Genomic DNA, 230,686 nt, shown 5'->3' with positions numbered 1-230,686 from the left:
GCTGAAAACTATCGAAATGCTCCTGAAAAACCTTCCTCGCCACATGCAAATTATCCCGGTGGAAAGTCCCCAAATAATCCTCATGCACCTGCCGAATTTTATTTTGAGTCACCACCGTATGGGCAAACACCAAATCCACTTGGCGAGGGTTATCCGTGCGAAATACCGCTAAGGGTCTACTCGCAACGGTAGTCATAATTCGCTTTTGGGCTTCTGTCAGAGTCACAACGGTCATAGCATCGCTCCTTGAAAATCCGTGTTTACCAGCCAGTGTCTGTCAGCATTTCACCGATTGGCCGGTCCCGTGTTCGCTGCTGGGGCGCTACACGCTGCGGTGGAATAAACTTTTCGCGTCTCACCCAGTTACGCCACACCGCCAACCAATCACGCCGTACCCCCTGCTTGCCCGACTGAGATTTCCAGTAATCACCAAAGCTGGCCGCAATGTCGTAGATCTGGTGCATCACCTCTGGCCGCGTCTTGGCCGCCTCATCGTAAAATTCTTGGGTTAACCGCCAATCATCGGGAAGGCGGGTACCACGCTTCGATGGCGGGGCGGGTTCCTGACGGACAGCAAGGGCACCACCCTGACCGCTCTCTCTCTGGTTATTTTCTAGAGTGGTTACTTTCTTAGTATCTTTACTTTCTTGTGTCGGCAAATCCGGATACGGTAAACCCGTATCTGGTAAATCCGTATCCGGTAAATCCGTATCCGGTAAATCCGTATCCGGTAAATCCGTATCCGGTAAATCCGTATCCGGTAAATCCGTATCCGGTAAATCCGTATCCGGTAAATCCGTATCCGGGTTTTCAGGAAGTGGATCAGCATTTCGTGGCATGTCCGAGATTTCATAGTCTGTACCGACTATTTTTCCCCGCTCACCACGCCGAGTAATTCGCTGGCAATAACCAGCATCGATTAACTCACCCAGCAGCTTGTAGATCTTGTCCCTGCCCTCCTGAGCCTCTTTAGCCAGTGCCAAAGGGGAAACCTCCCAGTGATCCGGCTTCGACAACAAATGCAGTAGCAAGCCACCAGCCGCGAAAGAAATACGGCGATCACACACAACGGAATTTGAGACCACCAAGTAATTTGAAGACGGTCGAGCACTTCTACGAATCATGCAGCAGCCCCCCTAGGAATAAATGAAAGGGTCATATTGTTTTACCTATCCTTGAAAAAACACCGGACAGCCCCGACCGCCTCACCACTACCCAGGTGACGGGTTTCCCGTTATGCTGAGTTCGCCAAAACTAACAGCAACGGAGATTTGCTATGAAAAGTGATTCAAATGAACGCATTGCCGCTGACATCCTAATTGCCTGCCTCCAGCGCAACGGAGAAAGCACCTCAAAATCATTTGAAGGTGATATTGAAACTTCAGCTAAGGCCTTTCAGGTAATTTTTGAATCCGTTTACAATGCGAATTCACGGGCTAGATCGAAACGCCAGGCGGAAGCTAATCAGCGTTCACAGAGCTAATCGCGCTCTTAATGGAGTCAACCCAATCATCAACACACCCCCCATTCTGATAGGCGAGCCCCAGGGCCTGATCGAATATTTCTTTCTTCGTTAGATAAATATTCGGGTCAGGCTTTTCTAGGTGAAGCCCTGCTGAGTTACCAGTCACCAGCGCTTTACCTTGTTCAGAATCTACGGTCTTCTCGACTTTCTTATCCACCTTTCCCTCTCCCTGTATAAATCCCCATATACCGCAATGAATTAATCCCGATATTCAAAAACCGCAGAATGGCAGGACAATAAAATGGGGAATTGAAAATGATCGTTATTCTGGTTTCTGAAACGAACCCGCACGGACTTAACTTGCCTGCCGAACTTCTGGCATGGCTTGCTCCTCAACTAGATCATCCAACGGCCCAAAGACATCAGGCCGAAGACACGCCCGGGAAACCTTCCTCTGAGTAGCTAGCTCTATCTTTGAACAAAGCTTTGGCGGTATCGCCTTTAATCCATTACGCATCTGGGAGACAAAGACCGGGGTTACCCCTATCGCCCTTGCAAGGTTGGCCTGTGATCCGACCAGTTTGATAGCGATATCTAGGGCAGAGTCTGTCGTTTCCTGCATCATTGCTGCTGCTCCTTGTCGTCAGAAATTAGAGTATTAACTTTCAGCTACTGAAAATCAATAGCCGATAATTAATTAACTTATAGCTAATATATCGCTATGAAACATCCTGACTTTGCAAAGCGATTTAAACGGGCGGTTACTCATGCCGGCGTAGAAGACACGCAGGAGGCATTGGCTCGCCTGTTTCAAGTGAGCACGGTAACAATATGGAGCTATCGCAACGGCGAAAAGCTGCCTCGCATGAGTACTGCAAAACGAATTGCGGAAACACTTGGAGTTTCTGTTGATTGGCTACTCACTGGCACAGGTAAAGGTCCTGGTGAGGGGAGTAATGAGGAGGGAAGCAATGTTATTCAAGGGCCTAGGATTCAAGGGAGAATCCCCCTGATAAGCTGGGTACAGGCGGGAGCTTTTTGTGAAGCCTTGGATTTACTTGAGCCTAGTGAAGCTGAAGCTTGGCTTCCTTGTCCTGCAACACACTCGGACCGAGCCTACGCACTACGCGTCAATGGCGATAGCATGACAAGCCCCTACCCTGGTCAACGATCTTACCCTGAAGGAACCATTATTTTTGTAGACCCCGACAAACCGCTTACTAATGGCTGTCGAGTTATAGCCAAGCTTAATGATGAAGTAACCTTCAAAACTTATGCTGAGGATATGGGCCGCACTTTCTTACGCCCAATCAATCCTAGCTATCCATCAATGGATATCACGGATATGGATGTCAGCTTTTGCGGCGTTATTCTGGGGTCATATACACCAGACTGAAAACTTACTCTCGTAAGCTATACCTAGACTTGCTCAAAAAAGATTAGCAACCCAATCAGAAAATGTTCCTGCCTTTCCAGCATCTTCAGTTTTAACCGGGTTTGCCAACCATTTAGTATTCAGAGCGATGAGTTCTTGAAAGGCGGTCGGGCTATCGTGGCGCTGAACCTTTTTTATGAAAGACTCGGTCTGCTCAACTAGGTTTTTTACAATTGTAAACTGAGCCGATTTATAGATATCGTTATCGTATATACTTTTATGAATTGCTACTGCCACATTTTCATAATGATTAAGGACGTAAAGAATGTGTGACCGCTCTTCAGGCGAAGAGCATTCTGGATTGTAATAAGTTTCAATACTTTTTTGGTTGTCCTTATCAACCTCTCTAATAAATGCCATTCCCTCCTGTAGCGACTCATCACGCTTTGATTCCATAATGGCATCCATTGCAGCACGTTTTCTTGCTATGCGAAGTGCAGACCTTGAATGCAAAATAGCACAAAATAAAGCTACAGCAGCAGTAGTTAATATTGCGACAACTTCAGGAGTAAACCAAACTTGACTAGAGTTAGAGGCAGTAGATACCCCAGGTGAGGAAGTGGAACCAGCTGGGTCAGCGAATACCGACCCAGACGCTATAAATACTAGGAATAAACTTAAAAACCTTCCCAGCCATCCTGTAATCTGTATTTCATTTTGGCCTCCCCTGTGACCACCATTGATTACCTTCTTACTAATTGTAGTACAACTAGATATAAATGTTTTTGACATTAAAAACATTTTCAGGGTCAAAGTATTAATGATGTTTACCATAGTTGTCAAAGGTATCTTTTTCCCAAAAGTGTTAATTTTTGTATTTGTCAATACGCAAAAGAGGTAAAGCTGTCACACGATCTAACAGGCGCAGATAATAACGCTTTATACGAATTCCAAGAAGCATAAAAGATTAAAAATCTACACATTAAATTTGTACATTTGTCATAAATAAACGATTAATTAAATTGATTTGATAATTGAGTTAATTAGGCGCAACTAATCAAATAAATTACTTTTAATGCGCCTCCTTATATATTTGATCGAAATAAATCTATTAAAATTTACTCCACCAAACACCCCCCTCTACCCACCAACGCTTGAACTGCACAATATTAACTTTCAGCTATTGACTAAAATATTAACTTTCGGCTACCGTCCTCATATCCACTATGGACAGAGCAAAAAACATGGACACCGCCACAAGCCACCTAAAACCCCTGGCGCCACGCCAAGCGGAAGCGCTAACACATCGCGCCCGAGGGCTCTCAAACCGGGAAACCGCCCAGGCTATGCAGTGCTCCGTCACCAACGTCTGCAACCTGCTCGCCGAGTGCTTCTACAAACTGCACGCCCGCAACAGCACCGACGCCGTGGCCAAGGCGGTAAAACACGGATTAATCCAATTCGTCCTGATCGCCACGATTGTCAGCGGAATTGGCGCAGAGCAAGAACAGCTACGCACCCGATTCCAACGCAGCCTCACCTCACAAACCATCCGAAACAACCGGGAGGGAATCGCATGACCGCCACCGTGTTTGTACACCCCACGGCGATGAGTAAAAACAATATCGACCGCCTCAAGCGCCGCATCGATATTGCCAACGCCGTCCACAAAATTGGCACCCGCCTAGTGCAGCCAAAACCCACCACCGCAAAGCCAGTAAATAACAACTGGCCACCGTTTGGAGGTGATGCCGCATGAACCAGAACAACCCAGCCCACAGCGTGGAAATCCTACTCACCGTCGCTAATGGAAATTCTGGAGCCAGCAAAGTTGCCGCACTGGTTTTGCTTTCCGCCTGGAATAGCTACGACTTTTCAGTCCCCGTAGCAGACCTTGCGTTACTGGATGGCGACAACTTCCAACACGCAATCAACGTGATCGATCTGCGCTACCACGGCAAATCACCTGAAAACGTCATTGCGGATGGTGAGAAAAAATTCCACACCCTCTACCGCGACTGGAACCACCTGGAAACCCAGAGGAAGGAAGCCGCGTGAACCAAGCCCTGCCGCTACCGCAAATGCCCTGCCCTCACTGTGGCAAGCCAGCAGGGCCTGTATTTAATGGGCAATTGCAATTACGCGGCTGGAATTGCCAACCCTGCCGATACTGGGAACCCGCCATCGGTAGAGAAAGGAAGTTCAAAAAAACGGGGCCCGGCCATGAGTGAATTCACCCGAATCTTAGAGCTATACGAAGAACTGCTGGCCAAGGTGAAGCTGCAAGAAGCTGAAATGAAAAGTATGCGCGAACAAGTCGCCGCACTTTCCGAAGCCATCCAAGGCCAAGCCCCACAACAAGAAAATCAGGAGGCAGCGTGAACAATCAAAAAACTTTCACCGTCACTCAAGCCGCCCGAATGCTGGGAATGGGTAGAAACAACCTGCTCAAATTAATGCGCAAAAACGGCTTTTTATACAGCCACGACCCCATGCGCAACTCCCCCACAAAGTGGGCCCTAGAGCAGAAATTGCTTCATCAAAAAACAGGTGAGTTTTTCAAAGGGCCGGTAAAAGTCCAGCACATCACCGCACTAGTTACGCCGAAAGGTATGGCCTGGATTCGCGATATCGTCGAAACACAGACCACACCTAAAGCCAGTTAAAACCAATAAATATACGCAAAGGATTGAAAAATGGAACTACAGCAACTCGTCACTGAAAGTCTTGGTAAGTACATCGACAGCGGAAAACTGGAAAAGTCTATCGACTTAAAAGTTGAAGCAACCATTGTTGGAATTCTGGATTCAGTACTTAGAGAGTACAGCGATTTCGGAAAGTCTTTAAAAAGTGCTATTGAAGATAAAATCTCTATCTGCACAAACCAAATAACCCTGCCCGAGTACAACAAATATATTACCGACATGATCGGTGAGCTGTACATCAAAGCTCTAGATGAGCAAGCAGCCGCACATTTAAAACCACTAATTGATGAGGCCCTAAAACCTGTTCCATCCGTAATGACATCTGAAGAGTTCTTGGAACTAATCAAAGAGGAATGGCAAGAACAACACCTTCGCAATGAGCATGAAGAAATAAAACTGGAATGGAAGCGATCCGAAGATTTTATAGATGTGAAAATCCTCCACGGTGAATATTCATTCAATAATATCGAGATTTCACTTTATAAGGACCGCGATGAAGAGCATCACTATATCTCGATTATCCGAGAGGATGGTAAAAACTTTAGAAGAGGAGTACAGGCGCACACAGCTAATTATGGGCTTCCCGGTGAACTTTTCAAACTATATGCCCGCAGAACTTTGATTACCAATATTGATGAAATCTACGGCGATTCTATTTACCTCGATTACGATTAATAACTTTCAACCGCGCCCCAGGCGCATCAGTCAGCTGTAACCGTTAGGGCTGCCGGTACGGAGCCCAATTTTAATTAATTGGAGAACTCCATGAAAAGATTCGCACTATTCACTGGCACCTACAACTTAATGATGGGTGGCATCAAAGATTTCAAACGCTCCTACGCCACCGAAGAAGAAGCCTACCAAGAGGTAGAGCGCATTGCCCAGCAGGAGCTGTTCACACACTGGGCCCAGATCTTCGACAAGAAAACCGACACCGCAAAAATTTATCGTATCGACGATAAAAAAATCACCGAGGACAAACCCCAAGACTGCCCTCACCCAGAACCAAACGCCGCCTGACCCACAGTCAATAACTTTCCAAGCCCGCCCAGTGCGGGCTAAGTGGGTAGAAAACAATAGTAAGAGTATCGAGTAATGAATACGGCTGAATTCAACAATCAATACCCACCCGGAACCCCAGTAATTTTTGTTGATGACTTTGGAAATGAAATAAGCACGCACACTCGCTCAATTGCTTGGGACGTATGCGGCACGCCAGTTGTAAAAATTGAAGGGAAAGCCGGCGGCGTTGATATTGAAAGAATTAAGGCTAGCAGCTGAGACTGGCTGAATAAATATGAACAAGAGCAAACCCCGCAAGCCCATGAGCCAACGCGCCCAGCATGCCCGTCGGGTAAACCGCTGGCTACCCGGTTTAATCCTCACCGCGCGCAGCAGTACCGGCCTGGATACCGATGGCGATCCTATTTTAAAGATCACCCACCGCCGCCAACGCGGCGCCGTAGGCGATATCGCCCGCGCTGATTACCAGCATGAAATATTGAACTGGCAACACCACTGGATGGTAACGGTATTTGTTGAGTGCAAAACCCCTGAAGGGGATTTCTATAAAGACTCGACCGAGTTCGAAGCCTACGGCGTCCGCCTTAATGACCTAGCCGAATTAGTGCGCCCGGAATTAGACACCATTAAAAACAAAGCCAACCCCAACCACTACAAAGACCACGGCTGGCAGGCAGAGATTCTACCGAATCGTAAACAGGAAAAAGGGAGAGCTGCATAATGAAAGAACGTCCAATTTCATTCAATGGGGATATGGTGCGGGCAATACGTGATAACCGTAAAACCCAGACGCGCAGACTAATAAAACCGCAGCCTTTCAGCGGCGCCACGAACGGGGAAATTATCGACCAAATAGGTGGCCTACTTCCCGGTCGCAGCCTTTCCAGCATGATTACCGATGCCTGGCAATGTGGGTTTGTTGATGTCGCTTGCAGGTATGGGGAGATAGGTGATCGCCTACGGGTGCAGGAGGAGCCGAGCATCGTCCGTGAGATTACTGATATTCGTATTGAGCGTATTCAGGACATCAGCGAAGAGGATGCGAAAGCCGAAGGGTGCTACTCAAATGAAGAATATGCAGATTTAGCAGGAAAGGAAAATATTTGGCCGTGTAGAGTGTGTGAGGGTTATCAAGCTCATTCAGCTATGGGAATCCATTTTGGATGGGAAGAAGTGGATTGCGTGATATGTGATACGCCCATTAAGAGATTTCGTGAGTTATGGCGATCAGTCTACGGCGAAGACAATTGGAATCAAAACCCCTGGGTATGGGTTATTGAGTTTCGTCGAGTAGAACAGCAGGCGGAGGCCGCCGCGTGAAACTCTGGCAATCCCTCACAGGTATCGCCGCCCTAATCTTCTGCGGCACCAGCCTAGCGTTTACTGTGCAGCTGTGGATATCCATGCCCGCAGGTCTCGGCGGGCAGGTGGTGGCCGGTGCTACTGCGGTGGCGCTGGAGCTGTGCAAGTTCAGCTTCGCCCCTCTCGGCCTGTGGTTGCGCAGCCAGGGCCAGGCCAGTGGCTATGCCCTGCTCTGCCTCTGGCCCCTGCTGGTAGTGATCAGCATTGTTGCAACGGTCGGATTCCTCGCCACTCACAGCGACGAACAGCAACAGCGCAGCACCCGTAACAGCCAGGAATACCAAGCGTTGCAACAGCAGTTAAACAGTTTGCAACAGCAGATCAACACCCTAAACGGCCTGATCAACACCGACGCCAACAACGGCTACCGCCAGCGCGCCATTAATACCGCCGCACAGTTATCCACAATGGAGGCTGAGCGCACGCAGCTCATAGAAAAGCTATCCACAATCGAACAGACACCCAGCACGCACAGCGCCTTCAGCAGCTTGGCGAGCATCCTCAACAAAGACCCGGCAAAGGTTCAGCATATCGGCTTCCTCGCCCTGGCAATCATCACAGACATCGTAGGGCTGGTCGCATTGCTAGCGTTTAACGCCGCCGCAACAGTTGCGAAACGCACCACTGCACCGTTGCAACAGCCTGAAACGGTGGAAACACAACCGTTACACACCACCCACTTGAGCGAAGAACAACAGCAACTCGCCCAGCGAATCCGCTCCGGAGAGTTCGGCCACAAGCCCGTAATGCGCAACATCATCAACGAAATGCGCCTTAGGCACGGAACCGTTAAACCCGTTTTCGACGCCCTGCAACAGGCGGGCGCACTCAATAAAAATGGCCGGGGATACTTCCTCGCGAGTCAGGGAGGGCTGCCCAATGGGTAAGCTGGTTAAAGGGGTCACCTGGGCCAAAGAGCAATTCGAAAAAGGCTCCCGCCCTGGTAAAGAGAAAATCTTGGAGTGGATAGAGGCCGAGCATATCCCCGGCCAGATCATCGCCGGGGAGCCCTATGTGGATGCCGACCGATTCGCCATACGCGACCACACCGGCAAAACCCCAGCACGAAACACCTCCGCCAACGATGGCCAGCCCAGAAGCGGGCTAGACCTGTTGGCAGGCTGAGAACAGATTAAGCAGTAGGCGAGCAAGGAAATGGCCAGACCTAAAAAGCCCCGTATGGTGGGTGACACAGCATTGCCCGACAATCTCTACCCGGACCCGCGCCACAGAGAAAACTATTGGCGCTATCGCCGCCCAGATGGCTCCAACAAGATCTTCAAAGCATCTCTTGAAGATGCTCTGCGCATGGCCGAGCAAGCCAATGCTCACCGGGGTGATAGCGTAAAACGCAAACCCATGAAGGTGCTAGATAGGGCCAGCTTTGCACATCATGCTGCGCGCTATATGGAGTGGCGCGTAGAGAATGACCCCCGATTACCCGGCAAGGCCAGCTGGCGCAATCGCTGTAATGCACTAAAACGATTTGGCGAAGACTTCGAAGCTATCTCTATACATAAAGCTAAATTAGCCGATCTGCGTAAATGGTGGGAATCCCTCACTTATCACCAGCAGCATGCACGCCGCGCCGAATTTAATAAATTCTTTAATTACCTCATGGCTGAAGGCTTGTGCAAACTGGAGAGTAACCCATTCACCACAGCCGACGACCGACCGCGCTTACTGGAAAAAGGCAAACCCATTAAAAAGCGTCAACGCCTAACCCTGGAAGCTTACTGGACCATCTATGAAAAGGCCGGGGAATTAGGCTTTGAAGCGCTACAGGTTGCCATGGGTATCAGCATGCTAACCACTATGCGCCGCACTGATATTTGCGAGCTTAACTTTGAGAAACACCTGCAAGGTGACCATCTACGCAAGACGATTAATAAATCCGAAGCGCAAAGGGATAGCCTCGCCGCCAGCCATTTAAGTTTTAATTTAAAAACCCACCAACAACTTTGCAAACTTATAAACCGCGCAAGAGAACTCAGCTTAAGAAATTACCGCTGCCCCTACATACTGAGCCATACACCCAAGCAACGGCGAACGGGAAAAATTAAAGAGCATGTTTGCCAGGTAATCCCCGACCGGTTGAGCGATATGTTTACCGAAGTCCGTAATGCTACCGGACTCTATATCGGCCTACCTAAAAACCAAACTCCACCCAGCTTCCATGAAGTGCGCAGTCTTGCCTCAGACCGGTTTAAGAGAATGGGGTATGACGTGAAGTCAGTACAGCAATTGATGGCGCACACAGATGAGCGGGTTACGCAATCGTATCAAGCGGGACACGGAATTGACTATGAGGAGATTAGTATCTATTTGGATGAGCATGCAATCGGCAGGGAATTTTAAGAGGCAAATTTCAAAAGAAATAAAATAGACATAAAAGCCCATTTATCCAACACGGCAATTAAGCACCCATTTCAAATAGTAGGCACCCACTCAACAAGAGAAGGCTTATGCACTCAATAAAATTCATTAACATGAAGATAGCGATAGCCATACATAGAAACGCAATAATAAATCTTTCCGCCTCATACTCATCTAGGAAAAATCCGAAAATCACAACAGAGAAGAACATAAACAAACAGGAATAACCTGTATAAAAATAGCTCGCTTCCTCTGGTACTCCTTGATTTATTTAGTATCCATAAACACTTCTCTATTGTAGAGTTCAATAATTAATTCTTGTTTTAAATATTTCGAAACCATTACCTATCACATTTTCAATATTAGATTTTGTACTTTCAAAATCTGACTGAGTAACTTTCACATCATATGTTCCGTATGTTTCCGCATATAAAACACCCATATTATTCACCTTGCCACTCTCCACCTTTATGTAAATATGAGGAGAAGGAATCAAAGACTTATCGATAATCCAGAAACCTAGCTGATACTCACCTGGTGGTAGTGCTACTAATTTGAATGTATCAGGCTTTGTATAAAGTAGGGATACGTCAGAACCATAATAAATTCCCTTTTTATCCTTTTTTGTTAAGTCCAGACTAAATGGTTTCCCAAGATACCCTTCATTAGGATATTCCCAGTTTGATTCAAAATTTACCGCAATAAGGCCATATCCACTAGGCACTTCTGTACTGCTTACTATATTTTTTACGGGTGAAGCTCCACATCCCATTAATAAAAAAGCAACTACTAGTAAAAAGATAAATTTCATAATCCATCCCTTATTGAGCATAACATTGTGTTTACAAGAAGCCCCCTCTATATCCCTTGCCAGCTATCCCTGACAAAAGTGAGAGGTTCATTACATGACCCACAATACAATTAGTATCAAGAACTCACTGTGAATACATTGCAAGTGCTTACATCCTAGAAGTTTCGCCACTCTGAATAACTTTAGGAACCCATCTAAGATCTTAGAGTAAAATTTTTGGGCTCCGCTCAATACAAGGAAACCAGGCCGGCATCATCATTTATCATGTCAAAACAAGACTTACCAGGGTGGGAGAGCGGCTGGGCAGAAGCTTGAAAGAGGGGAAATTCCAGACGAAAAAAAAGGGCCGCAAGGCCCTTTTTTCATCCCGCATAAGTTTTTGTGCGGGTTTTTGTGCAGTTTTTGTGCACCTTGCAGAGTTCGATTTCTCTTCTTCTGCAACCCCTTGAAATACAAGGGAAATTTGGTGGAGCTAAGCGGGATCGAACCGCTGACCTCAACACTGCCAGTGTTGCGCTCTCCCAGCTGAGCTATAGCCCCAAATTTTGTTACCTGACGTTTCCGTCGAAAGCGGGGCGCATTTTAGCAAGGTTTAGGCGCCTGTCAACAGAAAAAATAACTTTTTAATCAATTAGTTAGCTGCTGACACCACAGGCCCCGGAGGCTGCCGCTTCCGGGGGGTCACCAACGCGGATAAGCCTTACTTGAGTCCAGCGTACTCTTTTTCCCAGCGCTTCAGCACCTTCTTCCCTGCACCGCCCAATACGTCGATCGCCTGGCGCAGGCGGGCGCGGCTGAGATCGGGGCCCAGGAGCACCATGGCTTCCATCACGGAGAAGGACGCAGTGGTGCCGCTGATGGCGACAAACAGTGGAGCGTTAAAGTCTTTTAGCTTGATTTCCATGGCCGTGGACAGGGCTTTCACTGCCTGGAAGATACTGTCCTTGTCCCAAGCGCGCAGGGCTTCCAAGCGCCATAGGGCAAATTGAAGCAGCTTCTTCTGGTCATCCAGAGGCAGCTTGTTACCGCTGAAGCTGTCTTCGGTCAGGGGCAGTTTGCCAGAGGCGAGGAAGCTAACCAGCGGAGCAAAGTCACCGAAGGTTTCCATGCGCTCTTTCGCCTGGGGCAGAACCTTAAGCAGGTTGTCGCGGTTAAACATCCACTCGGTCAGGCGATCGGCGAGTTGCTCGTTTTCCAGTTCGCGAATCCACAGACCATTCAACCAGGACAGTTTCTCTACATCAAATACCGGGCCACCCAGGGAAACACGCTTAATATCGAAGTGCTCCAGCATCTCTTCGAGAGAAAACTTCTCGCGCTCATCCGGCATGGACCAACCCATACGACCGAGATAGTTAAGCAGTGCTTCGGGCATAAAGCCGGCGCGCTGGTAATACAGAATAGAGGTGGGGTTCTTGCGCTTGGAAAGCTTGGTCTTGTCCGGGTTGCGCAACAGCGGCAGGTGGCAGAGCACCGGCATTTCCCAACCGAAGTATTCGTACAGCAGTTTGTGCTTGGGTGCGGAGTTGATCCACTCCTCACCGCGAAGAACATGGGTGATCTCCATCAGGTGATCATCCACCACGTTCGCCAAGTGGTAAGTGGGCATACCATCGGACTTGAGCAGAATTTGTGCGTCTACCTGGGCCCAATCAATTTCAATAGTACCGCGCAGCAGATCTTCCACCACACAAGTACCGCTCTCAGGCACATTCATACGCACTACATAAGGTGCTCCGGCAGCGCGACGCTTTTCAACTTCCTCTTCCGGCAGAGCCAGGTCACTGGGCTTCAGTGAAGTACGGCCCGCTTCGCGCAACCCTTCACGGAGTTGCTCCAGTTCTTCCGCCGTACGGTAGCAGTGGAAGGCGTGCCCTTTTTGTACCAGCTCATCGCAGTAAGTTTTGTAGATATCGCCGCGCTCACTCTGGCGATAGGGGCCGTGAGGGCCGCCGACATCCGGTCCTTCCTGCCAATCCAGCCCGAGCCAACGCAGGCTGTCGAGAATGGCTTTCTCCGATTCCGGGGTACTGCGCTGCTGGTCGGTGTCTTCAATACGCAATACAAACTGGCCGCCTTGAGCGCGGGCAAAGCACTGGTTGAAGAGGGCAATATAGGCTGTACCAACGTGGGGATCACCGGTTGGAGACGGTGCGATTCGGGTTCTTACGGTCATGATAAACCTGATTGATAAATGGAGGACTCGTTAAACCGCAGGATTATAGCGCTGGCCAGCCTCTTGGCACAGGCGGGGTTTTCTCCTCAATAAGAATATTTACGCGCCATAACTTCATTATTGTTCGCTAATGACGTGACATACATCACGAAAAAAGTATTATTGCCGCCATAAAGAAGGAATGGCTTGACTAACGTATTACCCCAAATTTTTCAGGGGTTTCCGCGAGCAGCTTCTCCCTAAGAACGATAAATTAATCGCTCAGGATGGCATACCATGCAAAAAAATGTAGTTCGCACACTGTTTTCTGCTATTGCAGCAGGTACTCTTTTCAGCATTTCTGCCGCTTCAATGGCTGATAGTGCTACTGCTAGTGCAAGCAGTGATATCACTCTCTCTTTCACACCCACCATTGAGATCACTCGTGTAGACAACCTCACGATTACTGACCCCACTTTGGGTACCGATGCCGTAGGCACCGAAGATTTCTGTGTGGGCGGCCTCGGGTTCTCCACCTACAGCATCACTTTCGACAGTAATGACGGTGAGAATGATACGGAATTTACCCTGACCGACGGCACCAACAATGTGCCCTACAGTGTTGGTTTTGATAACAGCATCTCCGGTAGCTTCGAGACGGTTACAATAGGCGATGCACTGACAGGCAAAACCCGGAATATTGCTTCCTGTGGCTCCAGCGATAACGCGCGCTTCCAAATCACTGTGGCCAACAGCGATTGGGAAACTGCAACTGTGCTAAATGGCACCACCTATACCGATACCCTGCTGATCACTGTCGCCTCCGAGTAACAGTAAAGAGTGGCTGGCCCTGCCAGCCATAGCTCAATATGGCAGGACGTCATCTGGGGCGCCTTGCGCTGGCTTTGTGTCTGGTGCAAGCCTCTTGCCCCGATGCCCTTGCAGCGACCGCAGCGACTTTCCTACTGGAAACCTCTGCTCCTGAAGGGTTTGATGATCTCACCGAACCCCAGCAACTCGTGGTGGATCTCTACTACGGCGGCCGGGAAATTGGTGCTGCGCAAGTCACAATAGATCCGCGCTTTGTTCGCTTTGACTCCCCGTCTGAGGTACTCGAACTGTTGCCCGAGGTTCGCGACACCGAGCGAATTCTCTCCATCCTCGAACGACCGCAAATAAGAAACAGTCACCATGTATGCCGCTCAAACCGGCAGATTGGCTGTGGCTACTTAATGCCATCGGAGTTTGCCGTTATTTACGATGAGCAGCTCTACCGGCTGGATCTTTTTTTCTCTCAAGAGCTGTTGCCGCAACAAGCGGCAATCAATGATCCTTATTTGCCGGAAGCGAGTTCTGACTTCTCTATCGTACAAAACCTGAGCGGTTCCTGGAGTGGGGTTGAAAGTGATTGGGGCCCGGACAGCTATAGCGCTGCATTAAATGGCAACACCATAGTGAGCTTTGGTGAGAGCGCTCTGCATTCACAATGGTCTGCGGCCTCAGAGCAGGACAGCCGGATCCATAGCCTGTATTGGAGTCGGGATTTTCGGGGGCAAGCCTATTCGGCCGGCCTTTTACAACCCCAAGGGGGCTTTGGCTATTTCCGGCCCCAGGAAGCGATCTATGGCGTAGAGCTACGCACTTCCCAGCGCACCCGAACCGATATCAGTTATCAACAGGGAGCGCCGGTTGAAATTAATATGCCGGTGCGCGGTAGAGTCGAGGTATATCGGGATGAACGACTTATCCACACCGAACTACTGGAGGCCGGCAACCGCCTGTTAAATACCTCTACCCTACCCCACGGCGCCTACGACATTGAGGTGCGCACCTACGATGAAGCAGGGCGGGTATTGAGCCGGCATATCGAATTCTTTGCCAAGGATTCGCTACTGCCGGCCCCCGATGAGTGGTTTTGGAGCTTGCAGGCAGGTTTGCCCACCCGCAGTTTTTGGGGCGACACTCTGCCGGACTACTACGAAGAAGGAATTATTACTGCCTCTGTCGCACGCCGTTTAACGACCGGATTGGGTCTTTTTGTTTCTGGCGCCGCAACCGAGGAGCAGCAATTGTTGGAAATCGGCGGTCGCTGGATTGGCGAAGGCGTTGAAGTCTCCCCAAGCTTGGTGACATCCGGTGATGGGCGCAGCGGATACCGATTACAGGCATTACTTAAACTGCCCTACGGGACTTTTAGTGCAGTAAAAACTGAGCTGGATGCCAATACAACGCCGTTCAATAACGATAAATATACATTGCTGCCGGGCAGCTATTCCCAAACAAGTCTGAGTCTGCGCACAGCAGTATTGGGCGGACAGCTATCCCTAAGATTCAGCGAGCGGGACCAAAACCAACTCCCCGGCAGCATCGACAACGGCGATTCACTGAGCAGTGCCCAGAAGTTAAAAACCCTGGAGTTCCGCCACCCCATTTTTAAGAGCACCCGCTGGCTCGGCAACGCCACTCTGTCCCACAGTGATGCAGACGGCGATCAATACACCAGTCTGGAATTCCAGTTCCGAATGCGCTCCAAACACTGGCAACACACCGCTAATCTTCATAGCGACAACAGTGAACAAAGCACTAGCAGCGAGCGATTTGCACTGCAAAGCCGCTGGTACGACCGGGATTTATGGGCGGCTGAATTTGAGCAGCAGCTTTCTGTGGAAGCATCCCCAGAAGCCAATTACCTGGAGGCCCGTACGCATTTAGCAGGACATCACGGATATTTGAATACTGCAGTTGGGCTTTACGATGATGATGAAGGCCGTGCGATCAACTACCTCGGAGGATTCAGCACCAACCTGATTGCCACAAAAAATTCCCTCAATTGGGGCGGTGAGCAAAATCTCCAGAGCGCGGTTATCGTAAATATCGAAGGCAGTGAAGATAAAGATTTTGAAGTTTTGGTTAATGGCAGCCGCCGTGGATACGCCAAAGGCGGCACAACGTCAGTGATTAATTTACCGGCTTATCGCAGTTACGACCTTTCCCTCCGGCCCCTGGAAGAGGGCTTTTTCGATTACCGGGAAACCTCCGAAACGATTACCCTGTATCCGGGCAATGTGGGCGCCAGCAGTTACCAGATACTGCCACAAATCCTGGTACTGGGCCGATTAACCAGTCTTGGCCAGGGGCTGGCAAATACAGAAATAATCATTGGCGAACACTCAGCGCAAACTGACCAATATGGTGTTTTCCAAATGGAATTCCACGGTGAACATAGCACCATCCTAAATACAGAAGTTCGCTGGGGAAATTGTAAAGCCTCAATCGAAGCCGCTTCATCGGGCGATAGCTGGCTCAACCTGGGAACCATAGAAGAGTCAGAGGCCAACTGCCAGACTGGGCAAATAGCAGAGGTAAGCCGTGTCCGTAATTAAGAAGCTGCACAAACTTGGCCTGGCCTCTGCGCTGTTGATTCCGCTATTTAATATACCAGTACAAGCCCAGGTAAATTGCTCCAGCAATAACGATTTGCGAGTTTGTGGCCTGGAAGATTCACACACTATTGATTACGAATCAGAACCTAAAGAAATTCAGTTCACTACCCGAAGCCTGCTGGGAAGCTGGACCCTGCGCTACGATGTAGAAGTGAGCCCGCTCAGTGGATCTACTTTCGCACTATTTGCGGACAGTGGTGAACAGCTGGATATTGATATTTCATTTCGAGCCAATAACGGCACCACGGAAACACTCAGCCCAGGAACTCAGTCCGCTACTTTTGCCGGCACCAGCGACGATGCAGATACTTATTTAGTGATCGAGCTGGACAGCAGCCAAATACCCTCTTCCAGCCGCTACTCCGCCAGCTTTGAGATGACACTGAATAATTATTTTATTATTTGGACTGCCGGCACCGAAACAGTTCAGTTTGACATTGTGCTGGACGTAGAGCCAAACATCGCCATTCGCAATCTGGGTGATATTGACCTCAGCAACAGTGGCACCCTGTTTGGACAGGCCATTGAGGGCAGTGAGGACTTTTGTGTTGGCGGTATAGGATTTAGCGGTTACACAGTAAACCTGTCCAGCGCCAATGGCAGCACCGGGGGATCAGGCAGCAGTGCCTATGAATTGGGGGGAAACAGTGAACAAATCCCCTACAGCGTTGCCTTCTCAGACAATCTGGCTGCAACTTCAGGCATTTCCCCGGATAGCCTTGGCGATATCTCCGGCAGTTTTAGCCGAACTTCGGATGAAAACTGCCTTTCTGATAATGCGCGAATTTATATTTCCATTGCGCCCACAGACTGGGAAAACGCGGGCGAACCTCTCTACACCGATGTACTCACAGTAACGGTGAGCAGCCAGTGAGCTAAATACAAAATAATCCTTTAATCCGCCCAGCCTGCTATAGGCAAGCAACCAATTCTAATTAGCCACTAAGAGGAAAACGAACCCGCTCACTCTGCTGCCCTCGCAGTAAAACTTCCAGCTCGCCGCCAACGGGTTTACCCGTTACTTCGATACTGGTGCCAGCGTATAACCGACCGGTGGCCTCAATTTTTTCACACTTCTCTTCAGTCACACAATGACGTACTTCCACGACTTCTACATTAATATTGCCACTATTCGTGAGTCGGTAATGATCCCCTTCAGCCACTAAATCAATTTTATAAGCTCCGCCTTTTGGCTGCACAAATACCAACGCCTGATAAGCTACAAGGATTTTTAGTGCCGTTCTGTCACTCTTGATATCACCTACAACAGGTTTAAAAGTCACCCGGTAGACTTTTTCCTCTTCAAGATCTCTATCTAAGGCCATTAAGCGAAAGCGCTTTCTCTCTCCGGGAGCCAGGACAGCTCTTGCGGGGCTGACAAGGAGTTTAAATTCATCAGGATTTATCACCCTGACTCGGCTCTCATTATCATGGCCGGGGTTATCCACACGGAATATTTCAGTTTGGATATATAGCGTCTCATTATCTGGATTGCTGACGAGAACATCATCCCGGGCGCTGGGAGTATCTTCCAGGTAAAGGACAATTTTATCCACAGACATAGCTGCCATTACTGGCTGGACGACAAAGAGTAGCAGTGAAAGCAGTACTTTTTTCATAAAGAGCGGGTAGTTTTAGAACTTCTTATAGTAAGCGCAATATCGGGCTGTTTTATCCACAAGTCAAATCGGAACCTAATGAGCCTCCCTTAAATCAACATCACCAGCCCCGCTAGTAAATAAGAGGCAATACTGATTTGCCCTACACCGCCTGAAAAGTAAAACACTGCCAACGTAATAGATCATCCTGACGCGACATACCGCTAGCTAACTCAGTGGCGCGCTATCCATATGGGCAGTATGCAATCGATTCAGCATCATCACAATGTAAAAACCCCAGCCCTCCATTGATAGCCCTCTGGTCCCATATTTCCTCCCCGTGAACCTTGCAACAGCGGTGGCACCGTCTATTTTTCCTGTATGACCCGGCTCCAGCCAGGGTCCGGTTCATCTCTGGGCAAAGGCCAAATTACGCCCAATTCCAGACGACAATAACACCCGCTTTTCGGACCAGATTCACATGTTAATTGCTCATCGCGGCGACAAGACCCGCCAACCAGAGAATACGATTGCCGCTTTCGAGGCGGCCCATAATCTGGGGGCCTGCGCTATTCAGTGCGATATCCGCTTCAGCGCCGACGGCACCCCCTGGTGCTTCCACGAGGATAGCCTGCACATCCCCGGCAATGACCAGTCCCAGGTCTTCCACTCCCTTAGGGACTCACAGTTACACCACCAGTCGATCAATCGCTTTATCGAGCTGGTAGACTGGGCCAGCTGCCATCGCCACCTGGATTGGTTTATCGGTATCTCACCTGCCAATATCGCCGCCACTGGATTTGTCACCGCCGTTAAAAAGTTAATGGAGCTGATGCGCAGTGAGAATGAGTCATTCGCTCTACTCACCGCAGACTGCCGCAGCCTCAGAGCCGCCCGCAATATGGGCTGGCATCGGGTTGCCCTTGAGATCAATAGTGTCTCCCGGTGCCTATCTGCCGACATTGTTACTTTGGCGCCAGAATATCTACTAATTCGCGACAGCCAGGTTGAATGTGACGAATTGCCCCCAGGCCCCTGGCAATGGGTTGTCTATGAAATCAACTCGACAGAAGAGGCAGTACTCTGGCGCAAGCGCGGTGCTCACCATATTCTCACCGGCAACTTACCGCTGCTGATGCGCTCCCGGGAAGCGAGTGATGTCTACGGATTTTGATGTCCTGGTAGTCGGCGCAGGTATACAGGGAGCGGGAGCCGCTGAGGTTCTGGCCACAAATCACTATTCCGTGGTGATACTCGAACAGCTGGGTATCGCCGCCGCCACTTCCTCTCGCTCCTCCAAACTCATTCACGGCGGCTTGCGTTACCTGGAGAGCGGCCAGTTCCGTTTGGTCTACGAGTGCCTGCGGGAGAGAAAGTGGCTACTGGATAACAAGCCTGAACTCGTGAGAATGGTCCCTTTTTATATCCCTATCTACCAGCACAGCAGGAGACCGGCCTGGCTGGTCCGCTTGGGGTTGAGCCTCTACAGCCTGTTGTCGGGAATAAACAACAGCGATTCCCGCTTTCGAAAAGTCCCTAAATCCCAATGGGACAGCTTGCCGGGCCTGAATCGGGAAGGCCTGAAGGCTGTATTTCGCTACTACGATGCACAAACCGACGATGCCGCTTTAACCCGTGACGTTGTAGCTTCGGCAGTCGCTCAAGGGGCTCAAATAATTTGCCCTGGCAGTTTGGTAGGCGCAGAAGTCACCCGCGACCATGTCCGGATTGATTATGTAGCTAACGGCAAGCTCAACACCCTGCGCACCCGTGCATTGGTCAATTGCAGTGGCCCCTGGGTAGCCAATACCAATGCTCGCTGTACGCCCCCAGTAGATATTCCACCTATCGACTTGGTTGCAGGCACCCATATCTTGTTGCCTCTATCACTAGGCGACAAAATCTACTACGTCGAAGCTGATGACGGACGCGCAATTTTTGTAATGCCCTGGCAAGACAAAACCCTGGTAGGGACCACAGAGAGGCCCTATTTCGGCGATCCTCGCGACGTAACACCGACTCTCGAGGAAGAGAGCTATCTCTTACAGGCCGTACAGAAATATTTTGCGCAAGCCCGAGGGTTGAATGGAGAGGACATTTGCGAGAGCTACGCGGGGCTGCGAGTACTTCCTGAAATGGAGAAGAGCCCCTTCGCGCGATCCCGGGAATCCATTATTTGCTGCGATGACGATAAGAAGCCACGGATGTTGGCCGTAGCAGGCGGCAAATTGACCAGCTACCGCGCTACTGCCCGCAAGATACTGAAAAAACTGGAGCCCACCCTCCAGGCTGGTCGATCGATTGCCACAAAAAATACCCCGACCAAAACAGAAGATAGTTCCTCCGAAAGAGAGCGAAATATTTAAATACATTTTGAATGTGCAGTTTAATTTTCCAATCTCAAGTCACTTTAATATCAACCCAAAATAGTCATCTGACAAATAAATTATCTCTTCACCTTTTTACCGTAAATATGCCCAACCAAATAGAAAGCGAACGGTATAATCAAATAGCTAATAATCGGTACTATAATCGCCACAGCAGCAATTACTTGTAACAATTTATGATCTGGCAAAATTAGGGCTAAGCTGTCGGGAATAAAATAAACCAAAGGAATCAAGGATGAAAATGTAATTAATGTAGCAAAATGCTTATTGTGATGAACCATAGATATACTCCCGCCCTCCCGTAAAAATGAGAGGGGCTTTGAATTACTTTTGGTTTGCTGCAGTAAGGTAGCTGTTATATACCCATCGATATGTCGTATGTTGAGCTAATATGCCCCCAAGCTCCGTGCCGTGATCACTTCGCCAATCATCCATCATCTCAGCCAACACGGATGACCAGGTAGCAACTTTAACGCCCGCCTGCGTCATACGATGCATAGCAGCTTGTGTCACTGTACTATTCCAAGTACCAGAAGCATCCACTACGGCATATACATCATACCCTTCGGCTACAGCAGAGATAGCGGGAAACATCAAGCAGACATCCGTAACAATGCCAGCCATAATTATTTTTTTACGCCCGGTTGACTCAATAGCTCGCTTAAACTCCGGACTTTTCCACGCGTTTATCTCACCTTCACGCTCAATTATTTCACTGCCCAAGATGTTTGTTATCTCTGGCATAATAGGACCATTAGGGCCTTCAGGCATACTCGCGGTAACAACAGTGGGTAAACCTACTGCTTTCGCAAGATTTGCCAATCCCTTTATGTTCTCCGTCATCAGATGCGGATCCAGATCCCGACAACTCACCAATAGTCCCGTTTGATGATCAATTAATGCCAACACAGAATTGTCTTTAGTTAAGGTCTCTGAAAACTTATTCACGGTGCTACCTACCTATTTAATGCTTTAACTTTCTAATAACAATTGCACTTGTATTAACATCTGCAATTAACTTACCGCTATAACTCCTAATTAAATCTCCATCCTTCACGTTTTCTTTTTGCCCAGCTTCAGAAAAGACTCCCCAGCCTTTAGTTAGGTAAACCAGAATTTCGCCATTAAATGAAATTTGCTCAGCTGCATTTAAATTGGCGATCTCGATAATCGTACTGTTATCAAAGGTCACTGTTTGATCATCGCGGCCCCCATAAACCCGGGTGACCTTATTTTGGCTGGGCATGTAATACTTGTAGCCTGCGGCTTGACCAGAGACAGTTGGTAAGACCCATAACTGGATCATTCGATTTTTTTTGCTATCCGGGTTCACCTCGTTGTATGTAAACCCCTGGCCTCCAGCTCGCTGGACTTGCACCCCTCCTTTATCTAAACCTTTGCCATGCTCTAAAGAGCCCTCATGTTGTATTCGTCCATCCACCATGACCGAGATCACATCTATCTCACGGTGAGGATGCATGCCTGTTTCGCCTTTCGGATTGAAGCGGGCATCGGCCAGATAAACAAAATTATCGAGCCCTTCAGAGGTATGTGGATGTTTGTGCGGACCGAACACCTGGCTATCCGTGACCAACCTGTGCTCGGTAAGTCCAGCAAAACCGCCAAGTGGTAGTGAGTCACGTTTGAGGATTTTCATGATGTGCCTCCAAAATATGTAAGCGATGGAGGTATCTTAGGCACAACTTATTGTTTGATATATACCAAAATCAGAATATGACTATCCCACTTTCAACAACAATAGATTTCTATGAGCCAAGACCTCAAAGATATGAAGGTGCTTTTAGCCGTAGTGGAAACAGCTAGCTTTATCCAAGCCGCAAATCGCCTGGCTATACCAAAAGCCAACATAAGTAAGAAAGTCGACCACCTGGAGGGTCAGCTATCAGTCAGGCTCTCAAACCTTAAAGGAGGTAGGTAGGAAGTATTTAAATCACTGTCTGCGTATTGAAGAAAAGATGATACAGGCCGAAGGAAAAGTGCCTGAAATACTGCAGGTTCATCACCAACCATGCTCACTTTAAAACATGAAATTCCTACAAAAATTAAAGGTTAGGAAAATCATTAAAAGTTATTTAATTAGCGCCCTGGTAAGATCCTCCCAATAATTTCTCAGTATGAAATAGGTGCTCGAGAAAATATAAATCTAAATTTTTCGAATGACTTCTAAATTATTAATCGGGGCACTATTGCAAAATTAGAGCAAGGAAAGAAAGAAAGAAAGAAAAATTATTTATGCACCACACCCATAAAATAGAATCAGGATTACTTAAATCTGCGCGTTTATGAGGGCTCTATCTGAGATATTTAAACAAAGAAGCTGCTATTTAATAACGCCATACAAGGTCCATGCTCTCAATAAACTGCTGACAAGATAATACTTTGACCTTACCCCAGTTACTCACCACTTATGCAAGCCCAGTAGCGCTAAGTATTCACCAAAAGAGGCCTCGGTTCTGGAGCTTGACGACCAGCCCAGCAAGCATACGTTGTCCAGCGGGACAGCTGTCAGCCTCATGCAATCGGCACAACTGTCGGGCACAATAAATGCTCAAGAGGTCAAAATACCCTCATCCACATACATTTCCACATGGGGTCTACGTTTTACATCCCATATAATGGCGGGCTATTCTGTTTTTATTAGTCTGTTACACCGTAGTTTATGTCCGATTTTAGCCCCCATCGCTTTTGTACCGCTCCGCTGCTTGATTGGAGCGACCGCCATTGCCGCTATATGTGGCGTCTATTGAGCAAGCATGCACGCCTGTATTCGGAAATGGTGACCACCGGGGCAATACTGCATGGTGACCAACAGCGACATTTGCAATTTGATGCAGCTGAACAACCTGTCGCCCTGCAGTTGGGGGGCAGTGACCCTCAAGAACTGGCTGAATGCGCCCGTATCGCTGAGGAATGGGGCTATAGCGAAATCAACCTTAACTGTGGCTGCCCCAGTGACCGAGTCCAGTCCGGGCGCTTTGGCGCCTGCCTTATGGCGGAACCGGATGTGGTAGCCGCAGGGCTCACTGCCATGCGTGAAGCAGTATCTATTCCGGTTACCGTCAAGCACCGTATCGGCATCGACGATATGGAAGACTACCCAGGCCTGACCCGCTTCGTGGAGGCCCAGGCCAATGCCGGTGTGGATACCTTTATCGTCCACGCGCGCAAAGCGTGGCTAAAGGGGCTAAGCCCCAAGGAAAACCGTGAAATTCCTCCGCTCAATTACGACATGGTTTACCAGTTGAAGAAGGATTACCCCCAACTACAAATTGTTATTAATGGGGGGATCAATTCAATTGAGGAATGCCAGCAACATTTAAGCCACGTGGATGGTGTTATGCTGGGGCGCGCGGCTTACCAAACCCCGACAATCCTGGCCCAGGTGGACAGCCAATTATTTGGCGGTGAGACCGGCCCGGATGCCATCCAGGTGGTAGAGCAGATGCTGCCCTATATCGAGCAGGAAATGCAGCGTGGACAGCGCTTGAATCATATCACCCGGCATATGCTCGGGTTATTCCAGGGGCTTCCTGGTGCTCGGCGCTTCCGCCGCCATTTGAGCGAAAATGCCCACAAGCCGGGGGCGGGTCCCGAGGTGCTTGAACAGGCACTGGCCCAGGTCACCCAAGCCGCTTAGACCGCTTTCAATATGTAGACCAGTGAATAATTAAGGGAGGAACCATGAACAAGTTGGAGCAACTCAAACAGCGCAGCCAGGTTGTAGCAGATACGGGAGACATTGAAGCGATTCGCCGATATTGTCCTCAAGATGCAACAACCAATCCCTCCCTACTGTTTAAGGCCGCCCAGCTCCCTCAGTACGACAACCATATCGCCGAGGCACTCCAGTGGGCCGAGAGCCACCAGGGAGGCTCAAGCCCAGAAAACATTGCGCGCCTGGCCGCCATCAAACTGGCTGTCAGCATCGGCACGGAAATCTTGCAGTTGGTGCCCGGAGTGGTATCCACCGAGGTCGATGCTCGCCTCTCCTTTGATACCCGCGCTACTATTGATTACGCACGCCACTTGATCGCCCTCTATGAACGCGCAGGTATTGCCAAAGAGCGGGTATTGATCAAGATCGCGTCGACATGGGAAGGCATTGCTGCCGCATCAGTACTGGAGCGCGAGGGAATCCACTGCAACCTGACCTTGTTGTTCAGTCAATCCCAGGCGATTGCCTGTGCCGAAGCCGGGGTAACTCTGATCTCCCCCTTCGTCGGTCGAATCCTCGATTGGCATATCGCCAACAGCGACCGCGAGTCATTCCCTGCGGAAGAGGACCCGGGCGTAATCTCGGTGCGCAATGTCTATGAGTACTACAAGTCCCGAGACTACAAAACCATTGTGATGGGCGCCAGCTTCCGCAATACCGGGGAGATCGAGGCCCTGGCTGGTTGCGATCGACTGACAATCAGCCCTCAGCTATTACAGGCCCTGGAGGACAGTGAGGCACCTCTCGCTGCTGGCCTGCCACCGGTATCCGCAACCAAATCCCGGCCGACACAGGATCTGGCTGAAGCCGAATTCCGCTTTCAATTGAATAGCGATGCCATGGCCACTGAAAAGCTTGCCGATGGCATCCGGAACTTCGTGAAGGATCAGGAACGTTTAGAGCTATTGTTACAGAACCGAGTAAAGGGACAGCAGGAAATTCATGCTGCAACAAATCCGTAAACTGTTTGAGCAGATAGGAAATAGCGTTGATGTTGAAGCACGTGACGAAAAAGACGTGCGGATGATCAGCGCTGCGCTGTTAGTCGAGGTCGCCACTGTCGATCAAAAGCTCGATGAGTGTGAGCGTGAAACGCTCACACAGCTCTTATGCCAGCACTACTCTCTCGACCAGACTAGTGCCACAGAAATAGTCAGTGAAGCTATTGGCCAACGGGACAGAGCCACATCCCTGTTCGAGTTCACCCAGGCGGTGAATGAACAGTTCAGCGAGAGAGATAAATACCTGCTGATTTTGCAGATGTGGCAGGTAGCTTTTTCAGATGATGTTATCGAGGCTTTCGAGGAGCACCTGATTCGCAGGGTGGCAGAGCTAATTTATCTGCCACACGGACTCTTCACCAAGGCACGCGCCGAGGCGAGGGATATGAAGCGTTGCTAAGAAAGGGAGATTTCCAGGACTGGGGATTAGGAGAGAATAAGCGCTAGTGATAATGCGCCGAAGATTTGGCAACCGGGGAACATTCTCGCTCGAGGGTATGTACCAAGTCGCGAAAAGTCTCGGCGTTTTGCTCGTTCATGCTCATCAATACCCGGTGAGCTTCCAGCACCTTTTCCCGCGCAGCACACTCGTCGGGGCTATTACATACCAAAGGCGTGGTGGGTACGCTCATATCCTGGACCGTATCGCTGATTTCAACCAACGAATCAAAGCCCATAGCGTCCAATAGATGGCGGATACCTTTACCCGCAGAGAATACCAGTGGCTTATCACAGCCCCGCTCCAAAGCGCGAATAGCAATCTTCGCCATCAGGCCGAGGGTCGTACTATCAACACCTTCTGCACCACCGAGATCAAATGCCACTCCGGCAAAGTCACCCCGTGCAAACATGTTGTCGATAAAGCTATCAAATGAGGTACAAAGGTTGAGACGAACATCACCTACTAACTTGATGACGTAGATGCCCTGGTGGGCCCCAACCATAATTTGCCCGGACTGCATAACAACCCCTGGCTCACCCGAATACACCTTTTGATAGAAGTGCAGGCGGATGGCAAAAGTTCACTGGTAGAGAACACAATAGCATTTGACGTTTTTGGCGCCTAGTGCAATTTTGTGCATAAAGTGGGCGGAGCTTACTCCTGACTATGCAGACTGACAAGTGCGATAAAGCACAAAATTCGACTTCATAGTCGAAGACTATCGATAGAAGTTTTAGGCATTACTGGCGGCCTAAAGTGAGAATCGTAATATCGTCCGGAAGGGCACCAAAAGTATCCATTTTTAGAGACTGACAGAGCCTATCGAGTTCTCCCCCACTCTCTGAAATAGCCTGCAAAAGCTGGGCCTCTTTATCGAGCAGATCGCCCTGTAATAATTCAAGTACACCGTCTGAACAAGCGACCAGGCGCCAAGCGGGCGGCAGCTCAGCACGCATCACTTGCCAATCACCCCGTTCAAAAATACCCAGGGGACGCCCTTTTCCCGGCAACCAGTCTGCACCCGCCTCACTAACCAGAGCCGGCATAGGTATTTGCCCGGCGACGGCATAGTGCAATTGCTGAGCACTACTATCCACAACCCCGACAAACATACTGGCATGCTTGCCCAATTTTGTGGATAACAACTCGCCATTGACCAGATTAAGGACATCCAACAAGTCATCACTGAGGGAGTCCAGCTGGGCAAATAAGGGGCGCTCCCGCAAGCGATGCATAATGCTGTGCTTAATCAGGGCAGTAACCAGCGCAGAAGAGACACCATGGCCTGACACATCGACCAGGTAAAAGGCTACAAAGCGCTCACCGAACAAGCCGTAATCAACAAAATCACCGCTCAGGTACAGGGAGGGAACCAGCCGGTAGGATGCTTCCACACCGCTGGGGTAATGATAGGGGGTACGGGGAAGTAAATGCTGTTGCAGTAAACGGCCAGCTTCCTGGTCCCTGCGCAGCAGCTCGACATGATCCCGCAGTTCACTGTTGCGACGCTCCAAGGTCACTTTATATTCGCGATTCTGCTTCGCCAGGTTTTCTTCACCGCTGATACGGCAGATCATACGATCAATAGCCGCTGCTTCTTCCAGGGGTTTAACCAAGTAGTCTTTGGCTCCAAGGCGCATCGCTTGGAGTACATCATCGGCAGCACTGTCTGAGGCAATAATTACTGCGGCCACTTCTGGGGCTATGCGCTTTATCCGCCGCAACACTTCCAGCCCACTCATATCCGGCAAATAGCGATCAATCAATACGATATGGAAAGCACCGGGGCTGAACTGGCCGATGCCATCTTCCCCGTTGTTGGCAACACTTACCTGGAAGCCAAAACGCGAAAGCGCCCCTCGCAAAAAATTGCGGGAGCGCTCATCGTCGGTAAGCACCAGGCTACTGGGGCCGGCCATATAAAGGCTCTAAAAAGTTATCTGCCCTAGGTGACAAATCAGTAGTCGGAAGCCTCTTCCACTTCACCCTGATCAATTGCCTCTGCGGCCTCTTCTTCGGTTTGAACATCCATTTCACCATCGACAATCAAATAGTCGCGGCGCTGCAGGTAAGCATCCCGCAAGAGTACATAGCGATCACCATGCAACAGGGACTCCGCTTGCAGCAGGCTGGCACGGCTCTGAATGATATCTGTACCCTTCAATGCATATTTGGTCGCGTCGTCATTTACATAGGTCAAGGGGTTGGTGTAGTAATCCACGACCCTGGCAGGGGTATCCCGTACAGTGGATGGACCCAGTAGCGGCAAAACCAGGTAGGGGCCAGAAGGCACACCCCAAACAGCCAAAGTCTGGCCAAAGTCCTCGCCATCACCCTGCTCGAGACCCATGTGCTGGGCAACATCCAGAATACCGACAATACCTACCGTGGAATTCACCAGGAAACGACCCGCGTCATTGCCCGCTTGGCCCCATTTACCCTGCAGAACATCATTAAAAGTATTGGTAACTTCGCGCAGATTGTCGAAAAAGTTGCTGACACCGTGCTGCACGAAAATCGGGGTAATTTGGCGATAGCTGACAGCGGCGGGCTTCAACACATAGCGATCTGCACCATCGTTGAAGGAGAATATGGCCCGATTAAAACCTTCCCAGGGGTCGCGAAGTGATAAATCTTCGCCCTCGGCACCACCAAATTCATCGGCAGGATCAAAGCCGTACTCATCCTCGAGAGACAGGCCCCCGTCATCGGCACTGGCATCCTCTGCTCCGCTGGTATCTACCGCAGCCGGGTTTTGAGCTGCACCACCAAACGGATCTTGTTGCGCTAGCGCCCCTACTGGAGTAACAGCTATCAGAGTTGCCATTAACCAGGGCGATAAAGTTTTGCTTCCAAGCACAACCCTGCTCCTCTTATATCAAACTAGTGAGACCAAGGATTCTAACGCCCTAGTAATTCGTAAGCTACCCTCGGCAGCATAGCAGCTGGGATTTGCCAAAGATAAAGGAGTTTCAGGCAATCACAGGCTAAGCCTTTAAACCGGCAATAACCCCTTTATTCAGTAGTTTTTCTAATAAATCGGCACCAAAATCAAATAAGGAGTCACGACTAATATTGGGTAATTCCTGAGCCATCTGTTCCAATATTTGTAAGCCGGTGTAATCGCCCGCAGAGACCAACTGCAACAATCTGGCGGTGACGGCATTGATCTCCATAAAATTCACTTTGTCGGAACGATCCCGGTATACGAAAAGGAACGTCGGTACCTCCGGCGGCTCTTGGGGCTGAAAATCCGGCCCCAACCGATGCACTGGGTAGCGGTAGCTGAGGCTCCAGACAAGAGGGGAAACTACAGGAACTTGCTGTAAAACATCCCCCTCTATCGCCAGCCCTTCCGGTAATTCCACATCACTGACATCTAAAGCCAACTCTACCCACTCGTAGTGGGCAAGCTCCAACAGGAACGGAGGATCTTGTGGTTGTTCTCCCCGTTCGTTCTGTAAATATGAGAGAAACTCTTCACTGATCTGCAAAAAATACGGGCTAACGGATGTGTGTTTGTGGACAAAATCACGCACCATTTGATGCCAGTTTTCGTCGCTATAAAGACTGCGCAATACCGGGAATCCACTGGCAACAAAGGATTCAATATTGTTGTAAATCAAATCTCGATAAATAGCGACACGCCGGTCCTCAATTTCTGCCGGCGGCGCAACTTGATCCGGTGCGCGCAAATGGGCAGCAAAGTCCCGCTGCACACTTTTGAATGTCTCGGGCTTATCGACGACTGAGGACATATTTCTCTTCCACCTGGTGACTGGCCTGAATGGTTTTAATATGCCCTACTTCTTCGAGTAATTTGGGAATCGGCGGAATATTAAAATCCCGCTCAAGTAGCGTCGGCATCACACCGTGAATTTCGTAGGCGCGATCGAGAAGTTTCCACACGGGATCAATAACCGGTGCACCATGGGTGTCCACTTTTAAATCCTCTGCCTCATCATAGTGCCCAGCAATATGCACGTATCGGATTCTTTCGGTGGGCAGTGCGGATAGAAAATCCTGCGCATCGTAACGGTGGTTAATCGAGTTTACATAAATATTGTTCACGTCCAGGAGCAAATCACAGTCAGCCTCTTCCAAGACTGCATTTAAAAAAGCCAGTTCAGTCATCTCCTGGCCCGGCGCCGCATAGTAGGAGACATTCTCCATTGCAATCCGTTCTTCCAGTGCGTCCTGGACCATACGGATTCGCTCGGCAACATACATCACCGCTTCTTGCGTAAAGGGAATGGGCAATAAATCGTACAGATGGCCGTGATCTGAGCAATAACTCAAGTGCTCACTGTAACCGCGAATATTGTGTTGCTTGATAAATTTTTTAATGGCTGCAACCAATTCCATATCCAATGGTTCTGGTGCACCAATCGAGAGAGATAAACCGTGAAGTAAAAAAGGAAAACGCTCTGTATATTCCTTAAACCAGCGCCCATAGCGACCGCCAACACCAATCCAATTCTCAGGTGCTACCTCCAGAAAATCTACGGCATCTGTATCAAGGTTTTCACCCATCATTGAGCGGCGCAATCCAAACCCAGCGCCTTCTATGGAAAACTCGCGCAACACTTTCAGGTCTCACTTTTTTCAGCGATCAATAAAAAACAGGGTGGATCGCTAAAGCGTATCCACCCTCTTTGAGTACAGCGAAAAATTACCCGCCACACTTACCTTCGCCGCACTTACCTTCTTTTTTCTTGCCTTCGCCGCACTTACCTTCGCCGCACTTGCCTTCTTTTTTCTTACCTTCGCCACACTTGCCTTCGCCGCACTTACCCTCTTTCTTTTTATCATCACCGTCGTGATCAGCCAGCGCCACGTTGTAGCCTGAGCTCAGGTCTGCTGCGGCAAAGGGGTTAGCATTGCTGTTGGCAGCAGATACATTCATAGCGGCAGTGGCGATAAACGCTGCGCCAACTGCGGCGGCTACAGGGGAAAGGTGCTTCTTGTTCATAGTGAATCTCCTAACTAGGTGTCCTTAGCAATAAAAAGTACAAGAGACTTTTTTCCACTCCGCAGAAGTATAATGCTGCGAAACAAAAATCAGTCATTGAATAGAACCCGCCACAAAATAACCGGTATCAAGGGGTCATTCTGGGCTCCAGGCCTGCTTTCAGTACTTCTGTCGGGCTCTCCATCAAATTCTTACACTTGATCAAAATTTTTTTTGTGATCTCTTTTCCATAGAGAAAATCAACCAAGCAAACCTTTCCCATCAATTTCTGCCCATGACTTGCTTAAGCGCTTGGATGACACCGGCATCAGGGTTTTTAGAGTCTGCGCGAATAAGGAAACACGAAATTCCTCCAACATCCAGCGAAACTCACGCAATTCTGCCTCTGCAGAGAGTTCTCTGGGTGAATATTTCTCCACTTGCGCCAAGTAAGGCTCCGCCGCCTTCTGGTATTCAACTTGCAGTTTTCGGTCACGGTTAGGGTCGAGAGCGGCCTTTTCCAAGCGCATTGCGATCGCCTTCAGATAGCGGCCGTACTGGCGCAGCCATGACAGCGGAGTATCAAACAAGCAGCCTCGGTAGAAGAGCCCAGCCAGTTGCTGCTGGATATCCCCCACCGCCATTGCGACCGCCAGGTTTTTCTGCTGTTTGATTTGTTTGCGCAGTGGCACCAGCTGAGCCAGGGCCTTGACCAACAGATCACCAATCTCCTGGGCCACCCCCACCAAGTCACCGTCATTTTCCAAAGCGGCCAGGAATTCAGCTTCGGTGCGCGGCAACTCCTCTTTGGGCCAGAAAACTTCGCGCACGGCTGCCATCAGGATGTCGTCAGCTACCTCCTCACGGCGCCCCAGATCCGCTGCAGAAAGCCCCAGCTCCTTGCCTCGCAACAGCTCTTTGCGCAGATACTTCACCTTCTCCGGCAAGTGCAACAGAGCCAAACGGCAAATACCGGCGCGAGTAAGCCTGCGAGCCTCACTGGGGTTATCCAGTAGCTTCAGGGAAACACTGTCTTTTCCTTCAACCAGCGCGGGGTAAGCCCGCACCTTGAGCCCGCCCTGGTTGAGGGTGTGGGTCTCTGGAAGATTACCGAAGTCCCAGCGGGAAATACCCTCCCGCTCAAAACTGTCGCCAGCTGTTGCCAGCCCCTGCTGTACCCGATCCCGGTAGCGCGCCTGCAATAGGGCCAAATCCCGATCTTGATCCAGCAATTTACCGGCTTCATCCATCACCTGGATATTGAAACGGTAATAATCTTCCAGGGCCTGTTCCGCAGACTCCCATACCTCATCTGGCAGCTGCTGCGCTGTCTGGCGCTTCAGCTCCAGAGCCAACGACTGCCACAATGGGGTATTGTCTGCACGCAGTCGGGGCAAAGCCTTATCTATCGCAGCCGGCACTGGCACAAAATATTTACGCCACTGCTTGGGCAGGGCTTTTACCAGAGCGATGCACTTGTCCCGCAAGATGCCCGGCACCAACCAGGAGAGGCGAGCTGCCGGTACCTGGTGCAGTGCTGCAACCGGCACCTGTATACTGACGCCATCATCTACACTGCCAGGCTCAAAGTGATAGCTGAGCGGATATACAATACCGCCCGCCTGCAACTCATTAGGGAATTGGGCCTCTCCCACATGATCGGCACTCTGCTGCATCAATAAGTCGCGGGGAATAAACAGCAGCTGTGTATCGCTGGATTCCGCTTTCTTGCGCCAGTGCTCAAATCCAGCGAGGTTGACGATATCCGCCGAGATACGCTCATCGAAGAAACGGTACACCACTTCATCATCCACCAGAATATCCCGGCGACGGGATTTGGCTTCCAGCTCTTCCAGGGACTTCAACAGGTCGAGATAGTGCTTATAAAATCGGCCCTTACCGCGATAGCGTTGCTCCACCAGCGCCTGGCGAATAAACACTTCCCGAGAAGTTTGCGGGTCCAGTTTGCCGTAGGGAATTCGGCGTTTTTCCACTAGCACCAAACCGTAAAGGGAGACCTTCTCAAAGGCCATCACCTGCCCGGAGCGAGCGTCAAAATGGGGTTCAAAATAATTGCGCTTAACCAGATGCTGCGCAGCGGCCAATATCCACTCGGGTTCGACCTTGGCTACGGTATGGGCGAACAGGCGGCTGGTCTCCAGTAACTGGGCAGACACCACCCAGCGGGGAGGTTTTTTAAATTGACCAGAGCCAGGGAAAATATGGAAACGACGATTGCGACAGCCGTTAAACTCCTTGTTTTCATCCCGCGCGCCAATATTGCCCAGCAATCCCACCACGATGGCTCGGTGTATCGCTTCGTATTCCGCCGGCTCTTTGTTTTCTTTAACGTCGAGATCGCGACAAGCCACGCGCAACTGATGGTGGATATCTCTCCACTCACGCATACGCAGCCAGGAAAGGAAGTTTTTCTGGCACCACTTGCGCAACTGATTTTGACTCAGTTCCTGACGCTGGACTTCAAAGGCATCCCACAGCTGAACGAAGGATAAAAAATCCGATTGTTCATGCTGCCACTGGCGATGTTTTTCATCCGCAGCCTGGCGCTTTTCTGCCGGGCGCTCGCGCGGGTCCTGCACGGCCAGAGCGGCGACAATAATCAAGAGCTCCCGCGCACTGCCATTCTCTGCCCCCGCCAACAACATGCGGCTCAGGCGCGGGTCTAAAGGCAACCTTGATAGGGATCGCCCCAATTTAGTGACCCGGCCCTGCTCATCTACCGCCTGTAATTCCTGCAGCAATTTATAGCCGTCATTAATCAGTCGTGGGTCCGGCGGATCGACAAATGGAAACTCGCGGATATCACCGATACGCAACTGCAACATTTGCAGAATGACTGCGGCCAGATTTGTGCGCAAAATTTCCGCATCGGTAAATTCCGGGCGCTGCTCAAAATCCCGCTCTTCATACAAGCGCACACAAACACCAGCGCTGACACGGCCGCAGCGACCGGCACGCTGGTTGGCGCTGGCCTGGGAAACCGGCTCTATAGGCAGCCGCTGAATTTTACTGCGGTAGCTGTAGCGGCTCACTCGTGCAGTACCCGGGTCGATCACATAACGGATACCGGGCACGGTAATAGAGGTCTCTGCCACATTGGTAGCGAGTACAATGCGACGGCCTTTATGGCCGTGGAAAACTTTGGCTTGCTCCGCAAGGCTCAAGCGGGCATACAAGGGCAGCACTTCCAATTGCGCTATCTGTGCATCGCGCAAAGCCTTGGCGCACTCGCGGATTTCCCGCTCGCCGCTCATAAATACCAGGATATCCCCACCGCGCCGACTGCTGGACTTTTCCTCGTGCAGCAACTCCTCCACAGCAGTGACCACCTGCTCGTTGAGATCTGCATCCGTATCCGCTGCGGGGCGATAGTGAACTTCCACCGGGTAGGTACGACCGGAAACCTCGATAATCGGCGCATCGCCAAAGTGCCGGGAAAATTTTTCTAGGTCGATGGTGGCCGAGGTAATTATCAGTTTCAGGTCAGGGCGCTTGGGCAGTATGGTTTTCAAATAGCCCAACAGAAAATCAATATTAAGGCTGCGCTCATGGGCCTCATCGATGATCAACGTATCGTATTTATTTAACAGGGGATCGCGCTGAATTTCAGCCAGCAGGATACCGTCTGTCATCAGTTTGACGTGGGTATGCTCGGTGCTGTGGTCGGTAAAGCGCACCTGGTAACCGACGGACTCTCCCAGGGGCTGCCCCAGTTCCTCAGCAATTCGATTGGCTACAGTGCGCGCGGCAATCCTGCGCGGCTGAGTGTGGCCGATCTGGCCGAAAATTCCCCGGCCCAGTGACAGGCAAATTTTTGGTAACTGAGTGGTTTTACCAGAACCGGTTTCACCGGCAATCACTACAACCTGATTTCTCTCGATCTGCTCGGCGATTTCCTCCCGCCGCGCTACCACTGGCAAAGACTCCGGCCACTGCACTTCCGGCAACTTGCGCCGGCGCTCCTCCACCAGGGTCTCAGACGCTTGGAGCTGTTGCTCCAATTGGGCCAACATGCGATCTACCGGCTTGCCCTCTTTCTGGCGCCGGCGCACATTTTTGACAGTCCTGCGCAACCCATAGCGGTCACGCCCCATGGTCGCGGAGATTCGGGCCTGCAGCGCCCCCAGTACTTTTTCTGCTTCGGTGTGACTCATAATTCGTACAGCAATGGCAAACGCGGGATTATACCCCTTGAGCACCGCAGGGCTATCAAACCTTATTGTGGCGCTCATCTATACTGGTGCGAATAGCACTTCTTCTGAGGGGCACGGCCTATACTGCTGGTGCAATTCCTCAGGGTCATACCTTGCGAGCAGTACTATGCAAGAGATCAAGCCCAAGCCCCCCGCCAGCGCAGGCCAGCTGTTTGGCCACCCCAAAGGACTCTTCCTGTTGTTTGGTACTGAGATGTGGGAACGTCTCAGCTACTACGGCATGCGTGGTATTTTTGTCTTCTACCTGACCTCTACAGCGACTGCCGCAGTCTTCGGCTGGGAACAACTGACCGATACCGAATTGCAATCCAAAGCCCTCAGCTACCTGGGCTGGTATGCAATGCTGGTGTACCTGACCCCCATTATTGGCGGTTGGATGGCAGATAATCGCTGGGGCCAGCGCCGCTGTATTATGTTCGGCGGCACCTTGATGATGCTGGGGCAGTTCGCCCTGGGATTCCCCCACGGTTGGCTGCCAAATGGCAGCCAAATTTATATGCTATGGATCGGGTTAGCCTTACTGATTATCGGCAACGGTTTCTTCAAGCCAAATATCTCTACCATGGTCGGGGACCTTTACGAGGAAGGTGACCACCGCCGGGATACCGCCTTTACCATTTTTTATATGGGCATCAACCTGGGCTCTATCCTCGGTTACCTACTGGTGGGCTGGATTGGGGAAAAGGTGGATTACCAGCTGGCCTTTATCGTCGCTGGCCTTGGCATGTTAGCAGGCCTAATCCTGCAGTTGACCCAAGCCAAACGCTACCTGGGAGAAATCGGTGTAGAACCTTCTGCGCACCTGGAACTGAAAGACAAGAAAGATGAGGACGTCGATAAGCGCCGCCCGTTGACTCAAGAGGAGCGCGACCGCATCAAAGTTATTTTGGTGCTGGGTGTGTTTATCGTGATTTTTTGGGCTGGCTTTGAGCAAGCTGCCGGCTCAATGAACTTATTCGCCAAATATCGAACCGACCTGAATGTGATGGGGTGGGAGATTCCCGCCAGTTGGCTGCAGATGGTTAACCCTCTGTTTATTATTATCCTCGCGCCGATTATGGCCAGTATCTGGGTAGGCATGGGAGACCGGGAACCCAGCTCACCGGCCAAATTCAGTTTGGGACTGGTTTTTCTCGGCGTGGGTTTCTTATCCATGTGCGGTGCCGCCCTGCAAATTGGCGATTCAGAGACCATTAAGGCGAGTATTTGGTGGTTGGTATTTGCCTATATTTTCCACACCATTGGCGAACTTTGCCTATCGCCAATTGGGCTCTCTGTCGTAACTAAATTATCTCCGCTGCGCTATTTATCCCTGATGATGGGGCTTTGGTTTGCCTTTATTGGTATTGCCAACAAAGGAGCCGCAGAGATCGGTAAACTCGTTGGTGTATCCGGTCCACTCGCAACCTTTGGCGGAGTAGCCCTGGCCGCAATTATTGCCGGAATTATCCTGTACTTTATTCGCGAGAAACTGGTGGACTGGATGCACGGTGCGGAAGAGATTCATGTAAAGGTGGGCGAAACCACCAAGGAGGAACTGAGCATCACCGCCGATCACGACGGTGTACCGCCGAAGCATTTTAGCGGTAATGACAAATAAGGGAGCCAACCCATAAAAGGCGTATTTTGCGAGCACGGACCTCGCTCTTTAACGTTATCAGATTCCGGGCCGCTAACAGGCGTACGTTTAGCGGTCAAAGATCTCTTTCAATTGAAAGGGGAGAAAAATACGGCAGGCAGCCCCGAGTGGTTTAATACCCACCCTCCTGCCAATAAAACCGCACTTAGCTTGCAGCAATTACTGGAGGCCGGCTCAACCTTTACTGGGTTTACTCACCTTGATGAACTCGCCTACAGCATGCAGGGGAGTAATTTACACTACGGTTCTGCCGACAACCCTAAACTGCCCGGCTATTTTTGTGGGGGTTCCTCTATGGGATCGGCCGCCGCCGTGGCCTCAGGAATAGCCGATATTGGCTTAGGCACCGACACCGGCGGATCGGTGAGGGTACCTGCAAGCTATTGTGGTTTATTCGGCATTCGAACCAGTCACTCACTTATTTCAACCGACGGTGTTATCGGTTTAGCACCCTGCTTTGATACTGTCGGTTGGTTTAGTCAAATTCCTTCACTACTTGTAGACGTCGGCAAAATCCTAATTCCTTCACAGCACTTATCCACAAATAAAGTAACACACCTGGTTATTTGCCCCGAGATCAGTCAACTGGCAGATACGCCCATTCAAGCAGCAATCCAGGAATTTATTCCTACATTAAATAATCAATTTCCTATCTGCGAGATTAAACACCTGTCTGACATTGAATTACTGGGCGAACTGGCGGATGTATTCAGAATTTTGCAGGGCCGCGCCATCGCCAATACTCACGGAGACTGGTTGCGAAAATACCGGCCGGTATTTTCAGATGACATCGCCACAAGAATTACTATGGCCCTATCAATTACCGACGATGAGATATCCTGGGCCAACGAAAAACGACAACAGTGGTGCAAGTTGATGGAAACATTACTACCGGACAACAGTAGCGTTTTACTAGTACCAACCACCCCCACAACCGCAATTAAGAAAGGGACCGATAGTGAACCCAGCAAAGTACAAACAAATCGCCAGCGACTATTGGGTTTAACCGCTATTGCAGGGCTTTGGGGCACCCCCCAGTGTCATCTGCCGTTGTTTTCTATCGTAGAAAATGAGATTAATACTGGGGGAAAAGAGATAGAGAAACCCAGTGGCTTCTCATTGATAATGACTCCACGAAGCGATTTTTCGCTTCTCTCTCTAGTTGAGCAACTAACGAAACCCCACGAATAGCAGGTAGCACCTAAGGTGCTACCTGAAAAAGCGATCAGCTTTTTAACGCCCTTTAACCAAATAAGCGATGGCTCGATCCAATCCCTCCAGGGTCATCGGATACATATGCCCGTCCACCAGTCTCTGGGTCATACCGATACTGGGAGTATATTGCCAGTACTCCTCTCCTACAGGGTTCAACCAGATCAGGTTACTGTAGGTATCGGTAACACGCTCCATCCAGGCCGCACCGGGCTCCTCATTCATATGTTCGACACTGCCGAAACGACTGGTAATTTCGTAGGGCGCCATAGACGCATCGCCGACAAAAATTACTTTGTAGTCCTTGCCATAGGTGCGCAGTATTTCCAGCAGCGAGGTATTTTCGCTATAGCGCCGCTGGTTGTCTTTCCACACATGCTCGTAAACAAAATTGTGGAAATAAAAATATTCGAGATGCTTGAACTCAGAACGACAGGCGGAGAACAGTTCTTCACAGACGCGCACATAGGGGTCCATAGAGCCCCCTACATCGAAAAAGATCAGCACCTTAATTGCATTATGTCGCTCCGGCACCATTTGAATATCCAGTAACCCTGCGTTGCGTGCAGTAGAGGAAATGGTGTTATCCAGATCCAGTTCCTCTGCGGCACCGGTGCGGGCAAATTTGCGCAGCTTGCGCAGAGCCACCTGGATATTGCGGGTGCCCAGACTGATACTGTCATCCAGATTTTTAAACTGGCGCTTCTCCCACACTTTTGACGCCGAGCGATTGCGCCCCTTACCACCCACACGGATACCGCCGGGATGATAACCACTATTGCCAAACGGGCTGGTGCCGCCAGTACCAATCCAGCGATTACCACCGCTGTGACGCTTCTTCTGCTCCTCTAGACGCTTTTTAAATTCCTCCAGTAGTTTTTCCAAGCCACCGAGGCTTTGCACCTGGGCCTTTTCCTCTTCGGTCAGCTGCTTCATAAATTCTGCACGCAGCCAGTCCTCGGGAATCATTTGCTCGACAATGTCGTCGAGGGTCTCAAGGTCCTTAAAATAGGCGTCGAAAGCGCGATCAAATTTATCGAAGTGCTTCTCATCCTTGACGAGGCAAACGCGGGCAAGGAAGTAAAATTCCTCAAGGTCGGCAAATACCAGGCGCTGCTGTAATGCCTCAAGCAGGGCCAGCAGTTCGGTGATGGTTACCGGTAATTTATAGCGGCGTAAATTCTGGAAAAAGCCAATCAGCATAATAATTCGCAGTCAGCACAGAGAAAAAATAACACCCGGTTAAACCGGGCCGAAATCACCGAGGACAATTTCAGCCCTCGGTGACATTAACCAACACAGTTTAGCGATTATCGCGACGGGCCATAAACGCCAGGCGCTCCAGCATATGGACATCCTGCTCGTTTTTCAGCAGGGCACCGTAGAGCGGCGGAATGGCATTGCTGCTATCGCTGTTTTTCAGGATCTCCTCGGGAATATCATCAGCCATCAACAGCTTGAGCCAATCGATCAGTTCGGAGGTCGAAGGCTTTTTCTTCAGGCCTGGAACCTCGCGCAGCTGGAAGAAAATATCCATTGCCTCGGCCACCAGCTGCCCTTTGATCCCTGGGTAGTGCACATCGACAATTTTGCACATGGTGTCACGATCGGGGAAGCTGATGTAATGGAAAAAGCAACGGCGTAAAAAGGCGTCCGGCAATTCTTTCTCATTATTGGAAGTGATAATTACGATGGGGCGCTGCTTGGCCTTGATGGTTTCGCCAGTCTCATAGACAAAGAACTCCATACGATCCAGCTCAACCAGCAGGTCGTTGGGGAATTCGATATCCGCTTTATCGATTTCATCGATCAGCAGCACCACGCGCTCTTCTGCCGCAAAGGCCTCCCAAAGCTTACCGCGCTTAATGTAGTTGCCAATATCGTGAACCTTATCCACCCCCAGTTGGGAGTCCCGCAGGCGGGATACCGCGTCGTACTCGTACAGGCCCTGCTGGGCTTTGGTGGTGGATTTAATATGCCACTGAATCAGCTTTAGTCCGAGGCTCTCTGCTACCTGCTCGGCGAGCAGTGTTTTGCCGGTGCCGGGCTCACCCTTGATCAATAGTGGGCGCTGCAGGGTAACGGCCGCATTCACCGCCATCTGCAAGTCGTCGGTCGCTACATAGCTTTCGGTACCGGTAAACTTCATAACTGCTCCAATCCTGTCGTCGAGGCTAACTATCTCTTTTAGCGAATGATAATTGAACAACAGGTTGGGGGCGAGGCGGTAACGCTCAATTTGGATGACCAGCTTGCGCTGGAGGAATTTGCCAGTCCCGCAGGGCGAGCCTTGAAAGTACGCGTGGGCTTACCGAAGCAGCCTAGGCCATCTGGGTACTGCGGCGGTGTACAACCTGGCGACCTTTGCCGGTGATATACCAGCGGATGCCCAGGTGACTGTGAATTTTCCCGACCATCTCCAGCACCAGCAAGCTATTCAAGGCGCGGGCTATAGAATTGGTTTCCATACCGCTGTCCTGCACCATGCCGGAAAGAGACCGAAATACACACTCCCCGGTATTTAACAAATGCAGCACCTGTAGGGCATTGTCATCCAATTTACGGATCTGATTGAAATCGATGGTCGGCCCCTGCTCGGGATCGCCCTCAATTTCATGCTCCAATAGGGGCATCATTTCCAACTGCATGGTGCGCAGTTCCTGCTCCATATTCTCTACTCGGGCGCGGGCAATACTGGCGTCGCGCAACTGGCGCCGCGCGGCGTTAAACACGAACATACGGGACGCAATTGCAGCGAGCAGGCAGTAACCGGTAAAAATCAATAAACGCGAGGGGTCACCCTGGATTTCTATCAACAAGTCACTCTGGGTGAATTTAAGGAATATCGGCACCATCAAGGCGCCACACAGCCCCATAATCAGGCAACGTGCGAGCCCCGCTGGATCTTCTTCGGTAAACAGCATTTGATAGTAATTGACCAACCCACCCAAAATGCCCGAAACCAGCATTACTGCAGTCAATATAAGCAGGTGATCGAGCATCAGTATTCCTCAGCCATTCGGCTCTCACTGCCAATCCGGGCAAGTGGGTATTGAACTGAATATTTCACTCTATTCACGACTGCCCTTGCCCTCTTCCCCTATTAGGTGCGAGGTATTTCCCACATGCTGGATACAGCCGCCTCTTGTTGTTACTGGATACCTGGCAGAAAAGTGACACGGCTTTTACATTGTTTTGCATTGCGCCACAGCGGGAACCAGCTTAATAGATATAGCAGCTGTCATTGACTGGGGTTGCCGGTCTAAAGGGTTTTAGCGCCTTTGATACGAGCAACCGAGTGAAGGCCTGGATATAGGCGTCGAGGAGGGACGATGGCTGCGCAAGTGAATTAAAGTGCAACAAAAAATACTGGGGGAATGGCTACCCTGCCCTCAGGCATGACAGCCATATCTTGGGTTATTGTTCGTTAAAGTAGGGATCTTCATCAAAGCGACGACGCCTGTCCCGGCGAAACCTCATCAGCAAGCTGACAATCCCCCAAACAACCATGATCGCCAGGGCTCCACCCGAAGCGAATATCAAATTGGTAGTGACCTCTGGCGCCGCTCCATTTTCTTCAAACAGCGTTTGATAAACAAATAGCGGCAACACCGGCACAGCAACTGACTCCGCTACAGAGGTCTTTGCCGGCGCCAGCAACACCGCCGCAGCCACTAACAGTAGAGTCTGGCGTACCCAACTCCAGCGCCAATTGCGCATAAACCACCAGCCCGCCAACAGCATAACCAGTGTTGAAGCGGCGTATACCATCCAGGCAAATTGGAAATCTTCTGTCATTCTCTCACTCTACTTTCTGGCACACCGATCCAATATGCCAGGGTCCTTTACATCGTCACTCGCTCGGAACCGGCATATTTACGCCGCTTCGCAGACAAAGACTGCCAGCGATAATTAATTCGAAGAATCGAATCAAGGAGCCTCTGAGTAACTCCATGATGCCTCTGGCATGCAGAGTGGTTCACAATCAAGGCGCGGCTTCGCAGGAATGTCTAGACCTTTCAAGAAGTCGCAACGCGGAGTGTGAATCGCTCTGCATGCCCCGAAGGGCGGGCCTTGAAGGCCGCATCTGCTGCGTTGCAGCTCTTGCAAAGGGCTACGGCCATTCGCGGCGAGCTGCGCCTAACATCTGCAGCCTTCAAGACCCGCAGAGGCATTACGGAGTTATTCAGAGGCTCCTTAATTATGCGCAATATCCAAAGGCGTTCACAGGTCGCAGTTCCCGTTTGCGATCAACCCTGTTCAACCCAAGAGACAATATGATCCTCCATATCGTCTGGATGAACCGACTCTTCACTGACAACGCGCCCACGCACCGATATCCCCGCCCGATGAACGGATTCCGGGTCTCCCGATACCAATGGGTGCCAGTCCGCAAGAGGGCGCCCTTCCGCAAGGCTGCGGTATGCGCAGGTGAGCGGCAACCAATCGAATTCGGCAATATCCTCTATACGCAACTGAATGCATCCGGGAACATGGGCTTTGCGCTGGCTGTACTTGCTGCACTGGCAGGAATGGGTATCCAACAGGCGGCAGGCCACATTAGTGAGGTAGACCTCACCCGTATCCTCATCCTCCAAACTATGCAGACAGCAGCGACCACAACCGTCACAAAGCTGCTCCCACTCGGATCGACTCATTTGCTCCAGCGTTTTCCGCCGCCAAAAAGGCTCCTGTGCCATTTAGCTCGACTCAGCGTTGCAACTTGCTGTTCTTCAGCGCGATTTCACTCATTTCGGAATCGGCTATTGGCGGCATCTGTAAGTAATAGCCGCGAGTGCGCACCTCTTTGAGCAACTTGTCCGCCTCCGCACGGGCCAGTTTTTTGTCCGGCGTCACCAACATCGTAGTGACGTGCTGCGGCTTGCCGAAAAGCTCCAGTAGATTTTTGGGAACCCTCGCAGTGCCCTCGCGCTTATCCACGTACAGATACATCTCGTCTTTATTTGGACTGCGATAAATATCGCATAAAACTTTCACTTCAATTCCTCTTTACGCAATTGTTTCAGAGCTTCGAGCAAAGGGTGGCCAATCACATCGGCCCGCCACCCTCTGAGCCGACCCTCTAACTCGGGTCGACGGGCCTGGACCAAGGCTTCCAGCTCTTTTTTGCGAATTAATATTTCGGCAGGCAACCCGGCCCGCTCGGCAATAGACACCATCTCAAGCCGCAGTTGCTTGAGGATTTCTCCCTGCTGCCGGTTGAGGGGCTGCTGCATTCGCGCAGGTGGATCGCTTCTCCCGCAGGCTTGGGCAACGATTTTTAACAGGGCGTCGCCGTGCTCACGCAGAGCTCGCCCTTCCATACCCAGTTGGCTCAAGGCACCTCTATGCCGCGGCAACTGTTGGGCCAAGCCGAGACAGATATTCTCTTTCAACAAGTGATTGCGCGGCATATTCAGCGCCCTGGCCTGCTTTTCGCGCCAGGCACACACATCCTGTAGCACTGCCAGTTGTTTACTGCGCAGGCGCCAGGCACCTTTCACTTTTTGGTAGTAAATCTCAGGTGGGCTCGGGTTTCGAGCCGTGACCACCAATGATGCACAGTCTTCCTGCAACCACTCCAGGCGCCCCTTCGCATTGAGGTCCTTTACCAGTACGCCGTAGAGTACCGGCAACCAAGCAACATCGAGGGCGGCATAGGTTTTCTGTGCATCGCTGAGAGGTCTCTGCAGCCAGTCCGAGCGGGTTTCACTCTTGGGCAACTCTATATGCAGTAGCTGGTTAACTGTCGCCGCATAACCCAAGCCTGCTCCCATACCACAGATTGCAGCGGCAATTTGGGTATCAAAAATGGGCTCGGGAATCACGCCTAGCAAGCGCTCCAGGGTTTCCAGGTCCTCACTACAACTGTGCATGATTTTAGTGACAGCGGTATCGAGCAAGAGGTCGCGAAGCGGCTGTAACTCCTCAATCGCCAAATTGTCGATCAGGTAGCAGTGTTTTCCATCACCTACCTGGACCAGCGCCGGCTGGGGATAAAAAGTACGGCTGCGCATGAACTCGGTATCCAGGGCTACCGCACTCTGCTTGCGCCATTCTGCACACAACTCTACCAGCTGCTCGTAACTGTCGACCCAGCGTGGAGTGGTATCTATTTCTGTCATCGATATCACTCAACTGCCGGAAAAAAATGCGGTTCGACTATTAAAGGCGTGGGCGAGAGTGCCGCCATCGATATATTCCAGCTCTCCGCCGATGGGCACACCGTGGGCAATCCGGCTCACCGTCACCCCCTGGGCACGAGCTCTCTCCGCGATGTACTGCGCGGTAGCTTCACCTTCTACCGTAGGGTTAGTGGCGACAATAAGTTCGCGCAACTGCTCAGTAGCGAGCCTCTGCTCCAGCAAGTCGATCCCCAGGTCCCCCGGGCCAATACCATCGATGGGCGAGAGATGCCCATGCAGGACAAAGTAGCGACCGTGGTAATTACCGGCCTGCTCAATAGCCAGAACATCAGCGGGCGTCTCAACCACGCACAGTGAGTCCTGCTCGCGCCGGCTATTGCTACACAATGAGCAAACGGGCTCCTCTGTCAGGGTGCGACACTGCCCACAGCGCCCCACTTGTTCCACCGCTCGTGCCAAACTCTGGGCCAGCAGGGAGGCAGCTTCTCGGTCTTTTTCCAACAGGTACATCGCCATGCGCTGCGCGGACTTGGGGCCCACACTGGGCAGACAGCGGAGCGCGCGGATCAGCTCTTCAATCAGGGGACTAAACATACAAACTCAAAACCAGTGGATGGCCACTTCTTAAAAGGGGAACTTAAAGCCTTCAGGCAAATTGATACCTGAAGTCAGGTCTCCCATCCCCTGCTTTTGCAGTTCCTGTGTTTTTTCCTCTACACGGCGCACAGCGTCGTTGACCGCAGCGGCCAGCAGGTCTTCCAGCATTTCCTTCTCCTCAGTCATCAGGGAGGGATCAATTTCCACAGATACCACATCGTGGCGACCATTCATCATCACCTTGACCATACCCGCCCCAGACTCACCGCAAATGCGCAGTTCAGTCAGGTCCTGCTGCATCTTCTGCATTTTTTCCTGCATGTCAGCCTGCATCTTCTGGGCCTGCTGCATCAAATCGCCCAAACCTTTCATAGGTAACCTCTATCTTGTGCATGTGGCCCCGGAATAAACCGGGCCCTAATTGTCATTAATCTTCTACTACTAGTGATTCTACGGAGCCCGGCACCAGTTCCGCACTCAATTCTGTCTGTAATTCTTGAACCAGTGGGTCAGCGACCAGTGCATCCTGGGCAGCTTCAAGCCGCGCTTGGCGGGTAGCTGCGACTAATCGGGCGGGGGTACTCCCATGTACCTGCCCTACTTGTATCTGCGCTACCACAGGCTGTTGGAAGAAGTCAGCCAGAGAGTCCCCCAGACGCCGCTGGTGAACTTCGTCGTAGAGGCTGCTGTAGGATTCATCCAGGGTGAACGAGAGTATATTGTCCTGCCTGCCCACCATCTCCAAGTGCTGGGCAATGGAGTGCAAAATACCGGTAATACCCAGCTGTCCATACATTACCGGCCAACTGCCAGGCGTTAATGCTTCCAAACGCCCTTTTGGCACTTCCTGACTGCGGCTTTCTACCGGAGCCTCCCGCGAGGTATTCACCGTATTTTGTGGTACTGGTTGCTGTGGTGCCGGCGCCGACTCCACTTCCGCAACTCGCTGGCGCAGCTCGGCCAGGACATCTTTACGCTGGGGACGCTCTTCTGCCACTCCCCGAACAGGGGGCGGGCTTATAATTTGCTCCGGCTGAGCCTCCGTCGCTGACTCACTGACCATTTCAGTTGGGGCTGCAGGCTCTGCCTCCCTTTGCTCTGCCTGATTCTGCGACGGCTGCAGGCCCTGCACTACCTGCGGGGGAGCCACATCAACCTTTGTAACAGCCTGCGGCTGTGCCGCTTCAGGCTTTTTTGCCGGGCTGACCTCCGGTACTTCTGGCGCTACAGGAGCCTGTGGCTGTAGCGCTTCTGGAGCCGGTGCTGGTGAAACGGGTTCGGAAGCCGATGGCAGTGGCGAACGGGGAATATCCGCAACACCCTGGGGGCGGAAAGCCAACATCCGCAGCAGAGCCATTTCAAAGCCACTGCGCTGATCCGGGGCCAAGGGCAGGTCACGCCGGGCCAGCAGGGCCATCTGGTAATACAGCTGCACATTTTCCGGGGCGATACGCCCAGCTAAATTTCTCAGTCGCTCACCATCACCCAGGGAATTATCGATAGATTGGGGCAACACCTGAGCCACTGCGATACGGTGCAGGTTATCGGCAAGTTCTGCCAGCGCTGCACTGTAATCAGGGGCCTGCTGAGACAACTCAGCAACTGTGGCAAATAAAGCCTGTGCGTCCTCTTCAGACAAGGCTTGCAGCAGCTTCCACACCAAACCGGTATCGATACTGCCCAGCATACCGCGCACTTCTGCCTCAGTAATTTGCCCCCCACCAAATGCGATGGCCTGGTCAGTAAGACTCATCCCATCTCGCATACTGCCATCTGCGGCGCGACCGAGATGCCACAGGGCCCCTTCTTCAAACGGAACCTGTTCCTGCTCCAACACAAACTTCAAGTGCCCCACAACCCGCTCGGGGCTCATATTCTTCAGTTTGAACTGGAGACAGCGGGACAGCACGGTAACCGGCAACTTCTGCGGATCAGTCGTTGCCAGTAGAAACTTCACATGGGGAGGCGGTTCTTCGAGGGTTTTTAACAGCGCGTTAAACGAGCTGTTCGACAACATATGGACTTCGTCGATCAGGTAAACCTTGAAGCGACCCCGGGTCGGTGCGTACTGCACGTTCTCAAGCAGTTCACGAGTATCTTCGACCTTGGTACGCGAGGCTGCATCCACTTCGATCAGGTCGACAAAACGGCCATCAGCAATCTCATTGCAAGTGTGGCATTGGCCACAGGGTTCAGAACTGACCCCCTCTTCACAATTCAGGCACTTGGCCAGGATTCGTGCGATCGTGGTTTTACCCACACCACGGGTACCGGCAAAGAGGTAGGCGTGGTGCAAGCGACCATTATCCAGGGCGTTGATCAACGCCTGGAGAACATGCTCCTGTCCCACCATCTCGCGAAACAGCTTCGGCCGCCACTTCCGTGCCAGTACTTGATAACTCATTCAATCTCCGGTGCTCGACACACCTCTGCAAGGTCTTATTGTCTGCGCCTGTGGCGCGGCCGCCATTATACCGGCATCCATCGCCAGGCATAGAGAATCGGAGAGTGTGACCATTCAAGTTCGATCGTACCTCTCGTAGCGAAACCAATGCTTGTGATATAACTGTGCGCCAGCTCGCACTAAGAACAATCAGTCCATAACTACAGCGAGCAGGGTACGGGGATCACGATCAGTAATGAATAAGGCCAGGAAGACGCTTCTTGAAAGGCTGTTTACCGAGCACGGACAGGCCCTGGTGCGCTTTGTCTCTCGCATTGTAAAAAGCCCTGACGATGCCGAGGATATCGCCCAACACGCCTATCTACGCCTGCAAAAACTCAGCGATGAGAAGGAACTTGAGAATCCACGGGCCTACCTCTACCAGATTGCCAATAACCTTGCCGTGGACCAGCTGCGCCGAGGCAAGCTTCATGTAGAGTATGTGAGCCAGCAGATCCCCATGGAGGGTGAGCCCTACACCGACGACCACGCGGACCACCAGTCACCAGAAAGATTACTGGCAGCCCGCCAGCAGTTGCAGTCGATATACGAAACCATGGACAAGCTGCCCATTAAGTGTCGCCAGGCCTTTCTATTGCATAGGACCCGGGGCCTCTCCTATAGCGAGATAGCTAAGGAGATGAATATCTCCGTGAGTAGTGTGGAAAAGTATATTTTGCAGGCTTTGAAAGCGTGTCGTAAGAAGGTAACTCCTGAAAGGTGACCTTCAGTCAGTTGCGCCACTTGTGACATATATCCTTAAAATAACGATAAAAGAAGATGAACCACCGGTATTCACACCTTAGCAACAACTCCACAAAATTATTTGAGGGGGGAAGCTGTTCAGTCGTCTCAGCTTCGAAGGGCCGAATTGAGTAAACCTAAATACTCTACATACAACAGAATATTTTACTGTAATACAGTAAAAACACGTTGGAATTATTTTTTACTCAGAGGTCCGTGCAGTAAAGGTCGCACAAATTGAGAGACTTTGAGTAACATGCCGCCTTTAGTATCAAAGTACTAAGTTAATTTTCGCAAATCCAAGGTGCTAGAGCAGCCATGATGACTAACCCTAAGCAAACAATAAGTGAAGAAAGCCTTGACCAGGCTTGCGCTTGGGTTGCTCGTTTGCGCTCTGACTCGATTACATCTAGCGACCGCCACCAGTTCAAGCAATGGATTTCCCAAGATGAGAACCAGCTAGCTTTTGCCGAAATCACTGAACTCTGGGGAGACCTGGGTGCCTTATCTCACCTACCGGTAGATACACTATTCCCAGAAAGCATCCCCTCATCGCAAAATAATGCTGCCGTATGCTCCGCACCCACTGAAAATGCACAGGGGCAACAAAGCTCAAAGCAATGGACATTGCCGCAGTGGCTTATGGGCGGCGGTCTAGCAACCTGCGGAGCAATAGTTGCCCTGTGGGTTGGATATCAGGGTATGGGCGGCGAACTCAAGGCTCAAATATATGCGACTGAACGCGGACAAATACAGACAATAAACCTGTCCGATGGCTCAGAAGTAAAGCTGAACTCCAATAGTGAACTGCGGGTGATCTATAACCGCAATGAGCGCCGCACTGAGTTAGTTCGAGGTGAAGCCTTCTTCGAAGTGGCAAGGCAAACTTCTCGCCCCTTTACTGTTACTGCCGGCAGCGCCAATATCCGCGTATTGGGAACCGAATTTAACGTTGAACTCAACCCTCAGAGCACAAGAGTATCTGTAACTGAGGGCACAGTCTCAGTCAGTGAGACCGATAGCGCTCCCGGCTTAGGACCCGAATCAGTACAATTGGTCAAGAACGAGAAAGTCAGCGTTTCTGAAAGAGGGCTCAGTCCAATTGGCCAAACATCACCGGAAGAAGCTACCGACTGGACGAAAGGACTGCTAGTCTTTGAAAAAACCCCACTTAAGGATGCTTTAACCGAGTTAAACCGCTATTTAGCTGTTCCAGTTGCCGCCTCCCCCCAAGTAGAGGACAAATTGGTTTCAGGAACCTTTGAGATCTCCGACCCAGATAGCACCTTGAAAGCAATCGCTACTGCGCTCGATTTACATGAAGACCACAGCGACTCCAACCTGACTATCTTGTCTCCCGCACATAACTAGGTTATAACCGTCGATACGGCGGTTATATATTACACAAGCAAAATAAGCCCGCCCAAAAACGAAGAGAAACTATCAATTTGCTGCATTTTGACATGCTGCATGTATTTGAATGGGCACCTCATTGACACTTAGGTACTGGATAACAATATCCCTTGTGTTAGCGCTTTGCTCCCCTAGCGCTACCTACGCCCTATGCCCTGAATCGGGAATCGAAATCCCCAAAGGGAGCCTCTCTCAAGCCCTGATATCACTGGGCCAACAGTGCAAAATATCATTACTTGTGAAAGCCTCATCGGCGACTAGATTTCAAGTTAGCAAGCAAACTTTACACAGCCCTGAAGGCCAGTTTGAACCAGCGCTAGAAGAACTACTTTCAGGGATCCCCCTATCCTTTAAAAAAGTTGGCCCATCATCTGTAGCAATTATTAAATCCCCTGAACAGGCTACCCCCGTCCCAATGGAAATGGGTGTCGCGCAAACTGAAGAGGTGACCGTCACCGGTCAAAGCCTGACAGGAAGTCATTTACGCCACTTCCAATCAGAAGGGTACCTTCCGGTTGACCGACTTTCGCGGGAACAGTTGGAAATGACTGGCGCCCAAACTGTCGCCGACTTGCTTAAGTTTCTACCTGCTATTTCTGGCAACTCCACAAGCACTTCAGTAAGCCTGGAGAGCGATGGCACCGCGACGGTCTCGCTACGTGGCCTACCTGCTAACAGCACCCTTGTTCTCCTCAACGGCAGGCGCATCATTAGCGACGGATTCAATGGGGAGGCAACAGACCTAAACACCATCCCTTTAGCTCTTGTTGAAAGGGTAGAAATTCTCAAAGACGGCGCCTCAGCTGTTTATGGGTCCGATGCGATTGCAGGGGTTGTGAACATCATCCTGCAAACCGACTTTGAGGGACTCTCAATAAAAAGCTATTACGGACAGGCTTCGCAAGGCGACCGGCAGAGCGAATCCCACCACTTAACTTGGGGGTGGAGGGGAGATCACTCCCATGTAATGGTTAATCTGGCCCAGAAGCGCCAAGGAAAAGTAATGAGCCGAGACAGAGGGCTCTCCAACTCAGCAGACAGCCGCGCAATTGGTGGCACCGATCAGCGGTCATCTGCTATCCCGGGGGGGTTTATCGCCCTGGAAAGAAATGAGGTATTGACCAATCTCTCACCCGGGATATATCAGCAATGGTCACCTGACGATAAATTTGACTACAGTGACTACACCTCAGCAATAACTCCCACGCAAAGCGACTCAATATACATAGCGGGTAGTCTAGATATCGGTGATAACGCGCAAGCTTTTTCTGAGATCATGGGAGTTCGATCCAGTGGGGAGTCAACGTCTGCCCCGACCCCGGTATTTACACGCTTTGACAATGGTGACCTAACAATATCAGCCGACAATATTTACAACACTTTTAATCAAGAGGTTTACGACGTTCGCAGGCGCGTTATTGAGCTTGGCCCACGGACACAGAACAACCGAACAAACACCTGGAGATTTAATACTGGGGTAAAAGGCTTCTGGGACGAATGGCAGTGGGAGCTGGGTGCTTCGATCCATAAGACCCGCAAGAAAGAGACATTAAACAATGTAATAGATCCCTTCGCACTATCTCTAGGCCTCAAAGGGCCAGACCTTTGTAATGCCACAACATCCTGTGTGGCGGTCAACCTTCTTGGCCCCAGCGGTAGTATCGACGCAGAACAATTGGATTTTATTCGGGGGAAAAGCGTTACGATCAGCAATTCACGAATGACCTCCCTCACATTCATAACCGACGGCATCATCAAGAAAATATCGGCGGGAAATGTTCTGGCTGCAGCAGGTGTTGAATTAAGGCGGGAAAATGTAAACCTTCACTCAAATGATAATTTCGGAATGTCATTTATTGGAGGGCATGCACCCGGGTCAACTGAGGGAACCCGACTCGTCAAAGAAGCCTTCGCGGAACTATCTATCCCACTAATCTCTGAAAAATTATGGCTGGATGGAGCTATCAGAAGCTCCCATTACGATGATTTTGGGAGTACCAGCAACCCAAAACTAGCCTTGCGATGGAAACCCACCTCATCCTTACTTGTGCGAAGCAGCTATACTAGGGGATTCAGGGCACCGACCTTGACAGATATGAATCAGCAGGGCTACCAAACCCAAGAATTCCTGTTCGATCCCTGCTCAAGCTCAAATGCAGATAATCTGCCCGGCTGCCGATTTCAATCTGATAGCTCCCGGATACAATATTTAACCGAATTTAGCGGAAATTCAGATCTTTCACCCGAAACGTCCCGCACAATCTCTCTCGGAGTAACATGGGAGCCACTCCAAATCCCCGACTTTAAAGCTAAATTTGACCTCTATGATATAGATGAAAACCAAGTAATCGGCACCAACCCCCAATTCTTATTGGATCAAAATGCCTACTACAACCTTTATACCGATTTAGTCATACGCGACCAGAGTGGTGACATTACCAAAATTTATGCTTCCCGCATAAATCAAGGAAGCCGAGAGATCCGCGGATATGATGCAGCTTTTCGTTATAACCTTCCGTTGAACAGTGATAAGAAGCTACAACTGGCTTTGAACATCAGCAAAATGCTTCACTACCTGAATCAGAGCTCCCCCAATTCAGTCAAAGAAGACCTATCCGGCACTTTCACAGATACTTCCGTCGGCGGCCTAGGATCACTACCAAAATGGAAAGCCAATGCTGGGGCCTATTTAAATATGGGGGCTTGGGATGCCGGCTATACCATGCATTACGTCGATAATCTAAAAGAAACCTTCACCAATCTAGATGGCACAACCGAAAACCGCAGTATCAGCAGCTGGTCATCCCACGACATCCAGATTGCCTATGCCTCGAATTCTCGGTTGAGATTTTCTTTCGGTATCAATAATTTATTTGACCGCTCTCCACCTTTTGCATCAACAGCTGAGAGTAATAATCACGATTACCTAACCTATGACCTCACAGGTCGATTTTTTTACGGAAGTTTTTCTCTTAGTCTCTAGGCTTAACCATTCTACTCCAACCTCTCTTGCAGCTCCTCGCACCCCCAAAGCGCTCAAAAATAAAGCAGGTAGGCCGATAAGCAAACATCAGCCAACCTATCAAACCTGACAATACGCAGTATCAGAAAAAAACACGATTCTTTTGAGGGGTTCCGTCCGCCACTCGTTAATAGGAGTGTTGGGAGGGAAGTAGCCACTTGGGGGTAGCTATTTCCAGCAATCGTCATTAATGACCAAAGACTAAAAATCCAACGATCAAGAGAGGATTGACAATGAAAAAGAACCTCATGTCCGCAGCCATAAAAGGGGCCCTGGGCCTCACCGCTGCCGCAATTATGGTTCCTGCAATGCCAGCTTTCGCTCAGCAAGATGCGGAAATGGTTGAAGAAGTAATCGTAACTGGCTCCCGTATCCAGCGCGCCGACCTGGAAGGCGCTCTGCCGATTCAAGTAATGGACGCTGACGCCATTGCCGCCACCGGTGCAACCTCTGCACCTGAGCTAATGTCCAAGCTGACTTCTATGCAAGGTATGATCGTTGCAGCGGACTCCGTTGGTGGCACCGGTGGTGGTATACAAACCGCTAACCTGCGCGCCCTTGGCTCCAGTTACACCCTAGTTCTTCTTAACGGCCGGCGTATGGCTTCCTCTACCTCTGGTAGTGAGGTTGACCTGAGCCACATTCCTCTGGCAGCTATTGAGCAAGTTGAAATATTAACTGACGGCGCAAGTGCCCTGTATGGCTCCGATGCTATCGCCGGTGTTGTTAACTTTATTCTTAAGCGAGAAGTTGACAGCACAACAGTGAATGTACGCTACGATAAGCCCGAAGCTAGCGGCGGTGGCGACATTGCCTCATTTGACATAACCAGTGGCTTTGGCAGCCTGGATGAAGATGGCTTTACAATCATGGGAAGCTTTAGCCATCATGAACAAAGCGAACTTGCTGCGAAAGACCGCGACTGGGCCCGCACTGGCATTATTCAAGTAACCAATCCCGTTAGTGGTAATACGGGTATGTTCTTTAACGGTTCCACCAACTCCATTCCAGGTAACGCCTACGTCTATTACACAGACGCTTGGAAGGCCGCCAATGGTGGGGAAGATGCTCCCAACTCCGAAACTTTTAACCCTTATCTAGAAGCGAACGGCAATTGTGCGCCGGATAATGCGCCCTCTGGAAGTGTATGTGCTTTCGACTATACCAGCACCTTATTTATCCTCCCAGAAAAAGAAACTGATTCTATTTTCCTATCCGGAAAATACCGTATCAGTGACAACCTGGAAGGCTTCAGTGAACTGGTTTACTCCGAGCGCACTATAACATCTAAGACCGCACCTTACCCAACAGGTCAAGTGCCCCTGCCCATCGATTCTCAGCTGGTTCAGGATTACGTACTGCCCTACGCAAGTGTTGATGCATCCGACATCGACCAAGTTACGGGTACTTGGCGTGCTCTGGCAGCAGGTAACCGTGTTACCGAGTGGAAATCCGATGCTTTCCATTTCGTTACTGGGGTGAACGGCTCCGTTGGCGACATCAACTTTGAAGCTGCGGCCTTCCATTCTTCTACCGATCAAGAAGAGAATTACCCGGACGGACACTTACTAGCTGAAGAGTTTGCAGAGCTCGCTAGCTCTGGCCAATTGAACATTTTCGAGCCGGCAGATAGCCTGTCAGAAGACACAGCCTCATTGGTTGCACCCACCATCTACGATGGCAATTACGGCACTACGGAAACCAGCACTACTGGTTTCGACCTGTCCATGGATATGCCGCTATTCAGTATGGAAGGTGGTGAAGCCCAATTGGCAGCAGGTATCGACTTCCGCCGTACCACCTATGAGGAAGGTATCTCTGACGCTAACCGCGATGGCCTAATCTTATTCCGTCAGGCTGGTGACACTTATGATCTTGAGCGAGACGTCTACGGTGCCTACGCTGAAGTTCTTTTCCCTGTGCTAGACACTTTGGATTTCACCGCTTCTATGCGTTACGACTCCGTAGGTGGTACCGACGCGGTAGTTAACGGTAGTGACCTCGGCAGTGGAAGCAGTTCTGAGTCTGATGTAACTTACAAGCTGAGTACTCGCTGGGCAGCTACGGATAATCTATCCTTCCGTGCCTCTTATGGCACTGGCTTCAAAGCTCCATCCATGCTTGAGCTAGCTAAGCCTCTGGTGAACTTCGGAGTAACCTCTGGCACCTTCGACTGTGTATTCCCTACTGGTGATGAGTTGCGCAATCTCTGTGTTGCAAACTCAGGCTTCCAGGCTCAGGTACTGCAAGTTGGCAATACTGAACTAAGCCCAGAGACCTCCACTCAATACTCCCTGGGCTTTGTTCTCGATACCGACAGCGGCTTCACTGCCACAGTCGACTATTGGAACATTTCCATGGAAGACCAGGTGGATTATCTGCCTGAACAAGAAATATTTGGAAACTGGGAAAAGTACCGCGACCTGTTTGTAGGGGTACACAACAGCACTACAGGGCGTGACGAACTCGGCATCATTCAAGCCTTTGTCAATATCGGTGAGACAGAAGTAAGTGGTATCGACTACCGTTTCGAGCAATCGCTTGAACTGTCATTCGGTGATATGCTGCTCTCCCTGGGCGGAACCTATATGATTGAGAATGAAAACTCACTCTTCGGTTCCAGCATGGGAGAGTTCGGCGCTAATGACGAAGTAACCTTCCGCAACCAGATACGTGCAGGTATTTCTCTGTCTCACGGTAACTTCACCCACAACCTGGGCATGAACTACCGCAGCGGTTACCTGGACCAGGTTAACAGTATTGGCCTGATCGACGACGACGGTTCCTATATCACTGAAACCGTTTATGACGCAGATGGTGTGGGCACTGAACAGATCGTGTACGAAGACGTTCAGCTGACTATTCCGTCTTACATCACCTTCGACGTTCAGAGCCAGGTTGCCCTGATGGAAGATCAGTTGACCCTGAAACTCGGTATCAACAACCTGACTGACGAAGAGCCGCCGCGCACCCTGCGTACCAGTGGCGCTGGTCACCAGCTGGGCTTCGATCCGCGTTACTCTGATGGCTACGGTCGCACTGTCTACCTGAATGCAGGTTATACCTTCTAAGAACATAAGTTCTTAGTAAAGCCCGCGGCGTTAGCGTCGCGGGCTTTTTTTCAGCAGTGGGTAGATGGAACACAACAATAGGCAAAAAAGCACTTCTTAAAAGGTTAAGACTTCACGCAATATGGTATCTCTGCCAATTTGTGAACCGGTGGCAAGAAGAGGGCTAATTGAAACAGCTGCCCCCGTCTAACCCAATTCTCTCGAATACCTCTTTTTCTAGTGGCCTTCAGAATGAATGCTGCTGCTCCGACCTTTTTCAGTTCACCCTTCCTCCGCGGCAATCACGCCTTCAATCCAGTCAGTGAACATTTTTAAGAATCGAACCCGTATTGCAGCAAAAGTCTCTCAAGGCACACCTCAAAACTATCTTTACAGATGTGGAGAACAAGTTGATTTGCTGACTAACACTCAACTCTTTCCACACAAGTATCGCCCAGATCCTAGCTATCAGCTCACAACGGTTGATTGGCCCCCCCTAAAACTCATCAGTCCTCAAGCACCGACATTTCGTAAGTACTATCTTGAGCCAATCTACCGAGCATTGAGAAGCCGGAAGAGATCGTAAATCAGTAAAGCAAAGCTTATTGGAGAACGGTGGGTTACCAACAGGAGGTTCACTATCTAGAACTTGCTCATCCCCTCACAAAAGACCTTCAATGGCAAAGGGGTGTGATCGTAATTTGCTCAATTTTTCAGATAAAAAATCTCATACTACGCTAAAGCTATAAATAGGCTTCAACTTGCCTGAAGCACCAGCTTTAAGGAATAAAATCCAAGTACTGCCTAAAAAACAACCCAAATGCTCTAAACATATTGAGCGGAATTGTTCATAAGTCGACCAAAAACTCATCGGAAAAGTTCCATATTTACCCTCAATGCATTAAAGTCAGCTTCGACAGTTTTTAACCCATATCATAAAAAGCATTATAAGCACCTTAAGTATAAGAAGGTTCCACTATGATTAAGACCAAATTGAGCATAGCCATCGCTGCTCTGGGCACCCTCGCCAGCACTGGCGTTTTTGCCCAAGAGTCTGCTGAGATTGGCGCAGAAGTAGAAGAAGTAATTGTTACCGGATCACGCATCGCTCGTGACCCGCTATCCACTACAGGTCCAATTACTCTGGTTGATTCCGAAGCGATCCAACGCTCCGGTGTAGGCACCATTGATGAGCTGCTGAACCAACTTCCTTCTATGGGTACCACTGGTATCAATGCAAATGACAACAACGGCGGTGATGGTCTTTCATTTGTAGACCTTCGCAACCTGGGTTCTGCACGTACCCTGGTTCTCGTTAACGGTCGTCGTTTCGTATCTTCCAGCTCTGGCGTGTCCTCCGCAGTGGATATGAACAATATTCCTGTAGATATGATCGACCGTATTGAAGTACTGACTGATGGTGCTTCCGCTGTTTACGGCTCAGACGCTGTAGCAGGTGTTATCAACGTAGTTCTAAAAGATTCTTTCGAAGGCGTGCGTGTTAATGCCCGTGCCGGCGCAACCGAAGCTGGGGGCGGGGAGAATGGTGAAATTTCCATCACTTTTGGCAAGGAGTTCGAACGCGGTCAATTTATTGGTAACTTAACCCATAGCAAGCGCGATGAAATTACCTACGAAGACCGTGACTGGGCAGGACTCACGAGCCCCACGGCCGCCACAGGGGCATTATTCACCGACTACGGTGATGAAGCTTACACTCTTAACGAAGGCGCTTCCGAACTCGGTGGTTACACGCCTTACGATATTGGTCAACACATGTGGCTATCCGGCGCTATGGAGCGCACGAGCCTTACAGGAAGCGGTACTTTCTCCATTACAGATTCTATCGAACTTTACGGGGAAGGCTCCTATACCGTTAAAACTACCAATCAGCAAATGGCCGCCCAGCCCTTGTACACTGGTATTGGATTAGCCTTAACTGTAGACGACCTTCCCACCGAAATTCAGTCGCAATTGGAACAGGTGTGGCAAGAATCCAACGAGGATTATGAGGAGCTTTTGGCCGCTTATGAAGCCGCTCACGCAGAGTGGGCTGCCAATCCTGATGGCAGTGAAGAACCTTTAGAGCCTTGGGCTGCAGGCGTATCCACCATTCTTGTTCGACCGGTAGATACTGGAAACCGCGACTCGGAGCAAAAAACTGAAACCTTCCGTATCCTCGGTGGCGCACGCGGTGACCTGGAAAATGGTTGGGGCTGGGACACCTTCTTAAGCTACGGAAGAAATGAAGGTGAAAACACCTTAGCGAACTCCATCAGCAAGACAAAAATACAGGAGATTCTAGACGGCACCAGTGGCATTGCTGAGGAAGACATTCAATTCTTCGGCGGTCTGAGTGATGAAGTAGCCGATTACATTGGCTATACAGATCGCGAAGATAACGAATATGAAATGATCAATTTCGGTGCCAGCCTGACCGGTGACATCGAAGCCATTCAGTTCCAAGGCGGTGCGTTAGGTTTTGCCTCAGGCGTTGAATACCGTAAAGAATCAGGTGAATTTAACCCTAGTGAAGAAACACAAAGCGGTTCAACATTTGCCAACCAACAGGATGCTACATCCGGTGACTTCTCAGTAACTGAAGTTTTTGCAGAATTTAACCTGCCAATTCTGTCTGGAATTAAATACGCAGAAGAGCTGTCGGTCGATGCTGCGGTGCGTTATTCTGACTACGACACATTTGGTGGTCAAGCAACCTACAAAATTGGCGCAGTTTACGCCCCAACAGAAAACTTACGCTTCCGTACTAGTCTATCGACCGCTTTCCGCGCGCCCGGAATCTATGAATTGTACAGCGGTAACGCACAAAGTTACCCCTCACTTCAAGATCCATGCGATACCAGCGACAATAACGAGAAGGGTCGCGGCCAATATTGTGACTCTCAAAATGTTTCGGAAACCTATACCCAGGTTGGCAGCCAGCTTCCAGTAAACATCGGGGGTAATGCCGATTTGCAGCCGGAAGAGTCCACTAGCTTTACCGCAGGTATTGTTTGGACACCCTCCTTTACTGAAGACCTTTCCATCACCTTGGATTACTTCAATATAAATGTTGAGGACGCTATTCAGTCTGCTGACCTGCAGCAGATTCTGGACGATTGCTACCGCGATGGCGTTGAAGCAGCCTGTAATCTTATAACTCGCCAAAATGACAGAGACATCATCAGCGTTAATGGCGCTAAAATGAATATTGGTGAGATCAATACTAGCGGCATTGATATCGACGTAGTGCAGAACTTCTACTACGACGCTGGCAAACTAGCATTGAGAGGGCAGGCTACTCGTCTGCTTGAGTACGAGGAACAGAATTCACAAACTGGTAGTACTACCGATTACTTTGACAGAATCGAAAATTCCTCTGGAGCCTATACCAAGTGGCGAGGCCTAGCCAGCGCAACTTGGTACGCGGACAACTGGGACTTTGGTGCTGATATTCAATATATTGGCGATGGCCACAGCCCCGATTTAGACATGCCATCCCATACTTACTTGAACCTGAAGGCAGGTTGGGATGTCAATGAAGCTATGCGCTTAACGGCCGGCATCGACAATGTTACAGATCGAGATCCATCTTATACTGCGATCAATGGTGCTAACAGCTTCGATACTAATAGTGTATATGACTACCAGGGCCGCTATGCCTGGGCTGGGGTTACTTACCAGTTCTAAGTCCTGACTTTCAAGTTAAGTCAAAAAAGGCGCCTTTCGGCGCCTTTTTTTATTGCTGATAAACTAACCCTGTACAAACTAATAGCCGCTGAACCTAATCCTCAGTATTCAGCAAAAGGGCCAGTTTACTCATATATCTATTTTTTACATCCAAATTACTAACTAGTGAAAACGCTTCCGTAAAACTTTTCTTAGAGGCCGCTAAATCACCAAGCTGATACCGGATTAATCCCAATAGAAAATGAAATCGATGATCACTCTGATCAGCCCGCAAGGCCATTCGAAGTCGTTTTTCAGCGAGTTTAAATTTATTGTTTTCATAGGCTTCCCGCGCCTGATAATAAAGGTAATAAGGGTTCCTATTGCGGTGATAACGGACACGGCCCGCAAAGTCATCAGCCAACCTCTCCCTACCTGTTTTTCGATAAAGCCTCTCTAGATTACTCGCCGCAACAAGGTTACCTCTCTGCAGCTGCAATGCATGCAGATAGCTCTGTTCAGCTTCAGGAATAAGGTCGAAATAGCTATAGAAAGCCCCTAAATTTGACCAAAGGTCCCCTCTTTCCGGCTGTAACTGTAACGCCTTGCGCAGATACAGAAATGCTCGCTCCTTGTCTCCCGTACGCATCAACTCCACCCCCCGGTTACTGTAGTAAAGGGCAAACGCAGTGCTGTCTTCAAGCTTTTGCTGCTTATAAATTGGATCGTAGACTGCCAGATTAAAGTCAATCACTCGTCGTCTGTTTCTATGCTCAGAAACCATATTGACATGACGGTAGACGGTAAAAACCTCAAGGTCATCCTGCCCCCAAACCGGAGGTACATCCACTTCATTAAAATAGGCCTCCACACCCAGCTCCCTAGCCATAGCAACCATCATTAAGGTAAACGCTAGGCAGTTACCCCGCTGTAGCTGGTAAGTTTTACTCGCTGGTAAAGTACTGTTGGGGTCATATTCGACATGGAAGTCACCTCGTCCATAGCCGTCCACTAAAGACTGAAGCCGTTTAGACGGAGACTCTGCAGGAGCGATAGTATCCAAATAGGCCAATACATCAGCGTCAAGACCCAGGAGATCCTCATTGGGCAGCTCAACCAGTAAAACTGGACGATTGAGGATAGCCCGCCCACTTAGGACGTTACTCACATCGACAGCCCCGGAATATTTAGGAGGAAATTGGGCACAACCAGAAGCAAACAGGACCAGAATAAAAGCTAGTGAGGCCTTCATCGTTATTTTCCCCTCAATATTTTTAGCCTTATGGGATTTAACACCAATTTAACGTAAATAGAAGTACCCTGTTGCCATTTATATAAATCCCTTCACTACAGTTCGCCTGTTAAATAGACAGCTGGTAAACTCTGCCCGTTGTACTGGAAACTCTGGACGCCCAGTCTTGCTCCCCCCTTGCATGACTAGCCTTGCCTGAGGTTCCCCAATAACTATTACAGACAGAGGAACCTCTATGTCTTCTAATGTCGCGGACGTCACCACGGCGGCCACACCTAGCTCAGGCGAGTTGCTTGGGCACCCCAAGGGTCTCTACATCTGTTTTGCGACAGAACTGTGGGAACGCTTCTCTTTCTATGGGATGAAGTACTTACTGCTACTTTATCTCACAAAGTATCACCTCTTTACTGACAGTGCTGGCTATGATGTCCTCGGGGCTTACGCTGGTCTCGTTTATGCCCTCCCCCTGATTGGTGGGCTTTTGGCTGACCGCTACCTGGGCATGAGAAAAGCTGTGCTGTTCGGCGGTATTTTGCTCTGCCTTGGACACTTGTTGATGGCTGTCGAAGGTCACCAGGCGATTTCCTACGCCGCCGGTACCGTCCTCAGTGAGGCAATCACATTAAACGATGGCACTGTCATCGCTGCTGGCACCACCCTGACAGAAAAAGTGGTTATTCAGGATGTTGTTGCGCTCAAAGTCTTCTTTATGGCTCTGGCCCTGATCACTGTTGGCGTAGGCTTCCTGAAACCTAATATCTCTACAATCGTAGGTCAGCTATATCCAAAAAATGACTCCCGTCGCGATGCCGGGTTTACCATTTTCTACATGGGTATTAATGTCGGCTCTTTCATCGCCACTCTACTGTGTGGCTGGCTTGGTGAAACCTATGGTTGGGGCTATGGCTTTGGCCTCGCTGGTATCGGCATGGTATTCGGCCTGATCACCTTCGTCTGGGGACAAAAGTACCTGGATGGCCTGGCAGAGCCAAGCCGCCCCGAAGTGCTCAAAGAGAAAGCCCTCGGCCCTATCAACAAAGAGTGGGCAGTGTACCTTGGCGCCATCCTGTCTTTGGGTGCGGTCTGGTACCTCGTACAAAGTGAGCCCGCCGTTCACCTTGCGCAAAACAGCCTTCTTATCGTGGCAATTGTCGGCCTGATCCTGTTCTCCATGCTGTACAAAGACAATAAAGGCAAAGACTTTATTGCTATCGGTATGGCTGCGCTCACCGCTGCCCTCGGCCTAATTTGGGCATTTAGCGGCAATGACATCTGGCTCGGCGGAATGCTGCTGGCACTGGTTGGCTTTATTGGCTATGGCTTTGTTCGTCACTATAGCGAAGAGTTCTCCCGCACTGTGGTATTGATGGTTCTGATTACCTCCACCATCGTATTCTGGGCGCTGTTCGAACAGTCTGCCGGCTCCATGACTCTCTATGCAGACCGCGTACTGGATCGCTCTATCGGCGATGGCGAAGTTCGCGCTTCCATGTTCGGCTCCTTGAACGCTGGCTTTATCATGCTCCTGGCGATTCCGTTCGCCGCCCTGTGGGTATGGCTCGGCAAGCGCGGCTGGGAACCCAGCACCCCGGTAAAATTCGGCCTCGGTATTATCCAGGCTGGCCTCGGCTTTGGCGCCCTGGTTCTCGGTGCGGAGTTCCCCACAGAGGCGGGCAAGGTTGCAATGATCTGGCTGGTATTGGCCTATCTGCTGCACACCTCCGGTGAGCTGTGCTTGTCCCCTGTTGGCCTGTCTGCTGTAACCAAGTTGTCCATTGGTAAAGTGGTCAGCGTCAGCATGGGTACCTGGTTCCTGGCAACCGCCCTATCTGAAACCGTTGCAACGCGAATCGGTAAGATGGCTGCCGTTCCCCAGGGTGAAGCCACAGACCTGGCCTCAACCCTGACCACTTATACCAGTTTGTATGAGTATCTGATGTGGTGGGGCCTCGGTGTGGGTGCTCTGATGATTATCATCTCCCCGTTCCTGAAAAAAGGAATGTGCGGTATCCGCTAATCGCGGCAATGACGCAAAACCCAAAAGGCCACTGCATTGCAGTGGCCTTTTTTATTGGTCTACTGTTGAGCCCCTATAGGCGCGATTAAATCAACCTTTGCAGCAGCCCCATATTCAACCAGATAAAACGCAGGCCGATCACACACAGTAAAAGCGCAAAACAATGCTTCAGCATTTTCGCTGAAAGCCGGTGGGCGAGGTTTGCGCCGAAACGGGCAAATAGGGTACTGGTGATAACAATACCGACAAAGGCCGGCCAGTAAATATAGCCACTGCTCCACTCAGGCAGCAGTTCGTTATTCCACCCCTGGTAGACAAAACTGAGGGCGCCGGCGATGGCGATGGGTAGCCCGCACGCAGCAGACGTAGCGACAGCCCGCTGCATTTGTACGCGACAGTGGGACAGAAATGGCACCGTCAATGAACCGCCACCAATACCAAAAATCGCAGATGCCCAACCTATCACTCCACTCGCAGAGACCAGCGCGGGCGCACCGGGCAGGTTTCCAGCCCCTTCAGCTACCTGGGCGTGACGAATACCGCTCAGCCACATGCGCACCGCGATCACAATCGCAAAAATGCCGATCAACAACTGCAACCAGGCTCCAGGCAGTAATTCAGCCGTTGCGCCTCCGATCCAAGAGCCAACCAAAATACCGGGGACCATAATCCCAAAGATCTTCCAGTCCACCGCCCTTTTCTTGTTGTGGGCGCGCACTGAACTGATTGAAGTGACAATGATTGTTGCTAGGGAGGTACCCACAGCCATGTGGGTGAGGATTTCAGGGGATATCCCCATAGCGGTGAAAACAAAAACCAAGGCAGGGACAATGATCAGGCCACCACCTACGCCAAATAGTCCGGCAATAGTTCCAGCAGCGGCACCGACCAACAAATAAACCAGTAGTATTTCCATAGCCCACCCCGTTTAAATACGACAAACAATTTTGTCGCATTTAAACAGATATAAGCTGGGGATAGTTAGCGACCTTAGCTTCGGCTTTCCACTGTAAGCCAGTCAAACCCTTCCTGCTGACAGGCAAAAATACAGCTCTCCACTGTTTCGGCAACCTCTGCCAGGGCCTCCTTTGCCAGAGCAAGGCTATTATTTTTTTCACTGATATGGGCTACTACCAAGTGCTGTAGCTGTTCATAGCCAACGCGCTGTAGAAAGCCAGCAGCCTGCTGATTACTCAGATGGCCATAGGCACCTCCAACGCGTCTCTTCAACGAAGGTGGATAGGGTCCTTGAGCGAGCATCAGAGGGTCGTGATTTGCCTCTAGAACCAAGGCATCACAATCACCAAAGTGCGTTTCAACATGAGGGGTGATAGTCCCCAAGTCCGTCAACAAGCCCAGACTGCTACCGCGATAGCGAAACACAAACTGCGCCGCCTCACGGGCATCGTGGGGAACCGCGACCGGGGTTACTTGAATATCAGCGACAACAAAAGGCTGGTGCCCCTCAATTAAGTGCAACTCCGGTAACTTGCCAATATCACGCGCCTTAAAAGTACCAGGCGTCAGGTAAACGGGCAGGCCATACCTGCGCGCAAGCGGGCCCACACCGGAAAGGTGATCACTGTGTTCGTGGGTAACCACAATCGCAGAAATATCAGCGGGAGACATACCGAGCCGCGCCATACGACGCTCGGTTTCCTTGATGGTAAAACCGCAGTCAACCAAAAGAAAATGGTCGCCACTGGCGACCACTGTTCCATTGCCTTTACTGCCGCTTCCCAAAGAGGCGAAGCGCAGGCCCATTAAATAAGGTTCTGCTGGATAGATTGAAGCAGCTGGGAAGCTTCATTCTTTGAAAGCGGCTGTCCGCGAGTATCGCGCACACGCACTTCAATCTCATCGTCATTGCCACGAATAACAATCAGGTAGCCGGGATAAGCCTCGCTCGCAGCAGCCTCGACTCCCAGGCCTTTGATTTCCTTGAAGAGAGCAGGTTCAGCTCCCTCAGTCATATCAATTCCAGCCAAGATCTGCTGTAGGCTTACCTGATCAGCGCTCTCTGCCAGCTCATCCTCATCGCTCTTGCTACCCCAGGAGAACCAGCCTCCGTCACTATCTTCCTCATCAGAAGCAAGTGCACGATCTTCATCGTAGGTGACGTAAAGAAGTCCAATATCGGAATCTTCACGGTGCAGGCGATAAGCACCGGAATTCACAGCATGAGCGACAGTAGCCCAAGCCCGGTCCATTTCGAGCCCCATTGCAATATAGGGCTCGTGACCAGCAGGCTCCCTCAACTGGACCTTAAGTGAGCTGCTACCAATTGCCTGGGCAACCAAAGACGCTGTAGCAGCAGCTGTTTCTGACGCCAGTGCCGTGGACATTTCATCAATCATCCACCCTTCACGCTCAGGGCTCGAAGAGCGATCAGGCCAATTAACGCTACCGCCAACCGGGGCTGCAGAAGGCACAGACAAGTGGCGTACATGAATCTCTGTCGTATCGGGTTGCACGCCGGTTTCTACCTGCAAGCGATACTTATCTTTAGTGTCAGGGCTCTCTTTAAAGGCCATCCAGGCAGTTTCCATCACACCCGCATTGGCATCTGACATTTCTATATTCAAGCCTGAGCTGCGAAGGAATTGGTGCAACTGGGGCCACACCTCTTCAGGAGGCTGGGATACCAGCACCCAGCGATTTCCGCCGAGCTTTTGAATCTTTACTTTCTCCAGACCCGCATTCACTGAAAGCGCTTGAGGACGCGGAACTTCAAAATCCCCCTGGGCCAGCTGCTCTCCTGCAATCTGCGGGATCTCATAGAGTTCCTCCTGGTGCTTGGTATTAACACCTTCAGGTATCCGCAGAGGCGTCAGGCTATCGGCATGCTGGTAATCATTACTGCGATCGCGGAAATAGCCATCGTTGCCGAACACACCGCACCCTGCCAGCGTAATACTGGAGATAAAGAGCCCGGCTCCAACGGTCAATTTTTTCATTAAAGCTATCCTGGTTAATTCTCAGTTCGCGGGTTTAGAGTACACCGGCACTGCGCAGAGCTTCGCGCACTGTTCCGTGGTGCTCAGGGGATAAACTTGTCAGAGGCAGGCGTATTCCACCGTCGACACGACCCATCTCCCGGAGAGCCCATTTCACCGGTATCGGGTTGGACTCCAAAAACAGCACTTTGTGCAATATTTGTATTCTCTGGTCAATTGTCTGTGCAGTCACCGCATCACCGGCCAGCGCAGCTTCACACATTTGGGCCACTGCTGCGGGGGCCACGTTAGCGGTTACACTAATATTTCCATGACCACCCAGTAACATTAGTTCAACCGCGGTACTATCGTCGCCAGAGTAAACGGCAAACCCTTCGGGCAGAGTATCTATTAAAACCTTAGCCCGCTCCAGATCACCGGTGGCTTCCTTGATGCCTACGATATTGCCGACCAACGCCAGGCGCTGTACCGTCTCCGGTAACATGTCAACTGCTGTGCGGCCGGGAACATTGTAGAGAATTTGGGGAATGGAGACAGCCTTGGCCACCGCACGATAGTGCTGGTAGAGGCCTTCTTGGGTGGGCTTATTGTAATAAGGTGTAACCAGCAGGCAGGCATCTGCACCACATCGGGCGGCATTCTCTGTAAGGTCAATCGCTTCAGAAGTAGAGTTTGCGCCAGTTCCAGCAATCACTGGCACTCGACCTGCCACTTGGTCCACAACACGTCGAATAACCTCAATATGCTCATTGAAGTCCAAGGTTGCAGATTCACCGGTAGTCCCCACCGCAACCAGTGCTCGGGTCCCCTGCTCGATATGCCACTCAACGAGGTTGTGCAGGCTGTCCCAATCCGGGCTTCCGTCTGCGTACATTGGGGTGGCCAGGGCCACCATACTACCGGTTAACATCCTCACTCCTTATTTTTTGCACTCCACCCGGAATACCACCGCCAGAGTCAGTTCAGTATGTTACTTAGGCCAGGGTATCTGCGCCAGTGCGACTAGCTCGCCACTCTTTTGCGTTTCTTTTTGCGTACCCCGTGATACACGTTTTCTGCCCCTTCAGGACGGGTCTTAAAACGGCGATGCACCCACATGTATTGTTCTGGGGCCTCGCGAATACGCGCTTCGATAAACTGGTTCACCAAAATGGCATCTTCCAGCTCATCTCCCGAAGGGATCTGATCAATAGGATCGTAAATCTTCAAACGGTAACCTGAGCCATCATCCAGTCGTGTCACCACATAGGGCACCACTTTGGCCTTGCCTACCCTGGCGAACCGTGAGGTTCCCGTAACAGTCGCCGCCGGAACATCGAAGAAAGGAGCAAAGATCCCCTGCTTAATCCCATAATCCTGATCCGGAGCATACCAGACCGCACGCCCGTGCTGCAGGGCTCGCAATACCCCGCGCACATCTTTACGCTGATAAACACTGCCATTCTCAGTATGGCGCTCTCGCCCCTTGCGCTGCATGTAGTCATAAACCGGATTTTTGTGCGGCCGATACATGCCATCGAGAGTAATACTCATCCCCATCATGGCGGCGCCGATTTCCAGGGTAGTGAAATGCATGGCCATCAGGAGAACGCCCTGGCCTTGGGCCTGGATGGCCTGAAGGGCTTCCAGCCCTTCAAAGGTAAAGCGTTTCCGTAACCACGCTGCAGAGCGAAACCAGGCCATGCCAGTTTCCATCAAAGCGATACCACTGGACTCAAAATTACGCCTAAGAAGTTCATCTCGCTCATCTTCCCCCAGCTCGGGGAAGCACAGCGCGAGATTGCGTTCAGCAATCGTGCGCCGGCTGGTAGCTACTCTTAGCATTAGGCGGCCAAACGCACGGCCCATGGCCAACTGCCAGCGATAGGGCAGTTGCGCGATCAAAAACCATAGTGCAAAAAGCAGCCAGATCAGCCAGTAGCGAGGATGCAGCAGCGCCGCGCGAAATCGGGGTTTTTCCATCAGATCTATATCAGGGTGTGGCGCCGAGGCGCAACCTAAGTCGGTTGAAAACGACGTAGTATACCCTATGCGAACAGAGCGGGGAGCGCGTAACAGCCACAGGAGGTCAGTGCCTTAATAGGGTGTCCAACTCATCCACTGCGACACACCAATCCGAATCATCCAAGATGGCATTCTCCAGGAACTCTCGTTGCCCATCACTCCAAAAGGAGGCGGAGGAAAGCTTCTCGTGACGGTGCAAATAGTGAGTGACCAGAAATTCATGGATCTGTGCATCTTCAGACGCCAGCCCCAACTGGGAAAACAAGTCCTTCAGTGTGTGATGTCCAGTAGTTTCCATAACGATTACCGCTATCTATTCTGGCAGCCATATTTTCATGGCGACTACCCCAATTATAGTTGGGCAGCCCCTGATTCATTCCGCATTATTCCTGCGGGGCTTTCAGAGGCATCACAGGCTTTCATCAATAGAATTCAGACTCTGCTCTTTTAGGGCGCCGGGTTGGGATTCCCCTGATGTACAGCTTCGATAGCCGCTAATTGCTCACCATCCAGGGTAATTTCAACGCTGGAAATATTGGAACGCAATTGCTCGATAGTTGTGGCGCCAATGATATTTGAAGTAACAAATGGCTGCTGATTCACGAATGCCAGTGCCATCTGCGCAGGGTCCAGACCAAACTCCCGGGCCAAATCCACATAGGCCTGGGTCGCAGCCAGGGTTCGCTCTCCAGCGTAGCGCTGAAAGCGATCATAGCGAGTAAGTCGCGCCCCCTCAGGCTTCCTTCCCCCCAGGTACTTACCCGAAAGAACCCCAAATGCGAGGGGGGAGTACGCCAATAGGCCACACCTCTCGCGAATAGCAATTTCAGCGCAGCCAACTTCAAAAGCCCTGTTTAAAAGACTGTAGGGGTTTTGAATCGATACAATCCTTGGCTTTCCATAGGCAATCGACTGCTGCAGGTACTCAAACATACCCCAGGGAGTCTCATTGGAAACACCGATATGACGAACCTTACCTTGCTCAACCAACTCCTCGAGCGCGCCCAATGTTTCAGCTATAGGCACACCATCGTCGCTGCCGTGGACATAGTCCAGGCGCCCGAAGAAATTAGTTTGCCTTTCAGGCCAGTGGACCTGGTAGAGGTCGATATAGTCAGTGCGCAACCGTTTTAAGGAATCATCACAAGCCTGCAAAATCTGCTCTCGGTTCAGACGGGGACCCGAGCGAATATGGCCAACACCTGAATTGGCGGCACTGCGGCCCGCCACTTTAGTTGCGACAACAACCTGGTGCCTGCCTCCTCGCGCAGCCAACCAGTTGCCGATATATTCCTCAGTTCGGCCCTGGGTTTCTGGCCGTGGCGGTACGGGATACATTTCCGCGCAATCAATGAAGTTAACCCCTTGAGATATTGCATAGTCGAGTTGCTCAGCGGATTCAGCTTCATTATTTTGTTCACCATAAGTCATGGTGCCCAGGCAAATCTGGCTGACCTTAAGGTTGGTGGTGCCGAGTTGGCGATACTCCATTGAAAAGCCCCCATAAACCGAAAAACCGGATTATGCAGCTTTGCTAGGAAGAGTTGTAGGAGTGCGTTACGGAAGGGGAAACGGGACTCCCAAATGGAGTCCCGCATAAAATCAGCCGAATTTGGTATCTACCATGGGTGAGGTGTCTGCATCGTAATCAATGCCATCAACACCAAATCCAAACAGCTTGAGGAAATCCGCCTGATAGCCCTTGAAGTCAGTCAAGTCAAACAAGTTCTCAGCAGTTACCTCAGGCCACAATTTTTCAATCTTAGCCTGGGTCTCAGGGCGTAGCTCTTTCTCATCCATACGCAAACGGCTCGCATCGTCAAGACGTGGAGTATCGGTATAAAGCCCCTCAGTGTAGAGGCGGTATAGCTGTTCGATACAGCCCTCATGAGTCCCCTCTTCTTTCATGATTTTGTACGCAAGAGAGATATAGAGTGGCATCACCGGAATAGCAGAGCTGGATTGGGTCACCAGCGCCTTCAAAACGGCAACGTTAGCCGCAGCCTTACCGTTATCGGTGATCGCTTTTGCCGCGCGATCGAGGTCTTCTTTAGCTTTACCGATAGTCGCATGACCATAAATCGGCCAGGTCAACTTTTCACCGATATAGGTATAAGCCACAGTTTTGCAGTTATCAGCCAATACCCCGGCATCACCGAGGGCCTGCATCCACAGTTCCCAGTCTTCACCACCCATAACCTTGACGGTATTTGCGATCTCTTCGTCGCTCGCCGGCTCCAGAGTAATATCGGAGATCTCCAGCTTGTCAGTGTTCAGATTCTTGGCAGTGTAAGATTTGTTAATGGGCTTGAGTACAGAGCTATACAGCTCACCGCTTTTCGGATCTGTGCGACGCGGGGATGCCAAGCTGTAAACCACGAGATCAACCTGACCGAGGTCTTCTTTGATCATCTCTACAGTCTGGGCTTTCACCTCATCTGAAAAGGCATCGCCATTGATACTCTTTGCGTAAAGCCCCGCTTTGTGGGCCTCCTGCTCAAAAGCTGCGGAATTGTAATAACCCGCAGAAGCCGTGCGCTTTTCAGTAGGCGGCTTCTCGAAGAACACACCAAGGGTGCTTGCGCCGCAACCAAAAGCAGCTGTAATTCGTGATGCCAGGCCGTAGCCTGTGGAGGCACCTATCACCAGCACCTTTTTGGGCCCATTTTCGACCGCTGGCTGGGACTGAATATACTCAATCTGCTCGCGTACGTTAGCAGCGCAGCCCTGCGGGTGGGCATTGGTACAAATAAAACCGCGTACTTTCGGCTGGATAATCATCCTTACAGTCTCTCCCTTCGTCTTTTGGGAATCGTTGTTACCTGATTACAGATACGCTGGTGGCGCTCCGGAGAACTATCAACCCAAGGTCGTGGGTGCGACGCCTGGGTCAGGTTCGTGGGCCATTCTAATCTCTGTCGCCGAGGAGTCCCATAGCGGTATTTCCCACAATCGATAGATGACGTCCAAAATATCTACTATCCCGGCCAAAGCGCCATATCCTGTTCAAAACCCAAACAGGAAATCGATATTTCCTGACTTTCCTGCACATAAAAGGGGCTACAGTGATTAATGTCGCGCCAAGCCGGTGCCACAAAAGGGCTAATTGACATATTTCCGCAGGAAAATTCATCAACTGCGCTTTTTCTGGCTTGGCACGCTGTATGCAGTCTCACCAGTGAAGGAAGCTTTTCGCTGTCATACAGCAAGCCAGGGATGGCTCGAGCGTTGTTAAACCTGTAGTAAGTTAGGAAGGTCAGAGTGAAATACTATTCGCGACACTGTGTGAAACCCGGAGACCTCAATCCCGCCCAGCGCCTGTTTGGCGGACAGCTACTGTCCTGGATTGATGAGGAAGCAGCAATCTTTGCCGGCTGTCAGATGGGTACTCCAATGCTGGTCACCAAACTGATGTCGGAAATTGACTTCGTCAGCTCCGCTTGCTGCGGTGATGTGGTGGAGTTTGGATTCGAGGTGGTTGGTATCGGCCAAACCTCGCTCACAGTCCACTGCGAGGTTCGCAACAAACAGTCACAACAGCTGATTGTGCAAGTGGACCAAATTGTTTTTGTCGCGCTGGACGCAAATGGCAAGCCCACCCCTCATGCAAAGGCCGGCATGTCCCTGGAACAGGCCCGAATTGTTACTCAACAAGAGCGGGAGGTTCGCGAACGCAGAATTGCCAGCTGACTCTACCCCGGAGCAATAACGCTCTAGAGCAGTGAACCGGTGGCGGTATACTGACGCTTTGCACTAACCGCCATCGACTATGTTTGAACTGCGATTTCACACCCCCAAACCCTGGGCTCAAGTGGTGCTCGCCGACTTTGATCGATTCCTGCAGGACCATGCTGCCGCAGAGAAAAAGGCCTCCGGCATGGCGGTATCCATGTTCTCCCACTATCCCGACAAGCCCGTTTTAGTGGAAGCCATGATCAACCTGGCATTGGAAGAAATGAACCACTTCCGCCAGGTTATCAAGATTATGCATGATCGAGGGATCTACCAGGCACCGGATGCGAAAGATCCGTATATCAACACCCTGCGCCAACTGATTCGCCAGGGGCCCGATGAATACTTGATGGACCGCCTGCTCACCGCAGCGATCATCGAAGCGCGGGGGTGCGAGCGCTTTGGACTGGTGACTGATGCACTGCCAGCTGGCCCCCTGAAGACCTTCTACCAGGTCATCACCGATAGTGAAGCTCGCCACCACGAACTATTTGTCGAACTTGCCCTGGAGTACTTCCCCCGCGAAAAAGTGGAAGCGAGGCTATCTGAATTACTCGACGAGGAAGCCGCGATTACCGCCGCACTCCCACACCGCGCGGCATTGCATTAGCGGACCGTAATTCAACGCAATTCCTATTCCCCTCTAATGGTGTATCCTGGCGCCAATCTCTAGCCCGACGTAGAGGCGCCAAACATATGCAGATTTTCCTTCGCCAACACTGGTTCCGCCTGTTCTTATTGACCACATTTGCCATTACCTGGGCCTGGTCTGCCTGGAACCCCCTGCACCCCGATGACTGGTTGCTGGAGAACTATCTGGTATTTGCCGCTCTACCGATCATTTTGATCAGTGCACGGAGTTTTCCCTTATCGAATATCTCCTATACATTGATCACCATCTTCATGTGCCTTCATGTGATCGGCTCTCACTACACCTATGCCGAAACGCCTTTTGGCTACACCTTGCAGGAATGGCTGGGCTCCGATCGCAATATGTACGACCGCCTGGTGCATTTCAGCTTTGGCCTTCTCCTGGCCTATCCGGTGCGAGAGGTTCTTGTGCGCCTGGCGCAGCTACGTGGATTCTGGGCCTATTTCTTCCCGGTAGACGTGACTTTTGCGCTCTCATCAATCTACGAAATCATCGAGTGGCAAGCGGCAAAAGCTGTCTCTCCAGAATTGGGCGCAGCTTTCCTCGGCTCTCAGGGAGACATCTGGGATGCGCAGAAAGACATGCTGCTAGCGGGGCTCGGCTCTATCACCACCATGCTGGTGGTACTCGCCCTGAACCTGTGGTTGAACTCCAACGCCTGGAGTGAGATTCGCAACAGCCTTAAGGCCCCCCCGGGTGACAGCGCTCTGGGAGAAACCCGATTGCGCCACTGGTGGAGTAATCGACGCGGCTAGAGTCCACCCCTATTTCGACACTGCATGATTTAGCGGCAAACGGGTTGTCTGCTTCATCGTCTCCATAACAAAACTGGAGCTGACATCAAACAGGTCGGCCTTGATCAGTTCCTTATAGAGACGATCGTAGCCAGGCATATCGGTGACTACCGCTTTGATCAGATAGTCCAAATCTCCACTCATACGATGGACCTCAAGAATTTCAGCCACCTCCTGTACCAGTTCGCTAAAACGGGCGGCCCACTGATCGTTGTGCTGGTTGGTACGAATTGAAATATAGACCGTCAGCGGCAAGTTCAGTTTTTGCTGATCGAGGAGGGTAACCCTGTCGCAAATCACCCCCTCATTCTCAAGGCGGTGAATGCGGCGCCAGCACGCCGACTTGGACATCCCAACCCGCTCGGCAATATCCCCCACTGACAGGGTCGCATCAGCCTGCAACAGCTCGAGTATTGCCCTATCCAGTTTGCTTAACCCTTCAGTCATCACTCAGTCCCCGCCTCGCCCAATCACACAAAATGACGCCTTATGGCACATTTTTACGATTTAAATCCTATTATCGGCACATTCATTCATAAATTACACAATAAAAGATACAAGTAGAGACATTGTTTCAAGCATTCGGGACTAAAGTGAGCCCCACAAAACAGGGGAAAGGAAATTATGACAGACCTGATAAAGCACATCCGCGACTCGGTAATCGGCGAATTGCAAGCAATCGTAACGCCGTTTGGAAAACGTCCTCTGGTGTACGCCGATTACACAGCTTCCGGTCGTGCGCTGACATTTATCGAAGAGACTATCCGCCAGCAGGTACTGCCCTTCTATGCCAATACCCACAGCGAGAGTTCTTATACAGGTGCCCATACCACCGCGCTACGGGAGCAGGCCCGTGAAGAAATTCGTCAGGCAGTCAACGCCAGCGATAACCATAAAGTGATTTTTTGTGGTTCTGGTGCAACAGCCGCGATCAACAAATTGATCGATATTCTCAACTTGCGCCTGCCCGCAGACCTGGATAGGCAACACCAGCTCTTAAGTAGAATTCCCGAACATGATCGCCCGGTTATTTTTATCGGCCCATACGAGCACCATTCCAATGAACTCCCCTGGCGAGAGAGCATTGCCGATTTAATCGCTATTCCACTGGATCAAAGTGGCAAACTTGACCTTGAAGTACTGGAATCAGAACTGCGCGCCCATGCCCATAGACTACACAAAATCGGCAGTTTTTCTGCGGCCTCTAACGTAACCGGAATCAAAACAGATGTAGAGGCAGTGACTGCACTCCTTAAAAAACACGGAGCTTTATCATTTTGGGACTACGCCGCCGCAGCACCCTATGTGCAAATTAATATGCAAGGGCCAGCAACGCCGGATAGCCACTACCAAAAGGATGCCGTGTTTATCTCCCCGCACAAATTCATCGGAGGACCCGGCACTCCAGGTATTCTGGTTGTACACGAAGACCTGCTGAAAAACTCGGTACCTGCTACACCGGGAGGCGGTACCGTCCTTTATGTCACACCGGAAGATCACCGCTATCTGGAAGACGCCGAGCGCAGTGAAGAGGGCGGCACTCCAGCCATTATCGAGTCGATCAGGGCCGGTATGGTTTTCAGACTTCAACAGACGGTGGGCGCAAAAGAGATTGGTCGACGCGAAACCCAATTTTTACAGCGGGCACTGCAACGCTGGTCGGAGGAAGAGGCCATTGAGATACTCGGCAATACTGACTCCGCGCGACTATCCATCATCTCCCTGCGAATTAAATGGAGCAATAAGGACCTTCACTACGGTTTTGCGGTGGCATTGCTCAATGACCTATTTGGTATTCAGGTTCGCGGAGGCTGCTCCTGTGCCGGTCCCTATGGGCACGCTTTATTGGGCATCGATATGGCCCACAGTAAATCCCTGGAAGAACAAATCCTGCAAGGTCACAAGGTACTGAGACCCGGTTGGATAAGACTCAGTTTTAACTATTTTATCAGCGAGGAGGTCTTCGAATACTTATTGGAGGCAGTGGCCCTGGTCGCCAACTACGGCTGGAGATTGTTGCCGTTTTACCGTTTTGACCCACTCACCGGCGTATGGCGATATCAGGATAAGAAAATGAGGACATCACTTGATATTTCTCAGCTGACATTTACTGAGAAAGACACGCAACAAGAGCAGGAAAACCGTTGCAACTTAGATCTTAAGAGCTATTTAATGATGGGAGAAAAAGAGCTTCGCAAAGTTGGTCGCGAAGCCCATTTCTACGATTTAAGGCTACCCGATGAGGCAGAACCCCTACGCTGGTTTGCCAGCCCCCGGGAAGCGGCACTGGCACTCTAAGAGGGAAGCGAAGGGGCTTCTAGCGTAACAGCAACAGAGGCTGGCGGGCTTTCAACAACATTTTTACGGTGATGCTTCCCATCAGAAGGTCGTGCAGGCGGTTGTGACTGAAAGCTCCCATCACGGTTAGGTCAATCTGGTGCTCGGTTTGGTAGGCCACCAAAGCTTCAACGGTATTGCCGGTGAGATTACTGGCAGTGCAAGTGAGTCCTGCAGAATCCAGTTTGGCCGAGGCTTCAGCCAGCAAATTCTCCGCAGTTTCAGCGGGCCCTACATAGACAAGGTGACAGGAGAGTTCGCGAAATAATGGGCTCTCTGCAACCATCGCCAATGCCTTGCACGAGGCCTCACTGCCATCGTAGGCAAGCATCACCCTGCTGGGCTCTGTGAAGTCCCGATTGACCACCAGAATCGGCTTGTGCAGTGAGCGCACTACTGTCTCCAGGTGAGCGCCAAGTCCACGCTCAGAATCCCCGTGCTCTTCACCGCGAATTCCCAACACCAGCGCGCGAATGGAGTCTTCCATTTCCACCACTGATTCTGTCAGGCTGTCGTGACGCTGGCAGGCTTTGATATTTTGCACACCGGCGTCTTCGGCACGGCTGCGGGCGGCCTGTAGCATCAGTTTGCCCTGCTGCACCATTAACTGCGCCCGCTGCTGCTCCAGCGCAGTTAACTCTTCCAGCAACTCCTCCTGACTTCCCAGGCCAATACTGCCGGTAAAATCGGTTACCGCAGGGACACTGCTTCTTTCGATGTTGTGCAACAGCTTTAACGGTGCTTGCAGGCTCCTGGCCAGCCAGGCCGAGTAATCACACACCGCTCCAGTGTAATGAGAGCCATCGATACAAGAGAGTATCAATGGCGCCTTGCCGCCATTACCTGTGTTCTCATTGTTATTTTCGCTGTTGCTTACGGCCATCAATGTCCTCCAAGAACCCGCTCAATTTCCTCGGGCTTATCGTGTACGCCAAAACGGTCGACGATCGTTTCACTGGCCTCATTCAGTCCTACCAGTTCAACTTGTGCTCCCTCGCGGCGGAACTTAAGCACCACCTTATCCAGCGCATTAACCCCGGAAACATCCCAGAAATGCGCGCGGTTGAGGTCGATCACCACCGTATCCACCACCTCTTTGAAATCAAATGAAGCGGTAAACTTATCGGCTGAATTGAAAAATACCTGCCCAATGACCTTGTAAGTGCGGCGACTCTGCTTTTCATCCAGGGAGCTGCTCACATACATAAAGTGACTGACTTTGTTGGCAAAGAAGAGCGATGCCAATAGCACACCGACAAATACACCATAGGCCAGGTTGTGAGTCCACACTACCACAACCACAGTGGCCAGCATTACCAAATTTGTAGAGAGTGGGTAGTGCTTCAAGTTGCGGATGGAGCCCCAGTCAAAGGTGCCGATAGAGACCATAATCATGACTGCCACCAGCGCCGCCATGGGGATCACAGCAACCCAGTCACTGATAAACACTACCAGTGTCAGCAGACCGATACCGGCCACCAGAGTGGAAAGACGGCCGCGGCCACCGGATTTCACATTAATAACAGACTGGCCGATCATGGCACAGCCAGCCATACCACCCAGGGTACCCGCAGCAATATTGGCAATACCCTGACCTTTACACTCACGGTTCTTGTCACTGGTAGTATCCGTCAGGTCGTCGACAATCGTCGCCGTCATCAGGGATTCCAACAAGCCCACTACGGCCAGACCTGCGGAGTAGGGAAGGATAATCTGTAAGGTTTCAAAGTTAAGTGGAACTTCAGGCCAGAGGAAAACAGGCAGAGTATCCGGCAGCTCACCCATATCGCCGACAGTGCGAATATCCAACCCCATAGTCACTGCCACTGCGGTGAGGAGCAGAATACACACCAGCGGTGATGGCACAGCCTTGCCAATCACGGGGATATAAGGGAACAGGTAAATAATCCCCAGACCCGCCGCAGTCATTGCATAGACTTCCCAAGTGCCGCCGATCAATTCCGGCATTTGCGCCAGGAATATCAATATTGCCAGGGCATTGACGAACCCTGTCACCACAGCCCGGGAGACAAAACTCATTAAGCTCCCCAGCTTCAGGTAACCCGCAATAATCTGCAGTACCCCCGTCAATAAGGTTGCCGCAAGCAGATATTGCAGCCCGTGTTCCTTCACCAGGGTCACCATCAGCAGAGCCATGGCCCCGGTGGCAGCGGAGATCATTCCCGGGCGACCGCCGACAAATGCAATCACAACAGCGATACAGAAAGAGGCGTAGAGCCCGACCCTGGGGTCAACGCCCGCTATGATCGAGAAAGCGATGGCTTCGGGTATCAAAGCCAGGGCCACTACCAGGCCGGCAAGAATATCCCGACGTATGTTGCCGAACCAGTCGGCTTTGGTCGATGAGAGCAGCGAAGGAAACATAGGAGACAGCTAATTAAATTGAGATTGATCAAAAAAAGGCCGCGCACTCTACCATAAACGGCAGTAACCCCGCATGGCGCAGCCTCCCTCTCCCCACTTTTCCTCTGACAAATATCAGAACTGTCCACTGCCGTCCGACCGCGGACAAGGCGGACACCGGACACTTTTTGCGGACACCATTAAGAAAACAAAAAAACACAAAAACCTAAAAAAGTCTTTTTATATCAACAGGTTAAATAAAACTTAACCTGTTGGCATGCTTATTGCGATACCCCTCCTAACAAGCAGATTCTTAGCTCTGAATCCAAATTTCTAAAAGCCTGCATCCAAATAGCAATGACAGGCAAAACAGTAAGAGAAACGGAAAGCCGCAATGATTAGAGATACTTCCGGACAAGATACCAAGATAGAAGCCGTGCCGGTTTGGAAGAACAAAAAGGTCGTCAAAGCCTCGGTATTTGCCGGTTTGACAGTGGCATTCCTGACATGGGGTATCAACTCCTGGCACAGCAATAGCTCTGTCGACAGCACCCTCTCCCTGTCTCAAGTCAATATCGCCCAGGTCCAGCGAGGAGACCTAGTGCGAGATCTGGTGGTTCAGGGCCAAGTGGTCGCCGCAAACAGCCCCACGCTTTTCAGCCCTGCCCAGGGCATTGTGAAGTTTGCAGTGAAAGCTGGGGATACCGTTGACGAAGGGCAATTGCTGGCCACCGTCGACAGCCCGGAACTATCCAATCAGCTGGCCCAGGAAAACGCCCAACTCAACCAGCTGACGGTGAACCTGCAGCGCCAGAAAATCCAGGCCAAACGTCAGCATATGGAAAACCAGCAAAAGGCCGACCTGGCCAAAGTCAACCTCACCGCTGCCAAACGAGAATTGAGACGTGCAGAGTTGTCGATGGAAAAGCAAATTATCTCGCGGTTGGATTTTGAAAAAACCAAGGACGATATGGCCCGCGCCCAGCTGGAGTACGAACAAGCCGTACAAAATGCGGGACTGGAAAAAGAATCACTGACCTTTGAAACCCAGAACCTGGAACTCCAGGTCTCACAACAACGCCTTCAGGTAGAAGAAACTGAGCGCCGTGTACGCGAGCTGAACATTATCTCACCGGTCAACGGCACCATCGGTAGCTTAGCTGTGGCACAGCGCAGCGCCGTGGGCGCCAATGCGCCACTTATTACAGTTGTCGATCTCACCAGTTTTGAACTCGAGGCCAAAGTGCCGGAAAACTATGCCGACGACCTGGGTATCAGCATGGCCGTGGTAATCAAGCTCGGTGGAAAAGAATTACCAGGAGAAATTACTGCAATCTCCCCCGAGGTCATAAACGGCCAGGTGGTCGCACGGGTTCGTTTCACTGATGGGCAACCGAAAAAGCTTCGACAAAATCTCCGCCTCACCGCCCGCATACTTCTGGAAAACCGCAATAACGTACTGTTGGTCAAACGCGGCGGCTTCCTCGATCAAAGCGGTGGCAACCATGCCTTTCGTTTAAACAGCGAAGAACAGGCGGAGCGAGTCTCCATCCAGATAGGCGCCTTTGGCTTAAAACAGGTAGAGATTATCTCAGGCCTACAAGAGGGAGACAGAATCATTATCTCCTCTTCCGAGGAACTCGAAAATGCCCAGCTAATTGCGCTGACAGATTAACCCCGAATTCAAATTGGAGCTCGGTATAGCTCCCTAGTAAATCAATCAATAATTTAAAGTTAAAGAAAAAGGGAATATTGTAATGTTGAAAATGAACAATATCCGTAAAAGTTTCCGTACCGATACTATCGAAACTCATGCCCTGCGCGATTTCAGCCTTGAAGTTAAAGAGGGTGAGTTTGTTTCTGTAACTGGTCCCAGTGGCTCTGGTAAAACCACCTTTCTCAACATCGCCGGCCTACTGGAAACGCCCACCAGTGGAGAGTACCTGCTCGACGGTGAGAATGTTAGTAATCTCAATGACCGCCAGCGCTCACATCTGCGCAACGAAAAAATAGGCTTTATTTTCCAAGGGTTTAATCTGATTCCCGACCTAACCTTATTCGACAATATCGACGTTCCCCTGCGCTATCGTGGTTTCAATGCAAAAGAACGTCGCAAGCGTATTGAAAAAGTGCTCGAGCAGGTAGGCCTTTCTGCACGCGCTAAACACCTGCCGGCACAGCTCTCCGGTGGACAGCAGCAACGTATCGCTATCGCCCGCGCTTTAGCTGGCGAACCCCGTTTTCTACTTGCGGACGAGCCCACCGGTAACCTCGACTCCTTAATGGCCCGCCAGGTAATGGAGCTACTGGAGTTTATTAACGAGTGGGGAACCACCATCGTGATGGTTACCCACGATCCAGAACTCGCTCGCCGTGCCCATCGCAACATCCAGATTGTGGATGGGCAGGTTTGTGATTTACGTGCGGTCCCCGAGCAGCCTGCTGCCGTTACTGCTTAAGGAGCCTGCACCATGTTTGGATACTATATTTCCCTGGCCCTACGAAGTTTGCGTGGAACCCCGATTTTAAGCAGCTTAATGGTTGCCGCTATTGCAGTCGGTGTCGGCGCCTCTATGACGGTGCTGACCCTGAACTACACTATGTCCCAGAATGCTTTAAAGCACAAAGACGACGTTCTCTTTGCAGTACAGCTAGACAGTTGGGATGTTAATAAAGCTTACAAAAGTAAGAATGAAATACCCTGGCAGCTGACCTATCGGGACGCCGAAGCGTTATTGCGCTCAGATATTCCCACCCGCCAAATTGCCATGCATCGCTACGGTTTTACCGTTGAAATTGATAACTCTGCTATTAGACCTTTTGAATCACATACCCGGGTAACTACCCGAGACTTTTTCGCTTTGTTCGATGTGCCCTTTATTTATGGCGGCACCTGGGAGGAGTCTGCTGATAGCTCTCCTACTCAAGTAGTTGTGCTTTCCAAGCCAACAAATGACAAGCTTTTCTCTGGTCAAAATAGCGTTGGAAAGACAATAAAACTCAACGACGAACCCTATACGGTAGTGGGTGTTATCGACACTTGGGAGCCCTCACCAAAGGTATATGATGTCAACAACAGCCCGTTTGATACAGTAGAAGAGTTATTCATACCCTTTGGCTTACACCGCAAATTGGAAATTCACAGCTGGGGCAACACCAATGGCTGGGACAATGCCGATCCGCAGGGATATGAAGAGTTTCTACAGAGTGAATATCTCTGGGTTCAATACTGGGTTGAACTTACAACTAGCGAACAACAAGCACAGTACGAAAATTTTCTTCGTGCTTATATTCAGCAAGAGAAAGCTCAAGGACGTTTCGAGCGACCACTAAAGTTTGCCTTGAGTAAGCCATCTGAGTGGCTGGTTCTCAATGAGGTACTCAGCGATGACAACCGCATTCTTGGGTGGGTTTCTTTGGCGTTTCTCTTGGTATGTATTATCAATGCCGTTGCATTATTGTTGGCAAAATTTCTACGCAAAGCACCAGAAGCTGGTGTACGTCGCGCCTTGGGAGCAAGTAGAAGTGCGATTTTCACCCAGCACTTAATTGAAAGCGCAACCATAGGAATTATCGGCGGAGTAGCAGGTATTTTTCTCGCCATACTCGGCCTTAGCGGCATTCGCTACCTGGCCATGGGCCAAATCGACACACTTCCAACTATGGATTGGGTCATGATGGTTGCGGCTATTGGCCTGGCTATTGTCGCAAGCCTATTGGCAGGTTTCTATCCAGCATTGAAGATCAGTCAAACCAACCCTTCTATCTACCTGAAAACCCAGTAAGGCCTGACCATGCTTGAATTAAAACCGATGCTGTCCGCCCTCTGGCGCAACAAAGTTTCTGCACTGCTGATTGCCCTTCAGCTTGGCTTAACCCTGGCAATTATCAGCAACACAGCAATAATAATCCAAGATAGAGTAGAAAAGATAAACCGGCCCACAGGAATCGATGTCGACAACATTATTACTATTGGGTTCATGGCAATACCAAAAGACTACGACACAATTGGGGCGGTACGAGCCGATTTAGGGATTCTCCGTCAACTTCCAAATGTTGTCGATGCTTCGATCACTCAACAAATCCCTCTATCGCAATCAGGATCGTCTTCGGTATATCACAATAAAGCCAATCAGGAAATCGGCGGAGAAGGAGCCAACTACTATCAAGTTGATCCACACTTTATTAACACCCTCAATTTAAAGTTAGTCGCAGGTCGTAACTTTACCGAGGCCGATATGCAGGCCAGCAACTCTCACGAGACTACAAAAAAACCTGTTGTCATTATCACCCAGCAACTTGCCGATAAATTCTACCCCAATCAGGATCCTATAGGGCGGCCAATTTTCTCCGGTGGTAGCTCTGAACCGATGGAAATAGTCGGAGTTGTAGAACGGCATCTGGGAGCATGGGTTGGATGGTCCAAAGCTGGTAATGTGATGTTTTACCCAGAAATAAAAAATAGGCGTTATGCAAAATATATAGTACGTACAGAGCCGGGTAAACGCGATGAGGTAATGAAGGTGTTAGCTGACAAGCTTTCCGAGCGAGACCCTCAGCGAGTAATCTCTGTTGAACCACTCTCTAAGTATGTCAAACGCAGCTATGCTATCGACAATATGATGGTTAAAGTACTCTCTATCGTTGCAGCTATGCTGAGCTTTATTGTAGCCCTTGGCATTGTAGGTCTAACCATTTTTTGGATTAACCAAAGGACCAAGCAAATTGGTGTTAGACGTGCATTAGGGGCCACCCGTACTAATATCAGCCGATATTTCCTTATTGAAAACGGAATGATAGCGAGTCTGGGTATCGCAGTTGGCAGTGCAGCGGCACTGATTGCTAATCAATATATGGTTCGCGATTACTCACAGCCTACTTTAACAATTTTACCCCTGGTTATTTGTGCGCTACTGGTTCTCTTAGTCAGCCTTGTAGCTGCACTTGCCCCAGCACTACGAGCAGCCAATATATCGCCGGCGACAGCCACCCGAAGTATTTAAACAACAACCTTTAGGGGGTGAGCTAATTGCTCACCCCCAAGATAAGGCAAAAGTTTTCCTCATTCATTTTCATGGTTTATCTGCCACATTCGGTCGACATACCCCCCAGTAAAAAAACAATAGGGACATTGATCTTGTTTAAAAAAATATCTTCTTTATTTTTTGTGGGACTAACCTTCATTAGCCCAAACTTACAAGCTGAAAAACATCCGGTTATTGCTGGCCCACTAGTAACTGAAGAACTAGTACAACAAATTACTAGAGCCGACCAACGCTTATTTGATGCATTATTCAATAATTGTGATCTAAGAGAAGCACAAAACCTGGTGACCGATGACTTTGAAATGTACCATGACAAGTGGGGTCAAACAGCAAAGTCTGGAGAAGAGTTTGTCAAGGCCATTACCAATATGTGCCAACAACGTAAGAATGGAAATGATATTCGTGCACATCGTGAACTGGTAATCGAGAGCACTAAAATCTACCCTGTTAACCATTACGGTGCTATTCAGTCAGGCACCCATCGATTTTATGGCATCAATGACGACAAATCTGAGATCTTACGGGAAAGTTCACAGTTTACTCACCTCTGGAAACAGGTAGATGGAAAGTGGCAGCTCGCGAGGGTACTCAGCTTCGACCACAAACCTGCTGAGCAACACATCGTCCACTAACTCTCCCTAATCTATTTGTGGCAGGGAAAACCTGCCACAAGCATTCCCCCTCGCCATCAACACATTGCATAATAGGCGCCTTAATAGCGTGTCTTAGAAACTATGGACAAAGTACTTATTATTGACGACAACAGCAGTATCGTTTCCGCCCTGGAGATCCTGTTGTCTCTGCATGACTTGCAGCCACTTTGTGCGATTACTCCTCAAGCCGGCTTACAGCTACTACGAGAGAACAGCGATGTCAGCCTGGTTATCCAGGATATGAATTTCACCGCTGACACAACTTCTGGAGAAGAAGGCAAAGAACTGTTCTTCGCGATTCGGGAAATAAGTCCGGACTTACCAATTATCCTTCTGACCGCTTGGACCCAACTGGAAATGGCTGTCGAGCTAGTTAGGGCTGGTGCAGCTGATTACCTGGGTAAGCCCTGGGATGACAATAAACTAATATCCACAATTAACAATTTATTGGAACTGGGAGAACTACAAAAGCGCCAGCAGGCATCCCAGCAACAAGCTTTGAATGCTCGCAGCCAATTACGGGAGGACTTTCTACTACAAGACATAATTTACCGCAGCGATAAAATGCAAAAGCTGTTGGAGATGGCCACTCAAGTAGCGAAATCTGAAGTTCCCATCCTGATCACAGGGCCAAATGGGGCCGGCAAAGAGAAGATTGCTGAGATTGTACAGGCGAACTCTTCATCTAAAGAAGGGCCTTTTATTAAAGTTAATGTGGGTGCACTGCCGGAAGATCTGATGGAGGCAGAGCTGTTCGGAGCCGAACCTGGAGCCTATACCGGCGCCGGCAATCGGGCACGGGAGGGCAGGTTTGAGGCCGCCGATGGCGGCACCCTGTTCCTCGATGAAATTGGCGAGCTATCACCCAGCGGTCAGGTGAAACTACTGCGTGTACTACAAACCGGGGAATTCCAACGTTTAGGCAGCAGCCAAACCCGCAAAACCAAAGTTCGGGTAATCAGTGCTACCAATAGAGATCTCCACAAGGCTATCGAGGAAGGCAAGTTTCGCCAGGATTTATTTTATCGACTCAATGTTATAGAACTGCGCCTCCCACCACTGCATGAGCGCCCTGAGGACATCCCTCCCCTCGCGATAAGCTTCCTCGCGGAAAGTGGCAACTCAAAAAAGCTATCTCCTCAAGCGTTAAGCGCCCTTACTCGCTATCATTGGCCCGGCAATGTGCGGGAACTGCAAAATGTTATGCAGCGAGCGGCCGTCCTAAGTCAGGAGGATACTATCGATGAAGCCGTCCTGGCACTTCCTGAGCAAATGCCAACCGATAAAGTGGAAGTGAGTTTTGAGCCCAGCCGTGAGTTGCTACAAGAGACACTATCCAACTGCAATGGCATTATTGCCCAGGCTGCGCGAGAACTCGGTATGAGCCGCCAAGCACTATACCGCCGCCTGGAAAAACACGGTATACCCTATTGATGTCGAAATATTTTTCACTTGAAGGCCGCCTTATTGCCACGGCGGCCCTGCCTATAATTACTGGTATTACTATTTTCTGGCTCGGCACTCGAGCAGGCTTTGCCCCACCACTCGCATGGGCAACGTCAGTTTTGGTTTCATTGCCACTATTAATTGTACTGGTTCGCCTTATAATTGCTCCCCTAACTAGCACCCTAAAGTCACTACAAAATGGTCTTCTAAATTTTCGCGATGGAGACTTCTCCATTTCTATTGTCTCCCCCAAGGACAATGAACTCCGCCAAATAACCCTCCTTTATAATGAGATTGGCGAACACTTGCGCAAAGAGCGCGCTCATATTTACCAGCGAGAACTCCTTTTGGATACTGTTATCCAAACGTCTCCACAAGCCCTTTTACTGGTCGATCAAAACGACCGCATCATTTATTCGAATAGCAGTGCCAAACAGCTACTGAATAGCGGCCGGCCAATACAGGGGCTTCATCTACAAAAAGTCCTACTCAAAAGCCCTCAGGAAATCGCTAGCGCTATTTATAGCTGGAAAAACGGCCTATTTAATTACACCGACATCCATGGGCCACACTCCATGCATATCGGTAACAGTACTTTCGTGCTGAACGCACAAAAACACCGCCTAATTGTACTGCGCGAAATGACGCGCGAACTGACTCGCGCAGAGGTGGAAGTATGGAAAAAGGTTATCCGTTTGATCAGCCATGAGCTAAACAATTCTCTAGCCCCAATTTCATCACTTGCGCATTCTGGAAAAATGCTGGCGACAAAACCTGGCAAAGAACGGGCTTTGGAGAAGGTTTTCGATATTATCGCAGACCGCTGTAAACACCTGACAGAGTTCACACAGGGATATGCCACTTTTGCCAAGCTGCCAGCTCCAAGCTGCGAGACCGTTGACTGGCAAGAACTGATCAACCGAATAATGCCCATTCAAGCTTTCTCTCTAAAAGGTACCCCACCCAAAGAACCGGGTTACTTTGATCCAATTCAAATAGAGCAAGCCCTACTTAACTTAATTAAAAATTCACGAGAAGCCGGCAGTGAAAGCAGTGACATAGAACTTGAAATCAGCACCGATAACTTTGGGCAAAAACTAGTACTCTCCGATCGTGGCTGTGGCATGAGTGAGAAAGTGCTCGAGCAGGCTTTGCTCCCCTTTTTCTCAACTAAAGAGCAAGGTGTCGGCCTGGGCTTAGCGCTCTGCCGAGAAATCATTGATGCACACGATGGGCACATACAACTCTTAAACCGCCCCGGTGGAGGGTTACAAATTTGCCTCTGGCTACCATGGAAAAACAATAAAAATTAAATGTGCAACAAGTTATGCTACAGAAGCCATCCAGATGGGAAAATAATTTCCAATAACATCATCGGGAAAATTTCTCAGTGATCAAATGGATGTCACACTTTAGTTTAAAATTACGCTAAATCCCCATAAATTTATTGCGGCCTAATCATCTTAAAACGTCATCCCTCTGTAGCTAATAATAAAGAATCTGAGCTGCCACAAATTGAAATCTGACTATTTTAGTAAGTTTTATTTATGTCTAATTTCAGAACTTAAAATCATCTCGGAACGCACAAGAAGGGATCATGCTAAAAATAAACAGTTTGCTCTCCGTCGGCGCGCTTGCACTGAGCCTGATGACAGTCAATGCCCACGCCGTTAATTCATCTCAAAAGGATGGTGATCAAGTTGACTTGGTCATTGCCAATGAAGCCAAATTAATTGATATGCTCAAGCGCTCTGGGCGCATCAGCCAAGATGCTTCTATTGCAGAAGCTGAACGCACTTTACGGGTTTATTTAAAAGAGCGGGCCACCCATAGCATTAATGGGGCTCAAGATCTTTCCAGCGATACCGTAACGATGATGCGCGATGCCCGAGGAGGACACCACCCCCGGCTTAAAAGGGGCAAAGGTTCCCTTCACCGCAACCATGGCAGCCGCCACCCTAGAAACATTCAACTTGAGAGCTACGATGGTGAAGCCCAAACTGCACGGGTTCTCGCTATTTTGATGGAGTTCCCCGATTTTCCCCATAACAGCATCGAGCCCGGGGAAAGTGATATGTACTACGCGGATTACGCCGCTGAACATTACGCTGACTTACTTTTCTCCCAAAACGGCTTTGAAGGCCCCAGTGGGGAAAACATGCTATCCATGCAACAGTTTTACTGGCAGCAATCCGGTAACAGCTACTCAGTTGAAGGCTCTGTAGCAGGTTGGTATATGGCCAGCCAACCAGCAGCTTTTTACGGCAATAACACTGATGGTGATGCTCGCTCCCTAATTCGTGAGGCCCTGGAAGCTGCAGCTGCCGACCCCACAGTAGACCTGTCAGATTTTGATATTGAAGACCGTTACGACTTGGATGGTGATGGCGATTTTTGGGAAGCAGATGGTTTGGTAGACCACATCATGATCTTCCACTCCTCGGTTGGTGAAGAAGCAGGTGGCGGGCAACTGGGTGAAGACGCCATTTGGTCTCACCGTTGGAACCTTGGCAGCGTCTATTCACTTGAAGGAACTACTGCGGAGGTAGATTACTGGGGCGGCACTATGGCTGCTTATGATTACACCATTCAGCCGGCGGACGCCGCTGCAGGGGTTGTCAGCCATGAATATGGCCATGATTTGGGCTTGCCCGATGAATACGATACCGATGGTAGCGGTCGCGGTGAACCCGTCTCCTCCTGGTCCATTATGTCCAGTGGTAGCTGGGCCGGTATTATTCCGGGTTCAGAGCCCACCGGCTTCTCTGCCTATGCCAAGGAATACCTGCAACACAACCATGGTGGGAACTGGCTTCATGGTGAAACTATTGCACTAGATGAAATTCCTCGCCGCGGTATCGAGTTGCTACTCGATGAAGCGGTTAATAAGGGGACCAATAACGATGCAGTCCGAATTGACCTACCAGCAAAACAAGAAATAGTTACCGAACCCAGCAGTGGAGAATACGCCTACTTCAGCGGTAGCGGCAACAACCTGCAAAACTCTATGACAATATCTGTTGATCTGAGCAATGCAGAAACAGCAAGCCTCTCTTTCAAAGCTTGGTACGACATTGAGCTGGATTGGGATTACGCCGCGATCATGGTAGATTCCGGTGATGGCTTTGTCTCCATTCCTGGTTCAGTAACTACAGATACCAACCCCAACGGCACCAACCCAGGTAATGGTATTACTGGTAGCTCCGAGGGCTGGATTGACGTTGCATTCGATCTAAGCGCTTACGCCGGGCAAGAAATTAGCCTTTCACTTACCTATATTACTGATGGCGCCGTAGCGAATTCAGGTCTTTTTGCCGATGACATCAGCATCGAAATTGATGACACAACATTCCTTTTCGATGATGCTGAAACTGATGGCAACTTTAGCCTTGCAGGCTTTAGCCGAAACCCAGGCTATCTCGAGCACGATCACTACTACTTACTCGAATGGCGTACGCATCGCGGCGTTGATGCCGGATTGGCACATGTGAATGTAGCCGGCGAGATGCTCACTTTCACAGAAGGCCTCTTGGTTTGGTACGTAGATTCCAGCTACGATAATAACTGGGTTGGCGTACACCCAGGAAATGGCTTCCTCGGAGTTGTTGATGCCGACCAAAATGTATTGAGATGGAGTGATGATTCCGTTGCCAGTACTCGCTATCAGGTTCACGATGCCACATTTAATATCGAAAGAGCCGACGACATGGTTCTGGATTTACTCGAGGACTACGGCATACTCTTAAGTGACACTCACAACCGCCGCTACCCATTGTTTAATGACACCCGGAGTTATAGCAGCGAAGAAATACCAGATGCTGGCCGCGCTATCACACCTTACAGCTTAAAGGTTCGAGTCGTCTCTCGCAGCGGAGATAAATCTGTAGCCAAAATACGCGTAACCAAGTAAAAGAAGTAAAAATAGACGGCGCCGTTATGGCGCCGTCTCCAATTTAATAAATAGAATAAAATTACCGCTTAAAATAAAGCCTTTAATTTGAACAAAACTCTCTTCGCCAGCTAACCTGAATGCCAGAAACTTATTTTCATCATTCAGGCATTCATTTATGGAAAAACCTCTAGACAACTCCCGTCGCCACTTTCTTAAGCTTTCAGGAACATCGCTACTTTTAATTCCTGCCACATTTATCGCAGCACCCTCAACTCAGGCCCAAATCAAAGCGCAAAAAGACAAAGTAAATTACCAGGATACTCCCAAGGATGGGAAAAAGTGCGTGGACTGCCAGCTATTTGAGCCCCCCAATGCCTGCCTGGTTGTGGAGGGCGATATCAGTCCCGAAGGGTGGTGTAGCTTATTTGTTTTGAAGCAGGGCAACCCAGTTTCAAATTAAGCTGGGACCCGTTGTTCACCGCGCAATTTAATCACGTCCGCGCGGGGCGGAAGACCAAACATGCGGCTGTATTCACGACTGAAATGAGAGGGGCTCTCATAGCCAACCCGATAGCTGGCGGAAGCCGCTTCCAGCCCCTCGGTCAACATTAGGCGTCGCGCCTCATGTAAGCGCAGCTTTTTCTGGAACTGCAACGGGGACATGCGCGTGATCTGCTTAAAGCTGTGATATAGGGATGACTCACTCATATTGGCCTGATCGGCCAAGTCACTGATACGCAGCGGTTCTGAGAAGCGGTCTTTCAGCACCTCAATCACCCGGGATACCCGGTTCGCCTGGCTATCTACCATGGCAAACTTGCGCATCCGCGCGCCAATCTCCCCCATCAGGGCGCGATAGATAATCTCACGCCGGGCTAATGGCGCCAGTATCGGGACATCTTTAGGGCTATCCAGCAAGGAGACCAGCCGGTTTAGCGCATCGAGCATACCGTAATCCATTTTGGTCAGGCACAGGCCGCAGCTGACTTCGGGACAGTCGTAGCCAGCCTCCACACCCGGCGCCTTATCACCCAGCTCCATAACCAGGTCTGCCACCTCTTGCGGATCGATCGTTATCTTTACGCCAAGAAACGGAGTATCCAGGGAAGCGTCTTCAACACGTCCCAGGATCGGTAAGTGCACCGAGGTTGCCACATAGCTCAGCGGCATATAGGAAATTTCCCGGTCTCCAAGCTCCAAGGTTTTGCGGCCTTGAATAATAAAATTCAGGGACGGTGTATACACCGATGCCGCACAGGCTCCCGGCTCGTTGCAGCGAATCAGGGAGAGACCACCCAGTACCGTTTCATTTAATCCCTGTTCCGGTGCCTGTCGCATCAGGGAGGCAATCAGCTTCTGCCGTATCGACTCCACATCCATGGCGACAGAGTTAAATTCCGCTCTTTTTTCAATGCTCATATGCTCCCCTTGTGCCCGCTAACAATTCCACGACTCAACACGAAGTGGCACAGAGTATACGGAGTTTTAGGCAATTTCCGTGTAGTTTTGCAGGATTGGGCAATCACTATGCAGTAATAGGTAACTATAACCGATTAATAGCCCTACAGTCGCTGTAATATCTTAATCACTTTTTGCGATAACTAGTTATATATCCAGTTCTTTACACATCCAACAGAATGTGATCCTTCCAACCCAAAAGCACGTCTTAAGTAGAAATAGGCAATCAATTAACAGTTCCCGGATACCGCAACCAACTTGGCCACCGCTAGAGTTACGCCCTTACTGGGAGAAGCACCCAATAGCCCTTCCCCTCCGTAGCAAAGGGAGTACACGCGTAATGGTAAGAAAATTAACGACGGTTTTATTCGGCGTATCCGCACTGGTACTCGCCGGCTGCAACAGTGACGCACCCAGCGGTCAACAACCGCCTCCCCCAGCCGTGGAGGTCGCCCAGGTATCTGCAGGAAATACGACATTGTGGCGCAGCTTTACCGGCCGTGTGGCAGCCCCAGAAACCGTTGAACTGCGCCCGCGGGTTAGCGGTTATATCGACAAGGTTTCATTTGCCGAGGGAACTCTGGTCAAGCAGGGCGATGTCCTGTTCACCATTGACCCCCGCCCTTACCAGGCCCGCGAACGCGCCGCCCGCGCAGACCTGGCTCGGGTTCGCAGCGACCTCTCCTATAGCGAGAAGCAAGCCGGCCGAGCAAAACAGCTACTCAACAGCAAAGCCATCTCCCGCGAGGAATACGATCGGCGTATCGCTTCGCGAGATTCGGCCCGAGCGGCCCTCAGCGCCGCCGAGGCAGCACTGGAAAATGCCCAATTGGACCTTCAATACACTGAAGTTAAAGCACCAATAAGTGGCCGAGTAAGCCGCGCCCTGGTTACTCAAGGCAACCTCGCCAATGCCGACAGCACCCTGCTGACAACGCTGGTCTCTGTCGACCCAATGTACGTGTATTTCGAAAGTGACGAACAGACTTTTGCTAAGGGCCGCGACTTACTTAACAGCGGGCAAAAACCTGCTGTGCGCATAGGTCTCGCCGGTGAGCAGGGCTATCCACACAGTGGAGAGTTGGACTTTATTGATAACCGCCTGAACAGCCATACCGGCACTATTCAGTTCCGCGCTGTGGTTAATAACAGGGACGGCTTTTTCAGACCGGGGCAATTTGCCCGGGTGGAAATGCCAATTGAAGAGGTTTCACAGGCAGTTTTAATCAATAGCAAAGCAGTTCTTACCGATCAGGACCGCCGCTATGTCTACATCGTCAACGACAGTAATGTCACCGAAAAGCGCCCCGTGGTCGCTGGCCAACGCCAAGGTGACCTCGTGGTTATCCGCAGCGGCCTGGAGCCCGGCGAGAAAGTTGTGGTGAATGGCCTGCAAAAGATTTTCTTCCCGGGCATGCCCGTCGCACCGGAAATGGTGGCCATGCAGGAGCAGGTAAAGGCGACCCAAGTCGCTGGCCACTAAACAAAGAGCAAGGGGCTTGCCGAAGTGAGCCCATACATTCAGCTAATCCTATCAATGGAATCCGAGCGGCTGACTAAGTCGCTCTCGGAGTAGCAGTATATGAATTTTTCCCGTTTCTTTGTCGACAGACCGATATTTGCATCCGTGTTGTCGATCATTATTTTCGTCGTCGGCCTGATCAGTATTCCCTCACTGCCGGTCAGCGAATATCCCGAAGTTGTGCCCCCCAGCGTGCAAGTGAGTGCTCGCTATCCTGGCGCCAACCCTAAGACGATCTCAGAAACTGTAGCCACGCCGCTGGAAGAAGCGATTAACGGCGTGGAAAATATGATCTACATGAAGTCAGTGGCTGGTAGTGACGGCACCCTGACTTTGAACGTGACCTTTGAGTTGGGCACCGACCCGGACCAAGCCCAGGTACAGGTGCAAAACCGGGTGTCCCAGGCCCTGCCGCGCCTGCCCGAAGATGTCCGTTTGCAAGGTGTTACTACCCAGAAGCAGTCGCCAAACCTGATGATGGCGGTGCACCTGATTTCACCGGACGACAGCCTCGACGCTACCTATATTCGCAACTACGCCGTACTGCATATTCGCGATGAGCTATCGCGCATTCCCGGCGTGGGCCTCGCCGCCGTATTCGGTTCTGGTGACTACGCCATGCGCTTGTGGGTGGACCCGCAGAAAGCCGCCGCCGTAGGCATTACTGCTGCCGATATTGTCAGTGCCGTGCGCGAGCAGAACGTACAGGTTTCCGCCGGCCAGATCGGCGCCTCCCCCATGCCGAACGGCTCCGACTTCCTGATTTCCATTAACGCCAAAGGCCGCCTGGAAAGTGAAGAGGAGTTTGGCGATGTTGTACTCAAGACCGGCAATAATGGTGAGATCACCCGCCTGCGAGATGTAGCCCGTGTAGAGCTGGCCTCTTCCCAGGACTCCCTGCGCGCCCTGCTCAACGGCCGCCAGGCTGTCGCCATCCCTATTTTCCAATCCCCCGGCTCCAATTCATTGGAAGTTTCTGCGGCGGTACGGGAGAAAATGGCTGAACTGGATGACCAGTTCCCGGAAGGCCTCAAGTGGGAAGTCGCTTACGACCCCACGGTTTTTGTTAGCACCTCCATCAGCTCAGTGATCAAGACCCTACTGGAAGCCGTGCTGCTCGTGGTTCTGGTGGTTATCCTGTTCCTGCAAACCTGGCGCGCCTCATTGATCCCGCTGTTGGCCGTGCCGGTATCTATTGTCGGCACCTTTGCGGTGCTGTTGATGTTAGGTTTCTCAATCAACACCCTAACCCTGTTCGCCATGGTACTGGCCATCGGTATTGTGGTGGATGACGCCATTGTGGTGGTGGAAAACGTCGAGCGGAATATCGAGGAGGGACTGACGCCTTTAGCCGCTGCCCACCAGGCCATGCGCGAGGTGAGCGGTCCGATTGTCGCGATCAGCCTGGTGCTCTGCGCGGTGTTTGTGCCCATGGCATTCCTGGACGGCATCACCGGCCAGTTCTACCGCCAGTTTGCCACCACTATTGCCATCGCCACCATTATCTCCGCGATCAACTCTCTGACTCTATCTCCGGCTCTGGCGGCAACTCTGTTGAAGCCTCACGGCGCCAAACCGGATATGCCCGCGCGTATTATTGAGCGTTTGTTCGGCTGGATATTCCGCCCGTTCAACCGCTTCTTCCAGCGCAATTCCGAGCGCTACCAGCGAATCGTGGGTGGCAGCCTCAAGCGTCGCGGTATCGTATTTGGTGTTTACCTGATATTGCTCGGCGGTACTTTTGCCCTGTTCCAACAGGTGCCCGGCGGCTTTATTCCGGTTCAGGATAAGACTTACCTGGTGGGTAGTATCCGCCTGCCGGAAGGTGCCTCCCTGGACCGCACCGAGGAAGTTGCTCGTCGCGTGAGTGAATTGGCACTGGAGACAGAGGGCGTTGCCAACGCCGCGGCCTTTGTCGGCTTCAATGCCCTGCAAAGTACCAACACCCCCAACGTGGGCACTGTATTTATCCTGTTCGACGATTTCGATGAACGTGAGCGCAGTGCCCAGGAAATCGCTGCGGAGCTAAATGGCAAGATCTCACAGATCAAGGAAGGCTTTGCCATGACCTTTATGCCGCCGCCCATCTTCGGTCTGGGTGCCGGCTCCGGCTACTCCCTCTATGTTCAGGACCGTCGCGGTGCCGGCTACGGTGAGCTGCAAAACGCCACCAATATGTTGGCTGGCGCCCTGAGCCAAGCCAGCGGCCTCAGCTACCCCTTCAGCTCCTACCAGGCCAATGTGCCGCAGATGGACGCGGAAGTGGATCGACTACAGGCCAAGGCTCAAGGTGTGCGCATGGACGACTTGTTCGGCACCCTGCAGCTCTACTTTGGCTCTATGTATATCAACGACTTCAACCTTTTCGGCCGCACCTACCAGGTCGTTGCCCAGGCTGATGCACCCTTCCGCGATGAAGTGCAGGATCTCGATAATCTCTACACCCGCAATATGAATGGGGAAATGGTGCCCATCAGCACCATGGTGACCCTGCGCCAGAGTTACGGACCCGACCCGGTAATCCGCTACAACGGCTATCCGGCAGCCGACCTGATGGGGCAGTCCGATCCCAGCATGCTGTCCTCTTCCGAGGCACTGGCAGCGGTTGAGCAGGTTGCCAGCCAAGCCCTGCCTCCGGGCATGCAAATCCAGTGGACCGACCTCAGCTTCCAGCAGGTCAACCAGGGCAATGCCGCTATGGTGGTTTTCCCTCTCGCAGTACTACTGGTATTCCTGGTGCTGGCCGCCCTCTATGAAAGCTGGGTAATGCCACTGGCGGTGATCCTGATCGTGCCCATGTGTCTGCTGGCTGCACTATTTGGTGTCTGGGCTACTGGCGGCGACAACAATGTATTTGTTCAAGTCGGGCTGGTTGTACTGATGGGGCTCGCCTGTAAGAACGCTATTTTAATCGTGGAATTTGCTCGCGAACTGGAAATGGAAGGCAAAGGCACTGTCGAGGCTGCACTGGAAGCCTGCCGCCTGCGTCTGCGCCCGATCATTATGACTTCAGTCGCCTTTATTGCCGGTGTTGTTCCACTGGTATTGGCCGGCGGCGCTGGCGCTGAGGTGCGCAATGCCATGGGCATTACCGTATTTACCGGCATGATCGGTGTAACCCTGTTTGGCCTGTTCCTCACTCCGGTATTTTATGTTGCCCTGCGCAAGATTGCCGGCGGCAAACTATCAGCTGCCCGCACTACAGATAGCCAGGAGAGTAACTTACCTCTGGAGCAAGTAGCTAACACTTACTAGCGGGGCAGAAATAATCAGTACACCCTGGTAATATAAACTGCATGAAATACGATGCCAGAAAACTTAGTACTGAGGAGCAGCACCTCATACGTAAAATTGCTGTTCAGCGAGTATTTGATGGAGAATCTGCGGCGGAGGTTAGTCGTAGCTTAGGGCTGGGGAGCAGAACTATTTTCCCATGGTTAAGGACTGCTCGGGAGAAAGGTATTGAAGCGCTATCTCCAAAAATTAGACCTGGACGCGGTAGAAAACTGTCAGCTATTGAAGAAGAGGAAGTCAAACGATGGATTATTGGTGGCGATCCAAGGCAATATGGCTTTGATTTCGGATTGTGGACACGTCAGATCGTATCGGATTTGATTTTTGAGAGATTCAAAATTGAACTTAGCGTTTCTAGTGTCGGCACACTTCTACATCGACTGGGCCTGACGCCACAAAAGCCTCTACGAAGAGCTTACGAGAGAGATGAGAAGGCGGTGAATAAATGGGTAAAGGAAGTCTATCCAAAGATTAAATCTTATGCGAAAAAAACTGGTGCAGAAATATTTTGGCTGGACGAGGCTAGTATCAGATCAGACGATCCACTCCAAAGGACATGGGGAGAAAAAGGAAAAACTCCAGTGGTAAAAACGAGTGGTCAAAGACAGTCAATCAATGCGATCTCAGCTTTATCGAATAGAGGTGGCTTCTGGTATCATATTTATAGTGGAAAGTTCACGGCAGAAAAGTGCGTAGAATGCTTCAAAAATTTCCAGAGAAGTCAGAAAAGACCAGTGATTCTCATTGTTGATGGGCACCCAGTACACAAATCGAAAAAGGTATTGGAGTATGTCGATTCACAGGATGGAAAGCTTGAAATGGTGTTCTTACCGCCATATGCACCAAACCTAAATCCAGATGAGTTGGTCTGGAATCATATGAGAAATATAGGGACTTCAAAGAGGCCGCTGAAAAAAGGTGAGACACTACTGAGTCGTGCAAATGCAGATTTGCAGAGCATCAAGAAAAATAGAAAACTTGTGAAATCATTTTTTCAAGAGTCGACTGTATTCTTTGCTGCTGCCTAGGTAGTAACCCCGCTTAGCCCGAGCGCATAAATGCTATGCGCCCGGGCTTTTTTCTATTTGCGCGTTTCCTTTTTCCAGCGGGCTCTCGGAAATAAAATTACATAAACCCGAATCAATAACCCCATGGGTACACAAAAAATAATAACGATCACCCCCAGAAGGGCTCGCATATAGTCACTGCCCTCTTCGTGTTTCTCAGCGCGATCCCACAGATAAGACTGGTAACAGTGATCCGGCCCATCTATTGGCATCAAGGTGTAATTAATCACCCGCTCCAAAAATCTCCAATAGTGGCGAAAACGGGTTTCCGTCACTCTGGAAAAATATCCACAGCGTGCCGATATTGTTGCATCGGGATTACCACCGGCAATAGCATTTCCCAGCTGATCCACTGCGACAATAACATTTCGCATCCAGCTTCTATTGGCACCCCTCATTATTAAACCTGTTTAAATCGGCATCCCAAAATAAAACGATCCAGTCTTAATTTTGACTCCACTCAGAAAAAAACAATGGAGTCAAAACAAACTGAGTGCCCCCACACCACCATCCCGCATTGGCTCAAAAAACGGCACTAGCGGAAAATTACTTGGTCAGTAGAAACTGTAACTCAGCTCAAACGGTGAATAAGGCCCTTCACACCAATCACCGGTATCCAATTGATAGCAGTGCACACCCTCGGCAATACAGTTATCGAGACTTCCCATATAGGGATCACCAGCTAGGCAAAAACGCGGGAATGCAGTAAGTTCATCCGGTGGCACCGGAGTGGTTTTGTAGGTGTAGTAAGTTGCCGTGCCGGTTAAGTCATAACCGAAACCGTCAGCCACGCAGCCCGCCAGGGACTGCGCTACAAGAATAAGAATAAAAACAACGCTAATTTTCATAGGAAATACAACGCCTTCCACCGGAAATGTCAAAACAACGGGCACTGGGTGGGCAAATAGAACCCGGCGCCAGCTCCTCAGAATCCCCCGGGCAGCTTGTTGGAGATGCAGGCGCATCTGGCACATGGGAGGAATGAGAAGAGTGAGAAGAGGGATAACCCCGGTATTCCGCATGGCGGGGAATTGGCGGGCTTACGGGATAAACCACTTGATTGCGCGTATCGGGGGTTCCACAACCCTCAAGGAATACACCCATCGACAAGGCAGAAATAAATATCGCAAACTTTTGCATGGTAGCGCTCCGTATCAGCACCGCGCGGACAGAGTCCACGCACTTTTAGATCCGGCTATTTCGCAACAGCTCCACACTGGGCTCAGCTACTGTCGTTAGTAAACCCGCAATATAGGGAAAAACCAGGCCATGGAGTCCTGCAAGCTATCTACGCAATCCGCCGTCTCGCATTCGCTTTTGGCGGTAAGGGGTTGTGGGTATTTTGTGTGGTTACTGCCGACTTCCACAAAGCTGGCGCTTTGTCCGGCAGCCTCTGCCTCATAAAAGAAAGGGTCTTCACCCTCCACTTCGTCCGCAGGCAAAAACAAGCAGCCCTGCATCGCAAATACCGCCACAAGCGGCAACGCGAATTTCCTTGTAGGTCCCATAATCCGACACCTCACATTTTCAGTGCTGCGATGATAGTAGCCTCTCTGTGAGTCTAGCTGCCGAGGCATTAGCAGCCAGCAACCCAGAATCGATTTGCGCATAAATCATCTTATTGATGTTTTTCGCGGCGAATATTTCATTTCCACTTAAAGGCTAACTTACTTATATGAAATGTAGGGAGCCTCTAAATAACTCCGTAATGCCTCTGCGGGTCTTGAAGGCTGCAGATGTTAGGCGCAGCTCGCCGCGAATGGTCCTAGCCCTTTGCAAGAGCTGCAACGCAGCAGATACGGCCTTCAAGGCCCGCCCTTCGGGGCTTACAGAGCGATTCACACTCCGCGTTGCGACTTCTTGAAAGGTCTAGACATTCCTGCGAAGCCGCGCCTTGATTGTGAACCGCTCTGCATGCCAGAGGCATCACGGAGTTATTCAGAGGCTCCTTAGCCCTGACTATAAAAAAAGCGGCCGATTGGCCGCTTTTTTTTACTGACTTTAACTCGCTGACAATTACAGCAACAGTCTGCGCACATCCGCCAGCACGCTGACCAAATAAGTCATAAAGCGTCCGGCATCTCCGCCATTTACCGCGCGGTGATCGTAGGAGAGCGCCAAGGGCAACATTTGACGAGGCTCAAAGTCCTTGCCGTTCCACACCGGCTTCATCGCCAGCTTGGATACTCCGAGGATACCAACTTCCGGAGAATTGACGATCGGGGTAAACCCGGTGCCACCGATAGCCCCCAAACTGGAAATGGTAAAGCAGGCGCCCTGCATCTCGTTGGGCTTCAGCTTGCCATCGCGGGCCTTCAAGGCCATTTCAGTGGCCTCGGCCGCCAGCTCGTACAAGCCTTTCTTATCCACATCGCGGATAACCGGCACCATTAAGCCTTTTGGAGTATCTACTGCTATACCCACATGCACATAGTCCTTGCGCACAATATGCTCGCCATCGTTGTGCAGGGACACATTAAAGTTGGGCTCTGCACGCAGGGCCGCAGCTACCGCTTTCAGCAGGAAAGGCACCGGAGTGAGCTTCACTCCGCGCTTCTCCGCCTCGACCTTCATGGACTTGCGGAAGGTTTCCAGCTCTGTGATATCCGCATCGTCAAACTGGGTGACGTGAGGCACGTTGAGCCAGTTGCGCGACATGTTGGCTGCGGTGATCTTGTGGATCTTGCTCATCGGCTCCACATTCACCGGGCCAAACTGGCTGAAGTCGATATCCGGCATCTTGGCGATACCGATACCACCGCCGACACCTACCGCACCGCTCTCAGCTTTCTTCACCTGCTCGCGGATGTAATTGTGCAGATCGTCCTTGGAGACCCGGTTGCGCGGGCCGGTGGGCTTCACCTTATTCAAGGTAACACCCAGCTCACGGGCCAATTTGCGCACGGCGGGGCCGGCGTAAACCTGGGCTGCTGCGGTGAGGTCGCGCTCCAGCTGATAATCCTTTTGCGGCACTGCCGGGGGCTCAACAGACACAGATGCCTGCTGTGGCGCGCTCTCGGCAGGCGCTGTCGCTGCAGGGGCTGCAGCTGGAGTAGCGGGCGCGGCGGCGCCTGCAGCAACTACTTTCAACACGCCCAAGGTGTCACCTGTGGAAACCTTGTCGCCTTCTTTAACGGCGATAGAAACCACGGTACCGGCGCTGGGGGAAGGCACATCCATAGAGGCTTTATCGCCTTCCACCACAATCAGGGAGTCCCCCTCTTCAACCACATCACCGGGCTGTACACTGATCTCGATCACATCAACCGCATCGGCACCGCCCAGATCCGGGATCTGGATCGTTTCCTCTTTCGGCTCGCCGCTCGCCGCTGCCGCAGGAGCTTCAGCCACAGGCTCTGCAACTAGTGCAGCTTCTTGCTTGGCGGGGGCCGCAGCGGGCTCCTCTGCCGGCGCTTCCGCCACATCGGTTTCGATTTCCCCAATCACGTCGCCTTCAGAGACCTTATCGCCCTCTTTCACGCTGATGCTGAGGATTTTGCCAGCCACTGGGGCTGGCACATCCATGGAGGCTTTATCGCCCTCCACCACAATCAGTGAATCCTCTTGCGCGACGGTATCGCCGACAGCAACAGAAATTTCAATCACATCCACCTGATCGGCACCACCGAGATCAGGCACTTTAATGACTTGTTTTGCCATAGGAGTTCTGCCTTCTCTTAGCTGATGCGTGGATTAACTTTTTCGGCGTCGATATTGAGCTTCACGATTGCTTCCCCAACCTCTTTCGCATCAATAACGCCCTGCTTGGCCAAGCCGTTCAGTGCGGCGATCACCACGTAGTTGCGATCCACTTCGAAGAAGCGACGCAGCTGCTCGCGGCTGTCACTGCGGCCGAAACCATCGGTACCCAGGGTGGTCAGTTCACCGTCGATAAATTCGCGCAGTGGCTCCACATAGGAACGGATGTAGTCGGTGGAGGCGATAACTGGGGAGGTATTGCCTTCGAACTGCTCAGTGATCCAGGCTTTGCGCGGTTCGGCTTCCGGGTGCAGCATATTCCAGCGCGCCACATCCTGGCCTTCACGGGCCGATTCCACAGCGGAGGTGAGGCTCCAGACATCGGAGGTCACACCGAACTGGTCGGCGAGGATATCCGCCGCTGCCAGTACCTCGCGCAAAATAGTACCGCCACCAATCAGCTGTACATGTTTCTTCGCCGCTTTGCCCTTGGCGCCTTTCTTGACGTTGGACTGCAGCTTATAGATACCGCGGATAATGCCCTCTTCCACGCCCTGGGGCATTTCCGGCTGCAAGTAGTTTTCGTTCTCGATAGTGATGTAGTAGAAGAGGTTCTTCTGCTCTTCGTACATCTCTTTCAAGCCGCGCTGCATAACCACCGCCAGCTCATAACCGTAAGCCGGGTCGTAGCTGCGGCAGTTGGGGATAGTGGAGGACAGTACGTGGCTGTGGCCATCCTGGTGCTGCAGACCCTCACCGTTTAAGGTTGTACGGCCAGCAGTGGCACCGATCAGGAAGCCGCGCGCTTGCATATCGCCAGCGGCCCAGGCCAGGTCGCCGATACGCTGGAAACCGAACATGGAGTAGTAGATATAGAAAGGCACCATCGGCACGCCGTGGTTGCTGTAGGCAGTAGCCAATGCCATCCAGGTGGACATAGCACCGGCTTCGTTGATGCCCTCTTCCAGCACCTGGCCTTTCTTATCTTCCTTGTAATACATGATCTGGCCGTGATCCACCGGGGTGTAGCGCTGCCCCTGAGAGGAATAAATTCCCAGCTGGCGGAACAGGCCTTCCATACCAAAGGTACGGGCTTCATCGGGAACGATCGGCGCGATGTTCTTGCCGATATTCTTGTCTTTCACCAAGGCCGCGATAGCGCGGACAAATGCCATGGTGGTGGAGATTTCGCGCTCACCGGAGCCTTTGGTCAGTGCGCTGAAGGCATCGAGACCGGGGACTTCCAGTTTCGGGCACTCAACCGGGCGACGGGGAACCGGGCCGCCCAGGGCCTTGCGGCGCTCCGCCATATATTTCATTTCCGGGCTGTCCGGAGATGGGCGGTAGTAAGGAACTTCTTCCAGCTCTTTATCGGTGAGCGGAATGGCAAAGCGATCGCGGAAACGCTTGAGGGAATCCAGATCCAGCTTCTTCACAGAGTGGGTATCCATCGCCGCTTCGCCGGCGGAGCCCAGGCCGTAACCTTTAACGGTCTGGGCCAGGATCACGGTGGGCTGGCCTTTGTGGGCCATCGCCGACGCGTAAGCTGCGTAGACTTTATAGGGATCGTGGCCACCGCGATTGAGCTTCATAATCTCATCGTCGGACATATCCTTAACCAGCTCCAGCAACTCCGGGTATTTGCCGAAGAAGTGCTCGCGGGTATAGGCGCCGCCGTTGGCCTTGAAGTTCTGCATCTCGCCATCGACCACTTCGTCCATGACTTTCTGCAGCAGGCCTTTGTCATCTTTCTCCAGCAGCGGATCCCATAGGCGGCCCCAGAGTACTTTGACAACATTCCAACCGGCACCTCGGAATACGCCTTCCAGCTCCTGCACGATCTTGCCGTTGCCGCGTACCGGGCCGTCCAGACGCTGCAGGTTACAGTTAACCACGAACACCAGATTTTCCAGTTGCTCGCGGCCGGCCAGGGAGATTGCGCCCAGGGTTTCCGGCTCGTCACACTCACCGTCACCAAGGAAGGCCCACACCTTGCGATCGCCGCGCGGGGACAGGCCGCGGGCAGACAGGTAGCGCATAATGTGCGCCTGGTAAATTGCCTGGATCGGCCCCAATCCCATGGAAACCGTGGGGAACTGCCAGTACTCCGGCATCAGCCAGGGGTGCGGGTAAGAGGACAGGCCATTGCCGTTCACTTCACGGCGGAAGTTGTCCAGCTGCTCTTCATCAAAACGCCCTTCCAAGTAGGAGCGAGCATAAATACCCGGTGCGCTGTGGCCCTGGAAGAAAATCAGGTCGCCGCGCTCTTCACCTTCATTGCCACGGAAGAAGTAGTTAAAGCCCACATCGTAGAGTGTGGCCGCAGAGGAGAAACTGGAGATATGGCCACCGAGGCCATCGTCATTCTGGTTGGCACGTACCACCATCGCCAGGGCATTCCAGCGAATCAGGGAGCGAATGCGGCGCTCCATAAATAAGTCGCCAGGCATACGCTTTTCCGCATTGGGCGGAATGGAGTTGCGATAGGGAGTGGTGATTGCCGCAGGCAATTGTACGCCTACATCGGTAGCGCGGTCAGACAGCTGCTTCAGGAGGAAGGCTGCGCGTTCTTTGCCGCTATAGCGGATAACCGCTTGCAGCGCGTCCAGCCACTCCTGCGTTTCGAGGTTATCGGTATCTTCGTGCATCAAGTGCTCCTCGGCGAATTAGGCGACGTCGAGTCGGTCTATTTCTCAAAAATCGGTACGCGGGCAAACTACAGCGCGAGCAAAAAAAAGCTTCCTTTTTTTCTTGGTTCCGCCAATTCACCAACTTTGTTGGCGTAAATGCAAAGTTTGTGAATCTTTACTCGAATATGACGGTGAGGAAAGCGGCGCAATTGATTGCCGCAAGTGCCTAGTTTGACTGTGATTATTTGTTCCGGGGCCCGCGCAGACTGGCGGACAAAACCCCATCCCCGGTTGTTAGCGGAGGGAATTGTAGTATTACTACAAAAAATTTTCCAGATAGGACGGTTAGTAACAAATAAAACAAAAGAGCAAAACAATTATTTGCCGTTTGGCCGTTTCACCGGAACATTTAGTGGAATTTTTGAGAAAATGAACTACAAAATCGAGTCTCAAACAAAGACATCAGTCACAGCTGAACCAGCTCCCCACCGGGTTGATATTCAGCGTAGACCAAGTAACGCAGCGGGCCACCAGCCGCCAGGGCATTAAAGGGATAACAAGTCACCAGCAATAAACCCCGCTCGGCAAAGATCGGCAAACGCTCTCTCTCACTGTCCACAATTCGCATTTCCGCAACCCGATAAGTATGCCAGCGTCCGCGTTTATCCTGCAGGTAAATGGAGGTACCCCGCCTGACACGCTCTAATCCCGCAAAGTGAGTATCCCGGTGTGCGGCAATAACCGTGGTGCGAGGCTCGCCAGGATTGCCGGACCCAGCTAAGAGACCAGGGCCGAAAGCCAACGCCTGGCCACTACCGCCGCTGAGAACAACTAATGGCGACTGCCCTTCCAACTTTAACTTGGCCACGGGCCAGGTGTCCGCCCAGGGCCAGGGCTTTTGCAAAGCCCCGCCCTGTAGCTGTTCTTCCCAAGCACTATTAATCAACACTTGGGCCAATTCTGCCTTGGCCAGGAGCCAGCTGGCGGAACCCAGCTGCCACAAGCCCGTTCCCAAGCAAAGCATAAAGAGCAGTGAGCGAGCCACGCTTACACACCTCCCCGTTGCAGAGGATTAGCGCCGCTGGGTTGACGGGGGTCCGGTAAAACCCTGCGCAAGAAGGAGCGCAGGGCTCGGGTCAAGTTGCTGCGCAAGGCCCGACCGCGCTGGAAGATCGCCGCAAACATCAACAATACCGCCGCTGCCAATAACTGCCCGTAGACACCTGTAGCAGTTTGCGGATAGGCCTGGCGCTGTAGCACTTGCCCTTTAGCCACCATATTGGTGACCGAGCTACGAGATAACTTCTCTTCAGCACTGCGTACAGCTTCCTCTTCGACTGCAACAAAACTGGTGTAGGGGCTGGCAAGCTGATGCCTCAGGGCAATCTGCAAAATCTGTTCGCGCAGAGCCAGGCCCGCATCCGACTGCTCTCCAGACTGAAGCTGCCGGTCCCGCAGAGAATCTATCTTGCTGCGCGCCCAGACACTGCCGATACCTGAAGTATCGCTACCACTCTCTACTTTCAGAGCGAGTTTGCGCACAAACTGTTTACCTGCCATTCGGCCCCGCAGCTGGATATCTCCCTGCAAGAGATTACCCTGCACCTTGGCCACCAACTGCATAGGCTCACCGTTATAGAGATCCGGGATACGCTTGGGGTAGGCATCCGCGACGACTCCCTGGGGCCAACTGAGTTGCAGGTCTGTAGCCATAGGATTTTCCAACTTGGCGAACAGAGCCTGCATACGCTCGCGAACTTCGGAAATATCACCGATGGTGACGAAAGTACCCCGTCCAAACTGAGCAGCTTTGCGCATAAAGTGGCTATTGGGAGCCGAACCAATACCCACAGTAAACAACCGGGCGTTATGCAAGGACTGGCTAATTAACTCGAACAGGGCCCGCTCATTGCCCACCGCACCATCTGTAATAAATACGACTTGCTGAACGGTACTGGTGTCGTCCTGCATTTGCTGACCGAGTGCCATTCGCAAGGCCGGCGCCATTTCTGTACCTCCCTCGGCATTCAGGTTTTCGATTTCCTGACGCGCACGGCGGATATTCTCCGCGCTCGCGGCTATCGGGCGCAGGAAAAATGCGCGGGTTGTACTGTTAAATTCAATAACGTTAAAGCGATCATTGCTGTGCAGGCGAGACAGTGCCAGGGTAAGACTCTCCTTTGCCTGACGAATAGAATTGCCAGACATGGAGCCGGAAGTATCGATCACATAAATCACTTCCCTCGGTAAACGCTGCGCAGAGGTACCGTCGCTGGGTGGCAGCAGCATGACCTGCAGATAAGCACCAGCCTGCTCTTCTACCCCCTCTTGCGCTGTGATTTTCTCGCTAAACAATGCCGCCCGCGGCATAGCAGAAGCGCGCGGCTGCCAATTCAATAAGAAATCCCGATCCATTGCAGCTGTTTCATCTCGCAACTGAATCCGATAGCGACCGTCACCTCGGTTATCAATATCAATCTGGTGATAGGGGCTATCGATTTTTGCTAGCGGCAGTCCGCCATGCAGATCCACCTCGATAGAAATATTATGACTACCCAGTGCCTCTAGCTCCTGCGCTGGCTGCATAAACGGAGTTATCGACGCAGCACCCGGCACTTGATTAGTGGGCAGTGCCCAGCCACTACTCTCTGCCACCAACTCCTGCTGATCGCCGTTCAATGCCTGGGAGGGTATTGGCTTGCCAGGGATATAGCGTGGGGTCAATGTCGTGGGCATGCGCAGTGAAAAAACGCCACCGTCATAATTCACTGGCTGCAAAAAGCGGATATTAATTTGCACCATCTCATCGGGGGCAATATTGGCCACTTTATTAGTGAACAGATTTGGGCGCTGCTGCTCTAGAAGAGCTGCACGCTTACCCGCCGCACGAGCAGCCTTATAAATCTTGGAGGCCTCTTTCCGCTCGCGCACCTTACCGACAATGCGGCGCTCGCCCACCTGAATTTCAAGCCCCGCCACCGCAGCTTGCTCAGGCAGTGGTAATGCGTACACCGCTTCCTGCCAGCCGTCGGTAGTATTCTTGAATTGCTGCTGAAGCTCTACTTCCGCTACCAGACCCCGCACGGAAATACTGACCTGACTTTTCAGGTGCACCGCTGGAATATACTTTCCGGACTCATTGCCAGTAAAAAGTAAGTCCCCGCCCTTTACATCGTCCAGAGTAACTGCCTCGGTGAACTCCTGCTGGATCGCATCACTCACAGAGGGAAGCTCCTGGGCATTGACCTCTGCCCCGATTGCCGCAATGACTACCGCCAATACCACCACAATAAATAACAGCCAGCGCCCAGCACCACCGGTCCTCTGGCGGCGACGATAGTATTCCTCTGTCGGCAACATCAGATCGTCTTTATGGAACCGCTGCCCGAATAACATCACCCTGTTCACTCACTTACCTCCACTTTTAAATTGGATGTTGAAGTCATTAAACAGAGGGAAGCGGGCGAAAGGCGGCAGGAATACGAGCACAAAACAGGAGGAATTGTGGCGAATTATGGCAGGCATAAAAAAACCGGCGAAAACGCCGGTTTTTTGCAGTTCGATCCAGGTTAGTCGACCAGACCGTAATCCTTGCGGAGAACTTCAAGCAATTCCGCTTTGGGATTATCAGATATCTCAAGATTCGTACCAATAATCTTCTCAGCAATACCAATATAAGTATTAGAGAGATCCATCAGCATAGATTCTGGCAGCTCGTTATCACGAGCCAGAGCCGAGCGCTCATTCATGCGATCTTTGTTCAACAGGATATCGGCATCGGGGAAGTAGTTGAGCAGCGCCTGGCGAAAACCCTCTTTGGATTTCTCCACAACCTTGCCCGCGCGGTACTGTTCGCCATCCCAGATACGGGAGGAGTCCGGAGTACCTACTTCGTCCATATAGATCAGCTTTTCTTCACCATTGGCATCGGTGACATAGCCGAATTCAAACTTGGTATCGACAAAGACCTGGTCGAGCTTTTCCAACTCTGCGGAAATCAAATCGAAACCTTCTTTCAGCAACTTCTCGTACAGGTCGATATCGCCTGCATTGCGGAAGCCGAAGGCTTCGAAATTGTCTTCGATATTCTTGCGAGTGACATTGACATCGTCCGCTTCCGGTACACCGGGGATACCCTTGAGAATACCTTTACTGGAGGGGGTAATGAGTAATTCAGGCAGCTTCTGGTCTTTCTGCAAGCCATCGGCAATCTCGATACCGCAGAACTCCCGCTCCCCTTTCTCATAGGAGCGCCACATGGAGCCGGTGATGTACTGACGGGCGATCGCTTCGATCATAACCGGGCGCGCTTTCTGTACGATCCACACCAGCGGGTGCGGGATATCCAGAATGTGGCTATCGGCGAGGCCCTGCTCTTTAAACAGCTTGAACCAGTGGTTGGAAATAGCATTTAGTGCTGCGCCCTTGCCTGGTACGCCGCGCATACCGCCTTCGCCAGTCCAGATACAGTCGAACGCGGAGATACGGTCGGAAATCACCATTACCGCAAGTGGGGTGTCAGGAGAAACCGGGTAGCCCTTCTCCTCAATCAGGCGGCGGCTATCTTCATCGCTCAGCCAGTATACGGAACGGACCTTGCCACTGTGGATAGGCTTATCGGTGCGGATCGGCAGGTCATTATTGACCGCTAGAACTTTGTCAGCCAGGCTCATGGGCTCTCACCTATTTGAAGGGACCAAATAAAAGAAAGCGCGGCATTCTAGCAAATGCCGCAGCCTACAGACAAAGAAAGATATCGGGCAATTACTCCGAACTTCTCCTGGCCTCCCATTCCACCTGGTGCTCATGGGTGGGCCAGGCACTCATAATGGCCTTGAGCAAGGTCGCCAAGGGAATTGCAAAGAAGACGCCCCAGAAACCCCAGATACCGCCAAAGAACAGTACCGCCAGGATAATGGCAACCGGGTGCAGGTTAACTGCCTCAGAAAACAGCAGTGGTACCAGTACGTTGCCATCGAGCAGTTGGATAATGCCGTAAGTCATCATCAGGTATAAAAACTCATTACTCCACCCCCACTGGAAAAGCCCAATAGCCGCAACAGGGATAGTGACAACCGCTGCACCGATATAAGGAATCAACACACTGAAACCCACGGCTACTGCCAGCAACAGGGCGTAGTTCACCCCCAGTAACAGAAAAGCGGCATAACTGACAGCAGCCACAATGCCAATTTCTATTACCTTACCGCGCACATAATTGGCCACCTGATCATTCATCTCATGCCAAATCTGGTGGAGCATGGGCCGTTCTTTGGGCAGGAAAGAGGTGCACCAGCGGATCAGCTGTTCCGCATCCTTAAGGAAGAAGAACACCAGGATCGGCACCACTACAACGTAAATCAGCAACCCGGCAAAAATGGGTAGGTTGGTAAGCGAGAAGGCCAGCAGTGTCTGCCCCAGGCCGCCCAGTTCGCTACCGAGGGTATTGAAGATTTCATCGATCTGCCCGGCCGAAATTAAGCGCGGGTAGCGTTCAGGAAGCAACAATAAAAGCTCCTGTCCGCGCTGCACCATGTTGGGCAACTCTGCTCCAAGCCGCACCAGCTGACGCCAGATAATAGGCAGCACCACAAATAACAGGGCCACAATAGTGCCCACCAACACCAAGCAGGACAGGGTAACCGCCAGCCAGTGTGGCACACGCCAGGACTTCAGCTTTTGCACCATTCCCTGCATCAGGAAGGCGATCACCAGTGCGGTGAATACCGGGGCTAGCACAGCGCCCAGAGTCGCCAGGACCACCAGGGCCAGGGTCAATATTAAAACCAGAAGCACCACTTCTTCCTGACTGAAGTAGCGGTTCACCCAGCCTTTTACAATCGATAACATAGACTCTCGGGATTTATCTTTATTCATTTGCCAGCGTACAGCCAATATTGAAAGGTATTATTACGTCGCTCAGCGCGGAGCAGGGACCGGCCACTTAAAGATGCAAAACTGTGGAAGTCTCGCCAGGACCCTTCATCAGTGGCCACTACACAAAGCAGCGTTCCCTCTGGGTATTCCCGCAATGCCCGGCGCATGGCCAGTAACGGTTGTGGGCAGGGCAGATTTCTTGCATCCACAATAGTGGCCGTATCCCAGTTCGGTATCTGGGTATCGGGCTGATTGGTAGAAGAAGTTACTGACATTGCCTTTTTAGTCACAAACCAGAATTGCCGGGGATTATAGCGCGAACCAGACGCCATAACCCGCGCAGGCTTTACGCTTTTTAACTTTCCGCCTGGCGCAAGTGTGAACCTTTTATGGTCCACTAAGTCCAAACCTCGACAGTCCAACGGGGTAGCGTATAGAGTTGGACTATAGATCCTTCATGGACAGACCGAGCAGTAATCAAGATGACTGATTCCAAAAACAGCCTGCTTCACCGAACGCGCCCCTCAGCTATCCTCCATCGACTTCGCGCAGGACTGCGAAGCCTGGGTATGGGGTTGTTACTCGGCGCAGTCCCGTTTGCTGCCATAGCGGACAGTGATGAAATCCGCCTCCCGGAGCTCGGTGACAGAACCAGCGGTGTCGTATCCCACACCCAGGAAAAAGAACTGGGGCAGATGTGGCTGCGTATTTTTCGCAGTCAGGTTCGCACTTCCAGCGACGCCCTGATCCAGCAATTTGTCGAAGGCATGGTCAAGGAATTGGCCGAATACAGCCCGCTGGAAGACAAAGAAATTGATGTTGTCGTAGTAAACAACAAAACCATGAACGCCTTTGCGGTCCCCGGCGGAGTCATGGGGATCCATACCGGCCTGTTTCTATTTGCCGAACGTGAAGACCAGTTTGCATCGGTAGTTGCCCACGAATTGGGCCACCTCAGCCAGCGGCACTACGCCCGCTCCCTGGAAGCACAGCGCAATAGCACAATTCCCACCTTGGCCGGTATGCTCGGTGCCCTGGTTCTGGCTGCCACCGCCGGTGGTGAAGCGGGAATAGCAGCTATGAGCGCGACCCAGGCTGCAGCCCTGGATAACCAACTGCGATTCAGCCGCAAGAATGAGCAAGAGGCAGATAGGGTCGGTATTGATACCCTGGCCAAATCCGGGCGCGATCCAGAAGCCGCCGGTGAAATGTTCGAGCAAATGCTCAAGGCCACCCGTTACTACCAGCGCCCGCCAGAATTTCTCCTGACCCACCCCGTTACAGAAAAGCGTATTGCCGATGCCAAGTTGCGCGCTCAGCGTATGGAAAAAGTGGCTCCCAGCGAGGATCTGGATTATCACCTGATGCGCGCCCGAGTGCGGCTCGCCACAGAACCAACGCCGCAGCAAGCAGTAAAACGCTTTAGCGCGGAGCTGAATGGTATTAATGACAATGAGGATGCCGCCCGTTACGGCCTCGCCCTGGCCCAAGTAGCCGCAGGCAGGCCCGATTCAGCGCTGGACACCTTGCAGCCCCTGTTAGACAAGACCCCCTCAAAAGCAGCCTATGTGCTGGCCCGAGCGGATATCGATCTGATCCGAGAAGACTACAGCAGTGCCACCAAGCGCCTGCAGTGGGCCCTCGATCGCAATCCGGGAGACCACGCCTTAATCATGGGCCTCGCCAATGCCCACTTTAAAGCCGGTAACTACCTGGCTGCAGAACGCCTGCTGGCGAAATATAGCCGTACGCGGAAGAAAGACCCGGCAGTATGGTATCTACTGGCGGAGACTCACGGATTGGCCGGAGATATTGTTGGCGTGCACGAGGCCAGGGCCGAGTATTACATCCTCAACGGCATATTCGACAAGGCTATTCAACACCTGCGCCATGGAATTCGCATGTCAAAAGACGATTACCAGGTCAATGCCATCCTGGAACAGCGCCTCAAAGATGTACTGAAAATGCAGGAAAGAATCGAAGAGCTGTAATTCCCCCCAACAAAAAGAGCGGCCACTGGCCGCTCTTTTTGTTTACTCACCGCTACTCCCTCGAGAGCTAACCTTTGCGGAAATCCAACATCCGCTGCAGCGGAATCATCGCCTTGCGCCCCAGTTCCGGGTCCACAAAGATCTCATTATCCCCGCGCTCCAGTACACCGCAGAGGTTCTCCAGAGAGTTCATCGCCATCCAGGGGCAATTAGCACAGCTGCGGCAAGTAGCTCCAGCGCCGGCGGTAGGCGCTACCATTAGCTCTTTGTCTGGGCACTCCTGCTGCATCTTGTAAAAAATGCCCTGGTCGGTAGCCACAATAAAGCGCTTCTCTGGGCGGGTCTTGGCAGCATTAATAATCTGCGAGGTAGAACCCACCACATCGGCCAGGGCTACCACAGAGGCGGGAGATTCAGGATGCACTAAAACCACAGCATCCGGATAGAGGGCCTTTAAGTCCTCAACCCCCTTGGCCTTAAACTCTTCATGCACAATACAGGAACCATCCCATAACAGTACATCCGCGCCGGTTTCCCGCTGGACATAGCCGCCGAGGTGTTTGTCAGGTGCCCAAAGGATTTTTTCGCCATTGGCATCCAGGTGATCCACTACATCCAGCGCAATACTCGAGGTCACCACCCAGTCCGCCCTGGCTTTTACCGCAGCAGAAGTATTGGCGTAAACCACCACGGTGCGGTCCGGGTGCTGATCGCAAAAGTCAGAGAACTCCTGTGGGGGGCAGCCAAGATCCAGGGAGCAGGTTGCCTCAAGGGTCGGCATCAGTACTTTCTTGTTAGGGGTAAGGATCTTAGCGGTCTCACCCATAAACTTTACCCCGGCCACTACCAGAGTGTCCGCCGAGTGCTGAGCGCCAAAACGGGCCATTTCCAATGAGTCAGAAACGCAGCCGCCGGTTTCCTCCGCGAGGGCCTGAATCAAAGGATCGGTATAGTAGTGTGCGACCAATACTGCATTCTGTTCTTTCAACAAGCGCTTGATGCGCTCGCGCCATTCTTGCAGCTCTTCTTCGCTATATTGAGACATTACCGGCTCCGCCAGGTGCGCTTGCACCAAAGAGCGAGAATCTACCTTGTCTGCGGCAATGGACTTATGAGTCATGACTAACTTCCAGTCGCGGAAAAGCGCGCATTATAGCGCAATGAAACGACACCACCACGCACCCTTTCGACAGCAATTTTAATCTGGCGTTACAGGCAAAATAGACCAAAGGGATTAAACCTCGTCACCTCAGATAGTACACATTTCGGCAGTAGGACCGCTATGGAGATATTGGATACCGTGATAGTCGGGGCTGGGGTATTAGGGCTTGCCTGCGCCTACCAGTTGAGCCGCGCTAGCCACAAAGTGATGGTACTGGAACAACACAGTGCCATTGGAACTGAAACCAGCGCGCGCAGTAGCGAGGTTATTCATGCAGGCCTCTACTATCCAACAGACAGCTTGAAAGCCCGAGCCTGTGTAAACGGTAAATCCATGCTGTACCAATTTTGCCAAGAATACGCAGTGCCCCATAAGCAGCTCGGCAAACTGGTAGTCGCCACCGATAAAGCACAGCTTGCGCAATTGAGAGATCTCAAAAATCAGGGGGATACTAATAACGCTGGCGGACTTCGATTACTAAGCGCCTCTGAAGCCCGATCTATGGAGCCGGAATTACAATGTGCCGGTGCCATTTACTCTCCGACAACCGGCATTATCGATAGCCACAGCCTGATGCTAGCCCTTGAGGGTGCCATGGAAGCCAGGGGAGGAGAAATTATACTTGCGAGCAAAGTTGCGCGAATTGAAATATCCAGCGGAACTTGCCAACTCGTGATGGAGGATGGCTACAAACTGAAAACCTGCAATCTAATTGTGGCCGCAGGCCTCCACACAAGCTCGCTAGTGGGGACGATAAATAGCGAAGTTATAAAACGAGAAATTCCCACCACGTATTTTGCTAAGGGCAGTTACTTTACCCAGTCAAGTAAGGTGCCTTTTTCACACTTAATTTACCCTCTACCTGAAAGTGCCGGTCTGGGTATTCACCTCACTCTGGATTTGGCCGGAGGAGCGCGCTTCGGTCCGGATGTGGAGTGGGTCGAGACCATTAACTACCAAGTGGATCCGAGTAAACTAAATACATTTTATGACAACATCCGTCGCTACTGGCCTGGAATATCAAAGAATACTTTACGGCCTGGCTATGCGGGCATTCGCTCCAAAATTGTACGCAGGGGCCACCCCGCTGGTGATTTCCAGATTTATCACAAAAGCCTATCGGATAAATCTCAGTTAGTGGCATTTTTTGGAATTGAATCCCCCGGGCTGACCTCTTCACTGTACCTCGGAGAAGTAATCGTAAAAATGATTTGCTAATTATTTATCCACTGGAAGAGAAATTCTGTTTAACTCAAACAATCACAACGAAAGCAGAAAGAATACGCTATTGAAGTGATAAAGTAGGAATAGTATTTATCCACCAATCACCTACATCAGGTTCAACATAAACCCCAGGGTATTCTTTCCCTCTAGCTTTTACGGTGCGAATTACTGAATAATCATACCCATATTTCCCGTACCCAGCTGTGTTGCCAGTGCGGTTTGGAAATCATTCACTTGAGTGGTGGTATGAGTATTTAAAGTACCTGATTGAGAGGTGGTGCTGGCGCTACTGGAAACCCCAGTTTGGCTAACATCAACCGTATTCATATTTCCATCTTGGGTAATGGTGATATTGGATGATGTGACATCCGTTTGTAACACCATCAGAAAATTTGATGTGCCAGTTTGCAAAGTAGTCACACTACTCAGATCAACCAATGTATCTTGCTCAACATCAGCGGTATTATCCGTTCCCGATTGGGTGATATCAATCACACTATTACTAATAAATTCGTCCTGTTCAGCATCCACCATATTGGTGGAACCACTCTGAAATACCGTCAATGTTGAAGAGTCTACAAAATTACTTTGACTAATATCTACTTCATTCATACTACCGTTTTGTATAACAGTCGCGGCTGTTGAGGAAACGTCTTCCTCTTGACTTACCCCGGCTTCATTGTTATCGCCAGTTTGGTTAATAGTGATAAAACTCTGGGAAACCAGGTCTTCCTGATCTACAAACATTCCATTGTCATTGCCGTTTTGGGTAACAATGATAGAGCTATTTGAAATCTCATCACCCTGATCTACGTCTGCCTGATTACTTGCACCTGATTGAAAAATGCTCGCGGTAGACGAATCAACAACTGAAGCCTGAACTATATCACCATCATTTGAAGAGCCCAGTTGTATAATAGTCGCGGTGGATGAAGTGATATTGCTAAACTGATCGACATCTAAAACATTATCATCGCCAACTTGATTAACAATAATAGTGCTAGCCGAAATTACAGTCGACTGTTGCGCATCTGCATCGTTCATATCACCATTTTGAACACCACTAATCGTGCTGGTATCAATTAAGTCTTCCTGCTCCAATTCGGTTCTGTTTGTTGAGCCCACCTGAGATGAGATTACACTACTGAAACTAACTTGGTTATCCTGCCTGGATTCAAATTCATTATCAGTTCCCGACTGGGTTGCGACCACAGAACTATTACTCACGATATCCCCTTGTGGGACCACTGCGTCGTTCATATCCCCTGTTTGAGTAATCGACACCAAGCTCTGGGTAACTCCCTCCTCCTGATCAAGGTCCGCATCGTTGGAATTGCCAAATTGGTTGACCGTTAAACTGGATGATTCAACTGTATTCTCCTGAAAGGACTCAGCCTGATTCATATCCCCCTGTTGATTAATTGTGTTATTAGCTGCATTAACATTTATATCCTGAATCGAACTTGCCTCATTGTTATCTCCAATTTGTATGTGTGTAATCACACTATTGGTTGTATTATTCACCTGTTCCGCATCAGAGACATTTCCAGTTCCATCTTGAATAACCACAATCTGATTATCTGTAACCGAAGGATCAGACTGGTCAATTGTGGCTGTATTCATAGAGCCCTGCTGGGAGACACTGCTGACATTACTGTCTGCTAAAGCCCCACAGTGAATCACGGCCAACACTGCCGCAGCCAATGGCTTCATAAACTTCATAGCAAATTCCTTTTCAAACAAATTACCGACCAAACTACTGAGCAGGGGACTTCCTCACAAGGACAACGAGGAATTCATAACTATTTAGCACTATCAATCACAATTAAAAATTATGAATTAACAATAATAAATACAGGCATAATTTTATGGCCTTGAAATTCTACTGCATAATACTTCCCGTATTACCCCCCCCCACTTGGCTAGCAATAGCCACCTGCCCATCATTTGTTTGTGTCGTGACATGAATATTGGAGGAACCTATCTGGGAGACAGTGGCCAATCCAGTACTTAGTCCCAACTGAGAGACTTCTACATAATTCATATCACCACTCTGGAAGGTGGTAATAGAGGAGAAAAGAGCAAAGCCCTGCCCTACCAATGCCTCGTTGAGAGTTCCATCTTGCTCAACACTAATAAAGCTTAATTCAGTTAAGTCTCCCTGAAATAACTCGGCACTATTTTCACTCCCAAGTTGCTTAATTAGCCCAGTGCTATTAAGCGCAAAATCCTCATGGAGCGCCAGTGCAAAGTTCATTGTCCCATTCTGAGTAACAGCGACAGTACCCTGTATTCCCCCCACATCCACCTGGGCTGCAATACCCTCATTATTTGAACCGGACTGGATAACAGTGGCGCTACCAGCTTCAACAAAATCATCCTGGACCACCCAGCCCAAATTACCATCGCCAGACTGGATAATTAGAGCCGTACTCTCTGAGACTTCTGCAATTTGCTCCAGGATTGCTTCGTTCATCAATCCTGATTGCTCAATCGTGCCGGTGTTCAAATCTGTAAGGGCACCTTGTAAAACCGATGCCTGATGGGAATCCCCTGTTTGAGTTATCGAGACGGTATTATTGGTACTGGTCGGATTAGACTGGTCCACTGTTGCCAGATGCCCAACACCATCCTGATCAATATCTGTCGTATTATTGCCGCCCATAGAATGGCCACTAAAAGTGAGCGCAGCTATTGCAGTAACTGAAGTCCAAATTTTCATTTAACTAATCCCTTGTACATAGATCTCACCCCTTCTGTTTAAACTCCAGGCGTAGCAAAACATCCCAGAAAATAATCTAAGTCAATTCAAATTAGAGTTAAAAGCCAAGCCAGACAGGAGAGAGTCAATAGGAAGAGAACATATAAATCCCTAAAAAAATCGCTCATATCTCAAACATAGGACTGAATAGAACACAAAAGAAAAACTGGGACTTTGCAGATACACGACAACTACCGGTATTCATACTAATATCGCAAAGCCCCAATTAAATCTATTGAAAAATAAATCCAATATTGGAAGTACCATTTTGCGTTGCGATTGCAGTTTGTGAATCTAGCATTTGCTCCGTTGTGTGTTGATTCAAGTCACCGATTTGAGTGGTTGTTGCCACACTGAGCATATTCCCCTGCTGGAGCACGCTCGCCATATTATCGGTACCATTTTGAAATATGGTGCCCGTAACTGAGGTAGCAGTAACTTGTACTAACATCGCATCATTCGTAGACCCTAGTTGAGTTAGCGTTGCGGAGGCAAAAGAAGTTCCCCCTGCTTGCTGGGTAACGCCCATATTACCAGTACCAGATTGGCTCACGACACCAACACTGGTGTCTATACCTGTATCCTGAACGCCGCCACCAAAGTTGCCATCCCCTACCTGAGTCACACTTACAGTACTATTGGCAACGCCATCCTGCTGCAGGGCCCCACCAAAGTTGCTGGTACCGGTTTGGGTAATTAGGACCGTACTTGAAGTAACCCCATTTTCCTGGTCTGACTCGATAGCATTCAAATCGCCTGACTGGATAGCAGTAACGGTGGAATTAAAAACCCCCATTAATTGCTCACTATCAAAGCTATTCTGGTTGCCAAACTGATCTGCTGACACCGAGCTAAATTCAACAACACTCTGCTGGGAAATCTGGGCCATATTGTCATCGCCAATTTGATTTAGGATGACATCACTTCCCAAAATATCGAAGACCTGCCCCATTATGATCGCATCATTCATATCGCCGGTTTGAGTCACCGTGATACTGGATGCTTCAGTATCAGTCTGGGTGATGGTCATAAAGTTCATTTCCCCAGCTTGATTTAGCTCCTGAGTAGAACCAAGTGACTCAAGTTGCTCCGCTGTCGTATCGTTATTATTCCCAATCTGGTTAATTTCCAACGAACTAGACTCAGTCATAAACTGCTGGAAAGACTCGGCCATATTGCCATCACCCTCTTGGTAGTGGGTCATGGTATTACTTACGGCATCGCTCGCCTGGGTCGATGACGAAGAGTTCGCATCGCCAATTTGCGTGACATCTATCAGGTTCCCTATAGCCGTAGGGTCAACCTGATTGGCATTCGCTGTATTACCCACTCCCTGCTGATCTATTAACGTCGTATTATTACTGGCCATCGCACTTCCACTCGCTGTGGTCAAAATAACTAACGCAACAGGCTTCAACTTCCTCATAATTCAATCCTTCATTAACTATTCAAGCTTTTCTTGGGACTCAAACTAGAGGGCCTCATCAACAACATCGATACCAATAGGCATGTCGGCGTAAGGCATGCGCAAAATCCAATTTAGCGCCATCCCTACTCCAAACAGCAGTATCCACCAAAGAAGTGTTAAAGCTCGCCAAACCCGAGCGCTGAGGCAATAAAATTGACACAGGCAATTATGCGAACAACAAATCCCAAGAGGAATTGACATGCACTGGCACAAGGTCACTTGCGATAATGAACGACTGAATATTTAGAAACTATTCTCAAATCGCTGATCATGGGCCGACCAACTACTGGGTAAGAGTTAACGATAAGCGGCGATACAGCTATAAGAAGGAAGTGGGGAAAAACTAGGAACAAAGTTTGGGATTAAATTTCTGTGCCACCGGTAGAGCTTTAATAACTCACTCTTAGCGGATCAAGTCATTCAACAACTAAGAAGATGACTCTCACTAGCCACTTATGTCGCTAATCTGGTGCTAGTAGTACCAGCGCTAGATGTGACATATCCCTTAGATGGATCCGGTCAAGATCTAGAAGCGCCTTAGTGATGAAATAAAATAGATCCAGTCGCACGAATAAATTACTTGCGTTGTCAGCACCTACTGAAAAGCAGCGCCAATAGTCGAGTGAAAATATTTAGCAAACAGAAATAGAAAATTAAATAGATTTTAGAGAAATCTAAGAGAAGTAATTATTACGGAAGTTGAGAAGAGATGGTGGGTCGTGCTGGATTCGAACCAGCGACCAATTGGTTAAAAGCCAACTGCTCTACCAACTGAGCTAACGACCCCCAGGATGGTTGGACTAACTTGGTAATGGTCCAACTTGGGTTGTTTTTACCTTCGCGCAGAAGTATAAAAACTGGATGGGTTGCCTTGGGCATCCCTGTCGAAAATGGTGGGTCGTGCTGGATTCGAACCAGCGACCAATTGGTTAAAAGCCAACTGCTCTACCGACTGAGCTAACGACCCTTTTCGATGCCTCGTTGTGAGGAGCTGCGTATCTTACGGATCTATTTCGAAAAGACAATACCTAACTCGAAAAAAAATCTAACAAATTTAAGGAGTTAGGTATTTGTTCAAAAAATTGGCGCCAACGGCCAATTAAGGTGCGTAGACCGTGGGGTCCTCCAGGCCGGCCTCTGTGAAGCCGGCAGCCCTCAGGCGGCAACTGTCGCAGCGACGGCAGGCAGCGCCATCTGGCAAGGCTTGGTAGCAGGACACAGTTAAACTGTAGTCCACCCCTAAGCGGGTCCCTTCAGTAACAATATCCGCCTTGCTCATATCCATCAGCGGCGCTCGTATAGACAGCTTGTTGCCCTCGACACCGGCCCTGGTAGCCAGGTTGGCCATCTTCTCGTAGGCCTCAATATATTCTGGGCGGCAATCCGGATAGCCGGAATAGTCCACGGCGTTCACACCCACGAAAATATCCTGGGCACCCAGCACCTCAGCCCAACCCAGGGCAATAGACAGGAATACCGTGTTTCGCGCCGGCACATAGGTCACCGGAATACCGGAGGTTTCCTCTTCGGGTACTTCGATAGAGTCATCGGTCAACGCCGATCCGCCGATTGAGCGCAGGTCGAGCTTAACCACCTTGTGCTCAACGGCCCCCAAGTCCTTCGCCACCTTCTGCGCAGCCAATAGTTCTGCCTCGTGACGCTGGCCATAATCAAAGCCCAGGGCGTAGCACTCGTAGCCCTCAGCCCGAGCCATGGCCAGTACGGTAGCTGAGTCCAGGCCACCGGATAGCAAGATTACTGCTTTCTTTGCTGTCATTTTTTCCTCTTTTCTTGATGTGGCGCTGCGGCGCTTTATACGCCTGGGATGTCGCCCCACAACAGCTTGTGCATTTGCATCTGCATACGCACCGGTAACCCATCCTCCAGTATCCATTCAGCTAGCTGGCGTGGCTGCAGCTGCTCGTAGCTGGGGGAGAAAAGCACCTCTCCAACCCGCTCAGGTATGCGGTACTGATCCAGGGTGAATCGAGCCCAGTCGTAATCCCCGCGATCACAGATCACAAACTTGATCTGGTCCTGGCGAGTGAGCACTTGCATATTCTCCATTCGGTTGCGGTGCTGCTCTCCGGAGGCCGGCGTTTTCAGGTCGACCACTCTCGATACCCGCTCATCCACTTTATCCACAGGCATTGCGCCACTGGTCTCAAGGGACACCGCATAGCCCGCATCGCAAAGCGCCTTCATCAGGGGGAAACAATTGGGCTGAGCCAGGGGCTCACCACCGGTAACGCACACATGGCGAGCGGGATGGCTTTGCACCTGCTGCAAAATCTGCTCCAGCGTCATGCGCTCGCCGCCGTAAAAGGCGTACTCGGAGTCGCAATAGGTACAGCGTAACGGGCAGCCCGTCAGGCGTACAAACACCGTAGGAAGGCCACTTTCTCGTGCTTCTCCCTGGAGGGAGTAGAAAATTTCACTGATTCTGAGTGATTCTTTGGAAAGATCGGTCATACACACCCAACACAAAAACGCCCGAGTGGCACATGCCACCCGGGCGCGGGATCATAGGCTTTTTCTGCTCAAAAAACCAGCGATGGCAGTCAGTAGCGGCTGAAGGCTACTGGAAGTTCTCCTGCAGATACTTCTTCGCCAAGTTCGATGCTCTGGCGTCACTGGCTGCCACCTGCTCCAGCAGGTTGCGGGCTTTTTGCTGGTCACCCAGCTGGTGATAAACAGTACCCAGCTTGTAGCGGCCATCCCAGACTTTACTGGAATTCGGGTAACCGTCGAGGAGGGCTACGAACCACTCCCGAGCCTCTTCCAGGTTGCCTTGAACCAGTGCAATCTCACCCAGCCAGTAATTCGCATTCGGGGCGTACTGACCATTGGGGAAGTCCTGCAACAGGCTTTTGAACTCTTCACTGGCGCCGCCGTAATCGCCATTGCGGGCCAAGCCAAAGCTGGCCTGGTAGCGGTCGCGCTCGCTCTTGCCGTCTTTCGGGCCCTGGGGTTTAGGCGGCATTGCTGAGCCCCCCTGCCCTTGCATGGACGAAGCACCGCCTTCAGCGGTAGACGGCGGCTGAGCCGCTGGCTCTGTACCACTCAGGCGCGCAATACGCCGGTCCAGATCCATATAATCTTCGGTGCGCTGCTGTTTGAGACGCTTGATCTCATGGCGCAACTCTTCAACTGTGCCACGCAACTCCCGCACTTCCTGCTGCAAAACCTGCATCTGATAGTAGGCTTCGGCCTGGGGGTTGCCCTGGGCTCGGGGTGGTGACATACCGGCGCGGGCGAGCTGTGTCGGAGCACTGCTTTCCACTTCATCGGTATAAGTAATGGTCGACTGGTCCTGGCTTTTAGAAGACAGGTCTACAATCGGGGCCTGGGAAAATACTGGCGATGCCGCAGTCATTACTGCTGCGGCGATCGCTAGTTTTCTAATCGTTAAAGCCATTGGCATCCATTTTTACGATTAGTTAATAACAACGCGACGGTTCATCGCACGGGCAGATTCGTTAGAACCCATTTGAGCTGGACGCTCTTCACCGTAGCTGATTACTTCCAGGTTAGCTGCGTCTACGCCTTGCAGTACCAAAAAGTCGCGAACGGCATTGGCACGACGCTCACCCAGAGCCAGGTTGTACTCGCGAGTACCCAGTTCGTCAGCGTGGCCTTCCAAACGAACAGAACCGGCGGCAGCGCGCATACGGTCAGCGTGACGGATCAGCAATTCACGGGTTTCGGGCTTCAGCAGAGACTGGTCGAAATCGAAGTAAACTACGTTTTCCAGAGGTGCTACAGGCTCTTTCGGGGTATCAAATTCGGTGGTTTCAACCGCTGTATTATTTGCGGTTTCATCAACAATGGTCTCCCCGCCAGTCTTGGTGTCATTGCTACTACAACCAGCCATTACTGCCAATACACAGGCTAACCCGAGGCCTGTTTTTACTGATTTCAACATAAGCTACTCCGCTTTATATATAGTGTTATCGAAAATCCTGAAAGATTTCTAATTGCTCTAATTCACACCCTTCGCTTAAGCGCGTCGGGCATCCCCGCCTTATTCAAAGTACGGCGACCAGGCCGGTTCACGGACATCACCCCTCTGAGAGGGCAGGTTGTACTTCACCCCAGCATCCAGCGACACCGCTGCCAGAATACCTTTATCCCCACGTTTGGTAGCGTACATCAACATGGCCCCATTCGGCGCGATACTAGGGGATTCGTCCAGCGTAGTCTCCGTAAGGACACGCACTCTGCCCGAGTTGATATCCATCGTAGCGATGGTAAATACGCCCCTATTACGATGCACCATTACCAGTGTCTTTCCATCGGGAGAAACACGGGGCCGCGCATTGTAATCGCCATCGAAGGTTAAGCGGTCGACTTGACCAGTGGCAAGAGTCAATTGGTAAATTTGTGGCTTCCCTCCCCTATCGGAGGTGAAAACCAGTGATTTACCATCTGGCATCCAGTTCGGCTCGGTATCAATGGAGAAGTGCCTTGTCATTCTTGTCAGCTTATTACTGACCAGATCCAGCACGTAGATCTCCGGGTTGCCGTCCTTGGAGAGCACCATCGCCAGTTTGGTTCCATCCGGGGACCAGGTCGGCGAACTGTTGATGCCCTTGAAGTTAGTTAATTGCTTGCGCGCACCCGTGCGCAGGTTCTCGCGGAAAATTGCCGGGCGCCCGGTTTCAAAGGAGACGTAGGCGAGCTCCTGGCCATTGGGGGACCACATGGGAGACATCACCGGCGCGCTGAAACGGCGGATCTGCTTGGCGCGAGCACCATCGATATCCGCACGCATCAGCAGATAGCTGGGCTTGCCCCCACGGGTCTCTTCCTGCACGTACACCATTTCCGTGGAGAAGGCACCGCGAATACCGGTGATAGCTTCAAAGATCTCATCGGCGGCGCGGTGGGCGATATCCCGCAGCTGGGTCTGGCCGCCGCGCACTTGCTTGGTAAACATCTTGTGCTGGCCGAAAACATTGACCAGATCAAAAGTGAGCAGGTAACCGGTGGCCTGCGGCTCAATGCGGCCGGTCACTATGTACTCGGTGCCTAGAATACGCCAGTCGCGGAATACCACGTCTTCCGGAGCCTTGGGGAAAGACAGCATGTCTTCCTTGGGCACAGGGGAGAAAAGGCCACTGCGGCGAAGGTCTGAGGAAATAATCCCGGAAACATCTTCCGCCAGTACCCCGCCACCAGACCAGCTGAATGGGGACACAGCGATCGGTGTGGGGTCATCGATACCGCTGGTGATATCCACCACCAGCTGGGCTCGGGCCCCCAGGCTCACCGAGGCGATTGCAATAATGACGACTGTCTTCAGTAAACTCTTGATCATTGGCGCAGATCTTCGACTTTAAAGTTCAAAATAGTTGTGCGGACTTCCCGCTCAAATACTACTGGTTCCTCCCGGGCCAGGTCGGCCACTTCGGGAAATACCTCCACTTTTTTGATAGCGGTCAGTACCGAGCGATCCAGGGCGGCATTACCACTGCCCTCGACGATATTAGCTGCCACCACCCGGCCGGTGGGGACAAAGTTTATTCTCACCTTGGTAAGCATACCGTTTCGGGCACTGGGCGGGCGACTCCATACCGCCTCAATTTGTTGCTGGATCGCCTGGCCAACGGACATCACCGCTTGCTCGGCCTCATTCGCATCCAGCAGTTCCTCTTCATCCTGGAGGGCCTCGTCAAAAGAACTCTGGCGCTCTTGGGCCAGCTTCTCCTTCAGCTCTTTTTCTTTGCGCGCCTTCTCTTGCTGCTCTTTCTCGCGACGGGCCTTCTCTGCCTGTGCCTTGCGATCAGCTTCGAGTTTCGCTTTGCGTTTCTTTTCCGCCTCGAGCTTTTTCTTCTGCTCCAGGGCTGCGCGGCGCTTACGTTCGACCTCAGCCTTGCGTTTTTGCTCCGCAGCGCGATCGGCACGCTGTTTTATTTTATCGACCTTTTTCGGCAGTTTCTTCTTCGGTGTTGCCGCTTCAATCGTCACCAGCTTGGCCTGCACAAACTTTGGCATCGGTTTGCGCTCAGGCATACTGCTGGCTTCCCAGCCGTAGGTCATGGCAGCTATCAACGCCCCGTGCAACACGAGGCTGATGATAATCGCCAATGCATAAAAGCCTTTATTCACCGGCACCCTACCCCTGAGGTGGCTCTGTCACCAGGCCGACGCTGGGCGCTCCCGCCTGCTGCAGTTCGGTCATGGCATTGACGATCAGGCCATAGCGGGCCTCGGTGTCACCCCACACCAAAACCGGAGTTCCTGGCTTTTGACGCAACACCTTAGCGACCGTTTGTTTAATTTCTTCGAGCGGCTTGGCACTCTTCTCGTCAGTCCCCAAATTTAGGTAATAGGTGCCATCGGAGCGCACAGAAATAATCAGCGGCTCTTCATCGGTTTCCTCCATCGGCGCCGAGGGCGCGTTTGGAAGGTCGACTTTGACCCCCTGCATCAACAATGGTGCCGTGACCATAAAGACAATTAGCAGCACCAGCATTACGTCAATGTAGGGCACCACATTGATCTCGGAGACCAGCTTCTTTTTGGTTCCCTTGCGAAACACACTCATAGGGTTCGCCTATTCACTACTCAGCCGGAATGCACTTTGCGGTGCAGGATAGAGGAAAACTCCTCGGCGAAAGTTTCGTAGCTGGACAACAGCGACTCCGCCTTGGCGGAATAGCGGTTAAAAGCCATCACCGCAGGAATTGCTGCAAACAGGCCCATAGCCGTAGCCACCAACGCTTCACTGATACCAGGTGCGACCGTAGCAATAGTGGCCTGATGCATAGTGGCGAGACCACGGAAGGAATTCATAATCCCCCACACGGTGCCAAACAGACCGATATAGGGACTGACAGAGCCTACGGTTGCCAGGAACGGTAGGTTCATTTCCACCTTTTCCTGCTCCCGGGACATAGCCACACGCATGGCCCGCTCAGTGCCTTCCATCACCGCTTCAGGGCCGCTGCTGCCCTGTTGGCGCAGACGGGTAAACTCGGTAAAACCGGCGCGGAAAAGGGACTCAACACCATCCGTCTTGCCTTTTTCCGCTCGTTCGTTACCTTCGCGGAAGAGTTTGTTCAGGTCGGCACCGGACCAAAAGCGGCGCTCGAAATTGTTCAGGGAGCGCTTGGCCTGGGACAGGTAGAGCCCGCGCTGGATAATCATCACCCAGGACACCACAGAGGCCAGTAACAGCAGCAGCATTACTAACTGTACCAACAGGCTGGCGTTCTGGATTAGCCCCCAAAGAGAAAGTTGTTCACCGGCGTTCATCTTCTTAAATAACTGCCTTTAATGCTGAATAAATAGGTTCCGGCAGGGCACAGGGCCTGCGGCTGTCGTCAGCGACACAAGCAACTTTGACCACACCTTCGCAAATTAGCTCATCGCCGCGCCAGATTTTTTGCTCAAAAGTCACTGCGGCCCGCCCCAGTTTGCCAATCGAGGCCGTAGCGCGCAATGCATCATCAAGAAGTGCGGACTTTCGATACTGGATCTCGGCGGAGTGCACCACCAGTAACAGACCCTGTTCTGGCATCGCCGGCTTATCATACCCGAGGGAGCGCAGCAGTTCTGTGCGCGCGCGCTCCATATACTTCAAATAATTGACGTAATAAACGATACCACCTGCGTCGGTATCCTCGATATAAACCCGCAGCGGAACACTGAAAACTTCCTTCACCCCATCCTCTCTACTTATTATCTGGCTTCGGCAAGCCGAAGTGCTCGTAGGCCAGGCCGGTTGCCACTCGCCCTCGCGGTGTGCGGGCGATATAACCCTGCTGAATCAGGTAGGGCTCTAACACATCTTCCAGGGTATCCCGCTCTTCACTGACTGCTGCAGCGAGACTGTCCACCCCCACCGGCCCACCATCGAACTTCTCAATCATGGCCAGTAGCATACGGCGATCCAGCTGGTCGAAACCACGGGAATCCACATTGAGCATATTGAGGGCGGCATCGGCAATACCGGAATCCACGGCACCATCACCTTTAACTTCGGCGTAATCACGCACGCGGCGCAGCAGGCGGTTGGCTATTCGGGGGGTACCCCGAGCTCGACGGGCAACTTCGAGAGCACCACCTTCATCCATCTCCACTCCCATCAGGCCAGCGGAGCGACGGACAATACTGGTGAGATCCTCAACGTTATAGAACTCAAGCCGCTGGACGATGCCGAAGCGATCCCGCAGTGGCGAGGTAAGCAGGCCCGCCCTTGTGGTGGCGCCCACCAATGTGAAGGGTGGCAGGTCCAGCTTAATCGAACGCGCCGCAGGTCCTTCGCCGATCATAATATCCAGCTGGTAGTCTTCCATCGCCGGATACAGTACCTCTTCCACATGGGGGCTGAGGCGGTGGATCTCATCGATAAAAAGCACATCCCCCGGCTCCAGGTTGGTCATCAACGCAGCCAGATCGCCAGCCTTCTCCAGTACCGGGCCCGAGGTGGTCTTAATGGCCACCCCCATTTCGGCGGCGATGATATTTGCCAGGGTAGTTTTACCCAGCCCCGGTGGGCCGAATACCAGGGTGTGATCCAGGGCCTCTTTTCGCAGCTTGGCAGCCTGAATAAAGATCTCCATTTGCTCCCGCACCACTGGCTGACCCACATAATCACCCAGGGTTTTGGGGCGCACGGCGCGGTCGTACTGCTCTTCCTGGCCCGAGGGGCCCACGGGCTCCGGTGCCACCAAACGGTCGGCTTCGATCATTGCAACAACTCCAGGGCCTCAGATTAAGCGGGGGCCATTCCCTTAAGGGCCAGGCGAATCAAAGTCGCACTATCGGCATCCGGCTGCTCCTTGCTGGCGCGGGCCACCATTTTGCTGGCTTCAGTGGGCTTGTAACCCAGAGCCGCCAGGGCGCTCTCCGCTTCACCGGTGTGATCCACCTTGGGCTCGGCAGCAGCGGCCATCAGGGGGATATCGTTGGCGTCGCCAAAATCCGGGGTCAATTTATCCCGCAGCTCCACAATCAGGCGCTCGGCAGTCTTTTTACCGACGCCGGGGACTTTGACCAGCGCCGCTACATTATCCTCCGACACACAGCGGGCCAGGGCAGCGCCGTCCAGCCCGGATAAAATAGCCAGGGCCATCTTGGGACCCACTCCACTCACCTTGATCAGGGTGCGAAACAATTTGCGATCCCCATCGCGAATAAAACCATATAACTGCTGGGCAGTTTCGGATACCGCTAAATGAGTGTGCAGCTGTACCGGCTGCCCCAGTGCGGGCAGTTCAAAAATCGTGGTCATGGGTGCGAGCACTTCATAGCCCACCCCCTGTACATCCACCAACAGCAGAGGTGGCTGCACTGCGGCCAGGGTACCGCTCAATCGTCCAATCATGTGTTATTCCAGGTTTATATTGTCTGCGCCCTTTACGGGGCCAATTCTACCAGCCGATCACACGCTCAGGCGGCCGCGACGAAAACGACTGCGCGCACCGCCAGCGGTAAATACCAGGGTTTGCTCGGTATGCATATGACACAGAGCCACGGCCAGCGCATCGGCGGCATCCTCCTGGGGCGACGCAGGTAGGGACAGCAGGGTTTTCACCATGTGCTGGACCTGCAATTTATCCGCTCCACCGTTGCCGACCACTGCCTGCTTCACTTTGCGAGCTTCATATTCGGCTACTGCCAGACCACTATTTGCCCCTGCCACAATAGCTGCCCCCCGGGCCTGTCCCAATTTCAGGGCGGAGCCGGCGCTCTTGGACATAAAAACATTTTCAATTGCCATCTGAGCAGGCTGGTATTGCTGGGCGATCTGGCTCACTGCATCAAAAATCAGTTTGAGGCGCTCAGGCAGGGCACCTTCGGGAATACGAATCACCCCGCTGGCCACATAGCGAGCCTTGCCCCGCTCCACATCGATAATTCCATAGCCCGTTTTTCGCGAGCCGGGGTCAATACCCAGGATTCGGGTCAAAAGGCAGCTCCCCAAATATCTGTATGTTTATATAGTGGTGGGAGTGTCCCAAGGTGAACAGGAAGCGTCAAGGGAGGGGGAGTAAGAAGGGCTTGAAAAGATAAAAAACCAGAGGCGGGACAGTAGCCGCCTCCAGTTACGGAACCGGCTTTAGCCCAGCTCCTCCATCACCTCTGCCGGAATATCCGCATTGGTGTAAACGTTTTGCACATCATCCAAGTCTTCCAGCATCTCGATCAGAGCGAGTACTTTTTCAGCACCGTCTTTATCCAGTGGAATCGTGGTGGAAGGAATCATGGCAATTTCGGCACTGTCCGGGGTAAAACCAGCTGCAACCAGGGCGTCCTTAACCGTCAGGTAGTCCTGGAATTCAGTGGTAACTTCAACACTTCCGTCATCGTTGGATTCGATATCCTCAGCCCCGGCTTCGAGAGCTGCGTCCATCAACGCATCTTCATCCACTCCGGTCTCGTAGAACATCTGACCTTTGCGGGTAAACAGATAGCTAACGGAACCGTCGGTACCCAGGTTGCCACCGCGCTTGGTGAAGGCGTGGCGCACTTCAGCCACAGTGCGGTTGCGGTTGTCAGTCAGGCACTCCACCAGGACCGCTACACCACCAACGCCGTAGCCCTCGTAAACTACGGCTTCGTAGTTTTCACCATCCGCATTGCCGGCGCCACGGGCGATAGCTTTGTCGATGGTGTCGCGCTTCATATTGGCGCCCAAAGCCTTATCGATAGTGGCGCGCAGCGCCGGGTTATCGTCCGGGTTTGGCCCCGATTTGGCGGCTACCGTCAACTCGCGAATGATCTTGGTAAAGACCTTGCCCCGCTTGGCATCCTGAGCTGCTTTGCGGTGCTTAATATTGGCCCATTTACTATGTCCGGCCATTTTCCGTCTCTCTTCAGTCAGTGCGTAGGATGGGCCAAAGAGCGAAGCGAATCGCCCATCACTACGATTGGATAGGCCCGCTTCGCTCGGCCCATCGGGGAAAAATCAGCTGATTTTCTCTTCTTTTTGTCGCAAGCGAATACTCAGCTCACGCAGTTGTTTCGCATCTACAGCACCCGGGGCATCTGTCATCACACAGGCGGCGCTCTGGGTTTTCGGGAAAGCGATAACATCGCGAATTGAGTCACTGCCGGTCATCAACATCACCAGACGATCCAGGCCAAAGGCCAGGCCACCGTGGGGCGGCGCACCGTATTTGAGTGCATCCAGCAGGAAGCCGAACTTCTCGCGCTGCTCTTCAGCATCGATACCCAGGATGCGGAATACCGCTTCCTGCATCAATTGGTCGTGGATACGAACAGAACCACCGCCCAGCTCGGTGCCATTGAGCACCATATCGTAAGCGCGGGAAAGTGCTTCGAGCGGATTCTTTTCCAGCTCTTCCGGGGTACAGGAGGGCGCAGTGAAGGGGTGGTGCAACGCAGTCAGGCTGCCATCGTCATTTTCTTCAAACATTGGGAAGGCGACAACCCACAAAGGCGCCCACTCGCTGGTGTACAAATCCAGGTCTTCACCCAGCTTGCAGCGCAATGCACCCAGAGCTTCGGAAACAATCTTGGCCTTGTCCGAGCCGAAGAAAAGAACGTCACCGTCTTCCGCTTGCAGGCGATCGAGGATAGCTGCACGGGTTTCAAGCGGCAGGAATTTAACGATTGGCGACTGCAGACCATTTTCCAGGTCAGAGCGATCGTTAACCTTGATATACGCCAGGCCCTTGGCGCCATAAATACCGACAAACTTGCCGTAATCGTCCAGCTGCTTGCGGGTCAGTTTCTTACAACCGCCGGGCACCTTGATCGCGGCAACACGCCCTTTCGGATCATTGGCCGGCCCGGAGAACACTTTGAAGTCCACCTCGGTCATCAGGTCCTTGATCTCCACCATCTCCAGCGGAATACGCAGGTCCGGCTTGTCGGAACCGTAGCGCAGCATCGCCTGGTAGTGGGTCATGCGCGGGAATTCACCCAGATCAACACCCTTAAGCTCTTTAAACAGCTTGCGAACCATGTTCTCGGTGATCGACATGATTTCCTCTTCGTCGAGGAAGGAGGTCTCAATATCGATCTGGGTAAATTCAGGCTGGCGATCAGCACGCAAATCCTCATCGCGGAAACACTTGGCGATTTGGTAGTAGCGATCGAAACCGGAAACCATCAGCAACTGCTTAAACAGCTGTGGTGATTGTGGCAGGGCGAAGAACTTGCCCTCGTGAGTGCGGCTCGGCACCAGGTAATCCCGGGCACCTTCTGGGGTGGCGCGGGTCAGGATTGGGGTCTCGATATCGAGGAAGCCGTGCTCATCCAGGTAATTGCGGATTGCGGTAGTCAGCTTGGATCGGAAATACAGGTTGTTCTGCATTTCGTTGCGGCGCAGATCCAGATAGCGGTATTTCAAGCGGATATCTTCACCCACCTCGGTGTGCTCATCCAGCTGGAAAGGCACTGTCTCAGCAGTATTGAGGATCTCCAGCTCTGTGCCGTAAACCTCAACTTCACCGGTCACCATATTGGGATTCACGGCCTCTGGGGCACGGGCGCGCACACGACCTGTCACTTTAAGCACATATTCGCTGCGCACGCGATCGGCCATCTCGAAGTGTTCGGCCGCATCGGGGTCGAACACCACCTGTACAATTCCCTCGCGGTCGCGCAGGTCGATAAAAATCACTCCGCCGTGATCGCGGCGGCGGTCGACCCAGCCACAGAGGGTTACTACGCGGTCAATGTCCGCAGAACGAAGGACGCCACAGTAATCGCTGCGCATGGATGAAAATTCCCGTTATCGATAGGTGAAAAGATTAGTTAGAGGTTACACCGCACGGACAGCCCCGCACAGCTCGCCTAGGCCGTCTTTGCCGCCGCTGTGCCAGACTTGTCGCTTTTGGCCTTACCACTGTTGGCAGAGTCACCGCCAGCGAGGTTTTTCTTGCTACCAGTTTTAAAATCAGTCTCATACCAACCGGCGCCCTTCAGGCGAAATCCAGCCGCTGAGATTTTCTTGCGCAGCTCGGCCTTCTCGCAAGCTGGGCAGTCTTTGAGCGGGTCATCGCTCATCCGCTGCAAAGCTTCCATTTCATGGCCGCAGGCATTGCACTGGTATTCATATATCGGCATTACACAGTACCTGGTGCTTAAAAAAAGGGGGAGAGAGTATACATGAGGCCTACAGAGGTAAGAAGCTGCATGGGTCTTTTCCCTGGGTAAAGCGTCCCATAAAGGCGACGTGAGGCTAAAAAATGTAAAAAAAGCACTATTTTTCTAGTATTTCTTCGTGCGGCCGAACAAAAACTATATATACTTCCCCCATCACCCGCTGAGACACCCGTAACGGATGCAGCGCAGCGGGAGAAAAAACACACTTTTACCGGATATATACCGAACAACAAAGAAGGAAGTAAGCCATGGCTGTCTCCAAGAAAGCTGCTACTAAAAAGGCCCCGGCAAAGAAAGCTGCGGCCAAAGCTGCACCGGCCAAGAAAGTAAAAGCAATCAAGGAAAAGTACACTAAGACTCAAGTACTTAATCAGATTGCAGAAAGCACTGAGCTGTCCCGCAAGCAGGTTCAATCTGTTCTGGACGAGCTGAACGATATCATCGAAGGCCACATCAAGAAGCGCGCAGTTGGCGAATTCACCCTGCCGGGCCTGATGAAAATCACCACCGTGAAAAAGCCGGCTAAGAAAGCTCGCAAGGGTATCAACCCGTTCACCGGTGAAGAGACTACCTTCAAGGCGAAGCCTGCCAGCATCCAGGTTAAAGTTCGCCCACTGAAGAAGCTGAAGGAAATGGCAGAGAACTAATACACTCTGTAAAGCCTCAGCTTAAAAACCCCGCTTATGCGGGGTTTTTTATTCACTCCCATTCCAAGCCAGTGCCCAGGCACCTGCTAAATAGATACCCCGGTATAGCAAAAGGCAATCCGCATTGAGGCAATACTGCCCCCAGGCAATATTTATTGCCCAGCGAATAGCGTAAAATAGCCAGCTTACCCGTAATAGAATCCATATAATTCCTATGCGCGCATCTCGTTATCTCATCGCAACCCAAAAAGAAACTCCCAACGACGCAGTGGTGATCAGCCATCAGCTGATGCTGCGTGCCGGCATGATCCGCCGTCTGTCTTCAGGTCTCTACACCTGGCTGCCCACCGGGTTGCGGGTGTTACGCAAAGTCGAGCGCATTGTTCGCGAAGAGATGGACCGCGCTGGCTCCCTGGAAGTACTGATGCCGGTCGTACAGCCGGCAGAGCTTTGGGAAGAATCCGGCCGCTGGCAGCAGTACGGCCCCGAACTCCTGCGTATCAAGGATCGCCACAACAATGACTTCTGCCTGGGCCCGACCCACGAGGAAGTCATCACCGACCTGATCCGCGGCGAAATCAATAGCTATAAGCAGTTGCCCGCCAATTTCTACCAGGTGCAGACTAAATTCCGCGATGAAATCCGTCCGCGCTTTGGCGTAATGCGCGCGCGCGAATTCACCATGAAGGATGCTTACTCCTTCCACGTGAACGAGGATTCCCTGCAGGAAACCTACGATATTATGCACGGCGCCTACTGCCAGATTTTTGAGCGCATTGGCCTGGACTACCGTCCGGTACTGGCAGACACCGGTTCAATCGGCGGCTCCAGCTCTCACGAATTCCATGTGCTGGCGCAGAGCGGCGAAGACGATATCGCCTTCTCCACAGAATCCCGCTACGCCGCCAACGTCGAATTGGCAGAAGCGGTTGCCCCAGCTGGCGAGCGCCCTGCTCCGTCGCAGGAAATGCAGGAAGTTCATACGCCGAACCAAAAAACCATCGCCGATGTCAGCGAGTTTTTGAAAAGTGATCCCGCCCACTCAGTAAAAACCCTGATTGTTCTGGGCGAGTGCGAAGAGGGTGAAACCGCTCCATTAATTGCCCTGGTACTGCGTGGCGATCACGAGCTGAACGAATTAAAAGCAGAGAAGCTAGCTGGAATCGCCAGCCCTATTCAGTTCGCCTCGGAAGAGCGCATCGCCGAAGAACTCAGTTGCAACATTGGCTCCCTGGGCCCGGTGGGCATAAAGATCGAGACTGTTGTGGATCGCTCTGCAGCGCACCTGGCAGACTTTATCTGCGGCGCCAATCGCGATGACTACCACTTAACCGGTGTGAACTGGGGTCGCGATGTTGAGTTGGGCCGCATCGAAGACCTACGCAATGTAGTGGCAGGCGACGCCAGCCCCGATGGCCAGGGCACCTTGGAAATCAAACGGGGGATCGAGGTCGGCCACATTTTCCAGTTAGGCGACAAGTACAGCCGCGCTATGAATGCCACAGTACTGGATGAAAACGGTAAAGAGCAGGTTATGTCCATGGGCTGCTATGGCATCGGCGTTTCCCGAATCGTCGCTGCGGCGATCGAGCAGAACCATGACGACTCAGGGATTATCTGGCCCACTGCGATTGCACCTTTCCAGCTGGCGATTGTGCCAATCAATATGCACAAGAGCGATGTGGTAAGGGAGAAGTGCGAGCACCTGTATGAGTCCCTGCGCAGCAAGGGTATTGATGTATTGCTGATGGACGAAGCCAAAGCGCGACTGGGCGCTATGCTCGCCGATGTGGAGCTGATCGGTATTCCCCACCGCATTGTTATCGGCGATCGCGGCCTGGAAAAAGGTGTGGTGGAATATAAAGGTCGTGGAGACGCAGAAAGCCAGGAGTTTGCCGTATCCCAGCTCGAAGAAGTGTTATTGGAAAAATTTAATCAATAATTGTCGAGCCGCCCGGTCTGCCCCCAAGCAGGCCGGGACCTCTTACGGCAAAAATGCTTTTTATCGGCGGCGTCACAAAATCACGCTGCCCATTTTGCCGGGCTTTTCGTAGAATCACCCCATGATAAAAAAAGCCACCGCCCTCTTGTTGCTCTGCCTTACCTGTTGTGCCGTCCAGGCTCAAAGCAGTAGAGCCGAGATCGACCCGGAGTTGCGCCTCGCCCTGCAGGACGCAGTTACCCAGGCCGACAGCTTTGTGGACCGCTTCGATGCGGAAGTGTGGCTAATGTCTAAATCCCAGCCTCTGTCCCGCTATATCAAAGATCCCAAGCGGCGGATGCACGTACTGAAAGCCGTCCACCGGGAGGCAACTCGGGCCGGGCTGAGCCCGGAAATTGTATTGGCGGTTATCCAGATTGAGAGTGCTTTTGACCCCTATGCGATATCCCGCGTTGGCGCTCTGGGTATGATGCAGGTAATGCCATTCTGGAAAAATGAAATCGGTCGACCCGACGATAACCTGATCGATATGGACACCAACCTAAGGTACGGATGTACCATTCTTAAACACTACATCAAAAAAGCCAAAGGCAATCTAGCCAACGCCCTCGCCTATTACAATGGTAGCTACGGCCGCCATACTTATAGCAGCAAGGTCCTGGATGCCTGGGCCGAGCGCTGGAGATAAACGATGACCGCCGGCTACTTATTTTTCTCCGGCGGTGCATGCGCTCTTCTTTTATTGGCAGCAACCAAGGTTGCTATACATCACTACCGGCTTGTTGCCGGGCGCTGCTTACTGGCCCTGCTGATAGCCGTGATCTGCTATTTACTCTGGCCCATCCTGCCACAATTGAGTGGACCTACTGCGCTCTTGCTTAACCTGCCAATTACTCTGATTCCCGCAATTTTTTGGCTGTTTACTCACCTGTTATGCCGCGAGGAAGAGCCTTTTCCCCTGTGGGGTTGGATTCCGATTGGTATTACCCTGGTCATCGGCATAGTCGCCTACCACGCACCCTTACCATTGACGTCAGATCAGCAATCCCCACTCTTTACCCTTTCGCAGCTACTCAAACTCGGTTTAATCAGCCTCGGCTTACTGACACTACAACGGCAGTTTCACCTGGACCTGGTCGCAGAGCGCCGACGCCTGCGCACAACCCTACTTATCGCCGTCGGCGCCTATATGCTGGTGGTAATTGGCGCAGAATCTATCTTTGCTTACCGCCCGCTTCCCAACGGTGTACCGACACTGCACGCACTATTTGCCAGCCTGTTGTCACTGGTTGCCTGCCTATGGTTGCTGGCCCTATCCCCCAGCGCTCTGGGAGAATCCCTGCCGCGCCCGAAGAGCAGTGAGCCAGAGGAGGAAGAACAGCCTTTAGCTCCGCCACCTGAACTGGATGAACAACAGCAGACCCAGCTGCAAAAATTACAGGAACATATGCACAACGGTGGTTATCGCCATACCGGACTCACTATCAGGGAGCTCGCGGAGCAGTTGGATATTCGCGAACATGTGCTGCGTGTGCTGATTAATCGCCATCTGGGTTATCGTAATTTTAACGAATACCTAAATCAGTTTCGTATCGACGAGGCCAGCAACCGGTTGGCAGATCCGGAGCAGGCCCATTTGCCAGTACTCACCATTGCTCTGGACATCGGCTATCGCTCCTTGAGCCCATTTAACGCTGCTTTCAAGCGCCGTCACAGCCAAACGCCCACTGAGTACCGCCGGGAAAAGCTGCCCGCCTGAATCTCCTTTCCTGAAAGAATTCGTCAGCATTTTTTCATATTCCGTAAGCCCGCAAAGTAAAAGGCTCCCAGACTGGGAGCGCGGTGAAAGCGATTTTCCCGCTGCGTGCCCGGCTCACCGAGACCCGATTTAACACCGGTGAGTCTCCCTTCAATAGAAGAATAATGATGGTGAGAATATGGATTTTTTAGTCGACATATCCCAGGACGGAGCCAAACATTTCCAGTTGAGTTTATTTCGCTATGTGCTGGCCGCTTCAGTAATGAGTATTTTGGCCGGCTGGCTATTTCGCACCTGGATGAACCGGCGCCGTATCCAAAAGCGTCGTGCCGAGTGGAAAGATATTCGGCGGGAGGTGAGTTATTCACTATTAACGGTGTGTATCTTTACCCTGGTAGGGGTTATTACCACCATGATGCACGATCTGGGACTGACCAAATTTTACTGGCAGTGGAGCGATTATCCACTCTGGTGGAGTATTGCCAGCCTGCCAGTAGTGATTTTGATCCACGACGCTTATTTTTACTGGACCCACCGAGGTATGCACCATCCCAAGGTGTTTAAACACTTCCACCGCCTACACCATCAGTCCAGAACACCCACCCCCTGGACGGCATACAGTTTTTCCGTAGGTGAAGCGGTCCTGATGGGCGCTTTCTCTCCCCTTATTGCCCTGATACTGCCGCTTAATCCAACTATTTGGTTCACCTTTTTATTTATCAGCATCTTCCGCAACGCCATGCTGCACACTGGCCGCGAGTTCCACCCGCGCAGCTGGGTCGACGGCCCTATGGACAGGCTCACCACCACGACTCACCACGACTTGCACCACCAGCGCTTCCAGGGCAACTACGGCTTTTACTTCACTTGGTGGGATCGCTGGATGGGCACAGAATTTAAGGACTACAAGCAAGTCTTCCGGCAAGCGGTGGATGGGCAATTACACGGGGGAGAAAAAGAGGTGGAAATAGACAACAGCGCAGCAGAAGGCGCAAAAGCTCACGCTTAACCCACTCAAATTACTTAAATAGGTGCCGGGGTTCCCCCGGCTCCTTTCTACTAGCCGCAACAACCGTGTTAATGGCCATGTTGCAAAGGCAACCAGCGGGATTCTCGGTAACAGTAAAGTCCCCAGATCACAAAGACGACTTCGATAGCAAAAAGCACTAAATTGCGCTGGTCAAAACCACTGATAAATAACATTCCGTAGAGGCGCCCAAGAGCGAAGCCGATATAGGCGATAGACATCGCAGCGTAAGCAACCCTGCGGTGCGGGCGCATAGCCAAAGCCACCAGTAGAATCACCGCTATGGCCAACATAAACCCGCCATAAGTGGCCATAAACTCGGGCATGGCTTCGGGGGTATCAAATGAAAAATCCACTTCATTCGCAAGGCTCTGCGGTTTAAACAGGGCCCAGAGGCCAATAGAAGCAAAAACCAATAGATTGAGTGTCAAATAGACTCTTCCCAAATATTTCAATCGATTCTCCCCTCTAATTTCTGTTACTCACCCCTATACAAGGGGAACACCGCTTTGGAGTACTGTCACAGTATATATGAGCCACACCCCGCCATACGCCGGAACAATTCACCAATTTGGTACAAAGCGATGGATTTATCAATATTTTCTTACTGGCAAACTGAGAATGTCTTTCCATAATTAGAATCCACAGCGCAACTCCGACCCACTCCAAAATAAGGGCCGCGCTTTTGAATACCACTACCTTCCTCAAGTCATTGGCGAAAGAGCCCCTGCTGTATTTTATTGCGATCGCCCTAATCCTATTGGGATTGGGAGAAATCCTGGAGCCGCCTGCACAAGAGATTGTTATCAGCGAGGGGCGCGTCGAACATCTACGTTCGGTTTTTGAGCGCAAGTGGCACAGGTACCCCACAGATAGCGAGCTGGAGCAACTTATTGAGAATTACCTAAGAGAGGAAATACTTTACAGGGAAGCGCTTGCCCTGGGATTAGCCGAGAACGATACGGTAATCCGCCGCCGCCTACGAATGAAAATGGAACTTACGGCGCGTAATTTCGCTGACACTCAAGACCCTGGCGATCGAGTATTGGAGAAATTCCTTCAAGGTCAGGCTGATAAATACCAGAATCCCCCCACCCTATCTTTCCAACAACGATTTTTCTCAGTGGATCTGGCCTCATCAAATTCACGTGATTTTAACGACTTACTCATGCAGCTAAACAGCGATCAGGCTTCGCCAATGATTGGAGACTCAACCCTACTGCCAGCTGCTTTTATCGACACTTCAGAGCCACGAATAGACAGGCAATTTGGGCTGGGATTTTCCGCTCAATTATCCAAGTTGCCTATTGGCAAATGGAGTGGTCCAGTCCGCTCGACCTTCGGCGATCACCTGGTCCTCCTTGAGGAAATCAAGTCCACCCAGCTACCGGCATTGGCTGAAATACGCAGCCGTGTACTAAATGATTGGCAATCCCAGGCGCAAAAGAAGATTCTGCAGGAGCAGTATCTCCAGTACCGTAAAAACTACGAGGTCACTGTCCACAAGCCGGATAACTTCTCAGCCGAGGTTGCCGTCAAGTGATGCACATCCGGCCACTCCTGTTCATTCTGCTCCTCAGCTCTACTCCAATACTATCTGCCCACGAACTGCGCCCGGCTTACCTGGGCATCACTCAAGTTGATGCACAATTATTTAAAGTACTTTGGCGATTGCCCGCACAAGGCGATCTTCGCCTCGCTCTGAATGTCCATTTGGACCAAGCTGCCTCCCCCCTAAGCCAACCCAGAGCGCAAATAAGTAAGGGCTACTACACAGAGCACTGGACTATCCATCACCCCAGGGAGCTACAACAGCTGTCGATTCATATCGATGACCTACAGAGCACTATGACCGATGCGCTAGTGCGGATCTCCTGGTTGGATGGGCGTGAGCAAGTTATCCGACTGACACCAGACCAGCCAGAATGGACCCTTGACCAACCCACCAGCAAGTTCCAAGTCGCCCAAACTTACTTTGTGCTGGGCGTTGAACATATTCTTCTCGGTGTCGATCACTTGCTGTTCGTTTTGGCCCTGATCTTACTCAAACAAAGCCTTCGCCAGCTGATCGGCACTATCACTGCTTTCACTATCGCCCACAGTATTACCTTGGCAGCTGCCGTACTGGGCTATATCCATCTGCCATCAACGCCAGTGGAGGCGATTATCGCCCTCAGTATTTTACTGGCAGCCAGAGAGGCTCTACGCCAGAGGCATGGTGTTTTCAGCTTGACCAGTCGCTACCCATGGGCAATTGCCTTTGCTTTTGGACTTTTACACGGTTTGGGTTTTGCCGGTGTACTGGGGGAAATTGGGCTTCCCCAGGGGGCTATTCCCCAGGCATTACTGACTTTTAATCTCGGTGTGGAAGTGGGGCAATTAGTATTTATCACCGCAGCTCTTGCAGTGATCAACTTGTATCAAAAGCTCCTTAAACACTGGCCAGGGTATGCCATTCGGAACCGCGAACAATACTCTTTCGGGGAGGGTGGAGGTATCGGAATACCAGTCGCTACGGTGGTCGCGTATACGCTGGGGGGCATTGCCTGCTACTGGGTGATTGAGCGCAGCCTGCTTATTGTTTTCCCATAACAGAGAACATTAACCGGCGCCCTGCAAATCACGGGCACCGGTTAATTTAAGGCTCAGTCCTGAAACAAGAGTTCCAGTGGGTAGCCGGTAAAAGGCTTGGTTTTCTCAATCACCAAATGAGAAGTCATACGGGAAATCGCCGCCTCTTCATTGGCCAACAACTGCTCTGAGACTCGATTAAAATCTGCTGCGTCTGGGCAGACGAAATGCAGCATATAGTCGAACTCACCAGACATCTTCACACAGGAAACAATCTGTGGAATATCGCTAATAATACGGCGAAAGTTCTCACTGGTACGGGCATCCTGCCGCTTAAGCGCAACGTTTACATAAAACTCTGCATGCCGAACTTTATCCAGGTTTATCTCGGCAAAGAACTCGCGGATATAGCGCTCACTGGTCAGGCGTTTAACCCGGGCCAGGCAGGCACTTTCCGATAATCCAATTTTTTCACTCAAATTCAGGTTACTTGTACGTGCGTTTGATTGCAGGGCCTGCAAAATACGCAAATTATGCCGGTCAATTTTCACGGAGCTATTTTCTTTTGAATCTGAAAGGGGGCAAGGATAGCGGTATTCGCCGGTGGCATAAACATTACAGCCACCGGCATGGGAAACTTGTCATCACTTCAAAGGCGATTTTGGCGACAACCAGCCTCCCGGCAAAGGCCTAACCGGCCTGGCGGTTACCACTGGTGACGAACTGTTCAATGCGATCCAAGGCCCGCGACAACTCGGCCTCATCAGCCGCCAGGGTGAGGCGAACATGATTCACTGAACTGCTACCAAAGGGCGCGCCAGGCAGTACCGAGACCCGCTCAGCATCCAAAAGGGCTTCAGCGAAGGTTTGCCCGGAGCTGGATACCTTGGAGACATCCACCATTACAAACATCCCTGCTTCAGGGCTGTAGCAACTCAAGCCTGGTATCTGGCCAATCCTCTCAACAATCAGGTCTCGACGCTGCTGATAGGCATCCCGCATCTGCTTCACGAAGTAGCTATCAAACTCCAGGGCAAAGGCTGCAGCCTCCTGGATGAACTGAGGGCATCCAAAAATTGTCGCCCCTGCAAAAGCAATCAAACGATCTACCAGGGGACCGCGAGCCACTGCCCACCCCAGGCGCCAGCCACTCATGGCGTGGGATTTGGACAAGCCATCAACCACAACAATATTATCCAGCGACTCCGCAGCCGTACGCAGAGAGGTGTGGCGGCGGGCAAAGGTGATCATTGAATAAACTTCATCACATACCAGCCAAATATTGCGCTCGCGGCAGTATGCCGCCAACTCGCGCAATTGTTCAGGGGTAGCCATCGCGCCAGTCGGGTTTACCGGCGTATTGATCATAACGACCTTGGTCTGCTCACTGATGGAGGCCTTAATAGCGTCGACATCAAAAGCGAAATTAGTCTCCGCCGGGCAGGTCACCCGTTTTACGGAGAGGCGCAAGGCATCACAAATGGGGACATAGCCGATATACATCGGCTCGGGAATTACTATCTCCTCACCGGGGTTTAGCAGGCAGGCAAGTACTGCGTAGATTGCGTTGGTTCCACCGGGGAAAACAACAACATCATCCGGGTTACAAGGGTGGGGAGAGACCTTGCTCTCGATGTCCGCGATAGCCCTGCGCAACATTGGCTCCCCGGCGGCAGGGGAATAGTGGGTGCGCCCCACTCCCAGGCGAGCGCGGGCAAAGTCAAGGATCGGCTCGGGGGTGTCAAAGTTGGGGTCACCTACACAGAGAAAGATGACATCCTCCCCTTTATTGGCGAGATCGTGAGCCCGGTCACTCACAGCCCAAACATTGGCGTCCTCACCATTCAAAGCCTCACTTTGCAAGCTGAACCTGGGGGTAAAATTTGTCACGTTTTTCACTATTTAGCAGCCATTTATAGGGGCTAAGGTAACAACCATCTGGGTAATCGGTGCCGCTATATGACCGTCAATTTCGAATTAGAGGGAGCTTTTCTCAGGTATTCCCGCAGATAATGCGGGGGCCAGTGTGTTCGCGTGGATCGCGACTAGAAATAGATTTTTAGTCTCAGTTACTCAGGTCGATCCTGGCGCCCCAAAGAGAGCGAGTAATGAGTAAAACTTAAGCAAGGTATCACCCCATCCCACTGCAATTGAATACTATTAACCGGAGCCAGGAAAATCCCAGGGCTATGGACAAAGCTTCATTACGATGTTCTTTTTTGATATCCCGTCCGCGCCCCGTACCCCCTTTCACCTGGCTCGCAGCAATCTCCCTCAAGTTTTCGCTGTATTTAGATTAACTTTAATCTTCAAAGATGGAGGGCAAGCTCCAATCCCGGTATAGGTGCAAAACTGGCCCCTTAGCGCCTCTGGATATACTTAATGTTAACCAGCTTTGGGCTTCGGAGACTATCTATTACGACTTGATTGCGTGTTATCGTTAACACCTGAAAACCAATAAGTAAATATAAATCATGGATAAGATGAAACAATTACTAACCTAACTTTTGCTCTCCTGTTCACTTACGGCAATCGGCACTGAAATTTCTCAGGAAAGGAAGTTGGAGCTTATTAATTCTATCGAGAAAAAGATCGCCTCCAACTATGTCCTGCAAGAAAACCTGGAAGCGATTCACTCTTCATTAAATAAAGTTGCAGAGTCAGAGGCATTCAGACAAGCCACTGACACAGAGTCAGTGGCTGGAATTATTAAATCCGCCTTAACAAAGCATGATAAACACTTTGGCGTAAGCTGGGATGATCCAGAATCTCCCCAACAGCAGCCGAAACACGAGGATTGGTTTAGTAAGCTCAGTAGAAAAAATTCTGGATTTACCCGAGTCGAAGTTTTAGAGGGTAACATCGGCTATATTGATTTCTGGGGGTTTGACCATGTTAACGAGGAGTCCCAAGGTCGAGTGGCTGCAGCTATGGCATTAATCCAAGATGCTAGCGCTATTATTTTTGACCTGAGAAAGAATGGTGGTGGTAATGGCTTTATGGGCGGCCTTATCAGCGGTTATCTTTTTGATAAACCCACCCACCTCAATAGCATCCACTGGAAGCCCGCGGGCAATGTTACAGAGATATGGAGTCAGGAAAAGGTTCAGGGTAAAAAGGTAGCAGACACCCCGGTATATATATTAACCAGTAGCGATACCTTCTCAGCAGCAGAGGCCTTTGCGTACTATTTAAAGCACCTGGACCGTGCAACCATTATTGGAGAGGCTACCAAAGGTGGGGCAAATCCCTGGCAGTACTTCCCCCTTGGGAATGGCTTTAAAATAGCAATCCCTATCGCCAAGGCAGTTAATCCGATTACCAAAACTAACTGGGAGGGGACTGGTGTAAAACCAGATATCGAGACATCTCGGGAGAAAGCATTTCCAACAGCCTATAGGCTCGCCTTACAAGAGGCCAAAATCTCTACTGCACACCCGGAACATTTAAAAGAAATCCAGTAAAAGCTACAAGATTTCGTTAGCCTTTAAATTACCTCACTCTCCTTACAATAAGTATTCAGTCTATTAAATCAGGAGGGAGGCCTAGCCATTAGCTTCCCTTCCCAGATTAATTTAATATCTTACAAACAAAAAACGGCGTTTAAAAATTTTGAAGAACAGTCATTTACATTAAAATCCTAATGTAAACCTCATCTTATTCGTATTATGAGGCAAGTCAGATGTTTCAGTTTACCCAAATTCGTAGACATATCCCTGAGGATCTTGAGGACAGCTTTGCTCGACTCCCTCCAGATGAATATTTAAAATCCCAATATTCATATCGTTATCGAACATATTGCTCAGGATTATATCGTGGCAACTCAATCGAATGGAGCTCTAGTACCATTTTCATGCAAAGTAAAACGATTAACAAATACCTCGGGGATATAGAGCGTCACTACCCCGCACTGGAACCAAGTGCTAGAATATTTTCGCAGAACATTGTAAGGCACCTAGTATCCAGCCAATATATACCGGCAAACGAGTATCAGGTCGGATGCCACCAGATAAGAGTTCGTGCTACAGATGAATTCAACGCTTATCCCACCCCCGAGGGGTTTCACCAAGATGGGTTCGACTATGTAGCGATTAATTGTATTAATAGAAACAATGTCAATGGAGGCGAATCATTTATCAGCAACTTGGATGAAAATGAAATTATATTTCATGGCACACTAACCCCTGGAAAAGCTTTGGTTTTGAACGATAGGTCACTCAAACACTACGTAAGCCCCATCACTCCTCTTTTTCCCGGGGAAGCTTTAAGGGATGTTGTGGTAATTACATTACATAACGACAGGAACACCACATGAAAACATGAAGTTTACCCAAACCAGATCACAAATAACTATTTGCATATTCAAAAAGATGATCGCCTAAATCAAATTCCACCCCTAAAAAATTCCAACCCAAGTTCTCTTCTCAACTTAATATCCATATCAAGATGCTTGCAATACCATATAGCAAACCACCAGATAGCGTAGACATTTACCCATGGCAACCAACAACAAAAACCAAACCAAGCGAATTCTTAGAATACCGGCCATTACAGTAAGGGGATCACCAATAATAGGCACCCAGGAAAAAAACAGGGAGAATACTCCATATTTTTTAAATCTCTGTTCAGCCTTTACAAATTCCTCTTCAGACATTCTCAACCATTTCTTGATCACGCCCAAACTGGCCCAGTAGCCTAATGCATAATTGAGAAGAGAGCCCGCTACATTCCCAGTAGTGGCGACTATTATCAGGGCCCAAGGGGAGAGCCCCTGGAGCAATAGACCAGTCATTACAATTTCTGAGCTTAGCGGCAGAATGGTCGCTGCCAAGAATGCTGATACGAAAAGCCCCAAAAATCCAAACTCAAGAAAGTACCCCATAATGACGACTCATACCTAGCTAAACTCGGCATTCCTTCTATCTATACTTATAATTGGGCCACTATAATCGAAAAAGGGGGACATCCCAACAGCCCGCCTCATCAGTGATAGCGATACTAGTCACAAGCCTCTACTTTTTATATTCACCCTTGTGAACGGGTTTTAGAATTCACAACCTCATGCAGGCTAATTTTGGCCCAAGTACAGGTCCGCTCACTTGAAGTAGAAATCAATGCCCCCTAAACTCTCAAACTGATTTTCAATTTTGCCTTCGACAAGAGTTTCAAAATAGTTTTCCTGTCTAATTCTTTTGATTTCTATCGCTGAATAATACCTAGTGAAATTGCGGAGCCATCCTCTGAATAGGCAAGGGTTGAAGTATAGTTATGCTATTAATTTGCATGGACTAAAGAAGGGAATCTGACAATCACCAGACGGAGTTATCCTGTGCCAGAGGTAATAGTGGAGAGAAGTATTTGCTGCCCTTATTGTGGTGAAATCATAAAAATACTGGTTGATTCATCAGTTTTGCCTCAACAGTACACTGAGGACTGCCAAGTTTGCTGTAGGCCTATCGTTTTATCTGTGGAACTCGATTTAAATGGCGAGCTATCTATCGTGGCTCATACTGAGGATGAAGCGTTCTAAATCGCATTGTCGCACTCAAATTCACTTCAAATTGGCAAAAACTTCAATCGCTCGCTTCCGTCCAGCCCCCACATCGCAAATCACTTGAGGATAGCCTTGAGTCGGCGGTGGTTCGTGTATGGCTTTGTCGCTCAGCTCCTTTAGCTCAGGTATAAACTTGCGGATAAAATCTCCATTGGGATCAAAACGTTGCGACTGACTATAAGGATTAAATACACGAAAATAGGGTGCAGCATCAGTACCCGTGGAGGCAGTCCACTGCCAGCCCCCATTGTTGGAAGCAAAGTCTGCATCAATTAAGCGCTGCATAAAGTAGCGCTCACCCCAGCGCCAATCTATCAGCATATTTTTACTGAGAAATGAAGCTACTATCATACGCAATCGATTATGCATCCAGGCAGTCTCATTTAACTGTCGCATCGCTGCATCAACTATCGGAATCCCAGTCTCCCCCAAAGTCCAACGCTCAAACTGATCCTTATTGTAGGACCAGGGGATTTGGTCAGTTTCCTGCTTGAATGGCCTCCCTTTACTCAGACGGGGAAAGTCCACCAACAAATGGGTATAAAACTCCCGCCAAATTAATTCGCTAATCCAACAGGCCGCCCCATCATCTCCACCCAGCCAACGTCCCTCATTCATATCCAACGCCATAGCTATACATTGGCGAATCGAAACAGCACCACTATTTAGGTAGGGGGATAAGCAGGAGGTACTATCAAGTGCTGGAAAGTCTCTCTCTGCCTGATAAGCAGATATTTTTCCACCGAACTTTTTGAGCCGTTTCAGTGCCGCCTTTTCTCCTGCTTGCCAACCTTTAATCAGGCCTGCATCGTCGATCTTATCTATCGAGTATGTCGACAGTTGCGTTGGAATCTTTTGGCTTAATTTCTGCCCTTCAGATAAAGAAAGCCACTTTGGCCAATGTGCTTCATTTTCCCGGGTAGAAATTTTCCGAGGCTTAGGCAAGGTTTTTACTTCACTATCGGCACACAATTGAATCAGTGCACGCTTGAAGGGGGTAAACACCTTGTAGGGTTCCCCTCCGCCGGTTCTTACTGCTCCCGGTGGAAGCAGGGTGCGGTCACTATAGAATTGAACCTGAACCCCCTCATTTGTCAGTAAATCTTTTACTGCATTATCACGACGTAGCTCATTGAGTGGATATTCAGCATTCGCATAGAGAGCATTGACATCCAGGCGCTCAACTATTTGCTGAAGAACCCCTGGAACCTGAGCAAAAGTAGGAACTTCAACGAAGTACAGCGGTATATTGCGCTCCTCTAATCCATCTTGTAATTCACGCAAACAGGCGATACGAAAAGTCACCAACGGATTGCCTTCATCCTGGCTCTGCCAGGTATCTGGACAGGCAATAAATACAGCAGCCACCTCCTTACATTGCATACTGGCTTGGTAAAGTGCTGAATTATCATTGAGGCGTAAGTCACTGCGTAGCCATACCAGGCCACGCGGCAAAGTCACTGGGCGACTCATAGCTTAAAAGACTCCCGCAATTGTGTAACTGCGCTCTCTGTATTTCCGGCAAGTACTCTTGTTAAAGGGAGTTGGTTTAAATCAGCCAAAGCCAAGCGCTGCACCTCAATAAAATCACCCGCAAGCCACAGAGGATCAGTCATCCCCTGAACAGCACTTGGTAACTCACGTTCAAGAATATTTTTCGGCAGAGCCTTGTGGCTATAGCAAAGCACTCCCTGAGCACCCAGTTTTTTGACTGTACTTCCCAGCTCCAATAATCCCGCAGGATAAGTCAGGGTAACAACCTCTATTCCCGCGGCAAGGAGTACCGCAATAAACATCTGTATAAATGCCTGTTGGCCCTGAACGCCAATTTCCAGTAAAAGAACACGGGGCTTCGCCTGGGACTTGTCTTTGTCCAGGTTTTTCCTGGCCATACCATTAGCCAGAAGTAGCTGTTCCTTTAACAGAGGCCAGAAAAATATCTGCGCTCCATGGGCTTCAGGTAGGCGAAATCGCTCAAGCCGCACATGCAAAGGTTTCAGCCAGTGCTCCAACAGCAAAGCGGCAGGGAATGAGGAAAACCACTGATCGAGACGGCGGCGCAGCTGGGGTTCTGCAAAGTCTCTGAGAAGACTGGAGGTTTCATCCAGCATCGCCTGCCAATTGTTTTTTCCATCGCCTGTAGTCGCTGGCAACCCCAATTTGTCCTGCTCTCGCGCTAACAAGTTTCGCACTTGACCAATGGAAACGCCCCTGGCGAGGCATTGCAGGACCTTTTCGATCTGCTCGACTTCCTCTTCACTATAAAGGCGATGCCCTTTGCTGGTGCGCATGGGTTTTAGTAAACCATAGCGGCGCTCCCAGGCCCGCAAGGTCACAGGGTGCACCCCGGTCCTTCGGGCTATCTCTCGAATCGGAAAATAGTTTTTTTCAACAACTTCTGGGTCGGACATGACGCTCATTATCGAAATTCACATAAACCTAATTCAGCCGGCTCGGCAGCGAGCAAGACCTGGCTGTGGATAAAGTGGTGTGGGCTTCTCGGCAAGTAATGACGGAGCATAGTAAGCACCGCCGAAATCGGTTTATGCCCTTGCCGGTACTCCTCGATAAGCTGGGCCAGCTCAGCCCGCTCTTCCCGGCTTAAATAGCCCTTTAAATGCCCCTGGCTGTGCATCAGTGCATTGGTTCGATCCTTGCGCGATGCATGTTGGGAGAGAATATCCATAATCCGCCCACGAATTTCATAAGCGAACTCTTCAGGGGTCACCGCACGAGAGTTGGAAACAAACTGACCCAAGGTACGGGTCAGAGGCTGGCTATGGGCTAACAAGAGGTACTTATAAGCGGTGTAAAACTCAATAACTTTAGCGGGGCGAGGATCCGGCGATACATAGCGATGCCAGGCATCGTAAGCAAATACTCGGGTTAAAAAGTTCTCGCGAATATCGCTGGCATTCAGTCGCCCTACTTCCTCCATTGGGAGGTGGGGAAAATTCTCTCTCACACGCGCAGCAAATAGACCTGCCGAATGCGCCAGTACACCGCGACCATCTTCTTTGTAATGGGGGGTAGTACGCACACCGCAGCTGGGAGACTTTTGCATCAGGATAAAACCGCGCAACTGCTCGACCTCCGGGCTTATCTCATCTGCGTAAGCCTCAAGATCCTCTGTCACATCGATATTGGTGTCATCGCGCCCAACTGCGCGCAGGCGATCACTGACAATCAGGTGAATTGGCGGGCGGGGCACTCCCAAGCCTATTGCCACTTCCGGGCAGTAAGCTTGCAGATCAAAGCAATTACCCAGCAGCTGAGTGCAGACTTTGCTGTGCTTATGGCTACCGTTATATCGAACTGGATCACCCACGGCACAGCGGCTGATACCAACGGGAATCTTATGCGGCAGGAATTGAATATTCATAGTCACAAAGTGTGCAGGTAATGGCCTACCTTTTTTATAGTCTGCCACTAAAACTTATACAAGCTCTGTCTTTGTATAAGTTTTTGAAAATCTCCTGCAAGGTCGCCGTGGCTTGCGCAAATGCAAACCAAAGCTACAATGCAAAGCCGCGTTCATTCCGAGATTTAGCGCTGCGCGCACTATTATCGCCAGTCCCCGGTCTGCGATGCGGCCCATACCTCCCGGAAAGTACGGATTAGCTCATGATTCCAGCATTGCGCGAAGTCGACGAGGTTCAGGCGCTCTATTTGCAGTTCTTGCAGGAACTGAAGGACGCAGGTTTCCGTGGCGATACCACCCCCAGTTATGCCAGCCGCACGGTCCTGGCTACCGATAATTCGATATACCAGGTCCTCCCCCAGGCCGTTGTTTATCCCCGCGACAGTCGTGACTTGCAGCTGCTCGCCGAGCTGGCTGACAGAGAGGAGTTCCACTCGGTAGTGCTATCCCCCCGTGGCGGTGGTACCGGTACAAACGGCCAGTCCCTGACCGATGGACTGGTTGTGGATATCTCCCGCCATATGAACCAGATTCTCGAAATCAATGTTGAGAAGCGCTGGGTCCGGGTACAGGCCGGTGTGGTCAAAGATCAACTGAATGCAGCACTCAAACCCCACGGCCTCTTTTTTGCTCCGGAGCTTTCCACCAGTAACCGGGCAACCATTGGCGGCATGATCAATACCGATGCTTCGGGCCAGGGTTCATGTGTCTACGGCAAAACCCGCGATCACGTGCTGGAGTTACACACCGTATTAATAGGCGGTGAGATTTGGCGCTCGGCCCCGATCGACGATGAGGAGCTGGCACAAGTTAGTGTCGGGGATAAACGCTCTGCACAGGTTCACCAAGTCTGTGATTCTATCGCGCGTACAAAAGCAGAGTTAATCACAGCAAAGTTTCCCAAGCTCAACCGCTGCCTCACCGGCTACGACCTGGCTCATATTCGCGACGACAAAGGCTTTAACCTCAATAGTGTTCTCTGTGGCTCAGAGGGAACCCTGGGTTTTATCGCCGAGGCAAAACTCAACCTGTTGCCAATTCCCAAATGTGTCGCTCTGGTCAATTTAAAGTACGACCATTTTCAAGAGGCGCTACGCGACGCCAAAGACCTGATGCTGGCCGGTCCCATGTCTATCGAGACAGTGGACAGCAAAGTGTTGCAGCTGGCGATGGAAGATATCGTCTGGCACAGCGTCAGTGAATTTTTCCCAGCGGATGATCGCCCGGTCAAGGGCATTAATTTAGTCGAGTACGCCGCCGATAGCGAAGAGGAATTGGAGCAGGCACTAGCCCAATTTACTGCTCATATTGATGAAGCTATTGGCCAGGCAGGTAAAAGTTTCGGTTATTCCATTGCCCGAGGCCACGCCGAGGTCAATCGAATCTGGGCCATGCGCAAACGGGCCGTGGGCTTACTGGGCAATGCCCAGGGAGAAAAACGCCCAATTCCCTTTGTCGAGGACACGGCAGTACCACCGGAAAACCTGGCGGATTTTATCGCTGAGTTCCGCGCGGTATTGGATGAGGCCAATCTCGACTACGGTATGTTTGGCCATGTCGATGCGGGCGTGCTGCACGTGCGCCCGGCAATTGATATGAAAGACCCCCAGCAAGCCGCACAAATTCGTCCGATCACCGATCAGGTGGTCGCCCTCACACAGAAATATAAGGGCCTTTTGTGGGGGGAGCATGGGAAAGGTGTCAGGTCTGAATACGCACCGGAATTTTTTGGCGAGCTCTACCCAGAGCTGCAAAAAATCAAAGCCGCCTTCGATCCTCGCAACCAACTCAATCCGGGGAAAATAGCTACTCCCAGTGATGACAGCCAGCTGCTGAAAATTGACGAGGTATCCACCCGAGGCGAGCGGGACAGACAAATTCCCGCCCAGGTCTGGGAGGGCTATGAGGAAGGTGTGCACTGCAACGGCAATGGTGCTTGCTTTAACTGGAACCCCGACGATGCCATGTGCCCTTCCTACAAGGCCACTCGCAACCGTATTCACTCTCCCAAGGGGCGCGCCTCTTTAATGCGCGAATGGCTGCGATTGCTCAGCGAAAAAAATGTTGATGCGGTCTCCAGTGCCCAGCGCCTGCGGGAACGCTCCTTTTTTGTCGGACTCCCCAAGCGCATTATCAATTCCCTGGCAAAAACCCGTGGCGAGTACGATTTCAATCACGAAGTTAACGAGGCAATGCAAGGCTGCCTGGCCTGTAAATCCTGTGTGGGGCAGTGCCCGATAAAAGTGGATGTGCCGGAGTTTCGCAGCAAATTCCTCGAACTCTACTACAGCCGCTATTTGCGTCCGCTAAAAGATTACGCCGTCGGTGGGCTGGAATTCCTGATGCCACACCTGGCCAAGCTACCTCAGTTATACAACTGGCCACTAAAACTCAAGCCAGTTTCCTTCCTGATGGAGCGCCTGTTCGGCATGGTGGACAGCCCACTGTTATCGGAAAAAACCTTGAAAGCGACTATGGCGGAGCTGGGTGTGCCTGTCGCCAGTGCCGCCTGCCTGGAGTCCTTGGGCCCGGCACAGCGCAGTCGCGCAGTGGTGATAGTGCAGGATGCTTTTACCAGTTACTTTGATGCCCAAGTGGTTGCCGACATCGTGCGCTTGCTAAAGCAGCTCGATTTTGTCCCCATGCTGGCGCCCTACCGCGCCAACGGCAAACCCCTGCATGTGCACGGTTTCCTGCGCCAGTTCCAGAGGGTCGCTGAATTAAACAGCCAGATGCTTAACGACCTCTCCGCCAGCGGTATTCCCCTTGTGGGCATCGACCCCTCAATGACCCTGACTTATCGCTCGGAGTATAAAAAGCTGATGGGCGATGGGGCCCCCAAGGTCCAGTTGTTGCAGGAATGGCTGGCTTCCCAGCGGGAGCACCTGGAACAACAGCGCCACCGCATAGAACCCGCCAGCTTCCAGCTTCTGCCCCATTGCAGTGAACAAACCAATGCCACCGCCTCGGTGAAAGACTGGCAAAATGTTTTCACTGCCCTGGGCCTGGAACTCGCTACCGAAAGCCTCGGCTGCTGTGGTATGGCCGGTACCTATGGCCACGAAGTAGATCACAAAGAGACCTCACGAGTCATTTTCCAACAATCCTGGGCGCCCCGATTGAACAGTAGCGAAAACCAGTTGGCCACCGGCTATTCCTGTCGTTGCCAGGCCAATCGCTTTGCAGGCGTATCCTTGCGCCATCCGCTACAGGGGCTACTGGCACAACTGGATAAATAGGCATTTACTGACGTAAGGGGCCCATATCTCCGGGTCTCTTACTGTCCACCCAAAGTAGCCTGCGGGAAGTGCCTATGCACAAACATCTCTCAAACCTGCTCATGCTGTTTTATACACTGCTTGGCATCGCCGTATTGCTAGCAGCAATATCCATAAGCTCAAACTCCGGGAAACAACAATTAGGGCACCATCTATCCCAAGCCCAACACTCCCTGGCATTGGTTACTGAGGCTGAAACCTACGCCCGCACGGGCAACTACGCCGACGCACTGCCACTTTACGAAAAGGCCATCTCCTCACTGTCCGACTATCCGGATCAACAACAGGCCTTGCGCTACCGCTACGGCATTGTGCTCAATGCATTTAGCGCCCAAGCGCGACCTGACCTCTACCCCCTTGCCCGCGCACAGTTCGAATCGGTCCTCAATTACCTGGATAAGGGCGCGGTGCTACCGCAGTCCACCGCGAGAGTGCGGTCAGCCATGGCACACACTTACCATCAGCAAGCAGCAACAGAGAAGGAGCACACTCAGCGAGCTCATCTTTTACGCTCGGCTTACCTTCTATATAAGAGTGCAATCCAAGGCCTGCGCGAACAGGCGGAATGGCAGAACCTTGCCATCACCTATTTCAACCTGGGGCAAGTCTGTGAATGGCAGGGCAATCTGGAGGAAGCCATCATCTGGTTGGAAAAAACGGTGAAGCTGGACATGCAGCACAAGCTGCCGGACCTCCAGGAAGACAGTGACTACTTATCCGCATTGCGCAGCCAGGTGGAACCGATACAGGAAAACCCCGAAACCGCGCTGTAAGTACTGGGGATTCCCTGCACTTTTTAATGTGACGCACCGGTTTTTCCGCTAAAACCTGCTGTTTTTTGTCATATCAGCAATATATGGAGAATAAGTCACAAATAATTTATGAGGAATTTTTTACTGTTCCAGTCATGCTAAGCAATGCCCTCCACCACTCCTAGCACGACTCTTTAGAATGACATCGCTGTCACGCAATTTTTCTCTTTTGAAACCATTTACCAAGGAGCTGGGTTCTATCCGGCCATTTCCTTCTGTACAAAATATATACAGCGCAATTTTATTGTTCTTTATATCTGAAAATTAAGCCATTTTTTTATTTTCTGTAAATAACCCGCCAATTCATACGGCTTTTTCTCGCTTTGCAGGAAAAAGTTGATCCCTCAGGAATCGCCGGTAATATAGCCAGCGTTGATTAAATATTGATCAACGATTTCCAAACAAACTTGGAAATTTCACAAGCAGCCCTTGGCTTGTGACCATTTATGACCTGGAGGTAATGGGACATGATGAAACAGACTCTGCGAAATACTGCCTTTTTTATTGCTGCCTTGCTCGCTATCGGTGTAAGCGTTAATGCCTCAGCAGCACTTAAGAAAACCATGATTGTTGACGCAACTGCTTACAACTCTGTACCCGGACAAACTGACAGTGATCCCTGGGTAGCAGCTTGGAACAACCGCCTGCGCCCCGGTGACAAAATTATCGCCGTATCCCGTGACCTGGAAAAACACGGTCTGACTAACGGCGCCAAAGTTAAAATTGAAGGTCTGCCTGGCACCTATACCGTGCGCGACCGTATGAACAAGCGTTTTACTAACCGAATCGATGTTTGGATGGAGAAAGACATTAAGAAAGCCCGCGCCTGGGGCAAGAAAAAACTGAAGATTGTTTTTGAACCCGTAAAGTAATTAGACCTAATTTCAACAGAGCTTGTGACCCCGCCCTCCAGCGGGGTTTTTTTATTGTTAAAAGAATTTATATCTAATCCAGCAAAAAGCAATCAGGGTTCCATCTCCATTAAAAACCCTTCTAGCTCTGTACAATTTGAATTTCCGATATAAAACAGGCTCGGCTGCTGGTTCTCGGTATAGCGATGTTTTAATCCATCCTCGCCAATTAATATTAAGTATTCTGATTTTACCCAGCGCTCACCCTCCCTATATTCCGTTAGCCATAAAAGCGACGGCTGCCCCTCGTGACAGAGCCCATAAAACATGCGGGTTTTTTCCACCAGTTTCTTGGTCATGTAATCTAGATAGCGGCCGGGATAGGTATAGCGATCAGCCTCAATACCAATTTTCTCTGGGTTTATCCCCATATCGGCGCGGCCAACTCTCTGTATATAAATTGCCAGGTTCTCGTCGCAATCGAGACAATGGCGCCCGGCAACAATGGCATAGCCACTCAATTCGGAGATAAGTCGGGCTTCTTTCAGGTCAGTGGTGAGCAGCTGTCGATTGGAAAGGCGGATGCTCTCTGCGGATACCAGTGGACTTAATATAGTCACCAGCAGAATAAGGTAGCGCAGGTTCATGGGGAGGGTAACCGCAGGTTAGGTAGTACCGCCGGAGACCTGGATTCCACCATTGTCTCGCGGCGGCACTGTGATTGGGTGTGCTGTTACACAGTCGCGATTCCCTTCTCACATTAACCATAGCAGTTTGAACAAATGTCAGCCGACTTTTGCCACAACTCCCGCTGGGAATTGCCAGTCAGCCGATTCATTCTGAAGAGGGCTTACCAGCTGCCATCGGCTTCCTGAACTGGCCCAACAAAGGTAGCGATCCCCTCCTCTTTAAGAGCATCGAGCGCTTCATCCAGCGCTTCCCGCTCAGTCTCAAACGCGTCTTCCCAAACGGTTGAGTTGTTGTGTTCATCGACGATTTCAAGCAGCCAGCCGCCCTCACCATCTTCATAAATATCGATCTGGACGGAAACCTCGCCCTCCCGATAGATCTGGCTCAACTCCGATTCTTTCGGTGCAAACTCTTCGCCCATGGGATTCGCCTCGCTGTGACCTTGAAATTTCGGCCAGAACTTTGACAACTTGCGGCCCGACGGTCAACTACAAATCCCTTTTCTTGCAGATGCGGACCGCCTGCTTACTGTACGACAAGCTCCTTTTTTTGCGATAAAATGCGCGGCGATTTTTTCTGCTCCGGATTTGCGATCCGGCCCGCAACTGAGGAAGTACCATGAACCAATTTGTTGTCTGTGCACTGTATAAGTTCGTTACCCTTGAGAACTTTGAAACGCTTCGCGCCCCACTGCTGGAGGTGATGCAAGAAAACAGTGTTCGCGGCACCCTGCTGTTGGCCCAAGAGGGCATCAATGGCACTGTAGCCGGCTCCCGCGAAGGTATCGACGCGGTATTAGCCCATTTGAAGTCAGACGAGCGCCTCGCCAACCTGGACTACAAAGAGTCCATCACCCAGGCAATGCCCTTCCTGCGCAGTAAAGTGAAGCTAAAGAAAGAAATTGTCACCATGGGTGTAGAGGGCATTGATCCACTGCGCACCGTCGGCACCTATGTCAAACCCAAAGACTGGAATGCCCTGATCAGCGACCCAGAGGTTGTTGTCGTGGACACCCGCAATGACTATGAATTCCAGGTCGGTACTTTCAAGAATTCCATCAACCCGGAAACTGAGACTTTCCGCGAGTTCCCGCAGTACGTAAAAGAGAATATGGACCCAGCCAAGCACAAGAAGGTCGCCATGTTCTGCACCGGCGGTATCCGCTGCGAGAAGTCCACAGCCTATATGAAAGAGCAGGGCTTTGAAGAGGTATATCACCTCCACGGCGGTATTTTGAAATACCTGGAAGAAGTCCCAGCAGAAGAATCCCTGTGGGAAGGCGAGTGCTTTGTTTTCGATGAGCGGGTGACAGTCAACCACAACCTGGAACGCGGCAAATATGATCAATGCAATGCATGCCGCATGCCCATCACTGAGGAAGACCAGCAATCTCCCCTGTTCGAGCAGGGTGTAAGCTGCCCGCACTGCCACGACAAGGTGCCTGAAGCCGACCGAGCCCGTTTCCGCGAGCGCGAAAAGCAAATTCAGCTAGCCAAACAGCGCGGTGAAGTACACATTGGCCAGGACGCCCGCGCGCAAACCGTCTCCCGCCGCGAGCAAAAGAGGGAGGAGCGCCGCCGCCAGGCTGAAGCCCAACAGGCGCGCAACCAGTAGGCCTAACTCCTCCCCTAGAGAGCAAGAGGCTGAGGTACGACCTTTATCTGGGCTAGCCAGGCCTCTGCCTCGGCCTCCACAACGAACTCCCTAGAACTGAGCCTGCACAGGCAGGAGCCATGGCTCGGCAGCGGACAGGTCCAGCGCCCTCGCGGATGTAACACCGCGATAAATGCCCGTCGCAGCACAGGGTTCTCAGCAATAAAGTGAATAAACTTCTGGTGTTCCTCCAGTGTGGTTTTGCTGCGCGCATAACGCAGGTCAAGTAGTACACGTAGGGGTTTTCGGTGGCGATACTTTTCCACCAGTAGTGCAATGGCTTCTATTTTGTCCTTATACCCCACCGGACCAAAAAAAAGCACACGCGCTATTCCACCCGCCGGCCGATAGCTAATATGAAAATTCATTGATAACAGCACCCGTGCGCTTGTCTTTTTTATTTTTATCGACTACAGCTTCCGCAATGCCTCTTTTTATTGTCTTACCTGTATTGAAAACGCGAAATAAGGCAGACTTTTTTCTCGTACACTCCTGATATTTACTTCTACCTCAACGGCAATCCAACATCCGTATAAAGGGTTTGACGTTTGTCGGCGAAAATACTGCACCTGTAAACCCGTTTTAATACCCTCAGCCCCAACTACATTTAATAAGCGACAAAAAACCTGCAAATACTGCCACCTAAAAATCATAAGCGGTCTATATCGCAAAAAAATATCGGCTTTATGATTTTTAAAGCAATAAGTAACTAGTACGATCAAAATACCCCTGTTTTTTACCAGGTAATTCTGTGAAATATTTTGAAGTTTCTAATTTACCCAGGGCGCGACAGAAGTGGGCTATCGCTAAAAGGAAATCTGTACCATAAAACAAGGAACAAACTAGTACGGCTTACTTCAATGAGGGGCACCGGGCTGCATCAATATAGAAATATTGGAGCCCGGTAAAAATAGAAAAACAAAGAAAATTATTTCTTTGTGATCAATATCGCGAATGGGTTCAACTTATTTCGATTTCCGGCATATCGCTGTCATCACTGCTGTTTAACCAGATCTGGGCAGCAGCCTTGCGGGCAATTTCGCAATAAAAACCAGCAATTTCACTATCTGGATCGGAAATAACACTGGGTTGCCCGCTATCCACATCGGCGCGGATTTTCTGTGCCAGCGGAAGCTCTCCCAGTAAATGGGTATCGTACTCTGCAGCGATTCGCTCACCGCCACCGGTACCGAAAATTGGCTCGCTGTGACCACACTTGGAACAAGTATGCAGCGCCATATTTTCCACAATACCCAGCACAGGTACCGATACCTTGCGGAACATCTCCACGCCCTTAATGGCATCTTTTAGTGCCAGGTCTTGAGGGGTAGTTACAATTACCGCACCGGCCAAGGTAGTTTTCTGTGCCAGCGTCAATTGAATATCCCCAGTACCCGGGGGCATATCCACAACCAGGTAATCAAGCCCATCCCGACTTTCCCCCCACAGGGTTTGACTGAGAATCTGGTTGAGCGCGCCGCTGGCCATAGGCCCGCGCCATACCGCAGGGGTCTCCTCGGTCATCAGGTACCCCAGAGACATTGTCTCTATTCCATGGGCCTCTACCGGCACAAAGAATTTCTGTTCTTTCACATGCGGGCGCTGGTCTTCAGTTCCCAGCATAGTGGGCAGGCTCGGGCCGTAGATATCAGCATCCAACAAACCAACCCGGGCACCTTCCGCCGCCAGGGCCAGGGCCAGATTGACCGCAGTCGTGGACTTGCCAACCCCGCCTTTACCCGACGCCACGGCAACAATATTTTTTACCTTCGCCAGAGTTTCCGGCGCCCCGGAAGTCGGCGTAGCGGGAATATCGCTGAACAGCTCAAACTGCAACTTAGAGCCTTTGAGGGGCCCGGCTTTCAACAGCGGCTGACAGCTTTCCTCTACTCTCTGGTGCCAGTCTGCCTCCTGGCTCGCACACGGATATCCCAGGGTAATCCCGGCGAAAACAGTTTCGTCCTCATACCCAACTTCAATTTCTGCGTCCAAATCATCCAGCGGCAAGCCACTGGCAGGATCATGCAACTGGCCGAGGCACTCCGCCAGTCGCTCCAGTTCAGCCTGAACTTCCTGTGACAGCTCGTCATGATCGTGATGATGATCGCTCACGGTATCTCCCTCTCAGCGCTTCTAGATTGGCTCGCATTGTGTCGGATGACGCGGCCTAACACCAGCCACAGCAGCCAAACAAGGATTCACATAAGCCAGCTTGATCCCTCCACGACATAGTGCAAATCTGCTATATTCCGCGGTCTTTTGACGATCTTCGGCCCACTCTCCGTGAGTCCCTGGCCGCAACCCCACAGCGATGGAAAAACCGATGTCCGATACGCGCAACATTCTCGTCACCAGCGCACTGCCCTATGCCAATGGCTCCCTACATCTGGGCCATGTGCTCGAATATATCCAAACCGATATTTGGGCCCGCTTCCAGCGTGCGCGCGGTAATAACTGCCTGTATATCTGTGCCGACGATGCTCACGGCACTGCAATTATGCTGAAGGCTGAACAACTGGGCCTGACCCCGGAACAGCATATCGCCAATATGCAGGCAGAACACGAGCGCGACTTCGCCGACTTCCTAATTGGTGTGGACAACTATCACTCCACCCATTCAGAGGAAAACCGCGAGCTGTCGGCAATGATCTACCGCCGCCTCAGCGAAAACGGCCACATCGCATCGCGCACTATTACCCAGGCTTTCGATCCAGAGAAACAGCTTTTCCTGGCGGATCGCTATATCAAGGGAACCTGCCCCCGCTGCAGCACGCCCGACCAGTATGGTGATAACTGTGAAGCCTGTGGCGCCACCTACAGCCCTACCGAACTGATCGATCCGGTATCAGCAATCTCCGGCGCCACTCCGGTAGAAAAGGAGTCAGAGCACTTCTTCTTTACCCTGCCCGAATTCACCGAATACCTGCGCGAGTGGACCCGTTCCGGCACTCTCCAGGATGAAGTGGCCAACAAGCTGGCCGAATGGCTGGAAGAGGGCCTGCAAGAGTGGGATATTTCCCGCGACGCCCCTTACTTCGGTTTCGAAATTCCCGATGCGCCGGGCAAATATTTCTACGTGTGGCTCGACGCTCCCATTGGCTATATGGCCAGTCTCAAAAACTACTGCGACAGCAAAGGGCTGGACTGGCAGGAGTACTGGAAAAAAGACAGCGACGCCGAGGTCTACCACTTTATCGGCAAGGATATCGTCAACTTCCACGCACTCTTTTGGCCAGCCATGCTGGACTCAGCGGACTTCCGCACCCCCAATAAAGTTTGCGTACACGGCTTCCTTACCGTAAACGGCAAGAAGATGTCCAAGTCCCGCGGCACCTTTATCAATGCCCGCAACTACCTGGATCACTTGAGCCCTGAGTATTTGCGCTACTACTTCGCCGCCAAACTGACCGGTGGCGTCGATGACCTGGATCTGAACCTAGACGATTTTATCGCCAAGGTGAACTCTGACCTGGTGGGTAAAGTAGTCAATATCGCCTCCCGCACCGCCAAGTTTGTCAGCAAGTCCGGTGGCAAGCTGGCCGGCGAACTGGCCGACGAACAATTGTGGAACCAATTTGTAGAAGCGGCTCCACGAATTGCTGAGTATTACGAGCAGCGAGAATACGCCCGCGCCATGCGCGACATTATGGCTCTGGCCGACGCCGCCAATGCCTGGATCGCCGACAAGGCTCCCTGGTCCCTGGCCAAGCAGGAGGGCACCGAAGCTGAGGTTCTGGCTATTTGCTCCCAGGGTGTGAATATGTTCCGCGCCCTGATCACCTGGCTCGCCCCGGTATTGCCCAACACTGCACAAAAAGCGGCGGAGTTCCTCAACAGTGAGCTGGATTGGAACAGCGCAACCAAACCGCTGACAGATCACGAAATCAAGAAGTTCAAGCCGCTGCTGCAACGGGTGGAGAAAACCCAGGTAGATGCAGTTATGGATGCGGCTGCGGAATCCCTGGCCCAGCTACAAGCGGAAACCAAAGCTGCTACCGGCCCTCTGGCAGAGGACCCCATTGCTGAGGAAATCCAGTTTGATGACTTCGCCAAAGTAGACTTGAGGATCGCCCTGATCGCCAAAGCTGAGCATGTTGAAGGCGCCGGTAAACTGCTGCGCTTAACCCTGGACCTGGGCGGCGAAACCCGCCAGGTATTTGCCGGTATTAAAAGCGCCTACGCCCCTGAAGACCTGGAAGGTAAGCACACCGTTATGGTCGCTAACCTGGCGCCGCGCAAAATGCGCTTTGGTGTCAGTGAGGGTATGGTTCTGGCAGCGGGTCCCGGAGGTAAGGACCTGTGGATACTGGAGCCCCACGAGGGCGCCAAACCCGGTATGCGCGTAATGTAATTTCCCTGCGCTAACGCAGGGAAACTGCAATCAAGCCGGCACACACCAGCCCCACTCCCAGCAGCTGGGGCCTGTGTGCCGGCTCCTTGAGTAACCAGACCGCCAAACCCACGCCCAGGGGAATACTCAACTGCCTTAAGGCGACTACATAACTCACATTTTCAGTCATTGTCATCGCCAACAGTACCAGGCCGTAAGTCGCTCCCATCATGGCACCGGTCAGAGCCCCGACCTTCAAATCCCGAAAACTTTGGATCAATGGCGCAGTGCCACTCTGACCCAAGCACCCCAGAAGCAGCCATACACCACAGGCGAGAAACTGCATCCCCAAATAGCTGTAGGCCAGAACAAGCGCAGGGACAGTGCCTCCCGCAGCATCCCCCAGGTAAATCAGCGCCCCTTTATCTGCCAGTGAATAGCCCACAGTGCCAATGGCTGCGACCAGCGCCCAGGCGCAGTCCGCGCGCCAATAAGCTCTCCAGTGCCACTCGCGGAAATACACCAGCGGTACCAGCAGGCAGCCAATTGTCACCAACAGCATTCCCACCCAGGCGAGTGGAGGTAGCGATTGCCCCAACAATACCGTTGCCAGTGCAACCAGCAATACCGGCAATGCTCGAGCAACGGGATAGACCAATCCCATATTGGCTCGCTGGTAGGCGAGGGATAAGCCCCCCATATAAATCATTTGAAAAAAACCACTACCGATAAGGAGGATCCAGAAACTTCGCGGGAGCGAATCAACCTGATATAGCAACCAAAAATTTAGCGGTAAAAGAAAAATTCCAACACTGAGAGTCGCGATACAGAAAAAAGCGGGAGTTGGTGTGCGAGACTTCCCCAGTAAATTCCAACCCGCGTGTAGAAATGCAGAAATTAAAACAAGACTGGCAGCGGTAAACGATATTCCCATAGAGGCCCTCTTCAATTGCGACAGAAAGGCCCCGACAAACCAACCGTAGCCACGAATATGCGCAGTTAAGGCCGCTGGCCAGCAAAGTTGTGCATTCCCTCTTCACTGCCGTAGCATGTCCACCACACTGCAAATCTATCGAGGAGATGTCATGCGCGGCGTATTTCTGGACACTTTGACAATGAAGCTTGAGGAGCTGGATACCTCGGCCCTAACAAATAGTCTAGACCAGTGGGACTTCTATGAAACGACTCCCGCCGAAAAAGTCGCGGAGCGAATCGCCGAGGCCGAGGTGGTAATAACCAATAAAGTCATAATAAGCCGCACATTATTGGAGCAAGCCAGCAAATTAAAAATGATTTGTGTTTGTGCAACCGGTACAAATAACATCGATCTCGCCGCCGCACAGGAATTAAATATTCCGGTGTACAACGTTAAAGGTTATGCGGGGGCTTCTGTACCACAGCACACTCTTGCCCTGATCCTGGCTCTTGCTTCCAGGTGGCACCGCTATCACAACGATGTTTTTGCCGGACGCTGGAGCCAATCTACAATTTTTTGCCTGCTCGATCACCCAGTGGTTGAACTCGCAGGAAAAACACTCGGTATCATTGGCTTTGGTGCCCTCGGGCAGAAGGTGGCAAAACTGGGGGAAGCCCTGGACATGCGGGTACTGGTGGCTGAATCATTTAGCGGCACACCCGCTGAAGGCAGGACGCCACTGCAACAATTGTGTGCAGAGTCCGATGTCATCAGTCTGCACTGCCCGCTCACAGAAGAAACCGATCAGCTGGTAGACGAGCAATTCATCGCCGCGATGAAACCCGGCGCACTCCTGGTCAATACGGCTCGGGGCGGGCTGGTCAATGAACAGGCACTGGCGGATGCTTTGCGCAGTGGACACCTTGGGGGGGCGGCGCTGGATGTCCTCAGCCAGGAGCCCCCACCCGCCAGTCACCCACTATTGGACAGAGATATCCCCAATTTGATTATCACCCCCCACAACGCCTGGATCAGCCGTGAATCACGCCAGCGCCTACTCAACGGGGTCGTAGAGAATATTGAAACCTGGAAAAGTGAGAGTACCAGCCATCCATAAACAACTCGCTTTTATCTAACCCAAGCCATCTCAGGCATCTGCCGGTCCGAGGACTAATCCCCTCTGTGAACTCAGACCGGCTTTTGCCGTTTGAAACTACGACCGGGCCCGAACAGCTGCCAGCCATAGTCCAAGATCAGTAGCAGAGACAGGGACTTTTTCCTGCAAAAATCGCGTGAAAAAAACCCCTTTTTCAAGTGGGAATTACCACGCGGGACTATAGACTTCCTCGGCAATTAAACCCCGAGAGGAGAAACCTGATGGCAACCGCAAGATCTCCACATACGAACTCCAGTAGGGAGAAGCTGCAACAGGCCTATAATCTTGCTGGAGAGGCCGCTTCACAAGCTGCTGGCAGCTTGAAAGAGAGGGCCCGGACCTCTGTAGAGTCCCAGAGACAACGTGCCACCGATGTAATGGAAAAAGCGGAGTCCTCACTTCGGGAGCGCCCCATTCTCGCTGTTGGCTGTGCATTTGTTGTTGGCTGGGCAATTGCGAAGCTCTTTAAGTAACGCTTCTCTCTTTTTTTCGACTGGTAAGGACACCCCCTGATGGGCAATGAAAAAAAGTCCCAAGCGTCTGGCGAGAATGCCGATTCCGCTGCGCAGGAGCGCAGCCCGGGTCAGTCTTCACCTTCTCCCTCAGGGAAAGACTCTGATGGAGAAGGTGAAAATAGCCTTGAAGCTACCCTTGCTCGCGCCGAGGCAACACTGACCCTACTGACTGCCTGGTTGGCTAATATTCAAAAGCTATTTCAGTTGGAGTTGGATAGAACGATTGCAGCCGGCAAGCGTATTGTTGCCCTGCAACTGATGTTACTGCCTCTAAGTGCGGCCCTCATCGTCAGTCTCTGTGGAGGCGTTGGGCTGATTGCCTACTATTTTTCCCAGTCTATTTATTTGGCATTTCTGGTATTTATTCTTATCCAGGTCGCTATTTTGGCGGGAGCTATCGTTTATCAAAAGAAGCTGGTGCCCCTACTGGGTTTTGAAGAGACCAAGCGACAAGTTAAAGAGGCTTTAAACGATGTCACTGAAGTCTTTAAATAAACAGATCGAACAATGCAGCCGGGATACGGAGCGACAGCGGCTCAGTGTATTGGCAATCGTAAATCAGCAACAGCAAGATGTTCAGCAGCGTTTACAGGGAATTCCCCTGCCATTGGTTTTAGGCCTGGCTTTAATCGCCGGCTTCGCGGCGGAAAAATTATGGCAATTGCCCCGCACCTCACAGGTGGTTCAGTTTATGCTGTCTATGAGGGCTTTTTAGCCGACGCTACTCTTTATATAAAAATTAATTCAACGGCCACTTCTAAAAAGAGGGGCACCGGAAAATAACCATAGAAAATAGATACTGGCACATCCTTGTGCCAGCCTTACCTATTAATACCCTGTATTAATCAACATCCTTATCGGTCACTTTATCTTGGGTGTTATTGTCAAAATCACCGGCGCTGTGGCGCTCATGTAGTTGTTCGCTGGGCTCACCCCAGGTTCGATTGACCATTCGTCCGCGCTTTACTGCTGGCCGCTCTGCAATTTCCCCCACCCAACGATTGAGATTTTTATAACTCTGGGTATCGAGAAATTCCGCCGCACTATAAGCTTCATTGCGCACCAGAGCCCCATACCAGGGCCAGATCGCAATATCGGCGATGGTATAAGTCCTTCCCGCCACATACGGATGCTTCGCCAGCTGTTGGTCCAATACGTCCAACTGGCGCTTTACTTCCATAGCAAATCGGTTGATCGGGTATTCATATTTTTCCGGTGCATAGGCATAAAAGTGTCCAAAGCCTCCTCCCAGGTAAGGGGCCGAGCCCATCTGCCAGAAGAGCCAATTCAATGCCTCAGTGCGCTGCTCGGGTGTATGGGGCAAAAGGACATTAAACTTTTCCGCCAGGTAAAGCAGTATGGAGCCACTCTCAAATACCCGGATTGGTGGCGTAGTGCTGTGATCCACTAAGACCGGGATCTTGGAATTTGGGTTTGCTTCAACAAAACCACTGCCAAACTGCTCTCCTTCAGTGATACGGACTAAATGGGCATCGTATTCGGCTCCCTCAAACCCGAGTTCCAATAACTCCTCTAACATCACCGTCGCCTTAACCCCGTTCGGCGTGGCCAAAGAATAGAGCTGCATCGGGTGCTGCCCCTGCGGCAGCGCTTTATCATGGGTCGCACCCGCTACCGGCCGATTGATACTGGCAAAAGCGCCCCCGCTTTCCTTATCCCACTGCCAAACCTTGGGGGGAGTGTAGGTTTCGTTCGACATTAAACTGCTCCAACTGAATTTAAGGTTGCTCTCAAGCAAAAACACGCATACCGCGTCAATATACTGTATTGCCTCTACCCCACGCTTAACACCAAGTACCAAACTGGGTTACCCATCTTGTACCTATCGTTTCAAATTGACATAGGTACTGCAAATAGTATCCACAAAGGCCTCCACCTTTGCTCCAAGTGGAGTCCTTTTGATCCAGAGGTGGCCCTTTGTCGGCCCTTTTCCCCTGCCACCCTCCTCACGAGTTGAAGCCCCCAAGCGACTCAACCATAATAGCCGCCCTGCGCGGCATTCGACGGTGCTCACAAGGAAGGTGCTAGTCTCACCTTAACCCTGCCGACGCCATTGCCGCTGTTCGCGCCACTCCGCCCTCGGGCTTTAACCGGACCTGTTATGACCGAATTTGCCGTCATTCTGCTCAGCACCATCTTGGTCAATAATTATGTGTTAGTGCAGTTTCTCGGCCTGTGCCCGTTTATGGGAGTTTCCAATAAACTGGAGACCGCTGTGGGTATGGCCGGCGCTACCACCTTTGTACTTACTTTGGCCTCTATTTGTTCATACCTGGTCAACACCTATCTGTTGGCCCCCTTTGGTATTGAAGATCTTCGCACCATCTCATTTATTCTGGTGATTGCTGTTGTCGTACAGTTCACGCAGATGTTTATCCAGAAGACCAGCCCGTTGATGTACAAGGTGTTAGGCGTTTTTCTACCGCTGATCACTACCAACTGTGCCGTGTTGGGTGTCGCCCTACAGAACACTATGAAAGCGCATACTTTTATACAATCCACTCTTTACGGGTTTGGCGCAGCAGTGGGTTTCTCCCTGGTATTAATCTTGTTTTCCTCGATGCGCGAGCGCCTCTTTGCCGCCGATGTCCCGCTGCCATTTCGCGGCGCCGCAATCGGTATGGTCACTGCCGGACTGATGTCACTGGCATTTATGGGCTTTAGCGGTCTGGTATAGGGTTTCGAAATGCTGGACTGGATTTCACAAATTTCTTCTCCCCTGCTGGTGCTTGGTGGCATGGCATTGGTATTCGGTGCCCTGCTGGGTTTCGCCGCCGTTCGCTTCCGGGTGGAGGGTGACCCACTCGTTGAGCAGGTCGATGCCCTGTTGCCACAGACTCAATGTGGCCAGTGTGGCTACCCCGGCTGTCGCCCCTACGCAGAAGCGATAGTGCACGGCGATACCATCAACAAGTGCCCCCCCGGCGGGCAGGCCACTATCAATGAGTTGGCCAATCTGCTGGATATAGAGCCCATGCCGTTGGACGCCGAGCACGGCGTTGAAGATGTAAAAAAAGTGGCATTTATCCGCGAGGCAGAGTGCATCGGTTGCACCAAATGTATTCAGGCCTGTCCGGTAGATGCCATTGCGGGCGCCGCCAAATATATGCACACGGTGATCACCGATGAGTGCACAGGATGTGACCTTTGTGTCGAACCTTGCCCCGTTGACTGTATCGATATGGTTCCCCTGGAAACCGCTTTACAGGATTGGCACCCACACAAGCCCAGCGATAGCTCGGTGCTGATTGCCAGCGATCGCCGCACTATTCAAGAACATACCGGGGGAGGCGCGGTTTGAACCCCGTAGATAGCAAGACCAAGCAAAGAGAGGCCGTTCAGGAGAGACGCGCAGCCCGCGAGGCACAACTGATTGCCAGTGAAAAAGCGCGCGAGCTGCGCCCCAACGACTTCCCCGGCGGAGTGCACCCTCCCGAGAACAAACACCAGAGTACCGGTGAGCCTATAGGAGTGATCCCCCTCGCCGAGGACTTGATCGTACCACTGCTACAGCACTCTGGTACCACCGCCATACCGCTGGTGAACCTCGGTGATAAGGTATTAAAGGGACAAAAGATTGCCGAGGCCGACGGTTTCATTAGCTGTCCAGTGCATGCTCCCAGCTCCGGCAGGGTTATGGCCATTGAACCCTATCCAGTGCCCCACCCTTCGGGTCTGCTGGAGGACTGCATTGTCATTCGCACAGACGGCGACGATGCCTGGTGCGATCTCACCCCCTGCGAAGATTACCTCCAGGTTTCACCGATAGAGCTTCTGGACAAGATCCGCGACTGCGGTATTGCCGGCATGGGCGGTGCAGGATTTCCAACCGCTGTGAAGCTAGACCCTCACGGCGGCGCCGAAATTGATACTTTGATTATCAATGGCACAGAGTGTGAACCCTATATCACTGCCGACGATATGCTTATGCGGGAGCGTGCCGACGAAATTATCGCCGGCGTGGAAATTCTTGCCCATATCCTCGACCAGCCCGAACGGGTATTGATTGGTATCGAAGACAATAAGCCCAAAGCTATCCGCGCGATGCGCAAAGCTGTCGAAGGCACTCGATTCGATATCGTGGTATTCCCCACAAAGTATCCGTCCGGCGGCGAAAAACAGCTGATTCAAATCCTTACCGGCCGAGAAGTGCCCAACAAAGGGCTACCGGCCAATGTGGGGATTGTATGCCAGAATGTCGGCACTGCTCGCGCGGTATATCGCGCGATTCGGTTTGGCGAACCCCTGATCAGCCGAGTGACGACTGTTGTCGGCAAAGCGCTGGAGCAGCAGCGCAATATCGACGTACCTATCGGCACTCCCATAGAACATATCCTCAAATATCACGGTGTCCATCGGGGCCTGATGCAAAAGGTGATCATCGGCGGTCCGATGATGGGTTATACGATTGACGATCAACGCGCCCCAATCGTGAAAACCACCAACTGCCTGCTGGTACCGACCCGTGAGGAGCTACCTCCAGCACCGGTGGCCCAAGCTTGTATTCGCTGCGGTTTTTGCGCAGAGGCATGCCCGGCTTCCCTGCTACCGCAACAACTCTATTGGTATGCCCGCGCCGACGAACGGGAGAAGCTACAGGCCTATAACCTATTTGACTGTATCGAGTGCGGTGCCTGCTCTTACGTCTGCCCCAGTACGATTCCCCTGGTTCAGTACTACCGCGCTGCCAAAGGTGCAATTCGCACTGCTGAAGCGGAAAAAGAAAAGTCCGATCGCGCACGCGATCGTTTCGAGTTCCGCAAGTTGCGCCTTGAAAAAGCTGAAAAAGAGAAAGAAGCGAAACGCGAAGCCCGGCGCAAAGCCGCTGAACAAGCTCGCCAGCAAAGGGAACAAAATCCTGAAACTCCGACTGCCAAAGCCGAAAAGCAGGAAGCAGATGTTGTCGCCGCCGCCCTGGCGCGAGTTAAGTCCCGCCAGGAGGATCCTAAGCAGCTTTTGGCCCGCGCCCAGCGTACTTTCTCCAGTGCCGAGAGCCGGGTGGAACGCATGCGCAATAAACTGGAAGCTGCCGATGAGAGCCAGCGCGACCAATTGGCAGCTCAACTCAAAGCTGCTGAAGTGAAATTGCTGGAAGCACAACACAAGTTGACCCTTGCCGAACGACGCGCCGATAGGGATACCGCCCGGGAGCCCAACCAGGAAGAAACCAATGCAGCTGTGCGGGCAATTACCAAAGCCCGTGCCTCCGCAGAGGCGCGGGCCCAGATGAGTGACGCCGACAGACTTGCTGCAGATATCGAAGCACTGCGCAAGCGCGTCGCCAAAGCTGAGGCTCGCCTGCAAAAGGCTCGGGATGAAGATGATGCCAATCTGGGCGCATTCGAAAGTGCCCTGGAGAAGCTACAAAAGAAACTGGAAGACAAAATGCGCGAACAAAAAGCAGCACAGGACGGAAAGCAATAATGTCTCTGATGCGCGCCACCTCCCCTCACGCCCGTTCCGGCAATGACACCACCAAAGTCATGCTACAAGTCGCTGCGGCCACCATACCCGGTGTGCTGGCGATGGTGATTTATTTCGGTATCGGGGTGCTGATCAATATTGCCCTGTGCACAATCACAGCGCTTCTGTGTGAAGCAGCGGTAATGAGATTGCGCGGCAGGCCGGCAGCATTCTATCTGCGGGATTGCAGTGCTTTTGTAACTGCACTGCTGCTCGGTATCGCGCTTCCAGCCTACTGTGCCTGGTGGCTGCCGATAGTGGGCACTGCGGTGGCAATTGTCCTGGCCAAGCATCTTTATGGCGGCATGGGGTACAACCCATTTAACCCCGCAATGGTGGGCTATGTTGTCCTGCTGATTAGTTTCCCGGTAGATATGACCCGCTGGGTGGGAGCTGCAGAGGTTATCGGTGGGACACCTAGCCTGGAAGAAGCCTTCTCTCTGGTAATCGGTAGCTACAATGTCGATGGTTTTACCCGCGCTACACCGCTGGAAATCGTGCGGTTAAACGAGTCAGTGCTTCTATCCCAGCTCTATGAAATGGAGCCGGTCCTCAATAAAGGCACATTTGCTGGAGTCGGTTGGGAGACCGTCAGCTTCGGATTCCTGTTAGGTGGGCTGTTCTTATTATTTCGCGGCATTATTACCTGGCATGCACCGGTTGCCATGCTCACCACCCTCACTCTGATTTCCCTGTTTTTCTACGACAGCGGCAGTTCCTTGTCAGAGGGATCCCCCGTACTGCATTTATTTTCTGGGGCCACCATGTTTGGGGCCTTCTTTATTATTACCGACCCTGTCAGCGGTGCCACCAGTAACCGGGGCCGCCTGATTTTTGGGGCCGGTGTGGGGCTGCTCACTTATGTAATCCGGGCCTGGGGCACTTACCCCGATGCGGTGGCTTTTGCTGTATTGCTGATGAACTTTGCAACACCAACCATTGATAACTACACGCTTCCACGGACCTATGGCCACAAGGGCTCCCGCCGCGCTACCGACCTGGAGGAGAGCTGATGCTTAAACAGTCAATGGCCTCCAATGCCGCCGTTCTCACTCTTATCGCCCTGGTCACTGCAGGTACACTCGCAGTGACCCAAATTACGACTAAAGAACCGATTGAGAGAGCTATCCGGGAAGCTTCGGCGAAAGCACTACTGGAAATTATCCCATTGGAACGGCACAGTAATGACATGTTGGTAGACACCTATCCAATTCCAAAACCTTACTGGAATCAGCTAGGCCTGCAACAAGGTGGAGATATCAATCTCGCGCGGGAAGAGGACGGAAAAGTCTCTGCAGTCATTGTGCCCGCAGTCACACCGGATGGATATTCCGGCCCGATAAAAATACTCGTTGGTGTGAATCGCGATGGCACTATTGCTGGCGTCAGGGTAACAAGCCACACAGAAACTCCGGGGCTGGGCGATAAAGTCGAGCTGAAAAAAAGTAACTGGGTGCTCCAGTTTGACGGCCTGTCACTAAAAAATCCGCCTTCAGCCGATTGGAAAGTACAAAAGGATGGCGGTGTTTTTGATGAATTTACTGGCGCAACAATTACTCCTCGCGCTGTTGTCAATGAAGTGCACCAGGTGCTTGAGTTTGTAGCCCAGCACCACGAACAAATATTTAATGCGCCAATGTCCAATCGAGCGGTAGAGATTGAGAACTCTGAAATCGACTCGGAACAAGTACCTGCGGCGGTTGAGGAGCAGAACTGATGGCAACTCCCGGCTACACAGAAATCGCCCAAAATGGGCTGTGGAAAAATAACCCCGCGCTGGTGCAATTGCTTGGCCTCTGTCCCCTGCTGGCGGTCACCGGTTCCGTGGTGAACGGCATCGGCCTCGGTTTGGCCACTACCGGAGTTCTCACCTGCTCCAACCTTGCGGTCTCCCTAATCCGACGACAAATTCCGGATACTGTCCGTTTACCAGCCTCCGTTATGATCATCGCCACCTTCGTTACCTGCGTTGAGCTATTGATGAAGGCTTATACCTACGAGCTTTACTTGGTGCTAGGTATTTTTATCCCGCTAATCGTAACCAACTGTGCGATCCTCGGGCGAGCAGATGCTTTTGCCAGTAAAAACCCCGTGCTTCCGTCCCTGGCAGATGGATTTATGATGGGTATAGGTTTCACTGCAGTACTCATCGCCATTGGCGCAGTCAGAGAAATTCTTGGCCAAGGCACGCTATTTTCAGATATGGACTTGTTATTTGGTTCAATGGCAAAAGATTGGGGTATTTCAATTTTTGGCAGTGACTATCCAGGCGTTCTTGTTGCCGTGCTTCCTCCCGGTGCATTCCTTGTCGCCGGCTTATTGATCGCAGCAAAAAACGCTATTGATATCGGTATTGAAAGACATAAAAGCCAGAAAGTTAAGATCATTCCAGGCTCAAAGCGCGTACGTGTTACCGGAAAAATCTCTTAAGATAAGCAGCAGCTAACCAATTTAATTCTGCAATTGAATGGCTATTTATCCTGCCAATCGATTGCAGAACTTAATTTTTTCACCAAAAGCCAAAATGTGAACCCCCTCACTAATCTGTATCTTGCGGATTTTTCATCTTTCACTTTTTCAGTATGATGAGATACATCATCAAATCCCCACTTTTTTACATTTATTGCGCTGTACCAGTGCAATATTCGTGTAATCGAATGTAATAGCATTATTCCCTTTTTTTAATTTTGTTTGGCTAGAATGGCACGGCCGACCAGCTTCACCTTGCTATCGGCGCCAACGCAATAAGACAGGGATAATGCTATGACTGTAGACACTGGAAAGTCTGAATTGGTCTACCACGGCCGCCGGGCCCAACGCGCAGATAGCCGTCTGCGGCGCAAGGCGATTCTAGAGGCCACCCTGAGACTGATCGTTAAAGAAGGTATCCGCGGCATCAGGCACCGTGCAGTCGCCCGCGAAGCTAACGTTCCTCTCGCGGCTACTACTTATTATTTCAAAGACCTGAATGACCTGATCAGCGATTCATTTACTTATTTTGTTGAGCAGGGACTCGAGGCTACACGCCAACTGCATGAAGAGAGTTTTAGTGCGGCACGTAATTTATCCGCACAGGAACGGGCATCACATAGCAGTCGTAAACTGCTGATTCAACAATTGACCCGTTTTATTCTTACTCATGTCCGCACCCAGGCTGAAGACCGGGATCGCAGATTGGTTGAACTGGCATTCCGCAATGAAGCGCTTCGCAATGAGCAGCTGACCCGCGCGGTGCGGATGGCCAATCACGCCAGAGAGTCAATGATTAAGGAATTCTTCCAATTACTGGGTCTGGCTGATTCTGAAGCGGCTGCACAAATTGCTCACGGTACGATCCTGAACCTTGAGTATGAAATTTTGAGCGGTGCTATTGCTATCGACTCACCGCTGTTGGAACGCACCGTCACCTTGATGATCAACGGATTAATTCCAGCTGCAACAGTTGTTGCTGAAACTGCAGCATACGGCTGAATCTTTCTGAATTACTCGTCTCCAGGAAACGGGTATGGAGTTGTCCCCTCCATACCCAACTCCTCTTCATATAGCTCTTTCCAGATAGCTTCCAATAAAGATTAAGTGCAGCTTCCCGATAGGGAGCTTACCCACTGCTTTAGTAATTCAACGCCCTCTGTATGCACCATGCTTCTACCTAATTCAGGCATCATGGCCCCAGGCGCGGTAGACTCTACACGAAAATTCAAAATAGAATTTTCAGGCTCTCCCGGTACTATTGCAAATAAATGCCCTCCACTGCCTGTACCCGCAGCAATAGGCGGTTTACATAGCCCAAGTTTGCGCCAATCAGTTTCGCCATGATGCAACATAAGCCCTGAGGTATCTGCCGGCCCAGTGGGATTGTGACAGTGGCCACAATTGATATCCAAATAAGCCCTGGCGCGATCCTCGAGCGACACAGTCGCATCGTAAATATTGGCATTTCTCGGCAAACTTTTCAGATCAGGCAGCCCACGTAAATAGCCGGCCTTCTGCCAAAACAGCAATTGATTCTCTACTCCGCTACCATAGGGATAGTCTTTATTCAGATGTCGAGCTTTAGGGCCGAGAGGAGAAATGGCTTTGTCAGTAAACTTTTCTGCATGGCAACCAGCACATTGATTGGCGTCAGGTACTACATAGCTAAGGTTTTCCTGCTGCCCGCTCAGGCTAACCAACTGATAATTTTTCACATCTCCAGCAATCTCAAGAGTTGCCTCAGTCTGCTCTTTATTCCAGACATAGGGCAGCGCCTGCCAATTTTCCTGCCTGCGGATTAAAAGTCGTGTCTCAACGAGACGGACACGATTTAAATCAAGTGCCTGCCCAAAGTGCCCCTCAACATAATCCGCAGAGAAGTCATCGGTACGACGAACTACACCACTACTCTCCTGTGGATAGTAAAATGTCTTGCTTAGGATAGTTCCGACAGGGTAATTAAACTGTTCTTCTCCGTAGGTTGCAAAAGCCCCCTCAGGCAGCCAGACAGTTCTGAACTTATGAGCATAATCGGTAAATAACCCCGTATTTAAATCGTAAGGCAATGCTCTTTCCGCAGGGAAGAGCACACCTTTCTCCAGCCTCAATAAATTCCATGCACTGAGTTTTTCGGGTACCTCTTCTACTGGAAATAAATGAACATCCTTTTTGTATGATTCACACCCCGCAAGGCCAACCAATAATATAAGACTCCAAATAGAGTAGATAAGCTTCCTACTTATTTGATTATTATTCTTCATTAGCTACCTCTATCACTGCCAAATGGTCTTCATTTTCCAGCTTTGAATCAAAATCTAAAACTACTTTGGTAAGCTTTTCCAAATGACACTGATGAGGTACTATATCCGTGGATATATTCTTATACTCATTTCCAAAATCTATATTGAGAATTCCTGCAGGCTCGTTATCAACACATAACTTTAATGCCTCAGGTAATTGACCATCCACCAGTTTACTTTGATCAACCACCCCATCCCAAAGAATATCCGGCAACGCACCTGATATTCCAAACATAGCTAACTTCAGAGCTTTTAGCTTAAGATGATCTGGCGATATACCACCACCAGAAAAGTTATTGGCATAGATATAAATACCCTCCGGGTATGGGTCAAAATCAGCCTGCGTAGACTTATCACTATAGTATCCAGCCGTAAAATAGCTGCTGATCAATATGTTAGCGGTATCATTATCAGAAATATCATTTTCAAAAATCTCCACCCGATCATTCGAGTTAATAACCACCCCAGATCCTGCTGGCACGGCAGCAACTGGCGTGCCCTCATGACCAAAATTTTTAGTATTATTATTCTTTATCTGGTTGTTGTAGATACGTGTACTGTGCCCTGGCTGCGGAAGATTAGGCATATTAAAAACAAGAATTCCCCCAGTGTTATTCACAGCAATATTGTTGTAAACATCTGCACCGATCGTATTCTCTACCTCAATACCCGCCACATTAAATTCTGCACGGCTATTGCGAACAATAACATTCCGCGACTGACCGACATAAATTCCGGCATCTGAAGCACCAATAGCTACCACACCATCGATTAAAGTATTTTCAGTCTGTACAGGATAAATACCATAGGCACCATTTTGGGTAGACGGGCCATTGGTCCATTCAACACGAACATCCCTGATGATAATGTTTTTGCCCTCATTAATTTTCAGGGCATCGCCTATGGTATCCTCAATAGCCAACCCCTCAATAGTAAAGTTACTGGCATTAACTAATATCCCCTCAGCACCCTGAATTTGCCCCTCAAAGGAGAGGACAGATTTATCCATGCCAGCTCCACGTAGCGTTACCCCATCAATATTCAGGGATAAACTACGATTAATATGGAATTTACCCTCAGGAATAGTAATAACATCCCCGGTCTTTGCAGATATCAGTTTTTTTAATAGTTGCTTTTGAAAATCAACCTTACTAGAACTGTCCTCAACTCTGGATTCAGGCCGTTCAGAACATCCAACGGATACTATTAAAACCAGAATTACTCCCATATACGCTAAAGTCTTCATAGCCACACCTTTTATATAAATTATTGTCAATTGAGCTACTCAAACCTTTAAATTGGTACTCCTGTACCAATTTAAAGGTGAAAACAGGACTAAATACACACTTTGATACTATCCAACCAACACCTCGTTATCAAGGCGCTATTATTAGTACAGAAGACAACCCTAGAGATTCATTTAAGCGCCATACTCCCAAAAACAAAAACCATTTATTGAAATCAAGATGGCCAGCACTTCAATTAAAAAATGTCAGTTTTTGTGTTTTCTTATTTACATATTCTGCTCACTTGACGCTGCTGCCGAAATGATAGCGATACAGATCTCTGTTCCTAATGGATCAAACCTCTACACAGAACAACCTATCGATAAAAGTACAGATATCAAAGGAAGCGAGCCTATCTATATCAAAATATCATCAACTCAATATCAAGCAATAAAGTGCAAGGGCCCGTGGGGCGCTACAAAGTACAAAAAATGGATGACGGAGGGGCCTGGTTTCAAGCTCTACCAAAGTGATAAGCAGCTGCTCATTCAGGTTGTTGAACACCGGGTAATTAGCGCTGACATGGCCATTAACTCCATGAGCATACATTGCATGGACGCAGAACCTAAACAAGTTATTAAATCAATAGCGGAGATAGTGATCAAAAGATCAATAAATTCAGAAGAAATACTAGAGTTTGATAACGGGTATAAATTATCTTACCAGTACTCAATTACAAAAGGAAAGCCGTAAGTTTAGTCATTCAGGAAACTATTCATGCCGGCATAAACTTTTGCGCACTCCCCTTTCACCAAGTCTTCAAGAATCAAAAATGGATGAATCATATCGGAAAAGTGAACATTTTCAGATCTAACACCCACCTCTTCCACTTTCCTGTAGTAAATATCCCCAGTATCCCGGTGCGGGCAAAACTCCACGGTAAAAACTAAGGTTTCAGGAAGAGCTGCCGTAAAATCCATAAAAAGAGGGGATGCTTTTTTTCTACACTGCCCCTCAGCAAAATATTGCCCCAAGTACCAAATTGATTTTCGTGCCTCTAAAAAATAGCCTACTGCATTCTCTTCATGGGACCGTAAATGCATGGTGTAATCGAGAACCGGATAAATTAAAACCTGCTTTTTAATCTTAACGCTGTAGTCAAATTGAGCCAGGTGAGACATTGTGGCGGCCAGAGCGCCACCTGCAGAGTCCCCAGCGACCGACAAACTCGGTTGATAATATAAGCCCAATCTGTCCAGTGCCGCCCAAACTCCAACAACTGCGGCATAGCAATCTGTCACCGCGCTCGGATAGCGATTCTCAGGGGCCAACCGGTACTCAGGCGCAACAACAATATGTCGAGTCTCCCGGGCAATCTTTCTGCAAATCGGGTCAAATGAATAAACGTTTCCGGCTACATGGCCACCGCCATGAAAATAGACAAGAACAGGTAGAACTTCATCGGGATAGGGGACAAAGACTCTTACAGGTACGTCATATCCAGAGGCATAGATAATGCCATCTCCTACCGAGGCAACATCTGGAATATCAGTGACATACTTATCTATAAACTTTGTGGTCGATTCCCGAACATTGATGGGGTTGAACTCAAAGCCCTTCGAGTAGAGCTCTTTCATAGAGCTGTTGAATTCTTCGAGAAACCCCGAAAGGCGGTCATTTACTTTACGCATTGTCGTTACAGCCAGGATAGAAGAGACTTCGCCGTACCCGTGAATATGAGCCCCTTCACCGGGTACGACGTCGATAGCTTGTATCCCCACCACAACAACAGCCCTAAATCTCCTGGCGAAAATGCCTGAAACGACATTTCATCTAGTGATAGCTACGAGCCCAAACTACTCAAGAGGAGTAAAAGACCGGTGCGGATACATAACTCCAGAATAGAACTGTAGCAACCATAATAATGACTGCCATGACGAGTGACACCGTAATAATCGCACTGGCAAAAAGGAAGCCACGCTCTTCAGAAACACCCATCACAATAGGAATTCCCAAATAAAGCAGATAGACGGCGTAAGCAACCGCCAGAGTTGCGAGCAGTATGTCCAGCCACAACACAGGGTAAACCCCTGCAATACCCACAATAAAAATAGGTGTGGCAGTGAAACCCGCTACAACAACGCCTTTAAGGGGGTGAGTTTCAGCTCCGTAAGTCTTGGCCATCCAATGGATGAAATAACCAATAGCAGTGACAGCCAAAACCATTGTGCAATAAAATACGGCGACCAATTCCAAAGCACTTTGGCCCGTAATTCTCACCGGGGTACCAGTGCCAATCGTCCAGCCAACTTGTGTCGTGCCAAAATACCACGCAGCTGCAGGAAGTAATGCCAGAACGATGACATAAGGAACCTGTCTACGCAGATTACGTTCAGAGAGACTGCCAATAAGCTGCCACTGTCTACGTGGTTGCAGCATAAGGCCAAGCATATGGGTCAACATCTCGTTATCCTCAACTGTGCAAGGAACTATAAGCGAGACCTATTAGCTCAAATTGATCTTGGAACTGCTGGTCAAAATGAGGTGTACCGCAATCAGGCCACTCTCAAGCTCCAATTTATTTCTTATTTAACCCCTTCACTTTTAGGTGTTAAGGTCGCACAAGTCAACAAACTCAATTAAATTGGCGGGAATGTTTACGCGAGCGTTTCGCTTGGAAACAAGTAAATAGAAAACACTGCTACAAATAAACCCGCGAAGGATAAAGCAGGATTTATGGTGGGGAAAAGCTGGTTACTAGACCCAGGCAGCCTTGGAAACTGCCCGGGTACGAAGATTCAGTACTTAAACTACAGGCTCAACAGAATGCATCCACCCGTAAGCATCCTCAGAACGCCCCTCCTGAATATCCAGCAGTGCTTGTCGCAAACGCTCTGCAACAGGACCTGGAGCATCGGCTAGTTCGTACTCTCTATCGCCATCGCCAATTACGCTGATAGGACTGATTATTGCAGCAGTACCACAAGCAAAAGCTTCGCTACAGTCTCCAGAAGCTACCTGCTCTAACAGTTCATCAATGGGGATCGCCCGCTCAACAACCTTGTACCCCAATCCCTCCGCAAGCTGGATCAGAGAATATCGGGTGATGCCCTCGAGAATTGAGCCGTTCAACGCTGGGGTATATATAGCGCCATCAATGACCGCAAAAAAATTCATCCCTGACAGCTCATCGATACTCTGCCGATTAGAGGGGCTCAACCAAAGCGACTGATCATAACCTCGCTCTTTAAGGCGGCCGATACTAAGTAGAGAACTGGCATAATTTCCGCCAACTTTGGCATCCCCAGTTCCCCCTACTGCAGCCCGAGCATCTTCTCTCTCAACCCACAAACGCATATTGCCGGAATGGTAGGCTTCCGAGGGACTAGCTATTACATAAAATTCATAGGCATTACTGGCTGAAACCGTTAGGTCCGGCTGGGTTCCCATTAGGAAAGGACGCAGGTACAGGGACTCACCGCTGTTGCTCGGGAGCAGGCCAGCGCAGTAAGCAGTCACAACACGAACGCCATCCAAGAACAGGGACTCAGGAACCGGAGGCATACATAAGCGCTTCGCTGAATATGCCATTCGTGCAGCATTCATTTCGGGCCTGAACAGTGCAGCTCCCCCCTCGGAAGTTCGATAGGCCTTCATTCCTTCAAAGCATGACTGCGCGTAGTGAAGTACCTTAGCAGCAGGGTCGACGGTCAGAGGCGCATAGGGGATCAACTCTCCACTACTCCAGCAACCATCCTGCCAAATGGCGCGAAACATTACTGGGGCCATGGCGGTTCCAAAGCCCAGCTTCTCGGGTGCTTCATAGCCCCGAAGGCTTACCGCGATCTCTGGATCGATATAGATACTCACTGAGCTCTCCTCTGAATTCGAATCAGCTGATTATGGCGCTTGTTACGCTGCAATCCAAATAGATCAACCTCTGATACAGCAACAGCAGTAATCTAACCCCAAATTCAGCCTACTTGTTAGGACGATGATCCACCTATTTAGCTTCCGCCATCCTGATGTGGCACCAGCGCCAACCAAGCCACTCGCTACACTTCGCTGCCAAGTCGCGATATCGGACGTAATCAACAAATTTTTGGCATCTACTTACAGTCCCTCACCCCTAATTTGCACTCCCAACTGCTAAACCAAAAGGGTGGTCACAGGCATGCTGGCGCAATGGGCATTAAGTGGCTGAAGTACCCGCCGCAGCTTCCTTCTTGGCACATAGTGCTAGCTATACTGACTAATACGCGGCCAGGCAGGCATTTATAAGCATCCAGTCGCGCCGTCACTGTGAGCTTGAGGATACCCCCTCAATGCGCTCAGGGTCGAGAGAACCACATTCAGGAGAGAACTTCCGCCGTATTCGCTGTTGCAGTGGGCGAGCGGAAATAAGACCCGAAAACTGACAGGTGCAGGTTCCAACCTCAGCTGTTTGGTATTCGGTGAAGCCAAATATGAAACGGAAGTGGTTCAATCGTGACACAGATAGATACCAGCAATTCCTTTGCTATCGGCTTGATGTTTACAGCCACAGCACTGCTGTGTAATGGCGCCCTGGCCGACGATGGCGCACCTGTGGCAGTCCAAACTAATGCACCTCCAAAAGCCTTTATTGAAGCCGCCTCGAAACCACTCAAGAAAACACCTCGACAGCTAAGGCCCTCCGAGGCTGTAGAAAATTACCGTGAACGTATAGAGGAGCTCGAAGCCCAATATGGTGCTTATGGCGCCGGTATTGATGAACAGCTTTTGGGGCTGGCCACCGCATTACAGAAAGCTGGCGATCATGAGCAGGCTGTCACTGAATTTCGTCGTGCAATGCTGATTAGCAGAGTCAATGAGGGGCTCTATTCACTAAGCCAAATCCCTATGATCAAGCGCTTGATCGAGAGTCAAATAGCGCTCAATCAGTGGGAAGAAGCTAACGACAACCAGCAGTACCTCTACTGGCTCTACCAGAAAAATTACGGCGAAAAAGACCCCCGTATGCTGCCAGTAATCAACAACTTGAGTCGTTGGCATTTACAGGCTTATGTGGAGGAAAAAGGGGACACGCTATTTGAGCATCTAATTAGTGCAACCAATCTTTACAGTTTGGCGGTAGATATTATTACAAAAAACTTTGGCTCCACCGACCTTCGCCTTGTTGATGCCCTGCGCGGATTAAAAGCAACTAACTATTATCTGGCCACCTATAAGGGTGAACCCAACTCTCCAGTTTTTGTTAACGCCAGCTTTGGTGGTAGTGGCCCCGACTCACATCAGCGAACCAAATTAGATCACTACCGGATGAAGAGTTTTAACACCGGGAAAAAAGCCATTACCCGTATCGTTGATGTCTACCAAAGAAACCCCAAGTCCCCCCCGGCAGCCTCAGCCAAAGCCAAAGTTGAACTCGGCGACTGGTACATGATGTTTAACAAGTGGCACTCCGCACGCCAAACCTACGGCGAGGCCTACAAGGCACTTTGGGATAACGGTGCCTCTAACGATGAAATTGAGGACATATTTGGACGGCCTGTGGCTTTACCCGCGCTCCCCGTTTTGGAGTCGGACAGCAAAGCCCTAGCCAATTCCCGGATTACGGTCTCCTATGATGTCACGGCTTTTGGCAAGGCGAGGAATATAAAAATACTCAGGGCTTACCCTTCAGATAAAGTGAAGATCCGCTCAAAAGTTAGAAACATTCTAAAACGCGCTAAATTCAGACCAAGGTTTGAAGATGGAGAGGCGGTAGAAACCCGCGGAATTGTGCAACGCTTTATATTCGACTGAGAAACCTATCACCACTGACACCAGCTCGATGTGGAATCTACGCAAATAATCAAATAACAACTATTTTTAAAGTTCCACATTGAGCATTTGCTAGTACCGGAAAAACACTTCATGTGTCTCACGCGGTCACACCGGCAAACAGTCTAGGAGAGAAAGAGATGACACCTCGAGCAGCGGTAGAAAAAATTCACCGCCACAGCTGTTTGTCAAATGTACTGGTACCAATTGCTTTGGCGGCGATCTTAACCGGTGGGTGCAAGAGCCAACAAACTCAGTCACAGCCACCAGCAATGCCATCTATACCATCCTCCAGTTCATCTTCCAGTTCTGCATCGCAATCACAATCGCAATCGCAATCGCAATCGCAATCGCAATCTAGTAGCAGCAGTAGTTCGCAAAGATCTGGCCAATCAACGGCTTCGAGCAGTGGGCAGCCTAGTAGCAGCTCTTCCAGCCAGCCCAGTGCGAATATGCCTACAGCGAGATCAGAACAGAGCCAGTCCTCCAGTAGTGGAAGTAGCGGATCAGAGTCGAGGGATCAAAGTTCACCTGGGGATCAAATGCCGGACCCAAACGGTTCAAATGATCCATCGTCACCAATTTATACGGATCCCGAACAAACCAGTCAAAATGGAGAGAAACCTACTGATCCTTCGTCTGGTGAAGATGGAACGCCTCCCGAAGAAATTGATTTTTCTGAGGAGGAGCAATCATCTTCGTCTTCCAGCGCATCATCTAGTAGCTCAGCTTCTAGCAGCAGCTCATCCAGTAGTAACTCAGCGGCCAGCGGCGCGCCTGCCAGCAGTTCAGCTTCTGGGCAACCCGGCGGTGATTCGCCACGTTCCGGCAGTGCCCCCAATGAAGCTCCCACTTCATCGGCAGATCGCGTTGCAGAACTTGAGGGCCAGTTTGAATCCACTATGGTCAGCTATGACGGCATGATTTTGCGGGAGCGTGACTTTGTAAGAAACAGACCGGGGTCAGCCTCCGAAGAAAATAAAGAAGAGGCGATGGATGAGGCACCACCAGCAGGGGAATCCCTAGAAGACTTAATTCAATCTGCAGAAGCCGAAATTCCACCTCCCCCCAATGCAGGCCCAACATCAGGTAACGGCCCCAAAAATAATAACTCCAGTGGACAAATAACCGGTCCCGGACTGCCCGCTTCTGGACGTAAAGGTGATTTTAATCACGGTGGTTCACAGGCAGTTGTGCCCGCCGATATACCCAGTGGTACAGATGATGACGTCGTAGCTCGACAGATTCGTGAAGCTGCCACACGCGAGACTGACCCCGAATTGCGCGAAAAGCTTTGGGAAGAGTATCGCAAGTATAAAAGTGCAACGCAGTAGTCTTGGAGAACGCCGATATGTCGACCAACCAAAAAACCCGACCGGTTAAGTATCAGTTCATAACAAGAGTCGCAGCATTTTTTCTAACTCTTGTTGTTATCAATGGTTGTACCACTACCGAAGTCAGAACTACCGCATTTACTCCGCTAACAATCGAAGATAACAATGTTCCCGAAGAGAGACTGCTGGATGTCGGCGTTATTCAATTCAATCCAGGTCTCGATACAGCACAAGCAGATGAAGATGAGCTTGTTTTTCCCGAGCTTCGTCAAGCTGAATCCCGCTATATGGCTGTCACCCTTGCCGATTCATTGCAGTCCAGCCTGGGGTGGGGAGCTGTAAGGGTTATTCCATCGAGCCGCACCAATATTGATGTGACTGTATCCGGGCGTATTTTGCAATCTGATGGAGAAAAGCTGACGGTGGAAATCACCGTATCCGATTCCCGGGGGCAGTTGTGGTTTACCAAGCAGTATTCAGAGAACGCATCCCACTATGCCTACGACCGAAAGCACCCTACTGAAGGAGATGCTTTTCAGGGAATCTATAACCGTATTGCTAACGATATGCTGAATTACCGACAAAAGCTTTCAAATCAGCAAATCGTAGAGCTGCGCACAATTTCTGAGATGCGATTTGCACGGGATTTTTCTCCCCAGGCATTCAATCGCTATTTAACTCAAAGTGCTGAGGGTGTCTATTTTTTAAGTGCTTTACCCGCAGAGAATGACCCCATGTTACAAAGGGTAAGAAAAATACGGGAAAGAGATTATCTGTTTGTCGACACTCTGCAGGAGTACTACGGCACCTTCGCCAAAAGTATGGAAGTTCCCTATCAGGAATGGCAAGCCCGCAGCTATGAAGAAGTAAGGGAAATGCGAGAGTTAAAGCGCAAAGCTCGCAATCACACAATTATGGGAGCAGCAGCCATTATTGGAGGTATCGCAGCTGCTGGCGCTGGCACTGGAAGCGCCCAGGCAGCTGGGCAGGTTGGGATCGGTGCCGGGGGCTATCTTGTTAAAAGTGCATTTGACCGAAAATCCGATGCCAAGATGCATTTGGAAGCTCTGCAAGAATTAGGAGACTCCATCGAGGCAGAGGTAGAACCGCAAATTGTTGAGCTGGAAGATCGCACTATTACCCTCACAGGTACTGTTGAAAATCAGTATCGGCAATGGCGGGAAATTCTAAAGGAAATCTATGAAGCCGAAACTGGCGCAGTCAGTAACAGCATTTAAATCACGTTAGAGGTACCCAAAAAGCACGCTAATCATTGTGATTAGTTATTACTGAATACCCAACATCTTCACTGGGTCATTGAATAACACGGCGGAATCACTATGCAGCACCGCGATAACTCCAAGGAAGATACAGTTCATATAGAGCCCGCAGAATTCACATTCGGCGGAGAGGAAAGCTCTAAATCCCCTAAGTCAACGACTGCCAACGCTATTCATCAACGGGAGCAAAGGTCCTACTGGCCCGCCGTTCTTGGGGTGATAATGGTAAGCGCACTGGTCGGTGTATTTTGGGGGCTTCCTCAAGTTGTAAAACCACCAAAGCGTTCAGCCGATACAATTGTCTCCGTACAGCCTGGAAACAGCGCAGCTGTGGAGAGCAACCAAAAATCTCCTTATAGCGATGCAGAAATAATGCAGCAGCGCAGGGAGGTTCAAAAGGTTCTCCAGGAAATTCTTGAAATCAAAGAAGAGCTCAAAGATCGAAAGGTAGAAGTATGGGCTTTTGAAGAATTCTACTCCGCTGAAGACCTGGCTCTAAAAGCTGATGAAATTTATCGCAAACGCAATTTTATGGCAGCGCTCGAAAAATACCGGGAATCACTCCAGGCATTAGAGTACCTGAAAGATAGTATTCCCGAGCGCATTGAAACGCATATTAGTGAAGGTAATCGAGCTCTGAGTCAGGGGGATAAGGATTCCGCCAGCGATGCTTTCAAGATGGTATTAACCATATCCAATAACCATCCCAGAGGCCTTAAGGGTATTGAGCGAGCCGACAAACTCCCCCTCGCTTGGTGGCACTTAACTCAAGGAACAAAGGCATTTAAACAGGCCAAATTGGACTTGGCTCAGGAACAGCTCAAGAAATCTCTCGCGATCGACTCAGAAACAGCCGATGCTCAGGATCTATTGGCAAAGGTTGAGGGTGCAATTACAGAAAGGGATTATCAAAGCGCGATGTCATCTGGCTACGGTGCAATTGCCGAAGAAAAATTTGAATCGGCAAAATCCTATTTTCATCGAGCAAAGAACTTAAAGCCAACAGCAAAAGCCCCCGATATCGGCTTAGCACAAGCACGAAATGAAGCTGACAGAGTGCAGATAGAAAAACTCCTCCAACAAGCTCGCATGGAAGAAACCAAGGAAGAATGGCACAGAGCCCTAAAAAGTTATACAGACCTGGTCAAGAAGGACTCTAGCCTGGTGGACGCAATAACAGGCAAGGCTAGAGCTGCTGCCAGAGCAAAGCTGGATGACCAGTTAAAAGATTTAATTCAAGATCCACTAACCCTTGGCGAAGGTAAAAGGAACTATTTTGCCCGACAAGTACTAACAGACGCTCGCAAACTCAATACTAAAACCCCAAGGCTGCAAAGACAAATTGAAGACCTTGAAAATGCCCTGACACAAGCCCTGATCCCCTTACCGGTTAAATTCAAGTCGGATCGAACCACCAGTGTCACCATTTACCATGTAGGGAAATTAGGTAATTTTGACCAGAGAGAAATCGCGCTGAAACCTGGGCGCTATATCGCCATTGGTACCAGAGAAGGTTACCGAGACGTTCGCCAAGAGTTTGTTGTAAAACCAGGTAAGCCCACAACGGAAGTTGTTATCCAATGTGCCGAAAGGATAAACGGTGCCAATAATAGTTAAATGAGAGAACCCAGACAGCAGCATAAACTCTAAAAATAAGATTTTCCGTAATGAGCTGCGATGATAACAGACACCTCGTTGAGCTGAGCGAAACGAGGTGTTCTGTGACAAACACCCTATAAATCCCCATGCAGATTACGCCAGCAAGCTAAGCTTTCTGCAGATAGAAAAATGTGTACCCACCTTTGGTCAGGCTGACTGAGCATAAAGCGATGCGTGCCAAACCAATGCCATTGCGAAAAATCTATAAGTACCAGCAATAGGGAAACATAAATGACAGTGAAGGAAGCAGTACCTGTCCAGGATGAAAAGCCGCCAGTTCAGGAACAAAGCCTGATTGAGCCAGTTGGATTCACCCCGGTACAAATAAAATCTACCCGCGCGCGACTCTTTCTTTCTAAGCGAGCATTGATTGTCGCAGGTTGCCTTTTACTCGCTATTTTTGCACTCAGCTATCTGATTATGGCGCGGTCATTAATCTTTGATACCAACCCGGTTGATGCCCGCATCAAAGTCAGTGGGTTCGCCATCCCTCTGGGCGATGGCCATTTGGTTTTACCTGGTAATTATCAATTCACGATCAGTGCCGACGGCTACTTACCCCAGAGCGGCGAAGTCGAAGTAAAACGTGACGGACACAGTCGCCACTCTGTTTCCCTGGAAAAACTTCCAGGCCACCTACAGGTTAAAACAACGCCCCCTGTACCAGTAAAAATCCTTATTAATGGACGGGAAGTACCCAATAGAAATGGTCTTGTGGAAGCAATCAGCGCAGGTCCTATGCGTGTGACTGTCCTATCAGACCGGTACTTGCCGTTCACCCGTGAAATCGATGTTGAGGGGCTAGACAATACCCACACACTGGAGGCCGCGCTTCGACCGGCCTGGGCCAATATCACCGTCAGCAGCAACCCTCCCGGGGCCACGGTCACGGTTGAAGGAAAAGTTCTCGGCAGAACACCACTAACCACCGAATTAGTTCAGGGCGACAGAACCGTGTCCATTTCACTGCCGGAACATAAAACTGTCGATATTCCTGTCGCTGTTACAGCCGGTGTCGATCAAACGCTAGCAACCGTCAGCCTGGGACCCGCTGATGGACTTTTACGCGTTGTTACTACCCCAGAGGGAGCGGGAGTGACAGTCAACGGAGAGTTTCGCGGTCATACCCCACTGGAACTGGAATTGGCCTCCGGCCACAGGCATAGACTTCGCTTCTTCAAGGATGGCTACGCCTCTATTGAACACACAGTTGACCTCGGTGCTGGAACACAGCGGGACCTGAATATAAACCTAAATGCTGTGTACGGCAGGGTTCACGTCAGTAGTGTCCCTCCAGATGCGGAAGTTTACATTGATGGTCAATACGCCGGGAACAGTGGACAAACTTTCAACCTGCCAGCCCGCAGCCATAACATTGTCGTACGTAAACAGGGCTACCAGGAATTTGACACTCGTGTCATTCCCAGCACCAAACTGGAGCAAACTGTCAGAGCGGTACTGCTTACATCCGAACAAGCGCGCTGGAGAGAAACCCCATCAACTTTGCGTCACGCAGCTGGCGGCACCATGAAACTCATGCGCCCCAACGCCGTATTTACCATGGGATCATCCCGGCGAGAACAGGGGCGGCGGGCAAACGAGGTTATGCGTCAGGTATCTCTAAATCGGCCTTTCTATATTGGGGCCACTGAAGTTACTAACCGGGAATATCGGCGTTTCAAGCGCCTGCATACCTCAAGCCATGTAAATGGTGTCAGTCTCGACAATGACAATCTGCCAGTTGTAAATGTCAGTTGGGTAGAGGCAGTGCTATTTTGCAATTGGCTCAGTGAAAGAGACGGCCTCACACCGGTCTATTTGACGGAAGCAGGGCGTGTTGTTGGCTTTGATGGCGCAGCCAACGGTTATCGTTTACCGACTGAAGCCGAATGGGCCTGGGTTGCACGATACGATCAAGGCACCATGAAAAAATTCCCTTGGGGAAATGAGCTACCAATAAAGAGCAATTCCGGAAACTACGCAGATACTACTGCCACAAAACTAGTTCCTGCAGTCCTTCGCACCTACAGTGATCGTTACGCAGCTACCTCACCAGTAGGTAGCTACAGTCCTAATGCTTTTGGTATTTATGACTTAGGTGGAAATGTCTCTGAATGGATTCACGACCTATACACGATAGGGACCGGATTATCCCGACGTATCGAAGAAAACCCTGTCGGTCCAGAGGATGGGGACTTCCATGTAATCCGCGGTTCCAGTTGGCGTCATTCGGGGTTGACTGAGTTACGCCTCTCCTACCGTGATTACGGAGAGTCCGCTCGTAATGATATTGGCTTCCGCCTTGCCCGCTGGGTGAATTAGGAGACTAGTGTGAAATTTTTATTACTTACCTTACTGCTTCTATTTATTAACTTCGCGTACGCAGAAGATGAAAACAAGCCGGAAGAGAACCAACAAACAGCGGCAGTAACCCCCAAGAAAGAAGCACCAATAACTAGGAATAAAAGTAATTCAGATGACTATAAGGCCTCGGAAGAAATCTCCGAAGACTTATCGGTTTCCTTTCCCGTAGATATATAGAAATAGCTTCTAGCGAGTATCGCCATGAAATTTAAATCATCAGATTTTGTCTTCCAGGTCTTTGCTCTTCTGGGGTCTATTATTTTGGTCCACGCGATTTATGTCGCCATTATTCGCCCTAATGCAGATGCGCTAATTGAGGAGCAACTGGCGAGGGAGGCCGCTGGGGAAACCTACGTTCAACAACGCTCTATCTACATTGTGATGCGCGACTATGAGCAAGAGGCCTGCTTTGTTCTGATGTTGTGGGCAATGGCCATTATGGGACTAAAGGCACAGAGAAGCATTCGCGAGCGAAAATTACTGGACAAAGCTCTACTTAATATCAGCGAGGGAACTCCTATTCTTCCCGAGGATACCCGTGATTTATCCCGCCCGATACAAGCCCTTCCTGAAGAGGAACGACGATATTTAGTTCCCAGGGCACTACTCACCGCCCTGCAGAGATTCGGTTCTACCAAGAATGTCGCCGCCGTTTCCAACTCTGTAAAAGAGGTTTGCGAAACTGAGGGAGACAGACTCGACTCTGAGCTGGCAATGGTTCGCTATATTACCTGGGCTATTCCATCTATCGGATTTATTGGCACGGTACGAGGTATCGGCGAAGCATTATCACAGGCGCATCGAGCCGTAGAGGGGGATATAGCTGGCGTGACGGTAAGTCTGGGGGTCGCGTTTAACTCTACCTTTATCGCCCTGGTAATTAGTATCGTCATTATGTTTTTCACTCACCAGCTACAACTCATGCAGGAGCGCCTGGTGTTGGATACACAAAGTTACTGTGACAACCGCTTACTGCGTTTTCTGAAAATCAGCTAGCGGTTTTACCTGAATAAGTCGTAGCGAGGAATAAACCCATGGGACAAGGCGTCCTGGAAATAAATGACTGTGGATTACGTGTATTTTCAAATACTAACGAGGTACTGGAAAGTCCTGGAATTGCAGTTATTGAACACAATAAAATTCATATTGGTACCTCAGCTCAAATGCGTGCCAGGAGCCATCCGACTCAGGTTAACAACCAGTTTTGGAGAAGACTGAGCCTCGAGTCGCTAAAGTCAGAAAATCAACGCTGCCGCCACCATGCCGACTTGGTCTACTGCCACCTTCAGGAAATAGCGGAGCACTGTGACCTTCCCGATGAAATTGTTCTCGCTGTTCCCGGCAATTTTACCCACGAACAACTGGCCTTACTTCTGGGAGTTATTAAAGTCAGCGATATTAATATCGTAGGCATTGTTGATGCAGCAACCGCGTGCCTGGGTAATTTGGCTCCTGCAGGAATCCAACTGCATATCGACCTACAACTCCACCAGACACTGGTAACAAAGATTGCTGTGGATAAGCAAGCCACGGTGAAAACGGTAGAAACTGTTGCCGACGCAGGACTACACAACTTCCAGGAATCCTGGGCTCGCGTATTTACCGATGCATTTATTATGCAGTGCCGATTTGATCCGCTACATTCAGCTGAATCAGAACAGCAACTCTATGATTTGATGCCCCAGTGGACTGATCGAGCGATGCGTCACGGAGAAGTTCTAGCTGAACTTGATGATCGAACAGCAAAGATCAGCCTGCGGCAGCTTCAAGATGCAACAACCCCTCTCCTTTCTCGTATACGAGCAATGATTGAAAACCTGGAGGAAAGTCAAAGTGTGAGTTTTATCTCCCATCGCTGGGCTGATATCCCAGGGGGAATTCAATTGGCCCAACGTGTACATCTTCTCTCAAGAGACTCCATTGCACATGCCATCAATCATCGCTGGAAAGAATTGCGCAGTGATAGCAGTACATTGAAACTGATCAACTCTGTCACTGCCCTCCCCCCCAACGAGGTCAAGGTGCATGTAGAGAAATCCTCAGAAACCGTAGCGACACATTTACTTTTTGGCCACAAGGCACTGGCCGCCCAGGAACCTCTATTCGTTTTCTGGCATGACGAGAAATTTCAAGTCACCCCAACACCACCGGAGCACCCTGCCGCAACAGTCACAAATCATGCCGGCAGACTTGCTTTGCGGGTGGATGCTGGAATTCAGCTCACACTCAATGGAAAAGAGATTGAGTCACCCGTTAATCTCAACGCCGGCGATACAATTGGAGTTGCAGATTATCAAGATGTGATAACTGCGATTAGCGTGGAGCGATATGGGGCGTAAAAAGCGTCGTTTTTCCACATTTAGCCTGTCCTTCCTCGATATCATGTCCTGTGGTTTTGGGGCAGTAGCGTTAATTTTTCTTATTATCAAACACGGCTCCGATCACCAAGTTGAAGTAGAGACTGAAGATCTCACTGCCGAGGTGAACCTTCTGGAAGAGGAGGTGGAATTTGGGCAGGAACACTTAGTTCAAGCCAGAAATACTCTGGATGTCGTTAGTGATGAACTGGTTGAGGCTCAAGGGCTTGCCAGGCGCATTTTGGAGCAAATAGAGGAAACCAAAGGCAATATCGCTGAAATCGACAGTATCGATGAAGAAGAGGATATCAAGAGGCTACAAGATAAACTCAAAAAACTGGAGCAGGCGAAAAAGAACCTTGAGGAAGAAAATAAAAAGCTGGGAAATAACGTTCGCAAATTTGTCGGTGATGGAGACCGTCAATACCTCACCGGCCTGCGCCTAGGCGGTAATCGCATCCTGATATTATTGGATTCATCTGCGTCTATGCTCGGCGACGAGCTTATTAAAATAATACGCGCCCGTAACATGTCTTCACCGGTAAAACGCAAAACTGAAAAATGGCGCAGGGCCGTCAGCACAGTCTCCTGGCTTACTGCTCAGTTTCCCAGGGATAGCCAATACCAGATCTATACTTTTAATACCTCTTTTCGTGCCGCAATAGCCGGTACAGAAGATCGCTGGCTCAATGTGGATGACCGCGACCAGTTGGACCAGGCTATCAAGGGGCTAGATGAAGTAGTGCCGGAAAATGGTACCAGTCTAGAGAGAGTATTTAACGCTATTAACGCTATGACACCACTGCCCGATAACATTATTCTCATTACCGATGGGTTACCGACCCAAGGGATGAGTGCACCCAGAAAGCCCACTATTTCGGGTAGAGACAGGCGCAGTCTATTCAAGCGCGCGGTCAAAGTGCTCCCCAAGAATATCCCCGTCAATGTCATTCTTGCCCCTATGGAGGGGGACCCATTTGCGGCTAGTGAATTTTGGAAGCTGGCGATGCAAAGCAAAGGCTCTTTCCTTGCGCCTTCGAGGGACTGGCCATGATAGGAACGCAAAAAAAGCGTCGCCAGGAGGAGTTCAGCATTTCCTTCCTGGATGTTATCTGCTGCGGATTTGGCGCAATTGTTTTGCTACTGATGATCGCCAAGACTGCAGAACCGATTGTATTAGAGGAAGCTGAAGTAGACCTCGAAGGGCAGGTATTGGAACTACAGCAACAGCTGGCGGAAATCCGTGGTGAGACCACAGTTATCAACCGGGACCTAAATTCAAAGCGAGAACAAATCAATATCGAGCGCAAGAGAATTGCCAACCTGCGCGGTGAGTTGGAAGCACTTCAAGCGGAATTTGCCAGTAAAACCGAAGGGCAAAGTGAGGATGGCAAACTCAAAGGTGAGCTGACCATTGCACTACAATCCATCACTGATGAAATGCGTCGCCTACTGGGCGAGAACTACCAGCGTAAAAACAATGTTATTGGCGGAATCCCTGTCGACAGCGAATACATTCTCTTCATTATCGACACCTCCGGCAGTATGTTTAATTACGGCTGGGACCGAATGATGGCGGAGATGGTCAATACTCTAGACCTTTATCCCAATGTTAAAGGTATCCAGGTCATGAATGATATGGGGGACTATATGTTCTTCAATTATCGAAACAAGTGGATACCTGATACCCCTGGGCGCCGCCAAGCGATATTAAAGCGGTTGAAGTCCTGGAATCCTTTTAGTAACTCCAGCCCTGTTGAAGGTATCCAGAAAGCCGTCCGCAGCTTTTATGATCCCAGTAAGAAAATCAGTATTTATGTGCTTGGCGATGAATTCACCGGAAAATCAATCCGCAGGGTTATGTTAGCTGTCGAACGGGTAAATGCTAAGCACGGTGAGGGAAAACGAAATATCAGAATCCATGCAGTAGGATTCCCTGTACAGTTCTCTCGCCCTCCACACCTACAAACCACAGGACTCCGCTTTGCGGCCCTTATGCGCGAACTCACCTATCGAAATGGCGGCACTTTCGTGGGGTTGAATGACTTTCGCTAGTTAAATGATTCAAGGAGGAACATATGAGGTATAGGTCGACTTCCTTTGGACACCTAAAGGTACTTATTCTTGTAAGTTTCTTCCTGGGTGCTTGCAGTCATACAGTACAGGTGGATGGCAATTACCCATCCCCAATAGGCGATCAATTGCCAATAACCGTAGGCTTCTACCTCAGTGAGGACTTTAAAAGTTTCACTTATAAAGAAGACAGTGAAGATCGTGAAGAATGGAATATAAGCACAGGCAGAGCACAAAAAAATCTGTTTGAAACAGTATTGGGTTCCATGTTTACCGATACCGTATCTCTATCCAGTTATCCACAAGAAGTCCCCGCCAATGTCGAACTGGTGATAGTTCCAGAAGTGCGAGAGCTGCAGTTCACAATGCCCAGAGAGACAAGGGTCAATATTTTTGAGGTATGGATTAAATACAACATGACCGCATTTGACCCCAGTGGCGGACAGGTTGCTAACTGGGTAATAACCGCTTACGGAAAAACCCCTACCGCATTTTTACAGTCCCAGGAACAGGCATTAACTCAGGCGATAAATATCGCCCTGCGCGATGCCGGAGCAAATCTCTATACCGGGTTTGGGAAAGTTCCTGAACTACAGGCCTTTCTCTCAGGGAAACGCCGATCGCTATCACTGAGAGAAATCAAGGTGAAAGCCAAAAAGGCTGAATAAGAGGAGTAAATCGTGTTCAAGCCACTTCTAGTTGCAGCGATAATCTTTATTAGCGGTTGTACCACTGTCGTAATTGATGAGTATCGGCGCTCCGACGGTGAGCTTGCCGAAGGAGATTCCGTCGTCATCCTGGGCCGCCGTCACTCCAGTGAATATGAAACAGAGCCTGATTTAATTGCCTGTGTTGGTAGAGAACTACACAACCCTGAGTTAGGTGTAAACATTATTCCAGAGCAAGACTTTGTCGATCTTATGTACCCCTGGTTTGAACCCAGGACAGCACCTATGCATGTTCGCTCCCTAGATCGCCTGATGGAAAATGAAAGTGTCCGTGAGCGAATGGAAACCTATGGAGTGAAGTACATCGTCTGGATTGATGGTTCGACGGAGACCACAGCCAGTGCCGGCTCTATCAGCTGTACCATCAGTACCGGGGGTGCAGGGTGCTTTGGCTTTGGGACCTGGGATAAAGAATCTGACTACGAAGCAGCAGTATGGGATTTCAGGGACCGCGAACTGTCTGGGAAACTTAGCGCAGATGCCAAAGGAACCTCCTATATGCCCGCAATCGTGGTTCCAATACCACTAATCGCCAGGGTCCAGAATAATGCCTGTAAAGGAATGGCGCTGCAGCTCCAACAATTCTTGATGCCAGCAGTAACACCCAGTTCATAAAAATTAAGACGCTACGGGAGGCCAGGGGTAATGAAATTTATCGAGCGTGTTTTTGCCAGCGCTATCCTAATACTCAGTGCAGGCTGTGCATTTAACCCTGCCACCAATAAGCCTGACCTGGTTCTAATGTCTGAGGACAAGGAGATCTCCATCGGTCGGGAGATGCATGAAAAGCTGATAGAGAGCACTCCAATCTATAAAGACCCAGTCCTAACCGCTTATGTTAATCATGTCGGGCAAAAAGTTGCCGCCGCCAGCGACAGACCGGATATCAAGTACCAATTTACGATCATCGACAGCCAGGATATCAACGCATTTGCCCTTCCCGGTGGGTATATCTACATCAACCGAGGCCTTCTAACTTACCTGCACTCAGAAGCTGAAATGGCCGCTGTACTAGCTCATGAGATTGGCCATATCACCGCCCGCCATGCGGTAAGGCAAAAAACAGCTGCGACCGGAGCCAGCGTTGTATCAGTATTGTCAGCTTTGGTTACCGGTAGTGGTGTAGTCGGAGATGTTGCAAATTTATATAGCACCGCTGCAGTGAAGGGTTACGGCCGCGAGATGGAACTGGAAGCGGATCGCTTCGGAGCCCAATATATGTTCAACGCTGGTTATGACCCCCAGGCCATGATCAATGTTATTGGGCTATTAAAGGATCAGGAGACATTTGCCCGACGCCGTGCCCGTATTGAGGGCAAGAAACCGCAAACTTACCACGGGGTTTTTGCATCTCACCCGAGAAATGACCTTCGCCTACAGGAAGTTGTAAACGCTGCAGGCCAGCTTCCCGAAGATAACAAAGAAACCAAAGTAGAATACTATCGGGAAAAAACAGATGGCCTTGTGTACGGACAGAACACACAGCAGTCCACTAAAAATCGCTACAATCACAAGCGGCTGGGTTTCTCCCTTCTATTTCCCGATGGCTGGTTGGTAGAAAATCAACGTTCAGCCATTGTCGGCTCTGCACCTGATAAAAGTGCACAAATTACCATTACAGTTACCCAACGCGATGGCAACCAGCCCGCTGACATGGCTCTGCGCTCAGAGTTCGATCTACGACAACTGGAGAAAGGGGAGAAACTCAATCAATATCGACTTGAAGGCCATACCGGAAAAATTCCACCGCTTGAAAAAGAGGATGCAGATCCAGACAGAATTGCGGTAATTTTTTATGGTAGCAGACAATTTGTCCTGCAGGGAAAGGTCACAAATGATGAAGACTCAGATCCAGAAGCTATTGATAAATATGACAATTTATTCCTGACCAGCATTAGAAGCTTCAGGCCGCTACGACAAACTGACATTGTAGAAGAGAAGGACATCAAACGCTTGCGCTACGTCCAGGCCAATGAAAAAACTACTTTTGCCTCCCTGGCAAAACATATGGAAATCGGCGAATATGCAGAGGAGCAATTACGCCTCTTAAATGGTTATTATCCCCGAGGAGAACCCAAGCCCGGAGAATGGATAAAGATCGTTCAATGATTTTATAAGAATCAGCCCCTAATCCTTTTTCTATCACCCCCCAAAATTTTGGAGGGTTAGTGTCTATCTGAAAATAAAAGATAATAATAAGGAGTAAGTGATGAATGGCATGATGATGCAATCCCAGCTCATCCTCACCGGTATTATGAAGCATGCTCTAAGCAACTCACCGGATAGTGAGATTGTTTCAGTTACTTTGGATAACCCCGATTTTCGTTATAGCTATCAACAAGCTTTTGAGCGAGTCTCGCAATTGGCAAATGCACTACAAAAGCTTGGAGCCAATGATGGAGATCGAATTGGTACTCTTGCCTGGAACGATCACCGGCATTTTGAACTCTACTACGCAACTTCTTGCAGCGGGCTCGTTTGCCATACTATTAACCCCCGGCTTTTCCCTGAGCAAATATCTTACATTATTGAGCATGCCGCAGATCGATGGCTGTTTATTGATCCACTATTTATGCCCCTAATCGAATCCCTGGCAGAATATCTAGATTCGATTGAAGGCATCATTGTGCTAACTGATAAAGCACATATGCCCACCACAAGCCTGAGCAATGTTTACTGCTATGAAACATTGATTGCAGCAGAGCCCACTGAATTTCAATGGCCTGAATTAGAGGAAGAGAGTGCAGCAGCACTCTGTTATACATCAGGAACAACAGGCAATCCCAAAGGGGTGCTTTATTCCCATCGCTCTCTGATGCTGCATACCTACGGCGTATTGATGCCAGATGTCTTTGCGATTAGAAGGGACGAAGCCATATTGCCTGTCGTCCCCATGTTTCACGTAAACGCCTGGTCAATACCCTATGCGGCACCGGCTGTTGGAGCAAAACTCGTGTTACCTGGCCCCAAAATGGGGTGTGGCGAAACGCTCACTCAATTAATTCAAAAGGAAGCCGTTACTATCGCTGCCGGCGTTCCAACCGTTTGGCTCGCCCTACTCAAGTACCTGCGGGAAAGTGAAGAGACCCTACCCAGCTTGAATCGAGTAGTCGTGGGTGGATCGGCTTGCCCCTGGAGTATTATGGAGGAATTTGAGCAAAAGCATGGGGTATATACCCATCACGCCTGGGGCATGACTGAGATGAGTCCACTGGGAACCTACAATGCCCACATACCTGAGAACCTCTCTAAAGACGAAGCAAAGGCCCTCAGGCTCAAGCAGGGCCGAGCGGGCTTTGGGGTCGAGATGCGTATTGTAGACCCCGAGGGAAATACCTTGGCACAAGACGGGCTGGCTTTTGGAGCCCTTCAAGTGCGTGGTCCCTGGGTCTGTGAGCGCTACTACCAATCCAAAGAGTCAGCACTTACCGAAGACGGCTGGTTTGATACAGGTGACGTTGCCACGATCGATGCTGACGGCTACCTGACAATCACTGATCGCACTAAGGATGTTATCAAGTCCGGCGGCGAGTGGATTTCCTCTATTGAGCTGGAGAATTTTGCTATGACACAGGCGGGAGTAGCCGAAGCCGCTGTTATTGGGGTTGCCCATGAAAAGTGGGCTGAGCGGCCTCTCCTGATCATTGTTCCCGCTGAAGGCAAAACACTAAAAACTGAGGAGATTCTGGCATCCTTTAAAGGGCATTTTGCCAACTGGTGGATTCCCGATGACTGTGTCATTGCCAAGGAAATCCCCCATACGGCTACAGGCAAAGTCAGCAAAAAAGACCTTCGGGAGATCTATGCCGACTATCTATGGTCTCACGAAGCCACTGTGTGAAGGGGATTAAGACGCTTTTGGCAGGCATCATCGCGGCATAGCAAAGCGTTGCACTGTAATAACGCAATTTTACCTGCCTCAAGTCTTGATTAAATTTTGACGGCGCTGAAATAGCGCCGTTTTAGAGTGCTTAACTTCCTGTTAATACCTAAACCAGCGGTTCCTCTGTAGGCGACAATCTTTGCTTGCTGACTATTAACCCTTATCGATTCATGGTTTCCGGGCTGACTGGATATCGGTTTATCTTCTATTGACTTACCTAGGCGCACTAGCCAACCAGAATTGTCTAGAATTATCTTGAGTAGAAGTATCTGACTGTGGATATCCTGGAATATCTCAGTCCATGTGAGAGGGAATAGGGAATTTACACTTCCTTGCGTTGGATGGCACTGGCTTACAATCTAGCCATTATCATACTCCTCACAGCAACGGCATTTACTCATTAACGAGGAAGTCACAATGAAGAAATTATTCAGTTTGGTAATCGCTGCAATAATTACCATTTCTGCAAATACCCTAGCTTGGGCAGATAATGACCATGCCGCACAACTTGCGGAGCGCTTAGAGGCAACTAAAGCCAAGCTTAACCTCTCTGATGAGCAGGTAGAAAAAGTAAAGCCAATCCTGGAATCAGCCAATGAACAACGCCGCCAAGTGCTTGCAAAATACGGCGTTAACATAGAAAGTCCCTCTGGCGCTATCCAAAAGATGAGCTTTCGTGAGAAGCGCCAGTTAGGCAAAGAAATGGCCGCTATCAGAAAATCTACGCTCAGTGAAATGTCCACCGTACTGACGGATCAACAATTAGCAGAGTTCAAAAAACTTCAAGAAGAAAATCGAGCAGCCTTCAAAGCCAAGCTTCAAGAGAGAAGAAATTAGAGTGTCCAGGGTTCATAATGCCTATCAGATAGACGAAGCCGCGCTGAATAGCTCTACGCTCGCTCTGCGAAAGCCTCGCCCCGGCGGGGCTCTCGTATTCAGTTATATCCCTGTCATATTTCTCTGCTAGAAAGTGCCCCACAATTCATCACGGGCCTTTATCACATGTTAAAAAATATTCTATCGGTATTGTTGATTGGCTTTTCTATAGCCGCAACACTAACCTGCGCGGATAACTTTGATCAGAGAAATAAACAAACTATTGTGGTAGCTCATAGAGGTGCCTCAGCCTACCTACCTGAACACACCCTCGAATCCAAAGCGCTGGCTTACGGTATGCGTCCAGACTATATCGAGCAAGATTTGGTACTCAGCAAAGATGATCACTTGATCGTAATGCACGATATTTATCTAGATAGCGTAACTAATGTCGCCGACGTTTTTCCCCAGCGCGCTCGCGATGATGGTCACTTTTACACTATCGATTTTACCCTGACCGAACTTAAACAGCTTCAGGTATCAGAGCCCTTCATAGATAGTGAGGATGGACTTCAAGCAAAATATCCCGAGAGATTTCCAATATGGAAATCTAGCTTTAAGCTGTCTACCTTTGAGGAAGAACTGGAATTAATTCAGGGGCTTAACCGATCTCTGGGCTACGATATTGGCATCTACCCGGAGATTAAAAAACCCTACTTCCATCACTGGGAAGGAAAAGATATTGCCTCTATAGCCCTGCAATCACTCAAGAAATACGGCTATACCGATCGCGATCACAAGGTTTTCTTCCAGTGCTTTGACGCAGAAGAGCTCCAGCGAATTAAATTTGAACTAATGCCCTCCATGGGGATGGATCTATCATTAGTTCAATTGATCGCCGCCACCGACTGGGGGGAAAAATTGGTCGAAGTGAATGGAGAAATTGAAAAGTACAATTATGACTGGATGCTGCAACAGGGGGGCTTGCGCAAAATCGCCACCTACGCAGATGGGATTGGCCCCTGGTATCCTATGTTAATGGAAGTAACGGATGGCCAACCAAGAGCTAACAGTGTTGTCCGCCGGGCACACCGCAGACAGCTAGAAGTTCACCCCTATACCTTCCGCGCGGATACAGGCAAGGTTCCCGAAGAATTTGAAAGCTTCGAGGACTTCCTGCATTTCGCTGTTTATCAGCTGCGCATTGACGGTCTCTTTACCGACCACCCCGACAGAGCCGTTAACTATCTTTCCCGGGGACATAGGGATCGTTAAACAATGAAATCAGAAAAAAGGCCGCATAGTGCGGCCTTTTTTTACTTAATCAAACTTGGAGAAGTCCGCTGGTCTCTTCTCCATAAAGGCCATAGCAGCCTCTTTAAACTCATCAGAGGCGAGGCGCTCCTTAAAGTAACGGCCTTCGTCTTGAATAAACTCTAACCCTTTCTCTTGAGTTGCTCTGCGCAAAAGCTGTTTAGTTAAACGGAGGGCAGCCGGAGCTTTCCTCGCTAACTCAGCTGCGGCTTCACGTGCGCGAACTATGGCCTGTTCTGGCGCCACTGCGGCATTACAGATACCAATCTCAACGGCTTCCTGAGCACTAAAACGCTTGCTCAACAATAACAGTTCAGAAGCTTTGGCATGGCCGGCGATCCTGGGCAACAAGTAGCTGGAGCCATACTCTGGACACAGCCCCAGGTCCACAAATGGCATCTGGAACATGGCGTCGTCTCCAGCAAAAGACAGGTCGCAATGCAACAGCATGGTTGTACCAATACCTACTGCGGGGCCATTAACGGCTGCAACTACCGGCTTAGGGAAGTGGTAGAGAGCACTCATAAACTGGAAAACCGGAGACTCCTCCCCATCGGCAGAGCCGCCCAGGAAATCTGTCAGGTCGTTACCACTGGTGAATATGCCCTCAGCACCGGTAATAATCGCGACGCGAACATCCGGGTTTGTAGCTGCGCTATTCAATAACCCTGCCATCGCGGTATACATGGCCATAGTCAGGGCATTTTTGCGCCCGGGTCGATTAATCGTAATCTCGAGGATGCGGTCCTTAAGCTGAGCCTGAATTTCAGCGCATTCGCTTTGCATATTGTTCTCCGGGGTAAGAAGTAGATTGGGCTACTCTCAGTAGCCTAATTATGGAACCCCAACGGAAGCCACTTTTAATCCGCTGTAGGCCATCTATTTAGGAGATTCATATTAACCGCTACTCCCAGAGGTTCGAGTTCCTAATCAACCACTTTCGTTGACGGGATTAACCCGGTCACCAGTGACCGGGCCCTCTAGATAACCAGCAACAGTAATCAAACTTTATTGGCTGAGTCCCGGCGCAGAGGTTGGCACATGCAATGAACGCCACCGCCCCCCGGAGTGATCATAGAAATATCTGGGTCTATAACTTCCAGGCCATGTGCGCGGCACTTCTCCGCCAGTCCGGTATTGGCCTTAGGTAGCATCACTCGATCATTCCCCAGGGCAACGACATTCACTCCAAGCTCCAATACCTGCGGGAAGGGAATATCGATAATCTCTATATTTCGGCTTTTAAACCACTGCACCAGCTCCGGCTCAACAGCATCAACACAAATTGCTGCCAGCTTTTCCGCAAGCATGGCTACCATCACATCAATATGCAGGAAGAACGGATCGAACTGGTAGCCTTTAACTTCCCAGCCCTCTTTTTCCACCCAACTTTTCATCTGCTCAAATCCCTGCGGGCTGGTGCGTTCGCCAGAGTAGCCACACAGAATAACGCCGGGCTCTAACACCATAAAATCACCGCCCTCCAGAGAGCCTGCGGTAATAATGTCGTAAATAGGGATATCCAGCTCTGCATACTTCTTCACTATGGGCGCCCACTCACCACGGCGCCAAGGGCTGAACATCTGTGTCACGATAGGCCCCCAAGGAGTCATTACTGAGGAATCGCGACCGTAAATTTGGTAGGGCAATGTGCTGTCTGCTGGAATTAGGTGCGTATTCACTCCTGCGTGGCGGTAAGCATCGAGCATCTCTCCATGCTGTGCCACTGCCACCTTGTGATCAAACTTCATTCCGAGGCGCTCAGCGCGTCGCGCACTCGCATTACCAGTGCGCCAACTGAAGTTATCCACAGGCCCAATTAAAACATCCCGCAGTACACCGTATTCTGAATCCATCCCCCACTCACTCAGGGGTGCCGTACCGCCGTTATCCTGACGGTGCTTCAAAGTAAAATTACTCATTCGCCTAAATTCCAACTTGTTATCAACTATGCCAAAACAAAGACAGTGCAACGCCGACAGTTGACAGAAGCACTTGTTTTACCGCTACTTAAGCCTGCTCCGCACTGTTTAGCATTGCGTGAAGCAACACATTACAACCCGCCTCAAGATGATCCGGCTCCGCCGATTCTGCTTCATTGTGCGACAGCCCTCCTTCACAGGGCACAAAGATCATAGAGACAGGGGCAACTCGGGAAACATATACGGAATCGTGCCCAGCACCTGAGACCATCTTGCGATTGCTATATCCCAAGGTCTGCACAGCACTGCTAACCGAATCAATGCAATGCTTATCAAAGGCGACGGGAGGTGAGTACCACTCTTCCCGAATATCGACTCTGGTACCTGTTTCTTCTTGTACTTTTTCAGCCGCCCTATACAAGGCTTTATGCAGATGGTTTAACCCTTCAGGTAACGGGTGACGGAGGTCCAGTGCCAGCACAACCTCTTCAGGAACTGTATTTCGGCTGCCCGGCGCCGCCCTTAAATCTCCACAGGTCATACGCGCATCTTCTGAATACTCCCGGACTTCACGATACATGCGCTCGCACAGAATGGACATTGCCTGGACCGGATCGCGGCGGTCCTCCATCGGAGTTGGACCCGCATGGCAAGGCGTTCCGCAAAAAGTTACGTCATACCAACGAATACCCTGTACACCGGTGACAACACCAATTACCTGATCCTGTTTTTCGAGGATCGGGCCCTGCTCGATATGCGCTTCAAATGAAGCCTTAATAGCCCTCGGCTGAGCGGGCTCAGTACCGAGATAGCCGATCCGCTCCAACTCTTCACCGATAGTGATACCCGATTTATCCGCGCGGCTGTGCCCATACTCCAAGCTAAATTCACCAGCCCAAACTCCGGAGCCCACCATTGCAGGGGAAAAGCGCGCACCCTCCTCATTAGTCCATACAACCACCTCTAATGGGGCCTTGGTCCTGATACCTTGATCCTCTAGAGTGCGCAGAACTTCCAGGCCGGCAAGTACGCCATATACACCGTCAAATTTGCCACCCGTGGGCTGGGTATCCAAATGAGAACCAGTCACTACCGCAGGCAAGCTGTTATCTGCTCCCGGTCGGCGGGCAAAAATGTTGCCCATCTGGTCCACTCTGACCTCACAGCCTATATCTCGGCACCAGCGCACGAAAAGGTCGCGCCCTTCACGGTCTTCATCTGTCAGGGCTTGTCGATTACATCCACCCGCTGGGGTCGCACCTATCTCAGCAATTTCCATCAGGCTATCCCAAAGGCGAGAGCCATTGACACGTAGGTTTTGCGCTGGGTTTTCCATTCAAAGAGCTCCGGGCTTTATAATGGGTCCAATATAAATCACTTTGCCGTAATTTTTGTTTTGATCCACACCGGCTAAAGAGAGCATTATTTTGTAACTGGTCAAAACACACTCAGGAAGCAGCTGACTATGACAATAACTTATAGCTCTTACCTAAAAGTAGACGAGCTTTTGCAGTGCCAGAAACCCCTTTCCGATGGTCCCGAGCACGACGAACTACTTTTCATTACTATTCATCAAAGCTACGAGCTCTGGTTCAAGCAAATGTTGCATGAACTGGATTTCCTAGTGCGACTGTTCAACGCAGGGGAACGCAATCGCGCATTGCATACACTTAAACGTGTCGACACGATTTATCGTACTTTGATTCAACAGGTCGATATCCTGGAAACCCTAACTCCCCTGGAGTTTATGTCTTTCCGCGATCGACTATCCACAGCTAGTGGTTTTCAGTCGTACCAGTTTCGCGAGTTGGAATTTCTTTACGGAGCCAAGGACCCGAAAAAACTGGAAAACTATACCCCTGGCTCAGAGCACTACCAGCGCTTGATGAAGCGCCTTGAGGCGCCGACCCTTTGGGATGCTTTCCTAAACTTTTTGGTTCACGAGGGGCATAAGGTACCCGCTAATGAGCTTGAAAGGGATTTTAGCCAAGTTGCGGAGCCTTCTTCAGCCGTCCAGAAAATACTGATCGATATCTATCGCAATGATCCACTGGTAAGTGAAATCTGTGAGGCTTTGGTGGACATCGATACTTCGTTACAACAGTGGCGTTACCGACATGTGAAAATGGTCGAGCGAACAATTGGCAGGAAAATGGGGACTGGTGGCTCGAGCGGGGTAGGTTATTTACAGGGAACCCTATTTAGACCGGTTTTCCCCGACCTCTGGGCAATTCGTTCAGAATTCTGATATCGGATTTCATTTGAGGGGGTACTTGAGTACCCCCCCAATTTGTGACCAGTTCAAAACCATAATTCACAAATGAAAAAAGCCAGCAATATGCTGGCTTTTTAAGCGCGGGTAACTCACCGGGAACTTAGTCGCCCTCGTAAGGTACCAGGGAGACCTGAATACCCAGGCTCACTTCCTTCGCGGCATCCGCAATCTGTACGTAAGTATCCGCACTAGACTTGTTGTGTGCACGCACAATCACCATTGCCTGCGGGTTCTCCGCATACATCTGGGCGATACGGGCCCGTACAGCACGGCTGTCAATACGGCTGCCATCCGCCATGGTGATTTCATCATTTGCGCTAACCATCAACAGAATATTCTGTTTGGTAGGATCTGGCTCAGCATTGCTGGTCTCATTCGGATCAGGCACATTCACATCCAGCGCCTTCTCTTTAACAAATGAAGCAGTCACGATAAAGAAGATCAACATGATAAACACAACGTCCAACATGGGCGTCAGGTCGATATCTGCCTTTTCTTCTTCTACGGCCTTTCCGCGTCGTCTACTCATAAAACACCGTGCAATTTTCAAATATCAGGGGTGCCGGATTGACCGGTCTAATCTGGTGGGCAAGATTGCCGCGATTTCGCAAGCATTGCAAGTGCGAGCGATAACAGAGATAAATAAACTTTAAAAATCAATAAGTTACAGAATCGAGCCGACAGAAAAGATCAAATTTTAAGCAAAAATTCCGACTAACGTCCTGCTAGATAGCTGTGATAGTCAGGCACCTCATGCTCGAAGGATTGGTCCATCAATGGTGACTGTACCACCATATCTGCACTGCTCTGGTTGCAAGCCACTGGGATATTCCACGCTGCAGCAATACGCAGTAGTGCCTTGACGTCTGGGTCATGGGGCATAGGCTCAAAGGGGTCCCAGAAGAATATCAGTAAGTCCACCTGCCCCTCGCTAATCCTCGCTCCGAGCTGCTGATCACCTCCCAGAGGGCCACTTAAGAGCTTTTCGACACTTAAACCCGTCGCATCTTCAATTTTTCCACCAGTAGTCCCCGTAGCCAATAACTGGTGTCGTTTGAGCAGATTGTGATGTCTGAGACACCACTGAATCATGGCATTTTTACGGTTGTCATGGGCTACCAGAGCCACTCGCTTTGTCGCCGGCAGTGCTTTAGCAATAAATTCCATTTGAACCTCAATATCAAGAGTCTCTTCTATAGTATCTCAAATAAGCACCGACAGATTTGATTTTCCCGTAGGTTTAGTCCCTGTTATCGCAACCCAAATCCTTTATAAGGACTTCCCAAATTACTACAAAACGATTCATTAGATTCGAAGAAGTAATGTGGATTAATTCAAAGACCTCTTTATTCATTGTTATCTAGAGTAAGATCCCCCTGAACACAGCCCCCCTCGCTATAATGCAACAGCAAGAAACCGGACCTTTATAAGGAGTAAGTATGAGCGTAGGAGCCTGGGAGCCACAGGTAAGTGGCCCACAAAATGAAACCAGTGAAGAATTCAACCGGGAGCAGTTGCTCAGACTTATCGAAATTGCAGAGTCAGATAAACCTTTTACAGAATCAGTAGGAGCGTTTGAAAAAGTACCCTCCACACTTATTCGCCTTCCCTTCCAACACTGGATTGAAGAGAGCGAACATTGGAACAGTGCCCAGCTATGGCAACTGATCCGCTTCTTTACCTTGGCAGAGATGAATCTGCCCGGCTGGGACGCCGGCGCTGAGTCTGCAGTAATTCCCCTCGCCAAAGTACTCAAGCAACGTTCGACGCCATTAACAAAAGAACAACTGTTATGGATTCGCCAGAATTCCAACAATCGTTATTTGCCCTACGGGCCACTATAAAGCTTCGCGATTGACTCCATATCACCCCAGTGACAGAGATATTCTGTTACTGGGTCAGTCCCCTCTCCCTCTCCCATTGCAAAACTCATAAGGTTGCCTTTGGTAAGAGCAGCCACTCCAAAGCAGAAGCATTGCCCATAAAAATATCATTAAGATTGTTGATCAACGTACGGATAATCAGGACTGCATTCAAATAGCTTCTGGTATTACTTGCCTCTGAATAACTTCCCTCTACTCCTTTTATGACTAGCAGGGATGTCACGTGATAGCAAAACAAATGACTGGAGACCAAGCGCTCGCTTTCTCGGTAATTAAAAAGACCTCGACTGAAGAGCACAAACTAATACAGTTCCGTCCCATTATATACATGGTTATAACTAGATTTATCACTGGTTTACTTTCCGCCATGAAAAAGTAAACCTCGCAGCAGTAATGGCAGATCCCGGCAGCCAAGACCCCAAATACCCCAACCGGTTGGTACTTATATACGGGGCACTAGATCCCGTACATGAGTGTGAGTTCTCCCCCAGTTTTTAATTCCTTACTAAATACCAGGGTACGGCAATAGGACTCAAGCTGTCTCTGACATCTTGACACTTGCCAACTTTCCGCAATTTGAATATCACACTTCAATACGCAAGGTTACACAACCAGCTATGGAAGTTGCCCGCTAATTGACGCAGGCAAAAGCTCGCAGTTAAGTTTTGTTAATCCGGCTCTCTGTTAATTGATGAACAGAAACTATCTGCCACCATCAAAATCCAACTATAAAAGCCAAAACAACTAAACCAACAGGTTCATAAAGCTTACAAAATTACTCAACTATTTAACGCCACTGATACTGACTTGATACAAAGAATATTGAAGTTAAAGAATCACCAGTAATGAGTGCTTTCAAGTTCCCAAAAAGATCAAAAACACAGTTCAAACGGCCCCCAATTGAAAAATATGTAAAAAAAAGCCATTTTTTTTACATTAAATAGAAAAAAACCATCTAAAGGACTTGCAATTAGGTATACAAATAAGCTGCAATTAGCGCCGCTAGCTTGGGGGGACTCACTATCAATTGTTTTCTGCCGAAAACATGCATCTTGGACGGTGCCTAATTCCGTTAAAGATGGCTGAGAATAATTGATAGGAATGCCCCCACTTACTAAAACAATTCATTTTGCAGGGATATTTAAATGGCTACTAAAAAAGCTGCTCAAGTCGCTACCAGCGACGTCGCAAAAATGGAAGCGGAGCTACGCTCCCTTACCGCTAAACTGGAAACTGCCCGCCTTAAGCAGGAAAAAGACCTGACTGTCAAAGCCGAGAAATTGGCAAACAGTGCCAAGAAGGCTGCCGCAAAAGCAAAAACTACTCAAGATAAAGTAGCGACTGTTAGAGCTAAGAAAAAGACTGCTGCTCAACAGCAACAGCTGAAAAAAGCACGTGAAGCCGCCGCTGCAGCTAAAACTGCTGCAACTGAAGCCAAAACTGCCGCAACTGAAGCCAAAGATGCACTGGCTGAAATCAAAGCCGCCAACAAGCTGGCTTCTCAGGTAGCTAAGATCGTCGCTAAAGAAGAAGCTGCTGTAGCTAAGAAACTGGCTGCTGCTGAAAAGAAAAAAGCCGCTGCCGAAGCGAAGAAAACTGCTGCTGCCGCTAAAAAAGCCGCTGCTGCTGACAAGAAGAAAGCCACCGCAGCTAAGAAAAAGCCCGGCCGCCCAGCTAAAACTGAAGAAGCCAAGAAGAAGCCTGGTCGTCCCGCTAAGACCGAAGAAGCTAAGAAAAAGCCTGGCCGTCCCAAAAAAGACGCCACTGAAGCCAAAAAGAAGCCCGGCCGCCCCAAAAAAGCAGAGACCGCAGCCGCCGCAGCAACTGATGCTGCTCCTGTAAAACGCGGTCGTGGCCGCCCACCTAAGGCAGAATCCGCACAAAAGAAGCCCGGTCGCCCAGCAAAAGCGGAAGCCGCTAAGAAAAAGCCAGGGCGCCCCAAAAAAGCAGAAGCCACAGCCGCAGCAGCAACTGAAGCTGCTCCTGTAAAGCGCGGTCGCGGTCGTCCGCCCAAGGCTAAGTAAGCCAGCGCTTAAGTAAAACTGATTTATTCAGTTAGTTTAAACCCTGGCCTCGCCAGGGTTTAAACCGACCTTACTGCATCCGCAAGCCCTTCACCTGATGGTCCTCCCCCAACTCAATAACACAATCTGCCCAACCCGGCATATCCTCTAGCAAGCTCCGCGTCACTCTTTCGTAGTGTTGTACAAACTGAACAATTTGTTGATCTGTCATCCCCATTCCGGAGCGAACCCTGAGTTTATGTTCCTGTAACTTACGCCACTCAACGATACATTCCATACTCGGCGCTTTGAGCATCACCCATACATCGATAAGCGAAAAAAGATCTCGATAAGAATCTTCCAACTGTTGATTAACAAAATTTCGCCATTCGCCAGTACTATCTTCCCCGCACTCCAGTTCATTGAGCGATCCTTCATACCCTTCTGAAGGCTTGGCTCCTAGGCACCATCCTTCGAAGATAACAACATCAACTTGCCCCCTGAATACGGGCCACAAGTGCTTAGGGATCCGATCATCACGTCCTTTATCAAACCTAGGTAATGCGATAGCGGAATCACTACTGGATGCACACAGGGCCTTGAGCGTGCTGATCCCCAAGCTAATATCATGGGTTCCCGGCACACCGCGAGTTTCGAGTAAAGGGTGTACCTGTGTAGCCAGCTTGCGGCGCTGTTCCAGAGTTAAATAGATATCATCCAGAGACAAAACACAGCAGCGATAGCCCATCGCCTGGTAAATACATTGCCACACATCCGCCAGGGTCGACTTGCCGGTACCCTGCCCCCCACTAACCCCAATTATTAATGGATTACTGCGCTTATGGCGAGTCAGTACCCAAACTCCGAGGGGAAGAAAAATTTGTTCGAGCACCAGGAGGAAATCGCATGGTAATTGATGCTCACGCAACAGCTCCTTAAAAGGTCCCGATAAACTCTCCTTAAGCTGTCCACTACGCTCTAAAACTTCATTCGGCCATTTAGCCTTATTCATAAATTCCCCGCTATAAAAACGGGGGCCTAAGCCCCCGAACTTTGTGATCACTAATTATGATTACAGTACTTATATAGCCGTCACTAACTTGCTACCGACTCAATAACCCCCTCTGGATTACCCCTCTTCTTGGAGCGGCCCGGTAGTACTAACATAATGGGTGTAACCAATAACGTCAGCAAAGTGGAAAAGGTAAGCCCGTAAACAATTGCACTGGCTAGCTTCACCCAAAAAGAGGCTATCACTCCATCGACAACAATATTGCGCCCGACCATATCCACACTGACGCCTAGCGCCAGGGGCAACAACCCGAGGATAGTTGTTGCCGTTGTCAAAAAGACCGGTCTCAGCCTCTGTGTCGATGCCTTTACTGCTGCTTCCGTTGGTGTGAGGCTCGGCTCATTCTTACGCACGAAATTATAGGTATCTATCAGTACAATATTATTGTTCACCACGATTCCAGCCAGCGCCACAATACCCACTCCAGTCATAATCACACTGAAGGTGCTTTGTGTTATTAGCAGACCAAACATCACCCCCAAAGTGGACATAATCACAGATGAAAGTACTAATAAAGACTGATAGAAGCTGTTGAACTGTGTTACTAACAGGATAAACATTAAAAACAGAGCCAGGAGAAAGGCTATGCCGAGGAATTGAAAAGACTCATTCTGCTCCTCATCCGCCCCACGGAATAGCAGCTCAACCCGATTATCCACCGGATTACTCTGCAACCACTTCCTTATTTCCTTCACTTTGTCATCCGGCAGAACCCCCTCTTGCGCATCAGCCTTGATTTGCATGCGAGTAATTCCGTCGATTCGCTCAATCTTATCGACCTTGGGCATGGCTTCTGTGTGCACAAAACTGCTAATCGGAACGGTACCTTGCACGGTATTAACTTTTAGCTGATCGAGCGCGGCTATGCCTCTGGCACTTCTGGGGTACCTGATACGTATATCTACTTCTTCATCCGTATCATCGGGTCGATATTCTGCAACTCGAACGCCATTGGTAACCAACTGCACCGCCCTGCCAACTTCAGTTAGATCGGCACCATATAGGGCAGCCTTGGCTCGATCGACTTTCACTTCCCACTCGATGCCAGGTAGTGGCGCGGTGTTTACAATATCTCGCAACCCGCCAATTTCCTCCATTGCACGGTGTAGTCGCCAGGTTTCCAGCAGTAGCTGCTCATAGTTCTGACTGCGCAACTCCAGAACAATATCCTTGCCTACCGGCGGTCCTCCCTCCATTACATTTGCGGTTACTTTAATTCCGGCAAAATCTGAGGTGCGGGAACGGATATCGGCAAAAATGTCGCGGCTCCGTCGCTCGCGTTCCTCTGCGGGATAAAGCTCCACTAACATATTGGCAATTTGATCTGGGGAACGATCAGAATTTCCAGAAATTCCGCCAGAACCAATAGTAGTGTGAGCTATTCGGACCTCAGGCACACTAAGCACGGCTCTTTCCACTTGCACCACCAGGGCTTTTTTCTCCTCCATGGACAAATTGCCCTGGGCCCTAATTTCTACATTGCCGTATTGCTCTTCTGTATCCGTGAAAAATTCAACACCCGCACCAAAATTGACAAAGCCAATAAAGATGGCAACCAGAATGGCAATAGTGGTTAAGAACCCACCCAATGGGCGCTGCAGAACCTTCTCAAGAATACGCGCATACCAGCCGGTAATTCCAGGCAGGGCTCGAGGTAAGCCATCCTCTAACTGGCTCAGGTAGTTACGAGTAGAGGCATCCATTGCGCTTTTGCCAAACAGTGAACCCAGCACAGGAGCAAAAAACAGGGCGTACAAGAGTGACCCCGCCAATACTGCAAATACTGTAACGGGCAGGTAACGCATGAAGTCTCCCACCACTCCAGGCCACAGCATAATCGGCAAAAATGCTGCAAGGGTAGTCGCCGTTGAGGCAACTACCGGCCAGAACATCCGACTGACTGATGCAATATATGACTCCCTTGCTGACAAGCCTTCAGCCATTTTCCGATCGGCAAACTCGGTAATCACAATGGAACCATCAATTAACATACCGAGGGCCAGCAACATTCCGAACATCACCATAAAGTTAAACGAATAACCCAGATACCAGGTGATGATGGAACCAAACAGCAAAGAGAAGGGCACTCCCAGTCCCACCAGAATTCCCGAGCGAAAGCCGAGCGCGGCAACGACAATAATCATTACCAGTAGCATCGCGGTCAGGATGTTTCCCTGCATCTCACTGACCATATCCCGTGCGAAATCAGATTGGTCAAAAACAAACTCAACCGTAATTCCCTGTGGCAAAACACCAAATTCAGCCTGAACAACTTCCCGGACTCGATCCGCAACATCGACAGAGCTGGCATCGTTGCGCTTTTCAACATTAATAGCGAGCCCCGGGCGACCATTGATACTGGTGTAGCTCACTGCATCCTTGAAGGTTCTGCGAATATCTGTAACAGCACCCAAGGTCACAACTCCATCGCGTGACTTCTTGAGCGGAATTTCATAAACATCCTGGGCGGTCTCAATCAACCCAGGGACTTTCACTGAAAAACGGCCCCGATTGGTTTCCAACTCCCCTGCAGGGATTAACAGATTGTTCCCCAATACCGCGTTGATTAACTCTGCACTGGTGATTTGATAGTGCTCCAGTCGCACCGGATCAATCACTGCCTCAACGACCTCCTCCCTATTACCGTGGAGATCTGCACCTAGCACCTCAGGGATACTCTCTATCTTCCGCTTAAGCAATTCAGCCGAGCGCAGTAAAACCCGTTCATTCACTTGCTCGCCGGATAGGGTAACGACGATGGTGGGGAAAGGTTGAGCGGATACTTCCTCCACAGTGGGCTCATCGGCATCCCGGGGCAGCTCAGCCCTGGCCCGCTCTACAGCATTGCGAATATCATCGACGGCATCATCTACACCAATGGCAGAGTCAAATTCAATCACGATATATGCAAGGGATTCCCGGGCGACAGCAATCACCTCGACAACCCCTTCTACCGCACGAATTTCCTTCTCCAGAGGGCGGACCAACAGGCGTACACCATCCTCTGGGGAAATTCCCTCGTGAGTGACCTGTACAATTACAAATGGAGGGTTCACCTCAGGACTTGATTCAATTGTCATCGCTGCGCGAGCAACTATGCCAATTAAAACAATCAGCAGCATCAGGCATATTGTGCTGCGATTTCTCTGAATAGCGCTTTCCAACAGCTTCATCGCGAATCCCCCTCGGGAATCACTGAAGTTTCGGATACCGGAGTCACCTCAGCGGAATCTACTGGGGAAGCTTCCTTCGCTTGGTTCTCCCGGGAAAACTCTTCCCCAGTTTTCAGTATTTCCGCACGAACCAAATCTCCCGTAGTAACATATTCTTGTCCCACAGTAATCAGAGTGACTGTGTCAGGCAGTCCAGAAACCCAGACGCCGCCATCACCATCCCCAACCAATGAAACATTGATAAATTGCACTCGGTTTTTATCATTGAGAGTCCGCACCCCCAATTCACCGCTATCATCCAGCGTGAGTAGAGATGCATTAATATGGTGGGCCGTAATTTCACCGGTCGGGAGGACCAGCTGACCACTCAAGCCTCCGGGAAGTTGATTACCTGGATTATCTACTGCTACCTCCACTCGGTAAGCCCGAGTAATTTCCTGCGCCTGTTGACTGATATAACGAAGGTATCCGTCTACTAACAGTCCTCTTTGTAATTGGGCTCTCGCCGGCCCGCCCTCAACAAGGCTCCCCACTTGATCCTCTGAAACTTCGCCAACAATTAGGATGGGATCCAAGTCAAGAATGGTCGCGCATTCCTCTCCCCGGCGAATAAAATCTCCCAGCTCCACCGCTCGGCTATTCACTACTCCAGCAAATGGTGCACGAATTTGCAGTTTCTCTACCGTCACTTTGGCACGTGTGTACTCCGCCTTGGTTCGGGCAAGCTCAACTTGCTGCTGGGCCATTGCGGTATCCGACTGCAGTCCTTTTTTCTTAAGTTTCTCGGCACCGGCAAAGTCTATTTCTGCTTTGCGTTTTGCCGCTTCAGCTAATGCCAGTTGCTCAATACGATCTTCAGCCTCGATTTCGCAAATGACATCCCCTTGTCTAACTGTCTGCCCTTCCGCTACTGGAAGTGCAGCAATAATGCCATCCAGTTCAGCGCGCAGACGTACATGCCGGTTAGCCTCAGTGCGCCCATTCACTAGTATCTGAGTGGCGTATGGGCTGGACTCAATGATTTGGGCTTGAATTCGCAATTCAGGCTCTAGCTTCTTGGCAGTTACCTCTTTAGATTCTGACTGCTCATCCTCTGCATCGGAGAATAACTGCCCACTCAGCAGCCATAAAATAGCGATCACCGAAACAATAATTGCCATTCGGTAATTGCGCCTTGACCAGATTGATGCCAATACATTCATAACTTACTAAACCTGTTGGGCAATGATGCGCCATCGCAAAAGGGGTCTTAAATCCAATCGAAGGGATCTGCGATAACAACTGAAGCGAAGCGATTTTTACACAATCACAGCGACTTATAAAAAGCTCCGCTGTGTCCTACTCGAATTCTGTCAATAAATACGTAGTTAATGTCGGGCAAATGAAATATACGAGTGATCTACAAATTTAGACTGGAATCAGCAGATAGTCCCCCCTTAAGAAAGGTGTACACATGTGCCAATAAAAATAAGTACAAAGAGGAGGGAGAGCAGTCAGGAGCGAGGAAATAATTCTCTCGCCCTTGGTTTGAACGGGAGATCTCTACGACAGCATAGATTCCAGAAATCCAAGCATGTCGGATTCATCATCAACCAGCTCACCAGAACCAAACTCCGCATTCCAGTCGAGCAGAATTTGAGCCAAAGCTTTCGCCTGTTCCGCTAAGGCAATTAACTCTTCCCGGCTATTTTTTGGTCCCGTATAAAGTTTCAGCTTTCTATGGCTATTCGCCAACTGATGCCCGGGATACTTGGACCTATAGACCTCCAGTTTCCAACGCAATGAATGCACCATATTGCGGTAGAAAACCAGTTTTGCTGGCAACTGTAAAAGTGATAAGTCTTCCAGGTCACCAAACAGCGTACAATCAACGCCTAGAACCTGAGTATCCTGGCTATTATTCGCGGCAAATACATCGGCACTGCGGGGCTCCGCCAATAGCATCGACAAATCACCAAATAACTCTCCTGGACGTATTACCGCCAAAGGACGTTCATTTCCCGGAGCCTCCTCAGCTGTGGGACTATTCACCTTCACATGTAACTCACCGCGTAACAAGAAGTAGACCCATTGATCCACATCCCCTGCACGCAGCAACTGTTCACCCGACTGAAGGCTGACCAACCGGGAGCGCTTTAGCAATACATCGTATTGCCACTCACTCGAGGCACGAATATCCCGAAATAGATGGATGACATTGAGAAGACGATCCACAGCATCCCGTGGATACTCGCTAAGAGGTTTAATTTCCATGCACAATTCAAATTTAGTGAAAACTATTCCATTTTCCTGAAAAGAGTGGCCTAAGCCACTCTGCAAAGTGCCATTCTAAACGATATCGACCTAGCACACCTGTTTCTAAGTGTGACAATCGTTTCCTTACCAACACTTTATCTTGGGCGAATGAGGACAGTCTGACCTTATCAGGCTTGAACTCCGTTCCAGTTACAGTAGAGTTAGGTGTAGTGAGTAGTACATTGTACTCCCACAAGCTTTGGGCGCGCACTTTTTAATCTGACTTGTGTGCATTGGGGTTGGGGCCCCTGAATTCTTACTTAGCGGAACATTTTGCTCCTGCTACTGAGACACCGTAGAACAATGAAATCGATAAAAATTGTCCTCTCTTTTTGGGTGTTTACATTTGCTTTCACTGCGAAAGCGGCACCACTCCTGAACGGTATTGCACTAGAAAAGCAATTTAACAAAGACATTTATATCGCTGCGATCTACTCGGAAAACTTGACCCGGGATTCCAGTACACTGCTCGATAACAACATTCCCCGGCGGTTGGAAGTTCGTATTATCACCAATAGCCTTCCCGCACGCCGATTCCGCAATCAATGGATGGAAGCCATTGCGATTAACAACCGCGGAGATACGCTCAGCAGTCAGGCAGAAAACATGGTGACCTTTGCCAACATGTTTAAGGGGCGCTTTGTTAACGGCGATCAATTGAGTGCGGAGTTTGCGGCAGATACAGGCTCGACAACCATATCCCTCAACAGCATCCGGTTAGGTGAGATTGCCGACCCTAATTTTTTCAATACCCTGCTGCGAGCCTGGATTGGCTCAGTTCCCCCTTCCAGCGACTTCAAAGACGGATTACTCTCCGCCGGCCAGGTATCAGGCAACTTGATTACCACATTCGAATCTCTGACACCAACTAGTGAACGAATTGCAGACCTGCAACTGAAGCAAATAAACCAGGAAGAGGCTGTCGCTGCGGAGGAGGCACCTACGGAAAAACCATTTCCTACACCCGCCATTGAGATTGCCGACCTACCTCCACTCACCCTAGCCCTGGCAGAAACGGCTCCTGCTGCAGCAATTTCCCCAGACGCAGGTGTAATTCAAGAGGGCTCTGAGGTAGCTTCACAATCAGAGGAATCGGCATCAGCGCTGGCCGAAGAAGAGATTGAATTGATTACGGTCCCTCCTGAGGATGGGCCAATACTGGCCGCAGGTGCAGCCGACATGTTAGAGGAAGAAGAGGAAGCCCCCCTGACGGCGGATATGATCCTTGCACGCCAGATTTACCATTCCAGTTTACTTCGTCACACCTACCGCTATATTCGCTACCCTAAGCGGGCACAGGGGCGTGGACAAGAAGGCAGTGTCCGTCTAAATGTGACCATTAACTCCCAAGGGGAAGTATTAGAGATTCAGCCAATCCAAGAGTCCCGCTTCTCGAGCCTTAACCGTGAAGCCCAAGCAGCCGTTCACAGAGCTGACCCCTACCCGGGGGTTCCTTCGCAACTGAGTACGGATACTTATAATTTTTCTATTCCTATCACCTTCCGTCTCCCCGATTGAGCAAAAAGATTAAAAACTAGCGTTTTAGAGCCCCGCATTGCGGGGCTTTTTACTAGGCTCAATCCAACGCACCTCTTCCCCAGCTAAACGCAGCCCTCTTGCCCCAGCTCACCCCCTGCTTTTAGTATGCTCGGCGGATATTCAGCCAAAAGAGCAAAAATGAAAAAGTTACTATTACCACTCGCTATTGCCGGTACCCTGGCGGGAGCCCAGTTCCCTCTGTTTGCTGTCGCTCACGACCACTCCACCGGTAGTAAAGCTATCGCTGAGCAGGTTCAGCTTTCCTCGGGTATCGACCTGGGCGCTATGGATACCAGTGTACGGCCTCAAGACGACTTCTTTGCTTATGTAAACGGCACTTGGCTGAAGAATACTGAAATCCCTGCGGACAAGTCCCGCTGGGGTGGTTTCTCTATTCTGAGAGATCAAAGTACCAAGCAAGTCAAAGCTCTGATTATGGAAGCCAGCCAAGGAGCCAAGAGCGCCGATGCCAAGCAAATCGGAGATCTCTACAACAGCTTTATGGATAAAAAGCTGATCGAGAAAAAAGGGCTCTCAGCTGTTTCCGGCGAACTCGCCAAAGTCGATGCAATTAAGAACCGCAAGAATCTTACCGATTTCTTCGCCTATGCGGATACCGTCGGCTACGATGTACCATTTGGCGGAAGCATCTGGCAGGACCTGAAGCAAGTAGAAAACTACATGACTTTCCTGTGGCAAGCAGGCCTTGGACTCCCTGATCGCGACTACTACTTCGAGGACACTGAGAAGAGTAAGAAACTCCGCGAAGCCTATGTAACCTACCTCGCTGATCTTCAAGGCCTCGCAGGACTTAAAGAGGCTGACGACTTTGCCAACAAGATCTTCAAACTTGAGGAGAGTTTGGCAAAACACCATCGCAGCCGCGTTGATAACCGGGACCCGGAAAAGTACTACAACAAGAAAACGGTTGTTGAACTTAAAGAGCTAATGCCCGTTGTAGATTGGGACAGCTACCTGGCCAAAGCCCAATTGAAGAAGGCAGATAGTTTTATTGTCGGCCAGCCTGAATATCTGGAAGCGGCCAATGAGATTATTGCCAATACTGAGCTGGCCACCTGGAAGCGCTACCTGAAGGTCAAAGTGCTTAATGCAATGGCGCCCTACATGCATGACGAAATCGCACAACTGCGCTTCGACTTCTACGGCACCACTGTTCACGGTATCGAACAGATGGAACCCCGCTGGAAGCGTGGCGTGCAATTTGTCAATGGTTCTGTAGGCGAGCTGGTCGGTAAGCGCTACGTAGAAAAGCACTTCCCGCCCGAAGCCAAAGAGCGAATGGTTGTACTTGTGGACAATCTGAAGGCCGCCTACCGGGAATCCATCGAATCCCTCGAGTGGATGGGCGAAGATACCAAAAAGCAGGCTCTGTTTAAGCTAAGCAATTTTTCCACCAAAATCGGCTACCCAGACAAGTGGCGTGACTACAGTAACTTGACAGTTAAATCCGATGACCTGATTGGCAACGTTCTGGCAGCTAACTTGTTTGAGTCCTCTTACGATCGCAATAAGCTGGGCAAGCCGATTGATCGCGATGAGTGGGGCATGAGCCCACAGACTGTGAATGCTTACTACAACCCAGCCATGAATGAAATCGTATTCCCTGCAGCGATTCTGCAACCACCATTCTTTAATATGAATGCGGATGATGCAGTCAACTACGGCGGTATCGGCGGTGTAATCGGCCACGAGATTGGGCACGGGTTCGATGATAAAGGCAGTAAATTTGATGGACGCGGCTATCTCAACAACTGGTGGACCGACTCCGACCGCAACAATTTTGAGCAGCTGACCAGCAAGCTCGTATCCCAGTACAACGCCTACGAGCCGCTTGAGGGTGAACACATCAACGGCGAGCTGACCCTGGGCGAGAATATCGGCGATTTATCAGGCCTGGGAATTGCCTATAAAGCTTATAAAATGTCTCTAGATGGCGAAGAGGCACCTGTTATTGACGGCTTTACCGGCGACCAGAGGGTCTTTATGGGCTGGGCTCAGGTGTGGCGCAGCAAGATGCGCGATAAAGCCCTCAGTGGACGTTTGAAGGTAGATAGTCACTCTCCCGCTGAATATCGTGTGAAAGGCGTACTACCAAATATCGATGCCTTCTACGAAGCATTCGATATTAAGGAAGGCGACGGCATGTACCTGCCTGAAGAGGAACGGGTAACTGTCTGGTAAACCGGTACCCTCACCTGGCCGCCCACGCGGCCGGGTTTCCCCCCGACCAATTCTACCTCTCTTCCAACAACCCCTAATCTATCGTACCAATTTCCCCACTATCACGGGGGATACCTCCCGTCGGCAGTATGACTTACCATTAGCTCACTTAAATAAGAAGAGAGTTGCCAATGGCTAACCAGTCTCAGTTTCATCTTCTCACTAGCCGCCGCTTTTTACCGTTCTTCAGCACCCAGTTCCTGGGCGCCTTCAATGACAATGTTTATAAAAATGCCCTAATTGTCATGATCGCCTTTCGCCTGGTGGAAAGTGAAGCGAACGCACTAATTAACCTGGCTGCTGGTTTGTTTATTCTTCCCTTTTTCTTATTTTCTGCCTCCGCCGGTCAGATCGCAGACAAATACGACAAGGGGAGGTTAATACGCTGGATTAAGCTAGGAGAGATCGGAATCGGTGCACTGGGTGTTTTCGCCCTTTTTAGCGGAAGCAACGCACTCTGTTTAACTGTGCTCTTTCTCCTGGGCATACAGTCCGCCTTTTTTGGCCCTGTGAAGTACGCGATTATCCCTCAACACTTGAAGCGTTCCGAACTGATAGGGGGCAATGCTCTGGTGGAAATGGGGACATTTGTGGCCATTTTGACGGGAACGATTGTCGGTAGCCTACTCGCAGGCCTCACAGGTCATGGGCAACAGGGAATCCTCTACTTAGGCCTGGTAATTATGGGTGCAGCTACCCTGGGATATCTGGCCAGCCGCTCAATCCCCGCAGCGCCAGCCCCCACACCCAATCTCAAAATAAACCCTAACCCCATTACTCAAACCCATAAAATACTCCGTGCCAGCGCGAATACTCCCTCAATTTTCTACTCCATTATTGGAATATCTTGGTTTTGGTTAATGGGGGCGGCCTATCTGACACAAATTCCCAGTTTTACCAAGAATGTCCTAGGTGGCAGTGAATCAGTGGTTACATTACTGCTGTGCAGTTTTACCATTGGTATTGCGATTGGGTCCTTAATCTGCGAGCGCCTCTCCAGTGGATTTATTGAACTTGGCCTGGTGCCTGTTGGTGCTGCTGGACTCACCATAAGTGGTATCGCCCTGGGCATTGTCGGGGGAAACTTTGCAGAACTCCATGAGCCCAGCTTTACCGCATTTCTAAGTACCGATGGTGCATACTCTCTTCTCAGTTGTCTGGTACTACTGGGGATGTTTGGGGGTCTTTACATCGTTCCTCTGTACACCATGATCCAGGATCGATCCGACCCGGCAATTCGTGCACAAATTATCTCCGTAAACAATATTTTGAACGCCCTCTTTATGGTGGCTTCGGCACTACTTGGAATTCTGTTCCTCAATATGCTGGACGCGACCATACCGCAGTTCTTTCTTGTTATTGCACTTATGAATGCGGCTGTCGCCATTTTTGTGTTCGCCAAAGTGCCAGAATTTGCTATGCGCTTTTTGATCTGGGCCCTTTCCCACACCATGTACCGGGTAAAGCACCAAGGGCTTGAACAGATACCCACAGAGGGACCAGCCCTAATCGCTTGCAATCATGTAAGTTATGTCGACGCACTATTACTCGCCGGCGCTGTCCGCCGTCCTATCCGCTTTATTATGTACAAGCCCATTTATGAAATTCCAATTTTGCACTTCGTCTTCAAAACAGGCAGGGCAATTCCAATTTGCTCCAAGCAGAAAGACCCTGAAGGGTATGAACAGGCTTTTCAAGCCATTGAGGACGGGCTAAAGGATGGAGATCTTCTCTGCATATTCCCCGAAGGTCAGTTGACGAAAGACGGAGAACTACAGCCATTTAAAGCAGGCATAGAAAAAATTCTGGAGAGAACCCCTGTCCCTGTAATCCCTATGGCCCTCCAAGGTCTCTGGGGAAGCTTTTTCAGTCATAAAGGCGGTCATGCCTTCACTACATTGCCCAAGCGTTTTTGGTCGCGGGTGAGCGTCGTTGCCGGCAGGCCTGTCGAAGCAGCCGGTGCCAAGGCAGAGGCTCTATACCGCCAAGTGCTGGGCTTACGCGGAGAGAAACGCTAGCCCTCCTTATTCCCGACCAAATTAAAATATATGCCTGCCTCATTGGCAGGCATGTAGATTACTCACCCCTCTCGCCGCACCCACATTCCACCAGATATCATCCGTATCGCCTATTCTGAGAGCGGGACCCCCAATACCTTGCTGCTGGCAACAACACATATCACCTACCAGTTTCGGGTTGGTGAAAAATTCCTTTACTCCAGAATGGCAAAGGGACGAAGGCCTAACCATGGCTCAAAGCAATCAGTTCAAGCTTCTCGCCAGTCGCCGCTTTATGCCACTGTTTTTGTCCTTACTAAGTAGTGTTTTTAATGACAACTTATTCAAAAACTCACTACTCGTCTTACTCGCATTTCACTTAGCGAAGGCAGAGGCCAATACATTAATCAACCTTGCCAGCAGCCTGTATGTCGTTCCTTACTTCCTTTTTTCGCTAGCTGCGGGGCAGTTGGCAGATAAATATGAAAAAGGACGTGTGATAAGAATTATTAAAGCTGCAGAAATTCTCATCAGTTTGCTCGGCGCTATTGCCCTACTTACTAATGATCGAGTATTAAGTTTCATTGTGCTGATACTTTATGCCACTCACACAGCTTTCTTTAGCCCCGTCAGGTATGCCATTTTACCGCAACACCTTAAACCGTCCGAACTACTCGGGGGCAATGGCCTGGCCCAAGTCGCGTCCTTTGCTGGACTATTAGTTGGAACTATTGTCGGAACTTTACTCGCCGGCGATGTAGGCCAGGGAAAATCCGGGCTGCTTTACTTGAGTTTGGTGATGGTAGTTGTCGCTGTACTCAGCTATCTAATTAGTAGGGAAATTCCCTTCGCCGCCCCTTCAGACCCCGACCTGAATGTAGATTGGAACCCCCTAACTCAAACACTGAAAATCATGCGAGAGGTGGTTAAGACTCCAACTATATTTTACGCCATTATCGCCAATTCCTGGTTCTGGCTGTTTAGCACAGCATGTCTGACCCAGGTTCCCAGCTTTGTTAGGAATGTGTTGGGCGCCAGCGAACCTATCATCACCGTGCTTCTCTGTTGCCTGACGGTTGGTGTTGCCATAGGCTCACTAATGTGTGAAAGCCTGTCTCGTGGACGTGCCGAACTGGGCTTAGTAACAGTCGGGGGGCTGGGTATGACAATAGCTGCACTTTGGCTGGGAGTCCTATCTGGAAATTATCAAATGCTATCCAACGCGTCCCTCGTCCAGTTTTTACAGAGCGACGGAGGTTTTACTATCCTATTTATCACGAGTTTCATCGGCGTCGCTGGCGGAATATTTATAGTGCCGTTATACACAATCATCCAGGTCAGAACAGCAGAAAAAATTCGCGCACAAGTTATTTCTGTGAATAATGTATTCAATGCCGTATTTGTTGTTATTATCTCTTTTGCCATCATTGGACTTTTGGGTCCTGTTGGCATCGCGATTCCTCAGATATTCACTCTGCTGGCCGCACTAAATTTGGTAATGTTGATATTCTTACTTTTTCAAATGCCAGAGATGTTGTTCGATACTTTGGCGTGGCTAACCTACCATCTACCCAGGCGCACTCAATATCACAACTTGAAAAATCTTCCCGCCACAGGCCCCATCCTTATCTTAACGACTTACTCAAATGCTTTTACCCCGCTTATTATAAGCAGCTTAACCACAAGAAAAATCCGCTTTATCCCCAGCAACGCCCTAAACAAAAATCAATCAATTAAAAAAATTCTGAGTAAGAGCAACCGACTCTACGAACCCCATAAAGATGATACCCTAGAAAACAATTTAACATTGAACAAATATTTTACTCACTTAGAGCACAATGGGGATTTAATATGCTTCTTAATTGAAAAAGAATCTTCAACTAGTGCTATGAAGGAAATAAACCTGGTCAAGGAATCACTAAAAAACAATCCCATCTCCATAATACCAATTTTCATCAGAGGTGCTTTTGGCAGCAAACAAAGATTAAAAGCAGAAGTCAGAGTTGGAAAGTCAATATCAGCAAGCGACATAACCCCTCAATCGCTTCAAGCACTATTAAATCATCTGCAATTGACAAAAGACGATCATTAAACTAATAACGAATAGGGTGCCGCTACTTATAACAAATTAGGGAGTCTCTGAATAACTCCGTGATACCTCTGGCTTGCAGAGCGGTTCACAATCAAGGCGCGGCTTCGCAGGAATGTCTAGACCTTTCCGCGGAGTGTGAATCGCTCTGCGAACCCCGAAGGGCGGGCCTTGAAGGCTACAGCTGCTGCGTTGCAGCTCTTGCCAAGGGCTACGGCCATTCGCGGCGAGCTGCGCCTAACATCTGCAGCCTTCAAGGCCCGCAGAGGCATTACGGAGTTATTCAGAGGCTCCTTAGATATATATTTACGTAATTTATAACCAAACACAAACAGACATCTCCGATAAACCAGCACCATCTGCTAGGATTGAATATAGAACTCATTAATTTGTTTGCATTCATTAAAAAACAGAAGCTTTTGTTGCAGTCTCGGTGCGCCATTTGAAAACGGTACCCTGTATAAAAAACACTCTTTCAGAATGATCATCCATCATATAAGTGGCAACTGTTCATGACTCAGAACAGTCAATTTAAACTGCTTACCAAACGTCGCTTTCTCCCGCTGTTTATCACTCACGTATTTGAAATGCTGGATGATAAATTCTATAAAAATGCCCTCATCGTTTTATTGGTCTATCAACTAGCCGCTACAGAAGCAAACACTCTAGTCAATATCGCTTCAAGCCTATACATATTTCCTTTTTTTTTGCTCTCCGCATCTGCGGGCCAAATAGCAGATAAATATGATAAAGGCTCCATAATACGTATCCTAAAGGTCTGTGAAATTATTTTCGCCATTATCGGTGTCACTGCGCTATTTACCAAAAACTATACTTTGGGGTTAGCGGCCATTCTTCTATATGGTATTCACGCCACATTCTATAGCGCAACAAAATACGCCTTACTTCCCCAGCATTTACATCGTGACGAGCTACTCAGTGGCAATGCTTTAGTCCAAATGGGTTCCTTTAGCGGGACACTAATAGGAACTATTATTGGAATCCTCCTGATTGGAATGACTGGCCCAGGCCAATATGGCCTATATTATATAGCGCTCGCATTAATTGGTTTTGCCTTTCTAGGATTACTAGCAAGCTTTGCTATTCCTCCTGCGCCACCACCAACACCAGGCCTGAAGGTTAATTGGAATCCAATATCTCACACTCTAAAAGTTTTGCATCTAACCACACAAACACCTGCCGTTTTTTACTCCATATTAGCCGTCGCTTGGTTTTGGATGCTAACCACCGCCTACCTGGCCCAGGTCCCTAGCTTTACTAAAAATATCCTCAAGGGTGATGAGCAAGTTATTACCCTATTACTTTGCAGCCTGACGGTTGGTACAGCAGCGGGTTCCCTGCTATGCAGCAGCTTATCTAAGGGGCGTATTGAACTAGGCATTGTTCCTATAGGTGCCATCGGAGTAACAGCCTCAGGCTTAGCTCTTGGATATCTTGCAGCTAATTTTGATGCCACTGCCAATGCTACAGTCCATCAGTTTATTCTCAATACCAATTCCTACCCTATTTTGATCGCTATCGCATTATTCGGAATTTTTGGGGGCATTTTTTCAGTCCCTCTATACGCCGTAATCCAAGACCGAGCCACGGAAACCATCCGAGGGCAGGTAATTTCAATTAGCAACGTTGTCAACGCATTCTTTATGGCAGTTGCCGCCCTCTTCGACATTTTCATTCTCGACTTTATTCATATCGGAATTCCTGAATTTTTCGTAATAGTCGCACTAATGAATATTGTTATTGTGACAATCATTTTTTCACGAGAACCCGAACTTGCAACGCGAATGTTGCTATGGGTTCCCACCCATACCCTTTGCCACATCAGTTTGGATGGCCTGGATAAAATTCCCACTAAAGGGCCGGCATTAATCATCAGTAATCATGTTAGCTATTTAGATCCTCTACTGCTCGCCGATGCCGTACAGCGCCCCATTCGCTTCATCACTCATCAGTCGATCTACCAAATGCCAATGCTCCACTTTCTATTTCGCACTAATGCAGCCATTCCCATTCCACTTAAAGGTGATGATCCAAAAAGTCGAGAAACTGCCCTACAGGCCATAGAGGACGGGCTGAAAAAAGGAGAAATAATGTGTATCTTCCCCGAAGGCAAAATCACACTCGACGGCAACCTTCAACCCTTTTTAAAAGACGTCGAGGAAATTCTTGAGCGAACTACAGTTCCGGTCATTCCAATAGCTCTTCAAGGACTTTGGGGAAGTATTTTCAGCCCACAGGACACGAGGCTTCCCAAAAAACAAAAGCGTCGATTTTTCCCCAAGGTCAATATCATCGCAGGAGAACCGATCGACGGCAGCAATGCAAAAAGAGAAAACTTGAGAAGAAAGATTGCAGAACTCAGAGGCGACCAATTGTAAGAGCACAACAGCCCAAACAATAATGTGATGGGAGCCAGAAGAAGAAATAGGGTACCCACAGAGTTGCGGGTACCCGAAGGCCATTTAGGCCGCTTTAGCGGAACTAGAATCTGAGCGGCTGCCTTTCAGTAGCAACCACAGAGCGACAACCAGTATTGCCCCCTGAATACCAATACCTTGCCAACTCGGGTAAATACCCAACCAGTCGAAGCTGAGATTTACCGGCAGCGGGGAAATCGCAATCCACGCCGCTTCTTGCAGTGCCGCGACTGCCTTGCCCGCAAGAACAAATGACAACGCCAACAGTAAATAGGTCGTCATGGAGAAGAACTTGCCTATAGGCAAGCGAGCAGAGAAGCGCACAAATGCAACGCCCAACACAACCAGCAATATCGCACCGGCAGCGAGGCCACCCCATAGGGCGCTGTACTGACTGGAAGCTGTTTGCACCAATAGGGCCTGGTAGAACAGGATGGTTTCAAAAATTTCGCGGTACACAGCAACAAATGCGAGACCGGCAATGCCCCACAGGGCGCCAGCGCTAAGGCTGCGGTTGATGCTGTTCTGGATATATTGCTGCCACTGATCCGCCTGGGTCTTACTGTGCATCCAGAAACCCACATAGAAGAGCACAACTGCGGCCAGAAGCGCTGCGACCCCCTCCATAACTTCCCGGCTGGCGCCACTGATGGAAACCAAACTCTGTGCGGCAACCCAAGTAACAACACCTGCGACCGTGGCGCTGATCCAACCGAAGTGAACAAATTTCAACGCATCGCGACGACCGGTTTTTACCAGAATCGTTGTCAGTGCAATCACTACCAGTAGCGCCTCGAGACCTTCGCGCAGAAGAATCACCAAGCTGGCAATAAATAGTGCACCCGCAGAGAGAGTTGTCTCCTGCATTAAAGATTCGGCGCGCCCGAGTTGCTCAAGAATTACCTGTACCTGAGCCGTGACTTGCTCGGGGTTACTATCGGCATTCAGCTGACTGCGCAGCCCGAGCAGCTCCCGTTCAGTGGCTTTACGCAGATCGGCGTCGAGGGAATCCAGAGAGCTCTCCGCCATCTCAAAACCGTCCAGGTATGCACTAATAGCCAGGGTGCGAGCGTGATCGTAGTTACCTTCCTGGTAGGCCACCAAGGACTTTTCCAGTTGCGCACGGGCTATCTCAATCGGCTGGCTACCGAGGCTCTCCTCACCAGCAAAGAAGGGTGTGGGGTCGGCACGCAGGGAAGCAACTGCCGCGCCGGACAGTTCCGGGCGATCACTCTGCAGCACATTGGGGCTGTACATCACAATATCCTGCAAGCTCGGCTCAACGCCTTCGCCCTCCCCCACTTCACCTTGGAAAGCCAGGCCGCCAACATAAAATGCCAGGGACCAGCGCTGCTGCTCATTCAAGTTTTTGAAGGCGGTCATTGCAGTGCCATCGATACCGTTACTGATAGCATCGTAAAGGCCCAGCAGGGAGCGATTTTCAGCGCGCTCCAACTCGTAGAAGTTTGTCGGCGCCGGCTCCAACTGTGCCGCTAAGGGGCCATCCCCTTTACCCTCGATACCATGGCAAGTAACACACTGCGCCAGGTAGATAGCGCGACTCTCATCCACATTCAGCAATGCAGTGGGCAAAGATAGCGCGGGGGCGATAGACAGTAGCCCCTGACGCAACTTGGCGGTATGTGCTTGCACTTCCTGCACACTGGCCTTGCGAAGAATCGCCGCTTGCAGCGCATCCGCCTCAGTGCGGATCATCGCCGCTTCGGGCGACTCTTGCAGTTGTGCGCCGCGATCGATCAGTACCGAGGCGAACTCCTGCATCTCTGCAAACTCATCGTCACTAATGATCTCCCCATCTGCCACCGCTTCCGGATAATCCACACCGATGTACTCTGCCATCTGCATCAGCTGTCGCAATTCCTGCTCTGATAGACCTGAGGCCTGGGCTTGGACGGGTAGAACCGTAATGGCCAGTAGCGCCACTAGCAGGCGGGCCAAGTGTAAGGTGAGGCGCATGGAGAATCCTTTACTGTTATTGCAAAAGGGTTTTATCAATCTGGCGCATAATATAATTGGTAATCATTCTCACAATAAAGCCTGCAAAAGGGCTACTCCCAAATAAAGCGGTTGCAAAAAAGATTGTGCACAACTAAATTTAGCAAAATACAAACCGTCGAGGCTCTCTCAATGACCGATCTCTACTCAATTCCCGTGCAAACCGCTGATGGGCAAAAGACCACTCTGGCCGATTACAAAGACAAGGTGGTGCTAGTTGTCAACACGGCCAGTAAGTGTGGCTTCACCAAGCAATACGCGGGCCTGGAGGATTTATATAAAAAATACAAAGACCGTGGATTTACCGTCCTGGGCTTTCCCTGCAATCAATTTGGCAAGCAGGAACCCGGTAGCGATGAGGAAATTCAGGAGTTTTGTGAACTGAACTTTGGAGTCAGCTTCCCCGTCTACGCCAAGCTGGACGTCAATGGCGATGAAGCTCACCCGCTGTTTGTGGAGCTCAAGAAACGTGCGCCGGGCCTATTGGGAACCGAGGGCATTAAGTGGAATTTCACTAAGTTCTTGATCGGTAAGAATGGCGAGAATGTTAAACGCTACGCGCCAAAGGATGCACCGGCATCCCTGGAGACAGAAATCGAGCGTATGCTCTGATGGTTGTCTGTGATGACGATTCCGGCGAGCTGGCACTGAACCGCCAGCTATGTTTTGCCCTCTACGCCGCATCCCGAGCCATGACCCGCGCCTACCAGCCGATGCTAAAGGAATTGGGGATCACCTATCCGCAATATCTGGTTTTAATGGTTCTGTGGGAGTGGGCCAACACCGAGGCGCCATCGGAAGAAGAGCAGAGCGTCAGTGCACTGGGGCAGAGGCTGATGCTGGATTCCGGCACCTTGACCCCGCTGCTTAAGCGGATGGAGCAAAACGGCCTGGTCAAGCGCCGCCGCAGCAATCAGGATGAACGGATAACCCTGATCACTGTGACAGAGGAAGGCCTTGCCCTTAAACCAAGAGCCAGAGAGTGGGTGACAGCACAGCTGGACAACAGCCGTATCAGCCGCAGCGAGGTAGAGCAACTACACGGAGACTTGTGGCAGTTTCTGCATAAATTGACCGATACCACCCTTTAATAGCGGACCCCATTGAAACCCTCAGTGGGGCAGCCCTTCAAAAACAGGATATAAACACTAAAAAATAGCCAGCGACGAAAATAATATAACAAAATAAGAAAATAATACGCCAACATTAGGATATACATTGACCTCTCGGTTGATTCCGCTTCATAATGCCCTGAATCCGACCTAATGCGGAAACTGTTGTATATGAAGACTCCATTTATCACTCAGCGCCAGTCTTTTCTTGCCCTAGCTTTCTCGCTACGACTGCCCCTGCGCGGCATATAATTTTTCTCCCCCCCACCCCCAACAGAATTCCAAACTTTATTTGAGCGATGCATAGACAGCGGCAAGGCCCCCTGTTTAGCCTCAAAGCAAATAAGGAGAACAAACGAAAATGAGCACTAAAAAAGATAAGTTAGTCATTTTTGATACCACTCTGCGCGATGGTGAGCAGAGTCCTGGCGCCTCTATGACGAGAGAGGAAAAAATACGCATCGCCCGCATGCTCGAGAGAATGCGTGTCGATGTCATTGAGGCTGGATTCGCGATTGCCAGTCCCGGAGACTTCGAGTCGGTCAAGGCCGTCGCTGAAGCCGTTACCGAATCACGGGTTTGCAGCCTGGCCCGAGCGGTCAATGCCGATATCGTGCACGCTGGCGAAGCCCTGAAGAATGCCAACGCCTCGCGTATCCACACATTTATTGCCACTTCTCCAATCCATATGAAATACAAGCTGCAAATGGAGCCGGAAGCGGTGTTGCAGCAGGCAGTGAAAGCGGTTCAAACAGCGCGCAACTTTACCGACGATGTGGAATTCTCCCTCGAGGATGGCAGCCGCTCCGAGCCGGAATTTATGTATCGCATCATCGAAGCGGTTATCGCGGCAGGGGCCAGCACTATCAATATTCCCGACACCGTTGGTTACGGGGAACCGGAAGAGTATGGGACTATGTTCCGCCGTGTTATCGAAAACGTTCCCAACTCCGACAAAGCCATCTTTTCGACCCACTGTCACAACGACCTGGGCCTCGCCGTTGCCAACTCCCTGTCGGCCGTGATGAACGGTGTGCGCCAAGTGGAATGCACCATCAATGGCTTGGGAGAGCGCGCCGGTAATGCTTCCCTGGAGGAAATCGTTATGGCGGTACAAACCCGCCAGGATCTCTACCCGGTAGAAACAGGGCTGGATACCAGCCATATCGTGCCCACTTCGAGAATGGTGTCGTCGATTACCGGATTCCCAGTGCAACCCAACAAGGCCATTGTCGGCGCCAACGCCTTTGCCCATGAGTCTGGTATTCACCAGGACGGTGTTCTGAAGCACCGCGAGACCTACGAAATCATGCGCGCAGAAGATGTCGGCTGGGGTCAAAACCGTCTGGTTCTCGGTAAACACTCCGGCCGGGCTGCCGTCCGCGCCCGTTACGAAGAGCTGGGGGTAGATTTCGCCGATACCGAAGAATTCCAGCAGGTATTTGCCCGCTTTAAAGACCTCGCCGATAAGAAGCATGAGATCTTTGACGAAGATTTGCACTCTCTGGTGAGCGGAGGCGAGTCACCGGTAGAGCGATTCCAACTGAGTGACCTGGATGTGCGCACCAAAATCGGCTCAGCCCCCCAGGCCTTTGTCAGCCTCACCATTGACGGAGAGCCCCGACAGACTGAAGCCAGCGGAGGCGGCCCCGTAGATGCCACCTTCAAAGCTATTGAACAGCTGGTAAACAGCGGCGCCGACTTAAAACTTTATTCTGTAAATGCGGTCACTCAGGGAACAGACTCCCAAGGGTCCGTTACAGTGCGCCTGGAAAAAGACGGCCGCCTGGTCAACGGCGTTGGCGCAGATACAGATATCCTGATTGCCTCAGCACAAGCCTACATGGATGCGTTAAACTTGCTCGCCAGCAGTGAGAGTAAGAAACAGGGCGTATAAGTGAACGAGCTTCAGCGAGCGGAATATTTATCAGTACTTGGGGTTCCAAGCTATGTGCCCCGATTCGTATTGCCGCTCGCACCCGATCCTCGCCAAGCCGAACTGCCTCCCGCCGAAGAAGCTGCTGGGACTCAGCAGCCTCCGGTTGCAAGTGGAATAGCTCAAAACCCACTGCCCCACTCAGCAGATCAGATAATCACCCAGCCGGTGCAAAGTCCGGAGCGCAACGCCCGTGTGCTAGATGAAATAAGCGCTCTCACCGACCAGGCAAAACGCCCACATGAGACGGTGGCAGTGACGCCGGCTCCTGTTGCCCCCCCCCAGCAAAGTGTTAAACCTTTTGTTTTGAACTGCTGGCGTATTGGGGAGGAACTCCTGGCCGTGGACAGCCACGAGCCCGGTGCAGCGCTTCCCCTGGAAGCCCTGTTCAACAATATTCTCCGCGCCTTGCACTGGCACCAGCTCCCCCGGCAACAGGAGCGCCTGCAATGGCCTTTAACAGAAAATCGCTTTGGTCCTGCCGAAGACGCCTCACAGGCTCGCGATACATTCTCCAGCTGGTTGGAGGCCTCTTATTCCCGTATGCCGGTTAAATCCATCTGGCTGATGGGCAGTGAAGCTCAAGACTTTTGCACTCCGATCCCATTGGAAAGCCAGGTTGTCGAATGGCAGAAGGCCCGCTTAATTAGTATGCCCAGCCTCTCGCAACTACTGCGAGCCCCCGAACTAAAACGCCCCCTGTGGAACCTGTTGCGCACTAGTTACCCGACTGAAACCCGCGCAGAATGACCTATTTAAATTACACTGAGCTACAGTTGCGCTCCGCCGATGCCGACGACTGTGCATCTCTGGCCCAGCTGGCAAAAAGTGCCCACAGTCATCCGTGGAGTGAAGCCCAATACCAGCAGAGTCTCAGCGCCGGCCACTACTGCTGGGTCCTGATCCAAGGCGATGACATTATCGCCTGTTGCGTGATCAGTAGCCTATTTGACCAGGCAGAAATCCTGGACATTGCCGTATCGCCAGCGCGACGCCGACAGGGCCTCGCTGAGGCACTGCTGAACAGCGTGAAAACGGAATTACCCTGCGAAGTTGAGCGAATTTTGCTCGAGGTGCGGGTATCCAATCTCGCTGCGCGCTCCCTCTATCGCAAACTGGGTTTCTCTGAAGACGGGATACGCAAAAATTATTACCCCGCGCAAAACGGCATGCGCGAGGACGCCGTACTCATGAGTCTCGCTCTGAATGACACTCAGTCGTAGAATGAGCCTCTCATTCGGAATTCCCGCCTTACCGACAAGGCCTTGAACGGCAGGCAGCCACTCCTGCTCTGTAACACTATTCCCGACTTCCCAACCCCCTCGTTGGATTGACAAGAGTTATACATGTCTCTATCAAAAAGCAGCCCATCACTGCTGGAAGGTTCAGTTTCCAGTCACTTACAGAGACTGGCACTACCCATGGTCTGGGGAATTCTCGCCGCCATGTCCTTTAATATCGCCGATACCTATTTTGTCTCCCAGCTGGGCGATGGCCCCCTGGCGGCGATGAGTTTCACCTTCCCGGTAGTGATGGCCATAAACAGCTTTGCTATCGGTCTCGGCGCAGGTACTTCTTCGGCAGTAGCCCGGGTTTACGGCGCTGGAGATATAAAGAACGTTCGCCGCCTGGTAACTGACGCATCTGTACTGGCACTGCTGATTGCTATTGTGATTACTGCAGTCGGCCTGGCCACCATGCGCCCTCTATTTGAGCTGCTGGGCGCCGGCCCCGATATGCTTCCGCTTATTGCCGATTACATGACCCCCTGGTATCTGGGAACCATCTTTGTCATTGTTCCGACTGTCGCGCTCGCTGCTCTTCGCGCCATTGGTAACAGCGCGGTAACCGGCCGTATCATGGTGGCGGTAGCCCTACTGAACCTGATTCTCGACCCCATTTTGATTTTTGGGCTTTTCGGCTTTCCCCGGCTTGAGCTCCAGGGAGCAGCTATCGCTACGATTATCGTGCGCGCCCTGAGCTTTATTGCTGCACTTTACTTCATCATCAAAAAAGAACACCTAATGACAGCCCCACAATGGCGGCTGAGCGGCCTACTCGAATCCTGGCGCAAAGTGTTGGCTGTCGGGCTTCCCGCTGTGCTCACCAATGTCATTATTCCCGTCTCGGGGGGCGTTGTCGTTGCACTCGTTGCCGTGCACGGCGAAGACGCCGTCGCAGGCCTGGGAGTCGCACTCAGAGTAGAACCCCTGGCACTCATTGTGTTTTACGCACTTTCCTCTGTGGTCGGCCCCTTTATGGGACAGAATGCCGGGGCGGAAAAGACCGACCGCCTGCGGGAAACCGTGAGCGTACTGGCAAGGTTCTGCCTGGTATTTGGAGCGGGACTGGCGGTGCTTCTCTACTTTGTTGCAAAACCTATCGTAAGTCTGTTCAGTGATTCCACTGAGGTTCTCGCTGTCGCTGTTGCCTACCTGACCCTGGTGCCTCTCAGCTATGCCGGGTACGGCTTTGTGATGTCTGCCAATGCCGCATTCAATGGACTCGGGAAACCGCTGCCAGCAACTGTCATTTCTTTCCTGCGGGTACTGGGTCTCTACCTACCCCTGGCCTGGATTGGGAACAGCCTGTGGGGCATGACCGGCCTGTTTGTCGCTACAGCAGCATCCAACCTGATTCTCGGCTTTATTTCCTGGTGGTGGCTGCGCCGCGATACGCACCAGCGCACAGCAGAGACAACAACCAGCCCCGAGCTGTCAACCAACTGATCGATCTGTGGGCCGAATCACTCCTGATTGGGCCCATATCTATCCCCCCCTAAAAACACAACACAAGGAAATCAGTGCCTTAACGGGCAGCGTACACATTACTTGCCATTTTTGCCGATAACTTCAAATTCCTCCAAACCCCGGCAGACAGCAGCATAGCCCGCCTTCTTCTCTTACTGCGAAACATGGATGGTGATTCGATGAGGCTTCAGGAGATTTCCCCCCTTCAAACCCGCACCCTATTAATCAGCGCACTGACAATACTTCTGGTCTGTGCACCTTTAACAGGGTGCGACAATGACGATTCAGATCCACCCCCATCAGATGACGATACTGGCGATGACAGCAGCCCCTGGGTGCTAAATACCGACGATGAACGGGCGCCTTACATCTACGAAAGCAATAGTAATGAGCAGGTCCTGGTCAATGTACAAAGCATCGAAACCGTCACTGTCGACGGCAGGGAATACACTCAAGTCACTGCATCCGGCATCCCGGATTATGAAATTGAAATCACCACCGCTATCTACGACGAGCTAATCAATCGCCCCAAGGCGAGCACCGACTTTGTCTACGGCAGCCCCACGGTACAAATTGGCGATATCGTGAGTTTTGGTCAGGATATCGGCTTTAGCAGCAATCCACATACCTGCTACGCCGAAGCGGGTTTTGGATTCTGGCCGCCGGGCCCTGTCTGCCCAGAAAATGTTTCCCACAACAGCTATTTTCCAACTGAGCCAGAGGTCTCAGAAGAAGCTTGTGAAAGTGGACTCGGACCACAGGGCTATTGGGTCAACGGCACCTCTATCTACCAGTGGAGCGATGGACAGTCCGTGAATGGTACCTGGCATACTCTGGCACCGGTCGCTGAGATGTACGATGTCGATATCTGTGGTGGACACGCTGCTCGGGGAGACTATCACCACCACTTCTACAGCGATTGCCTGGCCGACTTGGTTGGAGACACTGGAGATAGCCACTCCCCCGTCTACGGGTTTACCGCTGATGGCTATCCCATTTATGGCCCTTGGGAGGCCGATGGTGTACTTGTAGTAAGTAGCTGGGTCACTAGAGACTATGACGATGCCGACTCTACCAGCGGCTGCGGGATTGCCGGTGAGCGCAGTTGTTTACTGGTAGATGAATACGATTTATCACAGGGCACAAATACACTTGCCCAATCCGGCCCCAGTACCAGCGATACTTTTACGTCCCTATCAGGCAACCTTTTTCAAACCACCAGCGGTTTTTTTTACGAAGACTATTACTGGGACTCCAATTTGACCGACCAGGAGGGCACTTATCTGGATCAATACAATGGGCACAGTGACAGCGAGCGGGGTTATCACTACCACCTAACGGTAGAACTGAATGATGAAGGGCAGCTCACCCCTTCATTCCCCTACACCTTTGGGCCCCGTTTTTACGGAAAACTCGATGACCAGACAATTGTGAATGTTTGCTCCGATGTAGTCGGCGGAGGTTTTCCCCCTGGACCACCGCCCATGTAGCTAGGCCAGCAGAAAACAGCTTACCTATAAATCATTGATAAAGCCCCACGCCAGCCTGGAACCGGTTAAAGCTTTCAGACTGGCGACTCTCCCAAATACAGTCTCAGAATCCAGGCCTCTGCTTTCAGTAGCTGGCTTCACTAGATACAGCCAGCCAACTACTAGACCTTTAAGTCAAAAAAAATATCGAAAGAATAATATTTTATTTAAATTAAATACAAAGAAAGTCATTAACGAGATAAGTAATTTTCCAGCAAATAACTTTTTAACTGTTGATACAGAAAGAAAAGCCATCCTTTTGAACTTACGCACAAACTAAGCAGAAATAGAGAGCCAATTTAACCCTTTGCAAATTAGGTTAATATTTATCCACATTTTCTCCACTTTTATCCGCTAATTTCTGGACTAACCCCCATCTAGTTCACGGTGTGCTATGAAATTAACGGAAATTTTTGACACGGACCGAAAGTCCATTTTGCCTTATGTAATATCTCTGGTATTACTTTCCGGCGTACTCCAAGCATGCGGTGGAGGCGGCAGCTCTTCATCTGATTCAGATTCGTCATCTGAAGATACTAGCGACAGCGGCTCAGATTCCGGAGACGATAATGACGATGACGATTCTTCAGATGATAGTGACAGCTCAGACTCGAGCACCGATAGCGGGGTTTGGATTCTAAATACTGATGATGAGCGCGCACCCTATATCTATGAAAGTAACAGCAATGAACAAGTACTAGTAAATGTTCAGAGCGTTGAATCTGAAACTGTCAACGGTAAAGAATACACTGTTGTATCAGCAACCGGCATTCCAAATTACACTATCGAAATTACACAAACTGTTCTCGATGCAC

The 230,686-nt window shown here is 50.6% G+C and carries 208 protein-coding genes and 3 tRNA genes (2 of these 211 running past the window's edge); 109 read left to right on the top strand and 102 right to left on the bottom strand.

The window, feature by feature from the left end; genetic code table 11:
- Positions 1-235 carry the 5' portion of a hypothetical protein gene (locus tag ACJJIQ_RS24780; RefSeq protein ID WP_444914654.1) on the bottom strand. The gene continues 11 nt to the left of window position 1, outside the view, so 235 of the gene's 246 nt are visible here — the first part of the coding sequence; its start codon is at positions 233-235; its stop codon lies off the left edge, out of view.
- A 25-nt stretch (positions 236-260) separates the two neighbouring features.
- Positions 261-1,124 carry a hypothetical protein gene (locus tag ACJJIQ_RS24775; RefSeq protein ID WP_445363319.1) on the bottom strand — a complete coding sequence of 288 codons (864 nt, stop codon included), beginning with the start codon at positions 1,122-1,124 and terminating at the stop codon, positions 261-263.
- 152 nt (positions 1,125-1,276) lie between these two features.
- On the opposite strand from ACJJIQ_RS24775, the gene ACJJIQ_RS24770 reads away from it, so the two are divergent.
- Complete coding sequence (locus tag ACJJIQ_RS24770) at positions 1,277-1,483, top strand: hypothetical protein (RefSeq protein ID WP_445363318.1); 207 nt, start codon at positions 1,277-1,279, stop codon at positions 1,481-1,483.
- Here the strand turns inward: ACJJIQ_RS24770 and ACJJIQ_RS24765 are convergent.
- A complete protein-coding gene (locus ACJJIQ_RS24765; RefSeq protein ID WP_445363317.1) occupies positions 1,461-1,682 on the bottom strand; it encodes a hypothetical protein in 222 nt (73 codons plus the stop codon). The two genes, ACJJIQ_RS24770 and ACJJIQ_RS24765, sit on opposite strands and share 23 nt — an antisense overlap.
- Positions 1,683-1,820: 138 nt before the next feature.
- Positions 1,821-2,090 (bottom strand): transcriptional regulator, encoded by a 270-nt coding sequence (locus ACJJIQ_RS24760; RefSeq protein WP_445363316.1) that lies wholly within the window; start codon positions 2,088-2,090, stop codon positions 1,821-1,823.
- 96 nt (positions 2,091-2,186) lie between these two features.
- Here ACJJIQ_RS24760 and ACJJIQ_RS24755 point away from each other — a divergent pair, with 96 nt between their 5' ends.
- A complete protein-coding gene (locus ACJJIQ_RS24755; protein ID WP_445363315.1) occupies positions 2,187-2,861 on the top strand; it encodes a LexA family protein in 675 nt (224 codons plus the stop codon).
- Positions 2,862-2,894: 33 nt separating this feature from the next.
- Here the strand turns inward: ACJJIQ_RS24755 and ACJJIQ_RS24750 are convergent, their stop codons facing one another.
- Complete coding sequence (locus ACJJIQ_RS24750) at positions 2,895-3,674, bottom strand: DUF4760 domain-containing protein (RefSeq protein ID WP_445364851.1); 780 nt, start codon at positions 3,672-3,674, stop codon at positions 2,895-2,897.
- A gap of 410 nt (positions 3,675-4,084) precedes the next feature.
- Here ACJJIQ_RS24750 and ACJJIQ_RS24745 point away from each other — a divergent pair, with 410 nt between their 5' ends.
- The 13 genes from ACJJIQ_RS24745 to ACJJIQ_RS24685 all read left to right on the top strand — a co-directional run bounded on the left by ACJJIQ_RS24745 (position 4,085) and on the right by ACJJIQ_RS24685 (position 10,288).
- On the top strand, positions 4,085-4,420 hold the full coding sequence (locus tag ACJJIQ_RS24745; RefSeq protein ID WP_445363314.1) for a response regulator transcription factor: 336 nt from the start codon (positions 4,085-4,087) through the stop codon (positions 4,418-4,420).
- Positions 4,417-4,599 carry a hypothetical protein gene (locus tag ACJJIQ_RS24740; protein WP_444914662.1) on the top strand — a complete coding sequence of 61 codons (183 nt, stop codon included), beginning with the start codon at positions 4,417-4,419 and terminating at the stop codon, positions 4,597-4,599. Before ACJJIQ_RS24745 ends, ACJJIQ_RS24740 begins: the two co-directional genes overlap by 4 nt.
- Complete coding sequence (locus tag ACJJIQ_RS24735; protein ID WP_445363313.1) at positions 4,596-4,898, top strand: DUF7673 family protein; 303 nt, start codon at positions 4,596-4,598, stop codon at positions 4,896-4,898. The genes ACJJIQ_RS24740 and ACJJIQ_RS24735 overlap by 4 nt, the downstream gene beginning before the upstream one ends.
- 165 nt (positions 4,899-5,063) lie before the next feature.
- Positions 5,064-5,222: a hypothetical protein gene (locus ACJJIQ_RS24730; RefSeq protein ID WP_445363312.1), complete on the top strand. Its 159-nt coding sequence runs from the start codon at positions 5,064-5,066 to the stop codon at positions 5,220-5,222.
- A complete protein-coding gene (locus tag ACJJIQ_RS24725; protein WP_445363311.1) occupies positions 5,219-5,506 on the top strand; it encodes a phage antirepressor KilAC domain-containing protein in 288 nt (95 codons plus the stop codon). The genes ACJJIQ_RS24730 and ACJJIQ_RS24725 overlap by 4 nt, the downstream gene beginning before the upstream one ends.
- Before the next feature lie 30 nt (positions 5,507-5,536).
- Positions 5,537-6,220 (top strand): hypothetical protein, encoded by a 684-nt coding sequence (locus tag ACJJIQ_RS24720; RefSeq protein WP_445363310.1) that lies wholly within the window; start codon positions 5,537-5,539, stop codon positions 6,218-6,220.
- Between the two features lie 90 nt (positions 6,221-6,310).
- The gene (locus ACJJIQ_RS24715; RefSeq protein ID WP_445363309.1) at positions 6,311-6,565 is read left to right on the top strand and encodes a hypothetical protein; all 255 of its coding nucleotides are present in this window, start codon (positions 6,311-6,313) and stop codon (positions 6,563-6,565) included.
- 75 nt (positions 6,566-6,640) lie between these two features.
- Positions 6,641-6,826, top strand: a complete 186-nt coding sequence (locus tag ACJJIQ_RS24710) for a hypothetical protein (protein ID WP_445363308.1) — start codon at positions 6,641-6,643, stop codon at positions 6,824-6,826.
- 16 nt (positions 6,827-6,842) lie between these two features.
- Positions 6,843-7,289: a hypothetical protein gene (locus ACJJIQ_RS24705; protein WP_445363307.1), complete on the top strand. Its 447-nt coding sequence runs from the start codon at positions 6,843-6,845 to the stop codon at positions 7,287-7,289.
- Positions 7,289-7,888 carry an ASCH domain-containing protein gene (locus ACJJIQ_RS24700; RefSeq protein WP_445363306.1) on the top strand — a complete coding sequence of 200 codons (600 nt, stop codon included), beginning with the start codon at positions 7,289-7,291 and terminating at the stop codon, positions 7,886-7,888. Before ACJJIQ_RS24705 ends, ACJJIQ_RS24700 begins: the two co-directional genes overlap by 1 nt.
- Positions 7,885-8,817, top strand: coding sequence for a hypothetical protein (locus tag ACJJIQ_RS24695; RefSeq protein WP_445363305.1), 933 nt, complete (start codon positions 7,885-7,887; stop codon positions 8,815-8,817). Before ACJJIQ_RS24700 ends, ACJJIQ_RS24695 begins: the two co-directional genes overlap by 4 nt.
- The gene (locus ACJJIQ_RS24690) at positions 8,810-9,055 is read left to right on the top strand and encodes a hypothetical protein (protein ID WP_445363304.1); all 246 of its coding nucleotides are present in this window, start codon (positions 8,810-8,812) and stop codon (positions 9,053-9,055) included. Before ACJJIQ_RS24695 ends, ACJJIQ_RS24690 begins: the two co-directional genes overlap by 8 nt.
- A gap of 30 nt (positions 9,056-9,085) precedes the next feature.
- Complete coding sequence (locus ACJJIQ_RS24685) at positions 9,086-10,288, top strand: tyrosine-type recombinase/integrase (RefSeq protein ID WP_445363303.1); 1,203 nt, start codon at positions 9,086-9,088, stop codon at positions 10,286-10,288.
- A 322-nt stretch (positions 10,289-10,610) separates the two neighbouring features.
- On the opposite strand, the gene ACJJIQ_RS24680 is transcribed toward ACJJIQ_RS24685, so the two are convergent.
- The 3 genes from ACJJIQ_RS24680 to gltX all read right to left on the bottom strand — a co-directional run bounded on the left by ACJJIQ_RS24680 (position 10,611) and on the right by gltX (position 13,293).
- Positions 10,611-11,117, bottom strand: a complete 507-nt coding sequence (locus tag ACJJIQ_RS24680) for a hypothetical protein (protein ID WP_445363302.1) — start codon at positions 11,115-11,117, stop codon at positions 10,611-10,613.
- 464 nt (positions 11,118-11,581) lie between these two features.
- A tRNA-Ala gene (locus ACJJIQ_RS24675) sits at positions 11,582-11,657 on the bottom strand.
- 160 nt (positions 11,658-11,817) lie between these two features.
- A complete protein-coding gene (gene gltX, locus ACJJIQ_RS24670; protein ID WP_444912172.1) occupies positions 11,818-13,293 on the bottom strand; it encodes a glutamate--tRNA ligase in 1,476 nt (491 codons plus the stop codon).
- Between the two features lie 276 nt (positions 13,294-13,569).
- Here gltX and ACJJIQ_RS24665 point away from each other — a divergent pair, with 276 nt between their 5' ends.
- From ACJJIQ_RS24665 to ACJJIQ_RS24655, 3 genes are read left to right on the top strand one after another with little or no spacing between them, the layout of a single operon-like run.
- The gene (locus ACJJIQ_RS24665) at positions 13,570-14,103 is read left to right on the top strand and encodes a hypothetical protein (protein ID WP_445363301.1); all 534 of its coding nucleotides are present in this window, start codon (positions 13,570-13,572) and stop codon (positions 14,101-14,103) included.
- Positions 14,104-14,141: 38 nt separating this feature from the next.
- The gene (locus tag ACJJIQ_RS24660; protein ID WP_445363300.1) at positions 14,142-16,655 is read left to right on the top strand and encodes a TcfC E-set like domain-containing protein; all 2,514 of its coding nucleotides are present in this window, start codon (positions 14,142-14,144) and stop codon (positions 16,653-16,655) included.
- A complete protein-coding gene (locus tag ACJJIQ_RS24655) occupies positions 16,642-17,589 on the top strand; it encodes a hypothetical protein (RefSeq protein ID WP_445363299.1) in 948 nt (315 codons plus the stop codon). The genes ACJJIQ_RS24660 and ACJJIQ_RS24655 overlap by 14 nt, the downstream gene beginning before the upstream one ends.
- Positions 17,590-17,650: 61 nt before the next feature.
- Here the strand turns inward: ACJJIQ_RS24655 and ACJJIQ_RS24650 are convergent, their stop codons facing one another.
- Positions 17,651-18,334 carry a fimbrial biogenesis chaperone gene (locus ACJJIQ_RS24650; RefSeq protein WP_445363298.1) on the bottom strand — a complete coding sequence of 228 codons (684 nt, stop codon included), beginning with the start codon at positions 18,332-18,334 and terminating at the stop codon, positions 17,651-17,653.
- A gap of 460 nt (positions 18,335-18,794) precedes the next feature.
- Between ACJJIQ_RS24650 and ACJJIQ_RS24645 the strand changes: the two genes are divergently transcribed.
- Complete coding sequence (locus tag ACJJIQ_RS24645; protein WP_413664492.1) at positions 18,795-19,487, top strand: glycerophosphodiester phosphodiesterase family protein; 693 nt, start codon at positions 18,795-18,797, stop codon at positions 19,485-19,487.
- Entirely contained in the window at positions 19,471-20,679 is a 1,209-nt protein-coding gene (locus ACJJIQ_RS24640; protein WP_444906338.1) for a glycerol-3-phosphate dehydrogenase/oxidase, read from the top strand. Before ACJJIQ_RS24645 ends, ACJJIQ_RS24640 begins: the two co-directional genes overlap by 17 nt.
- A gap of 80 nt (positions 20,680-20,759) precedes the next feature.
- On the opposite strand, the gene ACJJIQ_RS24635 is transcribed toward ACJJIQ_RS24640, so the two are convergent.
- Genes ACJJIQ_RS24635 through ACJJIQ_RS24625 form a run of 3 tightly spaced genes read right to left on the bottom strand, consistent with a single transcriptional unit; the run spans position 20,760 to position 22,357 of the window.
- Complete coding sequence (locus tag ACJJIQ_RS24635; RefSeq protein WP_445363297.1) at positions 20,760-20,981, bottom strand: hypothetical protein; 222 nt, start codon at positions 20,979-20,981, stop codon at positions 20,760-20,762.
- A 43-nt stretch (positions 20,982-21,024) separates the two neighbouring features.
- The gene (locus tag ACJJIQ_RS24630) at positions 21,025-21,648 is read right to left on the bottom strand and encodes an isochorismatase family protein (RefSeq protein ID WP_413664490.1); all 624 of its coding nucleotides are present in this window, start codon (positions 21,646-21,648) and stop codon (positions 21,025-21,027) included.
- Between the two features lie 16 nt (positions 21,649-21,664).
- Positions 21,665-22,357 (bottom strand): pirin family protein, encoded by a 693-nt coding sequence (locus ACJJIQ_RS24625; protein ID WP_445363296.1) that lies wholly within the window; start codon positions 22,355-22,357, stop codon positions 21,665-21,667.
- A 111-nt stretch (positions 22,358-22,468) separates the two neighbouring features.
- Here ACJJIQ_RS24625 and ACJJIQ_RS24620 point away from each other — a divergent pair, with 111 nt between their 5' ends.
- The 4 genes from ACJJIQ_RS24620 (at position 22,469) to ACJJIQ_RS24605 (ending at position 25,837) form a co-directional block, all read left to right on the top strand.
- A complete protein-coding gene (locus tag ACJJIQ_RS24620; RefSeq protein WP_445363295.1) occupies positions 22,469-22,639 on the top strand; it encodes a helix-turn-helix domain-containing protein in 171 nt (56 codons plus the stop codon).
- A gap of 741 nt (positions 22,640-23,380) precedes the next feature.
- Entirely contained in the window at positions 23,381-24,358 is a 978-nt protein-coding gene (gene dusA / locus ACJJIQ_RS24615) for a tRNA dihydrouridine(20/20a) synthase DusA (protein WP_445363294.1), read from the top strand.
- A 44-nt stretch (positions 24,359-24,402) separates the two neighbouring features.
- The gene (gene tal, locus ACJJIQ_RS24610) at positions 24,403-25,398 is read left to right on the top strand and encodes a transaldolase (protein ID WP_445363293.1); all 996 of its coding nucleotides are present in this window, start codon (positions 24,403-24,405) and stop codon (positions 25,396-25,398) included.
- Entirely contained in the window at positions 25,379-25,837 is a 459-nt protein-coding gene (locus tag ACJJIQ_RS24605) for a tellurite resistance TerB family protein (RefSeq protein WP_282934160.1), read from the top strand. The genes tal and ACJJIQ_RS24605 overlap by 20 nt, the downstream gene beginning before the upstream one ends.
- Positions 25,838-25,880: 43 nt before the next feature.
- On the opposite strand, the gene ACJJIQ_RS24600 is transcribed toward ACJJIQ_RS24605, so the two are convergent.
- The 7 genes from ACJJIQ_RS24600 to hrpA form a co-directional block, all read right to left on the bottom strand.
- Positions 25,881-26,399: an STAS domain-containing protein gene (locus ACJJIQ_RS24600; RefSeq protein WP_445363292.1), complete on the bottom strand. Its 519-nt coding sequence runs from the start codon at positions 26,397-26,399 to the stop codon at positions 25,881-25,883.
- A 220-nt stretch (positions 26,400-26,619) separates the two neighbouring features.
- Positions 26,620-27,798 (bottom strand): PP2C family protein-serine/threonine phosphatase, encoded by a 1,179-nt coding sequence (locus ACJJIQ_RS24595; RefSeq protein ID WP_445363291.1) that lies wholly within the window; start codon positions 27,796-27,798, stop codon positions 26,620-26,622.
- 38 nt (positions 27,799-27,836) lie between these two features.
- Complete coding sequence (locus ACJJIQ_RS24590; RefSeq protein WP_413664483.1) at positions 27,837-28,739, bottom strand: MlaA family lipoprotein; 903 nt, start codon at positions 28,737-28,739, stop codon at positions 27,837-27,839.
- 127 nt (positions 28,740-28,866) lie between these two features.
- Entirely contained in the window at positions 28,867-29,637 is a 771-nt protein-coding gene (locus tag ACJJIQ_RS24585) for an HvfC family RiPP maturation protein (protein ID WP_444914687.1), read from the bottom strand.
- Positions 29,618-30,466, bottom strand: a complete 849-nt coding sequence (locus ACJJIQ_RS24580) for an HvfB family MNIO-type RiPP peptide maturase (protein ID WP_445363290.1) — start codon at positions 30,464-30,466, stop codon at positions 29,618-29,620. The genes ACJJIQ_RS24585 and ACJJIQ_RS24580 overlap by 20 nt, the downstream gene beginning before the upstream one ends.
- Positions 30,467-30,551: 85 nt before the next feature.
- A complete protein-coding gene (locus ACJJIQ_RS24575; RefSeq protein ID WP_108731896.1) occupies positions 30,552-30,851 on the bottom strand; it encodes an HvfA family oxazolone/thioamide-modified RiPP metallophore in 300 nt (99 codons plus the stop codon).
- A 239-nt stretch (positions 30,852-31,090) separates the two neighbouring features.
- Positions 31,091-35,005, bottom strand: coding sequence for an ATP-dependent RNA helicase HrpA (hrpA, locus tag ACJJIQ_RS24570; protein WP_445364850.1), 3,915 nt, complete (start codon positions 35,003-35,005; stop codon positions 31,091-31,093).
- 166 nt (positions 35,006-35,171) lie between these two features.
- On the opposite strand from hrpA, the gene ACJJIQ_RS24565 reads away from it, so the two are divergent.
- Together ACJJIQ_RS24565 and ACJJIQ_RS24560 are read left to right on the top strand one after the other, a co-directional pair.
- Positions 35,172-36,665 carry a peptide MFS transporter gene (locus tag ACJJIQ_RS24565; RefSeq protein WP_445363289.1) on the top strand — a complete coding sequence of 498 codons (1,494 nt, stop codon included), beginning with the start codon at positions 35,172-35,174 and terminating at the stop codon, positions 36,663-36,665.
- Positions 36,666-36,776: 111 nt separating this feature from the next.
- A complete protein-coding gene (locus ACJJIQ_RS24560; RefSeq protein ID WP_445363288.1) occupies positions 36,777-37,895 on the top strand; it encodes an amidase family protein in 1,119 nt (372 codons plus the stop codon).
- Positions 37,896-37,937: 42 nt separating this feature from the next.
- Here ACJJIQ_RS24560 and ACJJIQ_RS24555 read toward each other — a convergent pair whose 3' ends face one another.
- The 10 genes from ACJJIQ_RS24555 to dnaX all read right to left on the bottom strand — a co-directional run bounded on the left by ACJJIQ_RS24555 (position 37,938) and on the right by dnaX (position 47,063).
- Positions 37,938-39,119: a vWA domain-containing protein gene (locus tag ACJJIQ_RS24555; RefSeq protein WP_108731893.1), complete on the bottom strand. Its 1,182-nt coding sequence runs from the start codon at positions 39,117-39,119 to the stop codon at positions 37,938-37,940.
- A gap of 100 nt (positions 39,120-39,219) precedes the next feature.
- The gene (locus ACJJIQ_RS24550; protein WP_444906345.1) at positions 39,220-40,065 is read right to left on the bottom strand and encodes an AAA family ATPase; all 846 of its coding nucleotides are present in this window, start codon (positions 40,063-40,065) and stop codon (positions 39,220-39,222) included.
- A gap of 172 nt (positions 40,066-40,237) precedes the next feature.
- Positions 40,238-40,918, bottom strand: coding sequence for a YEATS-associated helix-containing protein (locus ACJJIQ_RS24545; protein ID WP_108731891.1), 681 nt, complete (start codon positions 40,916-40,918; stop codon positions 40,238-40,240).
- Between the two features lie 415 nt (positions 40,919-41,333).
- Positions 41,334-41,714, bottom strand: a complete 381-nt coding sequence (locus ACJJIQ_RS24540) for a hypothetical protein (protein ID WP_282934168.1) — start codon at positions 41,712-41,714, stop codon at positions 41,334-41,336.
- A 452-nt stretch (positions 41,715-42,166) separates the two neighbouring features.
- Positions 42,167-42,616: a YcgN family cysteine cluster protein gene (locus ACJJIQ_RS24535; protein WP_444895116.1), complete on the bottom strand. Its 450-nt coding sequence runs from the start codon at positions 42,614-42,616 to the stop codon at positions 42,167-42,169.
- A 10-nt stretch (positions 42,617-42,626) separates the two neighbouring features.
- Complete coding sequence (locus ACJJIQ_RS24530) at positions 42,627-42,914, bottom strand: YcgL domain-containing protein (RefSeq protein ID WP_444892840.1); 288 nt, start codon at positions 42,912-42,914, stop codon at positions 42,627-42,629.
- The gene (gene rnd, locus ACJJIQ_RS24525) at positions 42,911-44,041 is read right to left on the bottom strand and encodes a ribonuclease D (RefSeq protein ID WP_445363287.1); all 1,131 of its coding nucleotides are present in this window, start codon (positions 44,039-44,041) and stop codon (positions 42,911-42,913) included. The genes ACJJIQ_RS24530 and rnd overlap by 4 nt, the downstream gene beginning before the upstream one ends.
- A gap of 9 nt (positions 44,042-44,050) precedes the next feature.
- Entirely contained in the window at positions 44,051-44,656 is a 606-nt protein-coding gene (gene recR, locus ACJJIQ_RS24520; RefSeq protein ID WP_282934172.1) for a recombination mediator RecR, read from the bottom strand.
- Between the two features lie 30 nt (positions 44,657-44,686).
- Positions 44,687-45,031, bottom strand: coding sequence for a YbaB/EbfC family nucleoid-associated protein (locus ACJJIQ_RS24515; protein ID WP_445363286.1), 345 nt, complete (start codon positions 45,029-45,031; stop codon positions 44,687-44,689).
- Positions 45,032-45,086: 55 nt separating this feature from the next.
- The gene (dnaX, locus tag ACJJIQ_RS24510) at positions 45,087-47,063 is read right to left on the bottom strand and encodes a DNA polymerase III subunit gamma/tau (RefSeq protein ID WP_445363285.1); all 1,977 of its coding nucleotides are present in this window, start codon (positions 47,061-47,063) and stop codon (positions 45,087-45,089) included.
- 235 nt (positions 47,064-47,298) lie between these two features.
- Between dnaX and ACJJIQ_RS24505 the strand changes: the two genes are divergently transcribed.
- The 5 genes from ACJJIQ_RS24505 to ACJJIQ_RS24485 all read left to right on the top strand — a co-directional run bounded on the left by ACJJIQ_RS24505 (position 47,299) and on the right by ACJJIQ_RS24485 (position 59,021).
- On the top strand, positions 47,299-47,826 hold the full coding sequence (locus ACJJIQ_RS24505) for an RNA polymerase sigma factor (protein ID WP_445363284.1): 528 nt from the start codon (positions 47,299-47,301) through the stop codon (positions 47,824-47,826).
- A gap of 338 nt (positions 47,827-48,164) precedes the next feature.
- On the top strand, positions 48,165-49,217 hold the full coding sequence (locus ACJJIQ_RS24500) for a FecR family protein (RefSeq protein WP_445363283.1): 1,053 nt from the start codon (positions 48,165-48,167) through the stop codon (positions 49,215-49,217).
- 457 nt (positions 49,218-49,674) lie between these two features.
- On the top strand, positions 49,675-52,242 hold the full coding sequence (locus ACJJIQ_RS24495; protein ID WP_445363282.1) for a TonB-dependent receptor: 2,568 nt from the start codon (positions 49,675-49,677) through the stop codon (positions 52,240-52,242).
- 272 nt (positions 52,243-52,514) lie between these two features.
- The gene (locus tag ACJJIQ_RS24490; protein WP_445363281.1) at positions 52,515-55,352 is read left to right on the top strand and encodes a TonB-dependent receptor plug domain-containing protein; all 2,838 of its coding nucleotides are present in this window, start codon (positions 52,515-52,517) and stop codon (positions 55,350-55,352) included.
- A gap of 957 nt (positions 55,353-56,309) precedes the next feature.
- A complete protein-coding gene (locus ACJJIQ_RS24485) occupies positions 56,310-59,021 on the top strand; it encodes a TonB-dependent receptor plug domain-containing protein (protein ID WP_445363280.1) in 2,712 nt (903 codons plus the stop codon).
- Between the two features lie 94 nt (positions 59,022-59,115).
- On the opposite strand, the gene ACJJIQ_RS24480 is transcribed toward ACJJIQ_RS24485, so the two are convergent.
- A complete protein-coding gene (locus ACJJIQ_RS24480) occupies positions 59,116-60,252 on the bottom strand; it encodes a tetratricopeptide repeat protein (protein WP_445363279.1) in 1,137 nt (378 codons plus the stop codon).
- A gap of 235 nt (positions 60,253-60,487) precedes the next feature.
- Here ACJJIQ_RS24480 and ACJJIQ_RS24475 point away from each other — a divergent pair, with 235 nt between their 5' ends.
- A complete protein-coding gene (locus ACJJIQ_RS24475) occupies positions 60,488-62,269 on the top strand; it encodes a peptide MFS transporter (RefSeq protein WP_413664461.1) in 1,782 nt (593 codons plus the stop codon).
- 85 nt (positions 62,270-62,354) lie between these two features.
- On the opposite strand, the gene ACJJIQ_RS24470 is transcribed toward ACJJIQ_RS24475, so the two are convergent.
- The 8 genes from ACJJIQ_RS24470 to fabV all read right to left on the bottom strand — a co-directional run bounded on the left by ACJJIQ_RS24470 (position 62,355) and on the right by fabV (position 70,011).
- Positions 62,355-63,185 carry a sulfite exporter TauE/SafE family protein gene (locus ACJJIQ_RS24470; RefSeq protein ID WP_445363278.1) on the bottom strand — a complete coding sequence of 277 codons (831 nt, stop codon included), beginning with the start codon at positions 63,183-63,185 and terminating at the stop codon, positions 62,355-62,357.
- 74 nt (positions 63,186-63,259) lie between these two features.
- Positions 63,260-64,033 carry an MBL fold metallo-hydrolase gene (locus ACJJIQ_RS24465; RefSeq protein ID WP_108731875.1) on the bottom strand — a complete coding sequence of 258 codons (774 nt, stop codon included), beginning with the start codon at positions 64,031-64,033 and terminating at the stop codon, positions 63,260-63,262.
- Positions 64,033-65,226 carry an NlpB/DapX family lipoprotein gene (locus tag ACJJIQ_RS24460; RefSeq protein ID WP_445363277.1) on the bottom strand — a complete coding sequence of 398 codons (1,194 nt, stop codon included), beginning with the start codon at positions 65,224-65,226 and terminating at the stop codon, positions 64,033-64,035. Before ACJJIQ_RS24460 ends, ACJJIQ_RS24465 begins: the two co-directional genes overlap by 1 nt.
- Before the next feature lie 34 nt (positions 65,227-65,260).
- On the bottom strand, positions 65,261-66,136 hold the full coding sequence (dapA, locus tag ACJJIQ_RS24455; protein WP_445363276.1) for a 4-hydroxy-tetrahydrodipicolinate synthase: 876 nt from the start codon (positions 66,134-66,136) through the stop codon (positions 65,261-65,263).
- Between the two features lie 92 nt (positions 66,137-66,228).
- Positions 66,229-67,188 carry an LpxL/LpxP family Kdo(2)-lipid IV(A) lauroyl/palmitoleoyl acyltransferase gene (gene lpxL, locus ACJJIQ_RS24450; RefSeq protein ID WP_445363275.1) on the bottom strand — a complete coding sequence of 320 codons (960 nt, stop codon included), beginning with the start codon at positions 67,186-67,188 and terminating at the stop codon, positions 66,229-66,231.
- A 106-nt stretch (positions 67,189-67,294) separates the two neighbouring features.
- Entirely contained in the window at positions 67,295-67,528 is a 234-nt protein-coding gene (locus ACJJIQ_RS24445; RefSeq protein WP_413664456.1) for a DUF2789 family protein, read from the bottom strand.
- 149 nt (positions 67,529-67,677) lie between these two features.
- A complete protein-coding gene (locus tag ACJJIQ_RS24440; protein ID WP_445363274.1) occupies positions 67,678-68,721 on the bottom strand; it encodes an NADP(H)-dependent aldo-keto reductase in 1,044 nt (347 codons plus the stop codon).
- Positions 68,722-68,832: 111 nt separating this feature from the next.
- Positions 68,833-70,011: an enoyl-ACP reductase FabV gene (fabV, locus tag ACJJIQ_RS24435; RefSeq protein WP_445363273.1), complete on the bottom strand. Its 1,179-nt coding sequence runs from the start codon at positions 70,009-70,011 to the stop codon at positions 68,833-68,835.
- A 480-nt stretch (positions 70,012-70,491) separates the two neighbouring features.
- On the opposite strand from fabV, the gene ACJJIQ_RS24430 reads away from it, so the two are divergent.
- From ACJJIQ_RS24430 to ACJJIQ_RS24420, 3 genes are all read left to right on the top strand, one after another.
- Positions 70,492-70,920, top strand: coding sequence for an acyl-CoA thioesterase (locus ACJJIQ_RS24430; RefSeq protein ID WP_108731868.1), 429 nt, complete (start codon positions 70,492-70,494; stop codon positions 70,918-70,920).
- A 79-nt stretch (positions 70,921-70,999) separates the two neighbouring features.
- Complete coding sequence (locus tag ACJJIQ_RS24425) at positions 71,000-71,572, top strand: tRNA-(ms[2]io[6]A)-hydroxylase (protein WP_445363272.1); 573 nt, start codon at positions 71,000-71,002, stop codon at positions 71,570-71,572.
- An 86-nt stretch (positions 71,573-71,658) separates the two neighbouring features.
- On the top strand, positions 71,659-72,369 hold the full coding sequence (locus ACJJIQ_RS24420; protein ID WP_445363271.1) for a DUF2238 domain-containing protein: 711 nt from the start codon (positions 71,659-71,661) through the stop codon (positions 72,367-72,369).
- Between the two features lie 9 nt (positions 72,370-72,378).
- On the opposite strand, the gene ACJJIQ_RS24415 is transcribed toward ACJJIQ_RS24420, so the two are convergent.
- Entirely contained in the window at positions 72,379-72,855 is a 477-nt protein-coding gene (locus ACJJIQ_RS24415) for an Lrp/AsnC family transcriptional regulator (protein ID WP_445363270.1), read from the bottom strand.
- A 177-nt stretch (positions 72,856-73,032) separates the two neighbouring features.
- On the opposite strand from ACJJIQ_RS24415, the gene ACJJIQ_RS24410 reads away from it, so the two are divergent.
- Positions 73,033-74,706: an aminotransferase class V-fold PLP-dependent enzyme gene (locus ACJJIQ_RS24410; protein ID WP_445363269.1), complete on the top strand. Its 1,674-nt coding sequence runs from the start codon at positions 73,033-73,035 to the stop codon at positions 74,704-74,706.
- A gap of 19 nt (positions 74,707-74,725) precedes the next feature.
- On the opposite strand, the gene ACJJIQ_RS24405 is transcribed toward ACJJIQ_RS24410, so the two are convergent.
- Positions 74,726-75,628 (bottom strand): universal stress protein, encoded by a 903-nt coding sequence (locus ACJJIQ_RS24405; protein ID WP_413664448.1) that lies wholly within the window; start codon positions 75,626-75,628, stop codon positions 74,726-74,728.
- Positions 75,628-77,130 carry a SulP family inorganic anion transporter gene (locus ACJJIQ_RS24400; protein ID WP_445363268.1) on the bottom strand — a complete coding sequence of 501 codons (1,503 nt, stop codon included), beginning with the start codon at positions 77,128-77,130 and terminating at the stop codon, positions 75,628-75,630. The genes ACJJIQ_RS24405 and ACJJIQ_RS24400 overlap by 1 nt, the downstream gene beginning before the upstream one ends.
- 373 nt (positions 77,131-77,503) lie before the next feature.
- Here ACJJIQ_RS24400 and ACJJIQ_RS24395 point away from each other — a divergent pair, with 373 nt between their 5' ends.
- From ACJJIQ_RS24395 to ACJJIQ_RS24355, 9 genes are all read left to right on the top strand, one after another.
- Positions 77,504-78,784: an efflux RND transporter periplasmic adaptor subunit gene (locus ACJJIQ_RS24395; RefSeq protein ID WP_445363267.1), complete on the top strand. Its 1,281-nt coding sequence runs from the start codon at positions 77,504-77,506 to the stop codon at positions 78,782-78,784.
- Positions 78,785-78,866: 82 nt separating this feature from the next.
- Positions 78,867-79,568 carry an ABC transporter ATP-binding protein gene (locus ACJJIQ_RS24390; RefSeq protein WP_108731860.1) on the top strand — a complete coding sequence of 234 codons (702 nt, stop codon included), beginning with the start codon at positions 78,867-78,869 and terminating at the stop codon, positions 79,566-79,568.
- A gap of 12 nt (positions 79,569-79,580) precedes the next feature.
- Positions 79,581-80,894, top strand: a complete 1,314-nt coding sequence (locus tag ACJJIQ_RS24385; RefSeq protein ID WP_445363266.1) for an ABC transporter permease — start codon at positions 79,581-79,583, stop codon at positions 80,892-80,894.
- A 9-nt stretch (positions 80,895-80,903) separates the two neighbouring features.
- Positions 80,904-82,112 (top strand): ABC transporter permease, encoded by a 1,209-nt coding sequence (locus ACJJIQ_RS24380; RefSeq protein ID WP_445363265.1) that lies wholly within the window; start codon positions 80,904-80,906, stop codon positions 82,110-82,112.
- Between the two features lie 26 nt (positions 82,113-82,138).
- Positions 82,139-82,786: a nuclear transport factor 2 family protein gene (locus ACJJIQ_RS24375; protein WP_445363264.1), complete on the top strand. Its 648-nt coding sequence runs from the start codon at positions 82,139-82,141 to the stop codon at positions 82,784-82,786.
- Positions 82,787-82,888: 102 nt separating this feature from the next.
- Positions 82,889-84,241, top strand: a complete 1,353-nt coding sequence (locus ACJJIQ_RS24370) for a sigma-54-dependent transcriptional regulator (protein WP_445363263.1) — start codon at positions 82,889-82,891, stop codon at positions 84,239-84,241.
- Positions 84,241-85,566 carry a sensor histidine kinase gene (locus ACJJIQ_RS24365; protein ID WP_445363262.1) on the top strand — a complete coding sequence of 442 codons (1,326 nt, stop codon included), beginning with the start codon at positions 84,241-84,243 and terminating at the stop codon, positions 85,564-85,566. Before ACJJIQ_RS24370 ends, ACJJIQ_RS24365 begins: the two co-directional genes overlap by 1 nt.
- Before the next feature lie 284 nt (positions 85,567-85,850).
- A complete protein-coding gene (locus ACJJIQ_RS24360; RefSeq protein ID WP_445363261.1) occupies positions 85,851-88,163 on the top strand; it encodes an immune inhibitor A domain-containing protein in 2,313 nt (770 codons plus the stop codon).
- Between the two features lie 157 nt (positions 88,164-88,320).
- Positions 88,321-88,605, top strand: coding sequence for a hypothetical protein (locus ACJJIQ_RS24355; protein ID WP_445363260.1), 285 nt, complete (start codon positions 88,321-88,323; stop codon positions 88,603-88,605).
- Here ACJJIQ_RS24355 and ACJJIQ_RS24350 read toward each other — a convergent pair.
- Positions 88,602-89,564, bottom strand: a complete 963-nt coding sequence (locus ACJJIQ_RS24350; protein WP_445363259.1) for an AraC family transcriptional regulator — start codon at positions 89,562-89,564, stop codon at positions 88,602-88,604. The genes ACJJIQ_RS24355 and ACJJIQ_RS24350 overlap by 4 nt on opposite strands.
- Before the next feature lie 379 nt (positions 89,565-89,943).
- On the opposite strand from ACJJIQ_RS24350, the gene ACJJIQ_RS24345 reads away from it, so the two are divergent.
- The 3 genes from ACJJIQ_RS24345 (at position 89,944) to ACJJIQ_RS24335 (ending at position 95,447) form a co-directional block, all read left to right on the top strand.
- The gene (locus ACJJIQ_RS24345) at positions 89,944-91,086 is read left to right on the top strand and encodes an efflux RND transporter periplasmic adaptor subunit (protein ID WP_445363258.1); all 1,143 of its coding nucleotides are present in this window, start codon (positions 89,944-89,946) and stop codon (positions 91,084-91,086) included.
- A gap of 99 nt (positions 91,087-91,185) precedes the next feature.
- Positions 91,186-94,380: an efflux RND transporter permease subunit gene (locus ACJJIQ_RS24340; RefSeq protein WP_445363257.1), complete on the top strand. Its 3,195-nt coding sequence runs from the start codon at positions 91,186-91,188 to the stop codon at positions 94,378-94,380.
- A gap of 41 nt (positions 94,381-94,421) precedes the next feature.
- Positions 94,422-95,447 carry an IS630 family transposase gene (locus ACJJIQ_RS24335; RefSeq protein WP_445362554.1) on the top strand — a complete coding sequence of 342 codons (1,026 nt, stop codon included), beginning with the start codon at positions 94,422-94,424 and terminating at the stop codon, positions 95,445-95,447.
- Between the two features lie 53 nt (positions 95,448-95,500).
- Here ACJJIQ_RS24335 and ACJJIQ_RS24330 read toward each other — a convergent pair whose 3' ends face one another.
- The 11 genes from ACJJIQ_RS24330 to ACJJIQ_RS24280 all read right to left on the bottom strand — a co-directional run bounded on the left by ACJJIQ_RS24330 (position 95,501) and on the right by ACJJIQ_RS24280 (position 107,982).
- Positions 95,501-95,860 (bottom strand): hypothetical protein, encoded by a 360-nt coding sequence (locus ACJJIQ_RS24330; RefSeq protein WP_444892827.1) that lies wholly within the window; start codon positions 95,858-95,860, stop codon positions 95,501-95,503.
- A 180-nt stretch (positions 95,861-96,040) separates the two neighbouring features.
- Positions 96,041-96,334, bottom strand: coding sequence for a hypothetical protein (locus tag ACJJIQ_RS24325; RefSeq protein WP_444906377.1), 294 nt, complete (start codon positions 96,332-96,334; stop codon positions 96,041-96,043).
- Positions 96,324-96,626, bottom strand: a complete 303-nt coding sequence (locus tag ACJJIQ_RS24320) for a hypothetical protein (RefSeq protein ID WP_282934207.1) — start codon at positions 96,624-96,626, stop codon at positions 96,324-96,326. The genes ACJJIQ_RS24325 and ACJJIQ_RS24320 overlap by 11 nt, the downstream gene beginning before the upstream one ends.
- A 95-nt stretch (positions 96,627-96,721) precedes the next feature.
- Complete coding sequence (locus ACJJIQ_RS24315; protein WP_444934909.1) at positions 96,722-96,994, bottom strand: hypothetical protein; 273 nt, start codon at positions 96,992-96,994, stop codon at positions 96,722-96,724.
- Between the two features lie 508 nt (positions 96,995-97,502).
- Complete coding sequence (gene aceF, locus ACJJIQ_RS24310) at positions 97,503-99,146, bottom strand: dihydrolipoyllysine-residue acetyltransferase (protein WP_445363256.1); 1,644 nt, start codon at positions 99,144-99,146, stop codon at positions 97,503-97,505.
- Between the two features lie 17 nt (positions 99,147-99,163).
- Positions 99,164-101,833 (bottom strand): pyruvate dehydrogenase (acetyl-transferring), homodimeric type, encoded by a 2,670-nt coding sequence (gene aceE, locus ACJJIQ_RS24305; protein ID WP_445363255.1) that lies wholly within the window; start codon positions 101,831-101,833, stop codon positions 99,164-99,166.
- A 448-nt stretch (positions 101,834-102,281) separates the two neighbouring features.
- A complete protein-coding gene (locus tag ACJJIQ_RS24300; protein WP_282934211.1) occupies positions 102,282-102,860 on the bottom strand; it encodes a class GN sortase in 579 nt (192 codons plus the stop codon).
- A 2-nt stretch (positions 102,861-102,862) separates the two neighbouring features.
- Complete coding sequence (locus ACJJIQ_RS24295) at positions 102,863-105,223, bottom strand: marine proteobacterial sortase target protein (protein WP_445363254.1); 2,361 nt, start codon at positions 105,221-105,223, stop codon at positions 102,863-102,865.
- A 161-nt stretch (positions 105,224-105,384) separates the two neighbouring features.
- Positions 105,385-106,488, bottom strand: coding sequence for a phosphoribosylaminoimidazolesuccinocarboxamide synthase (locus tag ACJJIQ_RS24290; protein ID WP_445363253.1), 1,104 nt, complete (start codon positions 106,486-106,488; stop codon positions 105,385-105,387).
- A 91-nt stretch (positions 106,489-106,579) separates the two neighbouring features.
- Positions 106,580-107,665: an AI-2E family transporter gene (locus ACJJIQ_RS24285; RefSeq protein ID WP_282934585.1), complete on the bottom strand. Its 1,086-nt coding sequence runs from the start codon at positions 107,663-107,665 to the stop codon at positions 106,580-106,582.
- Between the two features lie 23 nt (positions 107,666-107,688).
- Positions 107,689-107,982 (bottom strand): sulfurtransferase TusA family protein, encoded by a 294-nt coding sequence (locus ACJJIQ_RS24280; RefSeq protein WP_445363252.1) that lies wholly within the window; start codon positions 107,980-107,982, stop codon positions 107,689-107,691.
- Between the two features lie 192 nt (positions 107,983-108,174).
- Here ACJJIQ_RS24280 and ACJJIQ_RS24275 point away from each other — a divergent pair, with 192 nt between their 5' ends.
- On the top strand, positions 108,175-109,683 hold the full coding sequence (locus ACJJIQ_RS24275) for a M48 family metalloprotease (protein ID WP_445363251.1): 1,509 nt from the start codon (positions 108,175-108,177) through the stop codon (positions 109,681-109,683).
- Between the two features lie 67 nt (positions 109,684-109,750).
- Here ACJJIQ_RS24275 and nadA read toward each other — a convergent pair whose 3' ends face one another.
- Positions 109,751-110,803, bottom strand: a complete 1,053-nt coding sequence (nadA, locus tag ACJJIQ_RS24270; RefSeq protein ID WP_444895159.1) for a quinolinate synthase NadA — start codon at positions 110,801-110,803, stop codon at positions 109,751-109,753.
- A gap of 162 nt (positions 110,804-110,965) precedes the next feature.
- Between nadA and ACJJIQ_RS24265 the strand changes: the two genes are divergently transcribed.
- Positions 110,966-112,063, top strand: coding sequence for an NAD(P)/FAD-dependent oxidoreductase (locus ACJJIQ_RS24265; RefSeq protein ID WP_445363250.1), 1,098 nt, complete (start codon positions 110,966-110,968; stop codon positions 112,061-112,063).
- A 171-nt stretch (positions 112,064-112,234) separates the two neighbouring features.
- Here ACJJIQ_RS24265 and ACJJIQ_RS24260 read toward each other — a convergent pair whose 3' ends face one another.
- The 20 genes from ACJJIQ_RS24260 to ACJJIQ_RS24165 form a co-directional block, all read right to left on the bottom strand.
- Positions 112,235-113,791 (bottom strand): hypothetical protein, encoded by a 1,557-nt coding sequence (locus ACJJIQ_RS24260; RefSeq protein ID WP_445363249.1) that lies wholly within the window; start codon positions 113,789-113,791, stop codon positions 112,235-112,237.
- Positions 113,792-113,951: 160 nt separating this feature from the next.
- Positions 113,952-114,791 (bottom strand): hypothetical protein, encoded by an 840-nt coding sequence (locus ACJJIQ_RS24255; protein WP_445363248.1) that lies wholly within the window; start codon positions 114,789-114,791, stop codon positions 113,952-113,954.
- 271 nt (positions 114,792-115,062) lie between these two features.
- Positions 115,063-116,256 carry a hypothetical protein gene (locus ACJJIQ_RS24250; protein WP_445363247.1) on the bottom strand — a complete coding sequence of 398 codons (1,194 nt, stop codon included), beginning with the start codon at positions 116,254-116,256 and terminating at the stop codon, positions 115,063-115,065.
- A gap of 752 nt (positions 116,257-117,008) precedes the next feature.
- Positions 117,009-117,084: transfer RNA gene (locus ACJJIQ_RS24245), tRNA-Lys, on the bottom strand.
- Positions 117,085-117,189: 105 nt separating this feature from the next.
- Positions 117,190-117,265, bottom strand: a tRNA-Lys gene (locus ACJJIQ_RS24240).
- 132 nt (positions 117,266-117,397) lie between these two features.
- The gene (gene queC / locus ACJJIQ_RS24235; RefSeq protein WP_282934224.1) at positions 117,398-118,075 is read right to left on the bottom strand and encodes a 7-cyano-7-deazaguanine synthase QueC; all 678 of its coding nucleotides are present in this window, start codon (positions 118,073-118,075) and stop codon (positions 117,398-117,400) included.
- A 35-nt stretch (positions 118,076-118,110) separates the two neighbouring features.
- The gene (queE, locus tag ACJJIQ_RS24230; RefSeq protein ID WP_108731832.1) at positions 118,111-118,770 is read right to left on the bottom strand and encodes a 7-carboxy-7-deazaguanine synthase QueE; all 660 of its coding nucleotides are present in this window, start codon (positions 118,768-118,770) and stop codon (positions 118,111-118,113) included.
- Between the two features lie 106 nt (positions 118,771-118,876).
- Entirely contained in the window at positions 118,877-119,716 is an 840-nt protein-coding gene (ybgF, locus tag ACJJIQ_RS24225; protein ID WP_413664416.1) for a tol-pal system protein YbgF, read from the bottom strand.
- A gap of 18 nt (positions 119,717-119,734) precedes the next feature.
- Positions 119,735-120,223, bottom strand: a complete 489-nt coding sequence (locus ACJJIQ_RS24220) for an OmpA family protein (RefSeq protein WP_445363246.1) — start codon at positions 120,221-120,223, stop codon at positions 119,735-119,737.
- Between the two features lie 99 nt (positions 120,224-120,322).
- Positions 120,323-121,618: a Tol-Pal system beta propeller repeat protein TolB gene (gene tolB, locus ACJJIQ_RS24215; RefSeq protein WP_444912140.1), complete on the bottom strand. Its 1,296-nt coding sequence runs from the start codon at positions 121,616-121,618 to the stop codon at positions 120,323-120,325.
- The gene (tolA, locus tag ACJJIQ_RS24210; protein WP_445363245.1) at positions 121,615-122,409 is read right to left on the bottom strand and encodes a cell envelope integrity protein TolA; all 795 of its coding nucleotides are present in this window, start codon (positions 122,407-122,409) and stop codon (positions 121,615-121,617) included. Before tolA ends, tolB begins: the two co-directional genes overlap by 4 nt.
- 7 nt (positions 122,410-122,416) lie before the next feature.
- Positions 122,417-122,848 carry a protein TolR gene (tolR, locus tag ACJJIQ_RS24205; RefSeq protein WP_444892812.1) on the bottom strand — a complete coding sequence of 144 codons (432 nt, stop codon included), beginning with the start codon at positions 122,846-122,848 and terminating at the stop codon, positions 122,417-122,419.
- Between the two features lie 20 nt (positions 122,849-122,868).
- Positions 122,869-123,558: a protein TolQ gene (tolQ, locus tag ACJJIQ_RS24200; RefSeq protein WP_413664412.1), complete on the bottom strand. Its 690-nt coding sequence runs from the start codon at positions 123,556-123,558 to the stop codon at positions 122,869-122,871.
- Positions 123,559-123,562: 4 nt separating this feature from the next.
- A complete protein-coding gene (gene ybgC / locus ACJJIQ_RS24195; RefSeq protein WP_445363244.1) occupies positions 123,563-123,967 on the bottom strand; it encodes a tol-pal system-associated acyl-CoA thioesterase in 405 nt (134 codons plus the stop codon).
- A 10-nt stretch (positions 123,968-123,977) separates the two neighbouring features.
- A complete protein-coding gene (gene ruvB / locus ACJJIQ_RS24190; RefSeq protein WP_445363243.1) occupies positions 123,978-124,997 on the bottom strand; it encodes a Holliday junction branch migration DNA helicase RuvB in 1,020 nt (339 codons plus the stop codon).
- A gap of 23 nt (positions 124,998-125,020) precedes the next feature.
- Positions 125,021-125,632 (bottom strand): Holliday junction branch migration protein RuvA, encoded by a 612-nt coding sequence (gene ruvA / locus ACJJIQ_RS24185; protein WP_282934234.1) that lies wholly within the window; start codon positions 125,630-125,632, stop codon positions 125,021-125,023.
- A gap of 57 nt (positions 125,633-125,689) precedes the next feature.
- Entirely contained in the window at positions 125,690-126,217 is a 528-nt protein-coding gene (ruvC, locus tag ACJJIQ_RS24180; RefSeq protein ID WP_282934235.1) for a crossover junction endodeoxyribonuclease RuvC, read from the bottom strand.
- A 150-nt stretch (positions 126,218-126,367) separates the two neighbouring features.
- Positions 126,368-127,111 carry a YebC/PmpR family DNA-binding transcriptional regulator gene (locus ACJJIQ_RS24175; RefSeq protein ID WP_282934236.1) on the bottom strand — a complete coding sequence of 248 codons (744 nt, stop codon included), beginning with the start codon at positions 127,109-127,111 and terminating at the stop codon, positions 126,368-126,370.
- Positions 127,112-127,216: 105 nt separating this feature from the next.
- Complete coding sequence (gene aspS, locus ACJJIQ_RS24170) at positions 127,217-128,995, bottom strand: aspartate--tRNA ligase (RefSeq protein WP_282934237.1); 1,779 nt, start codon at positions 128,993-128,995, stop codon at positions 127,217-127,219.
- 77 nt (positions 128,996-129,072) lie between these two features.
- Positions 129,073-129,345 (bottom strand): FmdB family zinc ribbon protein, encoded by a 273-nt coding sequence (locus ACJJIQ_RS24165; RefSeq protein WP_282934238.1) that lies wholly within the window; start codon positions 129,343-129,345, stop codon positions 129,073-129,075.
- Positions 129,346-129,632: 287 nt separating this feature from the next.
- Between ACJJIQ_RS24165 and ACJJIQ_RS24160 the strand changes: the two genes are divergently transcribed.
- From ACJJIQ_RS24160 to ACJJIQ_RS24140, 5 genes are all read left to right on the top strand, one after another.
- Positions 129,633-130,031, top strand: a complete 399-nt coding sequence (locus tag ACJJIQ_RS24160) for an HU family DNA-binding protein (RefSeq protein WP_282934239.1) — start codon at positions 129,633-129,635, stop codon at positions 130,029-130,031.
- A gap of 214 nt (positions 130,032-130,245) precedes the next feature.
- On the top strand, positions 130,246-131,973 hold the full coding sequence (locus ACJJIQ_RS24155) for a proline--tRNA ligase (RefSeq protein ID WP_445363242.1): 1,728 nt from the start codon (positions 130,246-130,248) through the stop codon (positions 131,971-131,973).
- A 121-nt stretch (positions 131,974-132,094) separates the two neighbouring features.
- A complete protein-coding gene (locus ACJJIQ_RS24150; RefSeq protein WP_445363241.1) occupies positions 132,095-132,661 on the top strand; it encodes a lytic transglycosylase domain-containing protein in 567 nt (188 codons plus the stop codon).
- 3 nt (positions 132,662-132,664) lie between these two features.
- The gene (locus ACJJIQ_RS24145) at positions 132,665-133,732 is read left to right on the top strand and encodes a helix-turn-helix transcriptional regulator (protein ID WP_108731816.1); all 1,068 of its coding nucleotides are present in this window, start codon (positions 132,665-132,667) and stop codon (positions 133,730-133,732) included.
- A 178-nt stretch (positions 133,733-133,910) separates the two neighbouring features.
- Entirely contained in the window at positions 133,911-134,741 is an 831-nt protein-coding gene (locus ACJJIQ_RS24140; RefSeq protein ID WP_444892806.1) for a sterol desaturase family protein, read from the top strand.
- 68 nt (positions 134,742-134,809) lie between these two features.
- On the opposite strand, the gene ACJJIQ_RS24135 is transcribed toward ACJJIQ_RS24140, so the two are convergent.
- Positions 134,810-135,214 (bottom strand): DUF4345 family protein, encoded by a 405-nt coding sequence (locus ACJJIQ_RS24135; RefSeq protein WP_282934243.1) that lies wholly within the window; start codon positions 135,212-135,214, stop codon positions 134,810-134,812.
- 230 nt (positions 135,215-135,444) lie between these two features.
- Between ACJJIQ_RS24135 and ACJJIQ_RS24130 the strand changes: the two genes are divergently transcribed.
- Together ACJJIQ_RS24130 and ACJJIQ_RS24125 are read left to right on the top strand one after the other, a co-directional pair.
- A complete protein-coding gene (locus tag ACJJIQ_RS24130) occupies positions 135,445-136,302 on the top strand; it encodes a peptidylprolyl isomerase (RefSeq protein WP_445363240.1) in 858 nt (285 codons plus the stop codon).
- Entirely contained in the window at positions 136,302-137,351 is a 1,050-nt protein-coding gene (locus tag ACJJIQ_RS24125) for a HupE/UreJ family protein (RefSeq protein ID WP_445363239.1), read from the top strand. Before ACJJIQ_RS24130 ends, ACJJIQ_RS24125 begins: the two co-directional genes overlap by 1 nt.
- Before the next feature lie 53 nt (positions 137,352-137,404).
- Here ACJJIQ_RS24125 and ACJJIQ_RS24120 read toward each other — a convergent pair whose 3' ends face one another.
- Positions 137,405-137,881 (bottom strand): Lrp/AsnC family transcriptional regulator, encoded by a 477-nt coding sequence (locus ACJJIQ_RS24120; protein ID WP_108731811.1) that lies wholly within the window; start codon positions 137,879-137,881, stop codon positions 137,405-137,407.
- 139 nt (positions 137,882-138,020) lie between these two features.
- Positions 138,021-139,220 (bottom strand): pyridoxal phosphate-dependent aminotransferase, encoded by a 1,200-nt coding sequence (locus tag ACJJIQ_RS24115; RefSeq protein ID WP_413664405.1) that lies wholly within the window; start codon positions 139,218-139,220, stop codon positions 138,021-138,023.
- A 671-nt stretch (positions 139,221-139,891) separates the two neighbouring features.
- Between ACJJIQ_RS24115 and ACJJIQ_RS24110 the strand changes: the two genes are divergently transcribed.
- Entirely contained in the window at positions 139,892-140,794 is a 903-nt protein-coding gene (locus ACJJIQ_RS24110) for a S41 family peptidase (RefSeq protein WP_445363238.1), read from the top strand.
- Between the two features lie 218 nt (positions 140,795-141,012).
- Positions 141,013-141,645 carry a 2OG-Fe dioxygenase family protein gene (locus ACJJIQ_RS24105; protein ID WP_445363237.1) on the top strand — a complete coding sequence of 211 codons (633 nt, stop codon included), beginning with the start codon at positions 141,013-141,015 and terminating at the stop codon, positions 141,643-141,645.
- 126 nt (positions 141,646-141,771) lie between these two features.
- On the opposite strand, the gene ACJJIQ_RS24100 is transcribed toward ACJJIQ_RS24105, so the two are convergent.
- Entirely contained in the window at positions 141,772-142,212 is a 441-nt protein-coding gene (locus ACJJIQ_RS24100; RefSeq protein ID WP_444892800.1) for a YqaA family protein, read from the bottom strand.
- A gap of 447 nt (positions 142,213-142,659) precedes the next feature.
- Here ACJJIQ_RS24100 and ACJJIQ_RS24095 point away from each other — a divergent pair, with 447 nt between their 5' ends.
- Positions 142,660-142,860 (top strand): CPXCG motif-containing cysteine-rich protein, encoded by a 201-nt coding sequence (locus tag ACJJIQ_RS24095; RefSeq protein ID WP_445363236.1) that lies wholly within the window; start codon positions 142,660-142,662, stop codon positions 142,858-142,860.
- A 21-nt stretch (positions 142,861-142,881) separates the two neighbouring features.
- Here ACJJIQ_RS24095 and ACJJIQ_RS24090 read toward each other — a convergent pair whose 3' ends face one another.
- The 3 genes from ACJJIQ_RS24090 to ACJJIQ_RS24080 are packed head-to-tail and all read right to left on the bottom strand — an operon-like array spanning position 142,882 to position 146,266.
- The gene (locus tag ACJJIQ_RS24090; protein ID WP_445363235.1) at positions 142,882-144,357 is read right to left on the bottom strand and encodes a cryptochrome/photolyase family protein; all 1,476 of its coding nucleotides are present in this window, start codon (positions 144,355-144,357) and stop codon (positions 142,882-142,884) included.
- Complete coding sequence (locus tag ACJJIQ_RS24085; RefSeq protein WP_445363234.1) at positions 144,354-145,295, bottom strand: MerR family transcriptional regulator; 942 nt, start codon at positions 145,293-145,295, stop codon at positions 144,354-144,356. The genes ACJJIQ_RS24090 and ACJJIQ_RS24085 overlap by 4 nt, the downstream gene beginning before the upstream one ends.
- Positions 145,296-145,303: 8 nt before the next feature.
- Entirely contained in the window at positions 145,304-146,266 is a 963-nt protein-coding gene (locus ACJJIQ_RS24080; protein WP_445363233.1) for a YbgA family protein, read from the bottom strand.
- 242 nt (positions 146,267-146,508) lie between these two features.
- On the opposite strand from ACJJIQ_RS24080, the gene ydiJ reads away from it, so the two are divergent.
- The 3 genes from ydiJ to ACJJIQ_RS24065 all read left to right on the top strand — a co-directional run bounded on the left by ydiJ (position 146,509) and on the right by ACJJIQ_RS24065 (position 151,267).
- Entirely contained in the window at positions 146,509-149,544 is a 3,036-nt protein-coding gene (ydiJ, locus tag ACJJIQ_RS24075) for a D-2-hydroxyglutarate dehydrogenase YdiJ (protein WP_445363232.1), read from the top strand.
- A gap of 74 nt (positions 149,545-149,618) precedes the next feature.
- A complete protein-coding gene (locus ACJJIQ_RS24070; RefSeq protein ID WP_445363231.1) occupies positions 149,619-150,356 on the top strand; it encodes a tetratricopeptide repeat protein in 738 nt (245 codons plus the stop codon).
- Between the two features lie 506 nt (positions 150,357-150,862).
- Complete coding sequence (locus ACJJIQ_RS24065; RefSeq protein ID WP_238152122.1) at positions 150,863-151,267, top strand: 3D domain-containing protein; 405 nt, start codon at positions 150,863-150,865, stop codon at positions 151,265-151,267.
- 92 nt (positions 151,268-151,359) lie between these two features.
- Here ACJJIQ_RS24065 and ACJJIQ_RS24060 read toward each other — a convergent pair whose 3' ends face one another.
- Positions 151,360-151,893, bottom strand: coding sequence for a hypothetical protein (locus ACJJIQ_RS24060; RefSeq protein ID WP_444918988.1), 534 nt, complete (start codon positions 151,891-151,893; stop codon positions 151,360-151,362).
- A gap of 203 nt (positions 151,894-152,096) precedes the next feature.
- Complete coding sequence (locus tag ACJJIQ_RS24055; RefSeq protein WP_108731798.1) at positions 152,097-152,357, bottom strand: hypothetical protein; 261 nt, start codon at positions 152,355-152,357, stop codon at positions 152,097-152,099.
- Positions 152,358-152,554: 197 nt separating this feature from the next.
- On the opposite strand from ACJJIQ_RS24055, the gene trhO reads away from it, so the two are divergent.
- Positions 152,555-153,550: an oxygen-dependent tRNA uridine(34) hydroxylase TrhO gene (trhO, locus tag ACJJIQ_RS24050; RefSeq protein ID WP_445363230.1), complete on the top strand. Its 996-nt coding sequence runs from the start codon at positions 152,555-152,557 to the stop codon at positions 153,548-153,550.
- Between the two features lie 14 nt (positions 153,551-153,564).
- Here the strand turns inward: trhO and ACJJIQ_RS24045 are convergent, their stop codons facing one another.
- Both ACJJIQ_RS24045 and apbC read right to left on the bottom strand, forming a co-directional pair.
- On the bottom strand, positions 153,565-153,957 hold the full coding sequence (locus ACJJIQ_RS24045) for a hypothetical protein (RefSeq protein WP_282934259.1): 393 nt from the start codon (positions 153,955-153,957) through the stop codon (positions 153,565-153,567).
- A gap of 592 nt (positions 153,958-154,549) precedes the next feature.
- Positions 154,550-155,701, bottom strand: coding sequence for an iron-sulfur cluster carrier protein ApbC (apbC, locus tag ACJJIQ_RS24040; protein ID WP_413664391.1), 1,152 nt, complete (start codon positions 155,699-155,701; stop codon positions 154,550-154,552).
- A gap of 211 nt (positions 155,702-155,912) precedes the next feature.
- On the opposite strand from apbC, the gene metG reads away from it, so the two are divergent.
- On the top strand, positions 155,913-157,940 hold the full coding sequence (gene metG / locus ACJJIQ_RS24035) for a methionine--tRNA ligase (protein WP_445363229.1): 2,028 nt from the start codon (positions 155,913-155,915) through the stop codon (positions 157,938-157,940).
- 10 nt (positions 157,941-157,950) lie between these two features.
- Here the strand turns inward: metG and ACJJIQ_RS24030 are convergent, their stop codons facing one another.
- Positions 157,951-158,853, bottom strand: a complete 903-nt coding sequence (locus tag ACJJIQ_RS24030; protein WP_445363228.1) for an EamA family transporter — start codon at positions 158,851-158,853, stop codon at positions 157,951-157,953.
- Between the two features lie 151 nt (positions 158,854-159,004).
- On the opposite strand from ACJJIQ_RS24030, the gene ACJJIQ_RS24025 reads away from it, so the two are divergent.
- The 4 genes from ACJJIQ_RS24025 to ACJJIQ_RS24010 all read left to right on the top strand — a co-directional run bounded on the left by ACJJIQ_RS24025 (position 159,005) and on the right by ACJJIQ_RS24010 (position 161,221).
- The gene (locus tag ACJJIQ_RS24025) at positions 159,005-159,952 is read left to right on the top strand and encodes a D-2-hydroxyacid dehydrogenase (RefSeq protein WP_445363227.1); all 948 of its coding nucleotides are present in this window, start codon (positions 159,005-159,007) and stop codon (positions 159,950-159,952) included.
- Between the two features lie 260 nt (positions 159,953-160,212).
- On the top strand, positions 160,213-160,464 hold the full coding sequence (locus ACJJIQ_RS24020) for a hypothetical protein (RefSeq protein ID WP_282934265.1): 252 nt from the start codon (positions 160,213-160,215) through the stop codon (positions 160,462-160,464).
- A 39-nt stretch (positions 160,465-160,503) separates the two neighbouring features.
- A complete protein-coding gene (locus ACJJIQ_RS24015) occupies positions 160,504-161,001 on the top strand; it encodes a hypothetical protein (protein WP_413664388.1) in 498 nt (165 codons plus the stop codon).
- Positions 160,979-161,221, top strand: coding sequence for a hypothetical protein (locus tag ACJJIQ_RS24010; RefSeq protein ID WP_413664387.1), 243 nt, complete (start codon positions 160,979-160,981; stop codon positions 161,219-161,221). The genes ACJJIQ_RS24015 and ACJJIQ_RS24010 overlap by 23 nt, the downstream gene beginning before the upstream one ends.
- A 126-nt stretch (positions 161,222-161,347) precedes the next feature.
- Here the strand turns inward: ACJJIQ_RS24010 and yghU are convergent, their stop codons facing one another.
- Entirely contained in the window at positions 161,348-162,226 is an 879-nt protein-coding gene (yghU, locus tag ACJJIQ_RS24005) for a glutathione-dependent disulfide-bond oxidoreductase (RefSeq protein WP_444895198.1), read from the bottom strand.
- Between the two features lie 402 nt (positions 162,227-162,628).
- On the opposite strand from yghU, the gene rsxA reads away from it, so the two are divergent.
- From rsxA to ACJJIQ_RS23970, 7 genes are all read left to right on the top strand, one after another.
- Complete coding sequence (rsxA, locus tag ACJJIQ_RS24000) at positions 162,629-163,204, top strand: electron transport complex subunit RsxA (protein WP_108731788.1); 576 nt, start codon at positions 162,629-162,631, stop codon at positions 163,202-163,204.
- Between the two features lie 9 nt (positions 163,205-163,213).
- A complete protein-coding gene (gene rsxB, locus ACJJIQ_RS23995) occupies positions 163,214-163,828 on the top strand; it encodes an electron transport complex subunit RsxB (protein ID WP_444895199.1) in 615 nt (204 codons plus the stop codon).
- Positions 163,829-163,899: 71 nt separating this feature from the next.
- Positions 163,900-165,951: an electron transport complex subunit RsxC gene (rsxC, locus tag ACJJIQ_RS23990; protein ID WP_445364849.1), complete on the top strand. Its 2,052-nt coding sequence runs from the start codon at positions 163,900-163,902 to the stop codon at positions 165,949-165,951.
- A complete protein-coding gene (locus ACJJIQ_RS23985) occupies positions 165,951-167,003 on the top strand; it encodes an RnfABCDGE type electron transport complex subunit D (protein WP_445363226.1) in 1,053 nt (350 codons plus the stop codon). The genes rsxC and ACJJIQ_RS23985 overlap by 1 nt, the downstream gene beginning before the upstream one ends.
- Positions 167,003-167,707, top strand: coding sequence for an electron transport complex subunit RsxG (gene rsxG, locus ACJJIQ_RS23980; RefSeq protein WP_445359406.1), 705 nt, complete (start codon positions 167,003-167,005; stop codon positions 167,705-167,707). Before ACJJIQ_RS23985 ends, rsxG begins: the two co-directional genes overlap by 1 nt.
- Complete coding sequence (locus tag ACJJIQ_RS23975) at positions 167,707-168,420, top strand: electron transport complex subunit E (RefSeq protein ID WP_282934271.1); 714 nt, start codon at positions 167,707-167,709, stop codon at positions 168,418-168,420. Before rsxG ends, ACJJIQ_RS23975 begins: the two co-directional genes overlap by 1 nt.
- A 333-nt stretch (positions 168,421-168,753) precedes the next feature.
- The gene (locus tag ACJJIQ_RS23970) at positions 168,754-169,461 is read left to right on the top strand and encodes a TetR/AcrR family transcriptional regulator (RefSeq protein ID WP_282934272.1); all 708 of its coding nucleotides are present in this window, start codon (positions 168,754-168,756) and stop codon (positions 169,459-169,461) included.
- Positions 169,462-169,562: 101 nt separating this feature from the next.
- Here the strand turns inward: ACJJIQ_RS23970 and ACJJIQ_RS23965 are convergent, their stop codons facing one another.
- A complete protein-coding gene (locus ACJJIQ_RS23965; RefSeq protein ID WP_445363225.1) occupies positions 169,563-170,552 on the bottom strand; it encodes an SO2930 family diheme c-type cytochrome in 990 nt (329 codons plus the stop codon).
- A 160-nt stretch (positions 170,553-170,712) separates the two neighbouring features.
- The gene (locus tag ACJJIQ_RS23960; RefSeq protein WP_445363224.1) at positions 170,713-172,008 is read right to left on the bottom strand and encodes a parallel beta-helix domain-containing protein; all 1,296 of its coding nucleotides are present in this window, start codon (positions 172,006-172,008) and stop codon (positions 170,713-170,715) included.
- Between the two features lie 220 nt (positions 172,009-172,228).
- Here ACJJIQ_RS23960 and ACJJIQ_RS23955 point away from each other — a divergent pair, with 220 nt between their 5' ends.
- A complete protein-coding gene (locus tag ACJJIQ_RS23955; RefSeq protein ID WP_445363223.1) occupies positions 172,229-172,741 on the top strand; it encodes a hypothetical protein in 513 nt (170 codons plus the stop codon).
- 2 nt (positions 172,742-172,743) lie between these two features.
- On the opposite strand, the gene ACJJIQ_RS23950 is transcribed toward ACJJIQ_RS23955, so the two are convergent.
- The 3 genes from ACJJIQ_RS23950 to ACJJIQ_RS23940 form a co-directional block, all read right to left on the bottom strand.
- Entirely contained in the window at positions 172,744-173,772 is a 1,029-nt protein-coding gene (locus tag ACJJIQ_RS23950) for an alpha/beta hydrolase (RefSeq protein ID WP_445363222.1), read from the bottom strand.
- A 76-nt stretch (positions 173,773-173,848) separates the two neighbouring features.
- The gene (locus tag ACJJIQ_RS23945) at positions 173,849-174,451 is read right to left on the bottom strand and encodes a Yip1 family protein (RefSeq protein WP_282934278.1); all 603 of its coding nucleotides are present in this window, start codon (positions 174,449-174,451) and stop codon (positions 173,849-173,851) included.
- A 342-nt stretch (positions 174,452-174,793) separates the two neighbouring features.
- On the bottom strand, positions 174,794-175,858 hold the full coding sequence (locus tag ACJJIQ_RS23940) for a branched-chain amino acid aminotransferase (RefSeq protein ID WP_413664378.1): 1,065 nt from the start codon (positions 175,856-175,858) through the stop codon (positions 174,794-174,796).
- Positions 175,859-176,476: 618 nt separating this feature from the next.
- On the opposite strand from ACJJIQ_RS23940, the gene ACJJIQ_RS23935 reads away from it, so the two are divergent.
- The 16 genes from ACJJIQ_RS23935 (at position 176,477) to glpQ (ending at position 195,562) form a co-directional block, all read left to right on the top strand.
- Entirely contained in the window at positions 176,477-177,775 is a 1,299-nt protein-coding gene (locus ACJJIQ_RS23935) for a hypothetical protein (protein WP_413664377.1), read from the top strand.
- A gap of 560 nt (positions 177,776-178,335) precedes the next feature.
- Positions 178,336-179,127, top strand: a complete 792-nt coding sequence (locus ACJJIQ_RS23930) for a hypothetical protein (RefSeq protein ID WP_444892785.1) — start codon at positions 178,336-178,338, stop codon at positions 179,125-179,127.
- A 17-nt stretch (positions 179,128-179,144) separates the two neighbouring features.
- Entirely contained in the window at positions 179,145-180,365 is a 1,221-nt protein-coding gene (locus ACJJIQ_RS23925) for a hypothetical protein (RefSeq protein WP_445363221.1), read from the top strand.
- 102 nt (positions 180,366-180,467) lie between these two features.
- A complete protein-coding gene (locus ACJJIQ_RS23920) occupies positions 180,468-182,024 on the top strand; it encodes an ABC transporter permease (RefSeq protein ID WP_445363220.1) in 1,557 nt (518 codons plus the stop codon).
- Between the two features lie 273 nt (positions 182,025-182,297).
- Positions 182,298-184,388 carry a PEGA domain-containing protein gene (locus ACJJIQ_RS23915; protein ID WP_445363219.1) on the top strand — a complete coding sequence of 697 codons (2,091 nt, stop codon included), beginning with the start codon at positions 182,298-182,300 and terminating at the stop codon, positions 184,386-184,388.
- A gap of 9 nt (positions 184,389-184,397) precedes the next feature.
- Positions 184,398-184,607, top strand: coding sequence for a hypothetical protein (locus tag ACJJIQ_RS23910; RefSeq protein ID WP_445363218.1), 210 nt, complete (start codon positions 184,398-184,400; stop codon positions 184,605-184,607).
- A 24-nt stretch (positions 184,608-184,631) separates the two neighbouring features.
- Entirely contained in the window at positions 184,632-185,426 is a 795-nt protein-coding gene (locus ACJJIQ_RS23905) for a MotA/TolQ/ExbB proton channel family protein (RefSeq protein WP_282934287.1), read from the top strand.
- Positions 185,427-185,464: 38 nt separating this feature from the next.
- Positions 185,465-186,769: a hypothetical protein gene (locus tag ACJJIQ_RS23900; RefSeq protein WP_413664371.1), complete on the top strand. Its 1,305-nt coding sequence runs from the start codon at positions 185,465-185,467 to the stop codon at positions 186,767-186,769.
- Complete coding sequence (locus ACJJIQ_RS23895) at positions 186,759-187,841, top strand: vWA domain-containing protein (protein WP_444926665.1); 1,083 nt, start codon at positions 186,759-186,761, stop codon at positions 187,839-187,841. The genes ACJJIQ_RS23900 and ACJJIQ_RS23895 overlap by 11 nt, the downstream gene beginning before the upstream one ends.
- Positions 187,838-188,842 carry a VWA domain-containing protein gene (locus tag ACJJIQ_RS23890; protein WP_445363217.1) on the top strand — a complete coding sequence of 335 codons (1,005 nt, stop codon included), beginning with the start codon at positions 187,838-187,840 and terminating at the stop codon, positions 188,840-188,842. Before ACJJIQ_RS23895 ends, ACJJIQ_RS23890 begins: the two co-directional genes overlap by 4 nt.
- A 23-nt stretch (positions 188,843-188,865) precedes the next feature.
- The gene (locus ACJJIQ_RS23885) at positions 188,866-189,528 is read left to right on the top strand and encodes a hypothetical protein (RefSeq protein WP_444906425.1); all 663 of its coding nucleotides are present in this window, start codon (positions 188,866-188,868) and stop codon (positions 189,526-189,528) included.
- A 12-nt stretch (positions 189,529-189,540) separates the two neighbouring features.
- Positions 189,541-190,203, top strand: coding sequence for a hypothetical protein (locus ACJJIQ_RS23880; protein WP_413664369.1), 663 nt, complete (start codon positions 189,541-189,543; stop codon positions 190,201-190,203).
- Positions 190,204-190,233: 30 nt separating this feature from the next.
- Positions 190,234-191,697: a M48 family metalloprotease gene (locus ACJJIQ_RS23875; protein ID WP_445363216.1), complete on the top strand. Its 1,464-nt coding sequence runs from the start codon at positions 190,234-190,236 to the stop codon at positions 191,695-191,697.
- A gap of 100 nt (positions 191,698-191,797) precedes the next feature.
- Positions 191,798-193,429: a long-chain fatty acid--CoA ligase gene (locus ACJJIQ_RS23870; protein ID WP_445363215.1), complete on the top strand. Its 1,632-nt coding sequence runs from the start codon at positions 191,798-191,800 to the stop codon at positions 193,427-193,429.
- A gap of 459 nt (positions 193,430-193,888) precedes the next feature.
- Positions 193,889-194,308, top strand: coding sequence for a hypothetical protein (locus tag ACJJIQ_RS23865; protein ID WP_444892775.1), 420 nt, complete (start codon positions 193,889-193,891; stop codon positions 194,306-194,308).
- A gap of 165 nt (positions 194,309-194,473) precedes the next feature.
- Positions 194,474-195,562, top strand: a complete 1,089-nt coding sequence (gene glpQ / locus ACJJIQ_RS23860) for a glycerophosphodiester phosphodiesterase (RefSeq protein ID WP_445363214.1) — start codon at positions 194,474-194,476, stop codon at positions 195,560-195,562.
- Positions 195,563-195,607: 45 nt separating this feature from the next.
- On the opposite strand, the gene ACJJIQ_RS23855 is transcribed toward glpQ, so the two are convergent.
- The 3 genes from ACJJIQ_RS23855 to ACJJIQ_RS23845 all read right to left on the bottom strand — a co-directional run bounded on the left by ACJJIQ_RS23855 (position 195,608) and on the right by ACJJIQ_RS23845 (position 198,859).
- Complete coding sequence (locus ACJJIQ_RS23855) at positions 195,608-196,387, bottom strand: enoyl-CoA hydratase (protein WP_445363213.1); 780 nt, start codon at positions 196,385-196,387, stop codon at positions 195,608-195,610.
- 215 nt (positions 196,388-196,602) lie between these two features.
- On the bottom strand, positions 196,603-197,523 hold the full coding sequence (locus ACJJIQ_RS23850; RefSeq protein WP_444914776.1) for a dimethylarginine dimethylaminohydrolase family protein: 921 nt from the start codon (positions 197,521-197,523) through the stop codon (positions 196,603-196,605).
- Between the two features lie 88 nt (positions 197,524-197,611).
- A complete protein-coding gene (locus tag ACJJIQ_RS23845) occupies positions 197,612-198,859 on the bottom strand; it encodes a Zn-dependent hydrolase (RefSeq protein ID WP_445363212.1) in 1,248 nt (415 codons plus the stop codon).
- A gap of 129 nt (positions 198,860-198,988) precedes the next feature.
- On the opposite strand from ACJJIQ_RS23845, the gene ACJJIQ_RS23840 reads away from it, so the two are divergent.
- A complete protein-coding gene (locus tag ACJJIQ_RS23840) occupies positions 198,989-199,771 on the top strand; it encodes a tryptophan 2,3-dioxygenase (RefSeq protein ID WP_413664361.1) in 783 nt (260 codons plus the stop codon).
- 127 nt (positions 199,772-199,898) lie between these two features.
- Here ACJJIQ_RS23840 and ACJJIQ_RS23835 read toward each other — a convergent pair whose 3' ends face one another.
- The gene (locus tag ACJJIQ_RS23835; protein ID WP_445363211.1) at positions 199,899-200,327 is read right to left on the bottom strand and encodes an ExbD/TolR family protein; all 429 of its coding nucleotides are present in this window, start codon (positions 200,325-200,327) and stop codon (positions 199,899-199,901) included.
- 185 nt (positions 200,328-200,512) lie between these two features.
- A complete protein-coding gene (locus tag ACJJIQ_RS23830; RefSeq protein ID WP_445363210.1) occupies positions 200,513-200,965 on the bottom strand; it encodes a methylglyoxal synthase in 453 nt (150 codons plus the stop codon).
- 272 nt (positions 200,966-201,237) lie between these two features.
- Between ACJJIQ_RS23830 and ACJJIQ_RS23825 the strand changes: the two genes are divergently transcribed.
- Together ACJJIQ_RS23825 and ACJJIQ_RS23820 are read left to right on the top strand one after the other, a co-directional pair.
- Entirely contained in the window at positions 201,238-201,642 is a 405-nt protein-coding gene (locus ACJJIQ_RS23825; protein ID WP_282934304.1) for a hypothetical protein, read from the top strand.
- Positions 201,643-202,826: 1,184 nt separating this feature from the next.
- A complete protein-coding gene (locus ACJJIQ_RS23820; RefSeq protein ID WP_445363209.1) occupies positions 202,827-203,705 on the top strand; it encodes a hypothetical protein in 879 nt (292 codons plus the stop codon).
- A 70-nt stretch (positions 203,706-203,775) separates the two neighbouring features.
- Here the strand turns inward: ACJJIQ_RS23820 and ACJJIQ_RS23815 are convergent, their stop codons facing one another.
- From ACJJIQ_RS23815 to ACJJIQ_RS23800, 4 genes are all read right to left on the bottom strand, one after another.
- Positions 203,776-204,696, bottom strand: coding sequence for a phosphoribulokinase (locus tag ACJJIQ_RS23815; protein WP_445363208.1), 921 nt, complete (start codon positions 204,694-204,696; stop codon positions 203,776-203,778).
- Between the two features lie 83 nt (positions 204,697-204,779).
- Positions 204,780-207,929 (bottom strand): efflux RND transporter permease subunit, encoded by a 3,150-nt coding sequence (locus ACJJIQ_RS23810; protein WP_445363207.1) that lies wholly within the window; start codon positions 207,927-207,929, stop codon positions 204,780-204,782.
- Complete coding sequence (locus ACJJIQ_RS23805) at positions 207,926-209,089, bottom strand: efflux RND transporter periplasmic adaptor subunit (RefSeq protein WP_445363206.1); 1,164 nt, start codon at positions 209,087-209,089, stop codon at positions 207,926-207,928. Before ACJJIQ_RS23805 ends, ACJJIQ_RS23810 begins: the two co-directional genes overlap by 4 nt.
- 382 nt (positions 209,090-209,471) lie before the next feature.
- Complete coding sequence (locus tag ACJJIQ_RS23800; protein WP_445363205.1) at positions 209,472-210,182, bottom strand: Crp/Fnr family transcriptional regulator; 711 nt, start codon at positions 210,180-210,182, stop codon at positions 209,472-209,474.
- A 345-nt stretch (positions 210,183-210,527) separates the two neighbouring features.
- Between ACJJIQ_RS23800 and ACJJIQ_RS23795 the strand changes: the two genes are divergently transcribed.
- The 5 genes from ACJJIQ_RS23795 to ACJJIQ_RS23775 all read left to right on the top strand — a co-directional run bounded on the left by ACJJIQ_RS23795 (position 210,528) and on the right by ACJJIQ_RS23775 (position 220,489).
- Complete coding sequence (locus ACJJIQ_RS23795) at positions 210,528-211,742, top strand: TonB family protein (RefSeq protein WP_445363204.1); 1,215 nt, start codon at positions 210,528-210,530, stop codon at positions 211,740-211,742.
- Positions 211,743-211,901: 159 nt separating this feature from the next.
- Positions 211,902-213,965 carry a M13 family metallopeptidase gene (locus tag ACJJIQ_RS23790; RefSeq protein ID WP_445363203.1) on the top strand — a complete coding sequence of 688 codons (2,064 nt, stop codon included), beginning with the start codon at positions 211,902-211,904 and terminating at the stop codon, positions 213,963-213,965.
- Positions 213,966-214,135: 170 nt separating this feature from the next.
- Entirely contained in the window at positions 214,136-216,022 is a 1,887-nt protein-coding gene (locus tag ACJJIQ_RS23785; RefSeq protein ID WP_444926650.1) for an MFS transporter, read from the top strand.
- 229 nt (positions 216,023-216,251) lie between these two features.
- Positions 216,252-218,093: an MFS transporter gene (locus ACJJIQ_RS23780; RefSeq protein ID WP_444914786.1), complete on the top strand. Its 1,842-nt coding sequence runs from the start codon at positions 216,252-216,254 to the stop codon at positions 218,091-218,093.
- A 509-nt stretch (positions 218,094-218,602) separates the two neighbouring features.
- Entirely contained in the window at positions 218,603-220,489 is a 1,887-nt protein-coding gene (locus ACJJIQ_RS23775) for an MFS transporter (RefSeq protein ID WP_444914787.1), read from the top strand.
- Between the two features lie 84 nt (positions 220,490-220,573).
- On the opposite strand, the gene ACJJIQ_RS23770 is transcribed toward ACJJIQ_RS23775, so the two are convergent.
- Positions 220,574-222,505 carry a cytochrome c/FTR1 family iron permease gene (locus tag ACJJIQ_RS23770; RefSeq protein ID WP_445363202.1) on the bottom strand — a complete coding sequence of 644 codons (1,932 nt, stop codon included), beginning with the start codon at positions 222,503-222,505 and terminating at the stop codon, positions 220,574-220,576.
- A 171-nt stretch (positions 222,506-222,676) separates the two neighbouring features.
- Between ACJJIQ_RS23770 and ACJJIQ_RS23765 the strand changes: the two genes are divergently transcribed.
- The 8 genes from ACJJIQ_RS23765 to ACJJIQ_RS23730 form a co-directional block, all read left to right on the top strand.
- Positions 222,677-223,156 (top strand): glutathione peroxidase, encoded by a 480-nt coding sequence (locus tag ACJJIQ_RS23765; protein ID WP_282934317.1) that lies wholly within the window; start codon positions 222,677-222,679, stop codon positions 223,154-223,156.
- Positions 223,156-223,635, top strand: a complete 480-nt coding sequence (locus ACJJIQ_RS23760; protein WP_445363201.1) for a MarR family winged helix-turn-helix transcriptional regulator — start codon at positions 223,156-223,158, stop codon at positions 223,633-223,635. The genes ACJJIQ_RS23765 and ACJJIQ_RS23760 overlap by 1 nt, the downstream gene beginning before the upstream one ends.
- Before the next feature lie 382 nt (positions 223,636-224,017).
- Positions 224,018-225,553, top strand: a complete 1,536-nt coding sequence (locus tag ACJJIQ_RS23755; protein ID WP_445363200.1) for a 2-isopropylmalate synthase — start codon at positions 224,018-224,020, stop codon at positions 225,551-225,553.
- Positions 225,554-226,342: a uracil-DNA glycosylase family protein gene (locus ACJJIQ_RS23750; RefSeq protein WP_445363199.1), complete on the top strand. Its 789-nt coding sequence runs from the start codon at positions 225,554-225,556 to the stop codon at positions 226,340-226,342.
- Positions 226,339-226,815, top strand: coding sequence for a ribosomal protein S18-alanine N-acetyltransferase (gene rimI / locus ACJJIQ_RS23745; RefSeq protein ID WP_444934855.1), 477 nt, complete (start codon positions 226,339-226,341; stop codon positions 226,813-226,815). Before ACJJIQ_RS23750 ends, rimI begins: the two co-directional genes overlap by 4 nt.
- Before the next feature lie 123 nt (positions 226,816-226,938).
- On the top strand, positions 226,939-228,321 hold the full coding sequence (locus tag ACJJIQ_RS23740; protein ID WP_445363198.1) for an MATE family efflux transporter: 1,383 nt from the start codon (positions 226,939-226,941) through the stop codon (positions 228,319-228,321).
- Between the two features lie 200 nt (positions 228,322-228,521).
- Complete coding sequence (locus ACJJIQ_RS23735; protein ID WP_445363197.1) at positions 228,522-229,832, top strand: YHYH protein; 1,311 nt, start codon at positions 228,522-228,524, stop codon at positions 229,830-229,832.
- A 433-nt stretch (positions 229,833-230,265) separates the two neighbouring features.
- On the top strand, positions 230,266-230,686 hold the 5' end (the start) of the coding sequence (locus ACJJIQ_RS23730) for a YHYH protein (protein WP_445363196.1). 944 nt of this gene lie beyond the right edge of the window; the window shows 421 of its 1,365 coding nt (coding positions 1-421); it begins with the start codon at positions 230,266-230,268; its stop codon lies beyond the right edge, outside the window.

It is taken from the genome of Microbulbifer maximicatervae (SeqCode) (assembly GCF_052468295.1).
Note: the sequence above shows the minus strand (reverse complement) of the source record. Positions and strands in the feature narration are given on the sequence as shown.

Coding starts and splice junctions, on each gene's coding strand:
- ACJJIQ_RS24775 (WP_445363319.1), bottom strand. CDS start 1,124: ATGATTCGTAGAAGTGCTCGACCGTCTTCAAATTACTTGGTGGTCTCA.
- ACJJIQ_RS24770 (WP_445363318.1), top strand. CDS start 1,277: ATGAAAAGTGATTCAAATGAACGCATTGCCGCTGACATCCTAATTGCC.
- ACJJIQ_RS24760 (WP_445363316.1), bottom strand. CDS start 2,090: ATGATGCAGGAAACGACAGACTCTGCCCTAGATATCGCTATCAAACTG.
- ACJJIQ_RS24755 (WP_445363315.1), top strand. CDS start 2,187: ATGAAACATCCTGACTTTGCAAAGCGATTTAAACGGGCGGTTACTCAT.
- ACJJIQ_RS24750 (WP_445364851.1), bottom strand. CDS start 3,674: ATGGTAAACATCATTAATACTTTGACCCTGAAAATGTTTTTAATGTCA.
- ACJJIQ_RS24745 (WP_445363314.1), top strand. CDS start 4,085: ATGGACACCGCCACAAGCCACCTAAAACCCCTGGCGCCACGCCAAGCG.
- ACJJIQ_RS24740 (WP_444914662.1), top strand. CDS start 4,417: ATGACCGCCACCGTGTTTGTACACCCCACGGCGATGAGTAAAAACAAT.
- ACJJIQ_RS24735 (WP_445363313.1), top strand. CDS start 4,596: ATGAACCAGAACAACCCAGCCCACAGCGTGGAAATCCTACTCACCGTC.
- ACJJIQ_RS24730 (WP_445363312.1), top strand. CDS start 5,064: ATGAGTGAATTCACCCGAATCTTAGAGCTATACGAAGAACTGCTGGCC.
- ACJJIQ_RS24720 (WP_445363310.1), top strand. CDS start 5,537: ATGGAACTACAGCAACTCGTCACTGAAAGTCTTGGTAAGTACATCGAC.
- ACJJIQ_RS24715 (WP_445363309.1), top strand. CDS start 6,311: ATGAAAAGATTCGCACTATTCACTGGCACCTACAACTTAATGATGGGT.
- ACJJIQ_RS24710 (WP_445363308.1), top strand. CDS start 6,641: ATGAATACGGCTGAATTCAACAATCAATACCCACCCGGAACCCCAGTA.
- ACJJIQ_RS24705 (WP_445363307.1), top strand. CDS start 6,843: ATGAACAAGAGCAAACCCCGCAAGCCCATGAGCCAACGCGCCCAGCAT.
- ACJJIQ_RS24700 (WP_445363306.1), top strand. CDS start 7,289: ATGAAAGAACGTCCAATTTCATTCAATGGGGATATGGTGCGGGCAATA.
- ACJJIQ_RS24690 (WP_445363304.1), top strand. CDS start 8,810: ATGGGTAAGCTGGTTAAAGGGGTCACCTGGGCCAAAGAGCAATTCGAA.
- ACJJIQ_RS24685 (WP_445363303.1), top strand. CDS start 9,086: ATGGCCAGACCTAAAAAGCCCCGTATGGTGGGTGACACAGCATTGCCC.
- ACJJIQ_RS24680 (WP_445363302.1), bottom strand. CDS start 11,117: ATGAAATTTATCTTTTTACTAGTAGTTGCTTTTTTATTAATGGGATGT.
- gltX (WP_444912172.1), bottom strand. CDS start 13,293: ATGACCGTAAGAACCCGAATCGCACCGTCTCCAACCGGTGATCCCCAC.
- ACJJIQ_RS24665 (WP_445363301.1), top strand. CDS start 13,570: ATGCAAAAAAATGTAGTTCGCACACTGTTTTCTGCTATTGCAGCAGGT.
- ACJJIQ_RS24660 (WP_445363300.1), top strand. CDS start 14,142: ATGGCAGGACGTCATCTGGGGCGCCTTGCGCTGGCTTTGTGTCTGGTG.
- ACJJIQ_RS24650 (WP_445363298.1), bottom strand. CDS start 18,334: ATGAAAAAAGTACTGCTTTCACTGCTACTCTTTGTCGTCCAGCCAGTA.
- ACJJIQ_RS24645 (WP_413664492.1), top strand. CDS start 18,795: ATGTTAATTGCTCATCGCGGCGACAAGACCCGCCAACCAGAGAATACG.
- ACJJIQ_RS24640 (WP_444906338.1), top strand. CDS start 19,471: ATGTCTACGGATTTTGATGTCCTGGTAGTCGGCGCAGGTATACAGGGA.
- ACJJIQ_RS24635 (WP_445363297.1), bottom strand. CDS start 20,981: ATGGTTCATCACAATAAGCATTTTGCTACATTAATTACATTTTCATCC.
- ACJJIQ_RS24625 (WP_445363296.1), bottom strand. CDS start 22,357: ATGAAAATCCTCAAACGTGACTCACTACCACTTGGCGGTTTTGCTGGA.
- ACJJIQ_RS24620 (WP_445363295.1), top strand. CDS start 22,469: ATGAGCCAAGACCTCAAAGATATGAAGGTGCTTTTAGCCGTAGTGGAA.
- dusA (WP_445363294.1), top strand. CDS start 23,381: ATGTCCGATTTTAGCCCCCATCGCTTTTGTACCGCTCCGCTGCTTGAT.
- tal (WP_445363293.1), top strand. CDS start 24,403: ATGAACAAGTTGGAGCAACTCAAACAGCGCAGCCAGGTTGTAGCAGAT.
- ACJJIQ_RS24605 (WP_282934160.1), top strand. CDS start 25,379: ATGCTGCAACAAATCCGTAAACTGTTTGAGCAGATAGGAAATAGCGTT.
- ACJJIQ_RS24600 (WP_445363292.1), bottom strand. CDS start 26,399: ATGCAGTCCGGGCAAATTATGGTTGGGGCCCACCAGGGCATCTACGTC.
- ACJJIQ_RS24595 (WP_445363291.1), bottom strand. CDS start 27,798: ATGGCCGGCCCCAGTAGCCTGGTGCTTACCGACGATGAGCGCTCCCGC.
- ACJJIQ_RS24585 (WP_444914687.1), bottom strand. CDS start 29,637: ATGTCCTCAGTCGTCGATAAGCCCGAGACATTCAAAAGTGTGCAGCGG.
- ACJJIQ_RS24575 (WP_108731896.1), bottom strand. CDS start 30,851: ATGAACAAGAAGCACCTTTCCCCTGTAGCCGCCGCAGTTGGCGCAGCG.
- hrpA (WP_445364850.1), bottom strand. CDS start 35,005: ATGAGTCACACCGAAGCAGAAAAAGTACTGGGGGCGCTGCAGGCCCGA.
- ACJJIQ_RS24565 (WP_445363289.1), top strand. CDS start 35,172: ATGCAAGAGATCAAGCCCAAGCCCCCCGCCAGCGCAGGCCAGCTGTTT.
- ACJJIQ_RS24555 (WP_108731893.1), bottom strand. CDS start 39,119: ATGCTGATTGGCTTTTTCCAGAATTTACGCCGCTATAAATTACCGGTA.
- ACJJIQ_RS24550 (WP_444906345.1), bottom strand. CDS start 40,065: ATGAAGTTTACCGGTACCGAAAGCTATGTAGCGACCGACGACTTGCAG.
- ACJJIQ_RS24545 (WP_108731891.1), bottom strand. CDS start 40,918: ATGCTCGATCACCTGCTTATATTGACTGCAGTAATGCTGGTTTCGGGC.
- ACJJIQ_RS24540 (WP_282934168.1), bottom strand. CDS start 41,714: ATGACAGAAGATTTCCAATTTGCCTGGATGGTATACGCCGCTTCAACA.
- ACJJIQ_RS24535 (WP_444895116.1), bottom strand. CDS start 42,616: ATGGCACAGGAGCCTTTTTGGCGGCGGAAAACGCTGGAGCAAATGAGT.
- rnd (WP_445363287.1), bottom strand. CDS start 44,041: ATGACAGAAATAGATACCACTCCACGCTGGGTCGACAGTTACGAGCAG.
- recR (WP_282934172.1), bottom strand. CDS start 44,656: ATGTTTAGTCCCCTGATTGAAGAGCTGATCCGCGCGCTCCGCTGTCTG.
- ACJJIQ_RS24515 (WP_445363286.1), bottom strand. CDS start 45,031: ATGAAAGGTTTGGGCGATTTGATGCAGCAGGCCCAGAAGATGCAGGCT.
- dnaX (WP_445363285.1), bottom strand. CDS start 47,063: ATGAGTTATCAAGTACTGGCACGGAAGTGGCGGCCGAAGCTGTTTCGC.
- ACJJIQ_RS24505 (WP_445363284.1), top strand. CDS start 47,299: ATGAATAAGGCCAGGAAGACGCTTCTTGAAAGGCTGTTTACCGAGCAC.
- ACJJIQ_RS24500 (WP_445363283.1), top strand. CDS start 48,165: ATGATGACTAACCCTAAGCAAACAATAAGTGAAGAAAGCCTTGACCAG.
- ACJJIQ_RS24495 (WP_445363282.1), top strand. CDS start 49,675: ATGGAAATGGGTGTCGCGCAAACTGAAGAGGTGACCGTCACCGGTCAA.
- ACJJIQ_RS24490 (WP_445363281.1), top strand. CDS start 52,515: ATGAAAAAGAACCTCATGTCCGCAGCCATAAAAGGGGCCCTGGGCCTC.
- ACJJIQ_RS24485 (WP_445363280.1), top strand. CDS start 56,310: ATGATTAAGACCAAATTGAGCATAGCCATCGCTGCTCTGGGCACCCTC.
- ACJJIQ_RS24480 (WP_445363279.1), bottom strand. CDS start 60,252: ATGAAGGCCTCACTAGCTTTTATTCTGGTCCTGTTTGCTTCTGGTTGT.
- ACJJIQ_RS24475 (WP_413664461.1), top strand. CDS start 60,488: ATGTCTTCTAATGTCGCGGACGTCACCACGGCGGCCACACCTAGCTCA.
- ACJJIQ_RS24470 (WP_445363278.1), bottom strand. CDS start 63,185: ATGGAAATACTACTGGTTTATTTGTTGGTCGGTGCCGCTGCTGGAACT.
- ACJJIQ_RS24465 (WP_108731875.1), bottom strand. CDS start 64,033: ATGGGCCTGCGCTTCGCCTCTTTGGGAAGCGGCAGTAAAGGCAATGGA.
- ACJJIQ_RS24460 (WP_445363277.1), bottom strand. CDS start 65,226: ATGAAAAAATTGACCGTTGGAGCCGGGCTCTTTATCTCCAGTATTACG.
- dapA (WP_445363276.1), bottom strand. CDS start 66,136: ATGTTAACCGGTAGTATGGTGGCCCTGGCCACCCCAATGTACGCAGAC.
- lpxL (WP_445363275.1), bottom strand. CDS start 67,188: ATGGAAAAACCCCGATTTCGCGCGGCGCTGCTGCATCCTCGCTACTGG.
- ACJJIQ_RS24445 (WP_413664456.1), bottom strand. CDS start 67,528: ATGGAAACTACTGGACATCACACACTGAAGGACTTGTTTTCCCAGTTG.
- ACJJIQ_RS24440 (WP_445363274.1), bottom strand. CDS start 68,721: ATGGAGTATCGCCAACTCGGCACCACCAACCTTAAGGTCAGCCAGATT.
- fabV (WP_445363273.1), bottom strand. CDS start 70,011: ATGATTATCCAGCCGAAAGTACGCGGTTTTATTTGTACCAATGCCCAC.
- ACJJIQ_RS24425 (WP_445363272.1), top strand. CDS start 71,000: ATGTTTGAACTGCGATTTCACACCCCCAAACCCTGGGCTCAAGTGGTG.
- ACJJIQ_RS24420 (WP_445363271.1), top strand. CDS start 71,659: ATGCAGATTTTCCTTCGCCAACACTGGTTCCGCCTGTTCTTATTGACC.
- ACJJIQ_RS24415 (WP_445363270.1), bottom strand. CDS start 72,855: ATGACTGAAGGGTTAAGCAAACTGGATAGGGCAATACTCGAGCTGTTG.
- ACJJIQ_RS24410 (WP_445363269.1), top strand. CDS start 73,033: ATGACAGACCTGATAAAGCACATCCGCGACTCGGTAATCGGCGAATTG.
- ACJJIQ_RS24405 (WP_413664448.1), bottom strand. CDS start 75,628: ATGGCCGTAAGCAACAGCGAAAATAACAATGAGAACACAGGTAATGGC.
- ACJJIQ_RS24400 (WP_445363268.1), bottom strand. CDS start 77,130: ATGTTTCCTTCGCTGCTCTCATCGACCAAAGCCGACTGGTTCGGCAAC.
- ACJJIQ_RS24395 (WP_445363267.1), top strand. CDS start 77,504: ATGATTAGAGATACTTCCGGACAAGATACCAAGATAGAAGCCGTGCCG.
- ACJJIQ_RS24390 (WP_108731860.1), top strand. CDS start 78,867: ATGTTGAAAATGAACAATATCCGTAAAAGTTTCCGTACCGATACTATC.
- ACJJIQ_RS24385 (WP_445363266.1), top strand. CDS start 79,581: ATGTTTGGATACTATATTTCCCTGGCCCTACGAAGTTTGCGTGGAACC.
- ACJJIQ_RS24380 (WP_445363265.1), top strand. CDS start 80,904: ATGCTTGAATTAAAACCGATGCTGTCCGCCCTCTGGCGCAACAAAGTT.
- ACJJIQ_RS24370 (WP_445363263.1), top strand. CDS start 82,889: ATGGACAAAGTACTTATTATTGACGACAACAGCAGTATCGTTTCCGCC.
- ACJJIQ_RS24365 (WP_445363262.1), top strand. CDS start 84,241: ATGTCGAAATATTTTTCACTTGAAGGCCGCCTTATTGCCACGGCGGCC.
- ACJJIQ_RS24360 (WP_445363261.1), top strand. CDS start 85,851: ATGCTAAAAATAAACAGTTTGCTCTCCGTCGGCGCGCTTGCACTGAGC.
- ACJJIQ_RS24355 (WP_445363260.1), top strand. CDS start 88,321: ATGGAAAAACCTCTAGACAACTCCCGTCGCCACTTTCTTAAGCTTTCA.
- ACJJIQ_RS24350 (WP_445363259.1), bottom strand. CDS start 89,564: ATGAGCATTGAAAAAAGAGCGGAATTTAACTCTGTCGCCATGGATGTG.
- ACJJIQ_RS24345 (WP_445363258.1), top strand. CDS start 89,944: ATGGTAAGAAAATTAACGACGGTTTTATTCGGCGTATCCGCACTGGTA.
- ACJJIQ_RS24340 (WP_445363257.1), top strand. CDS start 91,186: ATGAATTTTTCCCGTTTCTTTGTCGACAGACCGATATTTGCATCCGTG.
- ACJJIQ_RS24335 (WP_445362554.1), top strand. CDS start 94,422: ATGAAATACGATGCCAGAAAACTTAGTACTGAGGAGCAGCACCTCATA.
- ACJJIQ_RS24330 (WP_444892827.1), bottom strand. CDS start 95,860: ATGCGAAATGTTATTGTCGCAGTGGATCAGCTGGGAAATGCTATTGCC.
- ACJJIQ_RS24325 (WP_444906377.1), bottom strand. CDS start 96,334: ATGAAAATTAGCGTTGTTTTTATTCTTATTCTTGTAGCGCAGTCCCTG.
- ACJJIQ_RS24320 (WP_282934207.1), bottom strand. CDS start 96,626: ATGCAAAAGTTTGCGATATTTATTTCTGCCTTGTCGATGGGTGTATTC.
- ACJJIQ_RS24315 (WP_444934909.1), bottom strand. CDS start 96,994: ATGGGACCTACAAGGAAATTCGCGTTGCCGCTTGTGGCGGTATTTGCG.
- aceF (WP_445363256.1), bottom strand. CDS start 99,146: ATGGCAAAACAAGTCATTAAAGTGCCTGATCTCGGTGGTGCCGATCAG.
- aceE (WP_445363255.1), bottom strand. CDS start 101,833: ATGCACGAAGATACCGATAACCTCGAAACGCAGGAGTGGCTGGACGCG.
- ACJJIQ_RS24290 (WP_445363253.1), bottom strand. CDS start 106,488: ATGAGCCTGGCTGACAAAGTTCTAGCGGTCAATAATGACCTGCCGATC.
- ACJJIQ_RS24285 (WP_282934585.1), bottom strand. CDS start 107,665: ATGTTATCGATTGTAAAAGGCTGGGTGAACCGCTACTTCAGTCAGGAA.
- ACJJIQ_RS24275 (WP_445363251.1), top strand. CDS start 108,175: ATGACTGATTCCAAAAACAGCCTGCTTCACCGAACGCGCCCCTCAGCT.
- nadA (WP_444895159.1), bottom strand. CDS start 110,803: ATGACTCATAAGTCCATTGCCGCAGACAAGGTAGATTCTCGCTCTTTG.
- ACJJIQ_RS24265 (WP_445363250.1), top strand. CDS start 110,966: ATGGAGATATTGGATACCGTGATAGTCGGGGCTGGGGTATTAGGGCTT.
- ACJJIQ_RS24260 (WP_445363249.1), bottom strand. CDS start 113,791: ATGAAGTTTATGAAGCCATTGGCTGCGGCAGTGTTGGCCGTGATTCAC.
- ACJJIQ_RS24255 (WP_445363248.1), bottom strand. CDS start 114,791: ATGAAAATTTGGACTTCAGTTACTGCAATAGCTGCGCTCACTTTTAGT.
- ACJJIQ_RS24250 (WP_445363247.1), bottom strand. CDS start 116,256: ATGAGGAAGTTGAAGCCTGTTGCGTTAGTTATTTTGACCACAGCGAGT.
- queC (WP_282934224.1), bottom strand. CDS start 118,075: ATGACAGCAAAGAAAGCAGTAATCTTGCTATCCGGTGGCCTGGACTCA.
- queE (WP_108731832.1), bottom strand. CDS start 118,770: ATGACCGATCTTTCCAAAGAATCACTCAGAATCAGTGAAATTTTCTAC.
- ybgF (WP_413664416.1), bottom strand. CDS start 119,716: ATGGCTTTAACGATTAGAAAACTAGCGATCGCCGCAGCAGTAATGACT.
- ACJJIQ_RS24220 (WP_445363246.1), bottom strand. CDS start 120,223: ATGTTGAAATCAGTAAAAACAGGCCTCGGGTTAGCCTGTGTATTGGCA.
- tolB (WP_444912140.1), bottom strand. CDS start 121,618: ATGATCAAGAGTTTACTGAAGACAGTCGTCATTATTGCAATCGCCTCG.
- tolR (WP_444892812.1), bottom strand. CDS start 122,848: ATGAGTGTGTTTCGCAAGGGAACCAAAAAGAAGCTGGTCTCCGAGATC.
- tolQ (WP_413664412.1), bottom strand. CDS start 123,558: ATGAACGCCGGTGAACAACTTTCTCTTTGGGGGCTAATCCAGAACGCC.
- ruvB (WP_445363243.1), bottom strand. CDS start 124,997: ATGATCGAAGCCGACCGTTTGGTGGCACCGGAGCCCGTGGGCCCCTCG.
- ruvA (WP_282934234.1), bottom strand. CDS start 125,632: ATGATTGGACGATTGAGCGGTACCCTGGCCGCAGTGCAGCCACCTCTG.
- ACJJIQ_RS24175 (WP_282934236.1), bottom strand. CDS start 127,111: ATGGCCGGACATAGTAAATGGGCCAATATTAAGCACCGCAAAGCAGCT.
- aspS (WP_282934237.1), bottom strand. CDS start 128,995: ATGCGCAGCGATTACTGTGGCGTCCTTCGTTCTGCGGACATTGACCGC.
- ACJJIQ_RS24165 (WP_282934238.1), bottom strand. CDS start 129,345: ATGCCGATATATGAATACCAGTGCAATGCCTGCGGCCATGAAATGGAA.
- ACJJIQ_RS24160 (WP_282934239.1), top strand. CDS start 129,633: ATGGCTGTCTCCAAGAAAGCTGCTACTAAAAAGGCCCCGGCAAAGAAA.
- ACJJIQ_RS24155 (WP_445363242.1), top strand. CDS start 130,246: ATGCGCGCATCTCGTTATCTCATCGCAACCCAAAAAGAAACTCCCAAC.
- ACJJIQ_RS24150 (WP_445363241.1), top strand. CDS start 132,095: ATGATAAAAAAAGCCACCGCCCTCTTGTTGCTCTGCCTTACCTGTTGT.
- ACJJIQ_RS24145 (WP_108731816.1), top strand. CDS start 132,665: ATGACCGCCGGCTACTTATTTTTCTCCGGCGGTGCATGCGCTCTTCTT.
- ACJJIQ_RS24140 (WP_444892806.1), top strand. CDS start 133,911: ATGGATTTTTTAGTCGACATATCCCAGGACGGAGCCAAACATTTCCAG.
- ACJJIQ_RS24125 (WP_445363239.1), top strand. CDS start 136,302: ATGCACATCCGGCCACTCCTGTTCATTCTGCTCCTCAGCTCTACTCCA.
- ACJJIQ_RS24105 (WP_445363237.1), top strand. CDS start 141,013: ATGTTTCAGTTTACCCAAATTCGTAGACATATCCCTGAGGATCTTGAG.
- ACJJIQ_RS24100 (WP_444892800.1), bottom strand. CDS start 142,212: ATGGGGTACTTTCTTGAGTTTGGATTTTTGGGGCTTTTCGTATCAGCA.
- ACJJIQ_RS24090 (WP_445363235.1), bottom strand. CDS start 144,357: ATGAGTCGCCCAGTGACTTTGCCGCGTGGCCTGGTATGGCTACGCAGT.
- ACJJIQ_RS24085 (WP_445363234.1), bottom strand. CDS start 145,295: ATGTCCGACCCAGAAGTTGTTGAAAAAAACTATTTTCCGATTCGAGAG.
- ACJJIQ_RS24080 (WP_445363233.1), bottom strand. CDS start 146,266: ATGAATATTCAATTCCTGCCGCATAAGATTCCCGTTGGTATCAGCCGC.
- ydiJ (WP_445363232.1), top strand. CDS start 146,509: ATGATTCCAGCATTGCGCGAAGTCGACGAGGTTCAGGCGCTCTATTTG.
- ACJJIQ_RS24070 (WP_445363231.1), top strand. CDS start 149,619: ATGCACAAACATCTCTCAAACCTGCTCATGCTGTTTTATACACTGCTT.
- ACJJIQ_RS24065 (WP_238152122.1), top strand. CDS start 150,863: ATGATGAAACAGACTCTGCGAAATACTGCCTTTTTTATTGCTGCCTTG.
- ACJJIQ_RS24060 (WP_444918988.1), bottom strand. CDS start 151,893: ATGAACCTGCGCTACCTTATTCTGCTGGTGACTATATTAAGTCCACTG.
- ACJJIQ_RS24055 (WP_108731798.1), bottom strand. CDS start 152,357: ATGGGCGAAGAGTTTGCACCGAAAGAATCGGAGTTGAGCCAGATCTAT.
- trhO (WP_445363230.1), top strand. CDS start 152,555: ATGAACCAATTTGTTGTCTGTGCACTGTATAAGTTCGTTACCCTTGAG.
- ACJJIQ_RS24045 (WP_282934259.1), bottom strand. CDS start 153,957: ATGAATTTTCATATTAGCTATCGGCCGGCGGGTGGAATAGCGCGTGTG.
- metG (WP_445363229.1), top strand. CDS start 155,913: ATGTCCGATACGCGCAACATTCTCGTCACCAGCGCACTGCCCTATGCC.
- ACJJIQ_RS24030 (WP_445363228.1), bottom strand. CDS start 158,853: ATGGGAATATCGTTTACCGCTGCCAGTCTTGTTTTAATTTCTGCATTT.
- ACJJIQ_RS24025 (WP_445363227.1), top strand. CDS start 159,005: ATGCGCGGCGTATTTCTGGACACTTTGACAATGAAGCTTGAGGAGCTG.
- ACJJIQ_RS24020 (WP_282934265.1), top strand. CDS start 160,213: ATGGCAACCGCAAGATCTCCACATACGAACTCCAGTAGGGAGAAGCTG.
- ACJJIQ_RS24015 (WP_413664388.1), top strand. CDS start 160,504: ATGGGCAATGAAAAAAAGTCCCAAGCGTCTGGCGAGAATGCCGATTCC.
- ACJJIQ_RS24010 (WP_413664387.1), top strand. CDS start 160,979: ATGTCACTGAAGTCTTTAAATAAACAGATCGAACAATGCAGCCGGGAT.
- yghU (WP_444895198.1), bottom strand. CDS start 162,226: ATGTCGAACGAAACCTACACTCCCCCCAAGGTTTGGCAGTGGGATAAG.
- rsxA (WP_108731788.1), top strand. CDS start 162,629: ATGACCGAATTTGCCGTCATTCTGCTCAGCACCATCTTGGTCAATAAT.
- rsxB (WP_444895199.1), top strand. CDS start 163,214: ATGCTGGACTGGATTTCACAAATTTCTTCTCCCCTGCTGGTGCTTGGT.
- ACJJIQ_RS23985 (WP_445363226.1), top strand. CDS start 165,951: ATGTCTCTGATGCGCGCCACCTCCCCTCACGCCCGTTCCGGCAATGAC.
- rsxG (WP_445359406.1), top strand. CDS start 167,003: ATGCTTAAACAGTCAATGGCCTCCAATGCCGCCGTTCTCACTCTTATC.
- ACJJIQ_RS23975 (WP_282934271.1), top strand. CDS start 167,707: ATGGCAACTCCCGGCTACACAGAAATCGCCCAAAATGGGCTGTGGAAA.
- ACJJIQ_RS23970 (WP_282934272.1), top strand. CDS start 168,754: ATGACTGTAGACACTGGAAAGTCTGAATTGGTCTACCACGGCCGCCGG.
- ACJJIQ_RS23960 (WP_445363224.1), bottom strand. CDS start 172,008: ATGAAGACTTTAGCGTATATGGGAGTAATTCTGGTTTTAATAGTATCC.
- ACJJIQ_RS23955 (WP_445363223.1), top strand. CDS start 172,229: ATGGCCAGCACTTCAATTAAAAAATGTCAGTTTTTGTGTTTTCTTATT.
- ACJJIQ_RS23945 (WP_282934278.1), bottom strand. CDS start 174,451: ATGTTGACCCATATGCTTGGCCTTATGCTGCAACCACGTAGACAGTGG.
- ACJJIQ_RS23930 (WP_444892785.1), top strand. CDS start 178,336: ATGCCGGACCCAAACGGTTCAAATGATCCATCGTCACCAATTTATACG.
- ACJJIQ_RS23925 (WP_445363221.1), top strand. CDS start 179,145: ATGTCGACCAACCAAAAAACCCGACCGGTTAAGTATCAGTTCATAACA.
- ACJJIQ_RS23920 (WP_445363220.1), top strand. CDS start 180,468: ATGCAGCACCGCGATAACTCCAAGGAAGATACAGTTCATATAGAGCCC.
- ACJJIQ_RS23915 (WP_445363219.1), top strand. CDS start 182,298: ATGACAGTGAAGGAAGCAGTACCTGTCCAGGATGAAAAGCCGCCAGTT.
- ACJJIQ_RS23905 (WP_282934287.1), top strand. CDS start 184,632: ATGAAATTTAAATCATCAGATTTTGTCTTCCAGGTCTTTGCTCTTCTG.
- ACJJIQ_RS23900 (WP_413664371.1), top strand. CDS start 185,465: ATGGGACAAGGCGTCCTGGAAATAAATGACTGTGGATTACGTGTATTT.
- ACJJIQ_RS23895 (WP_444926665.1), top strand. CDS start 186,759: ATGGGGCGTAAAAAGCGTCGTTTTTCCACATTTAGCCTGTCCTTCCTC.
- ACJJIQ_RS23890 (WP_445363217.1), top strand. CDS start 187,838: ATGATAGGAACGCAAAAAAAGCGTCGCCAGGAGGAGTTCAGCATTTCC.
- ACJJIQ_RS23885 (WP_444906425.1), top strand. CDS start 188,866: ATGAGGTATAGGTCGACTTCCTTTGGACACCTAAAGGTACTTATTCTT.
- ACJJIQ_RS23875 (WP_445363216.1), top strand. CDS start 190,234: ATGAAATTTATCGAGCGTGTTTTTGCCAGCGCTATCCTAATACTCAGT.
- ACJJIQ_RS23870 (WP_445363215.1), top strand. CDS start 191,798: ATGAATGGCATGATGATGCAATCCCAGCTCATCCTCACCGGTATTATG.
- ACJJIQ_RS23865 (WP_444892775.1), top strand. CDS start 193,889: ATGAAGAAATTATTCAGTTTGGTAATCGCTGCAATAATTACCATTTCT.
- glpQ (WP_445363214.1), top strand. CDS start 194,474: ATGTTAAAAAATATTCTATCGGTATTGTTGATTGGCTTTTCTATAGCC.
- ACJJIQ_RS23855 (WP_445363213.1), bottom strand. CDS start 196,387: ATGCAAAGCGAATGCGCTGAAATTCAGGCTCAGCTTAAGGACCGCATC.
- ACJJIQ_RS23850 (WP_444914776.1), bottom strand. CDS start 197,523: ATGAGTAATTTTACTTTGAAGCACCGTCAGGATAACGGCGGTACGGCA.
- ACJJIQ_RS23845 (WP_445363212.1), bottom strand. CDS start 198,859: ATGGAAAACCCAGCGCAAAACCTACGTGTCAATGGCTCTCGCCTTTGG.
- ACJJIQ_RS23840 (WP_413664361.1), top strand. CDS start 198,989: ATGACAATAACTTATAGCTCTTACCTAAAAGTAGACGAGCTTTTGCAG.
- ACJJIQ_RS23835 (WP_445363211.1), bottom strand. CDS start 200,327: ATGAGTAGACGACGCGGAAAGGCCGTAGAAGAAGAAAAGGCAGATATC.
- ACJJIQ_RS23830 (WP_445363210.1), bottom strand. CDS start 200,965: ATGGAATTTATTGCTAAAGCACTGCCGGCGACAAAGCGAGTGGCTCTG.
- ACJJIQ_RS23825 (WP_282934304.1), top strand. CDS start 201,238: ATGAGCGTAGGAGCCTGGGAGCCACAGGTAAGTGGCCCACAAAATGAA.
- ACJJIQ_RS23820 (WP_445363209.1), top strand. CDS start 202,827: ATGGCTACTAAAAAAGCTGCTCAAGTCGCTACCAGCGACGTCGCAAAA.
- ACJJIQ_RS23815 (WP_445363208.1), bottom strand. CDS start 204,696: ATGAATAAGGCTAAATGGCCGAATGAAGTTTTAGAGCGTAGTGGACAG.
- ACJJIQ_RS23810 (WP_445363207.1), bottom strand. CDS start 207,929: ATGAAGCTGTTGGAAAGCGCTATTCAGAGAAATCGCAGCACAATATGC.
- ACJJIQ_RS23805 (WP_445363206.1), bottom strand. CDS start 209,089: ATGGCAATTATTGTTTCGGTGATCGCTATTTTATGGCTGCTGAGTGGG.
- ACJJIQ_RS23800 (WP_445363205.1), bottom strand. CDS start 210,182: ATGGAAATTAAACCTCTTAGCGAGTATCCACGGGATGCTGTGGATCGT.
- ACJJIQ_RS23795 (WP_445363204.1), top strand. CDS start 210,528: ATGAAATCGATAAAAATTGTCCTCTCTTTTTGGGTGTTTACATTTGCT.
- ACJJIQ_RS23790 (WP_445363203.1), top strand. CDS start 211,902: ATGAAAAAGTTACTATTACCACTCGCTATTGCCGGTACCCTGGCGGGA.
- ACJJIQ_RS23785 (WP_444926650.1), top strand. CDS start 214,136: ATGGCTAACCAGTCTCAGTTTCATCTTCTCACTAGCCGCCGCTTTTTA.
- ACJJIQ_RS23780 (WP_444914786.1), top strand. CDS start 216,252: ATGGCTCAAAGCAATCAGTTCAAGCTTCTCGCCAGTCGCCGCTTTATG.
- ACJJIQ_RS23775 (WP_444914787.1), top strand. CDS start 218,603: ATGACTCAGAACAGTCAATTTAAACTGCTTACCAAACGTCGCTTTCTC.
- ACJJIQ_RS23770 (WP_445363202.1), bottom strand. CDS start 222,505: ATGCGCCTCACCTTACACTTGGCCCGCCTGCTAGTGGCGCTACTGGCC.
- ACJJIQ_RS23765 (WP_282934317.1), top strand. CDS start 222,677: ATGACCGATCTCTACTCAATTCCCGTGCAAACCGCTGATGGGCAAAAG.
- ACJJIQ_RS23760 (WP_445363201.1), top strand. CDS start 223,156: ATGGTTGTCTGTGATGACGATTCCGGCGAGCTGGCACTGAACCGCCAG.
- ACJJIQ_RS23755 (WP_445363200.1), top strand. CDS start 224,018: ATGAGCACTAAAAAAGATAAGTTAGTCATTTTTGATACCACTCTGCGC.
- rimI (WP_444934855.1), top strand. CDS start 226,339: ATGACCTATTTAAATTACACTGAGCTACAGTTGCGCTCCGCCGATGCC.
- ACJJIQ_RS23740 (WP_445363198.1), top strand. CDS start 226,939: ATGTCTCTATCAAAAAGCAGCCCATCACTGCTGGAAGGTTCAGTTTCC.
- ACJJIQ_RS23735 (WP_445363197.1), top strand. CDS start 228,522: ATGAGGCTTCAGGAGATTTCCCCCCTTCAAACCCGCACCCTATTAATC.